This window comes from Tessaracoccus lubricantis, from assembly GCF_039544535.1.
GTDB lineage: Bacteria > Actinomycetota > Actinomycetes > Propionibacteriales > Propionibacteriaceae > Arachnia > Arachnia lubricantis.
On record NZ_BAABLV010000020.1, the window covers coordinates 55022 to 257601 of the forward strand.

Below are 202580 nucleotides of genomic sequence, written 5' to 3' on the forward strand. Positions count from 1 at the left end.
GGCCGCCGACATCGCCTTCCACGACCTGTACCTGTTCGACACGCAGCGCCCGGCCGTCATCGGCGCCGAGGAGGAGTTCTTCGCGTCGGGCCGGCTCGACAACCTGTCGTCGACGCACGCCGGCCTCACGGCGCTGGAGTCGACGAAGGTCGGCACCGACGTCGCCGTGCTGGTCGCGTTCGACCACGAGGAGGTGGGGTCAGACACCACCACGGGCGCCGGTGGGCCCATCCTGCAGGACGTGCTGGAGCGCATCGCCGCCGGATACGGGCTCGGCCTCGACGCCACCCGCGCACTGTTGGCGCGGTCCAGCTGCATCTCCGCGGACTCCGGCCACCTGGTGCACCCCAACTACGTGGGGCACCACGACCCCAAGAACCACCCGCAGCCCAACGGCGGGCCGCTGCTGAAGATCAACGCCAACCAGCGCTATGCCACCGACGCGCGGGGTGCGGCCATCTGGCTGGCCGCGTGCGAGCAGGCGGGGGTGCCCACGCAGCCGTTCGTGTCGAACAACTCGATCCCGTGCGGCTCCACGATCGGCCCCATCACGGCAACCCGGCTGGGCATCACCACCGTCGACGTCGGCATCGGGCTGCTGAGCATGCACTCGGCCCGGGAGCTGTGCGGCGTGCAGGACGCGTGGTTCCTGGCGAGGGCGTTGGAGGCGTACTACTCGTCAGCGGCCTGACGCCTCCCCGGCCGGCGGGGCTCAGGCCGACTGTTGGCTCAGCGTCAGCGGCACCGGCGCGTTGACCGTGCCGTCCATGCAGCAGCCGTCGCGCTGGGAGCGGTGGCAGTTGTTGCAGGTGGGCACCGGCAGGTAGAAGTGCGCGATGGGGCGGCCGCGGAACTCGGCCACCTCGATGTCGAGGTCGAACACCTCACGCAGCAGGCCGGGACGCACGATCTCGTTCGGAGTGCCGACGGAGTGGATGCGGCCGTGCTTCATGGCGACGATCTGGTCGGCCCAGCAGCTGGCGTAGTTGATGTCATGCACCACGATCACGACGGTCTTGCCCAGCTCGTCGGCGGCGCGGCGCAGCGTCTGCAGCATGCCGTGGGCGTGGGAGACGTCGAGGTTGTTGAGGGGCTCGTCGAGCAGCACGTACTCCGTGTCCTGCGCGAGCACCATGGCGACGAAGGCACGCTGCCGCTGGCCGCCGCTCATCTCGTCGAGGAAGCGGTCGCGCAGGTCGTCCAGGCCCATCCACCCGATGGCGCGGTCGATGGCCTCCCGGTCCTCCTTCGTGTGGCGCCCGCCGCTGTGCGGGTAGCGGCCGAAGCCCACCAGGTCGGTGACGGTGAGCCGCGACTGCACGTCGTTGTTCTGCCGCAGGATGGCCAGACGCTTCGCCAGCTCGCGGGAGTCGGCCTTGGCCACGTCGAGGTCGCCGACGGTGATCGCGCCCTCGTCGGCGCCCAGGAGGCGGGCCACCATCGACAGCAGCGTCGACTTGCCGGCGCCGTTGGCGCCCACGATCGCGGTGACGCCGCCGGTGGGCAGCGACACCGTGACGTCGTCGACGACGACGGACTTGCCGTAGCGCTTGGTGACGTCCTTGACCTCGATCATGAGCGGGCGACCTTCCTGATGACGAGCCAGATGAACGCGATGCCACCGGCGAATTCGATGATGACGGACAGCACGGTGCCCAGCCCGAACACCTGCTCGAGGATGGCCTGGCCGGCCACGATGACGCCGACGCCGAGCAGTCCTGCCATCGGCATGGTGAAGGCATGCTTGCCGGTGCCGGCAACCTGGTAGGCCACCGCCGCCACGATGAGGCCGAGGAACGTGATGGGGCCCACGAGCGCCGTCGAGACGCACACGAGCAGCGTGGCCACCAGCAGCACGGCGCGCACCGTGCGCTGGTAGGGGACCCCCAGCGAGACGGCGGCCTCGCGTCCGAGCGTGAGCACGTCGAGCGCGTTGCGCTGGCGCCACAGCCACCAGCTTGCGCCCGCGACGATGACGGCGCCGACGCCGATCAGCTCCGGGTTGACGGCGTTGAACGAGGCGAAGAGGTTGCCCTGCAGCACGAGGTAGCTGGTGGGGTCCAGCACGCGGCTGATCAGCGACGAGAACGACCGCAGGATGGAGCCCAGCACCAGGCCGGCGAGCACCACGAGGTACACGGACCGGCCCTTGCGGCCGAAGAGCAGGCCGGTGAGCATCATGGCGGAGGCCAGCATGAGCGCCACGATGATGCCGAACATGGCGTAGGGGCCGATCGTGGAGACGAAGCTGACGCCGAGCAGGAAGATGAGGGCGGTCTGGATGAAGGCGTAGAGGGCGTCGAGGCCGAGGATCGACGGCGTCAACAGCCGGTTGTTGGTGACCGTCTGGAACGCAACCGTCGCCACCCCGGTCGCCCAGCCGACGAGCACCATGGCGGCCACCTTGCGGCCGCGGAAGGGCAGGACGAAGTCGAGGCTGCCGCTGGCGTTGATGGTCATGAACGCGACGACGGCCAGCAGGCACACGCCCAGGGCCACCCAGAGCCGGGCGGCGGGGGTGAGGCTGCGTCGGGTCCGGGTGTGTTCCGGGTGGAAGGCGACGGTGGTCATCGGGCCGTCCTCAGCTTGCCGGTGAGCAGGAGCGCGAGGAACGTGGTGCCGCCCAGCGCCCCGGAGATGGTGCCCACCGGGATCTCGTAGGGGAAGTTGACGGTGCGGGCCAGCAGGTCGCAGACCAGCACGAAGCCGGCGCCGGCGAGCGCGGTCCAGGCGATGTTGCGGCGGAGGTTGTCGCCGCGCCACATCGCGATCAGGTTGGGGATGATGAGGCCGACGAAGCCGATGGAGCCCACCACCACGAGCGTCACCGCGGAGGCGACGGCCACGAGTGCGAGGCCGAGGTTGAGGGTGGCCCTGTAGGAGAGGCCGAGCGACGTCGCCTGCTCCTCGCCGAGCGAGGCGACGGTGAAGCGGTCCGCGAACACCCAGAGGATCACGCCGACGGCGGCCAGCAGCCACAGCAGCTCGTAGCGGCCGCGCAGCACGCCGGAGAAGTCGCCCTGCATCCAGATGCCGAGGCTCTGGAGGAGGTCGAAGTGGTAGGCGACGAACGTGGTGCCGGCGGAGATGACGCCGGCCAGCATGATGCCCACGAGCGGCACGGCGACGATGGGCGCGCGCGGCGGGAGGCTGCGGATGAGGCGCACGAACAGGGCCGTGCCGGCCAGGGCGGTGATGACGGCGATGACCATCTTCAGCCACAGGGGGGCGCTGGGGAAGGCCATCACCGCGATGAGGATGCCCACGCCCGCAGACTCGGAGGTGCCCACCGTCGAGGGCTCCACGAAGCGGTTGCGCACCAGCAGTTGCATCAGCAGGCCGGACAGCGCCAGGGCCGCGCCGGCCAGCAGCACGGCGACGGTGCGGGGGATGCGGGAGGCGTAGAGGTTGAGCCACTGCTGGTCGGTCATCTCGCCGGAGACGAGGTCCCAGGGGGACAGGTCTGCGACACCGACGAACAGCGAGACCGCAGCCATCGCCACCAGCGCGGCGAGCCCGCCGACCCACCCCCAGTTGAGGGGGCGGACGGCGGGCCGACGCGGGGTGCGGGTGGCTGTCAGGGTCACAGCTCGGCTGCCACCCCGTTGATCATCTCGACGGCGTTGTTGACGCCGTGGATCAGGATGTACCACCGCTGGCCGTCGAGGTAGACGACGTCGTCGTTGGCCCAGGCCGTGGTCTGGGCGATCAACTCGTTGTCGAGCACCTGCTCGGCGGCGGCGCCCTCCTGGCCGATGGCGGAGTCGCGGTCCACCACGAACATGATGTCGGGGTTCGCCTGCTGGATGGCCTCGAAGGAGATGGCGTCGCCGTGAGCCTCGGCCTCGACGTCGGAGATGGTGGGCTCGATGCCCAGGTCGTTGAACAGCGCGTTGTAGCGCGACTGCGTGCCGTGCGCCGAGACCTTGCCGCCGGAGGTCATGAGCACCATGGCGTTCTTGCCTGCGGGCACCTTGTCCTTGGCGGCCTCGATGGCGTCGGAGAGTTCCTTGAGTTCGGCGTCGGCCTTGTCCTGCGTGCCGGTGGCGGCGGCGAGGATCTCGGTGGCGTAGGCGACGCCGTCGTAGAAGCTCTTCGAGTAGTCGTAGGTGATGTCGACCGTGGGGGCGATCTTGTTCAGTTCGGGAACGTGCTTGGCGGAGCGGAAGCCGGCGACGATGAGGTCGGGCTCCAGGCCGGCGATGACCTCGAAGTTGGGCTCCTGCAGGGTGCCGATGTCGGTGGTGGAGTCAGCGCCGTAGGCCTCGACGGGGGCGGGGATGACGCCGCCCTTCGGGATGCCGATGACCGACTCGCCGACGCCGAGCGCGTCGAGGGTGTCGAGCGCGCCGAAGTCGAGGACGACGATCTTGGTGGCGGGGGCGTCGAGTTCGAGCGTGCCCTGGGTGTGTTCGACGGAGATGGCCTGGCCGGCGGCGGCGGTGCTCTCGCCAGCGGCGCCGGACTGCGGTTCGGGGGTCCCGCAGGCGGTGAGGGCGAGGGCAGCAGCGGCCGCGGTGGCGGCCAGGATGCGCAGCGTGTGCTTCATCTGGGTCTTTCGGTAGGTATCGATTGTCGCGACTTAGGCAAGCCTAACCATGAGTATTAAAGCTAAGCAAATGTGCCCAAAATGCGGGATGGGTGGGGGTTCTGCGGTTCCGGGCTCCCGCCGTCGTCGGTCCGCGCCGGGTTAGGCGCGTGTCGGGGTGCGGGGCAAAGTGAAGTTGTGCAGGGATGCTGGTGCACAACTCAACTCTGCTGGGCCGAGGCTCGGGGCCCTGGGCGGGCATAGTGAAGTTGTGCAGGGATGCTGGTGCACAACTCAACTCTGCTGGGCCGAGGCTCGGGGCCTTGGGCGGGCATAGTGAAGTTGTGCAGCGATGCTGGTGCACAACTTCACTCAGCTTGCACTCGGGAGGGGGTCCGACGGCGGGCCGGGCGGGTGCGCGCCATTCGGCCGGTCCAGCGCTGGGCGGTAAGCTCTCCCGACGTGGCACTCACCATTGGAATCGTCGGCCTCCCCAACGCCGGCAAGTCGACCCTGTTCAACGCACTGACTCGGGCGGAGGTGCTCGCGGCGAACTACCCGTTCGCGACGATCGAGCCCAACGTCGGCGTGGTCGGCGTGCCGGACCCGCGTCTCGCGGATCTCGCGAAGGTGTTCGGCTCCGAGCGGATCGTGCCCGCCGTCGTCAGCTTCGTCGACATCGCCGGCATCGTGAAGGGCGCCTCGCAGGGCGAGGGCATGGGCAACGCGTTCCTCGCCAACATCCGTGAGGCCGACGCCATCTGCCAGGTCACCCGCGTGTTCGACGACGTGGACGTCACGCATGTCGACGGCAAGGTGGACCCGGCCTCCGACATCGACACCATCACCACCGAACTGATCCTCGCAGACCTCGCCACGGTCGAGAAGGCGCTGCCGCGCGTCGAGAAGGAGGCGCGGATCAAGAAGGAGACGCAGCCGAAGCTCGAGGCGTTCAAGGCCGCCAAGGATGCGCTCGAGTCGGGCAAGGGTGTGCGCGCCGCCGGGCTCGACACCGAGGAGCTTCAGGAGCTTCACCTGCTCACGGCCAAGCCGTACCTCTACGTGTTCAACTGCGACCAGGACGAGCTGGGCGACGAGGAGCTCAAGGAGAGGATGCGGGCCCTCGTGGCGCCGTCGGAGGCGATCTTCCTCGACGCCAAGTTCGAGTCCGAACTGGTCGAGATGGAGGAGGACGAGGCCCGCGAGTTCCTCGCCGAGATGGGCGTGGAGGAGCCCGGCCTCGACGTGCTGGCCCGCGTCGGGTACGACACGCTGGGCCTGCAGAGCTACCTGACCGCCGGCCCCAAGGAGGCCCGCGGGTGGACCATCAAGAAGGGCGCCACGGCGCCCGAGGCGGCTGGAGTGATCCACACCGACTTCCAGAAGGGCTTCATCAAGGCCGAGGTGGTCAGCTTCGGCGACCTGATGGCCGCCGGCTCGATGAATGCAGCCAAGGCCGCCGGCAAGGTGCGCCTTGAGGGCAAGGACTACATCATGGCTGACGGTGACGTGGTGGAGTTCCGCTTCAACGTGTAGTCGCGTTCCGGTTCTCCTCTGGGGAGACCTCTGAGGCCCTCCAAGGCATGCCCGAGCATTGCGTACTACTTGTACAAGTCGTGCGATAGGTGCATGACTTCAGTGGCCCCCTCCCAGTTCGGTAGCCAGCGACGGCTATTCTGCCGAGATGGCTGCTTCGTTCGATCCCGTTTCCACGTCGGCGTCCGTCTCGCTGGAGGGCCGGGTCTTCGCCGGTGTCAGCAACGCGGACACCGGTCAGGTCAGTTCGGCCACGCAGTTCCGCTATCACGAGGATGGCGGTGTCGTCTGGGCAGAATACGACGGTGGGGAGATCGTGCGCGGGTATCTCGTGGGCACCCGTGACGGCGACCGGCTCTCCTTCCGGTATGTGCACCTCGCGACTGACGGTGCCACCGCGAGCGGTGTCTGCGACAGCGTGATCCAGGTGCTCTCGGATGGTCGCGTCCGTTTCAAGGAATCGTGGGCGTGGGAATCCCGACCTGAGACGGGTACGAGCGTGGTCGAAGAGATCCGCTGATCCGATCTGCCGCTGCGTACTGGGCAGAGGCCGTCTCGCAGGATCATGGCCAGAAGTTGCGACCCATGTCGTCGGGCAGGTGGAATTGGAGCTGGAATGACCCCCGGCCGAACGAGCTACGGCTCGAGCGTCGGGCGCTGCGCTGCCGGAACCCGGTCGAGTTCCGCTTCAACGTGTGATCAGCGCTCTTGATCGTTGATTCGAGCATCGCCCCTGTTGCCGCGTCAGGAGGGACCGGGCAGCGTCCCATTGGAGGGTCCTCGCATCTGGCATGGTTGCGACACGCGCCGATATCATGGTTGATATCAGAGGAGGTGGTTGCCGATGTCATCCATCATCGTTCGCGGACTCGACGACACCGTGAAGCAGCAACTCGCCGCGCAGGCGAAGGAGCACGGTCGGTCCATGGAAGCCGAGGTTCGCGACATCCTTACCAAGGCTGTACGCAGGCCGCACATAGGAATCGCCCTGCTGGCTGCCGCGCAGGATGTCGGTGGAGTCGAAGATCTGCCGGTCCCTGTACGCGATGACGTCGCGCGGGCGGTGGACTTCGAGTGATCGTTCTCGACACGAACGTGGTCTCGGAGATATTTCGACCGATGCCTGAGCCGCGCGTGGTGGACTGGCTCGAGTCCCTGGAGGGTGACGTCGCGATTACGTCCGTCACGCTCGCGGAGCTGTTGGCGGGCGTGCGACGGCTGCCAGCTGGTCGGCGCAGAGATGAGCTGACCAGGCGCATCGACGCGGCGCTCGCACCGTACCGGGGCGGCCGCGCTGTGCTGCCGTTCGATGACGTGGCGGCCGACCGCTACGCCGACGTGCTCGTGGCTCGAGGGAGTGCGGGAGCGCCGATCAGTACCGCCGACGCGCAGATCGCCGCGATCTGCCTGACGCACGGCGCAACCTGCGCTACCCGCAGTGTGAAGGACTTCCAGTACACCGGTGTAGAACTGGTGGATCCATGGAAGGTCGACGCGTGACGCATTCGATTGAGATCCTCGCCCACCAGGAACTCACTGAAGCCCTCATCGGGAGTTGTTGGGGGGACGGCTCCCCCTGCCTACGAGCGCTGGCGTGGCCTGCCGAGAGGCTTACGATCGCGAGCTGGGGCCCCGACCGCTGAGTGGTAGGAATCAAGGATGAGCCATGCACGGCGGTCCTGAGGCGCGACGCCGGCGCGGATGTGCGCCACCAGCGCAGCGGTAAGGGCGGAGTCCGCGACCGCCGCGGCGAGCCGGCCGAAGTGTCGGGTTTCGCCACGGATGCCGGCGGCGCTGAGTTGCTCGAGCGGGGCAAGTGCGAATTCTTGGGTTTCCGGGGGGCCTGGCAACCAACCCTGACCGGTCACACCTTCCGCTGGAAGACCAGGAGCGCGTCGGCCACCAGGTCATGCGGCAGCTGGTCCCACACCAGGGTCGTGACGCCGACGGCGGCAAGGTGGCGGCGCACGGCCTTGGCGCAGTCGGAGATCAGCCGCGTCGTGTGGCCCATGTGGTGGATGTCCGCCACGTTCCACACCGCGAAACCGCCGGGCCTGAGGAGACGCGCGCACTGCGCAGCCACCAGCCCCAGTTCCGCGAGGTAGCGGGCGTAGTCGCCGCCGTCCTTCTCATAGGCGGTGAGCGGGTCGGCGTCGTGGTGCGTCTCTGTCATGTAGGGCGGCGAGGTCAACACCAGGTCGACGCTGCCGGGCGGCGCGGCATCCGTCACCAGGCACAGCAGCTCACGCGCATCACCTTCGACGATGTGGGCCGTTGGCACCCGCGCCGAGATGTGGGCCACGCGTTCGGGCAGGAGTTCGACGCCCACCGCCCGTCGCCCCAGCGCCACCGCCCGCTCGATGGTGGTGCCGAAGCCTGCGAAGGGGTCCAGGACCAGCGCGTCCGGGGCCGTGCACCGTTCGATGACGTGGTCGACGGTCTGGGGCAGCATATGCACGTCCTCATCGGCCCCCGGTGGGCGGCTGGCCACGAATGCCTCGAGCGTCGCGTGCAGGGTGGGGGAGAGCGGAGAGGCGGAGGCGGCCATGTACAGGAGCGTAGCCGCGCCCCCGCCACCCGGCGGGCTCCGCCCGACCCGCCGATCCTCAGAGGCTGCCCAGATCCAGGACGTCGAAGACGCGCATCTCACCGCTGCGATCCACCGCCACCAACCGCTCCGGCCCAGCCCACGCGACGGCGGCGATCTCGGCGTCCATCTGCATGGTGCGCGCGGGCCCCACTGCCTGTTGCGGGGTGCCGGCCGTGGCATTCCACAGTGCCACCGTGCCGTCGTCGCCGCCGCTGGCCAGGTGCTCCGCCGAGCCCGGCCGCCACGCCATCGCAGTTATCCGATCATGGGCGCGCAGCGACAGTGGCATCCTCCCCTCAGGCCCCTTGCCCGAGAAGTCCCAGATGGTGATGTCGGGGGCGCCGTCAGCGGCCAGCCACCGGCCCGACTCGTCAAAGACCAACTGTGTGACCTTGTCGGGATAGCCCGACATGGTCAGCTCGCTCGCGTCCCGGGCTCGCCAGATGTGGATGGAGGCGTCCTGATTGCCGCTGCAGATCCACTGCCCGGTGGGGGAGATGGCCAGCGCCAGATGGGAACCGATGTAGGGGTAGACCTTCACCGGCCGAGACTGGTGGCGCTCGTGGGCGCTCACCTCGCCGTAGGCGGCCACCACCAGTCGGCGTCCGGCGCGCATCCAGGCGACATCGGTGACGGTGCTGGCTGCCGGTTCGGTCTCCCAGAGCAGTTCGCCATCCGCCGAGTGCACCAGCGCGCGGCGCCCGGACGCCACCGCGAACCGTTCCTCAGAAGCCCACGCGGCGCGCACCGACCAGCCACCCCCAGCCTCCAGCAGGAGGCGTTGGTCGGCGCACGACCACAGCGCGTAGCCGGCCATGCTCGTGGTGACGAGGTGCTCACCCGACGGCGACAGCGAGACGGTGAGGAGGCCGTCGCCGACGTCGATCCTGTCGGTCACAGAACCGGAAGACAGGTCGACGAACCAGGCATGCCCATCCGCGCCTCCGACGACGGCGGTGCTGCCCCTGACGCTCAGGGATACGGGCGTGTCATCGATGGTGGTGCTCCAGATTCCTGACCCCAGCGCCACTGATTGCGTCATGCGGCCACCCCTGCGGTGGTGAGGCATGCGGCGAAGCCCTGCTTCAGCTCGACGCGGTCGAGGTTGCGGCCGATGAACACCAGCCTGTTGCGGCGGGGCTCACCGGGCTGCCATCCGCGCCCCAGTTCCCTGACGAACAGCATGTGCACGCCTTGGAAGACGTACTGCTGCGCGGCGCCCTCGATGGCCAGGATGCCCTTGGAGCGGAAGATGTCGCCGCCCCTCTGCCTAAGCAGTTCACCGAGCCACGCGCTGAGCCGCTCCTGGTCCAGCTCGCCTTCCAGGTCGATGCCCACCGAGGTGACGGTGCTGTCGTGCTGGTGGTCGGTCTCGGAGAGGAACGACGGGTCGGTGTCGAGGACCCGGTCCAGGTCGAAGGCGTGGACGTCCAGCACGCGGGCGAGGTCGATCTGCGCATGGCGTGCGGGGATGATCTCGGCGGGCGTGTTGATGGCGCGGATCCGGGAGATCACATCAGCGATGGTGTCCTCGTCCACGAGGTCGATCTTGTTCAACACGATGCGGTCGGCGAACGCGATCTGCTCGACGGCCTCGTTCTCGACGCCGTCGGGCTTGACCTCGTCGAGGTGCTGGCGCACGTGGGCGGCGTCCACGAGCGTGACGATGGCGTCGAGTCGGAGCTGGCCTGCGATCTCGTCGTCCATGAAGAAGGTCTGGGCCACCGGGGCGGGGTCTGCGAGCCCGGTGGTTTCGATCAGGATGTGGTCGAACTTCTCACGCCGCCGCATGAGCGCCCCGAGGATGCGGATGAGGTCGCCGCGCACGGTGCAGCAGATGCAGCCGTTGTTCATCTCGAAGATCTCTTCCTCGGCGTTCAGCACGAGGCCGTCGTCGATGCCGATCTCCCCGAATTCGTTCTCGATCACGGCGATCCGCAGCCCGTGGTGCTCCGTCAACACGCGGTTGAGCAGGGTGGTCTTCCCTGATCCGAGGAAGCCCGTCAGCACCGTCACGGGGACCCGGTCGTCGGCCTCTGGCTCGGTGGTGGTGGTTGCTTGTGTCACGGGCGGGGTTCTCCTTCGGGCTGGTTGGCAGTGGCGAGCGCAGCGCGCCTCTGATGCGGTCGGATGCGTCCGGGCGGCATGGCTCAATCTCCCCACAAATGAGAATGATTGTCAATATGACGACCCGCGTGGCGTTCACTCGGTGATCGCGGGGTGTCCGTGCGAGACTCACGTCATGGACATCTCGGACGGGGCGCAAGCGGGCCGCTACTACCACGGCACCCGCGCCGTGCTCGCGCCCGGCGACCTGATCACGGCGGGCCGCCGTTCCAACTACCGCTCTGACGTGATCATGAACCACGTCTACTTCACGGCGCGCGTCGACGGCGGGGGCCTGGCTGCGGAGATCGCAGCGCTGCTCGGGCCCGACGACGCGGAACCGCACGTGTACCTCGTGGAGCCGACCGGGCCGTTCGAGGACGACCCCAACGTCACCGACAAGAAGTTCCCGGGCAACCCGACGTTGTCCTACCGGACGTCGGCTCCTCTACGGGTCGTCGAGGAGGTCACGGGCTGGGCCCGCCTGGAGCCAGCTGAGCTGGAACTGTGGCGCGACAGGTTGACGGCGATGCGCGAGTCGAACGCCGAGATCATCAACTGACCGCTTGGCCCATGTCATCGCCGCGTCGACACGACGCGTTCTGTCCGTCGGCCCAGTGACCGGCCCGACCGGGTAGCGTGGCAGCAGACCCAGGCCATCCGGCCACCCGATCACCCTGAGGAGCGATCATGCCCAACCCCGTCGTCAGCAAGGCCAGCACCGTATGGAACGGTGACCTGTTCACCGGCAAGGGAACCACCACCCTCGACAGTTCCGGTTCCGGATCCTTCCCCGTCGAATGGAATGCCCGTGCCGAGGGCTCTGACACCACCACGACGCCCGAGGAGTTCCTCGCCGCGGCGCACGCCACGTGCTTCTCGATGGCCTTTTCCAACGAACTGAAGAAGAACGGCACGCCCCCCACCGAGGTGCGCACCAGCGCCGACGTCACGTTCGTGGCCGGCACCGGCATCACCGGCATCCACCTCACCACCAACGTGACCGCCGAGGGCCTCGACGAGGAGACGTTCCAGCGCATCGCCAACGGTGCCAAGGAGAACTGCCCTGTCAGCCAGGCGCTCAAGGCCGTCGAGATCACCCTCGACGCCACACTCGCCTGACCCCGGCGAGCACCTAGGCCGCCGCCGGCCGGTGTTCCCACACCTCCAGGCGATCTGCGCTGAAGAAGCCGACCAGTTCGATGTCGCGCTTCGCCAGCTCGGCCCTGGACGTGTGGAGCCACCGGTCGGCGACCTCGGGCTCGATGGCCCTCTCCGCTGAGACCGCCACCACGAGGCCCGGGACGTGGAGGTGGTCGAAGATGTGAAACAGGCCGCCACGCTCGTCGGCGATCATGTACCAGTCGATGTCGTTGATCACGACCGGCTGCATGGCGCGGCCCTCCTCGTCGCAGATCAGGAGCAGGGCGGAGTTGCGCCGCCGATCGGAGTTCTTGAGGAAGAGGTCGACGACGTTGACTGCGAGGCCCGGGTCCGAGAGGGAGAGTCCGTGCCATTCCCGGGGGAGATCTTCAAAGCTCATGGGTCTATCCTCGAAGGACCGACCGTGCACTCGACGCCCCGTTCGAGGGGCTGTGGATAACTTGTGGGAGGTTCTCGGATGAGTCGCGCATGGCTGATCCTCTCCGTCGCCGCAGGCATCTACCTGGTCTGTTTCGGCGGCTTCGTCGTCATGGCGGGCCAAGCCGACGACTCCCCGGGCCTCGGCGGGCTGGGCCTCATCACCGTCGTCATCGGTGCGGTGCTGCTCGTGCGCGTACTCCGAGCCGCCCGCGTCCACCGCTAGAGCAGCATCCGGCTGCTGTGAAATGGTGTTGTAGCAGTCCCGCTGCTGCGGACCGCATGACAGGAGACGCGAGCGTCGTTGTGCAGAGCGGGGCAAGAGGCCGAGGAGGGACTCGGGGCACGCTAGCCTGAGCGGGATGGACCGCAGAGACTTGGATGACGCCGCGACCCTCATGACCCTGCTGCATCGTGGAGGCGGCGCCTCGTCGGTCCGCGCGATGCTGTCCGGGTGGGACATGCTGCAGGCGGACATTCCTTCACGGGAACAGATCGAGACGGCCGCATCCATCTTGGTCGGTTCGGGCTTTGCTGAGGTCGACGCGCCCGGGAGGATGCTCCTCACGGAGCGGGGTCGCGAGGTCCGACGCTCCGTGGCGGAAGGCGCTGGGATGCGGTCCATGCCCGGAGCAATCAGGGGAATGCTTGCGCAATGCCTGCTGAGCCGGGCGCCGCTGGCCCTGCCGCCGTCGGTCGTCGATGCGGCGCTCGAGGACTATCGTGACTCGGTCCGCCGGAGGGCCGATCGCGCACGGAACGGCAGGGCGTGGCCTCGATGGTGGCTGCCGACCTGGCAATCAAGACTCGACGGCGTCCGTCGGGCCATCGAGCAGTTGCGCGATGCCTGCGCGGTGGACGGAGATTCGCGGCGCGCGTCGACGGCGGACTGGCTTGAGGGATTGTTCGCGGACGTAGCGGGTGCCGATGCCCTGCGGAGGAGGGCCCGAGAGGCCCTGGCCCTCTACTCCGGGGGAACCGGGTCCTTCCAGGACGTCGGCTCGGCAGCCATGGCTGGTGCGGTCGACGCGCTGTACGCCTCGCTGCGCGCCGCGTCGAGGCGTCTCTGGTAGCGCCCCCTCGACAGCCGCACCCGGCGGGCTGCAGTCACCGAGCGGGTGCGGTCCACGTGCAGTGTCCGCACCTGCGACGGGTCAGCTCTGGGCGACTGCTTCGTCGGCCGAGGCGACGGTGAACCGCCGGCCCTTGTGGGCGGGGTTCTGCAGTTCGTCGACGATGGCCTCGGCGAAGTCCTGGGTCGACACGAAACCGCCCGCCGGGGTGTCGAGGGCGGTCACGTACCCGGTGCGCTTGCCGGGGGCGATCACGGGTGACGGAGCGACCAGCGTCCAGTCGATGCCGTCGGCAGCGCGGTAGAGGTCGAGCACGGTGGAGAAGGCGGTCGACTCGGGGAGGTACTCCGCGGGGAACCCGGGGGTCTCGAGCAGTCGCCCCTCGCCCACCTGCAGGGAGCCGGCGCCGCCGATGACGACCATGCGCCCAGCGGGCTTGGCCTCGATGAGCGCCTTGTGGGCCGCCACCACCGCAGCGTAGTCATCGCGTCCGGCAACGGAGATGACCGTGGCGTCGCTGTCGTTGACCACCTTGGCCACGGCCGCAGTGTCGCTGATGTCGAGGGCTTGGCTCGGCAGCTCGCCGACGCCGTTCCCGCTTCGGGTGTACGCCTGCACCTCGAGCCCACGAGAGGTGGCCTCTGCCACGATCTGCGACCCGATCATGCCTGCTGCGCCGATGACTGAGATCTTCATGCGTTCTCCTCTGATGTGTTGTCGTCCTGTTGGCTACCCCAATAGTATGTTTTGGTAACTGATTACCTCAACGTAACCGTGGGGGTCATCCGAGAGGGGAGTGGGTCATGGCTCAGAGCCAACCGTTGGCGGCGGACGTCCTCAACGTCAACTGCCTGTCGCGCACGGTGCTGCGCCACCTCACGGACCGGTGGACGCCCATGATCGTCGCGGTCCTGGCCCAGGGCGAGCGCGTGCGTTTCACGGACATCCGTGCCCGCGTCCAAGGGATCTCGCCGAAGGTGCTGACGGAGACGCTGCGCTCCATGGAGCGTGACGGGCTCCTCCGCCGGGAAGTCACGGCCAGTGTGCCGCCGCGGGTGGACTACCAGCTCACTGAAATGGGGGCCTCGACGGTGGAGCCGCTGGCGGCGCTTCGGCAGTGGGCCGAGAGGAACGTCGACGAGGTGTTGGAGCACCGGGCCCGCTACGACGAGAGTCAGGATGTGCGCGTTCCGCTGGGCTGAGCCGGGTGTGCAGCCCGTGGTTCGATGCGGCGTGGCCGGTGGTCAGGCGTGGACGCCCAGCTCATCTTCGGCCCGGGCCAGCGATTCGTACACCGCGACGAACGTCTCGCACACGTCATCCGGAATCGCGTAGTCGCCGGTGACGACGCGCAGTTCCGCGAAGAGCGGCCCGACGTCGGTGCCCGGGGCGGAGGCGGCCAACTGCTCGGTGATCTGCCGGACACGTGTCAGCTCGGGGTGGCGCTCGCCGTGCACACGTTCGATGACAGGGGCGAGTTCGACGGACCTGGCGAGGGCCTGACTGTTCATGTGGGCTGTCCTTTCGTTCGGTTGATGCCGAATGTAGGCCGGCGTGCTCCAACGGGCCTTGACCGTCGTCAAGTCGGCAACGGGAGACCCGACGGCGTCCCTGCCCGGCGGCCCCCCGTGCCGGATTCGGGAAAGTCTCACACCACCACGCGACTGCGCCGCAGAATGGCGCTCTCGGCGAATCGCCGTCGCCTATCGTGAGGAGAACCCATGAACAGGGTCACGCACTTCGAGATCCACGCCGCCGACGTCGCTCGGGCCGTCGAGTTCTACAGGGCGGCCTTCGGCTGGACCTTCCAGGACTGGAGCGAGTTCGCCGGCATGCCGTACATGGGCATCGTCACGGGTGAGGAGGGCACCCCCGGGATCAACGGCGCCGTGATGCAGCGGCAGGGTGACAACCCGGCTCCCGGCGGAGCGGTCGCGGGCGCCGTCATCACCGTTGAGGTGGAGGACTTCGATGACGTAGCGGACAGGATCGGTGTCGCCGGCGGGACCGTGGCCATGCCGAAGTACGCGCTGCCGCAGATGGCGTGGCAGGGGTACTTCATCGACACCGAGGGCAACGTCTTCGGCGTGCATCAACCGGACGAGACCGCAGGTTTGGTCGGCGACTGAGTTCTGCGTCGTTCCCTGAGCGTGGCCCGTGTGCGAGGGTGCGCTTGTCCTGAGTGTTCGCGAGGAACGAGCGAATCAATCGAAGGAAGCACCAAGCCACGACGAAGGACCCCCGCAGCCGGTCCCTGAGCGTGCCCCGTGCGAGCGTGCGCTTGTCCTGAGTGTTCGCGAGGAACGAGCGAACTGATCGAAGGGAGCCAGCCACGACGAAGGGGCCCCGCAGCCGGTCCCTGAGCGTGGCGTGTGCGAGGAACGAGCACCGAGCCACGACGAAGGGCACCCGCAGCCATCCATGACACCGTCACTAAAGACGTTGGGGATTCGATGACAAACGTCATCGATATTGACCCCATGTTCGTTTAGAATAGTGGTCATGAACGAGACAGTCGAACTGCTGCAACGCGCGATGGCCGCGTTGTGGGATTCTGCTGCCTCCATCAGCCCAGACCCGGCCCGCCGGCCCGAACGCCTTCGCCTGGTCGAACTGATCGCCGAAACCAAGGCGCAACTGGCCGGGCTGGAGCTCCACCTCCTCGAGGACGCCTGGACTTCCGGTGACCTGATGACCGTCGAAGGCGTGCGCAACTCCGTGCGCGCGAATACGGGCCAGTCGCGGGCCGCGTTCAAGCTGGCGCTCGACCTGGGCGGCCGGTTCCCGCTGATCGCCGCCGCGTTGCGCGACGGCACGGTCTCGTTGGAACAGGTCCAAGCAATCGTGCATGCGCTGCGGAAACTGCCCCCCTCCCTGTCCCGGACCGAACTCGAGAGGTGTCAGGAGTCGATCCTGCGGCACGCCCACGAACTGGGCCCCGACGAACTACGCACCCTGTCGGTCAAGTTGTACGAGATGGTCGACCCCGACGGCGCCGAAGCAGACGAAAAGACCAAACTTGAAGCCCAGGAACGTCGCGCGATGCGCAACAGGTTCCTGCGGATCACCCCCGACCACCACGGCGGGATGAAGATCACCGGACTCCTCCCGGTGGCGAGGGCGGAGTTGCTGAGGGCTCAGTTGGAGGCGGTCGAACCGCCCCTGTCGTCCTACCGTGAAGCCGACGAGTTGCCCGACAAGGAAATGCGCCGGGCCGATGCGTTCATGCTGCTCATCCAGACCGCCGCCGCCACCGGAGAACTCCCCGCGCACGGTGGGGACCGGCCCCAGGTGCACATCACCCTCGACTACCACACCCTGATCACCGGACTCGGGAAGGCCGGGATCGTCGGGGCGGAGAACCTCGACGGGCTCTCCGCCGGGGACGCGCGGCGGCTCGCCTGTGACGCCGACATCATCCCCGTCGTGCTGGGGTCCGACTCCCGCCCGCTGGATGTGGGCAGGGCCCACCGGATGTTCCCCGCCGCGATCCGTACCGCGCTGATCCTGCGTGACGGGGGCTGCGCGTTCCCCGGCTGCACCGTCACACCCCGCGCTTGCGAAGCACACCACATCGTGCCCTGGTGGGCAGGCGGCCTCACCTGCCTCGCCAACGCCGTCCTCCTGTGCCCGCACCATCATCGGCTGGTCGAGCCAGACCCGGACCAGTCACCCGAATCGCAATGGCACGTGCACCTCGACCCCGACACCGGACTGCCGTGGTTCACCCCACCCACACACATCGACCCCGGCAGAACACCCAAACTCCACCGCCGTTTCCAACTGCGCACCATCCTCTACGAACACTCGCAGGACCAGCCACCGGGCCGGGCCCTCGACGGCAGCCAGCGCCGAGTACCCCGCCGACTCAACCTCGGCCGTCGACTACCGCGCGGACTCACCGCACCCACAAAGGCACCACCACGCCCAGCCCCAGACCCCCCACCCCGACAAAGCGAATCCTCACCAGCCTGGCGGTATCAGGAATGAGCAGTGGGGGCTTTCCTTCGTGGGCGCTGGCTCCTTCGTCGCTGGCGCCCCTCAGGAACCGCGTGGGCGCTGGCTCCTTCGTCGCTGGCGCCCCTCAGGAACCGCTTCTCGTGACTTCCCGCCGCAGCGGGTCCACACTGGAGTATGGAACGGGACATCCGTCAGGTGGAGGAGCGGGTCTTCGCGCTGTTGATGGTGCGGCTCGACCTGCTGGTCCATCGGCGCGCGCCGGTCCGCAAGGTGTCAGCCGGGCCCGCGCGGCGCACCGCCAGGCTCCACTTCGCCGACGGCACCACGTTCATCGTGCGCTCTCGGCGCGCCGGGAGCAGTGCCGCCGTACTCAACGCCCTGCTCCACGGCGGTGCCGTCCTGTTGCAGTCGTGGCGCTGGCAGGACGACGGCTTGGTGCTGACGCTCGCAGTGCCGGGCAGGCGACGCATCGTTGCCCATGAGATGGTGCTGCTCGGCGCCGACCAGCCGGACTAGGAGTTCGCTGAACAATGCCATCCGGGGCGAGGACTTGCTGCGCGGGATAAGAGAGTCCCTGGATCCGTTGAGCTCCTCGGTCGCGCAGCGCGGCGGCACTCAGAACATGTTCGCAGCAGGCTCGGGCCTCCCGTCACCAGTGGTAGGGGCGCTGCCACGGCTCATATCGGTAGCGGAGGCTCTCCACGAAGTCGCTGGCCTGCGTGGTCAGGAGGTCCATCAGGTCGTCGGTCAGCTGCCTGCTCCGGATGTGGTTGCCGCACTGGTCGGCGAGCCGGCTCGCTGCGGTGTCGGGCTTGGCGTGGACGAGGCACGTCATGATGGTGAGCAGTTGGGCGTCCTCCAGGCCTTCGATGCCCGCGTACTGGGCGGGTGGGTGGACGTGGTTGATGACCGGCCGGGGCGGCGGTAGGGCAGCCAGGTGGGCCTCCCAGTCGTAGTCGGCGTCGTGCAGCAGATGCTTGCGCAGCTGCGAAAGCACGCGCTCGGCGGGCACGCCGCGCTCGTCCATGGGCAGCATCCGCTTGGCCCTGTTCAGAACGGCGCCCGGTTTGCGCCCGAGCGCCTCACAGACCTTCTCGATGCCGACGTCACGTCGGCACAGCTCGATCAGGGTGGCGTACTCGTCGTCCGTCCAGGGCTGGCCCTGGCGCTTGGGCTGTGGGGGCTCGGGGAACTCGTGGAGGAAATGCATCGTCATGGCAACGATCCTCGCCCCGCCCGAGGCCAGGCGGTCAGAGTTATCCACAGGCCAAGGGGCCGCGCGAGCGAGTCGCGCGGCCCCCGGGTTTCGTGACCGGTCAGACCAGCACGTCGGCCCGGCTGATCAGGTCGGACATCGCGCCACCGTCCGGGGCGGTCAGCTGCGAGACCCGTTCCTTGCTGACCTTCGCCACGATGATGTTGCCCAGCTCGGTGGCGACGTCGGAGTACAGCCCGCGGGCCTTCATCCGCTCGCACTGGGCGGCGTTGGCGTCGGTGGGCGAGACGTAGTGGACGGAGTCCGCCTTGAATCGCTGGATCATGTACAGGTGCACCAGCATCGACAGCCGCTTCTGGCGCAACGCGTCGTCGAAGGTGTTCTGGTCACGCACGGAGATGAACGTCCGCCCGTGGCGGTCGTTGATGGGCGCGAAGACGATGTTGGCCACCTTCTCGTCGGAATCGCGGTGCACGGCGAGCTCCAGCAGCTCCGGTGCCTCGCGGCTCGGGCGGAGGCTGGCCCGGAGTTCGGCCTCGATCCCGTTGAACTCGGCCCACTCCGCGAGCCAGCCCTCAAGGACCTTCTTCGGCAGCTCGGTCTGGACCAGGTGCTGCACCTGCGTGGAGCCCTTGCCCATGGCCTTGGTGGTGGCGGTACGGGCCGAGCAGGCGGCGAGCGCCGCGTCGAGGCGGGGGCCGCCGACGTGGGTCTGCGGCGTGCGGTACGGCGACTCCAACAGCCTGATCTTCCGCTGCACCTTCGCCAGGGCGAGCATGCCGTCGTTGAGCAGCGCGGAGGCGAACTCCTCGCCCGCGACGCCGTCGATCTGGTGGCCGCCGTAGGTGATGAAGTTGAACACGAAGCCGGCCTCGCCCAGCTTGACGGGGAACTCGCGCATCTCGTCGTCGGTCATGCCGGTGGAGTCCCAGTTGAACGACGGCGACAGGTTGTAGGCCAGCATCTTGTCCGGGAACACCTCATGCATCGCGTGCGCGAAGTGCCGGGCCTCCTCGATGTCGGCCGAGGCGGTCTCCATCCAGATCAGGTCGGCGTACGGGGCCACGCTGAGCGACTTGCGGATGGCGTACTCGATGTCGCCACGAACCTGGTAGAAGCCCTCCGGGGTGCGGGCCAGGTCGGCGTTCCAGGTGAAGTCGATGCCCAGCTCGCGCGCCCTGTCACGCACCCGCCAGAACGACGCGTCGGCCGCGAACTCGAGCCACTGCCCCTCGGTGATCGGAAGGTCCGCACCGTCGGCGGCCAGCGACCGCAGCCTCGCGGCGACCGCCTCGCCGATGGTCATCAGCCCAGCGTCGGACTCCCACAGCTCCACCATCTGGTTGACCAGGCCGTCGTAGGTCTCGTCGACGATCGGCTCGGGCGCACCAGCGAGACCTGTGGCGGCCTGGCCGGCCTTCGCGAGCAGGCCGTTGCGGTCCAACCACGCGTCGGCGGCGGCGTACTCCTCATCCGTGATCGTGTAGAGCTCGAAGCCCGACAGGACCTTGACCCCCGCCCGGTGCATGGCGCGCATCAGCGCGAGGGTGACGAGCTTGTACGAGGGGATGGACGGGTTCGTGGCGCCCAGGACGAACGGGTGGTCGCGCTCGTCGCCGTTGTTGTCGAGCAGGGTGGCCGCCTCGGCGTCGGTGCGGGCGACGATGAGGCCCGGCACGCCCATGATGTCGAGCTGGAAGCGCGCGGCGTTGAGCCGCTTGATCTGCTCGTCGACCCCGACGAGCACCTTGCCGCCCTGGTGGCCGCACTTCTTCGTGCCGGGGCGCTGGTCCTCGATGTGGTAGCCGGTCACGCCCACCTCGACGAAGCGGCGGATGAGGTTGCGGACGTGGGCGTCGCCGCCGTGGCCGGTGTCGGCGTCGGCGATGATGAACGGCCGGTAGTCGACGGGGGCGGGGGCCTCGGCGAGGGCCTCGGGCCGCATCCGCGAGCGCAGGTACTGCTGGTTGCGGTCCGCAGTGAGGAGCGCGCGGACGATGCCGGCCGCCTCGTCGGGCACCTGCGAGAGGGGGTAGCTGGCCAGATCGGCGCCCGGATCCTCCGTGACGGAGCCCTTCGCGGAGGTGGCCCAGCCGCCCAGGTAGATGCCCTCGATGCCCATCCGCTTCATGGTCACGGCCTGGCTGGGGGAGTAGGGGCCGAACGTGGTGATCGACTTGCGCTGGGCGAACAACTCCCGCAGGCGGGCGTGGAACGCCTCGGCGTTGTCGCGCGCCACCGGGTAGCCGTTCGGGATGGTGCCGCGCTGCTCCGCCACCTGCCGCGCCGAGTAGAGGCGCTTGATGCCGGTGAAGCGCTCACCGTCCATGTACTGCTGGATGTCGTCGGCGGTCTCGTCGATCGTCATGTCATGTCCTTCGTTGGTTGACGTGGGGAGGGGCTCGTCGGTGGCGGTGGGTGCGGGGAGGTCGAGGTTGCGGGTGAGGCGCGTGCCGTCCTCGGCGAACTCGGTGAGGTAGCGCTGGATCCGGGCCCGCGCCTCATCGAGGTCGTGGTTGTCCAGGTTGAGGTTGAGCAGGTCGATGTACCAGGGCGCCTTCACCGCCGACGTCACGTAGGCGGCCACGATGGCCCGCGCGATGGGCAACGTGGTCTCCTTCGACGCCTCGTGGACGTCCTTCGGGTCTGCGGCCTGCAGCTTGCGGTACTCCTCGTCGAGGAGGCGCTCGAACAGCTCGGGCGTCATGGGGTCTCCCGCCCGCACGCCGGTCTCCTCGTCGGCGACGGTGAACTCGGCGCGCTTGTGCAGCCACTCCCACAGCACCGACAACCGGATCTCGCCGGTCGCGGCATCCTCCATGAGGTAGAGCACGCCGTCGTCGCCGAAGAAGTCGGCGGGCTTGAGCGCGGCGGCCTGGAACCCTTGGCCGAACGCGTTGCCGTACTGCAGCCCCACGCTCAGCAGGTTGCGGGCGCCGCGCACCGTGCGGGGTGCTTCCTCCAGCCGCGTCAGGGCGACGGCGTCGTCGGCCGTGTAGGTCAGGGCAGGGAACTCGCGCCCCAGCTGGTTGTCCTCGCCGACCCGCTCCCACACCGGCCGCATGATGTGGACCATCTTCCAGTGGGCCACCCACTTGCCGGAGGCGCCCTCCCGCTGTTCGCGCTCGCCGCCGGCGACGGCCTTCGCCATCGCGGTGGCCACGCCCTCATCACTGCCGACGGGGATGTTGGGCTCCATCCCGCCCTGCCACAGGGCGAAGTTGCCGTTGGCGTCGGGGGTGTTGACCGCCCGGCGCACCCGGTCCTCGTAGGCCCGCATGTAGGAGTACGTCATCGTGACCGCCTCGATGTCGGGGTTGGCGAACGACGGGTCCCAGGCCATGGCGTCGGAGACGGAGTTGATGTAGTCCCAGCGGCCCGTGTTGAAGCCCACGAAGTGCAGGCCGAGCGCGGCTCGGATCTCCATGAGCTGGAAACTGGCCTCGACCTGCTCCACCAGCACGTAGGCGAGCAGCGTGCCGCGGGCGAGGCCGAGGTGGTCCTCCAGCGCGTCCAGCAGCCGGCCCCAGTGCGCGGCCTCGGCTGCCGTCTGGATCTTCGGCAGGTACAGCACGATCGAACGGCCCTGCTCGATGAGCCCGCGGTGGTTGTGCACGACGTACAGCACCAGGTCGGCGATGCTGGCGGAGAAGCCCCTGCCATCGGCATGGGCGAGGTGCCGGTCGTCGAGGTGGAGGCCGCGGCAGCGGAAGATGCGGGTGGTGAAGCCGAGCTGTTCGCGCCAGTCGGCAATGATGTCGCGCCCGAGGAAGCCGCGGGCCCAGGCGTTCATCTCGCCGGCGACCTGTTCGGCCACCGTCAGGAACTGCGGGTCGGAGGCCACCATCAGGCGCAGGTTGCGCTGCGCGTCCAGCGACATGTGCTGGGTCTGGCCGAGGGCGTCCTCGCCGTCGAACATCCAGCCGTCGGCACCCGACAGCAGCGCGTAGGCGACGTTGCGCAGCCCGGAGGCGACGCTCGCCTGCGGCTTGGTGCTGGGGCCCGTGCCCTGGATCCACTGCCGACGCAGGTCGGCCGGGATGACGGGTCCGGTGAATCGGCCGGCGCGGGCGTCCGCGACGGTGATCTGCGTCCCGTCGATCACCGCGTCCTCGGGCAGGAAATCGAGGTGCTGGTTCGCCTCCGCCCGGGTGCGGCGACGCTGGATGCGGACGTCCATCAGCTCGGCGCGGCGGACGTCGAGCCCCGCGAGCGCCTCGAGGGCGGCAACGGCCTCCGGCGTGTACACATCGGGATAGGCGGCGAGGGCCCGGGGTTCGATGCGGATGGTGGCTGGCACGGTCGACATTGACTGGTGCTCCTTCTGTGGTGGTGGTGTCAGATCCGGCAGGGTGCGGATTTGTCGATGAGGACGGTGACGCGGATCGCGTCGCTCGGCAGGCCCAGCGCACGCTCGGTGAAGTCGAAGACGTCGTTCCAGAGGCGGGCCTCCGACTGGCTCCCGAGCTGGGGCAGGTAGAAGTGCGGGCCGCGGCCCGTTCGCAAGAGGGCCACCGCGTTGTGGAAGCAGTGCAGGGCAACGTCGACGAAGCCGGCCGGGACGGGCTCGCAGTCGACCCTGATGTGGTGTTCCAGCAGGGGCAGGCAGCGGGGGCGCAGCGCGACGGTGGGGCCACCGTCGGCCCGTGTGCCCGGCGCGTGGCCCGCGATGGCGGACCTCAGCTGGAGGTGGGACTTGATGGTGTTGGTCCAGGTGGGGCTCGTGAGGTGCGCGAAGTCCGCGATCCAGACGTCGGCCGTCGGGTCCAGGGCGTCCACGCTGGAGGTCTCGTGGAGCGCACCGGTCAGGCCCACGACGCGGCGCTCGAGGCCGGGTGCGCCCGGGGTGGTGGGGTGGTCGTGGTGGACGTCGGTGGCGGTGCGGCGGCGGAAGTGCGCGTCGAGCAGGGCGAGTCGCTGCCTGCCGAACTTCCGGTGCACGGCGCGGATGAGATCCAGCGCCTCCGGAGTGAGGAGGGTCTCGTCTCCGGGGACCGGCTCCCCGACCACCGACAGGTGGTATCCCGCGGAGGGGGCCTTGGCCTGGAGACGGTTCTGGGATGGGTTCGTGAACATGTCGACAAGCATCGGCTGGCCACGATCGACCCGACAAGGGTGCCGATTTGCCAACTATCGAAAACCACATTGCTCGCTTCAGTGAAGACAGTGAAAGCCACTCCCCGCTGCTCGGCCCCTGCTAACGCTCACACCGGATGAGCAAAGGCGGTTCCGCTAGACGTGCTGATCCTCTCCAAGTGCCAACAACCGCCAAGGCGACTGCGCCGTCTCAATTTGACAACGGGTAGGGTGCGAAGCTGCTGCGCGACTCGTCGACACGCAGCGTCAACCCCACCGGAGGGGTCGCTCGCTGGATGCAGCGCGGCCGGTCGCACGTGCGGCAACCCGGCCCGATCCGCACGACGTCGGGCTCGGCGAGGTTCAGGCCGAGGCTGTAGATGAGCCGGCCGGCTTGGCGAAGTTCACAACCCAGGCCGATCACGAACGTCTTGGCGGCGTTGCCGTAGCCGCCCCTGCGGTGGGTCACGGTGCGGGCGATCCACAGGTGGCGCTCGCCGTCGGGCATCTCGGCGATCTGCACCTTGACCTGCCCAGGGGCGCTGAACGCCTCGTAGATGGTCCACAGCGGGCAGGTGCCGCCGTCGCGGGCGAAGTGGAAACCGGTCGCTGACTGGCGTTTGGACACGTTGCCCGCCCTGTCCACCCGGATGAAGATGAACGGCACGCCGCGCATGCCGGGCCGCTGCAGCGTGCTGAGGCGGTGCGCCGCGGTCTCGTAGCCGACGTCGAAATGCTCGGCCAGCTCCTCGACGTCGTAGCGCAGTTGCTCGGCACGGCGGAAGAACTCGGCGTAGGGCAGCACCAGCGCCGCCGCGAAGTAGTGGGCCAGGCCGATCCTGGCCAGCGTCCGGCTGGTCTGGTCCGGCCATTCGACGGTGGCGAGCGCCTCCTCCAGGAGGCCCTCGGCCTCGAGGTAGGCCAGCTGGGTCGCCATCCGGAACGACTGCTGCCCCGCGCGGAGGTCGGGCGCCAGCACCAGGGTGCGGTGGCGCTCGTCGTAGGCGTGCATGTCCTGGGCCAGCCCGCCCCGGTCCACCGTCACCTGGACGCCGTGCACGGACTCCAGGTGCGAGCGGAGCTTGGCCGCGAGGTCGCCGCCGGTGTGGCCGATGGCCTTCGCGAGGCGTTCCGCATGCCGGTCGAGGGCGTTGAAGTAGTTGAGGTGCTTGTCGAAGAACTCGAGCACCCTCTCGTGCGGCATCAGGGCGAGCCGCCCGCCGCCGCGTGCCACGTCGGACTCGAGCAGGGTCACGGCGTCTCGGTACCCGCGGTGCAGCCGGACGATCGCCTCGGTGACCTCGGGCATCGTGCGGGCGATGTGTTGCAGGTCGGCCAACGGGATGGGCTCGGCCTCGTCGTGCGTGGACTCGCGGAGGGCCTCCCGCAGCTGCGCCAACTGGCGCGCGGAGTCCCGCGGCGAGAAGTAGGACGGGTCGACGCCGAACAGCTCGGTCAGGCGCACGAGCACCGTGACGGTCAACGGCCGGGTGTCGTGCTCGATCTGGTTGAGGTAGCTGGGGGAGATGACCAACACGCGCGCCAGCTCCACCTGGGAGAGACCACGCTCCTCGCGCAGTCGCCTGAGGCGTGCCCCGCCGAAGACCTTGTCCATGTCGACACGCTAGTGGTCACCCGCGTCCCACGTTCGCAGAATTGGCAAGTCGTGTCCGCCCTTGGCACAAGGCTCCGGCGCCGTCGGCCGGGTGGGGCGACACGCCGGTCCGGTGGGACGCCGCGACAACCTTCACACTTGCCTCTCCGGCCGGGTAGGATGGAGCCCTGCTCGCAGTCGGTGTTGTACAGCCTTTTCGAAGGCAAAGGTCCTCCCGGACCTAGCGGTTCCCTCTGGAAGTGTGACGAGCAGACACCATGTGTGGCCGAAAACCGGTCACCCGAAAAGCCAGAAGGGCGAAAGTCATGGCAACAGGTACAGTCAAGTGGTTCAACGGCGAGAAGGGCTTCGGGTTCATCGCTCCCGATGACAACACCGAGGACGTGTTCGTGCACTTCAGCGCGATCCAGTCCAAGGGTTACCGCTCCGTCGAAGAGGGCGAGAAGGTCGAGTACGACGTGGAGCAGGGCCCCAAGGGCCTGCAGGCGTCCAACGTGACCGTCATCCGCTGACCCCCAACTCCGGAAGGCCGCCGCTCCGCACTGGAGCGGCGGCCTTCCTGCTTGTCCGCCCGCGGATGGTCCCCGTCCGGGTTTAGGGTGTGGGGAGATCAGACGCAAAGGAGCGTGCCGTGAACGAACCCCTCCTCGTCTCCGTCGACGACGGCTTGGCGCATCTCACCCTCAACCGCCCCGCGCGCCTCAACGCGTTCAACGCCGAGATGGCGTTCGCCTGGGAGCGGGCCACCGTCAACCTGACCTCCCGCAGCGATGTCGGCGCCATCCTGATCGACGGCGCCGGCCCCGGTTTCTGCGCCGGCGGCGACGTCATCGACATGGCCACGACGATGGGGTCGCCGTCGGAACTCGAGGACCTCGCGCACACCATCCACCGCGGGATACGGGCGTTGACGGAGTCGAGCGTCCCCGTGGTGGCCGCGGTGCACGGCGTGACCGCCGGCGGCGGGCTGGGCGTGCTGCTCAGCTCCGACTACGTGGTCGCGGCGTCCGGGGCACGGATCGGCAGCCGGTACGCCAACATCGGCCTCACCCCTGACCTGTCGGTCAGCGCCCAGCTGGCGCGGGCAGTCGGCACCCGACGCGCCCTGCAGTTGGTCCTGTCGGACCGGATGCTGACGGCGGAGGAGGCGCAGTGCTGGGGGCTCGTCGCGGAGGTGGTGCACGGTGAGGGCTACGCGGCACGGGCGCACGCCGTCGCCCGGAGCTGGCTCGACGGCGCCGCCGGGGCCTACGGAGAGGCCAAGCGGCTGATCCGCTCGTCGTGCTCGCGGTCCTTCGCCGACCAACTCGACGAGGAGGCCCGCACCATCGCGGCAAGCTTCGGCACCGACGAGGCGCGGGCACGGATCGCGGCGTTCCTCGAGGCGAGGTCTGACCGTGCCGCCGAGCGGCACTGAGCGTTACGCCAGCCGCTTCTTGACCTCGGCCAGGAGGTCGTCGGGCGCCAGCCACATCGACGGGTAGTTGCCGTACCAGCGCTGCACTCCCTCGCCGTCGATCAGCACGAACCCGTGGCCCGGCAGGCCGGGGTGCATGCCCTTGTCGAGCACGTCATAGGCCTTCGACACGGTTCCGTCGTCCAGGAGGAACGGGGTGGTGACCCCGAACTGGTCCAGGTCCACCTGGATCTGCTCGGCCGTGTTCATCACGATCGGCAGCACCCTGATGCCCGCCTCGGCGAAGCCGGGGTGCTTCTCGATCTCCGCCATCTGCATGGTGCACGACCCGCACCCCGCGCCCTCGTTGAAGTACAGGATGACCGGGCTGGGGCGCAGCTCGCTCAGGGTGACGGTCTCTCCGGTGGTCGTGGTGAGGGTGAAGTCCGGGGCCAACCTGTCGGTGTCGCCGGATTCCGGCATGGCGGTCCACAGGCCGTAGCCCGTCACCCCGATGATGACGACCGCGACCAGCGCGCCGACCACCCGGATCCAGACGAGCCTCGGGTCCTTGTCGAGGGGGTTGGGGGCGTGGTTGCGCCGGGTGGCGGTGGCCGTGGGCGTCATGGCAGTTCCTTCGAGGTGTGGGCGGGCTGGTCTGTGGTGTCTTCCGAGGAGCAGCAGTCGTGGGACTCCTCGACGGCCTCACCCGGCTTTCTGCGGTCGCGCAGCGTGGCGAGCACGAACACCGACACCAGCGCCAGGAGGGCGAGGCCGAGGATGGCCTCGGGGATGGGGGCGGTCACGGCGACGAGCCAGGCGAACGCCTCGCTCAGCCAGGCGCCGAACCCGACGAGCGGTGCGTCGACGCCGGTCATCTCCTCAGCACCGGCCTGGCCGATGACGAGGACGCCCATGACCACGAAGCCGACGGCGACGAGCAGGTTGACGGTGTTGGTGGCGAGCCGGAACCGGCCCAGCCTGAGCGTGACGGGCCGCGCCCTGAAGCGGCGCATGCGCTCGGGCCGCTTGTCCCACAACAGCGCCATGACGAACAGGGGGATGACCATGCCGAAGACGTACGCGGCGCCGAGCAGCAGGCCGCCGGCGGCCGACCCGGACAGCGCCGACAGCGTCATCACGCCGGCCAGAACCGGCGCGCAGCAGCTCGACGCGATGCCGGAGAAGACGCCCAGGCTGAAGAAGGTGGCCGTGTCGCCGCGCGCCGTGTCGGGGGCCTTCAGGAACGACGGCATCGACCACATCGCGCCCGACAGGGCCAGCGCGCCGAGGCCGATCATCAACAGGCCGCCGGCCCAGTAGAGCACCACGTGGTACATGGCGATGGCGCCGGCGATGATGCTGACGCCCATCGTGATCGGCACCAGCACCGCCGCCAGGCCGGCCGCGAACACGAACGTCAGGGGCAGCAGCCGCCACCGTCGGTTCTTCGCGGCGGCGGCAAGGTAGCTCGGCGCCAGGAAGACGATGCAGCACGGAGCGAACAGCGCGACGCCGCCCGCCAGGAACGCGGCGAGGATGCCGCCCGCGCCCAACAGTTCTGCTCCCATCAGCGGGCCTCCAGTTCGATGACGAGGCGCGCGAGCTTCCCGCGCGGGATCCGGCCGTCGTGGAAGCGTCGTCCTCCCACGAGCGTGAGCGGGAACATCCCTGGCCGGTGCTGCGCGATCAACGCCGCACCCCGGTCGGACTCCGCCGCGACGGTGGTGAGGCGCAGGAGGCCGGCCCTCTCCAGTTCGCCCAGCCGTTGGTGGGCGTCGTCACAGAAGTGGCAGGCAGGGGCCGTCACCAGCACGACCTCGACCGGGTCGGCATCGGCCCGCGGCGGTGCGGTCAGCGCAGTCTCGTTCACAGCTCCAGCGTCGCCGCCGCTGGTCAGGAATCGATCCACGTCGAGTCAAGGTTCGGTCAAGAACCGCCGTGGGTTGGGCCGGGGCCCGGGCCCGCCGGTCAAGAACGCGGATAATTGCCGCATGACCCAGGCCCCGCCGCAGATCCTCATCGTCGACGACGAGCGTGCGTTGGCGGGCATCGTCGCGTCCTACCTCGACCGCGCAGGGTACGCCACCGCGCTGGCCCACACCGGCCCCGACGCCCTCGACGCGGCCCGCCGCCTGGACCCGGACGTGATCATCCTGGACCTCGGGCTCCCCGGGCTCGACGGCATCGAGGTGTGCCGCGAGGTGCGCACCTTCTCCGACTGTTACGTCCTGATGCTGACGGCCCGCGCCGACGAGGTGGACAAGCTCGTCGGCCTGTCCGTGGGGGCCGACGACTACCTGACCAAGCCGTTCAGCCCCCGCGAGCTGGTGGCCAGGGTGCAGGCCGTGCTGCGGCGGCCCCGCCGCACCGCGCCACCGTCGGCAGCCGTGTCCGACGCGCGTGAGTTCGGTGCGCTCACGATCGACCAGGACGGGCGCGAGGTCAAGCTCCATGGCGAGGAGGTCACCCTGACCCGCACCGAGTTCGACATCCTCGACGCGCTCTCCGCCCGCCCACACCTGGCACTGAGCCGACGGCAGATCATCGACGAGGTGTGGGGGCCGTCGTGGGTCGGCGACGACCACGTGGTCGACGTGCACGTCGCCAACCTGCGCAAGAAGCTCGATGACCCGCCCACGGAGCCGCGTTACATCCTGACGATCCGTGGGGTGGGGTACCGGATGGGGCAGGGATGAGCGGGGTCGCCGGACGGCGCATGCGGTGGGGCACCCGCACGTTCCTGACGCTCGCGCTCGTGGTGGCTGCGGGGCTGCTGGCTGCGGCGCTGGTGGCGGGGTTCGTCGGCCCGCAACTGTTCCACGACCACCTGCTGCAGCTGGGCCACAGGGAGGGTTCGGCCGAGATGGTGCACGTCGAGCAGGCGTTCCTGGAGGCCACGTTCGGGTCGCTGGGCGTGGGGCTGCTCCTGGCGCTCGCGCTGGCCACCGCCCTGGCCTGGCAGGAGACGCGCAGGCTGCGCCGCCCACTCGACGAGCTCACGGCGGCCGCCGCCCGCCTCGAGACGGGCGACTACCAGGCCCGCGTCCCGGTCGGGGGCGCCAGCCCCGAGCTCGACGCCGTCGCCGAGGCCTTCAACGCCATGGCGGGCCGCCTCGACTCGGTCGAGGCCAGCCGACGACGCCTCCTCTCCGACGTCGCCCATGAACTGCGCACCCCGCTGTCCACCCTCACCGCCGAGGTCGAGGCGCTGATCGACGGTGTGGTGCCCTGGGACAAGGAGAGTCAGGACCTCCTGCTGCTCCAGGCCGACAGGCTCCGCCAGATCGCCGCAGACCTCGACGACGTGTCCCGCACGGAGGAGGGCCGTTTCACCCTCGACGCCCACCCGCAGCCCGTGGCCGACCTGGTGGAGGGCGCGGTCGCCTCGATGGCGCACCGGTACGCCGAGGGGGGCGTCGCGCTGACGGCCGATCCGGCCCACGGCACCGTGCTCGCGGACCCCCAGCGCGTCGGCCAGATCCTCGGGAACCTGTTGGGCAACGCCCTACGGCACACGCCCCCGGGCGGCCGGGTGCACATCTCGACGGCCGCGCACGTCGGCGGAGTGGAGATCAGCGTCTCGGACACGGGCGACGGCCTCGCGCCCGACCAGCTGACCAAGGTGTTCGACCGCTTCTACCGCGCCGACACCGCGCGCGACCGAGACGCCGGGGGCTCCGGCATCGGGCTGACGATCGCTCGCGGCCTCGCGCTGGCACACGGCGGTTCGCTGACCGCCGCCAGCGACGGGCTGGGGCACGGCGCCACGTTCACCCTGACGCTGCCCACCGCGCGGGACTGACGAACCGGCCTCGACAAGGGGCTGGCCCGCACCGTCGCCGATGGCAGACTGGCGGGCATGTGGCACGCGGCCGTCCTCAGCGAACTCGGCGGCTTCCTGCGCGCCGCACTGGCCGAGCCAGTGACCCCGCACGTCCCGGAGGAGCCGACGGTGCTGCGGCGCCGCCGGGTCGTCGCCGCCGTCACCTACCTGGCCGGCACCGCCGCGCTCGTCGCGACGCTGCGGATCGAGCCGGGCGACGACCGCTTCTACCGGGCCGCCCTGGGGTTGGCCGCCATCTGGGGCTTGGGCGCCGTGCTGTCCGGGCCGCTACGGGTGGGCTTCGCCCGCACCCGCGCCGGTGGTGTCACGACGCCCGTCGTCCAACCGCTGGCGCTCGGGGTGCTGATGGTGGCCGTCTTCCTCGGCGGCGCGGTCGCCGTCGCCCGGTTCCCGCTGCTGCGGGAGCCGGTCGATGCACTGCTCGACCACGCCCGCTTCGGGTCACTGCCCGTCGTGCTCGCCATCACGGTGCTCAACGGCGTCGTGGAGGAGCTGTACTTCCGCGGCGCACTGTTCTCCGCGCTCCCGCCGCGGTACGCCGTCGGCTGGACCACCGTCCTCTACTCCCTCACGACGATCGGCACCGGGGTGCCGCTGCTGGTCCTCGCCGCAGCGGCCCTGGGCCTCGTCACCGCGCTGTACCGCCGCGTCACCGCCGGAGTGCTGGCGCCCATCGTCACCCACATCACCTGGTCCACCGGCATGCTGCTGTTGCTGCCGGTCGTCCTCGAGGCAGCGAGGTAACCGTCATGTCCGAACCCAGCTCCCGCGGCCCCGGCCGCACCGCGCTCGTCACCGGCGCCACGGGTTACATCGGGGGCCTGCTCGCGCAGCGGCTGCTGGCCGCGGGGTGGCACGTCCGCGTCCTGACCCGGCACGGGGACGCGATCGAGCAGCAGCAGTGGGGGAGGCTGGTGGAGGTCGTCGAGGGCGACGCCGACTCCGGTGACGACCTGGCCGCCGCCCTCGCCGACGTCGAGGTGGCCTACTACCTCATCCACTCCATGGGCAAGGCCGACGACTTCTCGGAACGCGACCGTGACCTGGCCCGCGCGTTCGGGGCCGCGGCAGCGGCAGCCGGCGTCCAGCGGATCGTCTACCTCAGCGGCCTGCACCCCGACGGGGAACTCAGCCCGCACCTCGCCTCGCGCGTGGAGGTGGGCGACATCCTCATGGCCTCCGGCGTGCCGACGGCCGTGATCCAGGCCGCCGTCGTCATCGGGCTGGGCTCGGTGTCCTTCGACATGTTGCGTCACCTCGCGGAGCGGCTGCCGGTGATGGTGGCGCCCAAGTGGCTGCGCAACCGGATCCAGCCCATCGCCGTCGACGACGTGTTGCACTACCTCGTGGGCGCCGCCGAGCTGGCGCCTGAGGTCAACCGCACCTTCGACGTGGGCGGCCCCGAGGTGCTGACCTACGCCGACATGCTCCAGCGCTTCGCCGCCGTGACGGGGCTGCGACGCCGCGTGATCGTCACGGTACCCGTGCTCACCCCCGAGCTCGCCAGCCAGTGGATCGGCCTGGTCACCCCGCTCGACGCGGGGGTCGCCAAGCCGCTCATCGGCAGCCTCGTGCACGAGGTGGTCTGCCGCGAAGACGACATCCACCGCTACGTCCCCGCGCCCGACGGCGGCGCGCGGGGCTTCGACGACGCCGTGCGCGCCGCGATGGTGGGCGCGCCGCCGGACCATGCCCTGCGAAACGTCCTCCTCGGCGCCTGGGCAGTCGCGGCGTTGCTGGCGGCCGTGGCCTTGACGAGGCGGTGACACTGGGGTCGTGCGTCTCTGGTCCCTCGATCCCTCGCTCCTCGACCGGCAGGGCCTCACCGCGGCATGGCGGGAGGCGCTGCTGGCCCAGAAGGTGCTCGCCGGCGGCACGCGCGGCTACGTCCACCACCCGCAACTGGTGCGGTTCCGCGCCACGGCAGCGCCGCTGTCGTCGATGGCGGTGTTCCTCGACGGCATCGCCGACGCCGCGGCGGCCCGCGGCTACGCCTTCGACCGCAGCCGCATCCTCGACGTGCCACGCACGGCGGAGCTCATCGACGTGTCAGAGGGCCAAGTGGCCTTCGAATGGGCGCACCTGATGGCCAAGCTCGCAGTGCGCAGCCCCGAGCTGCGCGTGCGGCTCACTGGCGCGCAGCCGACGGTACATAGACTGTTCCGGGTGGTGCGTGGGGGAGTCGCAGGCTGGGAGCGGGCCGCAGGCTCGCCAACCGCACGTTGACGCCCGGCGAGGCCTGCACCATCACCTGGCCCTCCGGCTCCGGCAGCCCCACCCAGCGCAGCGGCGCGGTGAGTTCACCGTCGACGGTGGCGTGGTGCAGCGGCCACGGCTGGTGCGCCACGGGGGTCTGCCACATGATGCCCCGGCGGTGGAACGCGGTGAAGCGCCCGGTGAGCGTGTCGATGAGCCGCGTGCGCTCCCTGCCCTCCAGCGGTGCCCCCACCTCGACGGCGGCCGTGAACCAGTCGTCGGCGCGTGGGCTGAGCAGCCCCGGCGCGGCGAACCGGTAGTCGATCCGCGGCCACTCGACGCGGACCTGGGAGGCGGAGGCCGAGTACGGCAACCCGATGGTGCGCAGGGCCAGCGCGAACGAACGACGCGCCACCAGCATGCCGAGGAACCAGATGCCCTCGCGGCCGTCGGGGCCCGTCACGTAGGCGCGGACGTTGAGTTCGGCGAACGACCGCCAGCCGGGCACCACCGGCAGGCCGGGGAAGCGCACGTTGGCCATCCGGAAGGGGATGGCGCCCACCCAGGTGACGTCACCCCAGCGCTGCACGCGCAGGCTGCGGGGGAGGAGCCGCTGGACGGCGTCGGGGTCGTAGGCCCAGTGCAGGAACGTGACGTGCTGCCAGTCCTGGAGGTTGACCGCCGTCCGTACGGGGCGGTCCGGTTGCCGCCCGCTCACGGTGCCCCCTCGTCGAGGAGCCGGCGGAGCTCGACCTCCTCGTCATCGGTGAGCCCGGAGCGTCGTGGCCCGGTGCGCGTGTCCTCATGGGCCAGCGCCGCGGCGAGCGTGTCGCGCAGCGGGCGGGTGCGCAGCCCCTGCGCCCTGGCGCGTCCACTGTCGAGCGTTGCCGCGTAGCGCCATTCCGGGTCCGGCACCCAGAGCGGCAGCGAGCGTGGCCCGGCCCAGGGGCTCACCCCGGCGCGCTGCAGCGTGACGTCGTCGACGACGCGTGCGACGGCGGGGCTGCCGGTGATGTCGCGCGCCAGTTCGTAGACCTCGGCCAGCGAGGTGGTCAGGCCCGCGGCGTTGAACGTGCCGTCGACGGAGTGCCGGGCGCAGTGGAGCACCCAGTCGGCGAGGTCGCGTACGTCGAGCAGGGCCGTGGGGAACGTGGGGTCGGGCACCAGCACGTCGGGGCCGGTGGGGTGCGCGAACCGCCACGGGTAGTAGCCGGAGCGGCCCGAGTCGTCGCCCTCGCCCCCGATGAGCGCGGACCGGATGATCGTGTGGCGGGGGGAGCGGTTGCGGTAGATCTCCTCGCAGGCCACCTTCGCCGGGCCGTAGTCGGCCATGTCGCGCATCCTGTCGCCCTCCAAGGGGTCGTGGACGGGCGCCGACTCGTCCTGGTCCGGCGCGTCGTAGGAGGCGTAGACGCTGCCCGTGGACACGAAGACCCAGCGGTCGGCGTCGAGGCTGCGGGCCGCCCGGCGCGCGTGGACGGGCTCACTGGTGAGGTCCACCACCGCATCCCAGTGTTCGTCGGCGACCTTCGACAGGGCGGTGTCGTCGTCGCGGTCGGCGCGGATGAGCGTCGCCCCGGCCGGCGTGGGGCCGTTGCCCCGCGCCAGGCACGTGACGGCGTCCCCCCGGAGCAGGGCCTCGGAGGCGATGACGCGTCCGAGGAACCTGGTCCCGCCCAGGAGCAGCAGCCTCATCGAGTGGGTCGCCTCAGGACACGACGCCGAAGCCGGCCGTCCACGGCAGCTTCTCGGCCGCCGCCAGGGTGATCTGGAGGAACCCCATCGCCTCGAGTTCGCGGGCCCGCTTGAGGCTGCCGACGTCGATGGCGCGGAGGCCACCGGAGGTGACGACTTCGGCCAGCGTGGCCTTGGCGTCGGCGTCATCGCCTGCGATGAGGACGGTGGTGGTGAGCTCGCCCACCTTGCCCTGGGCCAGGGTGGCGGCGAAGGTGGTGTTGAAGGCCTTCAGGACCTTGGCGTCCGGCACCTTCGCGGCGATCTCGGCGGCCGCTGAGCTGTCGGCCGGCACGGAGAGCGAGTCGAAGGTCTCGAAGTCCACCGGGTTGGTGATGTCGACGACGATCTTGCCGGCGAAGCTCTCCCCGCGCTGGGAGAGGATCTGGCTGACCGCGGGGTAGGGGACGGCGAGGACGACGATGTCGCCGGTGGCTTCCGAGGTGTCCTCGTGCGCGATGGACTGGACGTCGTGCCCACCGCGGCCTGCGACGCTGGCGATCGCCTGGCCCATGCCGCCGGTACCGATGATGGAAATGCTGGTCATGGGTGTTCCTTCCCGAGCAGTGTGCGCTGCGGCTGCAGCGGACCATTGCCAAACTAACACCCGATCCGGCGCCCCGGAAGGGCCCAGCGGGAGGTCAGGCGAACCGGACGAAGGCCCGCACCGGCCGCTGCATGTCGCGGATCTCGGTGAGGCCCATCGACTCGTAGAAGAGGCGCTGGCCCGGCTCGTCGTCGGTGATGAGCACCTGCTGGCGCACGTCGGCGAAGGGTGCGAGGACGCGCTCGAAGAGCTGGGTGCCGATCCCGCGGCGGTGGTGGCCCGGGTCCACGAGGATGTCCTGCAGGTAGACGATGGTCAACCCGTCGCCGACGACCCGGGCGAGGCCCACGAGCTTGCCGTCCTCGCGGGCGCACACCACCCGCAACGAGCGGCTCACGGCGTCGTAGAGCCGCTCCGGATCCTCGGCGTAGGTGCTCCAGCCGACGCTGGCGTAGAGCCGCACGAGTTCCTCCCGGGTGGGGAGGTCGTGGTCTGTCAATGCGATGCCGGACATGGTCGGAAGCGTAGTCAGGTGCGGGGTCGCCCAACAGGGAAGGGCGTCGCGAATCGACACGCGGGGCCAACGTCCTACAATGCCGCGCATGAGCAACCTGGACCGCATCTGGAACCGAGCACTCGACGGAGGGGCTGACGGCGACGGCGACCTCGCGCTGGCTGCAGCGCTGGTCTTCCACGGCATGGTGATGAACGGCGGCGCACTCCACGCCGTCGAGACCATCGACCCGGAGGAACTGGCCGAGGCCAAGGACGGCTACCGCTGGCTGGGCCTCGACCAGGTGGCGGACCTCATCACCCGCATCGAGGCCGAGGCGGCCGCCTTGGCGCCGGGCGACGTGGAGGCGGTCGAGGACCTCGAGACCAGCGCCGACGACGACTACTACGCCCTCATCCCCGACGATGCTGCACTCCAGGAGGCGCTCGCGGCCCGCTACGACGAGGAGCCGGACGCCTTCGACGCCGTCTGATTTGGCAAGCGGCCAATCAAATGGTTAATCTTTCAACTAGCAAGAACTTCGAAAGGTTTTCCATGCGCATCGGATACATCGTCGGCTCCCTGTCGTCGACCTCGATCAACCGCTCGCTCGCCAAGGCCATCGGCGGCGTCGTTCCCGCAGGTGTCGAGTACGTGGAGATCAACATCTCCGACCTCCCCCTGTACAACCGCGATGCGGACGTCGACTACCCGCAGGTCGCCCGCGACTTCAAGGTCGCCGTGGCCGGGGTCGACGCCGTGATCTTCGTGACCCCCGAGTACTCGCGCACCATCCCCGCCGCGCTCAAGAACGCCCTCGAATGGGGCGGCCGCCCGTGGGGCACGTCGGTGTGGGGCGGCAAGCCCGCCGCCGTCATCGGCACCTCGCCCGGCAGCGTCGGCACCGCCATGGCGCAGCAGCACCTGCGCAACGTGCTCGCCCACCTCGACATGCAGGTGATGGGCCAGCCCGAGGCCTTCGTGCAGTACCGCGACGGCGACCTGGGCGAGGACGGCAGCCTGCAGTCCGAGAGCCTCCGCGCCATCGTCGAGGGCTTCGTCGGTTCGTTCTGCGCCTTCGCGGGCTTCCAGGAGCGCCAGGCCGCCTGAGGCTGACCGGCAACACACTGCAACACCCGGCGTGGGCACTGCTCGCGCCGGGTGTTCCGCATTCCGGGGGGCCTCGCGGCAGCGTCCCGGGTGCACGATAGGTTCTCCCTGTTGCCACCGGCTGCAACAATTGGCAACCCGGAAGGGGGCCGGGGTGTGGGGCGTAATTTTGCGTCAATCACCCCAGGCGACGAACTGGAGAATTCAATGACGACCACCGTGATGCAACGGCCCTCCGCGGCCGCGAGGCTCCGCCTCTGGGTGACCCGCGAAACCACGGGTGGGGCGCTGCTGCTCGCCGCCGCGCTGGTCGCGCTGATCTGGGCCAACACCCCATGGAGCGAGGCCTACCACGCGCTGTCCGAGTTCGAGGTCGGGCCGGAGGCGCTGCACCTCCACCTGCCGCTGGCGGCCTGGGCGTCCGACGGCCTGCTCGCCCTGTTCTTCTTCCTCGTGGGCGTCGAACTCAAGCACGACCTGGTCCTCGGGTCCCTGCGCAACCTCAAGGAGGCCGCCGTCCCGGTCTTCGCGGCCATGGGTGGCATGGCCATGCCGGCCGTCATCTACACGGTCGTCATCGCGGTGACCGGCGACTCCAGCGCCGCGCACGGCTGGGCGATCCCCACCGCCACCGACATCGCCTTCGCCCTGGCGGTGCTCGCGGTCTTCGGCCGCGGCCTGCCGCGAGCGCTGCGCATGTTCCTGATGACGCTGGCCGTCGTCGACGACCTGCTGGCGATCATCGTCATCGCCGTGTTCTACACCAGCGACCTCAACATCGTCATGCTGCTGGGCACCGTCGCCGCCGCCGTCGCGTTCTGGTTCGTGGTGCGCACCAGGCGTTGGCCGCGTTGGGTGCTGTTGCTGCTGGGCCTCGTGGCCTGGTGGTTCATGCACTCCTCCGGCGTGCATGCCACCATCGCGGGCGTCATCCTCGGCTTCTGCGTGCCCGCCCGACCCGTCCACGGGGAGGAGGAGCCGCGCACGCACCAGATCAACGACGCGTTGCAGCCGCTCTCGGCCGGCATCGTGCTGCCGGTCTTCGCCTTCTTCGCGGCCGGGGTCACGTTCATCACGGGAGAGGGCATCGGCGAGATCCTCCTGCAGCCGGTGGTGTTGGCCATCGTGCTGGGCCTGTTCGTCGGCAAGATCACCGGCGTGCTGCTGACCACCACGCTGGTCACCAAGCTCACGCCGCTGCGGCTGCCCGACGCCATCGGCCTGCGCGACCTCGTGCCGGTGGGCCTCATCTGCGGCATGGGCTTCACCGTGTCGCTCCTGATCGCCGACCTGTCGTTCGCCGACGGCGACCACACCGCCGGCGGCAAGATCGGCGTGCTGCTGGGCACCGCGATCTCCGCCATCGTCGGCGCCATCGCGTTGTCCAGGGACGCGCGGATGGCCCGCAGCGCCGACATGAACCTCGACGGCGTTCCCGACGTCCACACCGAGCCCATCACCGGGCAGGAGCGCCGCGAGTTGGCGTGGCGCACCGACGTGATCGGGTTCATGGACGGCGACGACATCCCCGACCCCGACATGGAGTACATGGCGGCGATGGACGGCGTGGACCTCGACGTCGAGACCGAGTTCGTCGACTCCATCGAGGAGGAACGCGAGGGCCGCTACGGCCCCGAGCCGGATGAGGACTGAGCCGCCGTCATCCGATCGGATGACCCCGGGTCGAGCTTCCTGACGGACGTGCCCCGGGCACGGGTGCGAGACGATGGGTGACATGGCACTCATCGACGTCACCGGCCTCACCAAGAGCTACGGCGCGCACCGCGTCCTCAAGGGCATCGACCTCCAGGTCCACGAGGGCGAGATCCTGGGCGTCCTCGGGCCCAACGGTGCGGGCAAGACCACCACGGTCGAATGCATCGGGGGCCTGCGCACGCGCGACGGCGGCACCGTCACCGTCGACGGCATGGACCCGGCCGACGAACCGCAGGGCCTGCGTGAACTGGTCGGCATGCAGCTGCAGCAGTGCCGGCTGCCCGCCAAGATCAAGGCCCGGGAGGCGCTCGAGCTCTTCGGCTCCTTCTACGGCGACCCCGTCCCTGCGGGCGAACTCCTCACCCGCTTCGGGCTGGCCGACCATGCCGAGAAGCGCTTCGAGCAGCTGTCCGGTGGCCAGCAGCAGCGGCTGTCGGTGGCGTTGGCGCTGGTGGGCCGCCCCCGCATCGCCATCCTCGACGAGCTCACCACGGGCCTCGACCCGTCGGCCCGCCGCGAGATCTGGCGCTACCTGACCGCCCTGCGCGACGCCGGCGTGACCATGGTCCTCGTGACGCACTCCATGGAGGAGGCCAGCTACCTGTGTGACCGCGTCGTGGTCATCGACGGCGGGGTCATCGTCGCCGACGCCCCTCCGGCAGTGCTCGCGGAGGGGCACCGCTCGCTCGAGGAGGCCTACCTCGAGCTCACCTGGAAGGAGCCCGTGGCATGAGCGCCACCGTCGCACTGTTCCGCAACGAGGCCCGGATGCTGGCGCGCACGCCCGGCGTCCTGGTCTGGTTCACGCTGCCGCTGCTGGCGGCAGTGGTCATCGCGGCCATCCCGGCTGCGCGCAACCCCAACCCCGGCTTCGGCGGGTTGAGCGTCAGCCAGGCGTACACGCCCACCTTGACGATGTTCGCCATCTCGATGACGGGCCTGGTGCTGCTGCCGCAGATGCTGGGTGACTACCGCGAACTGGGCTTCCTGCGCAGGCTGCGCACCACGCCGGCCTCGGCCGCGAACCTGCTCACCGCGTTCCTGGCGCTCATGGTGCTGCTGTGCGTCGGCGCGGCGCTGTTCATCGCCGTGGTCCCGCTGTTCTTCGGCGCTGGCGGCGCGGAGCGCCCGTTCAGCTACGCGGGCGCGGTGCTGGTGTCGACGGCGGCGTTCCTCGCGATGGGCACCGTGCTGTCGGCGGTCATCAGCAGCCCCAAGGCGGCCAGCGGCATCGGTACCGCGCTGGCGGCGACGCAGTGGTTCGCCTCGGGCATGTGGTTCCCGCGCGCGATGTTCCCGGAGTGGCTCACGATCGTGTCGGACCTGATGCCGGGCGGCGCGGCCACGCGCCTGATGAGCGACGCCGCCTTCGGCACGGCGCCGGGCGCGGCCGAGGGCTGGATCGCCTCGCCGGTCACCAGGGTGGCGGTGTGCGTTGCCTGGACGGTCGTCGGCGTGGCCGTGGCGATCCGGACCTTCACGTGGGAGTAGGCGAGGATGGGGGCATGCAGCAACGCGACTGGTCCACCGCAGTGGCGGCGCTCGTGCTGCTGGCCTTCTCGCTGACCGGGGCGCTGCTGCTCGTGTCGCTGGCCCCGGAGATGTACCGGCCGTGGACCGTCGTCTGGTTCGTGGGGCTCGCCGTCGTGGCGGCCGTGCTGCGGTGGTTCCTGTCGGCGGCGGGGCGCGGGTCGGTCCGCGGGCGGTTGCTCTTCTGGGCGCACACGGCGTTGGCCGCGACCCTGGTGCTGCTCAACCCGCTGTTCGGCCTCTACGGCTTCTACGGCTACGTCGACGCCTCGCGCCTGGCCCGTGGCCGGGAGTTGGCTGCGGGCGTGGCCGCGACCGCCGTCGTGTGTGCGCTGTCGCAGACGGGCGGGCCGCCGTCGGCGCTGTTCACCCCGCTGTTCATCGGGTTGTTCACCGCGGTCAACCTGGCCATCGCCGGCGCCATGGCGCGGGCGGACCGCGGACGGCAGCGGCACACCGAGGAACTCGAGCGGGCCCATGCCAGCCTGATGCGCGCCCAGGAGGACAACTCCGCGCTGCAGGCCGAGTTGGTGGCGCAGGCCAGGGACACGGGGGTCGCCGAGGAGCGCGCCCGGCTGGCGCGCGAGATCCACGACACCGTCGCGCAGGACCTCGTGGCGATCATCGCCCAGTTGGGGGCGGTGTCGAGCACCGACGACGCCGCCGAGCGTGAACGTCGACTGGAGCTGGTCCACGAGACGGCCCGCAAGGCGCTGGCCGAGGCGCGCCGCTCCGTGCGGGCGCTGTCGTCGCCGCGCCTCGACGAGGCCGACCTGGCCACCGCGCTGGGGGACCTGCTCACTGCGTGGCGCCAGCTCCATGGTGGCCAGGCGAGGCTCATCGTCGACGGCGACCCCCGCCCCAGCGGCAACGACCCCGCGCTCCTGCGCATCGCACAGGAGGCACTCTCCAACGCCCGCAAGCACGCGGCCGCCAGCACCGTGCAGATCGAGCTGGGCTACGAGGCCGACCAGGTGCGCGTCACCGTCGCCGACGACGGCGCGGGCTTCGACCCGGCCACCACCCGGCCCGGAGTGGGGCTGGCCAGCATGCGCGGCCGCGCGCAGGACGCCGACGGTGAGCTCACCGTCGACACCTCGCCGGGGCGTGGCACGATCGTGACGGCGACCCTGCCCGGGAGGTGGCGATGATCCGCATCGTGATTGCAGACGACCACCCCATCGTGCGCGACGGCCTGGTGGCCATCCTCGGGCGCGAGGACGACATCGAGGTGGTGGGCCAGGCAGCGGGCGGGCACGAGGCGGTGGCGGTGGTTGCCGGGGCCGACCCCGACGTCGTGCTCATGGACCTGCGGATGCCGGCCGGCGACGGCGTCCCGGCCATCGCGGAGTTGCGCGCCCGGTCCGCCACCCGCCCCCGCATCCTGGTGCTGACCACCTACGACACCGACCAGGACATCCGGCGCGCGCTCGAGGCCGGCGCCGACGGCTACCTGCTCAAGGACACGCCGAGGGCGGAGTTGCTGGACGCCGTGCGGCAGTTGGCCGCCGGGCGGCCGGTGCTGACGCCCAAGGTGCTCAGCGTGCTCAGCGGCCGCACCGTCGAGACGCCGCTGACCGAACGCGAGTTGGAGGTGCTGCGCGAGGTGGCGGCAGGCGGCACCAACCGCGAGGCGGCGGCCAGGCTGTTCATCAGCGAGGCGACGCTGAAGACGCACCTGTCGCGCGTGTTCGGCAAGCTGGGCGTGGGCGACCGGGCCGCGGCCGTGCGGGTCGCCTACGACCGCGGCCTGCTCTGATTGCCCACGGCGAACACCGGCGAGCGGTGCGAGCGCGGCAGGTAACCTGTTGCGCGAGTCGACTGGAAAGAGGCTGCCATGGACCCCGCCCTCATCGTCCCCGACGACCAGATCTGGGACGCGATCAAGCGCGAGTGCCGCGAAGCCGCGGACAACGAGCCGCTGCTGGCCGGTTTCCTGCACGCCACGATCCTGAGCCAGCCCGACGTCGAGGAGTCGCTCGCCTACATCCTCGCCAGCAAGCTCGACAGCCCCACGCTGCCGGCGCTGGGCCTGCGCGACATCTTCCACGACGTGCTCCACGAGCAGGAGTGCATCCAGGAGGCCATCCGCGCAGACCTCCAGGCCGTCGTCACCCGAGACCCGGCGTGCCCCGGCTACGCCAACCCGCTGCTGTACTTCAAGGGCTTCCAGTCGATCCAGGCCTACCGCGTCGCCCACTTCTACTGGACGCACGACCGCAAGCCGCTGGCGCTCTACCTCCAGAGCCGCATCTCGGAGGCCTTCGCCGTCGACATCCACCCCGGCGCGAAGATCGGCAAGGCCATCATGTTCGACCACGCCACGTCGGTGGTCATCGGCGAGACCGCCGTCGTCGAGGACGAGTTCTCGATGCTGCACGAGGTCACGCTCGGTGGTTCCGGCAAGGAGGGCGGGGACAGGCACCCGAAGATCGGCCGCGGCGTGATGATCGGCGCCGGCGCCAAGGTGCTCGGCAACATCAAGGTGGGGGAGTGCGCCAAGATCGGCGCAGGCTCGGTCGTGCTCAAGGACGTCGAGCCCCACACCACCGTCGCGGGGGTGCCCGCGAAGGTGGTCAACGTGCCGCCCGCGTCGCTGCCGGCGTTCGACATGATCCAGACCCTGGGCAATGGCAACGGCAACAGCCCGGCCTCACCGGCCTGACGCCGCAATCAGAGCGTCGAACTGCTGCGCCAGAGACACATTCGCGTTAGTTTGGGGCATGCGGATCAACGAAGTCATACACAACAAGGGAAGCTCGGTCATCACGGCGCGGTCTGACCAGGACGTCAGGCACCTCGTCGATCTGCTGGCCGACAATCGCATCGGTGCAGTGGTCATCACGGACGACGGCGACACGGTCGTCGGCATCGTGGGCGAGCGTGACATCGTGCAGGGCCTGCGGAAGTTCGGCCCTTCGCTGCTTGACCGCTCCATCGCCGACGTCATGGATGCAGACGTGCACACGTGCGGCATGGACGACGAACTGGCCGCCGTCGCCACCGACATGACGCGGTTCCGGGCCAGGCACCTCCCGGTGATCGTCGACGGCCACCTCGCGGCCATCGTGTCCATCGGCGACATCGTCAAGAGCCGGATCGACCAGCTGCAGACGGAGCAGGAGCACCTCGTGAAGTACCTGCACGGATGACCCGCGGGCCAGGTGAACCGTTGCGCCGTTCGGCGCAGGAGCTCGTGGCCGAGGCCAGCGCCGTCGCGCCGCCCGTGGCGCTCGACGACGCCGTCGGCCTGCTCGACGACGACTCGGTCCTGTTCGTCGACATCCGCGAACCCGGCGAACTGGAGAGACTCGGCACCATCCCCGGCGCCTACCGGGCGCCGCGCGGCATGCTCGAGTTCTGGGTGGACCCGTCGTCGCCCTACTACCGCAGGGCGCTCGACGACGGGCGCAGGCTGGTGCTCTACTGCGGCTCGGCCTGGCGTTCCGCGTTGGCCGCGGCGTCGCTGCACGAGATGGGCCGCACCGACGTGACACACCTCGACGGCGGGTTCAGCGCATGGGCCGAGGCTGGGCACCCCGTGACTGCGTTCGCACCGAGGTGATCGGCTCCCGGACGCGGCGTCGCGCATTCGTCCGGCGCGACCTGGGGGACCCCACCCACAGGGATGGTCCCAGGGCTAGTGTGGCGCGTATGCAGTCAATCCTGGGGGACGAAGGTCTGCCGCCCGTCATGCTCGCGGCCACCGGGGGTGGGCGCAACACGTGGTTGGTCGGCGACGAGCGCGAGGTCATCGCCGTCGACCCCGTGGCGGACCCCGACGAGGTCCTCGACGTGGTCGACGGGCGGCGCGTGGTCGCCGTGGTCTGCACCACCGACCCCCATGGCAACGCGGCGGTGGCCACCCTGGGCGAACGGACCGGGGCGCCCGTCTGGGCCACGCCCCACGTCGGGCAGGAGTTCACCGTCGGCGCCGTCACGCTGCAGGTGATGCAGCCGCCGAACGGGCACCGCGGGGTGTGGCTGTACTCGCCGACCCTGGGCTGCGTGTTCACCGGGGATGCGCCCACCGACGGCGGGCTGGGGCTGCCACCCGAGACGATCATCTACCCGGGCCACGGCGGCTGAGGCGGCCCCTCAGACCTCGATGGTCATCGCCAGGCGGTGCACCCCGCCGGCGGGGATGGTCACCGCGCCCGTGCGCACGTTGCCGAACTCGACGCAGATGAACTGCCGCCACTCGTCACCCGGCAACTGGTCGTTGCCCTCGCCCGGGTTCCACACCACGGTACGGCTGGCGCCGTGGCTGCTGAGCCGGCGGGTGCGCACGCCGTCGTTGATGAACACAGGAGGGGCGGACTCGTAGACGAGGTCGGTGCGGCCGTCGAACGTGAGCGGTTCGTCGTGGCTGCCCGGCGCCCAGCCATCGGCGGCATCCTGGAAGCCGACGCCCTCCAGCCCGGTGACGGTGACGGTCGTCGCGTCGACGCGCAGATAGGGGTGGAAGGCCTGGTCGACGACGACGCTGCTGCTGGGCGAGGTGATGGTGAGCGTGGCGGTCAGCGCGGACGCGTCCATGCAGATGTCGAGGCGGTAGCCGAGGTCGTCGGGGTACCGGTCGGCGCCGGGCAGGTGCGCGACGTCCGCCGAGCCGAGCGTCATGACCACCTTGGCGCGGTCGTCGCTCTGCTCCACCAGGTCGGTGCGCCACGGGACCCGGCTGACGAGGCCGTGCGAGTGCGGCACCACCCAGTCACCCCGGCCCGCGCCGAACCACGGCGCGCAGACGGGGATGCCGCCGTGCCACATGTCGCCCGGGGTGAGCGCTGCCTCGGCGGACACGAACAGGACGTCGTCGCCGCCACGCGGGCGCCAGGACAGCACGCACCCTCCCAGCTCGGCGACGCGCGCGGTGCCCCACGCGCCGGTCAGTTCATGGATCCTCATGCCAGCGAGCGTACTGCCCGGCCTCGTGCCGCCCCTAGGATTGACCCATGCCGACCATTCGCCCTGCCCATTCCAGAGACATCCCGGCTATCACCGACATCTACAACGAGGCAGGGGTCGGCACGACGGCGTCCTATGCGCTGGAACCGGTCACCGTGGCAGACCGCGAGGCGTGGTTCGAGCGCCTCACCGCGGCCGAATTCCCGGTGCTGGTCCTGGAGGACCCAGAGGGCCTCGTCGTCGGCTACGCGAGCTACGGCCAGTTCCGGCCCCTGGAGGGGTACCGCCACACCGTCGAGCACAGCGTCTACATCCGTTCGGGGCATCGCGCCGCCGGCGCCGGGCGCATGCTGATGACCGCGCTGATCGACTACGCGCGCGGCAGGGGAGTGCACGTCATGGTGGGCGTGGTGGACGGCTCCAACGAGGACTCGATCGCCTTCCACCGTCGGCTCGGCTTCGAGGAGGCCGGCCGCCTGCCGCAGGTGGGCCGCAAGTTCGGCCGCTGGCTCGACGTGGTGTTCCTGACGATGATCTTCGAGGGCAACGAGCCGAACTGACGCGCAGCCGCGTTCCGCGCTACTGAGGGTTGCCTGAGCCCCCGGGGGGTTTCCCACTAACATTGGCCCATGGCTTATCACGCGGACGCTCGAGACCTCACGGACAAGGAAATCCTCACCTGGGAAGGCTTCGGTGACGCCCAGCGGGAGCTGTCCGTCGCCGTCGCGGACTCCGACTTCTTCCCCGAGGTCATCATCGCAGTGGCACGGGGCGGCATGACGCTGGCCGGCGCGATGACCTACTCACTGGGCGTGAAGCTCACCGACGCGATCAACGTCGAGTTCTACACCGACGTCAACGAGACGCTGGCAGACCCCGTCCTGCTGGCCCCGATGCTCGACACCGAGTCGATCGCCGAGCGCAAGATCCTCGTCGTCGACGACGTGGCCGACTCGGGCCGCACGCTGCACCTGGTGATCAAGCTGCTGCGCGGGTTCGGCGCCGACGTGCGCTCGGCCGTGCTGTACTCGAAGCCCCGCACCATCGTCGAGCCCGACTACGTCTGGAAGGCCACCGACAAGTGGATCGTCTTCCCGTGGTCGGCCGAGCCGCCCGTCACCCAGGAGTGAGACATGGCTGAGATCCGCAAGTTCGACCCCTCCGACGGCGAGGGGCTGCAGAAGCTCGTGCGTGAGGCGCTCGGCGAGACGACGCGCCCGGTGACGCCGGGGGAGCCCAAGCCGACGGAGTCGGCGGCGGAGCCCCGGAACGCCGACGACGACGCGTCCGAGGCGTCGGCCGCCGCGCAGGTGCCCAACCACTTCCTCTTCGGGACCGGCGGTCCCGCGGGGGCCGGCGGCGGTTCCTGGTGAACCGTTGCCGCAACCTTGGGCAGTTGCCCAATGTTGCAGCCGCGTCCCGCCCGGCCCACGGGATCACGGGGCGCGCAGGATAGTCTTGTGCGCATGAGTGCCGCAGCGAAACAAAGAAGCCTGTACTGCGCCGCACACCTACGAGTTAGTTAGGAACAACCGTGACTCTTGAGTGGACCGAGAAGGACGCCCGCGCCGTGGACACCGCCCGGATCCTCGCCGTCGACGCCGTCGAGAAGGTCGGCAACGGGCATCCCGGTACGCCGGTGTCCCTGGCCCCCGTCGCCTACCTGCTGTACCAGAAGGTGATGAACAGCGACCCCACCGACGACCTGTGGCTGGGCCGTGACCGCTTCGTCCTGTCGGCGGGCCACGCCTCGCTGACCCAGTACACGCAGCTGTACCTGGCGGGCATGGACATGGAACTGGAGGACATCGCCGCGCTCCGCACCTGGGGTTCGAAGACCCCTGGCCACCCGGAATACATGCACACCAAGTTCGTGGAGTGCACCACCGGCCCGCTGGGCGCCGGCATCTCCAACGCCGTCGGCATGGCCATGGCCGCTCGCCGTGAGCGTGGCCTGTTCGACCCGGAGGCGCCCGAGGGCGAGTCGGTGTTCGACCGCACGATCTACACCATCGCCGGTGACGGCTGCCTCCAGGAAGGCGTCGCGTCGGAGGCCTCCTCGCTGGCCGCCACGCAGAACCTCGGCAACCTCGTGCTGATCTACGACGACAACCGCATCACCATCGAGGGCCAGACCGACATCGCGTTCAGCGAGGACGTCAGCGCCCGCTACGCGGCCTACGGCTGGCACGTGCAGCACGTGGACTGGACCAACGGTGGCACGGAGTACAAGGAAGACGTCCAGGCCCTCTACGACGCCATCGAGGCCGCCAAGGCCGTCACGGACAAGCCGTCGTTCATCAAGCTGACCACCGTCATCGGTTGGCCGATGCCCACCAAGCAGGGCATGGCCGCCGTCCACGGCTCGAAGATCGGTGGCGAGGAGATCAAGGCGCTCAAGGACGTGCTCGGCTTCGAGCAGGAACCCTTCGCCGTCGACGTCGATGCCGTCAAGCACGCCCGTGAGAACGCCGCCTCCCGCGGCAAGGCCGCCCGCGAGGCGTGGGACGCCAGGTTCGAGGAGTGGAAGAAGGCCAACCCGGAGCGGGTCGCCCTGTTGGAGCGTATCTCCGCCCGCAAGCTGCCCGAGAACTTCTCCCTGCCGGTCTTCGAGGAGGGCAAGAAGTCGACCCGCGCCGCGTCCGGTGAGGTGCTCGCCGCCCTGGCAGACCAGCTGCCCGAGCTGTGGGGCGGCTCCGCCGACCTCGCCGGCTCGAACAACACGACGATGAAGGGCGAGCCGTCCTTCCTGCCCGAGGCCCGCACCACCAAGGAATGGCCCGGCAACCCGTACGGCCGCACCCTGCACTTCGGCATCCGCGAGCACGCGATGGGCGGCATCGTCAACGGCATCAACCTGTCGGGCCTGACCCGCTCCTACGGCGGCACGTTCCTGGTGTTCTCCGACTACATGCGCCCCGCCGTCCGCCTGGCCGCCCTGATGAAGGTGCCCTCGGTGTTCGTGTGGACGCACGACTCCGTCGGCGTCGGCGAGGACGGCCCCACGCACCAGCCGATCGAACACCTGGCCGCGCTGCGCGCCATCCCGAACCTCGACGTCGTGCGCCCCGCAGACGCCAACGAGACCTCCGTCGCCTGGGGTGAGGTGCTGCGCCGCACGGATCGCCCGGCCGGCCTCATCCTGTCGCGTCAGGACCTGCGCACCGTCGCCCGCGGCGAGAAGTTCGCCTCGGCCGAGGGCGTCGCCAACGGCGCCTACGTGCTGAGCGAGGCCTCGGCCGAGCCGAAGCTGATCCTGATCGCCACCGGCTCCGAGGTCGCCGTCGCGCTCGACGCGCAGGACGTCCTCGAGGCCGACGGCGTGCCCACGCGCGTCGTGTCGATGCCCTGCCAGGAATGGTTCGAGGAGCAGTCCGACGAGTACAAGGAGTCGGTGCTGCCCGCGTCGGTCACCGCGCGCGTCAGCGTCGAGGCCGGCATCCAGATGGGGTGGGCGAAGTACATCGGCCCCAAGGGCGCTTCCGTCAGCATCGAGCACTACGGCGCCTCGGCGTCGGGCTCGAAGGTCTTCGAGGAGCTCGGCTTCACCGGCGAGAACGTCGCCTCCGTCGCCAAGTCCATCCTGTGACGCCCGCGCCCTGACCCCAGGGCCACTCGCGCAGACCCCGTCCACCGCGTGGGCGGGGTCTTCGCGTGCCCGGGCCGCCGTCGACGACGGTCCGCCCGGCCCGGCCTTCGGGGCCCACGTATCCTTGGGGCCATGAGCCTCAAGGACGTGCTTGGCAAGATCGTCGGCGACAAGCCGGTGGTACTCGAACTGGACCTGGCGCGGGGGGTGCTGGTCGCGAAGCCGACCAATCCGCTGCAGGCCGTCCAACTCATCAACAGCCCCACCGTCGCGGCGCTGCGCGAACACCTCACCGCGGCAGCCGACGACGAGCGCGTGCTGGGACTCATCGTGCACGCCACGCCCACCGGGCTCCAGCTCGCCCACCTCGAGGAGATCGCGGAGCTCGTCGAGCAGTTCGGCACGAAGAAGACGACCATGGCGTGGGCCGAGTCGTTCGGTGAACTCGTGCAGGGCCTGGGCGCCTACCGGCTGGCCGCCTCCGCCCAGGAGGTCTGGATCCAGCCCACCGGCATGCTGGCCATCGAGGGCGTCGAGCTGTCCATCACGCTGCTCAAGGGCCTGCTGAACAAGGTGGGCGTCGAGCCCCAGTTCGGCCAGCGGCACGAGTACAAGACCGCCGCCAACACCTACGCCTCCGACGTCGTCACCGGGCCGCACCGCGAAATGATGCAGCGCATCGGCCAGTCGGTCGTCGACGGCGTGGTCGAGGCCATCGCACGCCTCCGCAACCTCCCCGTCGACCAGGTGTGGGAGGCCGTCAACAGCTCGCCAGTCGAGCCCGAGCGGGCCCGCGAGCTGGGGCTCGTCGACCACATCGGCTACCGCGACGAGGCCTACGCCCATGCGCTCGGCGAGTGGGGCGCAGACCCGGAGAACCTGCTGTTCGCCCACCGCTACACGTCCAGGGCTGCGTTGGTGAGGAAGCTGCGCCCGAAGCAGCCCAAGGTGGCCGTCGTCAGCCTCCGCGGCGCCATCGTGACCGGTCGTGGCGTCCGCACGCCCGTCGGCGGGGAGCAGGCAGGGGCCGACGTGGTCGACGAACACCTCCGCGCCGCACTGCGCGACGACGACGTCAAGGCCGTCGTGTTCGACGTGGATTCGCCCGGCGGCTCCGCCGTCGCCTCCGACTTCATCCGTCGCTCGGTGCTGCGGCTGAGGGAGGCCGGCAAGCCCGTCGTCGCGCACATGGGTGCCGTCGCGGCCTCCGGCGGCTACTACGTGGCCATGCCGTCCGACGAGATCGTGGCGCAGGCCTCGACGCTCACCGGTTCCATCGGCGTGCTCGCCGGCAAGATGGTCACGCAGCGGCTCTACGACAAGCTGGGCCTGGTCCGCGAGACCATCCACGTGGGGTCGGCGGCCGGTGCGTTGTCCAGCGCCCACGAGTTCACCGACGAGGACTGGGAGCGCCTCGACGCCTGGCTCGACCGCATCTACCTGGACTTCACCACGTTCGCGGCGCAGGACCGGGGCATGGACTACGAGGATCTGGAGCGCATCGCCCGCGGGCGGGTCTGGACCGGCGCCGACGCGAAGGAGCGGGGCCTGGTCGACCACCTCGGCGGCCAGCGGCTCGCCGTGGAACGGGCCTGCGCGCTGGCCGGGCTGAACCCGGACACGGTGAAGCTCGGGCACGTCGGCGACTCCGGCCTCCTCGACCTCCTCAGGCCCGCCACGTCGTCGGAGACGGTGGCCGGGGGAGCGGCCGTCGCGGATGGCGAGCAGCTGCTCGCGGCGCTCGCCGCCCGCGTGGGGCTGATCAGCCGGGGCGCGCTCAGCGTGCCGTGGGGGTTGCGGATCTCCTGACGCTGTTTTGGGAGTGGTTGCCCTGCAAACGTACGATGGACCCCGCTTGTGCCGACGTGGTACGCGAGGGGTGGATGTGAGTAGAGCCAGCAAGATCGTCATCGGTTGCGTCATCGGGGTGTTGATCCTCGTGGGCGGAACCTACGTCGCTTCGTACTTCGTGGCGGGCAACCAGGTACCCGCGCAGGCAGCCGTCGACGGCGTGGCCATCGGTGGCCTGTCGCCCGACGGGGCGCGCGAGCAGCTCGAGGCGGAGTTCTCCCCGAAGCTGGCCGAGCCCCTCACCCTCAGCGCCGGCAGCGTCACCACCGACATCGTGCCGGCCGACGCCGGGTTGGGCTTCGACTACGAGGCCACCGTGGTCAACGCCGGCGGCGGCCACTCCTGGAACCCCGCAGACATCTACGAGACGCTCACCGGCGGCAGCGAGGTGGCCCTCGTGCGCACCGTCGACGAGGACGCGCTCCGCTCGGCCGTCGAGGCGAAGGCGGCCGAGTTCGCCGTCGCCGGCGTGGACGCCACCGTGAAGTTCGAGGGCGGCAAGATCGTGCGCACCCCCGCCACGGACGCCCAGGCGATGGACGTCGACGCCACCGTCGCCACCGCCAAGCAGGCGTTCGAGGAGGGCCGCGGCAACGTGGCGGTGACGCTGGCCACCACCCCGGCGGCCGTCACCGACGCCATGGTCGACGACGTCGTGAAGAACTTCGCGGAGCCGCTCATCAGCGGCCCCGTCATCCTCACGCACGAGGACGTCCAGATGGAGATCGCACCCGGTTCGCTGGCAGAGGCGGCCTCGCTGGACGTGGAGGGCGAGAAGATCGTCGGCACCCTCGACACCGCGGAGCTCTACGAGCAGACCGCCGAGGCCCGCCGCGCGCTGGAGCTCACGGAGGCCAAGGACGCAAGCTTCAAGTTCGAGGGCGGCAAGGTCGTCGTCGTGCCCGCCGTCACCGGCGTGCAGCTGACCGAGGAGGCCTTCGCTGCCGCCGTCGACAAGGCCGCCACGGCCTCCGGCGACGCCCGCACCGTCCCCGTCGAGGTCGAGACCCTCGAGCCCGAGTACACGACGGCGGAGGCCACCGCGCTGGGGCAGTTCACCGTCATCGGCGAGTTCACCACCAACTACCCCCACGCCGCCTACCGCAACAACAACCTCGGCCAGGCCGCCAAGACGGTCAACGGCACCGTCCTGATGCCCGGTGAGGTCTTCTCCCTCAACGACACCCTCGGCGAGCGCACCACCGCCAACGGGTACGTCGACGGCTACGTGATCAACAAGGGCAGGCTGGTGAAGGAGTCGGGCGGCGGTATCTCGCAGGCGGCCACCACGCTGTTCAACGCCGCCTTCTTCGCCGGCTATGAGGACGTGGAGCACAAGCCGCACTCGCTCTACTTCGACCGCTACCCGGCGGGCCGCGAGGCAACCGTGTACTACGGCTCGCTCGACATGCGCTTCAAGAACAACACGGACTACCCGGCCATCATCCAGGGCTACATCAGCCCCTCGTCGGCGTCGAAGCGTGGGTCGATCACCTTCAAGATCTGGTCCAAGCCTACGTGGGACGACGTGACGTCGACCGAGCTGAAGAAGTCGGGCTTCTACAACGGCGCGGAGCGCACCATCACGGGTGACCCCGCGTGCGAGCCGCAGGCACCGATCCAGGGCTTCACCGTCAACTGGGAACGCCTATTCCACAAGGACGGCAAGGTTGTCAAGAGGGAACCCTTCAGCTGGAAGTACAGCGCGGGCGACAAGATCACCTGCCAGCCCTGACGTGGGAGCTCCCCACAGGCCGGCGCGCTAAGCTGGGGCACGCCCGCCTGTAAGGAGAAACTGTGACGTACATCATCGGACTGCCTTGTGTCGATGTGAAGGATCGCGCCTGCGTCGAGGAGTGCCCCGTCGACTGCATCTACGAGGGCAACCGCATGCTCTACATCCACCCGGAGGAGTGCGTGGACTGCGGTGCCTGTGAGCCGGTGTGCCCCGTCGAGGCCATCTACTACGAAGACGACGTGCCGGAGGACCAGGCCGAGTTCTACGACGTCAACGTCCAGTTCTTCGACGAGATCGGCTCGCCCGGTGGCGCCGCGAAGCTGGGCACCATCGACAAGGACCACCCCGTCGTCGAAGCGCTGCCGCCGCAGGCCAACTGATGGGCCTGGCGGCCCGCCTGCCCGATTTCCCGTGGGACACGCTGGCTGACGCCAAGCGCGTCGCCAGCGCGCACCCGGGCGGGCTGGTGGACCTGTCGGTCGGCACGCCCGTGGACCCCACGCCGCAGCTGGCCGTCGACGCGATGGCCGGGGCGGGGGACGCGCACGGCTACCCGACGGTGTGGGGGACCCCGCAGACCCGTGCCGCCATCCGGGCCTACCTGGAGGGCCGCTGGGCGTCGGTCGAACTCGCCGACGAGGGCGTCATGCCCGTCGTCGGCACCAAGGAACTCGTCGCCTGGCTGCCCCTCCTGCTCGGAATCGGGCCATCGGACGCCGTCGTCTTCCCGGAATGCGCATATCCGACGTACGAAGTCGGTGCGCTGGTAGCGAACGCCGAACCACTGCCCCTCGATGACCCGGGCGCCGTTCCGGACCACGCCAGGTTGATCTGGATCAACTCACCGGCCAACCCGACGGGCCGCATCCTCCCGCTGGAGGCGCTGCGGGCGTTCGTCGCCGCCGCCCGCCGAGTGGGTGCGGTGCTGGCCAGCGACGAGTGCTACGGCGAGTTCGCCTGGGACGCCGAGGCCATCTCCGTCCTCGACCCGAGGGTCAACGACGGCGACCTCACCGGCCTGCTGGCCGTGCACTCCGTCTCGAAGCGGTCGAATGCTGCGGGCTACCGGGGCGGGTTCGTGGCGGGGGACCCCGCCGTCGTGCAGCCGCTCATCGTGGCGCGCAAGCACCTGGGCATGATGCTGCCGGCACCCATGCAGGCCGCCATGGCCGCGATGTTGGGCGACCAGGCGCACGTCGAGGAGCAGCGGGGCCGCTACCTGGGTCGCCGCGCGGTGCTCAAGCCCGCGCTGGAGGCCGCCGGTTTCCGCATCGACGACTCCGAGGGCTCGTTGTACCTGTGGGCCACGCGCGGTGAGAACTGCCGCGCCACCATCGACTGGTTGGCGGAACGCGGCATCCTCGCAGCCCCCGGCGACTTCTACGGCGCCGCCGCCGCGCAACACGTGCGGGTGGCGCTCACCGCCACCGACGAGCGCATCGCAGCGGCGGCCGAGCGGCTCACCGCCTCCCGGTGAGGCTCGAGGCGTAGCCAGCCCCCGCCCGACCCCCCGTGACGGCGGCCGGTAGGTTGGCCCCGAAAGGGGTGCGTTGACTGCGATGGGAGCCGGACGGCGGGGAATGCTGGAGCTGGTGGGCTCCATGCTGAAGGTGGGCACCATCGGCTTCGGCGGAGGCGCCGCGCTCATCCCCGTGATGGAGAAGGAACTCGTCGGGCGGGGCACGCTCGACGAGAGGACCTTCGGCACCCACACGCTCATCGCCAACATCACGCCTGGCGCGCTGCCGGTCAAGCTCGGCGCCCTCGCCGGCGCCGAGGCCGGCGGCTGGCTGGGCTCGCTGCAGTCCGCGCTCGCCGTCGCCCTGCCGGGGGCCGCAGCGACGGTGGGGTTACTGGCCGGCTTCACCGCCATCGGCGCCGGGGCCATGCGGTTCGTGGAGTTCGCCGCCGTCGGCATCGCCGCGTTCATCATCGTGCTGCTGGGCGAGTTCGTCGCCAAGGTGCTGCGCGCCGGCGGCCGCCGACTGCGTGTCTACCTCGTGGTGGTCACCGCCTCGTCCTGACCACCGGGGCCAACCAGCTGGTCGCCGCGGTGGGGGAGTTGCTCGGGCAACGGTGGCGGCCCGCGCTGCCGCAGCTCGACGCACTGCAGCTGGTCCTCGTCACGCTCGCCGTCATCGGCGTGTGGTCGCTGTGGCGCCGCAACGACCCGCCCATGCCCGCCTCGAAGCAGCCGGCGCGCCCGGCCCGCGCCGCGTGGAGTTCCGCCGCGGTCTTCACGGCGCTGGTAGCGGCCATCCTGATCGGTGCGGTGCTACTGGGCGGCGCGGAGTTCCTGGGGCTCATCGGCCTGTCCACCGTGACCTCGTTCGGCGGCGGCGAGGCCTACGTCGGCGTGGCCGACGGGTTCTTCGTGGCCAGCGGCATCGTGCCCGCCGCCGAGTTCTACGGTCAGGCCGTGCCGGTGGCCAATGCGCTGCCCGGCCCCATCCTGGTCAAGATCGCCTCGGCCGTCGGCTACTCCTACGGCCTGCAGAGCGGCGGCCCGCAGGTGGGCCTGGCCTTCGCCGTCGCCGCCTTCGTGCTGTCGGTCGCGGCGTGTTGCGCGGTCGCGATGCTGCTGATGGGCGGCTACGGCAGGATCTCCAACTCGGCGTTGGTGCGACGGCTCGGCGCCTACGTGCTGCCGGTGATCTGCGGCCTGCTGATCACCACGTGCCTGTCGATGGTGCGCGCCAACATGGACATCGCCGAGCGCGCGGAGCTGCCGGACGCCGCCGTCGGGTGGGCCACCGTGCTCGGCGCGTTCGGGCTGTGGTGGCTGCAGAGGAGGTTGCGGCTGCACGACGTGGTCGTGCTGCTGATCGCCGGCGGGGCCAGCCTCGCGGCGCTGGCCGTGGCTGCAGGTTGACAGCCTTCGAGGCGTGGGCGTAGCGTGGCGCTCGAAGTCGATGGGAGGTGCCGCACATGTTGAATACATTCCTTGTCGCGCTCCCCGGTCGGCCGCGCCTGGTTGCTGCCGCCTGACCGCCAGCCCGCGCCCCTCGACGCCCCGCGTCACCCCCTCCTCCTGACACCCTTCTGTCGCGTCGTCACGACGCCATCCAAGGACTTCTCACATGCTCTCGCCCCAACGCGGCCGCTTCGACTTCCCGCCGTCCATCCCTGCCTCCGACGCACCCGACGTGCGTTCGCCGAGCCGTTTCCTGTTCTGGCTGATCCGCTCCTACGGCTGGGTCGTGCCGGCCATGACGCTGGCCGCCTCCTCCTGGATGGTGCCCGGCGCCCTCACCCCATGGGTGCTGGGCCGCGCCATCGACGCCGGCATCATGCGCGGGGACCGCACTGCCGTCGTCGGCTGGGTGCTCCTGCTGGTGGGCGTCATCGCCTTCGGCGTCGTCGGTGGCATCCTCTTCCACACCTACGCGGTGCGGATGTGGCTGCTGGGCATCTACGGCATCCAGCGGCGCGTCTCGCGCAAGGCCGTGCGCCTCGGCCACGTGCTGAACCGGCGCGTGCCCACCGGCGAGGTGCTGAGCGTCTCGGCCTCCGACGGCGACCAGTTCGGCGCCACGGTCGACGCGTTCGGCAGCGTGATCGCAGCGTTCGTCAGCTTCCTGGTGGCCACCACCCTGATGCTCACCACCTCGGTGGAGCTGGGCCTCGTGGTGCTGATCGCCACACCGCTGCTGCTGGCCGCCTCCACGCCGGTGCTGCGGCCGCTGACGGCGGCGCAGGGCGCGGAGCGCACCGAGAACTCGTCACTGACCTCGATGGCCACCGACATCGCCACCGGGCTGCGGATCCTGCGCGGCATCGGCGGTGAGAAGACGTTCGCGGACAACTACGCGCGCCAGTCGCAGAAGGTCCGCGGGCTCGGCATCCGCCTGGGCACCTGGCAGGCCGTGGTGGAGGCCATCAGCGTGCTGCTGTCCGGCCTGCTGCTGGTGGTGCTGGTCTACCTCGGGTCGCGGCAACTGCTCGAGGGCACGCTCAGCGTGGGCCAACTGATCAGCTTCTTCGGCTACGCCGTGTTCCTGATGACGCCCATGCAGATGTTCTTCGACTTCGCCCAGAAGTGGGTCCAAGGCCTCGTCAGCGCGCAGAAGACCAGCGCGCTGCTCGGCGCGGACCTGCCCTGGCCCGACGGTGGGCGAGCGCTGGGCAGCGAGCCCGTGCTGCACGACGAGGCCTCTGGCGTCACCGTGCGGCCCGGCCGGATGCTGGGCATCGTGTCGGCGGACCCCGACGTGTCGGCGGCGCTCGCCGACCGGTTGGGCCGCTACCTGCCCGAGGCGACGGAGGATGAACCCGACGACGAGGGTCTCTCCGGCAAGGCGCTGCGCCGGGCCCGGAAGGAGCGGCTCGCCGCCCGCAGGCGTCGGGCGGAACGCGACGCCGAGGCCGCCCGGAAGCCCTGGGGCGTGACGGCCGACGGCGTCGACTACCGCGACCTCGACCCGGCAGGGCTGCGGCGCCGCGTCGTCGTCTCGCACACCGGTGCCAGCCTGTTCGCCGGCACCCTGCAGACGGCGGTGGACCCGTGGGGCACGCACTCACGGGAGGCCGCTGAGCAGGTGCTGGTGACGGCCTCGGCCGAGGACATCTTCGAGTCGCTGCCGGGTGGCTGGCAGGGCCGCATCGACGAGAAGGGCCGCGGCCTGTCGGGCGGCCAGCGCCAGCGCATCGTGCTGGCCCGGGCCCTGCTGCTCGACCCCGAGGTGCTGGTGCTCGTGGAACCCACGTCCGCCGTCGACGCGCACACCGAGGCCCGCATCGCGGAGCGGCTGGCGGCGGCACGGCGTGGCCGCACCACCGTCGTGGTGACGGCGTCGCCGCTGCTGCTGCGCTGGGCCGACGAGGTCGCCGTGCTGGTGGACGGGCGCGAGGTGGCCCGCGGCAGCCACGACCAACTACATGACAACACCCACTACCGCCGCATCATCGCGCGCGGCATGGAGGACCACGATGAGTGAACTACTGGCGGGCTCCGCCCGCACCTGGCGCACCGAGCCGCCTGAGCCCAGGCTGCCGGAGATGTTGCGCGCCCTTCGACCCGACGCGGGGCTCGCTGACGTCCGTCGCCCGGCCCAGGGGCCCAACGGCAGGCTTCGTGCGCTGTTGGCCCGGCACCACGTGCGCGGCGCCAACGCGCAGGCCATCTACCGCGACTCCCGCGCGCCCGAACACGGGTTCCCCGTGGCCTCGTCGAAGGTGGCCGTGGGGTTCCTGGGTGACCTGATGACCAACCGCCGCGCGCTGCTGCTGTGGGCCATCCTCGCCAACCTCGCGGCTGCGGGCACGGGCCTGGTGGCGCCGTTCCTGCTGGGCGACCTCATCGACCGGGTGACCGGCGGCCGGCTGGCGCTCGACGCCCTGACCTCGACGGTGCTGCTCATCGCCGGCGTCGTGGTGCTGCAGGCGCTGTTCACGTTGGCGGCACGGCGCGTCTCGGCCGTGCTGGGCTACGACCTGTTGGCCGCCGCCCGCGAGGAGGTGGTGCGCATCGTGTTGCGCCTGCCGCTGGGCCACGTCGAGTCATCCGGCTCGGGCGACCTGCTCACGCGCATCACCTCCGACGTGTCGAAGATGGGCGTGGCGGCACGCTGGGCCATCCCCACGCTGATCGTGTCGGTGGTGCTCATCGGCGCCACGCTGGTGGCGATGCTGCTGAACTCCTGGTTGCTCACCCTGCCCATGCTGTTCACCGCCGCCATCATGATCTTCGGCGGGCGCTACTACCTGTCGCGCGCGCCGGCCGGCTACATCGCGGAGTCGCGTTCGTATTCGGTGATCAACACCACCACCACCGAGACCGTCGAGGGTGCCCGCACCGTCGAGGCGCTCGGGCTGGGGGAGTTGCGCGTGGCGCAGCTCGACGAGGACACCGAGGTCTCGGGGCAGGCCGAGCGGTACACCATGACGCTGCGCAACATGCTGTTCGGCATGGTGGACGCCTCGTTCCAGCTGCCGCTGGTGGGCATCGTCCTGCTCGGTACGTGGGGCTACGGCAACGGCTGGGTCACCATCGGGCAGATCACGACGGCGGCGCTGTACGTGTCGCAGCTGTCCGGCCCGCTGGACCGCGTCATCGCGGTGCTCGACCACCTGCAGCTCGGCCTGGTCTCCACCGCGCGCCTCATCGGCGTCGCGCAGGTCGACGACGACCGCACCCCGGGCGAGGCGGTGCCCGAGGGCATCAAGCTGACCGGGTCCGAGCTGCGGTTCGGCTACCGGCCGGACGTCGACGTGCTGCATGGCGTCGACGTCGACCTGGTGCCGGGGGAACGACTCGCCGTCGTGGGACCGTCGGGTTCCGGCAAGTCGACCCTGGCCCGGCTCGTGGCCGGCATCAACCGGCCGCGGGAGGGTGAGGTCACCGTCGGTGGGGTCGACGTGATGGACCTGCCGCTGGACCGCCTCCGCACCGAGGTGGCGCTGGTGACGCAGGAGCACCACGTCTTCGTCGGGTCGGTGCGCGACAACGTGGTGCTGGCGCGCGAGACGACGGCCTCGGACGCCGAGGTGGAGGACGCGCTCCGGGCGGTGGACGCGTGGGGCTGGGTGTCGCGGCTGCCGGGAGGGATCCACGCCCAGCTGGGCCACGGGAAGACCAACCTGACGCCCGCCCAGGCGCAGCAGGTGGCGCTTGCGCGGCTCATCGTCGCGGACCCGCACACGTTGGTGCTCGACGAGGCGACGTCGCTGATCGACCCGTCGTCGGCCCGCCACCTGGAGGGCTCGATGTCGGCGCTGCTCGACGGCCGCGCGGTCATCGCGATCGCGCACCGGCTGCACACCGCCCACGACGCCGACCGCATCGCGGTGGTGGACGGCGGCCGGATCGTCGAGCTGGGTTCTCACGACGAGCTCATGGGGCTGGACGGCCAGTACGCGCACCTGTGGCGCACCTGGCGCAGCTGAGGTTGCCTGAGCCCACCGCCTGCGAGGAACGAGCAGCGCGGCGGGCGGAGGGGCTCGCGGCTCAGGAAGCGGTGATGGTCAACTCTTCGCCGGGGTTGCGCAGGGTTGACCATTGCTGCGAGTCGGACTTCCACTCGCGGTCCGCCAGCTGCACGCGCACCAGCGCGGCGTCGTAGGAGTTGGCCACCACGTGCTGGGCGGCGGCCCACGCCGTGGTCTCGTCGGCGGCCTTGATGCTCAACCCGCCGTCGGACTCCTCCACCGTGAGCTGAGGCCCGAAGGCCTGTAGCACGCGGAGGAGCCCGGCGCGGTCAGGGCTGGAATCTGGCTCGAAGCTGACGCAGCCCAACGACGCGGGGACCGATCCCCGCAACGCGCCCGCGACGGCGCGCGAGTTCTCCTCGTGCTTGCGGTACGCCTCGGGGTGGCCGCTGCGCTGCACCTTCTGGGCGATGTCGTTGACGTCCGTGGTCTCCCAGTTCGTGAACTTCACCAGCTCCTCGTAGAAGCGGGCGGAGGAGTACCACGGGTCCATGATCTGCTCCTCCGTGCCCCAGCCGTAGGAGGGTCGCTGCTGGAAGAGCCCGAGCGAATCACGGTCGCCGTAGTCGAGGTTGCGCAGGCCGGATTCCTGGTAGGCCGTGGCCAGCGCGATCACGGCGGCCTGCTCCGGCAGGCCGAGCTCGACGGAGGCCGCCACGATCACCGAGGCGTTGCGCGCCTGGGCCGGCGAGAGGGTCAGCGACCCACCGGAGGTGGCCACGTGGCACACCTCTGGCGTGATGCGCTGCTTGACGTAGCGGTAACCGAACCAGGCGCCCACCCCGAGGCCGCCGACCACGAGGACCGTGACGAGCGCCACGATCAGTGGTCTGCGCATCATCAGTCGTTCGCGTGGAGGGTCGAGTTGAGCTCGACCTTCTGGCCGCGGCGGTGGCGGGCGATGACGTTGCCGTGCACCGAGTCGCGGAGGAACAGCAGGTCGTCCTTGCCGCTCAGCTCGCGGGCCTTGACCACGCTGCCGTCGCCCAGGGTGACCTTGGTGCCGGCCGTGATGTAGAGGCCGGCCTCGACCACGCAGTCGTTGCCCAGCGAGATGCCCACACCGGAGTTGGCGCCCAGCAGGCAGCGCTCGCCGAGGCGGATGACCTCCTGGCCGCCGCCCGAGAGGGTGCCCATGATGGAGGCGCCGCCGCCCACGTCGGTGCCGTCGGCCACCACGACGCCGGCCGAGATGCGGCCCTCGACCATGGAGGTGCCCAGCGTGCCGGCGTTGAAGTTCACGAAGCCCTCGTGCATGACGGTGGTGCCCTCGGCCAGGTGCGCGCCGAGGCGGACACGGTCCGCGTCGGCGATGCGCACGCCGCTGGGGACGACGTAGTCGACCATGCGGGGGAACTTGTCGATGCCGTAGACGGTCAGCTGCTCGCCGCGGGCGCGCAGGAGGACCCGCACCCGCGAGACGTCGCCGACGCGGACCGGGCCCGTCGTCGTCCACGCGTTGTTGGGCAGGACGCCGAAGATGCCGTCGAGGTTGACCTGGTGGGGCTGGACGAGACGCGCGCTCAGGAGGTGGAGGCGCAGGTAGGCGTCCTCGACCGTCTCGGGCTTCTCGTCGAGGTTGATCCGGGTGCGGACCACCTTGGTCTCCACCTGGCGGATCTCGTCGACGTACTGGGCGTCGGCCAGCAGCGAGCTGGGCTCGTCCGTGCAGTCGGAGCCCAGCTTGGGCTCCGGGTACCAGGCGTCGAGGACGGCCCCGGTGGTGTGGACGGTGGCCAGGCCCCAGGCCCAAGCGGTGCGGGTCTCATTGGTCATGCGGGCAAGTCTATCGGCGCGGGAGCGCGCCCAACTGCACGCTCAAGCGGCCCGCGCCCTCGAGCGCGATGTCGGCCCAGTGCTGTTCCGGGAACTGGTCCCACCGGGCAAGCGGCACCGAGACCGACAGCGCGGCGACGGCGGTGCCGGCCGCGTCGCGGATGACCGACGCCGCGCAGGCCACTCCCGGGCCGGATTCCTCGCGCTCGACGGCGTAGCCACGCGCGCGCGCCTCCGCCAGTGCCTTCTTGAGCTCGCCCAGATCGGTGATCGAGTGGGCCGAGAGCGCCGGCAGCTGCCCGGTCGGGTAGAGGCGGTCGAGTTCGAGGGGATCCAGCTCCGACAGCAGCGCCTTGCCCAGCCCGGTGCAGCTGGCTGGGGCCCGCTTGCCGACGCTGGAGATCAGCGACAGCGCCTCGTTGCCCTCCACCTTCGCCAGGTAGAACACCTCGGCCCCCTCGCGCAGCGCCACGGAGCACGTGTGGCCGGTGGCCTGGCCGACGTCGCGGGCCACCTCAGTCGCGGCCGCCAGCAGGTCGAACCGCGCCGCGTAGGCGTTGCCCAGCTGCGCGGTGCGCACGCCGAGTTCGAAGTTGCCGACCTCGTCGCGGTTCAGGTAGCCCCGGTGCACCAGCGTGGTGAGCAGTTCGTGGACGGTGGTGCGGGGGAGGCCGGTGGCCTCGGTGATCTGCGCGGCGTTGAACCGCGCGCCCCTCTCGACGAACAGTTCCATGATGTCGAGCGCGCGCATCAGCGCGGGGGTCAATCGGGCCATGTCTCACCGTCTCTGGTAGCTGGAAAAGATTCTTGCACACGTCTTGACAGGACAACCCGCGTGTTCGATACTTAGAAAAGCATACGAAATCTTGAACAAGACTTCGAAATCTCGAACACGAGGACGTGTTAGGAGGAACACCGAGTGACCACGAAAGTCGCCATCATCGGTTCCGGGAACATCGGGACCGATCTGATGATGAAGATCCTGAAGCCCGAGCAGACGGTCCTGGAGATCGTCGCCATGGTCGGCATCGACCCCGAGTCCGACGGGCTGAGGCGCGCCGAACGGCTGGGCGTCAAGCCCATCTCCACCGGCGTGGACGGCCTCGTCGCCGACGAGGTGTTCGCCGACGTCGAGATCGTCTTCGACGCCACCTCTGCCAAGGCCCACCTGTACGACGAGAAGGTGCTGCGCGCCGCGAAGCCCGAGATCCGCGTCGTCGACCTCACCCCGGCCGCCATCGGCCCGTTCTGCGTGCCCGTGGCCAACCTGGAGACCATCACCACCGACATGAACGTCAACATGGTCACGTGCGGCGGCCAGGCCACCGCGCCGATCGTGCACGCCATCTCGTCGACCGGCGCCACCGTCGAGTACGCCGAGATCGTGGCGTCGATCAGTTCCAGGTCGGCCGGCCCCGGCACCCGCGCCAACATCGACGAGTTCACCGAGACCACCGCCCACGCACTGGAGAAGATCGGCGGCGCCCGCAAGGGCAAGGCCATCATCATCCTCAACCCGGCCGAACCGCCGGTGCTGATGCGCGACACCGTCTTCGTGCTGACCTCCGACGGCGACCGCGACAAGATCCGCGACGCCGTGCGCAACCGCATCGGGGAGGTGGCCGAGTACGTGCCGGGCTACCGCCTCAAGCAGGACGTGCAGTTCGAGGAGATCACCGCGGACCAGAGCGTCAACGTCCCCGGCGTGGGCCAGTTCCACGGCCTCAAGGTCTCCGTCTTCCTCGAGGTGGAGGGCGTGGGCGACTACCTGCCGGCCTACTCCGGCAACCTCGACATCATGACCGCCGCCGCGCTGCGCACCGGGCAGGAGATCGCTGCACACCTGAATCAGGCTGAGGAGGCCGTCGCATGAGCTACCCCGAGGGCAAGATCTTCATCTCCGACGTGACGCTGCGCGACGGCTCGCACGCCGTGCGGCACACCTTCACCCCCGAGCAGGTGGCCTCCGTCGCCGCCGCGCTCGACGCCGCCGGCGTCGACTCCATCGAGGTCGCGCACGGCGACGGCATGGGCGGGTCGACGGTGAACTACGGCTTCGCCACCCACACCGACCTGGAGAAGATCGAGGCGGCGGCCGCCGCCGTCAAGCGCGCCAAGATCGCCATCCTGCTGCTGCCGGGCGTGGGCGTCATCCCCAACCTGCAGGAGGCCTACGACGCCGGTGCGCGCTACGTCCGCGTCGCCACGCACTGCACTGAGGCCGACACCTCCGCGCAGCACATCGCCAAGGCACGCGAGATCGGCCTCAACACCGCCGGCTTCCTGATGATGAGCCACATGGCCGACGAGGCCAAGCTCGTGGAGCAGGCGCTGCTCATGGAGAGCTACGGCGCGCAGTGCGTCTACGTCACCGACTCCGCCGGCGCCATGGTGCCCGAACAGTACGCGGCCAGGATCAAGGCCGTGCGGGCAGCGCTGAAGCCGGAGACCGAAGTCGGCGTGCACGCCCACGAGAACCTGTCCGTGTCCGTCGCCAACTCCGTGGCCGCCGTGCAGAACGGCGCCTACCGCGTCGACGCCAGCCTCGCCGGCCTCGGTGCCGCTGCCGGCAACACGCCGCTGGAGGCCTTCGTCGCCGTCGCCGACCGCATGGGCTGGGAGACCGGCTGCGACGTCTTCAAGCTCGCCGACGCCGCCGACGACCTCGTCCGCCCGCTGATGCACCAGCCCGTCCGAGTCGACCGCGACACGCTCTCGATCGGCTATGCCGGTGTCTACGGCAGCTTCCTGCTGCACGCCCGTCGCGCCGCAGAGCGCTACGGCATCCCGACGCCGCAGATCCTCATGGAACTCGGCCGCCGCAACATGGTCGGCGGCCAGGAGGACATGATCGTCGACGTCGCCCTCGACCTCGCCAAGTCCCGCTCGGCCAGCTGAGCCCCGCCCCCCACCCCCCTGCTTCAAGGAGGAAGCACACATGACCGATCTCAAGCCGGGCACTATCGTGAGGCCCATCGACGAACACAGCCACGAATCCTTCAACGTGGAGGACATCGACAAGGGGACGCGGATCAAGGCCCTCATGGGCTCCGCCGTCGGTTCCACCGTGGAGTGGTACGACTTCTTCCTCTACGGCACCATGGCCTCGGTCGTCTTCGGCCCGCTGTTCTTCCCGTCGGACGACGCCCTCACCTCGACGCTGCTGTCGCTCGCCTCGTTCGCGCTCGCCTTCCTCGTCCGCCCCATCGGCGGCGTGCTGTTCAGCCACATCGGCGACCGCATCGGCCGCAAGAAGACGCTGGTGTTCACCCTGTCGCTGATGGGCGTCTCGACGGCGCTCATGGGCCTCCTGCCCACGCACGCCGCGATCGGCGCCTGGGCCGGCGTCCTGCTGACGCTGCTGCGCCTCATCCAAGGCCTCGCGCTCGGCGGCGAATGGGGCGGCGGCGTGCTGCTGGCCGTCGAGTACTCCCCCCGGAGGAAGCGCGGCTTCTACGGTGCCGTCCCGCAGACCGGCGCACTGCTCGGCCTGGCGCTGGGCAACCTCACGCTGTGGTTCCTCGACTGGCTGCTGCCGGAGAGCGCGTTCCTCAGCTGGGGCTGGCGCATCCCGTTCCTGCTCTCTGCGCTCCTGGTGATGTTCGGCCTGTGGATCCGCGCCAAGGTCGACGAGACCCCGGCCTTCCGCAAGATCAAGGCCGAACGCAAGGAGGTCAAGGTCCCGATCGTCGAGATCTTCAAGACCCAGTGGCCGTCGGTGCTCAAGGCCATCGGTGCCAAGTTCATCGAGACCTCGACGTTCTTCATCTTCGCCACCTACTCCGTCAGCTACGCCGTCGGCCTGGGCTACACGCGTGGCCAGGCGCTCGGTGCCGTGCTGTTCGCCGCCGTCGTGGCCGTGCCCTGCATGCTGGCGCTCGGCGCCCTGTCCGACCGGATCGGCCGCAAGCCCATGTACCTCGTCGGCACCCTGCTGGCGGTGGCCTACATCTTCCCCTACTTCTGGATGGTCAACCAGAAGTCGGTGCTGCTGCTCACCCTGGCCACCGTCGTCGGCTTCGGCGCCATCTGGTCCATCTACGGCGCACTGATGGGCACCTTCCTGGCCGAGTCGTTCACCGCTGACGTGCGGTACACCGGCATCTCGCTGGGCTACCAGGTGGGCGCCGCCATCGTCGGCGGCCCCGCGCCGCTGATCGCGACCGCGCTGGTGGGCACCACCAACAACTGGTGGCTGGTGGGCGTCTTCGTCGCCGCGTGTGCCGCCATCTCGTTCGTCGCCGTGCTCATGACGCGGGACCGGTCCGGCCAGGTCCTGGACAGCCACTGACCGCTGCCGAACCTTGCGGGGCCGCTCCTTCGGGGGCGGCCCCGTTCGCCGTCGGTACACTCCCAGCCATGTCGGTGCCCAAGATCCTGCTGTTCTACCGGTTCGTGCCCCTGGCGGACCCGGAGGCGGTGAAGCTGTGGCAGCTCGAACTGTGCACCCGCCTGGGGCTGCGCGGCCGCATCATCGTGTCGCCGCACGGCATCAACGGCACCATCGGCGGCGAGCTCGACGCCTGCAAGGCCTACCTGCGCGCCACCAAGCTGTACGCCCCGTTCCGGGCGCTCGACGAGAAGTGGTCGCCCGGCACCGCCCTCGACGACGAGGGCCGGTCGCTGGACTTCCCGCGCCTCTCGGTGAGGACGCGGCCGGAGCTGGTGGCCTTCGGCGTGCCGGAGCTCGAGGTCACCGCCGACGGCGTGGCGGGCGGCGGCACGCACCTCACCCCCGACGAGGTCGACGCGCTGGCCGCAGCGCGGCCCGACGTCGTGTTCTTCGACGGTCGCAACAAGGTCGAGGCCGCGGTGGGCCGCTTCGACGGCGCGGTCGTGCCGGACGTGGTCACCACGCACGACTTCGTCACGGAACTCGACTCCGGCAAGTACGACCACCTCAAGGCCCGCCCCGTCATCACCTACTGCACCGGCGGCGTGCGCTGCGAGATCCTGAGCGTGCTGATGAAGGAGCGCGGCTTCCAGGAGGTGTACCAGATCGACGGCGGCATCGTGCGCTACCTGGAGCGCTTCGGGTCGTCGTCGCGGTGGAGGGGCGCGCTGACGGTGTTCGACGGCCGCGAGACCGTCGCGCCGGAGGGGGCTGAGCAGATCGGCGCCTGCCATCGCTGCGGCGCGGCGACCTCGCAGCTGGTCAACTGCGCAGACCTCGCCTGCCGCGTGCGGCTGGTGACCTGCCCCGCCTGCGCGGAGCGCGCCGTCGGCTGCTTCGCCCACCCCGTCCCCTGAGCCGCGAGTCCCACGAGCGGCCTGGGGCCCTGCGCCTCACCGCTGCATCCACCACAAATCACGCCGGATCCTTCGTCAGCGCCCCGGGCGCCCGCCCCTGGAGACGCTAGTGTCGGGGCATGGTTTCAGAGCTGGCCCGGTTGCTGCAGGAGATCATGGACGTCGAGTCCGTGTCCGGGAACGAACGCGCACTGGCAGACCTCGTGGAACGCCGCATGGCCGCGTCGCCGCACCTCGAGGTCTTCCGCGACGGTGACTGCGTGGTCGCCCGCACCGCCCTCGGCCGAGCCGAACGCGTCGTCATCGCCGGTCACCTCGACACCGTGCCCGTCGCCGGCAACCTGCCCTCACGACTCGTCGAGCACTCCGACGGCGTGCGCGTCTGGGGCCGGGGTGCCTGCGACATGAAGGGCGGCGTCGCCGTCATGCTGGCGCTGGCCGGCGAGTTGAGCGCCCCGAACCGGGACGTCACGTGGATCTTCTACGACCACGAGGAGGTCGAGGCCACCCGCAACGGCCTGGGCCGACTCTCGCGCAACCGGCCGGACCTCATCGAGGCCGACTTCGCCGTCCTCATGGAGCCCACCTCCGCGCTCATCGAGGGGGGCTGCCAGGGGACCATCCGCGTCGAGTTGACGACGACGGGTTCGGCTGCGCACAGCGCCCGCGCCTGGATGGGCCACAACGCCATCCACGACCTGGCCCCGGCGCTGCAGACGCTGGCCGGGTACCGGAGCGCCGAGGTCGAGGTCGACGGGCTGGTCTACCGCGAGGGCCTCAACGCCGTCGGCGTCTCGGGCGGCATGGCCGCCAACGTCATCCCGCCGGAGGCGACCCTCACCATCAACTACCGCTTCGCCCCCGACAAGTCCGGCGACGAGGCCCTCGCGCTGCTGGGGCAGTGGTTCGCCGGCTACGACCTGAAGGTCACCGACCTCTCGCCGGCCGCGCGGCCGGGCCTCACGCTGCCGCTGGCCCGGGAGTTCGTCGAGGCCATCGGGGTGCCGGCCGGCCCGAAGTACGGCTGGACCGACGTCGCCCGGTTCAGCGCGCTCGGCGTGCCCGCCGTGAACTACGGCCCGGGGGACCCCGCCTACGCCCACCGCGACGACGAGTTCTGCCCCGTATCCGACCTGGAGAAATGCGCCGCCGGGCTCACCCGCTGGCTCACCGCGCCTGAGGAGGCCCAGTCATGACCGAACCCACGCCACAGGACCTGCAGCCCGGACGACGTCGGCGCCAGGGGCCCATCGTGCTGCGCGGGCAGGAGATGGAGCAGCCGATGGCTGACCGGGCCCTGCTCGAGAAGAAGGACCGGATGGGCTGGAACCACTGGGACCCCTGGCGCGTGCTGCGCATCCAGTCGGAGTTCGTCGACGGCTTCGACGCGCTCTACGGCCTCCCACCGGCGGTCAGCATCTTCGGCTCCGCCCGCACCAAGCCGGACAACCCGATGTACCAGAAGGGCGTCGAGCTCAGCCGACGCCTCGTGGAGAAGGGCTTCGCCATCATCACCGGCGGCGGCCCCGGCATCATGGAGGCCGGCAACAAGGGCGCGATGGAGGCCGACGGCTGCTCCGTCGGGCTCGGCATCGAACTGCCACACGAGCAGGGGCTCAACGACTACATCACGCTGGGCATCAACTTCCGCTACTTCTTCGTGCGCAAGACGATGTTCGTCAAGTACAGCCAGGGCTTCATCACGATGCCCGGCGGGTTCGGCACCCTCGACGAGTTGTTCGAGGCGCTGACGCTGATCCAGACCGGCAAGGTGACCCACTTCCCGATGGTGATGTTCGGCACCGAGTACTGGACGCCGTTGATCGAGTGGGTGCGCGGCACCGTGCTCGGCGGCGGCTACGTCTCGGAAGGCGACCTCGACCTGGTCACCGTCACCGACGACATCGACGAAGCGGTGGAGGCCATGGGCGAGCCCGGCCAGTTCGATACTGTTTAGCCCATGTGGATCGCCATCGCCGCCGTCGCCGTCGCCGTGTTGGGCGCCTCCGTGTACGCGGGGCTCGGCAAGCTGGGGGAGATGCCCCAGGAGCCCGTCAACGACAGGCCCAAGGGGCACGTCCCCGACGGCGCGCTCACCCCTGACCTCCTGGCCGAGCTGCGCATCCCGCTGGCCCTCTCCGGGTACCGCCCGTCACAGGTCGACGCGTACCTCGCCCAGGTCGTCGCGGGCGTCGCCGCGCCGGCCGCGACGCAGCGTTTCGACGTCGTCTGGCGGGGCTACGACATGCAGGTGGTCGACGATCTGATCGAGCGTCCGCTGGCCGATGATCTCGCCGATGATGAGGTGGCATTGTCAGCCCAACCGGGCGCCATTTTGTCAGATGCGGAATAATGGGCACCGACGCAGTTCGTCTACTTACAAAGAATGAGGGTTGCAGATGGCAGCGATGAAGCCCCGCACCGGCGACGGTCCGATGGAAGTCACGAAGGAGGGCCGCGGCATCGTGATGCGCGTTCCCGTTGACGGAGGTGGGCGTCTGGTCGTTGAGATGAACGCCGAGGAAGCCACCTCCCTGCTTGACGCACTCAAGGGCGTCGTCGGCTGAATCACCCCTGGACAAGAAGAAGGGCCGCCCCGCGAGGGGGCGGCCCTTTCTCGTTGGTGGAGCCTGGGGGCGAAGCGAGCAGGGTCGAAACCCCCGAGCCTCTCAGCCGGCGTGCGACTCGATCGCCTGCTGGTAGACCGCCACGGTCTCCTGCGCGATCTTCGCCCAGGAGAACTCGTCGATGCAGCGCTGGCGGCCCGCCTTGCCGTACCGCTCGGCCAGGCCCTCGTCGCGGGTCACGCGGTTGACGGACTCGGCGAAGCCGGCCTCGAAGGCCGACACGTAGGCGGGGTCGTCGGCCTGTGCCGGGTCGTACGGCACCAGCAGGCCGGTCTCGCCGTCGACGACCACCTCGGGAATGCCGCCCACCGCGCTGGCGACGACGGGTGTCTCACACGCCATCGCCTCGAGGTTGACGATGCCCAGGGGCTCGTAGATCGACGGGCAGGCGAACACCGTGGCGTTGGTCAGCACCTGGCGGACGGAGGCCCGCGGCAGCATCTCCTGCACCCAGATCACGGGGGCCGTGCGCTGTCGCTGCAGCTCGGAGAACGCGGCGTCGAACTCTGCGGCGATCTCAGGCGTGTCGGGGGCTCCGGCCAGCAGCACCACCTGCGTGTCCGGGTCGAACTGCGTGGCGGCGCGCACCAGGTGCACGAGGCCCTTCTGCCGGGTGATCCTGCCCACGAACGCCACCGACGGCCGGTCGAGGTCGATGCCCAGCTCACGCAGCACCGTCGTGTCGTGGTCGGGCCGGAACTCGTCGGTGTCGATGCCGTTCTTCACGACGTGGGTCTTCGACGGGTCCAGGTCAGGGTAGGACTCCAACACGTCGCGGCGCATCCCGGCGCTCACCGAGATCACGGCGTCCGCCGCCTCGTAGGCGGTCTTCTCGGCCCAGGACGACACGCGGTAGCCGCCGCCCAACTGCTCTGCCTTCCACGGGCGGTGCGGCTCGAGCGAGTGCGAGGTGACGACGTGGGGGATGTCGCGCAGCAGGGCGGCGAGGTGCCCGCCCATGTTGGCGTACCAGGTGTGCGAGTGGACGATGTCGACGTCACCCACCGCAGCGGCCATCGAGAGGTCCGCGCCCAGCACCCGCAACGCCGCGTTCGCGTCTGGCGGAAACGTCTCCGCATGCGCCGTGGCACCGTCGCGGGGCTCACCCATGCAATGGACTTCCACGTCGATGAGTTTGCGCAATTGGGGCACCAATTGCGCGACATGCACGCCCGCGCCGCCATAGATCGAAGGGGGATATTCCCGCGTCAACAGGGACAACTTCATCGTCATGGGCTCATCGTTGCACAACGACTCCGTCTCATAGCCCGAGACCGGAACGTGCAATTCGCGGAAACAATCGCAAGTGGGCCGCAAAGGCAATAGGTTCAGCCTTATGGTCGCACGCCCCAAAGTTCTTTCCATTGTCCTTGCTGGTGGTGAGGGGAAGCGGCTCATGCCGCTGACAGCGGATCGGGCCAAGCCCGCCGTCCCCTTCGGCGGTACCTATCGCCTCATCGACTTCGTGTTGTCGAACCTGGCCAACTCGGGCCTGCGCCAGATCGCAGTGCTGACGCAGTACAAGTCCCACTCGCTCGACCGGCACATCGCCAAGACGTGGGCGCTGTCGGCCATGCTCGGCAACTACGTGGCACCGGTGCCGGCGCAGCAGCGCCTCGGGCCGCGCTGGTACCAGGGCTCGGCCGACGCCATCTACCAGTCGCTGAACCTGATCCTCGACGCCGACGCCGACTACATCGTGGTGTTCGGCGCCGACAACATCTACCGCATGGACATCGGGCAGATGCTCGACGTGCACATCGATTCCGGCCTCGGCGCCACCGTCGCCGGCATCCGGGTGCCGCGGAAGGACGCGTCGGCGTTCGGCATCATCGACTCTGCGCCGGACCAGCGCATCAAGAGCTTCCTGGAGAAGCCGGCGGACCCGCCCGGGCTGCCGGATTCGCCGGACGAGTCGTTCGCGTCCATGGGCAACTACGTGTTCTCCAGCAAGGCGCTCGTGGAGGCGCTCAAGGCGGACGCGGAGAACCCGACGGCGCGCCACGACATGGGCGGCGACATCATCCCGTGGTTCACCGACCAGGGCCAGAGCCAGGTCTACGACTTCAAGGACAACATCGTGCCCGGCGCCACGGAGAAGGACATCAACTACTGGCGTGACGTGGGCACCATCGACGCGTTCCACGAGGCCCACATGGACCTCGTCAGCGTGGACCCCGAGTTCAACCTGTACAACGAGGACTGGCCCATCTACACGGACCAGGTGCAGGCACCGGGCGCCAAGTTCGTCATCCGTGGCCGCGCCGAGGACTCGATCGTGACCGCCGGCTGCATCATCTCCGGCGGCGAGGTGGAGCGCACGGTGCTCAGCCCCAACGTGCGTGTCGACAAGTGGGCGCAGGTGTCGGATTCGGTGCTGATGGAGAACGTGCGCATCGGCCGCGACGCGGTGGTGCGCCGCGCGATCCTCGACAAGAACGTCGTGGTGCCCGACGGCGTGCAGATCGGCGTCGACCCCGAGCACGACAAGGCCCGCGGCTTCGACGTGTCGGCGGGCGGGATCGTCACGATCGGCAAGAACGTCACCGTCCCGCGCGACTGACGCCCAACACGACGAACCGGGCCCGGCGCAATGCCGGGCCCGGTTCGTCGTGTGTAGGGGTGCGCCTCAGGCGCCGAAGCCGAGGTTGTCGAGGAGTTCGACGTAGGCCTCAGCCACGCCGTCGTCGACGGTGCCCATGGGCGCCCGGCAGGGGCCGACGTCCAGGCCGCGCAGCGCGAGCGCGGCCTTGACCATCATGCAGCCCTGCGTGGCGAAGATGCCCTGGAACGCGGGCAGCGCGTGCTGGTTGGCCGCCACCGCCTCGGCGACGCGCCCGGCGAGGTAGTGCTCGATGACCTGCCGGGCCGCGCCAGCCGTGAAATGGGTGGAGGTGCCGACGACGCCGACGCCGCCCACCGACAGCAGCGGCAACAGGTAGGCGTCGTCACCGGCGTAGTACGCCAGGTTGGTCTGGGCGAGGACGGCCGAGGTCGACACGATGTTGGCCTTGGCGTCCTTCACGGCCCGGATCCTCGGGTGCGCGTCGAGACGGATCAGCATGTGCTCGGGAATGGGGATGCCGGCGCGGTGCGGGATGTCGTAGAGCATCACCGGTAGCTCGGTGGAGTCGGCGACGGTGACGAAGTGGTCCTCCAACGCATCCGCAGGCGGGCGGGAGTAGTAGGGGGTCACGACGAGCAGGCCGTCGGCGCCGACGGCGGCCGCCTGCTGCGCGAGTTCGACGGTGTGCGCGGTGCTGAAGGTGCCCACGCCGGCCACGATGGAGGCGCGGTCGCCGACGGCGGTGATCACCGCGTCGAGCACCTGGCGCTTCTCCACGTCGGTGGTGGTGGGGGACTCCCCGGTGGTGCCGTTGATGACGAGGCCGTCGTGGCCCAGGTCGTCCACGAGATGTGCTGCCAGGCGAGCGCACTGCGCGTAATCGACCTCCCGGCCATCGGGAGTCATGGGCGTCACCATCGCGGTGAGCACCCGGCCGAACACCGGCATCATGTCGTCGTCTGGACTCATGCGCCACATCTTAGGTCAAGTCACGCCGTGCCTTAGTAGGCTGGGGGCCGTGAGCACTCCTGTCGAGAACCCCACCCCCGCAAGCTGGACCTTCGCGGAGGACTATGTGTCGCCGTCCGACGCCGTCGCCCAGGCCCGCGACGAAGCCACCGTCTCCGGCATGACGCCGGTGACCACGGGCGAGGCGGCCGCGTTGAAGGTGCTGACGAAGGCGATCGGGGCCAAGCACGTCGTCGAGATCGGCACCTTGATGGGTGCCACCGGGCTGACGTTCCTGGAGGCGATGGAGCGCGACGGCATCCTCACCTCGATCGACGTGGAGGCCGACAACCAGATCCCGGCGCGCGAGTTCTTCCAGAAGGCGGGGTTCCCGACGTCGCGGTTCCGCCTGATCGCCGGCTCGCCCATCGAGGTGATGCCGAAGCTGCGTGACGGCGCCTACGACATCGTCTACGTGGCCGGTGACAAGCTCGAGTACGTCGAGTACGTCGCCGGTGCGCTGCGCCTTCTGCGCCACGGCGGCCTGCTGATCGTGCGCGACGTGCTCTGGCACAACAAGGTGGCAGACGAGTCGGACGAGTCCGACGAGGCGATCATCATCCGCGAGGCCCTCGAGGCCGTCAACCAGTCGGAGTCCTACACCCAGGCGCTGCTGCCCGTGGGCAACGGCCTGCTGGTCGCCGTCAAGGACTGACACCGGTCACGGCGCCTCCACAGCAGCAGTGAGCCGCCGCACGCGGGGCAAGAAGGACGCGAGTGTGACCCGCAGCCCTGACATGCGACGTTGCGCAATTGCTGCTCCCCGTGGACTCTGAACTCGCGTCCTTCATGCCCCGCATACGGCTTCAACGCCTGACGGTCAGGTACTTGCAGCCGAAACCGTGCCCGCCGCTGTTGCCGGAGCGTCCGACGACGGGGTGTGTCCGGCTGCTGCTCACCGTGTCCGGGCAACAACGACCTGAGTGCGGGCCGGGTCCGCTTCACACACTTGCACACCCCCCTCGCCGGCCCCTCCTTGACCTCGGGGTGACGTCGATGGGGCGACGGGAACTTTCCGGGCCGCTCGTGCGTTGACTCATATAGAGCCCACAGCTTGTTCACAGGTTGCTCTGGCAAGGTACCCGGATATGGAGAGGCGCACTATGTTCCGAGGAGGCAAGGCGGCGAAGGCTGCTGCGCACACTTGGGTCGCGCCCACCTGGCAGGAACTGGTCCGTGACCACTCGGCACAGGTGTATCGCCTCGCCTACCGCCTCACCGGCAATCAGCACGACGCGGAAGACCTCACCCAGGACGTGTTCGTGCGCGTGTTCAAGTCGATCCACAACTTCCAGCCCGGGACTCTCGAGGGCTGGCTGCACCGCATCACGACGAACCTCTTCCTCGACCAGGCCCGCCGCAAGCAGCGCATCCGCATGGACGCGTTGTCGGTTGCCCCAGACCACGTCTGGGGCGAGAGCACGGGTCCCGAGGAGTTGCACGACGACGCCGAGCTCGACGCCGACGTCGCCGCCGCCCTCCGCTCGCTCAGCCCCGAGCAGCGGGTCGCGGTGGTCCTGTGCGACATCGAGGGGCTGAGCTACGAGGAGATCGCCAAGGTCCTCGACGTGAAGCTCGGCACGGTGCGCTCCCGGATCGCCCGCGGCCGGGCAGCACTGCGCGAGGCACTCGCGCACCGTGCGCCCACCGAGGGACGAACGCGCTACGCCGGAGTGTCCTGAATGGCGAAGGGCCCCTGCGAGAAGTTCCTCCGTGACCTGTCGGCCTACGTCGACGGGACGCTGTCGCCCAAACGATGGGAACAGGTTTCGTACCATCTCGCGGGCTGCAGCGGCTGCAACGCAGAGGTCCAGGCCATCTCCGACGTCTGCTCGAAGTTGAGCACCTGCCGCTCCTCGCAGACGCCCGAGTCGCTGGCCGCCCGGCTCGAATCCATCGCCGGCGAACACGCCGCCACCCCGCTCTACATGACCCCCGGTGAGGGCGGCCTCCCGTCGCAGCGCCGACGCAGGGTGCAGCTGGCCTGCCAGAGTGGCGTTGCCCTCATCGCAGTGATGGTCTCGGCCGTCGTCATCGCCGTCCTCGTCGCGCCCAGCCCGTTGAAGGTCGCAGACCCCGTCAAGGCCGCGCGCGAACAGTACTCCCGGTCGCTGACGGCGATCAGCGTCAACGAGGCAGTCGGCGCCATGCTGCTGGCCAACGAGCGCGGCGCCGACTTCGGTGCGTCTGAGAGCTACCTGCCGCTCACGTCCGAGACCGAATCGCTGCCCATCACCCGCGAACTCGCGGCCAACCTGCTGCGCCGGGCCGCCGACGCCGACTACAGCCTCACCGGCACGCAGCGGGTCTGGGTCAGCGACGGGGAGGGTCGCTACCGCACGGCGGACGTGCGCACCACGAAGAAGGCCGGCTACGGCGCGCACCTCGAGGTCCTCGACGTGCGGGGCAACCTGTTCGGCTCGGCGTTCCTGCCCGAGATCGGCACCCGGCCGGTGGAGGCGCCTTGGGGCTGGGAATACGTCCGCAGCGGCACGACGGAGCAGGTGGCCGGCCGCAACGCCGTCCGGATCCAGGCCAACGCCGAGGGGCTGCCCGTGGCGAAGTGGTGGGTCGACGCGGCAACCGGCGTCATGCTCTGGGCGGAGCGCTACGACGCCCTCGGCAGGGTCAACCTCGCCGTCGGGTACAAGCAGCTGAGCCTCGACGAGGCCTCGTTCACCACCGACGACGGCGTGCAGCTCATCGCGCTCCAGCCGGCGTCGCCGTCTGACGAGCAGACGTGGTGCCTGGGCCTGGCGACCTGCCCCCGTGAGGTGGGCGGCATGACGTTGGTGGCCTACTCGTCGTCGGACCAGACGGACCCGCCGTCGATGAACCTCGTCTACTCCGACGGGTACCACACCGCCGTCGTCGGCTGGACCGCCGGAGTCCTGGGCGATGACGCGCTCACGCTCACTGAGCGCTCGACCGACATGGCCGTCGACGTATGGCAGTCGGGCGATGCGGTGCTGTCAGTGGCCTGCGACTGCGCCCCCGCCGTCATGCAGGAGATCGCCGCCGCGCTTCCCGAGCGCAAGGCACACCACCAGTCGATCGGGGAAAAGATCGCCGGTGGCCTCGCTCGCCTGACCAGGGTGGGCTGATCCGGCGCCGGCCGGGTAGCCTATAGCCGTGTTTGGCATCAGTGCGACGGATCTCGTCATCATCCTCGTGCTTGCCGTCCTCATGTTCGGCCCCGAGAAGCTCCCGGAGTTCTCGCGCAAGGCGGCGCGGCTGTTCGTGTTCTTCCGCGACGTGGCGAACAACGCCAGGTCCACGCTGGCCACGGAACTGGGCCCGGAGTACGCAGACCTCGAACTGAGGGACCTGCACCCCAAGGCGTTCATCGCCAAGCAGTTGCGCGAGGAGGTCGCCCTCATCGAGGACGCCAAGCGTGAACTGCTGGAGGCGCAGCACACGCTGAAGGAGTCGGCCACCGAGGTGAAGGGCGCCACCAACCTCAACGCGTTGAAGAACGCCGCATCCGAGGATTCCGCTCTGCCCGAGCCGCCTGAAGATGCGCTGGAGCTCACGGCCGCGTCGACCTCCCCGTTCGACCCCGAAGCAACCTAGAGCGAATCGAGGTCGAGGGCCTCGTACGCGTGCCAGGCGGGCTCCTCGTAGGGATGGGCGGCCAGCATCGCTCTGACGGCGGCCCGAGCGCGGTCTCGGGTGCACACCGCCTCGATGCGCACCTCGTCGACGACCGTCAACTGGCCCTTCTCACCGATGAAGGGATCCGCGGTGTCGCCGGGCCGGAACCGGCCCTCGCCCACGGCGCTGAAGCTGCAGGCCGAGTACTCACCGATCCGCCCCGCCCCGCCGTCGGCCAGCGCGGCGCGCACGGCGTCGGCGTGGGAGAGCGGGGCGAAGCAGACGATGACGATCACGGCTACGCGTTCGTCGACAGGGGAAGTCGCTGACCGAGCAGCGTGCGCTTCTTCGAGGCGATCTTCTCCGCCAGGTCGAGCACCGCGGCTGCGGCCGGGTGGTCGGGGTGGGTCTCGACGATGGGCGTGCCGCGGTCGCCGCCGGCCAGCAGCTGCTCGTCGAACGGGATCTGAGCCAGCAGCGGGACGTCGTAGACCACGCGGTCCGTCAGCGCCTCCGCGACGACGGTGCCTCCGCCGGAGCCGAACAGCTCGACGCGGTGCGGCTCGCTGCAGTGCGGGCAGGTGGTCTCGAGCCAGCTCATGTTCTCGACGACGCCGATCACCCGCTGCTCCAGGATGTGGGCCATGGTGCCCGCACGCTCGGCGACCTCGGAGGCAGCCGACTGCGGGGTGGTCACGACGAGCACCTCGGAGGTGGGAATCTTCTGGCCGAGCGACATGGCGACGTCGCCGGTGCCGGGGGGGAGGTCCAGCAGGAGGTAGTCGAGGTCGCCCCAGTAGACGTCGGCCAGCAGCTGGGTCAGTGCACGGTCCAGGATGGGGCCGCGCCACGCGACGACCTGGTCGCGGGAGGGCTTCAGCATGCCCACCGAGATGACCTTCAGGCCACCAACGGCGGGCACCGGCATGATCATGTCGTCGACGACGGTGGGCCGGGCGTCGCCCAGGCCGAGCAGGTCGGGGATGGAGTGGCCGTAGATGTCGGCGTCGAGGATGCCGACGGAGCGGCCCTGCCGGGCCAGCGCCAGCGCGAGGTTGACGGTGACCGAGGACTTGCCGACGCCGCCCTTGCCCGAGGCCACCGCGATGACGCGGGTCAGGTTGCCGGGCTCGGCGAACTGGATCTTCCGCTCCGCGACGCCGCCGCGCAGCATGGTGCGCATCGCCTGGCGCTGCTCGTCGTTCATGACGCCCAGCTCGACGTCGACGTTGCTGACGCCCTCCACGGCGGACACGGCCTTGGTGACGCGGCCGATGATCTCGCTGCGCATGGGACAACCCGAGACTGTCAGCAGGACGCGGACGAACACGTTGCCGGAGTCGTCGGCGCGGATGTCGTCGACCATTCCCAGGTCTGTGATGGGGCGCCGGATCTCGGGGTCCTCCACGGTGTGGAGAGCGGCGCGGACGTGCGGGAGCAGCGGATGTTCGGTCACGGTGTCCTTCATCTGTGGTCTGTGTGCACCCTCCACGGTACCCCGGGCCTACCGGCAGGGGGTATCCGGTCCGCCTTTGGCGGAAGTCGCGGTCCCTGAGCGTGGCGCGTGCGAGCTTGCGCTTGTCCTGAGTGTTCGCGAGGAACGAGCGAATCAATCGAAGGAAGCACCGAGCCACGACGAAGGGCCCCCGCAGCCGGTCCCTGAGCGTGGCCCGTGCGAGGGACGAGCACGCGAGCCACGACGAAGGGCGGCAGCCGCCGACCCAGCACCGTCACCAAAGAGACCGCGACATTCGATGACAAACGTCATCGGTATTGACCCCCTGTTCGTTTAGAATAGTGGTCATGAACGAGACAGTCGAGCTGCTGCAACGCGCGATGGCCGCGTTGTGGGACACCGCTGCCTCACTCTCCCCGGACCCGTTGAAGTTCGAACAACGCCTCGCGCTGGTCGAACACCTCGACGAAACCCTGGCCCAACTCGCCGGGCTGCGGCTGCACATCCTCAACGACGCCCACCAAGCCTGCGACGGCATCACCCTGGCCGGAGTCCAGCACTCGGTACGCGCCAGTTCCGCCCAGGCCCGCGGCTCGATGAAACTGGCCCAGCACCTCACCCGCTTCCCACTGGTCGCCGCCGCCCTGCAGGACGGCACCATCTCGTTGGAGCAGGTCCAAGCAATCGTGCACGCGCTGCGGAAACTGCCCCCCTCCCTGTCCCGGACCGAACTCGAGAAGTGTCAGGAGTCGATCCTGCGGCACGCCCACGACCTGGGCCCCGACGAACTACGCACCCTGTCGGTCAAGCTGTACGAAATGGTCGACCCCGACGGCGCCGAAGAAGACGAAAAGACCAAACTTGAAGCCCAGGACCGTCGCGCGATGCGCAACAGGTTCCTGCGGATCACCCCCGACCACCACGGCGGGATGAAGATCACCGGACTCCTCCCCATCGCCAGAGCAGAACTACTCCGCGCGCAACTCGAAGCAGTGGAGCCGCCCCTGTCCTCGTACCGAGAAGCCGACGAACTGCCCGACAAGGAAATGCGCCGCGCCGACGCGTTCATGCTGCTCATCCAGACCGCCGCCGCCGGCGGGAACCTGCCCGCGCACGGTGGGGACCGGCCCCAGGTGCACATCACCCTCGACTACCACACCCTGATCACCGGACTGGGGAAGGTGGGCGTCGTCGGGGCGGAGAACCTCGACGGGCTCTCCGCCGGCGACGCCCGGCGGCTCGCGTGTGACGCCGACATCATCCCCGCCGTCCTCGGGTCCGACTCCCGCCCGTTGGACGTGGGCAGGGCCCACCGGATGTTCCCCGCCGCGATCCGTACCGCGCTGATCCTGCGGGACGGGGGCTGCGCGTTCCCCGGCTGCACCGTCACACCCCGGGCCTGCGAAGCACACCACATCGTCCCTTGGTGGGCAGGCGGCCTCACCTGCCTCGCCAACGCCGTCCTCCTCTGCCCCCACCATCACCGGCTGGTCGAACCAGACCCCGACCAGTCACCCGAATCGCAATGGCACGTCCACCTCGACCCCGACACCGGACTGCCCTGGTTCACCCCACCCACACACATCGACCCCGGCAGAACACCCAAACTCCACCGGCGTTTCCAACTCCGCGCGATCCTCCACCAACACCAGCCACCGGGCAGGAACCGGGACGGCAGCCAACGCCGAGTACCCCGCCGACACAACCTCGGCCGCCGACTACCACGCGGACTCACCGCACCCACAAAGGCACCACCACGCCCAACACCCCAACCCCCACCCCAACAAAGCGAATCCTCACCCGCCTGGCGCTACCAGGCATGAGGACGCGTGCGAAAACAGGACCTAGGTCCCTCGACCCCTGCGGCGTCTTCCTCATTGAATGGGGCCCAAACCGTTTCCAAGTGGCAAGTGGGGGGAGAGGGGCATGACCCTTCTGGTGATCGTGGCGCACCCGGATGACGAGACGTTCGGCTGCGGGTCCATCCTGATGCATGCGGCCGAGCGCACTCGGACGGTGGTGGTGTGCGCCACCCGGGGCGAAGCGGGGGAGTACGCCCCGGGCGGTGAGGTCCCGGCGCCCGGATTGGCCGGGATCAGGGAGGCGGAGCTTCGGGAGGCGGCGGCCCGGATGGGTGTCGACGCCGTCGAGGTCCTCGACTTCCTCGACTCCGGGATGGACGGAGAGCCACCCGCTGGTTCCCTGTGCGGGGCTTCGTCCGACGCGGTGATCGCTGCAGTTCGCAGCGCCGTCGAACGGCACCGGCCCACCGTCGTGGTGGCGCTGGACGCCAGCGACGGGCACCGCGACCATGCCCGCATCCGCGACGCGGTCACGCAGGTGGTGGGGGAAACAGAGGGGACCGCCCTGTACCTGCAGTGCCTGCCGCGCTCGCTCATGCACCGGTGGCTCCGCCACGCCAACCCCGAGATGGCCAGCCCGTACGCAGTGCTGCCGGACATCGGGACCCCCGACGAGGACGTCACCACCGTCCTCGACACCACCCGGTACTACGATGCGCGGCGCGCGGCGATAGCGCTGCACCGCTCGCAACACTCGCCGTTCGACGGCCTGCCCGACGACCTGGCCAGGAGGTTCCTGGCTGAGGAACACCTCCGTCGGGTCATCCCCGCACGGGAGGGTGGGGTCGGCTCCGCCATCGCCGAGCTCGACCTGATGGCGGTCAGCCCCGTGAGTTGAGGGCGTCGCCGAGGATCATCACGCAGGTGGCCACCAGCGCCGGCACCCACAGGCCGGCCAGGCTCCCCACCACGACGACGGCGGGGCCCAGGACCAGGCTCACCGTCAGCCGCTCACGGTAGCCGAGGCGCGTGCGCGAGCCCGGCGCGAGCAGGTAGCGCCACAGCGCCAGGTACCCCAGCGCGAACAGCGCGGCGACGACTGCCCCCAGCCACCAGCCGCCGGCGATGCGCCACAACGAGATGGCGCCCAACACGATCAGGGCGAGGTGGCCGACCAGCAACACCACCCCGAACCAGCGCACCTCCGTGGCCGACTCCGTCACCTCGGCGACCTCGTCGGGGTGCACGTCGGCGTTGCGTGGACCCGTCACTGCGACTCCTTCTTCTCGTCCGCGCGCTCCAGCCGCTCTGCCAGCTCACGCAGTTCACTGCGCAACTCGCCGCGGACGAAGTCCCTCGTCGCCAGTTCGCCCAGATGCATCCGGATGGCGGCGATCTCCCTGGCGAGGAAATCCATGTCGGCCCGCGACTGCTGCGCTACGCGGCGATCCTCGTCGAGGCTCAGTTTGTCGCGCAACTCCTGACGATTCTGTGCGAGCAGGATCAGTGGCGCGGAATACGACGCCTGCGTCGAGAAGAACAGGTTCAGCAGGATGAACGGGTACGGGTCCCACTTGAGCCCGAACAGCCCGATGAGGTTGATGGCCACCCAGACGATGACGAACACCGTCATGTAGACGAGGAACTTCGCCGTGCCCATGAAACGGGCGAAGCTCTCGGCGAAGACGCCGAACGTCTCGGAGTCGACGGCGACCTTGGGCAGCCAGGAGCGCCGCCCCGGCGTGGAGAGGGGATTGCGTTCAGACATCGGCGGCCTCGCTCACCTCGCTGGCGTCCACCTCGTCCATGAGGTCGCCGCGCCAGTCGTCGGGCAGCATGTGGTCGAGGACGTCGTCGACGGTGACTGCACCCACCAGGTGCCCGCCGTCGTTGACCACGGGCGCCACCACCAGGTTGTACGTGGCGAAGAAGCGGCTGACCTGGGCCAGCGGCGTGTCGGGGCGCAGCGGCTCGAGGTTGTCGTCGATGAGCGTGGTCACCATGATCGTCGGCGGCTCCCGCAGCAGGCGCTGGATGTGCACCGCGCCCACGTAGCGGCCCGACGGGGTCTCCAGCGGCGGCCGAGTGACGAACACCATCGACGCCAGCGCCGGGGTCAGCGACTCGAGGCGGGCATGGGCCAGGGCCTGGGCGACCGTGGCGTCGGTGTCGAGGATGATCGGCTCGGGCGTCATCATGCCGCCGGCGGTGAACTCCTCGTACGCCATGAGGCGGCGGACGTCGGCCTGTTCCTCCGGCTCCATGCGTTGCAGGAGGTCCTCGGCGACGTCCGCCGGGAGGTCGCGGATGAGGTCGGCGGCGTCGTCGGGGTCCATCTCGGACAGCACGTCCGCGGCGCGCTCGGTGTCGAGCTGCGAGATCAGCTCGATCTGCTCGTCTTCCGGGAGTTCCTCGATGGCCTCGGCGAGGATGTCGTCGTCCAGGGCCTCGATGACCTCGGCGCGCGACTCGGGCTCCAGGTCGTGGAGTTCCTGCGCGATGTCGGCGGCCTTCATGTCGGTGAACTCGGCGATGAGGTGGGCGGCGGTGCGGCCCGTCGACAGGATGAGGTCGGGGATCTCCTTCCAGGAGACCACCTCCGGCTTGCCGCGGCCGCCGAAACCGAACCGGCCGACGCCGGTGGAGGCCCGCAGCGCCACGGTGCCCAGTTCCCATTCGCGGTTGCGCACCTGCGTCATGGAGATGTCCTCGATGCGGGTGGGGCGGTCGCGTTGGATGTTGCGGTCCAGCAGGTCTGCCGCCACCAGCACCTCGGACTCCCGCCGCTTGAAGCGCCGGGTGTCGACCTGGCCGAGGATGGCCACCTGGTTGGGGGTGATGTCGTGCACGCGCACCATCGGCACGAAGATGCGGGCGCGGGCGAACAGCTCCGCCACGAGCCCCTTCACGCGGGGGGCGCGGCCATCGGCGCGGAGGAAACACACCACGTCCTTGACGCGACCCACCTGGTCACCGGCCGCGTCGACGATGGGCATGCCCAGCACACGCGAGATGAATACCTGCGTATCTTTGCTGACCATGGGGGTAAATGTACTGGGAACGGAGCTGATATGACCGGTAGGCAGCAGCGCGCCAGGCGCACCATCCTCGCGGTGCCCGGTTCGAGCGAGCGGTTCATCGCGAAGTCCACGGGGCTCCCGGTGGACGAGGTGTTCCTCGACCTGGAGGACGGGGTCGCCGTAGGGGCGAAGAAGGATGCCCGTGCGCTGATCGTGCAGTCGCTCCGGTCGCTGACGTGGCAGGCGCCGACGGTGGCGGTGCGCGTCAACGACTGGACCACGCCGTGGACGGTCGGCGACGTGCTGGAGGTGGTGGGCGGTGCCGGGGCAGCCGTCGACTGCGTGATCCTGCCCAAGGTCTCCACGCCGGGGCACGTCGAGGCCCTCGACCTGCTGATCACCCAGGTGGAGCGCGAACACGGGCTGGAGGTGGGCCGCATCGGCATCGAGGCCATCATCGAGGACGCCCGCGGGCTCGCCGCCGTCCAGGCGATCGCCGCCGCCAGCCCACGGCTGGAGGCGCTGACGATGGGGCCCGGCGACATGATGGCCTCGCTCGGCATGCCGGGTCTCGGCGTGGGTGCGCTGGTCGACGGCTACCCGGGCGATCCGCTCCACCACGTGTTCGCGCAGATCCTGGTCGCGGCCCGGGCCCACGGGCTGCAGGCCATCGACGGCCCGTACGTGGCCATCCACGACCTCGACGGCTTCCGCGCCGCCGCACGTCGCGTCGCGGCCCTCGGCTACGACGGGAAGTGGGTGCTGCACCCCACGCAGGTCGAGGCCGGCACGCAGGTCTTCACGCTCTCGGCCGAGGCCATCGAGCGGGCACGCGCCATGGTCGACGCGGCCGACCGGGCAGCGGAGCGCGGGGTGGGCGCGGTGATGGTGGGCGACGAGATGGTCGACGAGGCGGGGGTGAAGTTGGCGCGCACCCTGCTCGCGCGCGTCGACCGGTAGGCTGGAAGGCGTTTCAAGGAGGAGAAGATGGCCGAGCCCGCATCGCCCATGGGCAAGTTGATGAAGCTCAACTACCCCCAGCACGTCGTCGAGTACTCGACGTACGAAGAGGCCCAGTCCGCCGTCGACTACCTCGCCGACAACAAGTTCCCCGTCGAGAACATCATGATCGTCGGCACCAACCTCAAGCTGCTGGAGCGCGTCACGGGCCGCCGCACGTGGGGCGGCGTCATCGCGGCGGGTGCCGCGTCGGGCATCATGACGGGCCTGCTGGTGGGCCTCATGCTGATGTTCTTCGTGGGCGGCGGCGACGCCACCATGCTGTGGGTGGGCCTGGCGATGGGCATCCTGTTCGGCATCATCGCCCAGGGCCTCACGTACGCGATGAGCGGCGGCAGGCGCGACTTCAACTCGCAGCGGGTGACGGTGGCCGCCAGCTACGAGGTGCTCGCCGAGCACCGCGTGGCGCAGGAGGCCCGCGACCTGCTGATGCAGCGCCCCGGCGCCCGAGCGGCGATGTTCGAGTGACCGCGGAGTTCTGGGACGACCGCTACTCGCACCCCAACCACCTCTTCGGCTACCGCCCCAACGACTTCCTCAAGCAGCAGTCCTTCCTGCTGAAGCCCCACTCGCGCGTGCTGTGCCTGGGCGACGGCGAGGGCCGCAACGGCGTGTACCTCGCGGGCCTGGGCCACCGGGTGGTCAGCCTCGACTTCTCGCGGGTGGCGCTCGACAAGGCCGAGGCGTTGGCCGCCGAGAAGGGCGTCGAGCTCGAGACCTGGCACGTCGACCTGGCCGACTGGGTGGACCATCCAGACCCGGTGGAGCAGTGGGACGCAGTGGTGTCGATCTTCGTGCACCTGCCGCCTGACCTGCGCCGACGGGTGGCAGAGGTGGTGACGCGCCAGTCGGCGCCTGGCGCCAAGCTCATCCTGGAGGCCTACACGCCGGCGCAGCTGTCGCTGGGCACCGGTGGCCCGAAGGACGTGGACCTGCTGATGAAGCGTGGTGACGTGGCCGACGACTGGCAGGGCTGGCACCTCGACGTGCGCCTGCTGGAGCGCCGCATCTTCGAGGGGATGGGCCACCAGGGCCTGGGCTCGGTAGTCCAGGCGCTGGGCCTGCGCGCCGGCGGCTGAGCGGGAAGGCCGGGCAGCCTTCAAGCCCGCCGATGCCTCCGGTAGGTTAAGTCCCACCGAGTCGTGAGGAGTGCCGCATGGATCTCAACTGGACCTACTACAGCCCGAAGACGCCTGCCGAGCGCGTGTTGATCGTCGGGCCCAGCCTCGGCGGCAACGCCGCGCATCAGTGGACGAAGGTGGCCGCCGAGCTGATCGACGACGTACGCGTCGTCTTCGTCGACCTCCCGGGCGGCGGTCTGGGCGCGGTCTGGGACGACGCGGACTCGCCGTCGCTCGACACGCTGGCCGCCGGCTTCGCCCAGGTCGCCGACGAGGTGCGCGCCGACCTCGGTGAGGACGTCCCGGTCTACTTCGCGGGCCTGTCGATCTCCGGCGCGACTGCGCTGCACCTGGCGCGCGACTACGACAAGACGTTCGCCGCCGTCGCCGTGGTGGCGTCGTCGGCCAAGGTGGGGGAGCCCGAGCGGTGGCTCGAGCGCGCGGAGGCCGTCGACGAGCGCGGCACGCAGCACCTCGTGGAGGAGACCACCAAGCGCTGGTTCACGCCGAACTTCCGCGCCGAGCACCCCGCCACCGTCGACACCATCATGGAAGGCCTGGCCTCCACGGACGACCATTCCTATGCGCAGCTGTGCCGCGCGCTGGCCGAGCACGACATGCGCGAAGACCTGGGCCTCATCCGGATCCCGGTGATGATGATCGCCGGTGAGCGCGACACCTCGACGCCGCTGGCCAACGTGGAGGCGGTCGCCGAGGGCGTGCTGCGGGGCGCGCTGCACGTCGTCGACGGCGCGGCCCACCTCGTGCCCGTATCGCACCCGGTGCAGGTCGCCGGGCTGCTGCGCGGGATGGTGGACCGCCCGCTGGCCAGCCGCGTCGTGCCGGAGTCCGGCGACTGAAGCGCTAGCGCTGCAACCCCTGCATCCACTTCTCGACGGCGTCCGCCTCGCGGGGCAGTGACTCGGACAGGTTGACCGGGTCGCCGTCGGTGATGAGGATGTCGTCCTCGATCCGCACGCCGATGCCGCGGTACTCCTCGGGCACCAGCAGGTCGCCCTGCTTGAAGTAGATGCCGGGCTCGACGGTGATGATCATGCCGGCTTTCAGGGTGCCGCCGCGGTACAGCTCCGCGCGGGCGCGGGCGCAGTCGTGCACGTCGAGGCCCAAGTGGTGGCTGGTGCCGTGCACCATCCAGCGACGGTGGAAGCCGCCCTCCTCGGACAGTGACTCCTCGGCGCTCACCGGGAGGATGCCCAGTTCCTCGAAGAACCTGGCCAGCACGGTGATCGCGGCCTGGTGCACGTCGGCGAACAGGTTGCCCGCACGGCACGCCTCGATGCCGGCGGTCTGCGCCGCGAGCACGGCCTCGTAGACGCGGCGCTGCGGCTCGGTGAACGTGCCCCCCACCGGCATGGTGCGGGTCACGTCGGCGGTGTAGAGCGTGTTGACCTCGACGCCCGCGTCGAGCAGGAGCAGGTCACCGTCCCTGAGGTTGCCGTCGTTGCGGATCCAGTGCAGCGTGTTGGCGTGGTCCCCGCCGGCGGCGATGGTGTCGTAGCCGACGGCGTTGCCCAGGTGGCGGGCGTGGAGGCCGAAGATGCCCTCCACCCAGCGCTCGCCGCGGCCGTTGCGCACGGCATTGGGCAGTTCGCGGGCGACGGCCTCGAAGCCGACGCGCGTGGCGTCGATCGCGCGGCGCATCTCAGCCACCTCGAACTCGTCCTTGACGAATCGGGCCTCGGACGCGGAGCGGGCCAGGTCGGCGTCGAGGGCGGTGGCGAGGTCGCCGCGGGCCTCGTCGACCATCGCGGTGATCGCCTCGTCGGCCTCCCGGATCACGAGCGTGCGGTTGCCGGCCTCGTGGAGCACCTCCGGCAGTTCCGAGATGGCGCGGCAGGTCAGCTGCGTGGCGGAGGCCATCTCCTCCAGCGAATCACGCTTGCCCACCCAGACCTCGCCGTAGCGCGAGTCGGCGTAGAACTCGCGGTCGGTGCGCGGGGCGCGGGGCTTGAAGAACAAGGTGGCCTCGTCGTCGCGGATGACGAGCACGGCGTCGGGCTCGCGGTCCTCGCCCAGGCCCGTGTAGTACGCGAACGCCGTGTGTGGGCGGAAGCGGTAGTCGGTGTCGTTGGAGCGCACCTTCAGCGGCCCGGCCGGGATGACGAGCGTCTGGCCGGGGTACTCCGCAGCAAGTTGCTCGCGGCGCGCCGCCGCCCATTCGCTGGCGGGCAGCTGTTCCGGCATGACGTCGGAATAGGGCTCCCAATCCTGGACGATGAACTTCTTGAACGCCTCGGAATAGGGGTCCCGGCGGTTCTCGTTTGGGTCAGAGGATGCGATCATGCCCGCCAGAATACGCCGTGGCGTCCCAGCGTCCGCGCGGGGCGTCAGACCTTGCGGATGCGGATGGCCTCGATGGTGTGCTCGTGGTCCTTGACGAGGATGGCCGTTGCGCGCTCCCGCGTGGGGACGATGTTCTGGCGCAGGTTCGGGCCGTTGATCGTGTCCCAGATCTGGCTGGCGAGCTGCACCGACTCCTCGTCCGACAGGTCGGTGAACCGGCGGAAGTAGCTGCGCTGGTCCTGGAAGGCCGTGGCCCTGAGCGTCAGGAAGCGGTCGAGGAACCACTCCTTGATGTGCTCCTCGTCGGCGTCGACGTAGACGGTGAAGTCGAAGAAGTCGCTCACCGCCAGCCGGGGGTGGCCGTCGGCCTCCACGCGCGCGGGCTGCAGCACGTTGAGGCCCTCGACGATCAGGATGTCGGGGCTGTCGACGACGATGTGCTCACCCTCGACGATGTCGTAGACAAGGTGCGAGTACACCGGCGCCAGCACGCGGGGCTCGCCGGACTTGACGTCCATGACGAACTGCAGCAGCGCGCGGCGGTTGTAGGACTCGGGGAAGCCCTTGCGGTCGAGGAGCCCCCGTCGCTGCAGTTCCGCGTTGGGGTAGAGGAAGCCGTCGGTGGTGATCAGGTCCACCTTCGGGTTGCCGGGCGCCCGGCGCAGGAGTTCCTGCAGCAGGCGCGACACCGTCGATTTCCCGACGGCGACCGAACCCGCGACGCCGATCACGAACGGGGTGCGGCCCACGTCGAGGCCGAGGAAGTCGTTGGACTGCGCGTAGAGCCGTCCCGTGTTGACCATGTGGAGGTGCAGCAACTGCGTGAGCGGGCGGTAGACCTCGGCGATGTCGAGTTGGTTGGTGGGATCGCCGAGACCCCTCAACCTGGTGAGCGTCTCCTCGTCGAGTTGGATCTGGGTCGCGTTCGACTTCTCGGCCCACGCGCGGCGTTGCAGCGTGACGTACGGTTCTGGCACAGCGCTCCTCGGTTGCTGGGTGTGCAGCCAGCAAGCATACGCCGGTGCATGCGGCGCTTGGGCGAGGCCTCACGGAACGCCGGGAGGAAGCACAAAACACTCCGAAGCGCAAATGTCAAGAAGCGCGCAAACATGCTGTACGGTTTTCGACGTGTGTGGAATCGTTGGATACCTCGGAACCCGTGACGGACTCGACGTCGTACTGAGCGGCCTGCGCCGGCTCGAGTACCGCGGCTATGACTCGGCAGGCATCGCCATGCCGCACGACGGGCAGATCGCCTGGCGCAAGCGTGCGGGCAAGATCGCCAACCTGGCAGACGCCATCGAGCAGGACCCCCTGCCCCAGGGCGCCGTGGCGATCGGCCACACCCGCTGGGCCACCCATGGCGCGCCGACCGACGCGAACTCGCACCCGCACGTGGCGCAACGCGTCGCCATCGTGCACAACGGCATCATCGAGAACCACGACGCGCTGCGCGCCGAACTCAACGGCGTCGAGTTCTCCTCCGAGACCGACTCCGAGGTGGCCGCGCACCTGCTCAACAAGGAGGTCGACGGCGGCGCCAGCCTCGTCGACGCCATACGCACGGTGGCCGCCAAGCTCGAGGGCGCCTTCACGCTGGTGGCCGTCGACGCGCAGGACCCGGACCGGATCGTCGCGGCCCGCCGCAACTCGCCGCTGGTGGTCGGCAAGGGCGACGGCGAGTACTTCCTCGCCTCAGACGTCGCCGCGTTCATCGCGCACACCCGCGAAGCCGTCGAACTTGGGCAGGACCAGATCGTCGAGATCACCCCCGACGGCGTCAACGTCACCACGTTCGACGGTGGGCCGGCCGAGACGAAGGACTTCCACGTCGACTGGGACCTGGAGGCCGCGCAGAAGCAGGGCTTCGACTGGTACATGCGCAAGGAGATCTTCGAGCAGCCCACCGCAGTCGCCGACACGCTGCTGGGCCGCCTCAACGACCGCGGCGAGCTGGTGCTCGACGAACTGCGCATCAGCCCCGAGACGCTGCGGCGCATCAACAAGGTCGTGATCGTGGCCTGCGGCACCTCCTTCTACGCCGGGCTGGTGGCCAAGTACGCCATCGAGCACTGGACCCGCATCCCGTGCGAGGTGGAGCTGGCCTCCGAGTTCCGCTACCGCGACCCCATCGTCGACCCCATGACGCTGGTGGTGACCATCTCGCAGTCGGGTGAGACCGCCGACACCCTCATGGCCATCCGTCACGCGCGCGAGCAGCACGCGAAGGTGGTGGCGATCTGCAACACCAACGGCGCCACCATCCCGCGCGAATCCGACGCGGTGATCTACACCCATGCCGGGCCCGAGATCGGCGTGGCCTCCACCAAGGGCTTCACCACCCAGCTGGTGGCCTGCTACCTGCTCGGCCTGTACCTGGCGCAGGTGCGGGGCATGAAGTACGGCGACGAGATCGCCGCGCTGCTCGGCGAACTCGAGCGCATGCCCGCCGCCATCCAGGGGCTGCTGGACAACTCCCAGCCGGTGCTGGACCTGGCCGCGGAGCTGGCCGACGCCACCTCCGTGCTGTTCCTCGGCCGGCACGTGGGCTACCCCGTCGCGCTGGAGGGCGCATTGAAGCTCAAGGAACTGGCCTACATCCACGCCGAGGGCTTCGCCGCGGGCGAGCTGAAGCACGGCCCCATCGCGCTGGTCTCCGACGAGCTCCCGGTGTTCGTGATCGTGCCGCCGCGCGGCCGTGACCAGCTGCGCGACAAGGTGATCTCCAACATCGCGGAGGTCCGCGCGCGTGGTGCCCGCACCATCGTCCTGGCGGAAGCGGGCGACGAGGAGGCGCGCGCCGTCGCATCCAACTTCATCGAGCTGCCGAAGGTCTCCACCCTGCTGCAGCCGCTGCTGGCCGTCGTGCCGCTGCAGCTGTTCGCCTGCGAGCTGGCCACCGTGAAGGGCCATGACGTCGACCAGCCGCGCAACCTCGCGAAGTCGGTGACCGTCGAGTAACGCCGTCGAGCCTTGTCGAAACCGCCAGGGGTGCCCGGTAGGGTTTCTCCATGATCGTGGGCATCGGCACGGACCTGGTGGTCATCGAGCGTTTCAAGCGGATGCTCGACGAACGCCCCAAGCTCGGCGAGCGGCTCCTCACCGACGGTGAGCGCAGGCTCTCCGTCGAGTCCCAGGCGGCGCGGTTCGCCGCGAAGGAGGCGTTGGCCAAGGCGCTCGGGTCGCCCGGTGGGATGCGCTGGCTCGACTGTGAGGTGGTCCGCTCCGACGACGGCATGCCATCGTTCGTGACCAGCGGCTCGGTGGCCGCGCGCATCGAGGCCCTCGGCATCACCCGCATCCACCTGTCGATCAGCCACGACGGCGGGTACGCCACCACGATGGTGGTGTGTGAGGCATGAGGCAGGTCATCACTGCGCAGCAGATGCGCGACGCCGAGCAGCGGGTCTTCGACGCCGAACCCGACGTCGACCTCATGGGCCGCGCCGCGCGCGCCGTGGCGAAGATCGCGGAGGGGGTCGCGCCCAGCGGCCCGGTGCTGGTGGCCGTGGGCCCCGGCAACAACGGGGGAGACGGGCTGTTCGCCGCCGCGCACCTCGCCGACCACCGCCCCGTCACCGTGTGGCTGGCCATGGGCAAGGGCCACGAGGCAGGGTTGGCGGCCGCGCGCGCCGCCGGCTGCCACGTCGTCGACGCCGTGGCCGCGGCCGCCGCCCTCGGGGACGCTGCGCTGGTGATCGACGCCGTGACCGGGCTGGGCTCCCGGCCGGAGCTGCCGACCACGACGGCGACGTTCGCCGAGGCCTGCGAGGCCTCCGCGGTGCCCGTGCTGTCGGTCGACCTGCCCAGTGGCCTCGACGCCGACTCCGGCCAGGTCCACGACAGCTTCCGCGCGCAGCACACCGTCACGTTCGCCGCGCTCAAGGCGTGCCACGTGCAGGAACCCGCGGCGTCGCGCTGCGGTCAGGTGCACGTCGTCGACATCGGGGTGCCGGTCCCGCAGGACGAGGGGCAGGCGGTCCGGCAGGCGGACGAGGCCGACGTGGCGCGCTGGTGGCCGCGGCCTGACGCCACCTCCGACAAGTACTCCCGGGGCGTCGTGATGCTCGACACCGGGTCGGAGCACTACCAGGGCGCGGCGCTGCTGACCGTCGCAGGCGCGCTCAATGCCGGCGCCGGCATGGTGCGCTACACCGGCCGCGTGCACTCGGGGCTGGTGCTCTCGAGGTTCCCGAGCGTGGTGGTAGGCGAGGGCCGTGCCCAGGCCATGGTGCTGGGGTCCGGCTGGGGCGACACCGACGGCGCCGAGGGCCGCGTCGCCAACGCCCGCCTACACGGCCTGCCCGCCGTCGTGGACGCGAACGCGCTGTACGCCTTGCCGCAGGGTCGGCTGGACGGCTGGTTGCTGACGCCGCACGCTGGCGAGCTGTCGCGGATGCTGGGTTGCTCGCGGTCCCACGTGCAGACGGAGCCGGTCAGTTGCGCGCGCGAGGTGGCGCGGACGACGGGGGCCGCGGTGCTGTTGAAGGGTGCCACCCAGTACGTGGCCGAACCGTCGGGGCGGGTGACCATCGCCGTGCCCGGGCCGAACTGGACGGCGCAGGCCGGGTCGGGCGACGTGCTCGCCGGCATCTGCGGCACGCTCCTCGCGGCAGGGCTGCCGGCGTGGCGGGCCGGCGTCGTGGGCGCGAGCATCCAGGCGATGACTGCCGCTCGCAACCCCGGCCCGTATCCGCCGGACGCCCTCGCCGCGCGGCTGCCGGAGGTCATCGGCTCGCTCCTCGCCTGAGCCCGGGCCGAGGAGGGAGTGGTCAGGCGAGGAGCGTCTCGCCGATCCAGCCGCCCTCCCGGAACCCCGGCGGGATCACGAACACCGCCGAGCCGATCGCAGTGGTCCACTCGTTGAGCGCATCACCCTGGTCCAGCATCCGCTGCACGGGGATGAACTGGTCCGCGATGGAGGCCTGGAACGCGCAGAAGATCAGCCCGGAGGTCTCCACCGCCTTGCCGCCCACCCAGTCGTCGTGGGTGTAGTTGAGCCCGCGGCGCAGCATCCGGCGGCCGTTGTTCTGCGACGGATGGCTGCGCCGCGAGTGCGCGTCGAGCGCGATGACCGGCACGCCGTCCCTGGTCGCGGCGAGGTCGACGTCGTCGTGCTCCTCACCGCCGGTGAGGGGGACCCCGGTGTCGAGGCGACGACCGACCGCGGCCTCCTGACGGTCGCGCACCGCCTCGTCCCAGCCGGTGAGGTCCATCTCGATGCGGCGCACCACCAACTGCGTGCCGCCAGCCAGCCAGTCGTCGGAGGAGACGACGGCGGCCGCGAGGTCCTCACCCGTCGGGTTCGCGGAGCCGTCGACCTGCCCGAAGAGGTTACGGCCGGTGACCGGCGCGCCGGCCGCATCCACCGGGCGCCAGGAGCCTCGCTGCGTCCAGCGCCGCGTGGCGAACGGGGCGGCGTCGGTCACGAAGCGGCGCACGGCGTGCGCGACGCTGGTGGCGTCGTCGGCCGAGACCCAGACGAGCAGGTCGCCGCCCGTCCAGCGTTGGTCCAGCCGGTCGTGCTGCATGGGCGGGATCTCCTGGAAGCCTGCGGGGCGGCGGGCCCCGAGGCCGTCGAGGTCGAAGACGCGGGGGCCGAGCCCGACCAGGGCGGTGAGCGAGACCCCCGGTTGCGCCATGTCGGGCGCGAAGTCTCCGGCGGCGGGGCGGCCCTCGGTGAGCGCCACCACGTCGCCGGTCCAGGCGCGCAGCAGCCGACCGAGCGCGGCCTTGTCGGTCTGTGGGAGCAGGTCGAAGGCCACCAGTTCGCCCACCTGGGTCTTCGGCGTGAAGATGCCTGCCTGGTGGGTTCCGTAGGGGGAGTGGGTCTGCCCGATGACCCCTCCGTCGACACGGGCGTCGGTGGGCGATGCGGTGGCCCGCCCGGCGACCACTCCGGCGGCGCCAGCGATGCCGGCGGCACCGGCATAGCCGAACACGCCTCGACGGCTGACCTGGGACATGCGGCTCAGTGTACGTGTGGCGCGGCGGGCTCCGCGTTGGGATGGGGCTCGGACGGGTGGGCAGATACCCGCTGGGGTATCGATTCGGGTAGCCTCGCAGCCATGCAGTTGCGTACTTTCGCCCTGGCCGCCTCCGCCGTCCTCCTCGCCGGTTGTTCCGCCGCCGCCGACGCCGCCCCCGGCGTCCTCGCCGCAGATCCCTGGGCCCGCACCACCGATGGTGCCGAGCGCCCCGACATGACGGCCGTCTTCGTGAACCTCACCAACCCCACCGACGAGGACCGCATCCTGGTCGAGGCCGACTGCGGTGACGTCGCCGAGGTGACGGAACTCCACGTCATGGAGGAACACGACGGGAAGATGGTGATGGTCGAGGCCGAGGACGGCATCACGGTGCCCGCCGGCAAGCACTGGCACCTCGCGCCCGGCGGCCCGCACATCATGCTCATGGGCCTCACCCGCGAACTCCCGGCGGGCTCGGAGGAGCTCACCTGCACGCTCACGTTCGACGATGGCCAGGCCATCGAGATCGTGGCGCCGATCAAGCAGTTCACGGAGGAACAGGACACCTACCACGAGCACCTCGAGGACGGCACCGAGGTCACCCCGGGCGGTTGAGCGCTGACAAGGGTTTCACCCACCGTTTACCCGGGGTTCTCTTGACACCGGGGTTTGGTTCACCGTCGTGAGTATTCTGGTGCTGTGAGAGTCGCGATCGTCGCAGAATCTTTTCTCCCGAACATCAACGGGGTCACCAACTCCGTCCTTCGGGTGTTGGAGCATCTGAAGGCGAACGGGCATGACGCGATGGTCATCGCACCGGCCGACGGCGGCAGGACGCCCAAGGACTACCTCGGCTTCCCCGTCGTGCAGGTCAACTCGATCGGGCTGCCCGGCTACGACGTCGTGCGCGTGGTGACCACCACCAGCTTCAACATCGAGCGCATCCTCACGAACTTCCGCCCCGACGTGGTCCATCTCGCCGCACCGTTCATCGTCGGCTACAAGGCCGCCTCGGTCGCGGCGAAGCTGGGCATCCCCATGGTGGGCATCTACCAGACGGAGATCCCGACGTACGCGGCGCGCTACGGCGTCCCGTCGCTCGAGCCGGTGTTCTGGCACCACCTGCGCCAGGTGCACTCGCTCGCGTCGCTCAACTTCGCACCCTCCACCTTCGCCCGTGACCAGCTGGTCGAGCAGGGCATCCCGCGCGTGGGCGTGTGGGGCCGCGGCGTCGATTCCGTGCGCTTCGACCCGGCCAAGCGCAGCGCCGAGTTCCGCGCCCGGTACGCGCCCAACGGCGAGCGGCTGATCGGCTTCATGGGTCGCCTCGCCTCCGAGAAGCGCGTGGAGGACCTTGCGGCCGTGGCCGCGCTGCCCGGCACGCGCATCGTGATCATCGGCGACGGCCCGCTGCGGGCACAGCTCGAGGCAACGCTGCCCAACGCGGTGTTCACCGGCCAGCTCACCGGCGAGGACCTGCCCACCGCGCTGGCCAGCCTCGACCTGTTCGTGCACACCGGTGACCTCGAGACCTTCTGCCAGGCCATCCAGGAGGCGAAGGCCTCCGGCCTGCCGATCGTCGCGCCGCACCGTGGCGGCCCCATCGACCTCGTGGACCAGTCCCGCACCGGCTGGCTGTACCGCCCGGGTGACCTCGCCGCGATGCGCGGCCACGTGGCAGACCTCATCGGCGACGACGCCAAGCGCCAGGCCTTCGGTGCCGCGGCCCGCGAATCGGTGCTCGGTCGCACCTGGAGCACGGTGTGCGCCGAGCTGGTGGGCCACTACAACAAGGCCATCCGGATGTCGGTGCGCGGCGGTCACCTCGTCGCCTGAACGGGGCACTGACCGGCGAAATGGTGTCGACGGCGCACTTGGTGTAAGCTCGACAGGCCCGATACGGCGCCCTTAGCGCCACGCTGGCGCCCAAGCGCCAGATTTTCCGATGAGCGGGCAGTCCAGTCTCAGGTGGACCCAATCCCTGAGCGCATTTACCCCTCGAAGGGCACAACACCATGTCTTCACCGAAGCGCAAGGCTCGGTGGTCCGCTGAAAAGCGCTCCGCCAAGGGCCTCAACCCCCAGCGTCGCGGCGGCCGTCCGGAACGCCGCGACGACTCCGCACCGCTGAACCGCAAGCAGCGTCGGGCGATGCAGTTCGCCGACCGCAATGACAACCAGGCGCCCCGCGAGGAGCGCCGCGACGACGAGCGCCGCGACGACCGCCGCTCGAACGGCTGGGGCGAGCGCCCCCGCCGCGACGACCGGTTCTCCCGTGACGAGCGCCGGCCGCGTTTCGAGCGCGACGATCGCCGTCGTGACGACCGCTCTGATCGTGACGACCGTCGGCCGCGTTTCGACCGTGACGATCGCCGTCGTGATGATCGCTTCGACCGCGACGACCGTCGCCCGCGTTTCGACCGCGACGACCGCCGTCGTGACGACCGCTTCGCCCGCGACGACCGTCGCCCGCGTTTCGACCGTGACGACCGCCGTCGTGACGACCGCTCGGACCGCGACGACCGCCGCCCGCGCTTCGAGCGCGACGGCCGCCGCAGCGACTCCTACGGCGAGCGCCCGCACCGCAAGCCCTTCGAGCAGCGCCACTCCTACGAGCCGCGCGGCCATGAGGACCGCCGCCGCCCGTTCGAACGTGACCGCGACCGCCGCGAGCAGGACTTCGAGGTGGAAGCCGACCAGATGAGCTGGGAGGCCACCACGACGGAGGGTGTGCAGGGCGAGATCACGTCCGGCTTCCTCGAGCTCGGGGTCGACGAGCAGCTCGTCCGGGTGCTCGCCGCGCAGGGCATCACCGAGCCGTTCCCCATCCAGCAGGCGACCATCCGCGACGCCATCGCCGGGCGCGACGTGCTCGGTCGCGGCCGCACCGGCTCGGGCAAGACGCTCGCGTTCGGGCTGCCGATGCTCACCCGCCTCGCCGCCGGTTCCCCGGTCGGCGCGCCGCGGGCGGTCATCCTGACCCCCACCCGTGAGCTGGCGCTGCAGATCGCCGACAACCTGTCGCCGCTGGCGGCCACCGTCGGCATCGACCTGACGCTCATCGCCGGTGGCATGAGCTACGGCCCGCAGCTGAAGGCCTTCGCCCGCGGCGTGGACGTCGTCGTGGCCACCCCCGGCCGCCTCATCGACCTGATCGAACAGGGCGCGGCAGACCTCAGCCAGGTCGAGATCACCGTCCTCGACGAGGCGGACCACATGGCCGACATGGGCTTCCTCACCGAGGTGCGCACCATCCTCGACGCCACCCCTGAGGGCGGGCAGCGGCTGCTGTTCTCCGCCACGCTGGACGACGCCGTCGGTTCGCTGGTGCGCAAGTACCTCTCGGAGCCCGTCACCCACGAGGTCGACTCGGGGAAGGCGTCGGTGACCACCATGGTGCACCGCCCCATGCTGGTGAAGCCGCACCACAAGAACCAGGTCACGGCGGAGATCGCCAACCGCGACGGCCGCACCGTGCTGTTCGCCCGCACGCAGATGGGCACCGACCGCATCGCCGGCCAGCTCCGTGAGGCCGGCGTCATGGCTGGTGCGCTGCACGGCGGCCTGACGCAGGGCGCGCGCGCCCGCATCCTCGCGGCCTTCCGCGAGGGCACCGTGCCCGTGCTGGTCGCCACCGACGTCGCGGCCCGCGGCATCCACGTCGACGACGTGTCGCTCGTGCTGCAGGTCGACCCGCCGCGCGACTCCAAGGACTACCTCCACCGCGCAGGCCGCACGGCGCGCGCCGGGAGCGAGGGCGTCGTCGCGACCATCGTGCTGCCGCACCAGCGCAAGATGGCCAAGCGCCTGCTCGGCCAGGCCGGCGTGCACGCCGAGGGCCTCGACGTGGAGCCGGGCTCGCCCGAACTGCGCGAGGCCACCGGCGCCCGCCCGGTCAGCGGCACCCCGATCGAGGAGGCCGACTACCTGGCCCTCATCGCGCCGAAGCAGCAGCAGCGCCGCCGTCCTGACGGCCCGCGCGGCGGCCGTGGCGGATACCGCGGCGGAGGCCGTGGACGCAAGCGTTGGTGATTGTCAGGGATTAGTATTTTCCCGCTATGACATCTGACCTCGAACTGCGGGTGGCCGAACCGGCCGACGCCGCCGAACTGCTGCACGTGATCCGGGCGGCTTTCTCGGCGCGTCGCCCGGTGGACCCGCCCGCGGACGCCCTCACCGACACCGTGGCCGACATCGAGCACGCGCTCACCACCGGCTCCGGCGTCGTGGGGGAGGCCCACGGCCACATCGTGGCAGGGCTCCTCATCGAGCTCGACGGCGACGTCGCCACCCTCCGGCGCGTCTCGGTGCTGCCCGAGTACGCGGGCAGGGGCATGGCCAGGATGATCGTGCAGAGCGCGCTGACCCTCGCCGTCGACCTGGGCGCCCGACGTGTGGAGATCCTGGCGCGGGTGGAGTTCCCGGAGATCGTGCAGTGGTGGAGGGACCACGGCTTCGAGGTCCTGGGCGACGTCCCGCACGGCCACACCATGGGCCGCGACCTGCCCGTCATCATCGAGGTCCCCACGGCCGACGCCATGCGTGAGCTCGGCGTCAGGCTCGCCGCGCTGCTGCGCAAGGGCGACGTGATCGTCGCCACGGGCGACCTCGGCGCCGGCAAGACCACGCTGACGCAGGGCATCGGCGAGGGCCTCGGCGTCATCGGGCCGATCATCTCGCCCACGTTCGTCATCTCGCGCGTCCATCCGCACCCCTCCGACGGCCCGGCCCTGGTGCACGTGGACGCCTACCGCCTCGGCGGCGCCGCAGAGCTCGCCGACATCGACCTAGACGCGTCGCTGTCCGAGGCCGTCACGATCGTCGAATGGGGTTCCGGCCTGGCCGAGTGGTTGGCCGAGTCCCGCCTCGAGATCGACATCGTGCGCGGCATCGACACCGAGGAGCGCACCGTCTATCTCGCCGGCACCGGCCCCCGCTGGGCCGGCGCCCTGGAGCCGTTGAGGGAGCACGCATGACCTGGACCGTGGGAATCGACACCAGCCACGTGGTGGCGGTCGGCATCGCGCGCGACGGTGAACCCGTCGCCCGCGTGATCGTCGACGACACCCGCGCCCACGCCGAGGCGCTCATGCCGTCGGTGCTCGAGGCCTGTGCGCAGGCCGGCATCGCGCTGACCGACGTCGACGAGTTCGCCGTCGGCATGGGGCCGGGGCCGTTCACGGGCCTGCGCGTCGGCATCGCGACCGCGTGGACGCTGGCGCTGGCTGGCCACAAGCCGGTGCACGGGGTGTGCTCGCTCGACGTCGTCGCGCTCCAACGCGTCCTGGCCGTCCCCGCGGCAGGGGGTGACGCGTCGAAGGGCACGCCCGCGTTCGTCGTCGCGGCCGACGCGCGGCGCAAGGAGCTGTACTGGGCCACCTACGACGCCGAGGGCAACCGCCTGGGGGAGCCGCAGGTCAGCGCCCCCACCGAACTGCCGGACCTGCCCGTCGCCGGGGCGGTCCCGGCCGAGTACCACGAGTTCCTCCACATCCAGGGGCCCGATGCGCTGGACCCCGCCGTCCTCGCCGCCCGCTGGGCCTCGCTCGCGCCCGCCGGGGACGAGCCGTACTACCTACGCGCTGCGGACGCGACCGTGCCGGGCAAGCCCAAGTCGGCGCTGCCGCGCCTGCGAGCGCGCCGATGAACGTCGACATCGCCACGCTCGACGACCTGCCCGCCATCCTCGCCCTCGAGGCGAACTTCGAGCGGCGCGTCTGGTCGGAGCAGTCCTGGCACGACGAACTGGTCGGCTCGGGCCGCTTGGTCCTGATCGCCCGCCAGAGCGAGGGGCAGGTCGTGGGCGTCGCCTGCTTCCAGCACGTCGACGAGGTCGTCGACCTGCACCGCATCGTCGTCGCGCCCGAGGAACGACGGCTGGGCTTCGCCCGCGTCATGCTCGTCGCCGGGCTGCAGTGGGCCATCGAGCAGGGCGCCAGCCGTGTGCTGCTCGAGGTCGACAACACCAATGTCCCCGCCATCGCGTTGTACCGTGGCTACGGGTTCCGCCAGGTGGCGACCCGCCGCGACTACTACGCCCCGGGCAGGGACGCGCTCATCCTGGAGCGGCCACTCGAAGGCGTCGACGTCGATTCCGTCGGCATGTGGGACATGGAGGCACTCGATGACTGAACCGCTGGTACTGGGCCTCGAATCGTCGTGCGACGAGACGGGCGTCGGCATCGTCCGCGGCCACACGCTGCTCGCCAATGAGGTCGCCAGTTCGGTGGACCTCCACGTCCGCTTCGGCGGCGTCGTGCCTGAGGTCGCCAGCCGGGCCCACCTCTCCGCGCTGATCCCCACCATCGAGCGGGCCGCCGAGAAGGCCGAGATCGACCTGGCCGACGTCGACGCCATCGCCGTCACGGCCGGCCCCGGCCTGATGGGCGCGCTGGTGGTCGGGCTGGCATCGGCGAAGGCGCTGGCCGCCTACCTCGGCAAACCGCTCTACGGCGTCAACCACCTCGTGGGCCACGTCGCCGTCGACCTCCTCGACCACGGCGCGCTGCCCATGCCGTCGATCGCCCTGCTGGTCTCCGGCGGCCACACGTCCCTGCTGCACGTCGAGGACATCGCCACGAAGATCACCGAGATCGGTGCCACCATCGACGACGCGGCCGGCGAGGCCTACGACAAGGTGGCGCGCATCCTGGGCCTGTCCTATCCGGGCGGGCCGGTGATCGACAAGCTCGCGCAGGAGGGCGACCCCAACGCCATCCGCTTCCCGCGCGGCCTGACCGCGCGCCACGACCTGGAGAAGCACCGCTACGACTTCTCGTTCTCCGGCCTCAAGACCGCCGTCGCCCGCTGGGTGGAGCAGCGGCGCCTCGACGGCGGGCACATCCCCGTCGCAGACGTCGCGGCGTCGTTCCAGGAGTCCGTGTGCGACGTGCTGACCGCCAAGACGGCGGCTGCCGCGCAGGAGTACGGCGTCGGCACCATCCTGCTGGGCGGGGGTGTGGCCGCCAACTCCCGGCTGCGCACGCTGCTCGAGGAGCGCGCCAACGCCGTCGGCATCGAGTTGCGCCGGCCCCGGCCCGGGCTGTGCACCGACAACGGCGCCATGATCGCCGCGGTGGCCAGTGAGGTCATCCGGGCGGGCATCGAACCCTCGGGATTGGACATTTCGGCGCACTCCGGCCTGCCGGTCAGCAGGATCGCGGTCTGATAAGGCCGAATTTCTTCTCGTTCAAAGATTGCGGGACAAGGCAAGACACCAAATGGACACAAACTGGTAACGATCTGGTGTCAAAGATCGTGCGTTTCTTCCGTCACGCACTTAATTGTCGATAAGGTCACCAGCACTAAGTTGGGTCCTCTGCGTGGGGCCCACGAGTGTCGTCCTACGACAAGGAGAATCAATGAAGTTCAGGCGAACCACCGCCTCGCTGGCAGTCATGCTCAGCGGCGCGCTGCTGCTCAGCGCTTGCACCAGCCCCGACGAGACGGACACCCCGCCGGCCGGCGAGACCACCGCCGCGACGGGTTCTGAAAGCCCCACGGACACCGCCAGCGCGGAGCCCTCCGAGTCCGCTTCGGGCTCCGGCTCCGAGAACCCGGCAGCCTGCCTCCAGGACGTCGGCATCACCGCGACCCAGGACGGCGAAGTCCGCTACACCGCGGGCCCCGGCGACTGGAGCGGCTACAACTCGATCACGTTCAAGACCTACTCGACGTACAACTCGGCCGTGGCCGCGCACATGTTCTCGAGCTTCGTCTACTTCGGCACCGATGGCACCATCTGTGACAACAAGGACTTCGGTTCCTACGAGGTGCTCTCCGAGGATCCGCTCGAGGTCCAGTACACGATCAACGACGACGCGACCTGGTCCGACGGCACCCCCGTCACCATCAACGACTACCTGATGGACTGGGCGGCCCAGAACCCCGAGTTCCTCGTCCCCGGCTACGCCAGCGGTGAGAACCCCGAGGCTCCGGTCGTGTTCGAGCACGTCTCGAGCTCCTTCGCCCAGTACGTGCCCGAGGGCCCGCAGGGTGAGGTCGGCTCGAAGACCTTCACGGTCAAGTACAGCAGCCCGTACCCGGACTACAAGCTCGTCGTCGGCTCGGCACTGCCGGCCCACGTCATCGCCAAGCACGCCGGCGTGACCCCCGAGGAACTGGCCCAGGCCGTCCTCGACCGTGACGCCGAGACCATCAAGAAGGCTGCCGAGTTCTGGAACACCGGCTGGGCCTACAACCCGGGCGAACTGCCGGCCGACCTGTCGGACGTCCCCTCGTCCGGCCCCTACAAGCTGAAGGAAGGCGGCTGGACCGCCGGTCAGTCGCTGACCCTCGAGGCCAACGAGGACTACTTCGGTACCCCGCCCGCCACGAGGAACCTGATCTTCCGCTTCATCGACGACGCACAGCAGGTGCAGTCGCTGCAGAACGGTGACGTCCAGGTCATCCAGCCGCAGGGCACCGTCGACCTCGTCGGCCAGCTCGACGCCATCGGCGACGCGGTGAAGGTCGACACCTTCTCCTCGCTGACCTGGGAGCACCTCGACTTCAACTTCCGTGACTCCAGCGCCTTCGCTGACGCCAACGGTGGCCTCGAGCTGCGCCAGGCCTTCGCCTACTGCGTGCCGCGCCAGCAGATCGTCGACCAGCTGATCAAGCCGATCAGCCCCGACACCGTGGTCATGAACGCCCGCGAGGTCTTCCCGTTCCAGGACGACTACCAGGAAGTCGTTGACGCCTCCTACGGTGGCGAGTACGACGCCGTCGACATCGAGAAGTCCAAGGAGCTCGTCGCAGCTTCCGGCGTCTCGACCCCGATCGACATCCGCATCGGCTACCGCGCGGGCAACCAGCGCCGCACCGACACCGTCGCCGCGATCAAGGCCTCGTGTGACCAGGCCGGCTTCAACGTCATCGACACCAACGCCGCCGACTTCTTCGACGTGGCGCTGCCCAACGGTGACTACGAGGTTGCCCTGTTCGCGTGGGCCGGCTCCGGCCAGATCGCCTCGGGCCAGAACATCTACGCCACCGGCAAGGGCCAGAACTACGGCGAGTACAGCAACGCCGACGTCGACGCGGCCTGGGAGGAGCTCGCCTCCACCCTCGACCGTGAGACGCAGGTCGAGGCCACGAAGAAGATCGAGAAGGGCCTGTGGGACACGCTGTACGGCATCCCGCTGTACGCCCACCCCGGCATCGCGGCCTACGATTCGACGCTGCAGAACGTTCGCGCCACCGCGACGCAGGACCAGATCTCCTGGAACGCGCCGCAGTGGCTGAACAGCTGACCTCCTGAGGTCAGTGCCTAGCCGCTGAACACGTGAGGGGGCAGGTGACTTCCCGGAGTCACCTGCCCCCTTCCGTTGCCAAATGACGCGTGTGGCGTAGACTCAGCGCGCCAGAGTTTGGACATGCGCGAGTTCAACTCCGAAAAACCTGTAAGGAACGCATACCTGTGATCAGATACATCGCCAAGCGCTTGGGGATCTCAATCCTCGTTCTGCTGCTCGGCTCGCTGTTGTTGTTCGTGCTCACGATCAACTCGGGCGACCCACTGTCAGACCTCCGAGAATCCAATGCACCGAACCGTGACAACCTGATCGCACAACGCATCAACTACATGGGGCTCAACAAGCCGTGGTACGAGCGCTACTGGGACTGGCTCACAGGTGCCTCCAAGTGCCTCATCGGACAGTGTGAACTTGGCCTCGACCGCAAAGGGCAATCCGTCAACGCCATGGTCGTGACGGCGGCAGGCTCGACGCTGCGCCTGGTCGTCCTCGCCACGCTGCTGGCGATCATCATCGGCGTGACGCTCGGCATCGTCACCGCCATCCGCCAGTACTCCGGCTTCGACTACGCCGTGACGTTCATGGCCTTCGTCTTCTTCTCGCTGCCCGTGTTCTGGTTCGCCGTGCTGCTGAAGCACTACGCCGCCATCGAGTTCAACAACTGGATCAAGGAGGCGCAATTCAGTCCATGGACCATGGTGATCGTCGCTGCGGTCGCCGCCTTCATCCTGATGGCGGCCATCGGTGGTGAATGGAAGCGCCGGCTCATCAACTTCGCCGTCGCCTTCGTCGTGTTCGGCGGTGCGCTGTTCTACTTCGACGCCGTGACCTGGTTCCGCCGCCCGTCGATCGGCCTGCCGATCTTCGCCGTCGTCGCGCTCGCGCTCGCCGCACTGATCATCGGCATGACGGCCGGCTTCGGCAACAAGCACGTCCGCAACGCCGTGGGCACCACCGCAGTCATCGGGATCGTCGGCTACGGGTTGATGCGTGGCACGCTCATGACGAACCCGTCCTGGGTCCTCCTGGCCATCTGCCTCCTGGTCGGCATCGCCATCGCGCTGGTGAGCGGCTGGGTCTTCGGCGGATTCTCCCGCAAGCAGGCCATGACCTCCTCGTTCCTCTGGGCAGTGCTCGCCTCGCTGCTCGCCATGGGCGACCTGCTGCTCAGCAACTGGTCCAAGTACCTCAAGGACCAGCCGCGCCCCATCCCGACGATCGGCTCACAGACCCCGAACTACGACTCGACGTTCTGGAACCACGCCATCGACAACCTCACGCACCTGGCACTGCCCACCGTCGTGCTGACGCTCGTGTCGATCGCCGCATACACGCGCTACACCCGCGCGTCGATGCTCGACGTGCTGAACCAGGACTACATCCGTACCGCCCGCTCGAAGGGCATCTCCGAGCGCAAGGTGATCACCAAGCACGCGTTCCGCAACTCGCTCATCCCGCTGGCCACGATCGTCGCCTTCGACTTCGCCGGCCTCATCGGCGGCGCCGTCATCACCGAGACGGTGTTCGGCTGGCAGGGCATGGGGCAACTCTTCAACGTCGGCCTCAACGAAGTGGACCCGGCGCCGGTCATGGCCTTCTTCCTCGTCACCGGCACCGCTGCCGTGTTGATGAACATGTTGGCCGACATCGCCTACGCCTTCCTCGACCCGCGGATCGCGCGCTAAGGAGATTGCAGAAATGACCCAGGATCCGAACCGCACCCCGCTGCAGATCGAGGGCGACGCCTTCTCCATCGAGGACGACGTCGAGACCACCAACACCCGGTCGTACTCGCAGGGCCAGCTGGTCCGCCGGCGCTTCTTCCGACACAAGGGCGCCATGATCGCCCTGACCGTCCTCATCCTCGTCGTCCTGCTGGCCTACACCTCGATCGGTGTGGGGCCGCTGCCCGGCTGGTGGGACAAGGACTTCATGACCCCGTACCCGCCGGTCAACGGCGGCCAGCCGACGCTCCAGCTGTGGCCCTTCCAGATCGGTGAGCACCCGTTCGGGCAGGACACCATCGGCAAGGACTACTTCGCGCTGGTGATGCAGGGCGCGCAGCAGTCGCTGTTCATCGCCTTCATGGTGGGCCTGCTGGCCACGTTCATCGGCACCGCCGTCGGTGCCGTCGCCGGCTACTACCGCGGCATCGCCGAGACGCTGCTGATGCGCATGACCGACCTGTTCATCATCATCCCGACGCTGGTGCTGGCCGCCGTGCTGGGCCGCATGGCAGGCGCCAGCATCTTCCTGCTCGCGCTCGTCCTCGGCCTGGTGTCGTGGACCGGCCTGGCCCGCCTGGTGCGCGGCGAGGTGCTGTCGCTGCGCGAGCGTGAGTTCGTGGCCGCCGCCCGCGCCGTCGGCACCCCTGCGCCGCGCATCGTCGTGCGCCACATCCTCCCCAACGCGCTGGGCACCATCGTCGTCAACGCGACGCTGCTCATCTCGTCGGCCATCCTGCTCGAGACCGCCCTGTCGTTCCTCGGCTTCGGCGTCAAGGCCCCGAACACGTCGCTCGGCCTGCTGGTCAGCGAGTTCCAGAACGCGCTGACCACCCGCCCGTGGCTGTTCTGGTGGCCGGGCATCTTCATCCTCACGATCGCGCTGTGCGTCAACTTCATCGGTGACGGTCTCCGCGACGCCTTCGATCCCCGCCAGCAGATGGACTGATTCATGACGACGACTGACAACCAGTACTCCGGCCAGCGGTTCCACGGCGAGAACCCCGTCCTCAAGTTCGACGACCTCGACGTGCGGTTCCGCACCGAGTTCGGCACCGTCCACGCCGTCAAGGGCCTCACGCTGTCCGTCGAGCCCGGCGAGGTCATGGCGCTCGTGGGCGAATCGGGCTCCGGCAAGTCCGTGTCCGCGACGACGGCGCTCGGCCTGCTGCCGAAGACCGCCCGCATCCAGGGCGAGACCCGCGTGGCGGACCGGCCCATCAACAACCTCAGCGCCCGAGACCTGCGCAAGGTCCGCGGCAAGAGCGTGGCGATGGTCTTCCAGGAGCCCATGACGGCGCTGAACCCCGTCATCAAGATCGGTGACCAGCTCATCGAGTCGATGGAGGTCCACGGCGTCGCCTACGGGCGCCAGGCGTGGAACCGCGCCATCGAACTGCTCAAGGCCGTGGGCATCCCCGGCGCCGAGCGCCGCGTCAACCAGTTCCCGCACGAGCTGTCCGGCGGCATGCGCCAGCGCGTCGTCATCGCCATGGCGCTGGCCTGCGACCCCGAGGTGATCATCGCCGACGAGCCCACCACCGCCCTCGACGTGACCGTGCAGGCCGAGATCCTCGACCTGCTGCGCTCGCTGAAGGACAAGCTGAACACCGGCATCCTGCTCATCACGCACAACATGGGCGTGGTGGCGGACATGGCCGACAACGTCGCGGTGATGTTCAAGGGCAACATCGTGGAGCGCGGCCCGGTCGAGCAGGTGCTGCTCCACCCGCAGCACCCGTACACCAAGAAGCTGCTCGCCGCCGTCCCGCACCTGGGCGACGGCCCCGGGCAGTTCGGCGAGGCCCCCAACCCCGTGGCCGAGACGGCCGAGGCGGCGCTCGAGGTGAGCAACCTCGTCGTCGAGTACCACCGCACCGGCAAGAAGCCGTTCCGCGCCGTCGACGACGTGTCGTTCGACGTGCGCCGTGGCGAGATCGTCGGCCTCGTGGGCGAGTCCGGCTCCGGCAAGTCGACGATCGGCCGGGCGCTGCTCGGCCTCATCCCGTCGCACTCGGGCCAGGTCAAGGTGCTGGGCGAGGACCTGCTGTCGATGAAGGGCAGCGAGATGCGCCAGCTGCGCAAGCGGATCGGCGTGATCTTCCAGGACCCGGCCGCGTCGCTGAACCCGCGGTTCCCCGTCGGTGGCGTCATCTCCGAGCCGCTCGAGGTGCACAAGGTGGGGGACCGGAAGTCGCGCGAGGCCCGCGTGCACGAACTGCTCGAGGCAGTCCAACTGCCGCGCTCCGCCTTCAACCGCTACCCGCATGAGCTCTCCGGTGGCCAGCGCCAGCGCGTGTCGATCGCGCGGGCCTTGGCGTTGAACCCGGATCTCCTGATCGCCGACGAGCCCACCTCGGCGCTCGACGTGTCGGTGCAGGCGTCGGTGCTGGCGATGTTCACCACGCTGCAGAAGGAGTTCGGCTTCGCGTGCCTGTTCATCTCGCACGACCTGGCCGTCATCGACTCCCTGGCGCACCGCGTCGTCGTGATGCAGTACGGCAAGATCGTCGAGGCCGGCACCCGTGAGCAGGTGTTGCTGAACCCGCAGCAGGAATACACCAAGCGCCTGCTGGCCGCGGCCCCGGTGCCGGACCCGATCGAGCAGCGGGAGCGGCGGGCCGCCAGGCACGCCCTGCTGAAGGAGCTGGGCGACGAGATCGTGGAACTCGACACCCGAGAGCTCGACTTCGAGAAGTGAGCCCGCAGCGTGTCCTGGGCGGGTCGTTCGCGGCTGGTCGAAGGACGCTGGGCGTATCCCACCGAGTGGCCATGCCCAGGGTGTCACGACATGACCAGCACTGAGCGCCTGGCCGCGCTGGACGCGGCGATGCACGAAGCCGATCCCTCGTCGCTGAAGGCGGGGGAGCGGCTTCGTGCCCGTTTCGCCCCCGACGACGTGGCGTGGGCCCTGACCCAGGCCGGCCTGCGCCGCAAGGGCGGGGCCAAGTTCGAACGCGCCGGGGAGATGCTGTTCACCCCGGCCGGGCTGGAGCAGGCCTCGCGCGAGCCGGTGGCCCGTTGGCGGGCGGAACGGTTCGTGGCGGCGGGCGTGACCGAGGTGTGGGACCTCGGCTGCGGCATCGGGGCAGACGCCATGGCGTTCGCTGCAGCCGGGCTGCGCGTCGTCGGGGTGGAGCTCGACGCGGAGACTGCTGCAGTCGCGCAGCACAACCTGAACCTGGTGGGCGGCGGTGAGGTCATCGTCGGTGCGGCCGAGGACGTGGAGGTCCCGCGCGGCGCCGCGGTGTTCCTCGACCCGGCCCGCCGCACCGCGCGTGGCCGCACGTGGAACGTGGCCGACTTCACGCCGTCGTGGGACTTCGTGCTGGGCCACCTGGCGTCGGAGCGGTTCGTGGGCGTCAAGCTGGGCCCGGGCGTGCCGAAGGAGTTGATCCCGGGCGGGGTGCAGTCGTGCTTCGTGAGCCATCGTGGCGACGTGGTGGAGGCGTCGCTGTGGAACCGGCTGCCGGCGGGGCCGCGCGCCGTCGTGCTGGATGGGACCGGGCAACTCGAACTCACCGCCGAGGGGCGCAGGCAGCTCGAGGCGCGACCCGTGGGCAGCTACGTGCTCGAGCCCGACGGCGCGGTCATCCGCGCCGGGCTGATCGACGCCGTCGAACCGGGCCGCGACCTGTGGCTGCTTGATCCCCACGTCGCCTACCTGTCCTGCGACGAGCCGGTGAAGTCGCCGTACGTCACCTGCTTCGAGGTGCTGGAGGTCCTGGACCACGACGTCAAGCGGCTGCGGTCCTGGGTGCGGGAGCACGCCGTCGGCACGTTGGAGATCAAGAAGCGCGGCATCGAGGTGGACCCGGCAGCGCTGCGCAGGCAGCTCAAGCCCAAGGGTCCCGGCGCGGCCACGCTCATCCTGGCGCGCACGGTGGAGGGCACTCGGGCGCTGGTGTGTAGGAGAATCTGACCATGGCCTTCTCCCCGGAGCTGACGACGCTCGGCTACCTCACGACGCCGGACCGCAGCCGGGTGCTGCTGTGCCACCGGGTGGCGCGATCGCACGACGAGCAGCTGGGCAAGTACAACGGCCTGGGCGGCAAGGTGGAGCGGGGCGAGGACGTCGCCGAGGCGATGCGCCGCGAACTGCGCGAGGAGGCCAACGTCGAGGTCACCGAGATGGAGCTGCGCGGCACCGTGGCTTGGCCCGGTTTCAACGGGCGCGACGTGTTCGGCTTCGTGTTCCTCGTCACCGGCTTCACGGGTACCATCCCGGACAGCAACGCAGAAGGCACGCTGGCCTGGCACGACGTGGCCACCATGATGGAGCTGCCGATGTGGGACGGCGACAGGCACTTCCTGCCCCTGGTCTTCGACGGTGGCCCGCAGTTCCACGGCGTGATCCCCTACGACGGTGGCCACAGCGTCGGATGGCAGGTGTCGCGCGACGCTGGTTGAGCCGCGACCTCTGGGGACACGCTGGTTGAGCCGCGAGCTCTGCGAGCGTGTCGAAAACCCCTAGGCTGGCCCGCATGAGCAAGGTCGGAGACGTCGAGGTCAGCGACGAACAGGTCCGTGAAGCCAACCGGGCCAACTGGGACGAGCGGGCGCCGCTGCACGCCGCTTCCGCGTCGTACGACCTGGCGCAGTACGCGGCTGATTCCTCGAAGTTGTCGTCGGTCGTGACCGACGACAGGGAACCGCTGGCGCGAGCGCTCGGCCGCGACCCGGAGTCCAGGCTCCCGCTCGAGGGGCTCGACCTGCTGCACCTCCAGTGCCACATCGGCACCGACACGCTCTCGCTGGCGCGGCTCGGCGCCCGCGTCACCGGAGCCGACTTCTCCACGGCCAGCCTGGCCGCCGCCCGACGCCTGTTCGATTCCGCAGGGGCCGAGGGCACCTTCATCGAGACCGACGTGCAGCACGCCGGGGACAACGTGCCGGGCCGCTTCGACGTCGTCTACACCTCGATCGGCACCGTCACCTGGTTCCGCGACCTCGACGCCTGGGCCCGCAGCATCGCAACGTTGCTGCGCCCGGGCGGCACCTTCTACATCCGCGACGGCCACCCCGCCATGTTCGCCCTGGACGATGAGCGCACCGACGGCGAACTGGTCGTGCGCTATCGGGCGCTGGCCGACGGCACCTCCGAGGCGTGGGACGACGAGGACACCTACGCCAGCGACGACAAGCTCACCAACGTGCGCACCTACGACTGGCCGCACCCCATCTCGGAGATCATCACTGCGCTGATCGGCGCGGGCCTGACGATCACGGGCATGGCGGAGGGGATCCACCTCCCGTGGGAGGCGCTGCCGCAGATGGTGCTGCGCAGCGACGGCGGCGCGTACGAGCTTCCCGAGCACCAGCGGCTGCTGGTGCCGTTGACCTACACCATCACTGCCCAGCGGTAGCGGCCCGTCGGCCCTGCAGCACGGACGCCAGGAACACCACCAGGAGCCCGGCCACCGGCACGATCAGCAGGCCCATGCGCAGCGAGACGTTGTCGGCGACGGCACCGACGATGGGCGGTGAGACCAGGAACCCCACGCGCAGCAGCCACGACACGATGGTCAGGCCGGTGCCGGCGCGGAGCCCCGGCAGATTGTCGGCGGCGTGCATCGCGGCAGGCACGAACGTGGCGCACCCGAAGCCGGCCGCGGCGAAGCCGAGCACGGTGCCCGGCACGCTGGGCCACGCCAACGCCAACCCCATGCCGACGGCGATGAGCAGGCCGCCGAAGCGGGCGACGCCGCGCTCGCCCCAGCGGTCGACCATCCGGTCGCCCAGGATGCGGCCCACGAATTGGGCGCCCACCAGCGACACGAAACCGAACGCCGCGAGCGCGCCCGGGGTGCCCAGCGTCTGGAGGTAGAGGGTGGCCCAGGAACTGCCCAGGTCCTCCACCACGCTGCCCGCGATGCAGATCAGTGACAGGGCGGCCAGCACCGCGATGGTGCGCGGGCTGACGCCGCGTCGGACCTTGTCGGCGACTTCGGCGGGGTCGGCGACCGCCCGCTCGTCGCCGTCGTGGCCGGGCAGGGCGTTGCGCTGCGCGAGGACGGCGACGACGGTGAAGATGACTGCCGAGATCGGCAGGTGCACGGCGAGCGGGAGCCGCAGCGCGATGGCACCGGCGGCCATGAGGCCGCCGGCCACGGCGCCCATGGACCAGAAGGCGTGGAACGAGTTGATGATGGACTGCCCGTAGCGGCGTTGCACCCGCAGGCCGTGGGCGTTCTGGGCGACGTCGATGATGGCGTCCGCGGCCCCGACGGCGAACAGGGCACCCGCGAACAGCGCCAACGACGGCGCCACGCCGGCCGCGACCACCAGCAGGCTGGCCAGCATGGTGCCGCAGGTCGCGACCCGGGCGGAAGTGAACCGTCGGATGAACCAGGCCGCGGCCAGCCCGGCGACGATCGCGCCCACCGGCATGGCCGCCACCGCGAACCCGTAGACGGTGTTGCCCAGGCCCAGCGCGTCCTTGATCTCGGGGTAGCGGGGCATGAGGTTGGCCACGATCGCGCCGTTGGTGAAGAACATGGCGTTGACGGCGGCGCGTGCGGCCTTCACGTCAGGCGGGATGCGGGATGTCATGCGTACGATCGTACGCATGATGGTCTAGGCTGGCAAAATGACTGGGAAGAGCAACTGGCAACGCATGGTCGATGGGGAGTTGTACATCGCCGAGGACCCGCACATGGCGCAGCGCAGTCGTCGCGCCGTGGAACTGGCTGACGCCTATCACCGCGCCTTCGTCGCGGGCGAGTCTGGCGCCCGTGGGATCCTCGCCGACCTGGTGGGGACGCTGGGTGACGATGCGTTCGTCCGCCCGCCCCTCAGCGTGGATTACGGCGAGTTCCTGCACATCGGTGCGCGCACCTTCATCAACTGCAATCTGACGGCGCTGGACGTCGCCGTGATCAGGATCGGTGCGGACTGCCAGATCGGGCCGAACGTGCAGTTGCTCACGCCGTGGCACCCCATCGAGCCCGGCCCGCGCCGCGACAAGTGGGAGTCCGGCTCGCCCATCACGTTGGAGGACAACGTGTGGCTCGGGGGTGGTGTCATCGTCCTGCCCGGCGTGACGATCGGGGAGAACTCCATCGTGGGCGCGGGGTCCGTGGTGACGAAGGACGTGCCCCCTGGGATCGTCGTTGCGGGAAATCCCGCCAGGGTCATCAGGGAGTTGTGACGTGGCGCGGCGTCACGACCCCGAGCGTCGCGATCGGATCATCGACGCGTGTCTCGACGTGATCGCGGAACACGGAGTGGCCGGCGCCTCGCACCGGAGGGTGGCGGCGGCCGCCGACGTGCCCCTGGGGTCGATGACCTATCACTTCGAAGGCATCGACGAGTTGCTGTACCTGGCATTCGAGCGGTTTTCGATCCAGGAGGCCGCCCACTTCGAGCGACGCATGCACGCGGCCACGACCTTCGAGGAGGCGATTGAGGCGATGCTCCGCATCACCACGGAGGATGTCTTCGACAGCCAGCGCGACCTCATCCTCACGCACGAGTTGTATGCCCTGGCCGCACGTCGACCCGAGTTCCGGGAACTGTGCCACCGGTGGATGGGACGCAGTCGCGCGGCGCTCGAACGGCAGTTCGACGCCCGCACAGCACGCATCCTCGATGCCCTCAATGAGGGCCTGACCACACAGCGTGCCCTCGATACCCAGCCTTGGGGCACCGCCGTGGTGGTCGATGCCATCCAGCGGGTCACGCGTTCGCGGCAACCTCCGTCCCCGCGCCCCGACGACGGGTCACCGTCTCCGGCGCAGTCGCGGTGAGGCGGTGGTCGGAGCCGTAGATGGTATAGCCACCGTCGGCCAGCATCCCGAGATCCTGTGTCCCGGCCTGGCCCTCGGAGGTGAGGTAGTCGCCGAGGAACAGCGAGTTGCAGATCTCGAGGCTGAGCGGCTGCAGGGAGCGCAGGTGCTGCTCGCGCCCTGCCGAGACGCGCACGTCGGCGGCTCCGTGCACGAAGCGGATCATCGCGAGGATGCGCAGGCACGTGTGGGGCGTGAGCTCGTGGTGGCCCTCGAGGGGCGTGCCGTCGAAGGGCATGAGGAAGTTGACGGGCACGGAGTCGGCGCCGATCTCCTTGAGTTGCAACGCCACCTCCACCAGTTGCTCGTCGGTCTCGCCCATGCCGGCGATGAGGCCGGAGCACGCCGAGAGCCCGTGCTCGCGGGCGTGCTGGACGGTGTCGCGGCGGTCGTCGTAGTCGTGGGTGGTGCAGATGTTGTCGTAGTGGGACTCTGCGGTGTTGAGGTTGTGGTTGTAGGCGTCAGTCCCGACGGCGGCCAACTTCTCGGCCTGTCCGTCCTTGAGGATGCCCAGGCAGGCGCACACCTCGACGGCGGGGTTCTCGTCCTTGAGGTCCTCGACGATCCTGGAGACACGCTCGACGTCACGGTTCGACGGGCCCCGCCCGGAGGCCACGAGGCACACGCGCCCGGCGCCGGCGCGGATCCCCGCCCTGGCGGCGGCGAGGGCGTCCTCGTGCGTGAGCCAGGTGTAGCGGAGGATGTCGGCTTCCGAGCCGAGTCGCTGTGAGCAGTAGAAGCAGTCCTCGGGGCACTTGCCCGACTTCAGGTTGACGAGGTAGTTCACCTTGGTGGCCACGCCGTGGAAGTGTCGGCGCACGCGCCCGGCTGCTGCCACGAGCTCGTAGGTGCGCTCGTCCGGCAGTTGCAGGACGGCCAGGGCTTCGTCGGGGGAGATGCCGCCGTCGGCGATGGCCTTCTCCGCCAGGGTGTACAGGTCCACGGGTGCTCCTTCGCGTTTGAACAGTGTTCAATCGCAGCTTAACAGTGTTCAAATCCGGCTCGCTGGGGCGGTGCCGTGAGTGATGGGATGGGGTCACGGCACATTCGCCCTCCGTTTGGTTGCTCACGGCGCCCACCGCAACCCACCCGACCCGTGCTGGCACTCGGCTTGATTGAGTGCTAAACCCGCGATAGTTTGGGCACTGGCACTCGACACCCTCGGGTGCCAACTGCCTAGGCGGCACCGCGACGACGCCCGGGTCCAACAGAAGAAGACATCTCAGCCGGCCCCCGGCCGGAGAACACAAAGGAAGGTGTTTGGCGTGGCAACCACGATCAAGCCTCTCGAGGACCGCATCCTGATCCAGCCCCTCGAGGCCACCCAGCAGACCCAGTCGGGCCTCTTCATCCCCGACACCGCCAAGGAGAAGCCGCAGGAGGGCAAGGTCATCGCCACCGGCCCCGGCCGCATCGACGACAAGGGCAACCGCATCCCGCTCGACGTCGCTGAGGGCGACGTTGTCATCTTCTCGAAGTACGGCGGCACCGAGGTGAAGTACGACGGCAACGAGTACCTGCTGCTCAACGCCCGCGACATCCTCGCCGTCGTCTCCAAGTAACGAACGGGGGCAAGCCCCCGTTGACCCCCGAGAAGATTAACGAACGGGGGCAGCCCCCGTTGACCCCCGAGAAGATTTAGGAAACCCATGGCAAAGATTCTTGCTTTCGACGAGGAAGCCCGCCGCGCGCTCGAGCGTGGCGTCGACGTCCTCGCCAACACCGTCAAGGTGACGCTCGGCCCCAAGGGCCGCTACGTCGTCCTCGACCAGAAGTGGGGCGCCCCGACCATCACCAACGACGGCGTGACCGTCGCCAAGGAGGTCGAACTCGACGATCCCTACGAGGACCTCGGCGCCCAGCTGGCCAAGGAAGTCGCCACCAAGACCAACGACGTCGCCGGTGACGGCACCACCACCGCAACCGTGCTCGCCCAGGCCATGGTCCACGCCGGCCTGCGCGCCGTCGCCGCCGGGATCAACCCGGTCGGGCTCAAGCGCGGCATGGACAAGGCCGTCGAGGCCGTCGTCGAGCGCCTGCGTGAGAACGCCCGCGTGGTCGACACCACCGCCGAGATGGCGTCGGTGGCCACCATCTCCTCCCGCGACGAGCAGATCGGCGACCTGATCGCCGAGGCGTTCGACAAGGTCGGCAAGGACGGTGTCATCACCGTCGACGAGTCGCAGACCTTCGGCACCGAACTCGAGTTCACCGAGGGCATGCAGTTCGACAAGGGCTACCTGTCGCCGTACTTCGTCACCGACACCGACCGCATGGAGGCCGTGCTCGAGGACCCGTACATCCTCATCCACAGCGGCAAGATCTCGTCGATGAACGAGCTGCTCCCGCTGCTGGAGAAGGTCATCGCGGCCAAGGGCACGCTGTTCATCGTGGCCGAGGACGTCGACGGCGAAGCCCTCTCGACGCTCGTGGTCAACAAGATCCGCGGCACCTTCACCTCCGTCGCCGTCAAGGCCCCCGCCTTCGGCGACCGCCGCAAGGCCATGCTCGAGGACATCGCGATCCTCACCGGCGGCCAGGTCGTCGCCCCCGAGGTCGGCCTGAAGCTCGACCAGGTGGGCCTCGAGGTCCTCGGCCGCGCCCGCCGCGTCGTCGTCACCAAGGACGCCACCACCATCGTCGACGGCGCTGGTGACTCGTCCGAGGTCGACGGCCGCGTCGCGCAGCTGCGCGCCGAGATCGAGCGCACCGACTCCGACTGGGACCGCGAGAAGCTCCAGGAGCGCGTCGCGAAGCTCGCCGGTGGTGTGTGCGTGATCCAGGTCGGCGCCGCCACCGAGGTGGAGCTGAAGGAGAAGAAGCACCGCATCGAGGACGCCGTCTCGGCCACCCGTGCGGCCATCGAGGAGGGCATCGTCGCCGGTGGCGGCTCCGCCCTCATCCACGCCGGCTCCGTGCTGGCCGATGGCCTGGGCCTCGAAGGCGACGAGCGCGCCGGTGTCGACGTCGTGGCCAAGTCCCTCGTCGAGCCGCTGCGCTGGATCGCCGAGAACGGTGGCGAGTCTGGCTACGTCATCACCACCAAGGTCGCCGAGATGGAGGTCGGCCATGGCTACAACGCCAAGGTCGGCGAATACCAGGACCTCGTCGCCAACGGCGTGATCGACCCGGTCAAGGTGACGCGTTCCGCGCTCGCCAACGCCGCGTCCATCGCCTCGCTGCTGCTCACCACCGAGACCCTCGTGGTGGACAAGCGCGAAGACGCCGACGACTGATCCCAGATCAGCCTGCAGGCCCCGTCCGGTTCTTCCGGGCGGGGCCTTCCTCATGGCCGGGTGTCGAGCTGGTCAGCCGCCGGCGCCGGCGATAACCTGGTCCCGACTTGGGAGGGGACGGAAAAAGTGGGCAAGCGGATCACGGTGGTGGGTGCGGTCTCCGTGCGGGACGGACGCATCCTGGCGGCGCGACGCAGCGAGGCGATGTCGCTGCCGGGGCTCTGGGAGTTCCCCGGCGGGAAGATCGAACCCGGCGAGACGCCGCAGGAGACGCTGCGCCGCGAGATCGACGAGGAGCTCGGCTGCACCGTCGAGGTGGGCGACTTCCTCACCCGCACCGAACACCAGTACTCCTTCGGGCTGGTGGACCTGAGCACGTACTGGTGCCGCATCGTCGACGGTGAACCCGAGCCCACCGAGCACGCCGAGGTGCGCTGGGTGGATGCGGACGAACTGGCCGGGTTGGAGTGGGCCCCCGCTGACGTGCCGGCCGTCGAGATGATCGTCGAGGCCCGTAGCCGATGGAGCTAGCCGCGGCCTACGGCCGCGACCTCACGTTCGGGTTCGTCGACCACACCCACCCCTCGCCGCGCCTGCACCACCCCCGGCTGATCGTCAACGACGGCCGTGACACCATGCTGCGGACGATCCGCCACGAGCTGCGGCGCGCCGACAGCTTCGTGTTCTCCGTCGCGTTCGTCACGTCGGGCGCCATCGCCGCGCTGAAGCAGGCGCTGCTCGACTTCCCCGGCCGCGGCACCATCATCACGTCCACCTACCTCGGCTTCAACTCGCCCGCGGCGTTCGAGGAGCTGCTGAACCTGCGCGACATCGAGGTGCTCCTCCTCGACGGCACCTCCGAGGGCTTCCACGCCAAGGGCTACGTCTTCCGGCAGCAGCACAGCTCGACGGCGATCGTCGGCAGCTCGAACCTCACCGAGTCGGCGTTGCTGCGCAACCATGAGTGGAACCTGCGGTTCTCCGCGATGGCCGACGGCGACATCGTGCACCAGCTCGAGGCGGCGGTGGAACGCCAGCGCGCCCGCGCCGTGCCCCTCACCCGCGCCTGGGTCGACGCCTACCGCCGCACGTGGCGGCCACCGTCGGCCCCGGCCACGCCGCACCCCATCGTGGAGGGGTGGCCCGCCGTCGAGGTGGTGGCCAACTCGATGCAGGTGGAGGCCCTGGCGGAGATCGACCTGGTGCGCTCCCGCGGCGAGCGTCGCGCCCTCGTCGTGTCGGCCACCGGCACCGGCAAGACCATCCTCGCGGCCCTCGACGTGCGCACCGCCCAACCCGAACGGATGCTGTTCGTGGTGCACCGCGAACAGATCCTCGACAAGGCCATCGCCGAGTTCAGGCGCGTGCTCGGCGCCCCCGCAGGCGACTTCGGCAAGCTCGCCGGCGGGCGCCACGAGATCGACCGCCGCTACGTGTTCGCCACCGTCCAGTCGCTGACCACGAACCTGGCCCGCATCGCGCCCGACGCCTTCGACTACGTCCTCATCGACGAGGTGCACCGCGCAGGCGCCGACGGCTACCGCCGCGTCCTCGACCACCTCGCGCCCCGCTTCCTCCTGGGCATCACCGCCACCCCGGAGCGCACCGACGGCTTCAACATCTTCGAGCTGTTCGACTACAACGTGGCCTACGAGATCCGGCTGCAGAAGGCCCTCGAGGCCGACATGCTGGCCCCCTTCCACTACTACGGCGTCACCGACTACGTCACCGGCGACGGTGAGGTCATCGACGACATGACCAGCCTCTCGCGCCTCGTGTCCACCGAGCGCGTCGACCACGTCCTCGCCGCCGTGGAGCGCTACGGCCAGGCAGGGGTGCCGGTGCGCGGGCTGGTCTTCTGCTCGCGCAACGAGGAGGCCGCCCAGCTGGCGCAGATCCTCAACCAACGCACGTTGCGCGGCCGGCCCCTGCGCACCGTGGCGCTGTCGGGCAAGGACCCGGTACCGGTGCGCGAGGAGGCCGTGGCGCGGCTGGAGCGTGGCGAACTCGACTACCTCCTCACCGTCGACATCTTCAACGAGGGCATCGACATCCCGGCCATCAACCAGGTGGTGATGCTGCGCCAGACGCAGTCGGCGATCGTGTTCACGCAGCAGTTGGGCCGCGGGCTGCGGAAGGCGGCGGGCAAGGACTACCTCGTCGTCATCGACTTCATCGGCAACTACGCCAACAACTACCTGGTGCCCGTCGCGTTGTTCGGCGACACCAGCCTGTCCAAGGATTCGGTCCGCCAGAACCTCATCGAGGCGGAGGAGGCCGGCTCCATCGCCGGGCTGTCGAGCGTGAACTTCGACGCCGTCGCACGCGACCAGGTGTTCAGGGCCATCGACCGGGTGAGGCTCGACTCCATGGTGGCGCTCAAGGCCGCCTACACCGAGATGCGCAACCGGGTCGGGGCAGAGCCGAGGCTGCTCGACTTCGCCCGCTTCGACACCGCGGACCCCGTCGTGCTGGCAACCAGGGAGAGCAACTATTGGCAGCTGCTCGCCAAGTTCGCGAAGCTCGCGCCCCCCACGCCGCGTCAGGGCAGGCTGCTCAACCTGCTCAGCCTCGAACTGCTCAACGGCAAGCGCCCCCACGAACTCCTGCTGCTCCAGGCACTCCTCGAACGGGGGAAGCTCACCCCAGACGACATCGTCAGCCTGCTGCACGCACACCACTGCACCACGGCAGCCGACGTCGTGCGCAGCGCCGTCAGCCTGCTCACGCTCGACTTCTTCCCTGCCAAGACCAGGCCCGGCTACCTGCCCCTCGCGGTGGAGGCCGACGGCGTGCTGACGCTCGGCGCGGAGCTCGCCGCCGAATGGGACCACCCCACCTTCCGCGCGCACGCCACGGACGTGATCGACACCGGCCTGTTCCTGGCCCGGCACCGGCACGGCTGGGCACAGGAGCTGCGCCCGGGCAGGCGCTACTCGCGCAAGGACGCCTGTCGGCTGCTGGGCTTCCGCGGCGACGAGACGTCCACGCTCTACGGGTACAAGGTCGACGACTTCTCGGGCACCTGCCCCATCTTCGTGACCTACCACAAGGCCGACGACGTGGAGTCCTCCGTGGCGTACGGTGACGAGTTCGTCGACGAGTCCACGATGCGCTGGTTCACTCGCAGCAGGCGCACCCTGCGCAGCAACGAGGTGCGGCGCATCGTCGAGCACGACGTCGAGCCGCACCTGTTCGTGAAGCGTGACGACGCCGAGGGCTCCGACTACCTCTACCTGGGCACCGTCACTGCGCACAACGCTCACGAGGAGACCATGCCCACCGGCGACAGGCTCCCCGTCGTGACGATGGACCTGCGCCTCGACCAGCCCGTCGAACGGGGCCTCTACGACTACCTCACCGCGGCACCCATTCCCGCGCCCGAGCGCCTGGACGACAGGGGCGGGCGCAGCGTCGTGCTCGATACCTCGTCAACCGCTCATCCCGAGACCGCGCAAACGGGCAAGGTAGTGCCATAATCGAGCGATGACCACGACGGGGGACGAGAATCTCGGGCTGACGCAGCGCTCGCTGGCGGAGCGCGCCCGCGACGTGATCCGTGAACGCATCACCACCGGCACCTACCAGCCCGGCTACCGGATCAAGGAGCGCGAGCTCTCCGAGGAGCTGGGCATCTCACGCATCCCGGTGCGCGAGGCCCTGGCGGGGTTGAAGACCGAGGGCTTCATCACGCTGCAGCCACGGCGCGGCGCCGTGGTGACCGAGTTGGTCCCCGAGGACCTGCGCGAGATCTTCGAACTGCGCGAGGCGCTCGAGGTGCAGGAGGTCGAGCTCGCGCTCAGGCACGGCAGCCCCGAGGAGCGCGCGAAGCTGCTGCGCGTCGTCGAGAAGGAGCAGTCGGCGCTGAAGTCCGGCAACGGAGACCTCGTGCGCCGCTACAACGCGGAGTTCCACGAGGTGCTGATCCAGATGACGCACAACTCGCTGCTGGCCACCCTGTTGGAGCCCCTGCGCAACCGCCTCAACTGGCTGTTCAAGCAGAACGACGACCCCAGCATCATCTGCGGGGAACACAGCGAGATCGCCCAGGCCATCGCGTCCGGGGACGCCGAAGGAGCCCGTGCGCTGGCCGAGGCACATGTGGCAACATCGCGCCGGCTCGCGCACAGGCTCCTGTTCAACGACGGCGGCGAGGCGTAGCCCCCGCCGACGGCCGGGTCAGCCCCGCAGCACCGTGCCGGCGTTGCCCTCGAGGGCGTCACCGATCTTGTCGAGTGCGGTGATGATGCCCATGGGGCCACCGTCCTCGACGAAGCGACGGATGGCGGCCACCTTCGGACCCATCGAGCCCGCGCCGAACTGGCCGTCGGCCTCGTGCCTGCGGATCTCGTCGAGGCCCACCTCGCCCAGGGGGGCGGCGTCGTCCTTGCCCCAGTTGATCCAGGCGTTGTCGACGTTGGTGGCCAGCACGAGGGCGTCGGCGCCCAGCTGGCGGGCCAGCAGCACGCTGGCGAGGTCCTTGTCGATCACGGCTTCGGCGCCGTGCAGCACGCCCTCGGCGTCGCGGGTGACGGGGATGCCGCCACCGCCGCCGGCCACCACCAGCAGGCCGGCCTTCAGCAGCGCGTCGATGGCCGGTGCGTCGAGGATCTCCCGGGGCTCGGGGCTGGGCACGACGCGGCGGAAGCGGCCGGGCTCGATCTCGCGGAGCACCTGACCGAAGTGGGAGAGTCGCTCGGCGGTGGCTTCGTCGACGTAGCGGCCGATGGGCTTGGTGGGGTTGTCGAACGCGGGGTCGTCGGCCTCGACGAGTGCCCGGGTGACGACGACGGCGGGCCTCATGTCGACCCGACGGCGCGCCAGTGCGCGGTCGAGCGCGTTGAGCAGGATGAACCCGATCGAGCCCTGCGTGTTCGCCACGCACCAGTCCAGCGGGACGGGCGTGAGCACATAGGCCGCCAGGTCGTTCTTGGCCAGGATGTTGCCCACCTGCGGGCCGTTTCCGTGGGAGATCAGCACCTGGTGGCCGTCGTTGGCCAGAGCTGCGATCTGTTCAGCGGCCGCCTCGACGGCCGCGATCTGGTGATCGGCCCGGACTGATTCTCCCGGGCCGGTCATTGCGTTGCCCCCCAGGGCTACCAAAATCCTCATGCATCTGGTATACCATATGCCAGAGGGTTTGAGTAGGGGCGAAGCAGCCCAGGAAGCAAGGCAGAACATGACCCAGACGCAATGGCCGGAACTCGTGGCCACAGCGACCGCGGACGAGGTCCGCGAGCACCTTGCGGCGGGTGCTGACCCCAGCGCCGTCGCCACCACCGAGCAGCAGCGGTCCTCCGCCGTCCTCATCGCCGCCCGCGCAGGCAATCACGCCGCGCTCGACGTGCTGATCGAGGCCGGCGCCGACATCGACGCGCAGAACCGCATCTCGCTCAACCCGTTCCTCTGGGCCTGCATCAGCAACGACCTCGCCGTCGCGCGCCGCATGGTCGAGGCCGGCACCGACCTCGAGCTCGTCACCCGCTTCGGGGGAGTGGGCATCCACCCGTCGGCCGAGAAGGGCCACGTGGAGCTGACCCGCTACCTCGCGGAGGAGACCGACGTCAACGTCAACCACACCAACATCTGTGGGTGGACCCCGCTGCTCGAGGCCATCATCCTCCGCGACGGCGGCCCGGAGCAGCAGGAGATCGTACGCATCCTCCTCGCCGCCGGGGCCGACCCGAAGATGGTGGACCAGTGGGGCGTGACCCCGCTCCAGCACGCGGAGAAGATGGGCTTCACCGAGATCGCCGACCTCCTCAAGGCTGCGGGGGCGTGACGTGACCAGGATGCGGGCGCTGGTGGCCGACCGGGAGTTCATCTCCTGGACGGTCACCCGCCCGCATCCCCGCGTGCACTCGGTGTTCGCGCGCACCATCAACATGGTCGACGACTCGGGGCTCTGGACGCTCGCTGCGTCGACCGTCCCGGTCGGCCCCCGCACCGCGGTCCTCGACATGAGGGCCGCAGCAGAGCTGCGGCTCGCGGTCGGCGACCCCGTCGACCTCAGCTCGGTGGACCTGGACGGCGCCACCACCTGGAACCCCTCGCACTGGCCCCTGGGCATCACCCGCGGCGCGCTCGACGTGGTGCGCGGCCACCTGCCGGTGGCGGGGCCGACGGACCCGTTCGAGCTCGCCGTCGAGGGCCGCATCGCCACGCACCGCGTGCGGCTGCAGAACGCGATGCGCCGCGCCGACTTCGTCACCGCCAAGATCGTCGCCGGCGGACTCATCGGGCTGGGCCCGGGGCTGACCCCCGCAGGCGACGACCTCCTGGCCGGCTTCATCATCGGGTGCCACGCCGTCGGACGGCACGCCGCCCTGGCCTGGCTGCGCTCGGCGGTGGCCGAGCACGCCGCCGCCACCAACCAGATCAGCCTCACGATGCTGCGCGCGGCCCTCGACGGCCGCGCCACCAGCGTCCTCCACCACCTCGTCGACGCACTGGGCGTCGGCGAGCCCCGCCGCATCGTCGCGGCCACTGACCAATGCCTCGCGGTCGGGCACACCTCAGGACTGCACATCGTGGGCGGACTCGTCGCCGCCCTTGAACTCACCGAGAGAGGAATCTGATGACGACAACGACGCTCATCAAGAAGAACACCTACATCGACTCCGTCTCCCTGATGTCGGTGTCGACGAAGGCCAACGCGCTGCCGGGCGTGCAGCAGGCCTTCACCGCCATGGGCACCCCCATGAACAAGGAGGTGCTGGAGGGCCTGGGCCTGCTCACCGAGGACATCGAGGCCGCCACCCCCGGAGACCTGATGCTGATCGCCATCACCGACGACGGCGTCGACACCGACGAGGTCATGGGCCAGATCCAGGAACTCCTGGTCCGCAAGCCCCGCGGCGACGAGGACGAGGAGATCACCTACCGCACCATCAAGGGTGCCGCCGGCGCACGCAAGGACGCCAACCTCGCCGTCATCTCGGTCAACGGTGCCTTCGCCGCGAACCAGGCCCACGCCGCCCTCGACGCGGGCCTCAGCGTGATGATGTTCTCCGACAACGTCACCATCGAGGACGAGCTCGCACTCAAGCGCAAGGCGCACGACAAGGGCCTGCTGATGATGGGCCCCGACTGTGGCACCGCCATCCTCGGGGGAGTCGGGCTCTGCTTCGCCAACGAGGTGCGCCGCGGCCGCATCGGCATCGTCGGGGCCTCCGGCACCGGCAGCCAGGAGATGAGCGTGCGCATCCACGCCTTCGGCGGCGGCATCAGCCACCTCATCGGCACTGGCGGCCGTGACCTCTCCGAGGCCATCGGCGGCATCATGATGCTCGACGGCATCGCGGCGCTCGACGCCGACCCGGGCACCGACGTCCTCGTCGTCGTGTCCAAGCCCCCGGCGCGCTCCGTCGCCAGCAAGGTGATCGACGCGCTGGCCGCCTCCGCGAAGCCCGCCGTCGTCTGCTTCCTCGGCGCCCCGCAGGACCTGCTCGACGAGGCGGAGGGCAAGGGCGTCAAGGCGTTCAACCGCACCAAGCCCGCCGCGATCACCGCGCTCGAGGCCAGCGGCGTCGACACCAGCACCATGAACCTGCACCCGCTCAACTGGCCCCTCATCGAGGAGGTCCGGGGCAAGCTCAACGACGAGCAGCGCTACATCCGCGGCATCTTCGCCGGCGGCACCCTGTGCGACGAGGCCATGTTCCTCGCCATGGAGGACTTCACGGACGTCTACTCCAACCTCCGCAGCGGCGAGTTCCACCTCGAGGCGGGCGAGAAGTCGAAGGCCCACACGTTCCTCGACTTCGGCTCCGACGAGTTCACCAACGGCAAGCCGCACCCGATGATCGACCCCTCCAACCGCATCGGGCGGTTCCTCGAGGAGGCCGCAGACCCGACCACCGGCGTGATCGTGCTCGACTTCGTGCTCGGCTACGGCGCGAACCCCGACCCGGTGGGAGTGATGCTCCCGGCGATCAAGCAGGCCAAGGAGCAGGCCGCCGCCGAGGGCCGCCACCTGGAGGTGCTCGCCTTCGTGCTGGGCACCGAGAGCGACCCCCAGGACTTCGACTCGCAGGTCAACCAGCTCACCGACGCGGGCGTCACGTGGGCATCCTCCTCCACCAACACCGGGCTGCTGGCCCGCGAATTCGTCAAGAAGGGCAACAACTGATGAGCATCACGGACCTCCTCACCAACCCCCTGTCGGCCGTCAACGTCGGCGCCGAGATGTTCGCCGACGACATGGCCGCCCAGGGCGCACGCGTCACCCACCTCGACTGGGCGCCGCCCGGCGGCGGCCAGCCCGACGTCATCGCCGCGCTGACCAAGCTGGCCGACCCGGCCAACGCCGAGCGCATCGAGGCGGCCAACGCCATCGCGCTGGAGCGCATCATCACCTCGCAGCCCATGCTGGTGGGCTTCGGCCAGGCGATCGACGTGGTGCCCGGCATGACGAAGAAGACCATCCTGCACGCCGGCCCGCCCATCGCGTTCGAGCGCATGGCCGGCGCCATGAAGGGTGCAGTCACCGGCGCCCTCGTGTTCGAGGGCCTGGCCAAGGACCTCGACGAGGCCTACGAGCTGGCCGCCTCCGGCGAGATCGACTTCAGCCCCTGCCATGAGCACAACGCGGTGGGTTCGATGGCGGGCGTCACCTCGGCGTCGATGTTCATGCACGTGGTCGAGAACCGGCCCTACGGCAACTACGCCTACACCAACCTGTCCGAGCAGCTGGCCAAGATCCTGCGGATGGGTGCCAACGACCAGAGCGTCATCGACCGCCTCAACTGGATGCGTGACGTGTTCGGCCCCATCCTGCGCGACGCCATGGTCTCGGCCAAGGAGATCGACCTGCGCATGATGCTGGCCCAGGCCATCCACATGGGCGACGAGGCGCACAACCGCAACAACGCCGGCACCGCGCTGCTCATCCAGGCCCTCACGCCGCACATCCTCGAGTCGGACTTCTCGACCAAGGACAAGCAGGACGTGTTCAACTTCGTGCTCAGCTCCGACTACTTCTCGGGCCCCACCTGGATGGCCACCTCCAAGGCCGCCATGGACGCGGCGCACGACATCCCCGACTCCACCGTCGTGACCACGATGTGCCGCAACGGCGTCGAGTTCGGCATCCGCGTGTCCGGCATCGGCGGCAACACCTGGTTCACCGGCCCCGCCCAGCGCGTCGTCGGCCCGCTGTTCGCCGGCTACAAGGTGGAGGACTCGGGCCTCGACATCGGCGACTCCGCCATCACCGAGACCTACGGCATCGGCGGCTTCGCCATGGCCGCGGCCCCCGCCATCGTGCCGCTGGTCGGCGGCACCGTCTCCGAGGCCATCGGCTACTCGAAGACCATGATGGACATCACCACCGGCACCAACCCGAACATCACCATCCCGCTGCTGGACTTCCGGGGCATCGCCAGCGCCATCGACGTGCGCAAGGTCGAGGACACCGGCATCCTCCCGGTGATCAACACCGCGATCGCCCACAAGGACGCGGGCATCGGCATGATCGGCGCCGGCATCACGCACCCGCCGCTCGAGGCGTTCCACAAGGCCACCCTCGCGCTGGCCGAGAAGTTTTGAAACAAGAAGAACCGGGTGGGCAAGGAAGCCACCCACTTGAACCCTTGAAAGGGGAAACCACATGTCAACGCTCAATGTTGACGCTGCAGACGTAGTCGACATCTCGGACGAGCAGTTCGCCGAATACGCCTCTCGCGGCTACTCCGAGGAGGTGCTCCCGGTACGGCGCAAGGACCGTACCTGGGGCGTCCGCAACTTCGCCACCGTGTGGATGGGGCCCATCCACAACATCCTCAGCTACTTCACCGTCGTCGGCTTCTTCGCCTTCGGCCTGTCCGCCTGGCAGGTCATCGGCGCCATCATGACTGCCGCGGTCATCGTGTCGATCGGCTACGTGCTCAACGGCCACGCGGCCGCCAAGTACGGCGTGCCGTTCGCCATGCTCATCCGTGACACGTTCGGCGTCAAGGGCGCCGTGTTCCCGGCCCTGCTGCGTGGCCTCATCGCAGGCTTCGTGTTCTTCGGCCTGACGACGGTGTCGTCGGCACAGGCCATGGACATCGTCTTCGAACGGCTCTTCCCGGGCTTCCTGAACATCGGCGGTGGCGCGGACTTCCTCGGCCTGCCGATCCCCACCCTGATCAGCTACGTCGTCATGTGGGTCATCACCGTGGTGCTCTACCTCGCCGGGCAGAAGTTCATCGGCAAGTTCTCCGACTGGGCCTCGCCCGCCGTCTGGGTGCTCATGGTCATCGGCGTGGTCCTCGCGGTGGTCAACGCCGGCGGCGTGGGCAACGTGCTGGCCCTCGACCCGATCAGCGAGCCCGTCACCGTCGTCGGTTTCGTCACCTGCGTGTCGATGCTGGTGTCGAACTGGGCCGGCCCGATCGTCAACATCGCCGACATCTCGCGCACCGCCGAGAACCAGCGCGCCCCGCGCCTGGGCTTCCCGATCGGCATGATCGTGTCCTACATCCTGTTTGCGATCGTGACCGTGGCCTTCATGGCCAGCCTCCACGCGGTCAGCGGCGGCGAGATCGACGTCAACAAGCCGACGGTCTTCGTCGACGCCATCAACTCGATCGGCAACCCGTTCGTCGTGATCCTGCTCATCCTGGCCATGAACGTCGGCGCCACTGCCTTCGTCGTGTTCGGCAACATGCTGCCGTCCGGCCTCCAGATGACCGCACAGCTGCCCAAGTGGTTCAACGTCAAGACCGGTGGCCTGCTGGCCGCCGTCGTCGGCACGCTGATCCTGCCCTGGCAGTTCGTCGAGAACACCACGATGCTGTTCCTCTTCTACAGCTTCATCGGCTCGATGTTCGGCCCCATCGCCGGCATCATGCTCGCCAGCTACTACCTGGAGCGCAGGAAGGTCCTCAACCTGGACCACATCTACACCGCGCCCGGCTCCGACGGCGCCTATCCCGGCGGCGTCAACTGGCGCGCCATCGGCGTGCTGGTGGTCAGCTTCATCGTCACGATGTCGGGCAAGCTCTTCACGGGCGTGGCCGTGCTGGCCACCATCAACAACTGGGCCTTCTTCAGCGGCCTCATCATCGGGTTCGTCGGCTACCTGCTCGTGCGTCCCCGCACCTCGACCACCAACTGACAAGTCCACAGACAAAGGAGTTCAACAATGGACGAATACTTCAAGCTCGCCGTCGACGCCACCATGGAAGGCATGCGCGAGGGCACCGGTGGCCCGTTCGGCGCCACCCTGGTGCGTGACGGCGAGATCCTCGCCGCCGTCGGCAACACCGTGCTCAAGGAGGTGGACCCCTCCGGACACGCCGAGCTGGTCGCCGTCCGGGAGGCGTGCGGCAAGCTCAACACGCTCGACCTGAGCGGCTCCATCATGTACGCCACGTGTGAGCCCTGCCCCATGTGTGTCGCCGTGATGATGTGGGCGGGCGTCGAGAAGTGCTACTACGCCTCGACGCGCACCGACGCCGCCGAGGCGGGTTTCTCCGACCAGCACCTCCGCGACTTCCTCGACGGCACCGACAAGAGCCTGTTCGACCTCGAGCACCTCGAGGACGGCCGCGAGGACTGCGCCGAGATCTGGACCGAGTTCGCTCGGTTGAAGGCCGAGCGGGCCTGATCCCCGCCCGCTCGCGATGACCCCGCCAGGTTCCCCTGCCTGGCGGGGTCATTTGTTTCACGGTGCTATCGACGGCCTGTGGACAATCTGTCGGCAGGCCACGATAGATTCCCTGCCATGCCAGCCCCCACCACGCGCCAGGAGTTCGCCGAGACGCTTCGTGTGGCGCGCCTCCACGCTGGAATGTCGTTACGCGTGCTCGCCAAGCGGGTGCACCTGTCGTCGTCCACCCTGCAGGGCTGGTTCGAGGGCAAGCACCTGCCCACGCTGGCGCTGCAGGACAACTTCCTCGCGCTGGCGCGGGCCCTGGACCTCACCGCCGAGGTGCCCGAGGAGGAGTGGCTGCAGGTGCTGGCGCGCCTCCGCACGCAGGGCCAGGTCGGCGCCAACCCCTACGTCGGCATGCGCGCGTACTCCGCAGAGGATTCGGAGCGCTACTTCGGGCGCCAGGTGCTGCTCGACGAGCTGGTCGCCGCCGTCGAGAACGTCCAGACCGCGCCCGGTGCGCGCCTGGTGGCCGTGGTGGGGGTCTCCGGCTCCGGCAAGTCGTCGCTGCTCCAGGCGGGCCTCATCGGCACCGAGTGCCACGGCGGCCGCCTGAGCCGCTTCACGTGCGTGGCGCTGCCCCCAGAGGAACTCGCCGCATGGCGGCCGCCGGCACAGGGCGATGTGCTGATCGTGGCAGACCACATGGAGTCGCTGCGCAGCATGACGCCCGAGGCGGCACAGGACGCCGTCGACGCGTTGACCTCGCTGCCGTCCAACGTCACGTGCGTGTTCGGCCTGACGGCCGACGCGTTCGGCGTGCTCTCCTCCGACAACAGGCTGCGCCGGGCGCTGACCGCGCCCGTCCTGGTGGGGGCGCTGATGCGCGACGAGTTCGAGGACATCATCCGGCAACCCGCCATCGCGAGCGGCCGCCCCGTCGACGACGCGCTCGTGACGCTCATCCTGAGCAGCCTCTGGCGCTACGGCGAGCCGCCCGCCTCGGTGCTGCCCATGCTCTCGAACTCGCTGCGCCAGGCGTGGGCTCAGGCCACTGGCCCCACCGTCACGGTGGATGACTACCTCGCCACCGGCGGCATCTGGGGCGGCCTCGAGCGGCTGGCGGAGGGCATCCACGAGGCGGCCACGCCCCAGGAACAGCTCGGCATCCGCAAGCTCCTCCTCGACCTCGTGCAGGTCAGCTCCGACGGCATCGAGCGCCGCTCGGTGGACGCCACCCACCTGCCCGAGGACGTCGTGGGGCCGGCGGAGGCCTACCTCAACGCGCGGCTGCTCACGCTGGACGGCACCATGCTCAGCATCGGCCACTCGGCGCTCCTGGGGCGGTGGAAGCGGCTCGGCACCTGGGTGGACGAGGAGCGCGAGCACCTGCTGTTCCGCCGACGGATCGCCAAGGCGGCCGAGGTCTGGGAGGAATCCAACAGGGATCCGCAGGCCCTCATCCCCGTCGAGGCACTGGTCTTCGACCAGTTCACCCGCACCACCGACATCGCACTGACGCCGCTGGAGACGGACTTCTTCGACGCCAGCCTCGCCAAGGCGGAGGAGGAGAAGAGGGCCCATCGTCGGCAGATCGGCCAGCTGCAGCGCCGCAACGCGGTCATGACGGTCCTGGCCCTCCTCGCCGCTGCAGCGCTGCTGCTCACGTTCCTGCAGATGCGCCGCGCAGACTCCTTCGCGATGGCCGCGGAGATCGCCAAGGCGGAGGCGCAGTCGCGGCAGCTGGCGCTGGTCGCGGAGGAACTGCACCCGACGGACCGCAACCTCGCGGCCCAGTTCAGCCTGGCGGCACTGCGCACCGCCCGCACCGCGGAGGCCGAGGCCGCTGTCCTCAAGGCCGGCGGCCTGGGGGCGCCGTGGCGGGTGATGGGCCCCCGGGGGACGGTCCGGATCGCCGCCTCGCCCGACGGCGCGCTGGTGGCGCGTGCCAACGGCGCCGGAGTCGTCGACGGGTGGCGCGACGGAGACTTCAGCGCGCCGGCATTCTCGTTCGAGGCGTCCAGCGGGCAGCTGTTCGGCATCGCCCACGGGCGGCGCGACGGCCGCGAGCTGCTGGCGGTCAGCGGTCAGGGCACCGCCAGCGTCTGGGACGTGACCGGCCAGCCGGAACTGCTGGTCGAACGGGCCGGGGCCGAGGAGGCCGCGTACGGCGCCGCCTTCGGCGACCATCACGCGTACCTGGGGTTCGGCGACGGCACCATCGCCCAGGTGGACCTGGCCACCATGGCCGAGGTGGCGCGGTGGGACACCGGCGAGGACCGGCCCGTCGAGGGGCTGGCCGCGCAGCCCGGCGGCGGCCTCGTCGTCGCAGGGGGCGACGACATCCAGCTGTGGGATGAGAGCGGCGCCGTGCTCCCCGCCACGGAGGCGATGCGCCGCGTCACCCGGTTGCAGTTCTCGCCTGACGGCTCCAGCCTGGCGGCGGCGGGCTCGGACGGGCAGGCCACGATCTTCGACGTCTCGGGCCAGACCCTGACGGCCGGTCCTCAGCTGCAGTTCGGTGCGGTCTACATCCACTCCTTGGCCTACGACGGGCACCGTGTCATCCTCGGCACCTGGGACGGCAGGGCCGGGGCGTTCGCGGCCGACGGCACGCCCCTGGGAGAGGTGGCCGAGCCCGCCTCGGTGACCGGCCTGGCTTGGGCGGACGGGCGGGTCGTGACGGGCACGCTCGACGGCACCATGCGTGTGTGGCCGCAGCGTTTCTCAGGGGAACTGGTCGAGGGCAGCGCCACGCCCCTGCCCAGCGCGTTGACCGGGCAGCACTTCGTCAAGTACTTCGAGGACCACGCGAGGGCCTACCACTTCGACGGTTCCGAGGGGCACAGGCTGCAGTTTTCCGAGGACGCCGGCACCGGCTACGGCCCCGTGCTCTCCTCCGGTCACGTGCTGTCGCTGCCCACGGCCTCCGGGCGGCTGGCCAGCTGGGACACCAACGTCCACACGGCTCAGCCGCCGGTGTGGTCCCAGGTCGGCACGGAGATCGCCTACGAGTTGTTCCAGGGCCCGGACGGGTTGGCCCTCTACGCCGAGACCAGCCAGGACTGGGCGCGGGTGATCCGCCGCGAGGGGCTCCAATGGCACCCGGTCGGTGACATCCAGACCTGGTCCACGCTCGCGGCCGGGTGGCATCCCACGAAACCGCTCCTGGCGGCCATGAGCACCGCCTCCACGGAACTGGTGATCCACGACGTCTCCGGAGGGCAGCCGAAGGCCGTGGGCCAGGTGGGCGTCCCAGCGGAGGGGGCCTCGATCGCGCTCACGTGGACGTCGGACGGGGAGGGCATCATCGTCGGAACCGACGCGGGGCTCGTCTACCGCGTGGACGTCTCGGACCCGGCCGCCCCCGTCGTGGACCCCGACGTGATGGAGCTGAGCGCCGGCGTGGCGTCGCTGTCGCTGTCCCCGGGTGGCGGGCTCGTGGCCGCCGGGCTCATCGACGGCCGCATCTACCTGCTCGAGACCAGTGAGGAGGGCGGTTTCCGCACGGACCTCGTGCTCCGGCCGGGCCGTGGCGCGGTGGCCGACATCCACCTCGACCAGGAGAGGGTGGTCTTCGCCACCGACACCCAGGGTGCCTACGTGTGGCCGCTGGACGTGGACGACGTCGCCGTCCAGCTGTGCGACGCGGTGGGGGAGCGGTTGACCGCGCGCGAGTGGGACCGCATGGTGCCGGGGGTCGACCAGCTGGAACCATGCGGATGAGGGCTTCACCCGTGGCTGAACAGCGGTCCGCCGGAGCCTCGCTGGTTAGCTCAGCCACAGCCCGCGGCGTAGACTGAGGCCTCGACTGCCGCGACAGGAAGGGTGCCCACGTGTCCGAGGAACTGACTGGATCGGGGGTGCCCGCGCCGTTCGCGGTGCTGGGCCTCACGTATGACGATGTGCTGCTGCAGCCCAACCAATCAGACATCATCCCGTCCCAGGTGGACACCGGAACCCAGCTCACCCGCCGCATCCGGCTCAACGTCCCGCTCGCGTCCGCGGCCATGGACACCGTCACCGAGTCGCGCATGGCCATCGCCATGGCCCGCGAGGGCGGCATCGGCATCCTGCACCGCAACCTCAGCATCGAGGACCAGGCACACATGGTGGACCAGGTGAAGCGGTCGGAGGCCGGCATGGTCTCGGAGCCCATCACCGTCAACCCCGACGCCACGCTCGGCGAGGTCGAGGAGCTCTGCGCCCAGTACCGCATCTCGGGTGCCCCGGTGGTCGACGCCGAGGGCGCGCTGGTGGGCATCATCACCAACCGTGACATGCGCTTCGAGGACGACGCCTCTCGCAAGGTCGGCGAGGTCATGACCCGGATGCCGCTGGTCACCGCCTCCGTGGGCGTGTCGAACGAGGAGGCCATCGCTCTGATGGCCAAGCACAAGATCGAGAAGCTGCCGATCGTCGACGACTCCGGCAAGCTCAAGGGCCTCATCACGCTCAAGGACTTCGTGAAGGCCGACAAGTACCCCAACGCCGCCAAGGACGAGGCGGGCCGCCTGCGCGTCGGCGCCGCCGTCGGCTTCTTCGGCGACTCCTGGGCGCGCGCGATGGCGCTGGTCTCCGCCGGCGTCGACACCATCGTCGTCGACACGGCGCACGGCCACAGCCGCGGCGTCGTGGACATGATCAAGCGCCTCAAGGCCGAGCCGTCGGCCGCCCACGTCGACATCATCGGCGGCAACGTGGCCACGTACGCCGGCGCCAAGGCGCTCGTCGAGGCCGGTGCCGACGCCGTCAAGGTGGGGGTGGGCCCCGGTTCCATCTGTACCACCCGCGTGGTCGCCGGCGTCGGCGTGCCGCAGGTCACCGCCATCTACGACGCGGCCCGCGCGGCCAAGCCCGCCGGTGTCCCGGTGATCGGCGACGGTGGCCTCCAGTACTCGGGCGACATCGCCAAGGCGATCGTCGCGGGCGCGTCCACCGTCATGCTGGGTTCCCTGCTGGCCGGCTGCGCCGAGAGCCCCGGAGAGCTGGTGTTCATCAACGGCAAGCAGTACAAGAGCTACCGCGGCATGGGCTCCCTGGGTGCCATGGCCGCGCGCGGCCGCAAGGCGTCGTACTCGAAGGATCGCTACTTCCAGGGCGACGTGACCGCCGACGACAAGCTCATCCCCGAGGGCATCGAGGGCCAGGTGGCCTACCGCGGGCCCCTCGCCGCCGTCGCCTACCAGCTGGTGGGCGGCCTGCGGCAGTCCATGTTCTACTCCGGCGCCGGGACCATCCCCGAACTGCAGGATCGCGGCCGTTTCGTGCGGATCACGGCCGCAGGGTTGCGCGAATCGCACCCCCACGACATCCAGATGACCGCCGAAGCGCCGAACTACTCGTCGCGCTAGGAAGAGAACAGGTATAAACAACTCCATGTACGAGCTCGAGCGTTCCAAGCGCGCCTCCCGCGCCTACAGCTTCGACGACGTGGCCATCGCGCCCACGCGTCGCACCCGCAGCGACGAGGAGGTGGACCTCAGCTGGAAGATCGACGCCGTCAGTTTCGACGTGCCGATCGTGGCCGCGCCCATGGACTCGGTCATGTCGCCGGCCGCGGCCATCCGCATGGGCGAGCTCGGTGGCCTCGGCGTGCTCAACCTCGAAGGGCTCTGGACCCGCTACGAGGACCCGCAGAAGCAGTACGAACTGATCACGCAGCAGTCTGACCAGGTGACCGCCACCAAGCGGCTGCAGGAGATCTACGCCGAGCCCGTGAAGGCGGAGCTGATCCGCGACCGCCTGGCCCAGATCCGTGACGCCGGCGTGCCGGTGGCCGGGTCGCTGTCGCCTGCTCGGACGCAGGAGTTCGCGCCGATCATCGAGAAGGCCGGCATGGACTTCTTCGTGATCCGCGGCACCACGGTGTCGGCCGAGCACGTCGGCGGTGAGGACACCCTGAACCTCAAGGAGTTCATCTACCGCTTCGACACCCCTGTGCTCGTGGGCGGCGTGGCCACGTACCGGGCGGCGCTCCACCTGATGCGCTCCGGCGCGGCAGGCGTGCTCGTCGGCTTCGGTGGCGGTGCTACGCACACCACGGCGTCGGTCCTGGGCATCCAGGTTCCGATGGCCTCCGCGGTGATGGACGTGGCGGAGGCCCGCCGCGACTACCTGGAGGAGTCCGGCGGCCGCTACGTGCACATCATCGCCGACGGCGCCGTCGGGCGTTCCGGCGACATCGCCAAGGCCATCGCGTGCGGTGCCGATGCCGTCATGGTGGGTTCCCCGCTGGCCCGCGCCACCGAGGCCCCCGGTCGCGGTTGGCACTGGGGTTCCGAGGCGTGGCACGCCTCGCTGCCCCGCGGCGAGCGCTCGTTCTTCGAGCAGGTGGGCACCCTCGAAGAGGTCGTGCTCGGCCCGTCGCGTGTGCCGGACGGCACGATGAACCTTGCCGGCGGGCTCCGCAAGGCCATGGCGCTGACGGGTTACACCGACCTGAAGTCGTTCCAGCGCATCGACCTCATCCTGCTCTGACGAATGGGGATCCCGATGGACGAAGCCGTCGCCGAGCTGAAGCGGATGCGCAGCAGCATCGACAACATGGACTCCGCCCTCATCCACCTGCTGGCTGAGCGATTCAAGATCACCCAGCGGGTCGGGGAGCTCAAGGCCCGAGCCGGCCTGCCGCCGGCAGATCCCAACCGGGAGGCCGAGCAGATCGCGCGGCTGCGGGCGCTGGCCGAGAGTGCCGAACTCGACCCGGAACTGGCCGAGAAGTTCCTCACGTTCATCGTGCGCGAGGTGGTCCGGCACCACGAGCGGATCGCGGCCGAACAGACGGACTGACCGTTCCCTGAGCCGGGCGCCTGCGAGGTACGAGCAGCGGCCCGGTCGAAGGGCCCCAAGAGTTCCCTGAGCCGGCCCCCTGCGGGGTACGAGCAGCGGCCCGGTCGAAGGGCGCCCAGGCCGCCTGAGTCAGTCGTCGGCGTTGATCATGAACTCCGCCGCGCGCACCAGGTACTCCCGCAGCACCTCGTCGTCCTCGGGCGGCAGGCCCAGCGTGTCGCAGGCGTTCATCATGTGGTGCACCCACCGATCACGCTGCAGCGGCGTGACGCGGAACTCGAAGTGCCGCATGCGCAGCCTCGGGTGGCCGCGCTGTTCCTGGTAGGTCTTGGGGCCACCCCAGTACTGCTCGAGGAACATGCGCAGCCGGTCCTCGGCCGGCCCCAGGTCTTCCTCGGGGTACAGCTCGCGCAGGGGCGGGTCGTCGGCGACTCCCTTGTAGAACTCGTGCACCAGCCGATGGAAGGTGTCGGCGCCGCCCACGCGGTCGTAGAAGCTCTTGTCGGTCACGCAGCCCATTGTGGCAGGCTCCGCGCGGACCCCCTTTACAGAAACCTGAACGAGGTGTCAGGATTGCGCGCAGGCACACCCCAACGACGAGGAGTCCCGCGATGAACCACTTCGCCCCGCACCGCATCCAGACCGGTCGGCTGACCCAGAACGTGTGGACCGCCGGTCCCGACGGCGGCACGCCGCTGCTCCTGGTGCACGGCAACCTGAGCAGTGGAGGATTCTGGAGGTACGTCGTCGAGCACCTCGACGACGACGTGCGGGTCGTCGCGCCGGACCTGCGCGGCTTCGGCGACACGGACGCCGTGCCCATCGACGCCACGCGCGGGCTGGGCGACATGGTCGACGACGTGCACGAGCTCCTCGAGCACATGGGCCTGGCGGGGCAGCGGCGGGTCAACGCCGTCGGGTGGTCCATGGGGGGCGGCGTGCTGCAGCAGCTGATGCTGGAGCACCCGGATGACCTGTCGTCGGTCACGCTGATCGCGCCGCTGTCGCCGTACGGCTACGGCGGCACCAAGGGCCTAGATGGCGTACCAGCCACCGCCGACCATGCGGCATGCGGGGCGGGCGGGGCCAACCCGGCCTTCGTCGCGCGTCTCGCGGCCAACGACACGTCCGAGGGTGATCCGCAGACCAGCCCCCGCGTCATCATGCGCACCTACTTCGGCGGCGGCGCCAACCACGCCAACCTCGACGAGGACTTCCTCACCGAGGAACTGGTCAAGATCCGCACCGGCGACGACTTCTACCCGGGCAACTCCGTCCCGTCCGACAACTGGCCGGGCACGGCGACGGGGGACCGGGGCATCCTGAACACCATGAGCCCGAAGTACTACGACGCCTCCGGCATCGTGGACCTCGAGCGCAAGCCCCCCGTCGTGTGGATCCACGGCTCGGAGGACAAGGTGGTGGCCGACGGCTCGCTGTTCGACCTTGCCACGCTGGGCCAGTTGGGCGCCATCCCCGGCTGGCCGGGCGAGGACGTGCTGCCGCCGCAGCCGATGGTCGAGCAGATGCGCAGCGTCCTGGGGCGCTACCGCGCCAACGGCGGCGACGTCACCGAGGTCTTCCTCCGCGGGGAGGACCACGGCATCCCGCTGGCCGTGCCCGCCCGAGTCGCCGAGGAGGTCTCGCGCGTCCTGGTGCGGTGAGGTGGCCGTGAGTAAACCACCGCAACGTTGATACAAGCGTACAAGTAGTTATACGCTTGTATCGTGACGGACGACAGGACGACAAGCGCGAAGCTGCGCGACGCATGCATCCAGCTCGTCGCGGAGGCCGGGACGAAGGCCGCCACCGCCCGCGCCGTCGCAGAGCTCGCGGGAGTCTCGCTGGGGCTCATCCGGCACCACTTCGGGTCGATGGGTGAGCTGCTGCACGCCTGCGACCAGCACGTCGCAGGCCTGGTGCGCACCAAGAAGGAGGACGCCATCGCGCAGGGCGCCGGCTTCGACGCGCTCGCGTCGCTGCGCGCCAGCGGCTCCGAGCACGTCATGGGCTACCTCGCCACGCGCCTGGGCGACGACGCGGAGGGCATCAACGACCTCGTCGACGCCATGATCGACGACGCCGAGGGCTACCTCGCCGCCGGCGTGGCGGCCGGCCTCATCGCCCCCACCGACGACGAACGCGGCCGCGCGGTGGCCCTCACCATGTTCGGGCTGGGCACGCTCACCCTCCACAAGCACCTCGAGCGCCACCTCGACGTCGACTTGCGGGCCGCCGACCCGGCAACGCAACCAGGCTTCGCGCGCTACCTGCGCGTCCACATGGAGGTCTTCGGCGGCCTCCTGCAACCCGCGGTCCGCGAACAGTACCTCGCGGCCATCGCCCAACTGTCCGAGGAGGACGCATGATCCCCATCCAGACGAGCAGGCTCACGAAGCACTACGGGTCCTTCCCGGCGCTGGTGGACCTCGACCTCGAGGTCCAGCCGGGCGAGGTCTTCGGCTTCCTCGGCCCCAACGGTGCGGGCAAGTCGACGACGATCCGCCTGCTGATGGGCGAACTCAATCCGACGGCGGGCTCGGCCACCGTGCTCGGCGCCGCCCCGCGCGGCGTGGCGCACCGCAGCCGGCTGGGGTACCTCCCCGCGGACCTGGCGCTGTGGCCGGCGATGACCGGCCGCGACACCCTCAAGTTCTTCGCGAACCTGCGCGGCGGCGTGGACTGGACCTACGTCGACGCGCTGGCGCAGCGACTCGACGCGACGCTCGACAAGCGCGTGGGTGAGCTGTCCAGCGGCAACCGTCAGAAGGTGGGGCTCATCGCCACCTTCATGCACAAGCCGGACCTGCTGATCCTGGACGAACCCAACGCCGGCCTCGACCCGCTCGTCCAGCACGAGTTCTGGGCCATGATGCGCGAGGTCGCCGACGACGGCCGCACGGTCTTCCTGTCGTCGCACACCTTGTCGGAGGTCGAGCGGGTGGCAGACCGCGTGGGCATCATCCGCAAGGGCCACCTCATCACCGTCGAGCAGGTCTCCGCGTTGCGCCGGAAGAAGATGCGGCGCGTGGAACTCGACGTCGACGGGCGGCTGGAGCCGTCGTCGCTCAACGGCTTGGCGGGGGTGCGGGACCTCGAGATCCTGCCGGACAGGGTGACGCTCGACTTCGACGGCGACATGGCCGAACTCCTCTCCGCGGTCACCTCAGCCGTGACCCTCCGCGACCTGCACACCCAGGAAGCCGACCTCGAGGACATCTTCCTCACCTACTACCAGGATCAGGCATGAGCGCCACCATCCTCCTCCGCGGGCTCCGAGACGGGTGGCGGGGGCTCACCATAGCGACCGTGACCGTGGCGGCCATGCTGGTGCTCGGGCTCATCGTCTACCAGGACATCGACCTGAGCATCTACGAATCGCTCCCCGAAGCGGTGCGCAGCGTGATGGGCATCCCCGCCGACGCCGACGCCACGGTGCTGGCCTACAACGAGATGCTGGCGGCCATCGGGGCGATGGCCCTGGTGGGGGTTGCGGTTGCGATCGGCGCGCACGCCATCGCGGGCGAGGAGGGGAACCGCACCCTGCACCTGACCCTGGGCGCACCGGTGTCGCGGCTGGGCTTCGCGCTGAGCAGGGCCGTGGCCATGGTGGCGCTGATCGTGCTGGCGTCCCTGGTGCTCTGGGGGGCGGCGGAGGCGGCGCCCCTGGTGCTGGGCATCGACACTGGCCAGGCGCACGTGGGCGCACTGATGGCCCACCTCGGCGCCAACGCGCTGTTCCATGCATCGCTGGCGTTCGCCGTCGGAGCTGTCACGGGGCGCAAGGGCCTGGCCGCTGCCATCGGCGCTGCCGTGATGGTACTCGGCTGGCTGGGCTCGGGCCTGTTGCCGATGTGGCGCGAAGGCTCAGCCGACTGGGTGCCCTGGACGTGGTTCAACGGCACGAAGCCGCTGGTCAACGGCATCGACGGCGGGCACCTCGCCCTGCTGCTCGGCGGTGCGGTGGTGCTCATCGCGGCAGGTGTGGCGGTCTTCACGCGGCGCGAACTGCGGCTGCACCAGGGCGCCGGCGCGCTGATGGACAGGATTCGCAGCCGGCCGGGAGCCGGACGGCTGCTGGCTGCCACCGGCCGTGGCACCACGCTCTTCGGGCTGCGCTTCGCGGCCCAGCGCACGCTGCTCATGCTCGTGACCGCCGTGATGACGCTGCTGATGGGCCTGCTCATGGGGCCGCTGTACGCGTCGATGAAGGAGGATCTGGACCAGTTCACCGCGAGCTTCCCCCAGTCGATGGTGGCCATGTTCGGCGGCGGCGACTTGAGCGTGGCCGCCGGCTTCCTGCACCTCGAGACCATGGGCATGATGGCGCCCATCGCCGTCATCCTCGTGGCCACCGCCGCCGCCGCAGCGGGCATCGCCGGTGAGGAGCAGGCAGGGCGACTGACGGCGCTCCTCACGCACCCCGTGTCGCGGGCCCGGGTCTACTGGACGACGGCGGGCGTCGCCGGCGCCTACGTCGCGGTGGTCAGCATCGGGCTCTTCCTCGGCCTGTGGGGAGGCGTCGAGCTGGCGAACCTGGAGGTGGGGGTGGCTGAGATCGCCGCCGCCTGCTTCCTGCTCGCCTGCTTGGGATGGTGCTTCGGGGCACTGGCTCTGCTGCTGTCCGCGGCGGTGGGACGGCCGTCGGGTGCCGTGTGGGGCACCGTGGGCGTGGCGATCGTGACCTACTTCGGCTACACGCTGCTGCTTGCGGCCGGGCGGGAGGAACTGGGCTGGTGGTCTCCGTTCCGGGCCTACCTGTACGGGCCGCCGCTCGAGGTGGGCGTAGCTTGGTGGCAGCCGGTGTGGCTGCTGGTCGCAGCCGCGGCGTTCGCCTTGATGGGCGGGCCGATCTTCGCGCGCCGCGACCTTCGCTGACGGGGCGCTTCGGGGCCTCACTATCGTGGGCGCCATGGAGTTGCGGGAGATCGGGCTGGACCTGCCGCTCGACAGCGTCGGCAACAACGTGCTCGTCGAGACGGAGGCGGGCCGCACGGTCCTGCGCCGCAACCGCAGGGGCAACAGCCACAAGCTCACCGCGCACCTTCCCGACGGCCGCCAGGTCAAGCTCGACGGCGTGCCGGGCCAGCGCACGGTGCGGCAGGCGGTCGCAGCCATGTCGTCGGCGCGGCCGCTGAGGGCCTTCCAACTCCCCGCCGGGAAGGTGGAGGCGAGGCTGCACCCGGTCAGGACCGTGCTGGCCTTCCTCCCGTGGGCCATCGGCATCGTCGCGGCGGGCGTGGGGGCCCACGGGCGACTGGCTCGGCATCTGGCGCTACGCCGTCCTGGCGCTCGGCATCACGATCCTGATCATCGCGCAGGACGCCGCCAAGAAGTCGCAGGGCGGCTCGCCGTCGACGCATCCGCGACGGCGTCGGAGCGGACCACGGCCCTGGAACGTGCGGTGGCCATCCTCGACGACCTGGCCCTCTACTACCTGCCCACCGGGGCGCAGGCCCGCCGGGCGATGCTGGGCGGGGCACCCCCGCAGCTGCCCGGGCGGAGGTCCTGATGTACTCCACGTGGCAGCCGGTACCGCTCGGCGAGAAGTGGGGTGAGGTCGCGCCCGGCTCGGTGCTGCTCTACACCGACGAGGCCGCCGTCGTGGTGGACGCGCGCCGCAGCTCGGGGAAGCTCAAGCTGCGCATCCAGCGGCCCGACGGCGAACGCTTCGAGCGCGAGGTCAAGGGTGGCCAGACCCTCCGGTCGCAGGGGAAGGCGTTGCTGGAGAGCGACGACGTGCGCGCGATGATGCTGCCCGCGGTCATCTGGCACGAGGACAAGCTCTTCTCCCCGCGCAACATGGTGGCATTGTTGGCCAGCGCCGTCGTGACGACGCTGTTGGTGGTGCTGTTGGGCATGGGCGCCGGCGTGGGTTCCTTCCTGTACCTGGTCTTCATGGCGTCCGGGGCCACGGCCATGGGCGTGCGCAGGTTGTGGAAGGGCGGCCGGGTCTCGTTCCTCGCGCCCGACCGGCTGGGCCTGACGATGGGCACCATCCACGCCTACGCCCTGACCCGGGAGCAGGGCAGGTTGTGGGTGCCGCCGTCGCCCGGCGCCGACAGGCGGGGCCTGGCGCGGCAGCGCGTGGCGGCCATCCGCGAGGCCTGCCTGCAGCTGCGCGAGGACATCGTCTACCGGATCGAGTCACCGGCGCTGTTCGACCCGAAGGTGCCCGCCACCGCCGAGTTCGAGGCGTCCCTGGTGGCGTTCGACGACGCCGACGACCTCACCCCGACCGACGCGCTCGACGCCCTCGCGGCGGAAGCGGAGGTCACGTTCAACGTGGCGCAGGCCAACGCGGAGCGCTTGGGGCTGGAGCACTTCCCCGAGGAGGCCCGGGCCGATGCCCGGCGCGCGGGGAAGGCGGCGCGGCTGGCGGCCGGCGCTGCCACGGAGGGTGAGCGTCAGGCGTCGCTGGGCCAGGTCCGGCGCATCCTGGACTCGCTGGCGCTGTACTACCTGCCCACCATCGACGAGAAGCTGGCGATCGAGCGCTGAGGTTCGAGGGTCAGGCCCGCAGCAGCTGCAGCACCGCGGCCACCCGGCGGTGCACGCTCTGGTCCTCGCTCAGTCCCAGCTTGGCGAACAGCCGCTGCGAGTGCTTCTCCACGGCGCCCTCGGTGACGAACAGGCGCTGCGCGATCACTGCGTTCGTGTGACCCTCGGCCATCAGTTCCAGCACCTCGCGCTCGCGGGGTGTCAGGGCGGACAGGGCGTCGGCGGCCCGCCGTCGGCCCAGTACCTGCGCGACGACCTCCGGGTCCAGCACCACCCCACCGTCGGCGACGCGGCGGACGGCGTCCAGGAACGAGTCGAGGTCGCCCACCCTGTCCTTCAGGAGATAGCCGATCGCGCCGTCGCCGGCGGAGAGCAGTTCGTCGGCGTAGGTGGCCACCACGTACTGGCTGAGCAGCAGGATCGGGGCGGTGGGCCGCTGCGCGCGCAGCCGGACCGCCGCCCGCAGGCCCTCGTCGGTGTGGGAGGGCGGCATCCGGATGTCGGCGATGGTCAGGTCGGGGGAGTGGCGCAGCGCCGCCTCGACCATGGCGTCGCCGTCTCCCACGGCCTCCAGGACGACGTGACCGTCCTCCTCCAGGAGGAGCCGGAGCCCCTCGCGGAGGAGGACGGAGTCGTCGGCGATGACTATGCGCAAGGCAGCCACGCCTCCACGACGGTGGGGCCGCCCATCGGTGAGGTGACGGTGAGTTCGCCGTCGACGCCGCGGAGCCGCTCCGCGAGGCCGCTCAGGCCGTGTCCCTTGGCCAGCGCCGCGCCGCCCATGCCATCGTCGGTCACGGTGACGACGACGGCGTCGGCCACCCGCTGCACCGACACCGTGGCGTGCGTGGCGAGGGAGTGCTTGTTGACGTTGGTGAGTGCCTCGGCCACCACGAAGTAGGCGGTGCGGGCGATGTGCTCGGGGAGGTTCCCGGCCGCGCCGTCGACCGTCGTCAGCACCTCCGAGCGGGCGGCGAGTTCCTCCAGCGCGGCGTTGAGGCCGCGGTCGACCAGCACCGGCGGGGCGATCCCGCGCGACAGGTTGCGCAGCTCTGCGAGCGTCTCCGCGGTCTGGGTGCGGGCCTCCGACAGCAGGGCGCGTGCCCGTTCCGGGTCGGTGGTGGAGGCGCGTTCCGCGCGGGCCAGGTCCATCTGGAGGCGGATGAGGCGCTGCTGGGGGCCGTCGTGGATGTCGCGCTCCAGCCGGCTCAGCGAGCTCGACTCGGCGCGGACGGCCGCGGAGCGGGAGTCACGGAGGTCGTCGATCCGGGCCTCGTAGCCGCCGCGCATCGACAGCAGGGCGTGGCTGATGGTCGACTGCAGCGTGGCCAGGCCGCGCACGACGAAGGGCAGGGTGGCCAGGCACACGATGGCCACCGCGTATTCGATGACGTTGGAGATCAGGCGCCCTTGAGCGCCCACCAGGCCGCCGATGTTGGGGCCGATGTCCGGGATCCACGTGACCAGGAGCATGTTGACCAGCCACCCGAACGGGACCCAGAGCGCCGCCGCCCACCAGGTCACCGTCAGGCTGAACGTGAGCGTGGACACCACGAAGTGCAACACGCTCCACAGCAGGTCGAGCCAACGCTGCGGATCCCGCAGGATGGCGAACATCGCCCGGAGGGGCGACGAACCCGCCGGGGCCCGGAGATAGGCCGGGGTGGGGAAGGGGCGCCCGGTGGCGCGTGACGCGAGCGCCCGCTCGACGGCGGCGAACCCGCTCGCGGACACCAGCCCGAACGCGAGGATGGGCAGGCCCACCCAGATGATGATGGTGGACACGCCGAGGCTGAACAACGTCACGCCGGCGACGAACGCGGCGACCGCCAGCGGGAAGCCACCGAGCAGGTAGGCGCTCTCGCGGACCAGCCGGCGGAGCGAGCGCATCAGGGGGGACAGGGTCACGGGAGGAACTTCCATCGAGGTTGAACTCATCATGTCCCAACTCTCGCGAAAACACCCGGATGGCCACCATCCGGTGAGCCGGTCGATGCGTTGTCGGGCTAGCCCGACAAGAAAGCCGCTGGCCGCTCCCTGACCGCACTGTGCGTGCGGCGGGCTCGGCCAGCGGCGATCAGTCAACCGATGTTCGGTCAGTTGTCGATGAGGCCCTCGAAGAGCACAGTGGAGAGGTAGCGCTCGCCGAAGTCCGGCAGCACGACGACGATGGTCTTGCCGGCGTTCTCGGGGCGGGCTGCCACCTCAGCGGCGGCCGAGAGGGCGGCGCCGGAGCTGATGCCCACGAGCAGGCCCTCTTCGGTGGCGGCGCGGCGGGCGAACTCGACGGCCTGGTTGATGTTGCGGGGGAGCACCTCGTCGATGACGTCACGGTCGAGGATCTCGGGCACGAAGTTGGCGCCGAGGCCCTGGATCTTGTGCGGGCCGGGCTGGCCGCCGCTCAGGATGGGCGACTCCTGCGGCTCGACGGCCACGATCTTGATCTCGGGCTTGCGCTCCTTGAGCACCTGGCCCACGCCGGAGACGGTGCCGCCGGTGCCGACGCCGGCCACCACGATGTCGACCTGACCGTCGGTGTCGGCCCAGATCTCCTCAGCGGTGGTCTCGCGGTGGATCTTGACGTTGGCTTGGTTGGCGAACTGGCGGGCGAGGATGCCGCCGCGCTCAGCCGCGACCTCTTCGGCCTTCTCGACGGCGCCGCGCATGCCGGCGGGGCCCGGGGTCAGCACGAGCTCGGCGCCGTAGGCGCGCAGCAGTGCGCGGCGCTCCAGCGACATGGTCTCGGGCATGGTCAGGACGACCTTGTAGCCACGGGCGGCGCCGACCATGGCAAGGGCGATGCCGGTGTTGCCGGAGGTGCCTTCGACGATGGTGCCGCCGGGCTGCAGTTCGCCGGAGGCCTCAGCGGCGTCGATGATGGCCACGCCGATGCGGTCCTTGACGGAGTTGGCGGGGTTGTAGAACTCCAGCTTGGCGGCGACGGTGGCGTTGTCGCCGGCGACCCGGTTCAGCTTCACGAGAGGGGTGCGACCGACGAGGGCCGTCACGTCAGAGAAAATGCTCATGCCACCGCCAACCGGGCCCATTCGGCGAATATTCCCCTTCCGGGGAAATTTCTGTGACCGATGCGCGAACGACGGCTCCCCCATTTAGGGCCGAGCCACCCCCCGACATTAGACTCTGCCGCATGATTGCCCACGAGAAGGTGCTGGTCGTCGACTTCGGCGCCCAGTACGCCCAGCTCATCGCGCGCCGCGTGCGCGAGGCCAACGTATATTCGGAGATCGTCAGCCACCGGCTGAGCGTCGAGGAGATGCTGGCCCAGAAGCCCGCCGCGATCATCCTCTCCGGCGGGCCGTCCTCCGTCTACGCCGACGATGCACCTTCCGTCGACCCGGCCATCTTCGACGCAGGCGTCCCTGTGCTCGGCATCTGCTACGGCTTCCAGGCGATGGCGCAGGCGCTCGGTGGCACGGTCGCCAAGACCGGCCAGCGCGAGTACGGGCGCACGTCCCTGTCGATCGCCGAGGGCGGCTGCCTGCTGGGCTCGATGCCCAACACCCTCAATGTGTGGATGTCGCACGGCGACTCCGTCAGCAAGGCCCCCAAGGGCTTCAAGGTGCTGGCCCGCACCGCCGGCGCACCCGTCGCCGCGTTCGAGGACAGGGAGCGTGGCCTCGCCGGCGTGCAGTGGCACCCCGAGGTGAACCACACGCAGTGGGGCCAGCAGGTCATCGAGCACTTCCTGTTCAACATCGCCAAGCTCACGCCGGACTGGACGCCCGAGAACATGGTCACCGAGTCCATCAACGCGATCCGCACCCAAGTGGGCGACAAGCACGTGTTGTGCGCGTTGTCCGGCGGCGTGGACTCCGCCGTCGCGGCTGCCCTGGTGCAGCAGGCCATCGGCTCTCAGCTCACCTGCGTGTTCGTCGACCACGGCCTCCTGCGCGAGGGCGAGGTGGAGCAGGTCCGCAACGACTTCGTCGCCGCCACCGGGGTCGACCTGGTCTTCGCCGACGAGCGTGAGCGCTTCCTCACCGCGCTGGCTGGCGTCAGCGACCCCGAGGAGAAGCGCAAGATCATCGGCCGCGAGTTCATCCGCACCTTCGAGGAGAAGGCCCGCGAGATCGCAGGGGAGCGTGGCATCGACTTCCTCGTGCAGGGCACGCTGTACCCCGACGTCGTCGAGTCCGGCGGCGGCGAGGGCACGGCCAACATCAAGAGCCACCACAACGTCGGCGGCCTGCCAGATGACCTGCAGTTCACGCTGATCGAGCCGCTGCGCCAGATGTTCAAGGACGAGGTGCGCGCCGTCGGTGAGCAGCTCGGCCTGCCCGAGGCCATGGTGTGGCGCCACCCGTTCCCCGGCCCCGGCCTGGGCATCCGCATCGTCGGCGAGATCACCGAGGACCGCCTGGCCATCCTGCGCCAGGCTGACGCGATCGCGCGTGAGGAGCTGGCCAACGCCAAGCTGGAGCGCGACATCTGGCAGTTCCCCGTGGTGCTGCTGGCAGACGTGCGTTCCGTGGGCGTACAGGGCGACGGCCGTACCTACGGCCACCCCATCGTGCTGCGCCCCGTCGTCTCCGACGACGCGATGACGGCAGACTGGGCCCGCCTGCCCTACGAGCTGCTGGAGAAGATCTCCAGCCGCATCACCAACGAATGCCCCGAGGTCAACCGCGTGGCGCTCGACATCACGAGCAAGCCGCCGGGCACCATCGAGTGGGAGTGACGCGGGTTCCCTGAGCCAGCCGCCTGCGGCTGGCCGAAAGGGCGCCCAACCGCCGGCACCCCACCCATCCGGCAAAGCCGAAACCCCCAAGCCCCGACGAGGGCTTGGGGGTTTCGCGTTTCCGGCCGGCGTCAGCCAGCTGTCAGATGTCGTAGTTCGGGCCCTTGGGGCCCTGGTTCTTCCGGTCGTCGTACCAGATGCGGGCCTTGTCGAAGCCGTCCTCGGCGATGCTGCCGCCCTCTTCGCGCGGGATCACGGCCCACAGGATGAGGTACACGAGCAGGCCGCTGCCGGCGAAGATCGAGATCAGGATGAAGGCGATGCGCACGAGGGTGACGTCGACGTTGATGGCCCGGGCGATGCCTGCGGCGACGCCACCGATCATGCCGTTGCGGGAGCGGGTGAGTTTCATGGGAGTTCCTTCCGGTTGTGGTTGCGGCCACGCGAAGCGAGGAGTCCGATCGTGCCGGCGGCGGCCAGGGTCACGGCAAGAATCGGTTGGATCAGGGGCGAGGAGATGTTCTCGGCCAGGAGGAGCACCACGGCGAAGCCGACGGCGGCGAGCCCGATCGTCAGGGCTGCGATGTCGAAGCTGGGGCGGGTCATGATGCCTCCTGGATGACGACGTCGGAGAGTTTGGCCGACACCTCGATGTTCAGGTTCGGCGTGGTGTTGCCGTCCGTCGCGGTGGTGTCGGGGCCCATGCGGATGTCGGAGAGCCAGCCGGTGGTGGTCATCGACTTCGTCGGGCCGGGGAGGATGAGCTTCACGTCCGAGGCGATCACCTCGACGTGGAGCGTCTTGGCGCCCGCCAGCTCGAGGTCGGTCAGGTTGACCGTCCCGTCCGTGCCGACGATGCGCACCACGTGGGTGTCCTCGGTGAACTCGGGGAAGGCCGCGGTCTGCGTGGCCAGCCACCCCGTCGCCACGACGGAGGCTGCGAGTGCTGCCAGCACCAGCCGGGGGATCCGACGGTGGCGCAAGGCAAGCGCCAGGACCACCGTGGCCAGGCCGCCGACGGCGGTGGTCGCCGTGAGGGTCACCACCATGTCGAGGCCCAGCAGGCCGGCGGAGACGAACGAGGTGGCCATCATCGCGGCGAGGATGCCGAGGCCGGCCCACCAGTTGGGCTTGGGCTGCGGCGTGGCCGGCCGCGGTGGCGTCGGGGGCTCGTCCTCCGAGTACAGGTCGACGGTGGGCAGGTGCGGCACTGGGACGGCCGCGCGGCGGGTGCCCACCGCGTCGCCGATGTGGCGGCGCCACGTCTCGACCAGCGTGTGGTCGTCCACCGGTGACATGGTGGACGGCGCGGCGGCGGGGGAGAACGGCGAGGGGTAGTGGACCTGCGTCGGGGCGGCGGCGCGGCGCGCTCGTCGGCGCACCAGGGCCAGGGCGATCAGCACCAGCACACCTGCGCCCCAGGGGAGGGGGAGGGCCGCGTCGAGCGTGGCCACGAGGATGATGGTGGAGATCACCACGGCCAGCTTCTGCATCAGCGGCGACCAGTCGCGGAAGCCGGGGAGGACCTGGTCGATCGGGCGGGTGCCCTGCGGGCCGCGGGTCAGGATGGTGCCCCAGCCGTACAGCGCCAGGCCGAGGCCGGCGCAGAAGGCGAGGACGATGAACACGACGCGCACGATCACCACGTCGACGCCGAGGCGTTCGGCGATGGCGCGGCTCAGGCCGGTGGAGACGCCGGAGGCTTCGCGGCGCTGCAGCGCACGCAGGCTCGGGTCGAACCAGCCGAGGTCGAGTTCTGTGGTCATGTACCCAGTCTGCTCGATCAGCCGTCCGCGGGGCATCGGGTGACCCCCTGAAGGACCCCGGAAAAGGGCTTCCGGCGCTGGCCTGAGGGGGAGCTCCATGACAATCTGGGGTCATGACACAGCTCCCGGTGGTGCCCAGCGCGCCCACGCGCGCCCCCCTGCAGCGCCGCATGGAGTCCGGTGTGATCGCAGGCGTGGCCTCCGGTCTGGCGACGCATCTGGGGCTCAACGTGCGGATGGTGCGCGCTGCGTTCGTCATCGCCTCCCTGGCCTCCGGCCTGGGGCTGCTCGCCTACGGCGCGATGTGGGTGCTGCTGCCCAGTGGCCGCCTCGAGGAGGCCGCCGGCCTCCAGGCAGCCAGCCGTCGTGGCATGCGGCCAGCCCTGCTGCCCGAGGCGCGCCCCGACAACGGGGTGCTCGTCGCGGGCGGGTTCGTGGTCGTCGGGCTGTTGTGGTTGTTCGTGTCGGGTGGCGTGGTGCCCACCACGCTGTTCTGGCCGATGGTGATCGGCGGCGTGGGCATCATCGTGATCTGGCTCCAGGTCGACGAGCGCGTGGTCGCGCCCAAGCGCACCGACCAGCCGCTGTGGACGCGGATCACGCGCGGCGGCGGCACGATGAGCATCGTGCGGCTCGTGGGCGGGCTGGTGCTCGTGGGCGCGGGCATCTCGTGGACGCTGGCGACGCAGATTGGCCTGGCGCAGCTGCCGGGCGTGCTCGGTGCCTCCGCGCTGCTGCTGGCGGGCCTGTTCATCGTCGCCGCGCCGTGGTTGTACCAGCACCGCAACCGGGTGCGCCTGGCGGACGCCGAGCGGCACCGGGCCGAGGCCCGCGCGGACATGGCCGCGCACCTGCACGATTCGGTCCTCCAGACCCTTGCCCTCATCCAGCGACAGGCCGACGACTCGGCCACCGTCGCCCAGCTGGCCCGCCGGCAGGAACGGGAGCTGCGCACCTGGCTCTACGGTGAGACCACGAGGGCGGCCTCGCTGCGTTCCGCGCTGCAGGAGATGGCCACGGACGTCGAGGGCCGGTTCCCCGTGGACGTGGAGCTGGTCTGCGTGGGAGACGCCACCGTCGACGACAAGGTGCAGGCGCTCATCCTCGCAACGGGGGAGGCCGTGACGAACGCGGCCAAGCACTCCGGCGCCGCGCGCATCGACGTGTACGCCGAGGTGGAGGACGGTCACATCGAGGTGTTCATTCGGGATCGTGGCAAGGGCTTCGATCCGCAGCAATTGCCCGACGGGCGCATGGGCGTGAGAGAATCGATCCGGGCTCGCATGGAACGTTACGGGGGGAACGCGACGATCCGCTCGGAGCCCGGCGACGGTACCGAAGTGAAACTGGAGATGAGCGGATGAGCGAGGATCAGGCACTGGATGTGACGGATCTGCGGGTTGTCATCGTCGATGACCACGCGATGTTCCGGGCGGGGGTCAATCACGAGATCGGCCAGCACGTGAAGATCGTGGGTGAGGGCGAGGACGTCGAGACTGCGGTGAAGGCCATCCTGGAGACTGAACCCGACGTCGTGCTCCTCGACGTGCACCTCCCCGGAGGCGGTGGCGCCGAGGTGATCAAGCAGGTGCTGCCCACCAAGCCCGACGTGAAGTTCCTGGCGCTGTCGGTCTCCGACGCGGCCCAGGACGTGATCGGCGTGATCCGGGCGGGGGCTCGGGGCTACGTGACGAAGTCGATCAGCTCGCAGGAACTCATCGAGGGCATGGCGCGGGTCGCCGCTGGCGATGCGGTGTTCTCGCCGCGCCTCGCCGGTTTCGTGCTGGACGCGTTCAGCGGCGCCATCGACATCGCCCAGGTGGACGAGGAGCTCGACAAGCTCAGCGCCCGCGAACGCGAGGTGATGAAGCTGATCGCCCGCGGCTACTCCTACAAGGAGGTTGCGAAGGAGCTGTTCATCTCGATCAAGACCGTGGAGACCCATGTGTCGTCGGTGCTGCGGAAGCTGCAGCTGTCGAACCGACACCAGCTCACGAAGTGGGCCACCGACCGCCACCTCGTCTGACGTTCCCTGAGCCTGTCGCCTGCTCGGTCCCTGAGCCAGGCGCCCCGCGCCTGGTCGAAGGGCCGGTGGGTGGAACGGAATGCGAGGGTCAGGTGATCTTCGCCAGCACCCTGCTGCGTGTGCCCGTGTACAGCAGTTCGTAGTCGCCCAGGCGCACGCTGTCGCCGTCGTTCAGCTTGGCCTTGATCGGTTTCTCACCTGGGAGTGCCGCCTTCACTAGGACCTGCTCCGCCTTGCCGGAGATGCCCGACACCGTCCCACTTGGGCCTCCTGTGCCGGGCGGCGGTGCGAGGGGCACTGAGCGGCCTGTCAGCAGCAGCTCCTGCACCAGTTGGCCGTCACGCAGGATGGTCAACGAACCCTCCAGCCGGGTCCGGCTGCGGAAGAGCAGGAAGGCGAGCGCCAGCACCGCGACGGCTGCCAGCACCAGCCAGGGGAGCAGGCCGAATCCTCGGGGTTCGGGGTCCTCGACCGCCGTGTCCTCGACCGGCTGGGGTGACGGGGATGGCTGGCTTTCGACGGACGGCGTTGGCGACGGGGCAGGCTCTGCGGCCAGTGTCAGAGGGGCGGACTCGAGCTTGAGCTCCACCGGCGTCCGGAGGTCGATTGTCAGGACATCTGCCCAAGCCGTGCCGATGGTGGCGGCCAGCCGGAGCTCGGAACCGGCGCCGCTCCAGTCGCCGACGGTCAGGGTGACGGGGAGATCGATTGTTTCACCGGGGGCCAAAACGACTTCGGGCGGTAAACCCTCGGCGACTACGGGCGCCGTCCCAGCGCGCTCGATGGTCAGGTTCGTGAGGTGGGTCGGCAGCTTGGCGTAGGCGGAGGTCAACCTCAGGGTGGCCTCGTGGGTGCCCGGCCCCAGGGGCTCAGCAGCGTCGAATTGGGCTGACAAGGAGCCGGCGGCGAGGTCTGCGTCGACCTGTTGCTTTGCCTGGAAGGCGAGCAGCTCGGTGCGCAGGTCGCTCAGCACCTCGGCGAACTGCCCGACCGGAATCTCCTGGGTTTGCGGGAACACGCCGGTCATGAGGGCTGCGTCCGTCTCGGTGTTGAGTTCGAGCGCGTAGGTGGCCAGTTCGGCGGTGTCCAACGCGGCCGCGCGTTGCTTGAGGTCCGCCCAGCCGGCCGACGTGGGCTCAGCGAACGGGGAGTCGGGCTTTGCGTCCAGGTCGCCGTCGGTAACCAGCACCAAGGCGCCGACGGCGTGCGCATCTGGCCGTTCGAGTTGTGTCAGCCCGAGTTCCAGTCCGGCGCCGATGTCTGTTTGGTCCCCCGACGGCTCCGCCGGCAGGGTGTCCAGAATCGCCTGTGGATCTGCACCCCTGTCACCCTGGTACGCGACCCGCGCACCATCGTCGAATGTGATCAGTGCAACATGGTCAGTTGGCTGCAGTTCCTCCAGCGTGGACTCCAAGGCGGTCACCACTGTCGTGTAACGATTTTCCGCCTTCATCGACAATGACGTGTCGACGACGATCACATAATCGGACTCCTGCGGCGCGATCTGCAGCGCCGCGAGGACCTCGTCCATCGTGGCAGGTGGAGGCGCCGCTGCCGCCCCATCCACCGTACGGCATCATGGTCGCCGCCATCGCCGCCGTCATCATCATCATCGTCTTCGCTTTGGGCGACCAGATCAACACCATGTTTGAGGGCGTGTCGACGGCCATCGAGAACGGCGGCGAGGCGCCGGCTCAGTAGGTCCAAGCGAGATGGGTCGGGGCGGGGACGCCCCGACCCCTTGCCATCCGATTCAAGCGTGCGGGAGGGGGAGCATGAGGCACGCGCATGACGATCGTGGCGCGGCGGCCGTTGAGTTCGCCATCGTCTCCATGCTGCTGGTCACCCTGCTGCTCGGCATCATGGAGTTCGGATATGCCTTCTTCGTTCAGGGCAACATTGCCGGTGCGGCTCGCGAGTCCGCCCGGGTCTACGCCATCGGCCGCGACTCAGCAAAAGCGAAGCAGGCGGCGGTGGACGCTGGCGCTCCCATCGGGATCACCGAGGCGATGGTAGGTATTCCGAGCGGTTCGTGCCCCGCAACGCCGCCCAGCGGCAGCATTCCTGCCGTCACCGTCACCATCACCTACCCGTACAAGGGTATTACTGGCTTCTTTTTCGATTCGCTTTCACTTGAAGGTCGGGGGACGATGCGATGCAACGGTTGAATGTGAAGGATGAGCACGGCGCCACAGCTGTCGTCGTGGGACTCATGCTGGTAGTCCTCCTGGGATTCGGCTCGCTCGCAGTCGATGCCGGTGCGCTCTGGTGGGACAAGAAGCAACTGCAAAATGGCGCTGACGCGGCCGCGTTGGCAATCGCCCAAGCCTGCGTGCGCGACGCCGCGAGCGCCGAATGCACGGTGGGGGAAAATGCGACTGCGGCAGAATTTGCCCAGCTGAACAAGGACTCGGAGACCCGGGGTTCAGTCACGTCGTTGTCAACCTCGGCCGCCGACCGACACGTCACTGTGCGCACCGCCGCGACCCGCGAACCCATCTTGGCTTTCGTGACCGGGACAGAGGTGACGGCAGAGGCGACTGCAACCTGGAGCGGCGCTCCATCGCAGATGAGCACGATCCCGTTTGCGGTGAGTTACTGCCAGTTCAAGTGGCAGAACGGTGGAACCAGCGGGATGCCCGTTCCTGGGACACCCGTGGCGATCTACGCCAAGAGCAAGAAGAACGATTTCCCTGACTACTCCGGTGGGGAACTGCCCTGCGCTGACAATCCTGCCCACAATGAGTCTGGTGGTGGCTTCGGCTTCTTGGTCACGAAAACCGGCTGCGAAACAGAGTTCACCAACAACGAATGGGTGAGCAGCAGCCCCGGCAACACCTTTGATAGCAAGTGCAGCAGGGAGCAGATCCTGCAGCACTTCGGGGCAGTTGAAGGAACGATCGTCAAGATCCCCATGTTCGACAATGTGCGGTTTCCCAGTGGCGCCAACGCGGATTACCAGATCAGCGGTTTTGCGGCCATCCGGGTGTCGGGATATTGCTTCCACACGGTCGGGCTGCAACTCAATGTGAACAAGTGCACTGGTGACACCCAACGCATCGTGGGCACCTTCGTCGGATTCGGAACGCTCGACGACTATGCCAAGAGCGACGGAACGGCTACCGACTACGGGGTCACCAGCGTCAAGTTGACGCTCAACTGAGACAGGAACCATGAATAGTCGAGCCCTTTTCGGTGCCCTTGCCGCTCTCTTGGCGCTGATGGGAGGCGCGCTGCTTTTCGTCTACGTCAGTGGCGCTGACCAGCGTGCATTGGCGTCTTTGGACCCGACACCAGTGCTGGTGGTGACGCAGGAGATTCCGGCGGGAATGGGCGCTGCAGAGGTCGCCAACTTCGTCGAGGTCCGCAGCCTTCCCATTCATGCAGTGGTCCCAGGGGCGCTGAAGAGCGTTGACGAGTTGCCAACCGATCAAGTCGCGGTGACGTCGTTGAAGGTGGGTGAACAGGTGCTCGTGGAGCGGTTCGTGAGTCCTGACGACAATGAGGTTGCCGCTGCAGTTCCCGTTCCCGAGGGGCTTCAATTGATGTCGATCCTACTCCCTCCGGAACGCGTGGTAGGAGCTCAGATCATCGCTGGTGACAAGGTCGGCATCTACGTCACCATGACCGCAGAGGTCGGCGCGACCGAGGGGACGACTGCAACGCCTGACCCGGCAGCTGAGGGGGAGCCGGAGCAGACGCAGACCGATTTGCTTTCTGCGGACGTGCTCGTGGCACGGATCCAAGGCACCGTGGCGCCCCCGGCTGGCGACGGTACTGCCGAAGAGGGGCAACTGCCGGGCTCCGAACTGATGGTCACAGTGGCCGTGGACTCCCAACTTGCCGCCAAGATCATCTACAGCAAGGAGAATGGCTCACTCTGGCTTTCCAGGCAGACACCCACCACCGACATGAGTGGCGTAGAGCCTGTCACCTCGGGAACGGTCTTCAAGTGATCCAGCTACTGCTCAGTACCGCGGATGACACTCTGGAACGGCGCGTCCACCTCGCCATCGGCGATGGCTTCACGCGTGTGCCACCGCCTCATGTGGAATCTGGGCAAGATCCGGCCACGGCCCTCTTCGGACGCGCCCACATCCCAGACGTGTTGATCCTGGATGCCAGTGGGCTTGAGGATGTCGTCCTTCGAGTGGCCGAGGATCTCGCCCCACTCGCTGACGTGCTGCTGGTGCATCGCGAGCCCGCGCATATCGCCATGGCCGCGGTGCGTGCGGGGGTCCGCGACATCATCTCTGCTGACGCCGAGCCCCAAGAACTGAGGGCTGCTCTGGACCGAGCCGCCGACCGGGTGTTTGCGGCGCGGGCAGGGGCCGGACTCGTGCCGCCTCCGGCCCCGCACGAGCCCGCCGCGGTGGGCAGAGTGGTGACCGTGACCTCGCCCAAGGGTGGGGTGGGCAAGACCACGATTGCCACCAATGTGGCCGTGGGCCTGGCGCAACGCTTCCCGCAGCGGGTGGTTCTCATCGATGCCGACGTCCACTTCGGGGACGTCGCCAGCGCGCTCAATCTCGAAGCAAAGCATTCGCTCCCTGACATCGCGCGCGGGCCGGCGGCACGGGACAGCATTGCTGTGAAGAGCTACTTCACCCAGCACGTCTCCGGCCTGTTCGTGGTGCCTGGGTCTGATTCACCGGCAGATGCGGATGCGGTCACCCCGGACGATCTGGCGCAACTCATCGCAATGCTCCGTGAGCAGTTCGCCTTCGTCATCGTGGACACTGCACCGGGCCTCACCGAGCACACACTGGCCAGTTTGGACAACACTGACCACCTCGTCCTCGTCACGAGCCTCGACGTCCCCGGTGTGCGCGGGCTCAGGAAGGAGATTGACCCGCTCGACAACCTCAGCATGGTGGTGGGCCGGCGCACGATCGTCGTGAACTTCAACGAGCGCTCACGGGGCATGACAGTCGCCGACGTGGAGGCCACGATCAGGGCCGGAGTCGACTTCGTCTTGCCTCAGTCCAATGCGGTTCCCCTGTCAACCAATCAGGGCATTCCTCTCCTCCAGGGGGCCCGCAGGGATCCAGTCAGCCGGGAACTGCGCGTACTGGTGGACGCTGTGGCTCCGTCCGCCTCCGAGCCCGTCACTGGCCGGCTCAGCAGGAGGAAGCGATGAGCCTCTGGAAGCGGCTGGAAGAGGCGCAATCCGAAGCCGGCACGTCCGCCGTCGTCCCGTCTTGGCCGGCGCCGGACCCGCAGCAGCAGAGTCCCTGGGGGCGACCAGCGGCACCGCCGCAACCCGCGCGATCCGCAGAGTCACCGGCTGTCGAGCCGCCCAGTGCACCGACCGATGTGCAGCCACAGGCCATGCGAGCCACGGCCAGGCTGGCGGAACGGGCCCCGTCGAGCGCCAGTGTCCCTCCGGCGCGTAGCGACGCGCTCAGCTCACTGAAATCGTCCGCTGTGGACACTCTTTTCACACGGTTGGGATCCAGATTCAACGATCCCAACCTCGAGGAGGCGACGCTCCGGCGCATGGTCGTCGACGAACTCAACGCGGTTGTCGACGGCGCGAACGTTCCGCTGACCACTGCGGAGCGTCAGCGTTTCATGAAAGAAGTGGAGGCAGACGTCCTGGGGCTCGGTCCCTTGGAGCCGCTGTTGGCCGACTCCACCATCACCGAGGTCATGGTCAACGGGCCGGACTCGGTCTACGTGGAGCGCAAGGGCAAGCTCACGAAAACCGAGGTCTTCTTCGACGGCGAACCCCATTTGCGCCGGATCATCGAGCGGATCGTCACCCGGGTGGGGAGGCGCATCGACGAGTCATCGCCGCTTGTTGACGCCCGCCTCGAAGACGGCTCGCGAGTCAACGCCATCATCCCTCCGCTGGCGGTGAGCGGTTCCACCCTCACGATCCGAAAGTTCTCGCGGGATGCGCTATCGGTCGCCGATCTGGAGCGCTTCGGGACGATGACGCCCGAAATGGCGGAGTTGCTGCGAGCCTGTGTGGAGGCGCGCCTCAACATCTTGGTCTCCGGCGGTACGGGCACAGGCAAGACCACCCTGCTGAACGTGTTGAGTTCCTTCATCCCTTCGCAGGAGCGGATCATCTCGATCGAGGATTCCGTCGAATTGCAGTTGCAGCAGGACCACGTGATCCAGCTGGAGTCACGGCCGCCCAATATCGAGGGTAGAGGCGAGATCACCATCCGAGATCTGGTTCGCAACTCGCTGCGCATGCGCCCCGACCGCATCGTCGTGGGTGAGGTGCGTGGCGCGGAGGCGCTCGACATGTTGCAGGCGATGAACACGGGCCACGATGGGTCTCTGTCCACGGTGCACTCGAACTCCCCTCGTGACTGCCTCGCCAGACTCGAAACCCTCGTGATGATGTCCGGCTTCGACCTGCCGCTGCGCGCCATCCGCGAACAGGTCGCCTCGGCGGTCAACCTGATCGTGCAGCTCAGTCGGCTGCGCGACGGTACGCGCCGCATCACAGCCGTGACCGAGGTGAGCGGAATGGAGGGCCAGATCATCACGCTCCAGGACGTCTTCCTCTTCGACTACTCGGCGGGCGTCGACCAGAACGGCCGGTTCCGTGGCCGAACCATGCCTACCGGTGTGCGGCCACAGTTCAGCGACAAGTTCGCCGACATGGGTATCAAGCTGTCGTCGGCAGCGTTTGGCGGGGGCGGGGTTGAATGGGGCATGGGGAAGTTCCGATGAACCCCTACGTGCTCGTTTTCGTGGGCGGCGGATTCCTCACGGTCGCTGTCGTCACGTTCCTTGTGCTGTACTTCACGGCCGACCGCGTGGTGCCCATGTCTCGTCGGCGCCCAGCAGATGCCGTGCAGAGCGGGCTGATGCCGAACGCCGCCAAAGCAGCGTCGACGGCGGCAGGTTACGCGCTCGGGGGACGCGCCGGTGCCTTGGGCGAAGCCCTTCTCAGGGCCGGGATTCGCACCCGGCCACAGGATTTCCTCGTGCTGGTGGTCTCTGGGATGGTGGTGGGTTTCGCCGCTGGCCTCATCCTGAGCGGCCCGCTCCTCGCGGTGCTTGCCCTTCTGTTGGTCCCACTTGCAGCGATCCTCGTGGTTCGTCAGAAGGCGGCGAGGAGACGCCGTCAGTTCAGCCTCCAACTGGAGGAGACCCTATCCACCCTGTCGGGAAGCCTGCGCGCAGGCTTCAGCCTTCCGCAGGCCTGTGCAACGGTGGCCGCGGAACTGGACGAACCCACCTCCTCCGAGTTCACCCGGGTGATCAATGAGTCGCGGCTGGGCAGGCCCTTCGTCGAGGCGATGGCCGAGGTTGCACAGAGAACCCAGGACGAGGACTTCGAGTGGGTGGTGCAGGCGATCGCGATCAATCGAGAGGTGGGCGGCAACCTTGCTGACGTTCTCGCCGGAGTGGGCGCCACCATTCGAGAACGGGTTCAATTGAAACGGCAGGTAGAGGCGCTGGCCGCTGAGGGCAAGCTCTCAGGCCTCATCCTGAGCCTTCTACCCATCGCTGTCTTCTTCCTCCTCTGGATCGGTAATCCCGAGTACATCGCCCGATTCGGTGAGTCGATCCTCGGGATCGGAGCCCTGGTCCTGGGAGCGATCCTGCTCATGGTGGGCATCTTCTGGTTGAGTCGACTCGTCAAGATCAAGTTCTAGGAGGCGAGATGCCGTCTGCTGTTTACATCGGCCTCGCCTTGGTGGTCGGTGGTCTCGCGTATCTGTTGAACCTCATGCTCGTGGGCGAGGGACGCGTGCGCCGCACCGTGGTGCACAACTTGCAGCGCGGACTCGCCGATGCCCCGAGCGCGGGCGGTCGAGTTCAGGCAGGGGCGTCCTTTGGGCGGAATCTCCTCGGCAAACGTGCCACGGGTGTCCTCGATCGGTTGCTCATGCAGGCTGGCAGGCCGCAGTCCTGGCCGCTGGACCGAGTGATCGGCGTCAAGATGACCAGCACCGGCGCCGCGATTTCCCTCGCGTTCTTCCTGATCAGGAAGAACCCTAGCCCTGCATCGATCGGGATCGGCTTGGCGTTCATCGTGTTCGTATTCTTCCTGCCTGAACTGCTGCTGTGGAACACGGGAATAAAGCGGCGAGAGACCGTGGCTCTGGAGCTACCGGATGTTCTCGACCAGATGAGCATCGCGGTTGAAGCGGGACTCGGCTTCGATGCGGCCCTTTCGCGCGTTGCCCGTGGGGGCAAGGGAGTATTGGCGCCAGAACTCATCCGCACCCTGCAGGACATCCAGTTGGGACAACAGCGACGTGCGGCATATCAAGGGCTGGCGCAACGGCTGGCGGTCCCCGAGCTGCGGAGGTTCATTCGGTCAGTAATTCAGGCCGACGAGCACGGCATTGCATTGTCGGAGGTGCTTCACACCCAGGCCAAAGAACAGCGGGTTGCGCGGCGTCAGCGAGCCGAGCACAAGGCCATGGAGATCCCGGTGAAGGTCGTCTTTCCCCTCATTCTGTTCCTGATGCCTGCCCTGATGATCGTGATCATGACCCCCGCTGCCATCAGCATCATCGAGGCCTTCTCCGGATGACGTGGCTCTGGACGGCGCTGGTCGCAGCCGCTGGGGCCGGGCTGGCGTCGAGGTTCCTACCCCGAGTGGCGCTGGAGCCGACCACGAGGCTCTGGTGGTCCATGCCCCTCGCTGCGGTTCTCGGCGCAGGAGTAGGGCCCGTGGCCACGAGTCCTATCGTCGCGGCCGCCCTCACGGCGGTGGCGGGCCTGGCGACGGTGTTGGCGGTCGTCGATCTCGCGGAACACAGGCTGCCCGACATCCTCATCATCACGGGGCTCATCGTCTGGGTGGCTGGTCTCCTCATCGAGACCGTCGCGACGGGGGAGTGGGCGCGGTTCGGCGGGGTCATGCTGGCCGGTGCGGTGCTGTTCGTCGGGTTCTTCATCGCGGCGCTGCTGGCCCGCGGGATGCTCGGCTTCGGTGACGTGAAGCTCTCGGCACTGCTCGGGATGGTGCTCGGCTGGTACGGCTGGCTGGCCGTCGGTAGGGGGCTCCTGTTCGGTGTGGTACTGCACGGACTGGCGGCGGTAGTGGTGCTGATCATCACCCGCGACAAGCGGGCCGACGTTCCGATGGGGCCGGCGCTGATCGCGGGCGCCGCGGCGGCCATCGCGATCAGCGCCTGACCCTCACCAGAAGATCGCGATGACTGCGTTGAGCAGCGTCAGCCCGAAGATGCCCCAGAACGGCCCCGACGCCACCGTCTCCTTCTTCCGGTTCATCAGCACCAGGACGAAGATCACGATCAGGACGAGCAGCTTCACGCCGATCTTGATGTTGTTGACGTGACCGTCGCCCATCTCGAGCGACCCCACCAGGAGCAGCCCGGAGACGAGCATGGTCAGGGCACCGTGCCACATGGCCGGATTGACGATTCGGTTGGGCCCCTTCAATTGCACAAAGGCGCCCCCGAAGAGGGCAGCGAAGCCGATCATGTGGAAGAGAAAGAAGATTCCATGCAAGATTTCCATGACTCCAGACCCTACCCTTAAGGGCGAAACCGGAGCGATTTTCACGCTCACGAGGGGAGTTTCAGGGTTGCACACCATTTACAGTGACCCACCCTGCTCAATGCTTGAAGCATGTTGTGGACAATCATCGTCTGGATTATCGTCGGCCTCCTCGGAGGCGCAATTGCCAAGGCCATCATGCCTGGGCGTCAGGGTGGCGGCTGGCTCGCCACCATGATTCTCGGCATCATCGGCTCGTTCGTTGGTGGTCTCATCGGTTCGCTCATCTTCGATGGTGAGCTCAACCTCTCGGGCCCCGACTTCTCGATCGGCGGAGTCATCACCTCCATCATCGGTGCCCTCATCGTTCTCGCCATCTACGGCTGGGCTCAGCGCCGCCGCGCCTGATCCAGCAACAGCCACCAAGTAAGGGGGCGGCCCGGCAGCAGCCGGGTCGCCCCCTTCGTCGTGCTCAGAAGAAGGGGCGCCAGGGCGACAGGAACAACTCGGTCACCTTGGCAACCCAGGAGCGGTGCGCCCAGCGCTGCTCGTTCAGCTCGATGGTGTTGGACTGGTCCGTGCGGAACACGTCCTCCATGTGCTTGGCCACATGCTCGTCGGTCACCTCGAGGTTCACCTCGTAGTTGCCCCACAGGCTCAGGCGGTCCAGGTTGGCCGTGCCGATCGTCGACCACACCCCGTCCATCGTCGCCGTCTTCGCGTGCACCATGGCCCCTTGGTAGAGGTACAGCTTCACGCCGGAGCGCAACAGCGTCGTGTAATAGCCACGCGAGAGCCAGTCGGCCACCACGTGGTTGGAGCGGGCCGGCACGATGATGCGCACGTCCACGCCGCGGTGCACGGCGTCGCGCAATGCCCCAACCAGATCGTCGTCGGGAATCAGGTACGCATGCGTGAGCCAGATGTGCGACGTGGCCCGGTCGATGGCCTCCAGGTACATGTTGCGGATGGGATAGACCTGAATGCGCGGAGTGTTGCGGTGCACCCGGATGGTGGGCAGCCAGTCGCGCTCCGGGTTGTCCTCGATGCGGTCGTGGTGTTTGCCCGCGTGCATGTTCCAGAAATCGATGAACGCGTTGTCCAGCTCCGCGACGCTCGGGCCGACGACGCGGGCGTGCGTGTCACGCCAGCCCGTGGCGTACAACGAGCCGATGTTGTAGCCGCCGATGAAGCCCACCTTGCCGTCGACGCTCAGCAACTTGCGGTGGTCGCGACCCCAGTGCCGCGGCGACCACGGAATGGGGAAAGCCGGGTGCGGCATGGTGATGATGTTCTTCGGGATGGACTTGAAGAACGCCCGCGGCACCACCATGTTGGCGAACTCGTCCCACACGGCGTAGACCGTCACGCCACGGTCTGCGGCGCGGCCCAGTGCGTCGCGGAAGCGGCGGCCGGTGGCGTCGCCCTTCCAGATGTAGGTCTCGAAGTAGATGTGGCTCTCCGCCGCGTCGATGGCCTCGATCATCGCGTCGAACAGGTACTCGCCGTAGGTGTAGACGGTGATCTCGTCTTCCTCGACGGGCAGCGGCTCCGGGCGCGTCACCGGGAACTTGCGCAACTTGCGCTTCTTCTTCCGGAACGACTCCACCAGCGTCAACGCGATCATCGCGAGGATCTGGGCGACCAGCACCGTCGCAGTGAGGCGGTTGAAGACCCGTCGTCCACGAGCCCAGGCGTTCTTCATGGGGCCAGAGTACAGACGGCGGCGTCAGCGCGAGCAGGTAGGCTTGGCAGCCGACATGAGTGACTCCCTCTTCCCAGATCTGTTCGCTGTCTTCCAGCCCGACGAACCGGCCCCGCCGCGCGCGGAGGCCTTGGTGACCCCACGTCAGGCCAAGGCGAAGAAGATCACGGAGGAGGAACTGCTCGAGGGCCTCAACGCGCCGCAGCGGCAGGCAGTGGTGCACGCCGGCGGCCCCGTCCTCGTGGTGGCCGGCGCGGGCTCGGGCAAGACCCGGGTGCTGACCCGGCGCATCGCCCACCTGGTCAGCCAGCGCGACGTGCACCCCGGCTCCATCCTGGCCATCACCTTCACCAACAAGGCCGCCTCCGAGATGCGCCAGCGCGTCATCGAGCTGGTGGGCAACCGCGCCAAGCTCATGTGGGTCTCCACCTTCCACTCGGCATGCGTGCGCATCCTGCGCGCCGACATCGACAGGTTCGGCCTGGCCAAGTCCTTCTCCATCTACGACGACGCCGACGCCAAGCGCCTGATGTCACTGGTGGTGCGCGACATGGAGCTCGACCCCAAGCGCTACCCGGTGCGCGCCGTGATGAACGCCGTCAGCAACTACAAGAACGAACTCGTCGACCACGAGCGCGCCGTCTCGGAGGCCGAGAACCCGCGCCAGGAGACGATGGCCCGCGCCTACGCCGACTACCAGGGCCGCCTCGTCGCAGCGAACGCCCTGGACTTCGACGACCTCATCATGACCACCGTCCACCTCCTGCAGGCGTTCCCCGACATCCGGGAGAAGTATCGGCGGCGGTTCCGGCACGTGCTGGTCGACGAGTACCAGGACACCAACCACGCCCAGTACGCGCTCATCCGCGAGCTGTGTGCCGGCGACGTCACCGGCGTCGTCGAAGGATCCCCCATGGTGGAGCCGGCTGAGCTGATGGTGGTGGGCGACTCCGACCAGTCGATCTACGCCTTCCGCGGCGCCACCATCCGCAACATCCTCGACTTCGAGTCAGACTTCCCGGGCGCCAGCACCATCGTGCTCGACCAGAACTACCGATCCACCCAGAACGTGCTCACCGCCGCCAACGCGGTCATCTCGCGCAACCAGGGCCGTCGCGAGAAGCACCTGTGGTCAGACCTCGGTGAGGGCGACCTCATCGTCGGCTGGGTCGCCGACACCGAACACGACGAGGCACAGTTCGTCGCCGACGAGATCGACAGGCTCTCGGACAAGGGCGAGAGCCAGTACGGCGACACCGCAGTGTTCTACCGCACCAACGCGCAGTCGCGAGCCTTCGAGGAAGTGTTCATCCGCGTCGGCATGCCGTACAAGGTCGTCGGCGGCGTGCGGTTCTACGAGCGCCGCGAGATCCGCGACGCGATCGCCTACCTGCGGGCCATCGTCAACCCCGCAGACGACGTGTCGGTGCGGCGCATCCTGAACGTGCCCAAGCGCGGCATCGGGGACCGTGCCGAGGCGGCCATCTCGACGCTGGCCACAGCTGAGCGGATCAGCTTCTTCGACGCGCTCCAGCGGGCCGACGAAGCCCCGGGCCTCGCCAGCCGCTCGGTGAAGCTCATCCAGGGCTTCGTCGACGTGATGAACATCCACCGCGCCATGGTGGCCGCAGGCAAGCCGGCCGACGAGGTGCTCACCTCCATCCTCAAGGAGTCGCAGTACCTGCCGGAGCTGCAGGCCTCGACGGACCCGCAGGACGAGACCCGCATCGAGAACCTGGTGGAGCTCGTGTCGGTGGCCGCGGAGTTCGTGGCTGCCGCCAACACCGTCGACCTCGACGACGAGGACGCCACCGAATCCGGCCTGGCCGCAGGCATGCCCGAACCCGACGACTCGCTCGCCGCCTTCCTGGAACGCATCGCGCTGGTCGCGGATTCCGACCAGGTGCCAGACCACGAGGAGGGCAAGGGCGTCGTCACGCTCATGACCCTGCACACCGCCAAGGGGCTCGAGTTCGACACCGTCTTCCTCACCGGCATGGAGGAGGGCATGTTCCCCCACATGCGGGCACTGACCGATCCCGACGAACTCGAAGAGGAACGACGACTCGCCTACGTGGGCATCACCCGTGCGCGCAAGCGTCTCTACGTGAGCCGATCGGCCGTGCGGGTGACGTTCGGCCAACCTGCATACAACCCGGCCTCCCGGTTCCTCGAGGAGATGCCGGCCCACGTGCTGGACTGGCGGCGCACCGCTGCCGCCACGACGCAGTGGGCGAGCAACGCCGCCACGCGCAACAGGCAGACCTCGGCCTCGATCCAGAGCTTCGGCTCCGGCAACGGCCCGATCAAGACGGTGCCCAGCGTCGCCGTCGGCGACAGGGTGCTGCACGCCACGTTCGGCATGGGCACCGTGACGGCCGTGCAAGGTGTTGGCGACAACGTTCGGGCGGAGGTCGACTTCGGGTCGGCGGGCATGAAGCGCCTCAGCGTCAAGCACGCACCCATGGAGAAGCTGTAGGTCCGACGGCGCGACGCGTTGATCGAGATCGCGAGGGGGCTTGGGGCCCTTCGACCGGGCGCTGGGCGCCCGGCTCAGGGAACGGGCTTGGGCCCTTCGACTCGCGGGCCCTTCGACCGGGCGCTGGGCGCCCGGCTCAGGGAACGGTCAGGCGTTGACGCCGAGCGAGCGCAGGAACACCATCGGGTTGGAGGCGCTGTACACGTCACCGGGAGTGGTGCCCGGCTTGTAGTACTCGAAGTGCAGGTGTGAGCCGAACGAGCGGCCGGTGTTGCCGACGTAGCCGATGAGCTGGCCGGGCTTGACCGTCTGGCCCGTGCGGACCACCTTGCGGCTCATGTGGGCGTAGAGGGTGGCGCCACCGTTGTTGTGCTGGATCACCACGTTGGTGCCCGCCCAGCCGCCGGCGGTGGGGCTGAGCACGACGCCGGAGGCGGCCGCGTAGATGGGGGTGCCGGTGGGGGCGGGGAAGTCCTGGCCGGTGTGGTAGCGCGACCAGGTGCCGCGCTTGCCGAAGCCCGCACCCACGCGGTAGTTCGACTTGACCGGCATCGAGCCGCCCTTGTTGGTCAGGTTGGCGATGTCCTCGGCGCTCATCGAGTCGACGTCACCGACGTCGACACCGCGGGCCTTGGCGTCACGGGCGGCGGCGCGGGCCTTCTCGAGGAGCTTGGCGGCCTCGTCGGCCTCCTCCTTGAGCTTCTCGGCCTGCGCGGCGACCAGCGCCATGTCTGCGTCCATCAGCTTGTCGCGCTCCGCCATCGACTGGTCGGCCTGGGCCTGGACGGCGGATTCGTTGGCGGCGCCCAGCTGCTGCTGGCGTTCCTGCGCGGCCTTGTCGGCGACGACGTCGCTCAGCCCGCTGCGGACGGCGTTGCGGCTGACGTCGTCGCTGCGGTCCTCGAAGCTCTCGGCCGCAGCCGACATGGCCGCGGCGGGGATGGCGGCGGAGGCGTCGATGGTGTCTGTGACGTCGTTGCCGCGGGCGGTGAACGCGAAGGCGAAGAGGGCGGAGGCCCCGACGGTGCCGGCCACGCCCATGGCGATCATCCGGCGGGAGAAACCGAGCGCGCGGGAGGCGCGGCGTGCGGGGGAGGTGGTGGGGGTGACGACCTCTACTTCGAGGATCTCGTCGTGTGCAGGGTCAGCGGCGCGACGGGCGTTGCGCGAAGGGGTGTCGTTCACCTGGCTCCTGACCTTGAGACTGCTTTCCCTGTGGTGTCCGACTGGAACCTTAACAGTTCTCAGGAACCTCTCAAAATCAAATTCGCAATATGATCTCGGGTTCTTTTTCCGCCTGCAACTTCGTGCAACCGGGGTGGTGCCGTTCGCCCTCGGCGATCAGTGGAAGGCCTACCGTGTAGCCCCTTGTCCCGATACGCTGACGAAGGCTTGACCATCCCAATCGAACAGGAATCACCGTGGATCTCCTCGAATACCAAGCGCGCGAGCTCTTTGAGCGTTTCGACGTACCGGTCCTCCCCGGGCGCACCGCCACCACACCTGAGGAAGCGCGCGATGCCTACAGATCGCTCGACTCCGGCACCGTCGTGGTCAAGGCGCAGGTGCGCACCGGCGGCCGCGGCAAGGCGGGTGGCGTGAAGCTCGCCCACAGCGAGCAGGAGGCCGTGGACACCGCCGCCCAGATCCTCGACCTCGAGATCAAGGACCACCCCGTCAACATCGTGATGCTCAGCCCGGGCGCCGACATCGCAGAGGAGTACTACTTCTCGATCCTCCTCGATCGCGCCTCCCGCGGCTACCTCGCCATGTGCAGCGTCGAGGGCGGCGTCGACATCGAGACACTCGCCGAGGAGCGTCCCGAGGCGCTCGCCAAGGTCGAGCTGCACCCCGTCGACGGCATCACCGCCGAGGTCGCGCAGCGCATCGTCACGGAGGCCGGCTTCCCCGAGGACGTCCACGCCTCCGTCGGCGAGGTCCTGCAGAAGCTGTGGACCGTGTTCAAGGAGTCCGACGCCACGCTGGTGGAGGTCAACCCGCTGGTCAAGACCGGCGACGGGACCATCCTCGCGCTCGACGGCAAGGTCACCCTCGACGCCAACGCCGACTTCCGCCACGAGGAGTGGCAGCAGTACCACGAGACGACGGCAGACGTGGACCTGGAGCGCCAGGCCCGCGAGCTCGACCTGAACTACGTCAAGCTCGACGGCTCGGTCGGCGTGATCGGCAACGGCGCCGGCCTCGTGATGAGCACCCTCGACGTGGTGGCCGCTGCCGGCGCCGAGCTGCCGGGCTCCCCGAAGCCGGCCAACTTCCTCGACATCGGTGGTGGCGCATCGGCCCAGGTGATGGCCAACGGCCTGCGCATCATCATGAGCGACCCGCAGGTCAAGTCGGTCTTCGTCAACGTCTTCGGCGGCATCACCGCCTGCAACGACGTGGCCAACGGCATCGTGCACGCCCTGGAGATGCTCGGCGACGAGGCGCGCCTGCCCATCATCGTGCGGCTCGACGGCAACTCCGTCGACGTCGGCAAGGCCATCCTCGAGGAGGCCAACCATCCCCTCATCACCGTCAAGAACACGATGGACGAGGCGGCCCGCACCGCGGCCAAGCTCGCCTCGGAAGGAAACTGACCCATGGCGATCTACATCAACGCATCATCGCGCGTCCTCGTGCAGGGCATGACCGGCCGCGAGGGCCGCAAGCACACCCAGCGCATGGTCATGTCGGGCACCCGCGTGGTGGGCGGCGTCACGCCCGGCAAGGGCGGCGACTCCGTCACGTTCGAGGAGGACCCGGTACCGGTGTTCGGCTCGATGGCCGAGGGCGTGGCCGCCACCCAGGCCGACGTCTCCGTCGTCTTCGTGCCGCCGAAGTACGCCAAGGCCGCCGTGATGGAGGCCGTCGAGGCCCGGATCGGCCTGTGCGTGGTGATCACCGAGGGCATCCCGGTGCGCGACACCGTCGAGTTCCAGGCCGCAGCCGCCGAGGCCGGCACCCGCATCATCGGCCCGAACTGCCCGGGGCTCATCTCGCCCGGCAAGTCCAACGTCGGCATCATCCCGGCGCACATCTCCGGCCCGGGCCGCATCGGCCTGGTGTCGAAGTCCGGCACGCTGACCTACCAGATGATGTACGAGCTGCGCGACCACGGGTTCTCCACGGCCGTCGGCATCGGCGGCGACCCCGTCGTCGGCCTCAAGCACATCGACGTGCTGCAGGCCTTCGAGGAAGACCCGGACACCGACGTGATCGTGATGATCGGCGAGATCGGCGGCGACGCCGAGGAGCGGGCGGCCGACTACATCAAGGCCAACATCACCAAGCCGGTGGTGGGCTACGTCGCCGGGTTCACCGCGCCGCCCGGGCGCACCATGGGCCACGCCGGAGCGATCATCACCGGCTCCAGCGGCACCGCGCGCGCCAAGAAGGAGGCCCTCGAGGCCGCGGGCGTGCAGGTGGGGGAGACCCCGTCGCAGACGGCCCAGCTGGCGCGCGACGCCATCGCCGCGCTCCGCGCCCGGAACCTCTGACCCGACGTCAGCCGAGCTGGCTGGCCCGGACCGACACCCGGGCCGCCAGTTCGGTGAGCTGCTCCTGGGAGAACTGCACCTCGGGCGTGGCGGAGATGATGGTGTAGGCCACCTTGTTGGTGGCCACCGACACGATGAGCTGGTAGGTGACCTTCTCAGTGTCCGAGATGGCCTGCGTGGCGGTGAACACCAGCGACGACAGCGCGTTGCCGTCCGCGTCCTTCGCGGGCACCGCCGTGTGCTCCTGGACCTGCGCGGTCAGCACCCGCTGGCCGCAGGTGCGCAGGTTGGTGCCCAGCTTTGTGACGAACACCGCCGCCTCCTCCGTCGAGGGGAAGGTGAACAGCAACTCGTCGATGCCGAAACGCTCAGGGATGGCCGGGTCCCGGGTCAGCGCGTAGGCCGTGCGCTGCCGCTCGGTGGGGCCGGCCTCGGTGGCCAGCTCGAAGTTCTCGCAGCCCATGCTGGTGCCGTCGACGGGGTGTGGGCCGGTCATGGTCCACCGCCCGGCGCCCGGGTGGATGCGGGGAAGGTCGAGGGGCACCAGCCAGCCCTGCGGGTTCGACGCCGGCACCGTCGTGGCACCGGCGGTCACGTCTGCCGGCGCTGGCGCGTCCTGGGCCTCCGCGAGGGCTGCCTGCGAACGCTCGAGCGACTCCGCCGCGGCGCCCTCGTCGACGGGCTGCGCGTCCCGGGCGATGTCGGCCATCTGGACGGCCGCGCCGTCGCGCGTCACCAGCACGGTGTGGAACTTCGAGACGGTCTCCTCCTGGACGATCGTCACCTGGAAGGACTCCTCGGCCAGCCCGCTGACGGTGGTGGCGCGCACCAGGCGGGCCGGCACCTCGGAGCAGGTACTCAGCGCGGCGACGCGCTCTGCCATCACCGACTGCGCGGCCTCCGCGTTGGCGTACACGTCGATGCGGTGGAGCGCGGCGAGCTTGTCGGCACCGGTGGTGCCCAGGGTGCGCTGGAACGAATGCGTGGGGTTCACCGTCGACTGGGCGGTGCTCAGGCAGATCGCCCGCATCGTGTGGTCCGCCTGGGCCTCGGTGGTGGAGATCACCGACCACTCGGAGGCGGGCGCGATGGGGGCAAGATCGTCCGCCGTGACGAGGTCGGCGACTTCGGCGGGCTGGGCGGACGCCGACGGGCTGCCGGGGCTGGCCGATTCGGAACCGGTGGGGCCGCTGGTGGGTTCGGCCTGCAGGCCGCGCACCACGAAGAAGGCGATGAGCCCCACCACGAGCGCGCCCACCACGCCGCCGATGGCCCAGGTGGCCAGCGTCGACCTGTGCGCGGTCACCCACGACGACGACCCGCCCGGGGCGGCCGGCTCGGCCTCGACGGGGGTGTCGCTGGACATCGCGGATCGACGGGGGGCCGGCCCCGGCTCGTCGGCGTACTCCCCGGCGGAACGCGGGAAGACGGGCGCAGGGATCATCGGCTCGGGCTCTGGTGCGGGCGGGACGAAGCCCACGCCACCGCCGGGCCCCACGCCGCTGCCGGGCCGCGCGAACGGGTTGTCGGGCTGCGCCCTGGCCGGCTCCACGGGGTCGTCGCCGAGCCCCGCGATCGCCGTCGGTCGTTCCGCGGCGGCCGCGCCGCGTCGGGGGCGGGAAGCGGCATCGGCTGCGGTATCGTCCGGAACCAGGGGCTCCTGGAGTTCCGCCTCGGGCTGCCAGGCCCGGCGAGGGCGCGAGTGCTCGTCAGACACAGGGGCTCACCTCCTCCAGAGCGCTGGTTGGCCGAGTTACGTTGGGCCAGACTACCGGGGTGGCGAAAAGCTGCGCGACAACCTCAAGGGAAGGGTGATGGTGGAAGGGTTCCAACACCGCACTGTGGCAGTCGACGTCGACCAAGCGCCGGCTCCCCAACCGCGGCAGTGGCCGTGGCCCTGGTACCTGCCGGCAGTGCTCGGACCCCTCGCGGTGCTGCTGGGCGGGTGGCTCCTGCTCTCCGGCCTGGGCGCCGTCGCCTGGCTCACCTCACCCGACGCCGAACTCACCCCCGCGCTGCGCATCGCGGCCGAGGTGCTGGTGCTCGCGCACGGCGCCCCCGTCGAGATCGCCGGGCAGGCGGTGTCGATCGCGCCGCTGGGCCTGACGCTGTTGCTGCTGTTCCTGGCGCTGCCGCTGGCCTCGCACGCCGCCCGACAGGCCGCCGCCCACGGCGCGCAGGCCGACGACACAGGTGAGCTCTGGGTCGACGGCGAACGGCTCGTCGCGAAGGTCGCCGGCACGTTCACCCTCACCTATGCTGCCGCCGTCGTCATCCTCGCCGCTGCCCTGGGCGCCGGGTCGTGGCGCGCGGTCGTCGGCGGGCTGGTGGTCGGCGGGGTGGCCGGTTTCTGGGGCGCCGCCCGCGGCATCGGCTACGCACCGAGGGAGACCTGGCCCGCGTGGCTGCGATCGGTGCCCAAGGCGATGGGCGCGGCGACGCTGACCGTCCTGGCCGGGGGCGCCGTCGTCTCGGCGCTGGCCGTCGTCGACGGCTGGGACCGCGTGACCGGCATCGCCGATGCCCTCGACGGGGGCACCAGCGGGCTCATCCTGCTCATCGTGCTGCACCTCCTCTACCTGCCCAACGTGGTGCTGGCCGGCGCCTCGTGGCTGCTGGGCGCCGGGCTCACGCTGGGCGACGGCTCGGTGGTCACGATGACCATCACCGACGTCGGCCTGCTGCCGGCCATACCCGTCTTCGGTGCCGTACCGCCCAGCGGCACCGCACCGTCGTCGTACCTGTGGTGGCTGGCAGTGGGTGTCCTCGCCGGCGCGGCGGCCGCGCTGGTGGTCGGCTTCGCCCGCCCGCGCGCCCGGTTCGACGAGACGGCGCTGGTGGGGGGCCTGTCCGGAGTCGCCGCCGGGGTGCTGATCGCCACCTTCTGCAGCATGGCGGCCGGGGCGCTGGGGGATGACCGGCTCAGCCACATCGGTGCCCGGATGCCCGAGCTGCTGGTCTTCGCGCCCACCATCCTGGGGATCTCCGGCGTCGCCGCGGGGCTGGCGCTGGGGTTGCTGCGCCGCCGCGGCCGCGCAGAAATGGTGGACCAGGACACCGTCGACGCGACACCCGGCGAGCCCACGGCGTAGGGTATGCGGGTGACCACCCGCGTTGTCGTCCTGCTCTCCGGCTCCGGCACCCTCTGCCAGGCCCTGCTCGATGCCATCGCCGCAGGCGAGCTCGACGCCGAGGTGGTCGCCGTCGTCTCGGACCAGTCCTCCGCGTACGGCCTCGAGCGGGCGCGGGCTGCGGGCGTCCCCGCCATCGCACACCCGCTGGCCAAGGGCGGTGACCGCGAGGCCTGGGACGCCCAGCTGCGCGACATCGTCGCAGGCTACGAGCCAGACCTGGTCGCCTCGGCGGGCTTCATGAAGCTGCTGGGCCCCGCGTTCCTCGAACGCTTCGGCGGCCGCACCATCAACACCCACCCCGCGCTGCTGCCCAGCTTCCCCGGCATGCACGGCCCGCGCGACGCGCTGGCGGCCGGCGTCAAGGTGGCCGGGGCCACGGTGTTCCTCGTCGACGCAGGGGTCGACACCGGTAAGATCCTGCTGCAGGGGGCCGTTGACGTGTCGGACGACGACGACGTCGAATCCCTGCACGAACGCATCAAGGTGGTCGAACGCCGCCTCCTGATCCGAGCCGTTTCCGAGTGGAAGAAGGAACACCCGTGACCGAGCTGATCCCGCTGCGCCGAGCCCTCGTGTCCGTCTACGACAAGTCAGGGCTGGTCGAACTCGGCCGCGACCTTGCCGCAGCGGGCATCGAGATCGTCTCCACCGGCTCCACGGCAGCCAAGCTGGCGGCCGCAGGGATCGAGGTGACCGGCGTCGAGGAGGTGACGGGCTTCCCCGAGTGCCTCGACGGGCGCGTCAAGACGCTCCACCCGCACGTGCATGCCGGCATCCTGGCGGACCGGCGCCTGTCCACGCACCGCGAACAGCTCGACGACCTGGGCATCGCCCCCTTCGACCTGGTCATCACCAACCTCTACCCGTTCGCCGCCACCGTAGCCTCCGGCGCCTCGCAGGACGAGTGCATCGAGCAGATCGACATCGGCGGCCCCACGATGGTGCGCGCCGCCGCGAAGAACCACGCGTCGGTGGCCGTGCTGACGTCGGCTGAGCAGTACCCGCTGCTGCGCGCCGCGCTGGCCGCCGGTGGCTTCACGCTCGAACAGCGCAAGGAACTGGCAGCCGCGGCGTTCGTGCACACCGCCACCTACGACGTCGCAGTCGCCTCCTGGATGTGCGCCGAGGTCGTCGAGCGCCACGACGACGGGTTCCCCACCTGGTACGGCGCGGCCTGGCACAAGGTGGCAGACCTGCGCTACGGCGAGAACTCGCACCAGAAGGCCGCCGTCTACCGCAACAGCAACGGCACCGCGGGCCTGGCAGACGCGACGCAGCTCCACGGCAAGGAGATGAGCTACAACAACTACGTCGACGCCGACGCCGCCCGCCGCGCGGCCTACGACTTCGAGGAGCCCGCCGTCGCCATCATCAAGCACGCCAACCCGTGCGGGATCGCCACCGGCGCCGACATCGCCGACGCGCACCGCAAGGCACACGCCTGTGACCCGGTCTCCGCGTTCGGCGGCGTGATCGCCGCCAACCGCCTGGTCTCCGTCGACATGGCGCGCCAGGTGGCCGACATCTTCACGGAGGTCATCGTCGCGCCCGGGTACGAGGAGGGCGCCATCGAGGTGCTGCAGGGCAAGAAGAACCTGCGCATCCTGATTGCCGAGGGAGCCACCAACGACGGCCTCGCGATCCGCGAGATCGACGGCGGGCTGCTCGTGCAGCAGGCGGACGCCATCGACGCCGACGGTGACGACCCCGCCAACTGGACGCTCGCCGCGGGCGAGGCCGCGGACGACGCGACGCTGGCGGACCTGGCCTTCGCATGGCGGGCCGTGCGCGCGGTGAAGTCCAACGCGATCCTGCTCGCCCAGGACGGCGCCTCCGTCGGCGTCGGCATGGGGCAGGTCAACCGGGTCGACTCCTGCCACCTGGCGGTCGACCGCGCAGGGGACCGCGCCAAGGGCTCCGTCGCCGCCTCCGACGCGTTCTTCCCGTTCGCCGACGGCCCGCAGGTGCTGCTCGACGCCGGGGTGCGCGCCATCGTCCAGCCGGGCGGCTCGGTGCGCGACCAGGAAGTCATCGACGCGGTGACCGCCGCCGGCATCACGATGTACTTCACCGGCACCCGCCACTTCTTCCACTGACGGAGGTTCACCCATGACCGCAGTCACGCTCGACGGCAAGGCCACGGCCGCCGCGATCAAGGCCGAACTGACCGTCCGGGTCGCCGCGCTCCGCGAGCACGGCGTGGTGCCCGGGCTGGCCACGGTGCTGGTGGGCTCAGACCCGGCCAGCCAGAACTACGTGCGGATGAAGCACCGCGACTGCGACGAGGTGGGCATCGCCTCCATCCGCGTCGAACTGCCCGAGGACGCCACCGCCGAGCAGCTGCGCGACGCCATCGAGGGCCTCAACCAGGACCCGGCCTGCACCGGCTACATCGTGCAGCTGCCCATCCCGAAGCACCTCGACGAGAACTGGGCGCTGTCGCTGATCGACCCCGACAAGGACGCCGACGGCCTGCACCCCATCAACCTCGGCCGCCTCGTGCTGAACGAGCCCGCGACGCTGCCCTGCACGCCGCGCGGCATCGTCGAGCTGCTGCGCCGCCATGGCGTGGAACTCAACGGCGCCGAGGTGTGCGTCGTGGGCCGCGGCATCACCGTCGGCCGGCCGCTGGGCCTCATCCTGACCCGCCGCAGCGAGAACTCGACGGTGACGCTGTGCCACACCGGCACCCGTGACCTGGCGGACCACACGCGGCGCGCCGACGTCGTGGTCGCCGCAGCGGGTGTGCCCGGGATGATCACCGCCGACATGATCCGTGAGGGCGCGGCCCTCGTCGACGTCGGCGTCAGCAGGGTCGACGGCAAGACCGTCGGCGACCTCGCGCCCGACGTCTGGGACAAGGCCGGCTTCGTCACCCCCAACCCGGGTGGAGTCGGCCCCATGACCCGCGCCATGCTGCTCAGCAACGTCGTCGACCGCGCGGAGCAACTCCATGGTCTTCGGCGGTAGGCTCCAGGGCCGCCTCAAGCGGCGGGGCCGTGACAAGCCCGCTGACTCCTATCCCGACAGCCCGTTGGCGTTGGCGCTGACCGTGGCGGTACTGGGCGTGGGCGTCGTGTTCGCGACGCTCGGGCGCTGGCGGATGGCTTCCCTCATCATCGGGGCCGCGCTGCTGCTGGGCGCCGGGCTGCGCCTGGTCCTGCCGCGGACGGCGGCCGGGTTGCTGGTGGTGCGCAGGCGCTGGATCGACGTGAGCGTGCTGGCCGTGCTCGGCGCCGCCGTCGTGGTGCTGGCGTTCGTCGTGCCGCCGTCGGCCCCCTAGGACCTCGGGTTCGCGCCCCACAGCTGGCCGGGGGCGCCGGGCAGCTGCGTCCAGCCCCCGCCGCCGCTGAGGATGCGGTGCACCTCTGGGCGCTGGTGGTGGACGAGGTCGGCGAGTTCGCCGTGCAGCCTGATCCACGACTCGGGCGGTTCGCCGCCGCGCTGCGCCCTGTCGAGCCGGCCCCGGATGAGGGCGAGCTCGGTGACGTTCTGGATGAAGTCGCGCAGCAGGCCCTTCTCGCTGCCGGCCGCCGCCACCATGCGACGGCGGGCGGTGAGATCATGCAGCCAGCCGGCCTCCAGCGGGGTGATCCAGCCGAAGTGGACCAGCGCGGGGAGCTGCTGCAGCAGCGTGGCGCGCTCCTGGCGGCGGGCGACCACCCCGACGATGACCAGGCCTGTGAACACGAGCAGCTCGATGCCGGCGGCGATCAGGTAGCCGCCGTCGCCGAGCAGTTCCATGGACGAGTTGTGCAGGAAGTGCAGGCCGACCGCCAGACACCACGCCAGGAAGGGCCACCCCAGGCGGAGGGGGCCGCGCGCATTGAGGCCGGCCCAGATGCCGATGGACACGATGATCGTCAGCATGGGGTGCAGGTAGGCCACCAGCACGAGTCGGATCATGATGATCTGCGTGGAGTCCACCATGGTCTCCGGCATGAGGGCGTAGCTGATGTGTTCGATCCAGGCGAAGCCGAGCCCCACCATGGCGCCATAGACGATGGCGTCGGTGAGGCTGTTGAACTCGGCGCGCCCCCGTCGCGTGCTCAGCAGCACGATGACGAGGAACAGGCCCTTGGTGGACTCCTCGATGAGCGGCGCCGAGTAGATCGCCGCAACCGACTCCGACTGCAGCGACAGGCCCACCACCGAGTTGACGATCCCGCTGATCAGCGCGGAGACACCCGCGCCCCAGACGAAGGCCCCGATGATGAACAGGGGCGGCTCCGGCTCCCACTTGTCGAGCCACCGCACGAACGCCACCCCCAGGGCGAGCACGACGGTGAACGTGACCACCGCGACGAGCGACTGGGTGACCGGCCGGTCGAGGAACACGAGCAGGCCGAGCAGCGTCCCGACGCCGCCCACGACGAGGAACACCAGCGGGAGGACGACTGCCTGCTGCTTGTGCCGTCTGGCTACGCGGTACATGCTCATGCCCCCACCGTATTGCCTGCCGCGGTCTTTGGCACGGGTGGGTCCTCCGGGCCCCGACGGCGGGCTGGGCCTTGCCGATGTCGCCGTCCCGCCGTCGGCTGGTGTTGGCGTTGCTGCCCGGGCGCTTGGGGCGGCTCGGCGTCGCTTGGGGGTGGTTGGGCATTGTTGAGTTGTGCAGGGATGCTGGTGCACAACTTCACTTTGCCTGGACGGGGGGCTCGGGTAGCCGACGGCGGGCTCGGGCGGGCCGACAGCGGCTTGGGCATTGTTGAGTTGTGCAGCGATGCTGGTGCACAACTTCACTCTGCTTGGGGCTGGCGTTGACGGTGGCTTGGGCATTGTTGAGTTGTGCAGCGATGCTGGTGCACAACTTCACTTTGCTTGGACGGGGGCTCGGGCGGGCCGACGGCGGGGCGACGGCGGGCGCAGGTGGGCCGACGGCGGCTTGGGCATTGTTGAGTTGTGCAGGGATGCTGGTGCACAACTTCAGTCTGCTTGGGGCTGGCGGCGTCGGTGGCTTGGGCATTGTTGAGTTGTGCAGGGATGCTGGTGCACAACTTCACTCCGCTTCGGAAGGGCCTACGGCAGCCGCATGGGGCATCCGGCCCTGACTGTCGCCGGATGCGTCTCCCAATTCGTCGCCGTCAGGCCGCCGGGCAGTTGCGACAGGGCGTGACGGAGCCCGTCCAGCCACGGGAGACGAGCAGCCGCCCGACGGCGAGCGCCACCTCGCATGGGCGGTTGACGATGTCGTCCCAACCGATCCGCAGCGTGAGGTAGCCCTTCATCGCGTTCCTGTTGTCGCGGTCGAAGTCCCGGAAGATGCCATCTCCCGTGTGGCCCAGCCTGCCGTCGAGTTCAACGACGACGTGGAACTCGACGTAGCCGACATCGCTGTAACGACTGGGCTGCAGGCTGACCTGGCGCACGCCGTCGGGTAACCCGTGCCGCCTCTCCACATCACGGAAGTATCGGCGCTCAAGGGCGCTGTGGACGCCACCTGCCACGTCCCCGAGGGCTTCCACCATCAGGGCTCGGTGCCTGAGGTTGGGGTTTGCCACGGCGGCCTGTAGAAGTCGCTGGGGTGTGGTGCGCCGTGAGGTGACCGCCCGGGCGAGTCGGCTGAACAATTCGTCGGGATCAGCGTCTGCGCAGATTCCGAGCGCGGTCTGCTCGATGAGCGCGACGGGCGGCTCGCCGCGGGCATCGAACTTGGGCGTCCGGTGGAACCGCCAGCAGCCCCGGTCGATTCGCTGATGTGGAGTGAGCACGTCGATGACCGAGGGCGCGGAGCAGAGGTCGAGCTTGTGCCCGGCGGCTTCGAAGCCCAGCGCGGCGTCGGGCCCGCCCAGCAGCACCCCACCCCAGGCGAGTCCCTCCCACGGGGTCTCGTTGGACAGGGAATAGAGCCCGCGGGCGAGAGACCACCAGATGTGGTCGTCGAGGAATCGTTGGGTGACGGCGCGGGTGATCCCGGCATCGGCTGCTTGCTTCGTCGTGAAGACCCCGCCCTGCGACCGGGCGGTCGTGACGAGCTCTTTCGGCATGGGGAACTTCGAGTACATGCCTCCACTTATGGTCAACGCGGACGCCGATTTCCCACGTCGGTGCGCATCTGTGGACAAACTGCCGACGTTGGGCGGGAGGTCCGCGCGGCCGTTGCTCGCCTGACCATCGGGTGGGGCGGCGGGTGTCGTCGCTTGGCGCACCACCCTCGGGCCCGAGGCGCTGGGCTCTGGGGCCCCGCAGTTGCCCTGCCGGGCGTGGTGCCCCGGGGGTGGCCGTCAGTGAACGGTGGGGCGCTCAGCAGAGTGAAGTTGTGCAGGGATGCTGGTGCACAACTTCACTCTGCTTGGGGCTCGCGGCAACCGCGGCTTGGGCATTGTTGAGTTGTGCAGGGATGCTGGTGCACAACTTCACTTTGCCTGGACGGGGCTGGGGCGGGGCGACGGCGGGCGCAGGTGGGCCGACGGGTGCTTGGGCATTGTTGAGTTGTGCAGCGATGCTGGTGCACAACTTCACTTTGCCTGGACGGGGCTGGGACGGGGCGACGGCGGGCGCAGGGGGGCCGACGGGTGCTTGGGCATTGTTGAGTTGTGCAGCGATGCAGGTGCACAACTTCACTCTGCTTGGGGCGGGCGGCGACGGCGGCTTGGGCATTGTTGAGTTGTGCAGGGATGCTGGTGCACAACTTCACTTTGCCTGGACAGCGCCTGGACGGGGGCTGGGGTGGGCCGACGACGGGCTCGCGCGGACCGACGGCGGGCTCAGGTGGGCCGACGGCGGGCCCAGCCGGAGCCGACGGCGGGCCCAGCCGCACTCGACGCCGCCGCGTTGTGGCGACCCGCGCGAACACCCTTGCGCCGGTAGTTACGATGTACGCGTGCAAGAGACCATGACCTCGTCGTCGGAGATCCTCGACCCCGCAAACCCCGGGTCGGACCCGCGGCCGGTGCCCCCGCGGCGCCAGCGTTACATCCTCTTCGGCGAGATGCTGGCCTTCGCCATCGTCAGCCTCATCGCGTCCTGGGTGCTCAGCTACGACGCCATCGTGCTGGCCGCCAACCCCGACGCCATCCTGGCCTGTTCCATCAACGAGGTCTTCGACTGCGCGAAGGTGGGCGCCACCTGGCAGGCCAACGTGTTCGGGTTCCCCAACGCGTTCCTCGGCATGATCGCCGAGCCGGTCGTCATGACGATCGCCGTCGCGTCGCTGTCCGGCGTCCGGTTCCCGCGCTGGTTCATGTTCACGGCCAACGTGGTCTACTTCCTCGGCGTCATCTTCGCCTACTGGCTGCTGTTCCAGTCGACCTTCGAGATCGGCGCGCTGTGCCCCTGGTGCCTCACGGTCACCATCGCCACCACCTTCGTGTTCTGGTCGATGACGGCGTGGAACATCCAGGAACGCAACCACTACTTCTCCGAGAAGACCGCAGAGAAGTTGGAACGCTTCCAGCGCGGCGGCTGGCTCACGATCACGTTCATGGCCTGGATCGCCATCATCGTGGCCATCGAGCTGGTCAAGTTCGTCCCCGCGTTCATCTGACCGACGCCCGTGTGATCCGCCCTCTCGCGGAACGGTAGAGTCTCTCCCGTAGGACCTACCCGTTCCAAGAGAGGAATGCGAAGTGAGCACTGCAGCTCCCGTCAAGATCGCCGTCACCGGCGCCGCTGGTCAGATTTGTTACAGCCTCCTGTTCCGCATCGCGAGTGGCTCGCTGCTGGGGGACACCCCCATCGAGCTGCGTCTGCTCGAGATCACGCCGGCGCTGAAGGCGCTCGAGGGCGTCGTGATGGAGCTGGACGACTGCGCGTTCGGCAACCTCGTCAACATCGAGATCGGCGACGACCCGAAGAAGGTGTTCGACGGCGTGAACCTGGCCATGCTCGTCGGCGCGATGCCGCGCAAGGCCGGCATGGAGCGCGGCGACCTGCTGTCGGCCAACGGCGCCATCTTCACCGCGCAGGGCAAGGCGCTCAACGAGGTCGCCGCTGACGACGTCAAGGTCCTCATCACCGGCAACCCCGCCAACACCAATGCGCTGATCGCCTCGAAGAACGCCCCCGACATCCCCGCGGAGCGCTTCAACGCCCTCACCCGCCTCGACCACAACCGTGCCCTCTCGCAGTTGGCCGCCAAGCTGGGCGTGCCCGTCACCGAGATCACCAACATGACCATCTGGGGCAACCACTCCGCCACCCAGTACCCCGACCTGTTCAACGCCAAGGTGGGTGGCAAGAACGCCGCCGAGCTGGTCGACGACCAGGAATGGCTCGAGAACACCTTCATCCCCACGGTCGCCAAGCGCGGCGCCGCCATCATCGAGGCCCGCGGCCTGTCGTCGGCCGCCTCCGCGGCCAACGCCACCGTCGAGCACATGCGCGACTGGGTGCTGGGCACCCCCGAGGGTGACTGGGTGTCGATGTCGGTGCCGTCCGACGGCTCCTACGGCGTGCCGGAGGGCCTCATCTCGTCGTTCCCGTGCATCGTCAAGGACGGCAAGTACGAGATCGTCCAGGGCCTGGAGATCAACGAGTTCTCGCGCGCCAAGATCGACGCCTCCGTCGCCGAGTTGGCCGACGAGCGCGACGCCGTCCTGGCGCTCGGCCTCATCTGATCCCACACACGCAGGAACCGGCCCGCCCCGAATGAGGGGCGGGCCGGTTCGTGTGCCGGGGCTCAGTGGTCGATGGCCGCCGCTGCGCCCGCGCCGGTCATGGAGCGGACCTCCATCTCCGCGCCCTGGTCGGCGAACTGGTCACCGTCAGGCTTGACCACGGAGCCGAGCCAGCCGAGGAAGAAGCCCACCGGGACGGAGAAGATCGCCGGCGAATCCCACGGGAACCACGAGAAGTCGACGTCCGGGAACATCGAACCCGGGCTGCCGGACACCGCGGGCGAGAACGCGATGAGCACGATGGCCGTGATCAGGCCGCCGGTGATCGACCACACAGCGCCCGCCGTCGAGAACTTCTTCCAGTACAGCGAGTACAGGATCGACGGCAGGTTGGCCGAGGCCGCGATCGCGAACGCCAGCGACACCAGGAAGGCGACGTTCTGCTCCTTGGCGAGGATGCCGCCCAGGATGGCCACCACGCCGATCAGCACCGACGTCCACCTGGCCACCTGCACCTCCTTGGCGGGGTCCGCCTTGCCGTCCTTCAGCACGTTGTTGTAGATGTCGTGCGCGAACGACGCGGAGGCCGTGATCGCCAGGCCGGCCACAACGGCCAGGATCGTCGCGAACGCCACGCCCGCGATGACCGCCATCAGGACGGCGCCACCCAGGTGGTAGGCCAGCGCCGGTGCCGCAGCGTTGGCGCCGCCGGGCATGCCGCGGATCGCCTCCGGGCCGACGAGCCATGCGGCGCCGTAGCCCAGCACCATCGTGAACAGGTAGAAGGCGCCGATCAGGCCGATGGCCCAGGTCACCGAGCGGCGGGCCTCCTTGGCGGTGGGCACCGTGTAGAAGCGCATCAGCACGTGGGGGAGGCCGGAGGCGCCCAGCACCAGCGCGATGCCCATCGAGATGAGGCCCACCGGGTCGGTGTAGCGCTCCATCGGGGCGAGCAGGTCGAACGTGGGCAGCTCCGGGTTCGCGGCTGCGTCGGCGGCGGTCTTGTCGATGGCCTCGCCGATCAGCGCCGACATGTTGAAGCCCTTGAACGCCAGCACCCACACCGTCATGACCAGCGCGCCCGCGATCAGCAGGACGGCCTTGATCATCTGCACCCACGTCGTGCCCTTCATGCCGCCGATCAGCACGTAGCCGACCATCAGCGCGCCCACGATGCCGATGACGAGGTTCTGGCCCCACCCCGAGCTGATGCCCAGCAGCAGCGACACGAGCGCGCCCGCGCCGGCCATCTGCGCCAGGAGGTAGAAGAAGGAGATCACCAACGTCGACGTGGCCGCGGCCGTGCGGACCGGCTTCTGCCGCATGCGGAAGCTCAGCACGTCAGCCATCGTGTACTTGCCCGTGTTGCGCAGCGGCTCGGCCACCAGCAGCAGCGCCACCAGCCAGGCCACGAGGAAGCCGACGGAGTACAGCAGGCCGTCGTAGCCGTACAGCGCCACTGCACCGACGATGCCGAGGAAGGATGCCGCGGAGAGGTAGTCGCCGGCGATCGCGAAGCCGTTCTGGCGCCCGTCGAACTGGGCGCCGCCGGTGTAGAAGTCGCCTGCGCGCTTCTTGCCGCCCTGGCTGACGCGGATCACCACGAACATGGTGATGACGACGAACCCGGCGAAGATGCCGATGTTGATCAGGGGGTTGCCCAGCAACTGCGTCTCGAGCGTGGTCATCGTGCGTTGCCCTCCAGTTCGGCCCGCAGGCCCTCAGCGACCGGGTCGACCTTCTTGTTCATGTGGCGGATGTAGAGCCAGGTGATCAGGAACGTGCTGATGAACTGCCCGATCCCGAACAGGAAGCCGACGGACACGTTGCCGAACACCGGCGTCATCATCAGGTCCTTGGCGAAGATGGAGCCGAACACGTAGGCCAGGTACCAGACGAGGAACACCAGCGTCATGGGGAAGGCGAACGTTCGGAAAACCTTCTTCAGATGCGCGAAGTTCTCGGATTGCTGGACCCGGTGGAACTCCTCTGGGGGAATGGTGCCCTTGTGGGGCGATTGGACGTCACTCATGACGGATCTCCTCAGGGGGATGTCGCGCTTCGTTGCGCGCCTGCATGCTAGCAATCGTGCAGATTGTTTGCGCGTTTCTGTGATTTATCCCATTTTGTCCACGTGTCGGACTTCCGGACCCCTGCGGGATGCACCGCGGCGGGCGCACCGCGGCATACCGCTAGGCTGTTCGCCATGCACCAGCTCGTCGTCACCCTCGACTGCCCTGATCGTCCCGGCATCGTCCACGCGATCACCGGAGGCATCGTCCGGGCAGGTGGCAACATCACCGAACTCCAGCAGTTCTCGTCGCCCGACACCGGCCGCTTCTTCACCCGCATCCAGGTGGAGGGGTCGCAGCCCGAGGAGCTGCGCGGCAGCATCCAGGACGCCACCGAGGGCTTCGAGGCCAAGCTGACCGTCGACGACGCCACGCGCCCGGTCCGCACGCTGCTGCTCGCCTCGAAGGCGGGGCACGCGCTCAACGACCTGCTGTTCCGCTGGAAGGGCGGCGACCTGCCCATCGACGTCGTCGGGATCATGGCCAACCACGCCGTGCTGGCCCCCATGGCGGCGTTCTACGACGTGCCGTTCAAGCACCGCTTCGTGACTGCCGAGACCAAGCCCGACTTCGAGGCCGAGGTCCGCAAGGTCGTCGAGGAGCAGGACGTCGAACTCGTCGTGCTGGCGCGCTACATGCAGATCCTCAGCCCCGAGCTGTGCGAGTTCCTCGCCGGCCGCGCCATCAACATCCACCACTCGTTCCTGCCCGGCTTCAAGGGCGCCAACCCGTACCGTCAGGCGCACACCCGTGGCGTGAAGCTGATCGGCGCCACGGCGCACTTCGTCACGGGGGACCTCGACGAGGGGCCCATCATCGAGCAGAACGTCGTGCGGGTCGACCACACCATGGACGTGGCCAAGCTGGTGCGCAAGGGGCAGGCGCAGGAGTCGCAGACCCTCGCCGAGGCCGTGCGCCTCTTCGCCGAGCACCGCGTGCTGGCCGACGGCGACCGCACCGTCATCTTCCGCTGAGGGCGTCCCCGTGTTAGGCGACATCGCCCTCATCGGCCTGTTCATCCTCGTCGGCGGCGTCTTCGCGGCCGCCGAGATGGCGCTGGTGACGCTGCGGGAATCGCAGATCCGCCACCTGTCCGTGAAGGGAAAGCGGGGCCGCGCCGTCGCGCGGCTCACCAGCAACCCCAACCTGTTCCTGTCGGCCGTGCAGATCGGCGTCACGATCTCGGGGATGCTCTCGGCGGCCTTCGGCGGCGCCACGATCGGTGCCCGCCTGGTGCCCGTCCTGGTCGGCTGGGGAGTGCCCCCGAACGTCGCCGCGCCGCTGTCGCTGGTGGTCACGACGGTGGTCATCGCCTACTTCTCCATCGTCGTCGGAGAGCTCACCGCCAAGCGCCTGGCGATGCAGCGCTCCGAAACCTTCTCCCTCGCGCTCGCGCCGCTGGTGTCGGGGATCGCGACGATCACCCGCCCGGTGATCTGGCTGCTCGACATCAGCACCAACTTCCTGGTGCGGGTGCTCGGCGGAGACCCCAACCTCTCCAAGGACGCGGTCACCGACGAGGAACTCAGGGCCATGGTGATCAGCTCCTCGAGCCTCGGCGTCGAGGAGCGCGGCATCGTCGACGAACTCTTCGACGCCGGCGAACTCAGCCTGCGTGAGGTCATGGTGCCGCGCACCGAGGTCGACTTCCTGCCCGCCGACATGCCGATCTCGCTGGCCTACCGCGAGGTCCGCGGCGCACCGCATTCGCGCTACCCGGTCACCGACGGCTCGTCGGACCGCATCGTCGGCTTCATCCACGTGCGCGACCTGATGGACGTCGAGGGCGCCGCCCGCGCCGGCAACGTGCGCACGCTGGCGCGCGAGGTGCTGTTCCTGCCGGAGACCGTCAAGATCCTCACCGCCATGACCGCCATGCGCAGCCGCGGCGCCCACCTCGCCGTCGTGCGCGACGAGTACGGCGGCACCGCCGGCATCGTCACGCTGGAGGACCTGTTCGAGGAGCTCATCGGCGACATCACCGACGAGTACGACGTCGCCACCGGCAACGGGGCGCGTGAGGTCAACGACGTCGACGGGCTCACCACCATCGAGGAGTTCGCCGAACTCACCGGCCACGTCATCCCCGAGGGCCCCTATGACACGGTGGCCGGCTACTACATGTCGGTGGTCGGGAAGGTGCCGGTGCTCGGTGGCCTCATCACCGTGCGCCTCGACCCCGTCGCGGACGCGCACGGCGCCCGGCCCGCGTGGTACACGCTCGAGGTGCGCGAGCTCGACGGCCGACGCGCCGCCTGGTTCACGCTGCGCCGCGAGGCCGCCGCCACCGCGGAGCCGGAGGGGGACGCGGATGCCTGACGACGGCATGCGGCTGCTGACCAGCCCGCGCGTCGAGCCGCTGCTGCGCGCCGCCGTCGAACACCAGGGTGGCAGCCTGCTGAGCTGGTCGCTCGACCACGTGGACGCCGCGCCCGAGCATTCGACGACCGCCACCTACCTGGCGAGGATCCGCTGGCCGCACGGTGAGCGCACCGAACTGCTGGGAGTCAGCGCCCGCACCGGCGAACTGTCCGCATCCGACGCCCGCGCGGAGATCTTCGACGACGGCAACCGCCGCGTCGCCGTGTGGCTCTACCCGAACGACCCCGACCTCGTGGGCCTGCCGACGGCGGCTTTCCCCGAGCGGATGGCCGACGCCCTCAACTCCGGGGGAGTGCTGGCCCGCCCGGTGACCGGCGCCCAGCTGTCGCTGTCCATGATCGGCTACCGCCCGCGTCGACGGGCGGTGGTGAAGGTGGTCGTCAACGACCCGTCGGAGGTGTTCTACGTCAAGGTGCTGCGCGAGCGCCTGTTCGCCGACGTGCTCGGCAAGCACACCATGCTGCGCGACGCCGGCATCCCCGCGCCCGAGGTGGCGCTGGCCACGCCGGAACACCTCCTGGTGACGCGGGAACTTCCCGGCATGTCGCTGGCCCGTGCGCTGTTCGAGCCCGGGGACCCCTGCACCGCGGAGGACCTCATCGGCATCCTCGACGCCATGCCCCCGGCCGTCGCGCAGCTCGAGCGTCGCGCGCCCTGGGCCGACGCCGTCGGCCACTACTCGCGCATGGTGTCGGCCACGCTGCCCGACGCGGCCGACGAGTTGGCCTGGATGGCGGACGAGATCAGCACCCGGCTGGCAAGGTACCCGCAGGGCGACGAGCCCACCCACGGCGACTTCCACGAGGGCCAGTTGCGCGTCACCGGGGGACGGATCGTCGGCATCCTCGACGTCGACACCATCGGCCCCGGCCGCCGCGCCGACGACCTGGCCTGCCTGATCGGGCACCTGTCGACGATCCAGCGGATGAACGCCGAGCAGGAGGCCAAGGTGCGTGACCTGTTGGCCCGCTGGGTGCCGGTGTTCGACCGGCGGGTCGACCCCGTCGAGCTGCGGCTGCGCGCCGCAGCGGTGATCATCTCGCTGGCCACCGGCCCGTACCGCAGCCAGGAGGTCGACTGGCGGCAGCAGACCCTGCAGATGATCCGCTCCGCCGGAGCGCTGGTGCGACAGGTCGTCTGAGCAGGACCCTCCAGGGGGCCCGACAGACGAATTTGTTGCGTATCTATAACGATCAACGCGCCGCCAAATCCCGCCACGACAGGCGCGGTATTGTCTAGCAAGCCCTGAGAAACGTATGGACCCAAGGAGGATCTTCGTGACGAAGTCCCTGTTCAGCATCGTCTCGGTTGCCGCGGCCAGCGCCCTCGCGCTCGCCGGCTGTGCCGAGCCGCCCGCCACCACCACCCCCGGCGGGGAGACCACCGCCGCGGTGGAGACCACCACGGAGGAGAGCCCGACCGCTGGTGAGACCAGCCCCGCCGCCTCGGAATCCACCGACACCGCCGCCGCTGACTTCAGCGCCTGCATGGTCTCCGACGCCGGTGGCTTCGAAGACAAGTCCTTCAACGAGACGGCGCACAACGGCATGATGCGCGCCAAGGAAGAACTCGGCATCACCACCAACCAGATCGAGTCCAACGCGGAGTCCGAGTACGCCGGCAACGTGCAGGCCATGATCGACGCCAACTGTGACATCGTGATCACGGTCGGCTTCGCCCTGGCCAACGCCACCGAGGCCGCCGCCAAGCAGAACCCCGAGACCAAGTTCGCGATCGTCGACTACGGCTCCTTCGAGGGCGTCGACAACGCCAAGGGCCTGCTGTTCAACGCTGCGCAGCCCGCCTTCATGGCCGGCTACCTGGCCGCCGGCATGAGCCAGACCGGCACCGTCGGCACCTTCGGCGGCGCCAACTACCCGACCGTGTCGATCTTCATGGACGGCTTCCACGAGGGCGTCAACCACTACAACCAGGAAAAGGGCGCAGACGTCAAGGTCATCGGTTGGGACGAGGCCAAGCAGGACGGCCAGTTCATCGGCGGCAACAACCCGTTCGGTGACATCCCCGGCGGCAAGAACACCGCCAACACGCTGATCGCCCAGGGCGCGGACATCCTGCTCCCCGTCGCCGGCCCCGCCGGCATCGGTGCCCTCCAGGCCGCCCAGGAATCCGGCGGCAAGGTCAACGCCATCTGGGTTGACTCCGACGGCTTCGAGTCGGCCCCCGAGTACGGCCCGGTCATCATGACCTCCGTCGAGAAGGGCATGGACGTCGCGGTGTTCGAGGCCATCAAGTCGGCCCTCGACGGCACCTTCACCTCCGAGCCGTACGTCGGCACCCTGGAGAACGGTGGCGTGCTGCTGTCCGAGTACCACGACTTCGACTCCAAGATCCCCGAGGAGCTGAAGGCCGAGGTCGAGCAGGTCAAGGAAGGCATCATCAGCGGCGAGATCGAGATCACCTCGCCCAGCCAGCCCTGAGCTCGGCTGAGATGACGCAGGGGGAGGGGCGCAACGGCGCGTCCCTCCCCCTTTCTTTCGCTACGCTACCAACCACGCCACACAGGCGAGGGAGGAACTCCGACGTGACAGTCACCACCGCGAAGGCACCGACGCTGACGCTGGACAGCATCACCAAACGATTCGGATCGTTGACGGCCAACGACGCCATCACCGTCGACATCACACCCGGGCGCATCCACTGCCTGCTCGGGGAGAACGGCGCGGGCAAGTCGACGCTGATGAACATCCTGTTCGGCCTCCTGGAGCCCGACGAGGGTGAGATCCGACTGGGCGATGAGGTCCTCAACCTCACCAATCCGAAGCAGGCCATGGCCCGTGGCATCGGCATGGTGCACCAGCACTTCATGCTCATCCCCGTGTTCACCGTCGCCGAGAACATGGTGCTCGGCCGCGAACCCGGCTCCGCCGGCCTGCTCGACATCAACTCGGCGCGCAAGACCGTGCGCGAGCTCAGCGCCCGCTACAAGCTCGACGTCGACCCCGACGCGCTCGTCGAGGACCTCCCCGTCGGCATCCAGCAGCGGGTGGAGATCCTCAAGGCGCTGGCCGGCGGCGCGCGCTACCTCATCTTCGACGAGCCGACGGCGGTGCTCACCCCGCAGGAGATCGACGAGCTGATGCTCGTGATGAAGGCCCTGCGCGACGAGGGCCGGGCCATCGTGTTCATCACCCACAAGCTGCGCGAGGTGCGCCAGGTCGCCGATGACATCACCGTCATCCGCCGCGGCAAGGTCGTCGGCCAGGCGGAGCCGAACGCCTCCGAGGCAGAACTGGCCTCGATGATGGTGGGCCGCTCCGTGTCGCTGAAGGTCGAGAAGAGGCCTGCCGAACCCGGTGGGCCGCGCCTCGTCGTCCAGGACCTCACGGTGGCCGCCCCGTCGGGCCAGGTCGCCGTCGACCACCTCAGCCTCGAGGTCCGCGGCGGCGAGATCGTCTGCATCGCGGGCGTCCAGGGCAACGGCCAGACCGAGTTCGCCGAGGCGCTGCTGGGCACCATGACCCCGTTGAGCGGGCACGTGACGCTCGACGGTGTCGACATCACGCGCGCCAAGCCCGCCAAGACCATCAAGGCCGGCCTCGGCTACGTGCCGGAGGACCGGCACCGCGACGGGTTCGTCGGCGAGTTCTCGATCGCCGAGAACCTCGTGCTCAACAACCTCGACGAGTTCTCCCGCGGCGGCTCGCTGCAGCTGAAGAAGATCGCCGACAACGCCGTCGCCCGCATCGAGGAGTTCGACATCCGCTCCGGCTCGCACACGCAGCCCGTGCGGTCGCTGTCCGGCGGCAACCAGCAGAAGGTGGTACTCGCGCGGGAACTGTCGCGGCCGCTGTCGCTGCTGCTGGCCAGCCAGCCCACCCGCGGCGTCGACGTCGGCGCCATCGAGTTCCTGCACACCCGCATCGTCGAGGAGCGGGACCGTGGCACCGCCGTGCTGATCGTGTCGACGGAACTGGAGGAGGTCGAGTCGCTCGCGGACCGGATCGCGGTGATGTACCGCGGCCAGATCGTCGGCATCGTGCCGCCCGACACCCCGCGTGACGTGCTCGGCCTCATGATGGCCGGCATCAGCCACGAAGACGCCCTCGCCACCACCAAGGAGTCGGTCAATGAGTGAGACAGCGGCGAAGGTGAAGGCACCCCGCCCCTCGTGGGTCACCTCCACCATCATCACGGTGGCCGCCCTGATCCTGGCGTTCATCGTCGGCTCCATCGTCATGGTGGTGTCGGACGCCGAGGTCGCCGCCACGTGGGGCTACTTCTTCTCGCGGCCCAGCGACGCGCTGATCGCGTCGTGGGACAAGATCGCCGCCACGTACTACGCCATGTGGGTCGGCTCCATGGGCTCGTGGGTGGCCATCACGAACACGACGGCGGAGGCGGCTCCGCTGATCTGCGCCGGCCTGGGCGTCGCCGTCGCCTTCCGCGCCGGGCTGTTCAACATCGGCGCCCAGGGCCAGGCGATGATGGGTGCGCTCACCGCCGCCTACATCGGCTTCACCATCAAGGGCCTGCCCATCTTCATCCACCTGCCGCTGGCGTTGACCGTCGGCATCGTGGCCGGCGCCATCTGGGGCGGCATCGTCGGCGTGCTGAAGGCCAAGACCGGCGCGCACGAGGTCATCGTGACCATCATGATGAACTACATCGCCGGCTCGTTCCTGGCGTTCCTCATGCTGCAGCCCGCCTTCCAGGCGCCCGGCCGGGCAGACCCCATCTCGCCGGTCCTCGAATGGACCGCGACGATGCCGCGCCTCGCCGGCACCCGCCTGCACCTGGGATTCTTCCTGGCGGTCGCGGCCGCCATCCTCTGCTGGTGGCTGCTGGAGCGCACCAAGTTCGGCATCCACCTCAAGGCAGTGGGCCTCAACCCCTACGCCGCAGCCACCTCCGGCGCCAGCGTCTCCAGGGTCACGATCCTGACGATGGCGCTCGCCGGCGGCCTCGCGGGCCTGGCCGGCGTGCAGGCCGTGACCGCGCCGGAGCTGTTGACCGGCACGCCCACGCAGATGACGGGCACCATCATCGGCACGCTCGGCTTCGACGCCATCACCGTGGCGCTGCTGGGCCGCTCGCGGCCGCTGGGCACGGTGCTCGCGGGCCTGCTGTTCGGCGCGCTCAAGGCGTCCCGCCGCACCATGGTCACCATGGCCAACACGCCCGACAAGCTGACAGACCTCATCCAGGCGCTCGTCGTGCTCTTCGTGGCCGCTCCCGCGTTCGTCGCGTGGCTGCTGCCGTTCCTGAAGGAGCGCAAGGTCAAGCGCCGCAACGTCCCCGTCGCGAAGGTGGCAGAAGCATGAGCACCCGGACCCTGCCCATCCCCGACGGCGACCTCCGCTTGGTCAAGAAGGTCGAGTCGCCCGAGGCGAAGGCCTCCCGCCTCTCGACCGGCACCCTCATCACGGTGCTCGGCGTGGCGCTGCTCATCATGGCGTTCACCGTCGACAAGTCGGGCCTCATCGCGCTGTCCGACGCGTTCGCCGAGGTGAAGCTGCCCACGCTGGAGCTCCCCGGCACCGCGACGGTGTTGATCGCCGCCATCCTCGTGCTCGGGGCGGGCGTCGGCTACCTCAGCGGCAAGCTCAACGGCCGCCTCCGCACGGTGGCGGCGGTCGTCGCCGGCCTGGGCATCGTCGTCGGGTTCCTGGTGTGGGCCGCGGCCAGCTCGCCGCTGCCGTTCACGCTGACCAGCCAGCTCAACCTGACGCTGGAGTACTCCACGCCGCTGTTCTTCGGCGTGCTCGGCGGCGTGCTGGCGGAGCGGGCCGGCGTGGTCAACATCGCCATCGAGGGCATGTTCCTGACGGCCGCGTTCGCGGCGTCGCTGACCTACAGCATGACGCAGTCGTTCGTGGCGGCCCTGTTCGCAGCGGCACTCGCCGGGCTCATGATGGCCGGGGTGCTGGCGCTGTTCACCCTGCGCTACCTCGTGGACCACGTGATCATCGGCGTCGTCATCAACGTGCTCGCCACCGGCCTGACCGGCTTCATCTTCCAGCAGTTGGTGTCCAAGGACACGGGCACCTACAGCAACGTGCGGCCCATGCTGCCCATCGAGATCCCGGTGCTCGGCGACATCCCGTTCATCGGCCCCATCCTGTTCACGCAGCGGCCGCTGACCTACATCGCGTTCCTCGCGGTGCCGCTGGTGTGGTTCCTGCTGTTCCGCACCAAGTGGGGGCTGCGGGTGCGTTCCGTCGGTGAACACCCGCACGCCGCGGACACCGTCGGCATCAACGTGATCTGGACCAAGGCCAGCGCCGTGCTGCTCGGTGGCGTGTTCGCCGGCATCGGTGGCGCGTACTTCACGATCGGCTCCGTGGGCGCGTTCCAGGACAACAATCCGACGGCGGGCAACGGCTTCATCGCGCTCGCTGCGGTGATCATGGGCCGCTGGCACCCGGTGCTCGGCGCGTTCGTGGCGCTGTTCTTCGGCTTCGCCCGGGCGCTGGCGCAGAACACCAAGCTGATGCAGCTGCCCATCCCCAGCGACTTCATCGAGATGCTGCCGTACCTGGCCACGATCATCGCGGTCGCCGGCCTCGTCGGGCGGGTGCGCGCACCCGCCGCCGACGGCGCGCACTTCGTCAAGAGCCACTGATGGCCGACGTCGACTGGGAGGCGCTGCGCGCCACCGCTGCCACCGTGATGGCGCGCGCCTACGCCCCGTACTCGAGGTTCCGGGTGGGGGCGGCGGCGCTCGTCGACGACGGGCGCGTGGTCAGCGGCTGCAACGTGGAGAACGCGGCGTACGGCGTGGTGTTGTGCGCCGAGTGCGGGCTGATCTCAGACCTCGTGGCGGGCGGCGGTGGGCGCCTGGTGGCGTTCACCTGCGTCGGCGGTGAGGCAGAGCCCGAGGTGATCACGCCGTGCGGGCGTTGCCGTCAGCTGCTGTTCGAACACGGCGGCCCCGAGCTCGTCATGGAGACGCCGGCCGGCATCGTGACGCTGGCGGACATGCTGCCGCAGGCCTTCGGCCCCGACAACTTGGCGTGACGCTGGGCCTACTGGTAGGAGACCAGGTGGGGGAGCGGGGTGACCTGCGCCACGGTCTGCGCGGGCGTGAGCATGGGCAGGTCCTCGTCCTCGAAGTTCTTCCAGCCGAGGAAGACGTTTTGCGGTAGGTCCTTCAGCAGCGCCTGCCACGTGGCCTGCTTCGCGGGCTGCCCGCCCTGGCCGTCGGCGTGGATCACGTACTGGATCTCCGGCCGGGAGGTGTCGAGCTGGTCGCGCCCGACGATCATGCGGGGCTGGAACTGGTGCAGCACCAACGCCTTGGTGGGCAGGTCGTTGGCCTTGACGAGGTCTGCCAGCCAGGTGCCGACGGCGTTGACCTCGGCGATGTCGACCTGCCCGATCTGGCGCAGGTGCACCTGGTTGGGCTTCAGCCGCCACTCGGGGTCCAGCGCGAGCCCCACCCATGGCCGCTTGAGGAGTGCTTCGTACTCCTTCGCCTGCGTGAGGAAGTCCAGACGCCCGGGCTGGAGGTCGATGACGACGTAGATGTCGTTGGCCTCGGCCGCCTCGATCCACGGCATGATCGTCTCGATGGGCGTGCGGTTGGAGTACGACCCGTCCGCCGTGCGTCCGGCCGACGCGACGGTGGCGATGATCTCGAACGCCCCGATGACCTTCTCGTCGGGCAGCAGCTCCTGGTACTGGGCGACGAGCGCGTGGACCCGCGCCACGGCCTGGGCGGGTGCCTGCTCCCCGAGCATGCCGAGGACGGGGGCGGTGGGGTGGCCGTAGAGGGCGACCATGCGCCGGCCCGGGAACGGGACCGTGCCGCCGCCCGGGAGCTGCGCGATCCGAGGGCTCGGCGACGGACTCGACGGGCTGGGCGACGGCGACACGGCGGCCGGCGAGGGCGACGGCGAGGGTGCCGCGCTGCTCGGGGCCGCCGTCGTGGAGGCTGCTGCGGAGCCTGAGGGCGTGGGAGTCGGCCCGGCCCCGGTGCAGCCGGTGGCAAGGGCGAACCCGCCTGCCGTGGTGCCGGCGATGAGCGCGCGTCTGGTGAGCGGAGCCATTGAAACAGCTTGCCACGGATCGGGACCACGGCTGCTGCGGAGTCCGACGGCGGCCGGTACCCTGAGGGCCATGCTCACCCTCGACGACCTGCGCGCACTGCCCAAGGTGGCCCTCCACGATCACCTCGACGGGGGGCTGAGGCCGCAGACGGTCATCGATCACTGCGCCGCCAACGGGCACACGCTGCCCACCACGGATCCGGACGCGCTGCGGCGCTGGTTCTTCGACGCGGCGGACTCCGGCTCGCTGGTGCGCTACCTGGAGACCTTCGCCCACACCGTCGCCGCGATGCAGACCGCGGAGCAGCTGGAGCGGGTGGCGCACGAGTTCGTCGTGGACCAGGCCGAGGACGGCGTCGTGTACGCCGAGGCGCGCTGGGCTCCGGCGCAGCACCTCGCGATGGGCCTCACGCTCGACCGCGCGGTGGAGGCCGTGCGTGACGGGCTGGCGTCCGGCATGCGCGCGGCCGCGGAGGCCGGCCACACGATCGTGGCGCAGCAGATCGTCACGTCGCTGCGGCAGGACGACCCCACCGTCGAGATCGCCCAGTTGGCCATCGACCACCGCGACGACTCCGTGTGTGGCTTCGACATCGCAGGCGCCGAGGACGGCTTCCCGCCGTCGCGGTTCGAGGACGCGTTCCGGCTGCTCAAGCACGACAACATGTTCTTCACCATCCACGCCGGCGAGGCGTTCGGCCCGCCCTCCATCTGGGAAGCCGTGCAGCTGTGCGGCGCCAACCGGCTCGGGCACGGCGTGCGCATCGTCGAGGACCTCGGCATCGACGGCGACCCCGTCGAGTTCGGCCGGCTCGCCGCCTACGTGCGCGATGCGCGCATCCCGCTGGAGGTGGCGCCGTCGTCGAACCTCCAGACGGGCATCGCCGCCGAGATGAAGGACCACCCGATCGACCTGTTGCTGCGGCTGGGGTTCAACGTGACCGTCAACTGCGACAACCGGCTGATGAGCGACACCACCATGTCGCGGGAGTACCTCAAGCTTGTCGAGGCATTCGGCTGGGGGATCGACGACGTGCGCGCCACCACGGTGGGCGCCATGCGTGCCGCGTTCCTGCCGCACGACCAGCGCGAGGCCATCATCGCCGACATCGTCGAACCGGCCTACGCCGCGGCCCGCAGCGCCTGATTCCACCGAAGGATGGATGCCTGCGGGAGGCCCGCCGTCGGCCCAATGGCGACGATGGAAGCATGCTGAATCGACTCTTCCTCTCCGCCGGAACCTGGACCGCACTCGGCCTCGCGTCGGGCCTCTACTGGCGCGAAATGACCAAGATCAACGAATTCACCGGCGACACCATGCTCTCCGGCGCGCACACGCACGCCCTGGCGCTGGGCACCCTGGTCTTCCTGGCCGTCCTGGCGCTGGCCAAGGTGTTCCCCATCGCGGAGAAGTCCGCCAAGTTGTTCACCATCCTCTACAACACCGGCCTCGCGTTCACGTTCGGGTCGATGGTGGTCAAGGGCACGCTCCAGGTGCTGGAGCTCGACATCGCCACCTCCGCCATGTGGCCCGGCTTCGCCGGCCTCGGCCACATGCTGCTGACGGGCACCTGGGTGTACTTCTTCCTGATCCTCCGCAAGGCCCTGAAGGTCGACGCCGCGCAGGCGCGCGATGCGGCTACCGTGGGTGCGTGACGACCCCTGCTCGACGACACCGGACCGGCGTGCTCAGCGCGCCGGTCTGGTCTGCTTCCTGGTGGTTGCGGTTCGGCCAGGCGGTGATGTTCGTCGGCCTGCTCATCATCGCGAGCGTGCTGCCCGACGGGGCCGCACATGGGGTGCTGACCTGGCCACTGTCCGTCGTCACGTTGCTGGTGTTCCTCATCGGGCTGCAGCTGGTGGACCGGATGGGTCAGGTGGCCCGCACCGTCTGGGTGGGTGCGCTGTTCGTGCTGTCGACGGTGCTGATGTGGCTGTCGCCGACCTACCTGTGGATCGCGTTCCCGCTGTGGCTGCTCGGCGCGGCGGTGTTGCCGCTGCTGACGGCGCTGCTGATGACTGCCGTCACCCTCGCCGTCATCGTGACGGCCCTCACCATGGCCGGCAGTGAGGTCGTCGGCTCGCTGATGGGCCCGCTCGTCGGTGCCGCCATTGCGGTTGGCCTGTCGCGCGGCGTGCTGAAGTTCGAACACGAGGCCTCAGAGCACCGTCGGCTCCTCGACGAGGTACTGAGGGCCCACGACGAGACCGCCCGCCTGCAGCGGGAGGCCGGCCAACTGGCGGAACGCACCCGCCTCGCCCACGACATCCACGACACCCTCGCGCAGGGCTTCTCGTCCATCGTGCTCCTCGCGCGCGCCGCCGGCCGGAAGGCGGGCGACGGGCAGGCCCGTGAACTGATCGCGCAGATCGAGGCGACGGCGGCCGCCAACCTCGCGGAATCGCGCCGCGTGGTCTACGCGCTGGCGCCCGAGGACGCCGGTGCGGGCGGGCTCGCGGCCCCGCTGCGGCGCCTCACCGGCGAGGTGGCCGACGCCATCGGGGCGAAGTGGCAGGTCACCGTCGACCCGGAACTGCCGCGGCTGGCCACGGCCACGGAAGTCGCCCTGCTGCGCGCCGCGCAGAACGCGCTGGCCAACGTGCGCCAACACTCGAACGCCACGCGCATCGCGGTGGAACTGGCCAGGGCCGGTGACCACGTGCACCTCGACGTCGTCGACGACGGCGTGGGCTTCGACCCGGCTGATCCGGCGGAGGCGACCCTCACGGGCGGCTACGGGTTGCGGGCGCTGCGGGAACGCATCGGCGAGTTGGGCGGCGTCATCAGCGTGGAATCAGAGCCGGGCGGCGGCACCGCCGTGACGGCGCGGTTGCCGCTGGTGCTGGCAACGGAGGTGGGCCCATGATCACGGTCCTGCTGGTGGACGACCACCCCGTCGTTCGGTCCGGAGTGGCGGCGCTGCTCACGCAGGAGCCCGGCATCGAGGTGGTGGGCGCCGCCGCCAACGGCGAGGAGGCGCTGCGCCTCGTCGGCGAGCTCGCGCCCGACGTGGTGCTGTGCGACCTCAGGCTGGGGGAGGGGCTCGACGGCGTCGGGATCACCGAGGCCGTCCGGCGCCTGCCCGACCCGCCGTCGGTACTCATCCTCACCACCTACGACAACGACTCCGACATCGCCCGCGCCGTGCTTGCCGGTGCGGCTGGCTACCTGCTCAAGGACGCGCAGCCCGAGGACATCGTGCGGGGCATCGAGGACGCCGCCGCCGGCAAGCTGGTGCTCTCCAGCGACCTGGAGAGCCGCGTGGTGGAGCGCATGTCGCAGGGCGTGCCCACGCTCAGTGCGCGGGAACTGGACGTGCTGCGGCTGGTGGCCGAGGGGTGCACCAACCGCGAGATCGCCAAGCAGTTGTTCATCTCCGAGGGCACCGTCAAGACGCACCTGGTGCACGCGTTCGCCAAGCTCGGCGCCGACTCGCGCACCGCCGCCGTCGCCGCCGCGCGACGCCACGGCCTCCTCGACTGAACTCAGCCGGGATTTATCGCTACGGGAAAAGAGTGAGTGATGTGGATAATCCACATCACCCCCCGTCCCAGGTAGCGAAAGTCCAGCGATGCGGGGTACCCCGCCGTCCCGCGTACGCCATCAGCAGACGCGTCTACCAGCGAAAGGGCAGTGAGCCCGCTCCCGGCGGGCGCTAGTGTCGGGACATGACTGAGCCCAACGCACCTGAAGCCCCCGTCGGCGACGCCAAGGACTGGACCTGGGTCACGCGGCGGCAGTGCCCGGAGTGCGGTTTCGATCCCGCGACGGTGTCGACGGCGGACCTCCCGGAGCTCATCCTCGGCGCCGCCCAGCGCTTCGAGGTCGCCGTCGAGCGGAAGGGCGCGGAGGAGCGGCCGTGGCCGCAGACGTGGTCGCCCATCGAGTACGGCCAGCACGTGGCCGACGTGATGTCGGTGATGACGCAGCGGCTGGGCCTCATCCTCGACAGCGAGGGCGCGGGCGCCGAGTTCGACGACTGGGACCAGGACGCCGCCGCCGTCGAGAAGGAGTACTGGAAGGCCAACGGTCATGCGACGGCGGTGCTCATCCGCGAGCGCGCCGAGGCCGCCGCCAAGGCCTGGGCCGAGCCGCAGGGCGACCAGTGGGGTTGGGCGGGGCTGCGCAGCAACGGGTCGCAGTTCACGGCGGAGTCGCTGGGGCTGTACTTCGCCCACGACCTGGTCCACCACCTGCACGACGTCGCCGGCTGACGGGCGTATTACAGTCTGCCGCCGCGTAATAGCCCGGCGGCTCAGGGCGCCAGGTAAGCCTTCAGGTGCTGGCCGGTCAGCGTGCCCGACTCGATCAGGCCCTCGGGCGTGCCCTCGAACACCACGTGCCCACCGTCGTGGCCGGCGCCGGGGCCGATGTCGATGATCCAGTCGGCGTGCGACATCACCGCCAGTGAGTGCTCGATGACGATGACCGAGTTGCCGTGGTCCACCAGGCCGTGAAGCATCTCGAGCATGGCCTCGATGTCGGCCAGGTGCAGGCCGGTGGTGGGCTCGTCGAGCACGTAGACGCCGGCGCCCTCGGCCATCCGGATGGCGAGCTTGATGCGCTGCCGTTCGCCGCCCGACAGCGTCGACAGCGGCTGGCCGAGCCTCAGGTAGCCCAGGCCCACGGCCATGAGGCGGTCGAGGATCTTCTTGGGGTTGCCGGTGGTGAACACCTCCGCCGCCTTGGCGATGGGCAGGGCCAGCACCTCGGCGATGTTGAGCCCGTGCAGCGTGTACTGCAGGACCTCCTCGGTGAACCGTCGGCCCTCGCACACCTCGCAGGTGTTGGCCACGCCGGCCATCATGCCGAGGTCGGTGTAGACGATGCCCAGGCCCTTGCAGTTCTCGCAGGCGCCGGCGGAGTTCGCCGAGAACAGGGCGGGCTTGACGTTGTTGGCCTTGGCGAACGCGCTGCGGATCGGGTCGAGCAGGCCGGTGTAGGTGGCCGGGTTGGAGCGGATGGAGCCGCGGATGGCGCTCTGGTCGACGACGCGGACCTCCCCGGCGGCGTGCATGGCGCCCGAGGCGATCGAGCCGTGGATCAGCGACGACTTGCCCGAGCCCGCCACGCCCGTGACCACCGTCAACACGCCCAGCGGCACGTCGACGTCCACGTCCTGCAGGTTGTGCGTGGTGGCGCCGCGGATCTCCAGGCGGCCCTTCGGCGCGCGGCGGTGCGTGCGGAGCGTGGGCTTGTGGTCCATCAGCCGTCCGGTCAGCGAACCCGATGCCCTGAGGCCGTCGAGGTCGCCGACGTAGACGATCTCGCCGCCGTCGGAACCCGCGCCCGGGCCGATGTCGACGATGTGGTCGGCCCGCTCGATCACCTGGGGCTTGTGCTCGACGACCAGCACGGTGTTGCCCTTGTCGCGCAGCGACTGCAGCAGGTCGATCATGCGCCCGATGTCGTGCGGGTGGAGCCCGACGGTGGGCTCGTCGAAGACGTAGGTCACGTCCGTGAGCGCCGAGCCGAGGTGGCCCACCATCTTCACGCGCTGCGCCTCGCCACCTGAGAGCGTGCCGGATTCGCGGTCCAGCGAGAGGTAGCCCAGGCCCACCTCGACCAGCGAGCCCAGTTGCGCGGCGAGTGCCTTCAACACGGGCAGCGCCTTGGCCGAGGTGTCGCGCTCGGCCAGGGCCAGGACCCATTCGCGCAGATCCGAGACCTGCCAGGACAGCGCCGCGGGCAGCGTGACGCCGTCGACCTCCGCGGAGCGTGACGCCTCGTTGAGCCGGGTGCCGCCGCACTCGCCGCAGGGCACGAACGTGCCGATGCGCTCGGCGAAGTCGCGGATGTGCTTCTGGCCGGCTTCCTTCTCGGGGTTGAGGAACTGGCGCTTCACCCGCACCACCAGGCCCTCGTGGGTGGTGTTCATGCCGAGGAACTTCACGCGCGTGCCGGGGTCGTACATCAGGCGCTCGAGTTCCGTGGGGGAGTAGTCCTTGACGGGCTTGTCGGGGTCGAGTTCCGGGTCCTCGCCGTACATCTTCCACTGCCAGGTGCCCACGCCGTAGCCCGGCACGGTGATGGCGCCGTCGTTGAGGGAGAGGCTGACGTCGACCAGCAGCGACTCGTCCACCGACGACACCTTCCCGTTGCCCTCGCACGCGGGGCACATGCCCTGCGGCGTGTTGAACGAGAAGAAGAAGCTGGGGCCCACCTCCGGCGTGCCCAGGCGCGACCAGACCAGCCGCATGAGTGCGTTGACGTCGGTGGCGGTGCCCACCGTGCTGCGGCTGTTGGCGCCCATGCGTTCCTGGTCCACGACGATGGCCGCGGACAGGTTCTCCAGGCGGTCGACGTCGGGCCTGGCCGGCGTCGCCATGAAGCCCTGGACGAAGGTGGGGTAGGTCTCGTTGATCAGGCGCTGGGACTCTGCGGCGATGGTGCCGAACACCAGCGACGACTTGCCCGAGCCCGACACGCCCGTGAAGACCGTCAGTTGCCGCTTGGGGACGTCGACGGAGACGTCCTTGAGGTTGTTGACGCGCGCGCCGCGGACCTTGATCTGATCATGCTCTGCCACCGGGCAAGTATGCCCCGCCGTCGGGGCCGCGGCCAGCGTTCGGGCTTGGGCTGTCGTCGGGGCTGGCGGCGCGTTCCGTGAGCGACTGGATGGGGTCACGGGGCTCCAAGCGCGCATTCCTCGGCGTGTCGCGCCACGACCCCATCCAATTGCTCACGGTGGGAGCCCGGGGCAGGGAGCGGGGCGTAAAGTACGGTGTCAAGATGATCATCGAGGTTCCTGTCGACGCCCCGCGCATCTCGTTGCGGCACCTCGACGAGGAGGGGAGAGCCTCGGACCTCGTCGGGCACCTCGTCGCGGCCGACGACGATCGCCTCGTCATCCTCCCCGAGGACAAGCCCGCCGTGTGGCTGCAACGCTCGATGGTGCGCAACATCCGCCGCGTGCCCGAGCGCACCGTGCTGCCGGCCTCGCCGCCCGACGCCCTGCAGCGCATCCTCGACCGCACGTGGCCCGGCGTCCGGCGCGCCCGGCTGGGTGGCTGGGTGCTGCGTGACGGCCATGGCCGCACCAGCCGCGCCAATTCGGCGCTCGTCAGCGGTGACGCGGGCCTGCCGTTCCCCGAGGCGCTCAAGTTGGCCGACGAATGGCGCGGCCAACCCACGATCCTGCAGGTGGTGATGGGTGACCGCTGCATCGACCAGGCACGTGCCCAGGGGTACGAGCTGCGCGGCCCCACCGTCGTGATGGTGGCCCGTGCCGACGACCTGCCGTACGACCACGTCGAGGTCAAGGTGTCGCCGGAACCCGACGAGGGGTGGTTGTCGATCTGGCGCGGCGGCCGCGCCGACGCGGGGCTGGTGGCGGAGATGACCAGTGCGCCGGCGAGCTACGCGCAGATCCCGGGCATCGCCGTCGGGCGCGTGGCGCTCTGGGGTTCGTGGGCGGTCATCTCCTCCGTCGAGGTGGTGCCGGCGCTGCGCGGCGCGGGGTGGGGCCGGGCGATGACGAGGGCGCTGGTCGACTCCGTGGAATGCCGCTTCGTCGCGTTGCAGGTGGGGGAGGAGAACGCCGTCGCCCGCTCACTCTACGCGAAGGAGGGCTTCGTGGAGCACCACACCTACGCGTACCTGTTCCCGCCCACGGTTGCTTGAGCCGCCCGAGGCCCCAGCCCCAGCTCCGGAGGTAGTCTGGCCGGCGTGATTGTTGCCGCCGCTGATGGTTCCTCCCTCTCCAACCCCGGCCCGGCGGGCTGGGCCTGGTACATCAGCGACGACGCCTGGGCCTCGGGAGGCTGGCCGCACGGCACCAACAACATGGGCGAGCTCATGGCGGTGCTGGACCTGCTGCAGTCGACGGCGCACGTCGACGAGCCCCTGCGCATCCTGTGCGACTCGCAGTACGTCATCAACTCGCTCACCAAGTGGCTACCCGGGTGGAAGCGCCGCGGATGGAAGAAGGGCGACGGCAAGCCGGTGCTCAACGTCGAGCTCATGAAGGAGCTCGACATCGCCATGCAAGGCCGCGCCCTGCAGTTCGAGTGGGTCAAGGGGCACGCCGGGCACGCCATGAACGAGGCCGCGGACGAACGCGCCCGGGCGGCTGCGTTCGCGTTCCAGCAGGGCGTGCCGTTCGACCCGGGCCCGGGTTTCCCGGCCGCGGCCCCCAGGGCGCGGGGGCAGGAGTTCGCCATCGGGGCCACCGACCCCGAGCCCGACCTGTTCTCGTTCGAGCCTGCGGGCGTCCAGACACGCGACGACGACGCGGCGCCGTCCGGCTCAACCAGCGTGCCCGGCACGGCGACACCGCGGGTCAAGGCCAAGCTGGTCCACCTCACCCGAGAACTGCTGGACGACGAGCTGCGCGGCGACGCCCGGGCCCTCGGCGCCCTGCTCCACCCCGACTTCGTGGCGCATGCCATGGACGGGCAGATCATCGACAGGGCCCACGGAGCGTGGCAGCCCACCTCCGCGCGGTTCGAGGTGCTCGGCATCGACACCTACGCAGACGGCGTCGCCGGGGTGCGCTGGCGGCAGGGCGACGACCTCAGCCGACTGCGCTTCTCCCTCTGGCAGCACACACCCGACGGCGGCTGGCGCCTGCGTTTCGCGCAGGTCACCGCACCGGGGGCGTGACTCGGACCATCCGGGCACGGGCCGATCGTAGGATCAGCGCATGAATGCAGATGAGCCGGTGGCCGCCCCCGAGACGGTACAGCGCAGCCGAAGGGTGATGTTCGCCGTGGGCTGCCTGGCCGCCCTCACCGTGACCGTGATCTTCCTCACGCTGGGCGACGGCGTGGGAGCCTCACCCGCCTTCGGCCTGCGGGGCGTTCTGGTCGAGGTGGGGCACACCGCCGCCTGGGCCCTCCTTGCGGTGGCCTTCGGGCTGGCCGCCGTCAGGGGCCGGTGGAGCAAGGTCTCCAACGGACTCGCGCTGGCCGCCCTGGGCCTGTACGTGGCGTTTCTCGCCGCAGTGTTCCTGGGCTGAGCGCGGACGAAACTCCCTCGCTGGGGGTACCCAGCGTGGAGCCACTCAGGGAGGTGCCCACGAGGGAGTTCTCCGGATCAGAGCAGGCCGTTGTCGGTGAGCCAATCGGAGGCGATGGTCTCCGAGCCGAGCTGCTCTCCCACGCTGCGGGCGTTGAGCTCCCGCAGCGCCTCCGGCGTGAGCTTCGCGTTGACCGCGTCGATGGCCGCGGCTGCGGCGTCGTCGACCTTGTCGGAGACGACCGGCACCACCTGCTGCGGCAGGATGAGGCCCTCCGGGTCCTCCAGCACGACGAGGCCCTCCGTGGCGATGACCGGATCCGCCGTGTAGATGTCAGCCACCTGCACGGTGCCGTCCGTCAGCGCGCGGACGGTCAACGGCCCACCGGAATCCTCGACCGGGAGCAGCTCGATGGTGACGCCGTAGACCTCCTTCGCCCCCTCCGGGCCGTACGGCCGAGTGGCGAACTCCGAGTTGGCGGCGATCTTCAGTGGCTCCGCCACGTCGGCCAGGTCCGCGATGGAGGTCAGCGAGTTGGCCTCGGCGAACTCCGCGGTCACCGTGTAGGAGTCCTGATCCGTCGCCTCCGCGGGTGTCAGCACCCGCAGGCCCTCGGGCAGGGCCTCGGCGAGGGCGGCGTTGACCTCATCCGCCGTGCGTGCCGTCGTCCCACCGTCGAGGTACTGCAGCAGGTTGCCGGTGTACTCGGGGAACACGTCGATCTCGCCGGCCTCCAGCTCCGGGAGGTACGCCTCGCGCTGGCCGATCTGGTACTGCCTGTCCACGGTGTAGCCCTCGGCCTCCAACACCTGGGCGTACAACTCGGCGATGATCTCGTTGGAGTAGTACTGCTGCGAGCCCACCACCACCGTGCCGCCCGCCGCCGCCGAACCCTCGGTGGTGGTGGCGGGCGCGAGCGGATCCCCGCCGCCACAACCGGCCAACGCGACGGCGGCAGCGGCCGCCACGAACGTGAGGCGTGCGTGCTTCATGGGAGTTCCTTCCGTCAGCGGGCCCGCAGGCCCAGGGGTGTGGCCCGGCGTTGCAGCCAGGCGAACAACAGGTCGACCATAAGGGCCAGCAGGATCACGGCCAGCGCTGCTGCGAGCATCTGCGGGTAGTCCTGCGTCCGCAGCCCCAGGAACAGTTGGCGGCCCAGGCCGCCGGCGCCTACATAGGCGGCCAGCGTGGCGGTGGCGATGACCTGCAGCATCGCGGAGCGGATGCCGCCGGTCAACAGGGGCAGCCCCAGCGGCACCTCCACCCGCCACAGCACCTGCGCCGGGCTGAGCCCGGTGGCGCGCGCGGCGTCGAGCGTGGCGGGGCTGATGGCCTGGATGCCGGCGTAGGCGCCGGCCAGGATCGACGGCACCGACAACACCACGAAGGCCACCATGGGCCCGATGAGCCCCACCCCGAACGCCAACCCTGCCAGCGTCAGCACACCCAGCGTCGGCAGCGCCCGAGCGGCGCCGGTGGTCGCGACGGTGAACCCACGCAGGCGGCCGGTGTGGCCGACGAACCAGCCCAACGGGACGGCGATCACGCATGCGATGGCGACGGCGGCCACGGAGTACCCGAGGTGCTCGAGCGCGCGGTGCACGATGCCGCCCGCACCCAGCAGGTGGGCGGGATCGGCGAGCCACGCGAGTGCGTCGAGGAAGTGGTTCATGCGTGCCGCCACGGCATGAGGAGGCGGCCGAGCAGCACCCAGGCACCGTCGAGGACCAGCGCCAACGCCACCGTCATCACCAGCCCGGTGAGGATCTCGGCGGTGATGCCACGCTGGAAACCGTCGGTGAACAGCAGCCCGAGGCTGGGCACGCCCAACACGGCACCCACCGTCACGAGCGCCACGGTGCTGACCGACATCACGCGCAGCCCCGCCAGCAGCGTGGGGCCGGCCAGCGGCAGGTCGACGACCACGAATCGCGCGGCGGGCCGGTAGCCCAGCGCGTCCGCCGCGTCTGTGTGGGTGCGGGCAACGGCGCGCAGGGCGTCTGCGACGGCCGGCACCATGAGCGCCAGGCCGTACAGCGTGAGCGCGACGATGACGTTGAGGCTGCTGCGCACGCCGGTGCCGATCAGCGCGGGCAGCACCACGAACAGCGGCAGCGACGGGATGGCGTACATCAGGGCGGCGCCGCTCACGATGGGGGTGCGCAGCAGGCGGTGTCGCGCGGCGAGGCCACCGAGGGGCAGCGCCAGCAGGAAGCTCGCCGCGATGGCGGGCAGCGCGAGCGCCAGGTGCGCCAGCGTGCGCGCCCAGACCAACTCGAGGTTGTTGCCCAGCCAGGTCATGGGCCCTCCGCGAGCCGCCCGGCGGCCCGCCCCCGTTCGTCGACCACGATGCGGCCCTGCGTGTTGTCGCGTACGTGCAGCGTGCGGGTGCCGCGGTGCAGCCCGAGGAAGCCGGCCACGAAATCGTTGGCGGGCGCGGCCAGGATCTCGGGGCCCGTGCCGCGCTGCGCGACCTGTGCCCCCTCCTCCAGGATGATGATCTGGTCACCCAGCAGCAGCGCCTCGTCCATGTCGTGCGTGACGAACACGATGGTCTTGCCCAACTCGTCCTGCAGCCGGACGAGTTCGGCCTGGAGGTCTGCGCGCACGATGGGGTCCACCGCCGCGAACGGCTCGTCCATGAGCAGGATGTTCGGGTCGGCAGCCAGTGCCCTCGCGACGCCGACGCGTTGCTGCTGCCCGCCCGACAGTTGCGCCGGGTAGCGCTTGGCGAGCGTGGGAGCGAGGCCCACCAGTTCCATCAGGTCCGCGGCGCGACGGTGGGCGTCGGCGCGCGAGGTGCCCAGCAGCCGCGGCACGGTGGCGATGTTGTCCAGCACGCTGCGGTGCGGCATGAGGCCGCCGCTCTGCATCACGTAGCCGATGCGGCGGCGCAACGCCACGGGGTCCGTGCCGGCGATGTCCTCACCGTCGATCAGGACGCGTCCGCCGGTGGGCTCCACCATGCGGTTGACCATCCGCAGCAGCGTGGTCTTCCCGGAGCCCGACGAGCCCACCAGGACGGTGGTGGTGTGCGCTGGGATGCGGGCGCTGAAGTCCGCGACGGCGACGGTGGAGTCGCCGTAGTGCTTCGAGACGTGCTCGAACTCGATCACGTGGCACCGGCCATGGGTTCGATACTAGCCAGCGCTCGAGCGGCCTCGCCCTGCATTCCGGATCACACGCCGTCGACGTAGTACCACCGGCCGTCGACGAGGGTGAAGCGGCTGCGCTCCCGCAGCACGCCGTCGCCCTCCGGAGTGGACCAGGCAGCAGCGAACTGCACCACACCGGTGGTGTCCCAGGCCTGGCCCGCCTCGGTGCCTTCGATGGTGAGCCCCGTCCATCGGGTGGTGGCGTCGAGGTCGAGCGACGGCGGCCGCGTCGTCGGGTGCCACGTCTCGAGCAGGTAGTCGCCAAGGCCCAGGGCGAAGGCCGAGTACCGCGACCGCATGAGCGCCACGGCGGTCGGGGCCGGCCGGCCACCGTGAAACCGTCCGCAGCAGCGCTCGTAGGGTTTCCCGGTGTCGCACGGGCACGGCAGCGGTGAGGTCATGGCGCCCACCCTACGGCTTGGCCGCCGGGCCCGGCGCGGGGGAACTGGTCGGGCGATGTGAGGTCAGCCGCGGAAGGTGGGCAGGCCGTGCGCCCGGAACTGCCCCATGACGCGCTCCACCAGGTCCTTCGACGGCGGTTCGGTGTCGCCGAGTTCGTACGGGATGCCGAGCGAGGCCCACTTGTCGCGGCCCATCTGGTGGAACGGCAGGACCTCGACACGTTCGACGGCAGGGCCCAGCGTCGCGACGTGCGCGGCGACGGCCTCCACGTTGGCCACGTCGTCGGTCAGGCCCGGCACCAGCACGAAACGGATCCACATGGTGTTGCCACGCTCGGCGAGGCGCCGTGAGAAGTCCAGCGTCGGCTGCAGTTCGCGCCCGGTGGTGCGGGTGTAGGTCTCCGGGTCGCCCGACTTGATGTCGAGCAGCACCAGGTCGACGTCGTCGAGCAGCTCGTCGGAGGCGTTGCGGCCGAGGAAGCCCGAGGTGTCGAGCGCGGTGTGGACGCCCATCTCCTTCGCGGCGCGCAGCAACCGGCCGGCGAAGGCCGGCTGGAACAGCGGCTCGCCGCCCGACAGGGTGAGGCCGCCGCCCGTGGCGCGGAACACGCCGCGGTAGCGGCGCACCTTGGCCACGAGGTCGTCGACGAGGACGGGCTCGCCCTTGTTGGTGAAGTACGTGTCCGGGTTGTGGCAGTAGAGGCAGCGCAGCGGGCAGCCGGCCAGGAAGACCGTCAGCCGCGTGCCGGGCCCGTCGACCGCCGTCACGAGTTCCCAGGAATGCACCGAGCCGAGCTCACCGCCGCGGACCGCGGCGATGTGCTCGGAGTGCGTCATCTCCCCGGCCGACGCGATGCCGGCGGTGCCGGCGGTCGCGCGCAGCCGCGGCACGTCGGCGAGGGGGAGTCGGGTTGAGGTTTCAGTCATGCTGCGGGGGCCCTTCGTCGTGGCTGGCTCCTTCGTCGCCTCGCCACGCTCAGCCTTGATCCACCGGTTCTGGTGGGTGGGGTGGATGGACGTGTTGTGGGTGTCTGGCTGGG

Annotated in this window: 203 protein-coding genes and 1 pseudogene (1 of these 204 cut by a window edge); 141 read left to right on the forward strand and 63 right to left on the reverse strand. The window is 69.5% G+C overall.

All coding sequences use genetic code 11. From position 1 onward, the window contains the following. Positions 1-691, forward strand: the 3' portion of a protein-coding gene (locus tag ABEA30_RS06430; protein ID WP_345580706.1) for a M18 family aminopeptidase. 578 nt of this gene lie to the left of the window's left edge; 691 of the gene's 1269 nt are visible here — the last part of the coding sequence; its start codon lies beyond the left edge, outside the window; the stop codon is at positions 689-691. A 21-nt stretch (positions 692-712) separates the two neighbouring features. On the opposite strand, the gene ABEA30_RS06435 is transcribed toward ABEA30_RS06430, so the two are convergent. Genes ABEA30_RS06435 through ABEA30_RS06450 form a run of 4 tightly spaced genes read right to left on the reverse strand, consistent with a single transcriptional unit; the run spans position 713 to position 4549 of the window. Continuing rightward, positions 713-1576 carry an iron ABC transporter ATP-binding protein gene (locus ABEA30_RS06435; protein WP_345580711.1) on the reverse strand — a complete coding sequence of 288 codons (864 nt, stop codon included), beginning with the start codon at positions 1574-1576 and terminating at the stop codon, positions 713-715. Then, on the reverse strand, positions 1573-2571 hold the full coding sequence (locus tag ABEA30_RS06440; RefSeq protein WP_345580714.1) for an iron chelate uptake ABC transporter family permease subunit: 999 nt from the start codon (positions 2569-2571) through the stop codon (positions 1573-1575). Before ABEA30_RS06440 ends, ABEA30_RS06435 begins: the two co-directional genes overlap by 4 nt. Continuing rightward, a complete protein-coding gene (locus tag ABEA30_RS06445) occupies positions 2568-3587 on the reverse strand; it encodes an ABC transporter permease (RefSeq protein WP_345580717.1) in 1020 nt (339 codons plus the stop codon). Before ABEA30_RS06445 ends, ABEA30_RS06440 begins: the two co-directional genes overlap by 4 nt. Beyond that, positions 3584-4549, reverse strand: a complete 966-nt coding sequence (locus ABEA30_RS06450) for a siderophore ABC transporter substrate-binding protein (RefSeq protein WP_345580720.1) — start codon at positions 4547-4549, stop codon at positions 3584-3586. Before ABEA30_RS06450 ends, ABEA30_RS06445 begins: the two co-directional genes overlap by 4 nt. A gap of 441 nt (positions 4550-4990) precedes the next feature. On the opposite strand from ABEA30_RS06450, the gene ychF reads away from it, so the two are divergent. The 4 genes from ychF (at position 4991) to ABEA30_RS06470 (ending at position 7564) form a co-directional block, all read left to right on the forward strand. Next, complete coding sequence (ychF, locus tag ABEA30_RS06455) at positions 4991-6064, forward strand: redox-regulated ATPase YchF (protein WP_345580723.1); 1074 nt, start codon at positions 4991-4993, stop codon at positions 6062-6064. A gap of 148 nt (positions 6065-6212) precedes the next feature. Next, complete coding sequence (locus ABEA30_RS06460; protein WP_345580726.1) at positions 6213-6584, forward strand: hypothetical protein; 372 nt, start codon at positions 6213-6215, stop codon at positions 6582-6584. A 324-nt stretch (positions 6585-6908) separates the two neighbouring features. Further along, positions 6909-7142, forward strand: coding sequence for a FitA-like ribbon-helix-helix domain-containing protein (locus ABEA30_RS06465; RefSeq protein ID WP_345580728.1), 234 nt, complete (start codon positions 6909-6911; stop codon positions 7140-7142). After that, a complete protein-coding gene (locus tag ABEA30_RS06470; protein WP_345580730.1) occupies positions 7139-7564 on the forward strand; it encodes a type II toxin-antitoxin system VapC family toxin in 426 nt (141 codons plus the stop codon). Before ABEA30_RS06465 ends, ABEA30_RS06470 begins: the two co-directional genes overlap by 4 nt. Before the next feature lie 364 nt (positions 7565-7928). Here the strand turns inward: ABEA30_RS06470 and ABEA30_RS06475 are convergent, their stop codons facing one another. The 3 genes from ABEA30_RS06475 to ABEA30_RS06485 are packed head-to-tail and all read right to left on the reverse strand — an operon-like array spanning position 7929 to position 10721. After that, on the reverse strand, positions 7929-8612 hold the full coding sequence (locus tag ABEA30_RS06475; protein WP_345580733.1) for a DNA methyltransferase: 684 nt from the start codon (positions 8610-8612) through the stop codon (positions 7929-7931). Positions 8613-8670: 58 nt separating this feature from the next. Next, positions 8671-9696, reverse strand: a complete 1026-nt coding sequence (locus ABEA30_RS06480; protein ID WP_345580736.1) for a WD40 repeat domain-containing protein — start codon at positions 9694-9696, stop codon at positions 8671-8673. Continuing rightward, entirely contained in the window at positions 9693-10721 is a 1029-nt protein-coding gene (locus ABEA30_RS06485; RefSeq protein WP_345580739.1) for a CobW family GTP-binding protein, read from the reverse strand. The genes ABEA30_RS06480 and ABEA30_RS06485 overlap by 4 nt, the downstream gene beginning before the upstream one ends. Before the next feature lie 175 nt (positions 10722-10896). On the opposite strand from ABEA30_RS06485, the gene arr reads away from it, so the two are divergent. Then, complete coding sequence (gene arr / locus ABEA30_RS06490) at positions 10897-11322, forward strand: NAD(+)--rifampin ADP-ribosyltransferase (protein WP_345580742.1); 426 nt, start codon at positions 10897-10899, stop codon at positions 11320-11322. 128 nt (positions 11323-11450) lie between these two features. Then, positions 11451-11882: an OsmC family peroxiredoxin gene (locus ABEA30_RS06495; protein WP_345580745.1), complete on the forward strand. Its 432-nt coding sequence runs from the start codon at positions 11451-11453 to the stop codon at positions 11880-11882. Positions 11883-11895: 13 nt separating this feature from the next. Here ABEA30_RS06495 and ABEA30_RS06500 read toward each other — a convergent pair whose 3' ends face one another. Next, a complete protein-coding gene (locus tag ABEA30_RS06500; protein ID WP_345580748.1) occupies positions 11896-12303 on the reverse strand; it encodes a hypothetical protein in 408 nt (135 codons plus the stop codon). Between the two features lie 78 nt (positions 12304-12381). On the opposite strand from ABEA30_RS06500, the gene ABEA30_RS06505 reads away from it, so the two are divergent. Then, positions 12382-12567 (forward strand): hypothetical protein, encoded by a 186-nt coding sequence (locus tag ABEA30_RS06505; RefSeq protein ID WP_345580751.1) that lies wholly within the window; start codon positions 12382-12384, stop codon positions 12565-12567. 136 nt (positions 12568-12703) lie between these two features. After that, positions 12704-13414 carry a hypothetical protein gene (locus ABEA30_RS06510; protein WP_345580754.1) on the forward strand — a complete coding sequence of 237 codons (711 nt, stop codon included), beginning with the start codon at positions 12704-12706 and terminating at the stop codon, positions 13412-13414. A gap of 81 nt (positions 13415-13495) precedes the next feature. Here ABEA30_RS06510 and ABEA30_RS06515 read toward each other — a convergent pair whose 3' ends face one another. Further along, positions 13496-14110, reverse strand: coding sequence for an NAD(P)-dependent oxidoreductase (locus ABEA30_RS06515; protein WP_345580757.1), 615 nt, complete (start codon positions 14108-14110; stop codon positions 13496-13498). A 107-nt stretch (positions 14111-14217) separates the two neighbouring features. Between ABEA30_RS06515 and ABEA30_RS06520 the strand changes: the two genes are divergently transcribed. Further along, positions 14218-14616 (forward strand): winged helix-turn-helix transcriptional regulator, encoded by a 399-nt coding sequence (locus tag ABEA30_RS06520; protein WP_345580760.1) that lies wholly within the window; start codon positions 14218-14220, stop codon positions 14614-14616. A gap of 42 nt (positions 14617-14658) precedes the next feature. On the opposite strand, the gene ABEA30_RS06525 is transcribed toward ABEA30_RS06520, so the two are convergent. Continuing rightward, entirely contained in the window at positions 14659-14925 is a 267-nt protein-coding gene (locus ABEA30_RS06525; protein WP_345580763.1) for a hypothetical protein, read from the reverse strand. A gap of 210 nt (positions 14926-15135) precedes the next feature. On the opposite strand from ABEA30_RS06525, the gene ABEA30_RS06530 reads away from it, so the two are divergent. From ABEA30_RS06530 to ABEA30_RS06540, 3 genes are all read left to right on the forward strand, one after another. Further along, positions 15136-15543 (forward strand): VOC family protein, encoded by a 408-nt coding sequence (locus ABEA30_RS06530; protein ID WP_345580766.1) that lies wholly within the window; start codon positions 15136-15138, stop codon positions 15541-15543. Between the two features lie 373 nt (positions 15544-15916). Continuing rightward, the gene (locus ABEA30_RS06535; RefSeq protein WP_345580769.1) at positions 15917-17404 is read left to right on the forward strand and encodes an HNH endonuclease signature motif containing protein; all 1488 of its coding nucleotides are present in this window, start codon (positions 15917-15919) and stop codon (positions 17402-17404) included. Positions 17405-17548: 144 nt separating this feature from the next. After that, positions 17549-17890, forward strand: coding sequence for a hypothetical protein (locus ABEA30_RS06540; RefSeq protein ID WP_345580772.1), 342 nt, complete (start codon positions 17549-17551; stop codon positions 17888-17890). A gap of 133 nt (positions 17891-18023) precedes the next feature. Here ABEA30_RS06540 and ABEA30_RS06545 read toward each other — a convergent pair whose 3' ends face one another. The 4 genes from ABEA30_RS06545 to ABEA30_RS06560 form a co-directional block, all read right to left on the reverse strand. Continuing rightward, the gene (locus ABEA30_RS06545) at positions 18024-18590 is read right to left on the reverse strand and encodes a hypothetical protein (protein ID WP_345580775.1); all 567 of its coding nucleotides are present in this window, start codon (positions 18588-18590) and stop codon (positions 18024-18026) included. A 100-nt stretch (positions 18591-18690) separates the two neighbouring features. Continuing rightward, positions 18691-22899: an isocitrate lyase/phosphoenolpyruvate mutase family protein gene (locus ABEA30_RS06550; RefSeq protein WP_345580778.1), complete on the reverse strand. Its 4209-nt coding sequence runs from the start codon at positions 22897-22899 to the stop codon at positions 18691-18693. Positions 22900-22928: 29 nt separating this feature from the next. After that, positions 22929-23666 (reverse strand): hypothetical protein, encoded by a 738-nt coding sequence (locus tag ABEA30_RS06555; protein ID WP_345580781.1) that lies wholly within the window; start codon positions 23664-23666, stop codon positions 22929-22931. Positions 23667-23877: 211 nt separating this feature from the next. Continuing rightward, a complete protein-coding gene (locus tag ABEA30_RS06560) occupies positions 23878-25281 on the reverse strand; it encodes a short-chain fatty acyl-CoA regulator family protein (protein ID WP_345580784.1) in 1404 nt (467 codons plus the stop codon). 305 nt (positions 25282-25586) lie between these two features. Between ABEA30_RS06560 and ABEA30_RS06565 the strand changes: the two genes are divergently transcribed. Then, the gene (locus tag ABEA30_RS06565; RefSeq protein ID WP_345580786.1) at positions 25587-25793 is read left to right on the forward strand and encodes a cold-shock protein; all 207 of its coding nucleotides are present in this window, start codon (positions 25587-25589) and stop codon (positions 25791-25793) included. A 119-nt stretch (positions 25794-25912) separates the two neighbouring features. Continuing rightward, positions 25913-26698 carry an enoyl-CoA hydratase/isomerase family protein gene (locus ABEA30_RS06570; RefSeq protein ID WP_345580789.1) on the forward strand — a complete coding sequence of 262 codons (786 nt, stop codon included), beginning with the start codon at positions 25913-25915 and terminating at the stop codon, positions 26696-26698. Positions 26699-26701: 3 nt separating this feature from the next. Here the strand turns inward: ABEA30_RS06570 and ABEA30_RS06575 are convergent, their stop codons facing one another. From ABEA30_RS06575 to ABEA30_RS06585, 3 genes are read right to left on the reverse strand one after another with little or no spacing between them, the layout of a single operon-like run. Continuing rightward, positions 26702-27304, reverse strand: a complete 603-nt coding sequence (locus tag ABEA30_RS06575; RefSeq protein ID WP_345580792.1) for a peroxiredoxin family protein — start codon at positions 27302-27304, stop codon at positions 26702-26704. Next, positions 27301-28248, reverse strand: coding sequence for a cytochrome c biogenesis CcdA family protein (locus ABEA30_RS06580; RefSeq protein ID WP_345580795.1), 948 nt, complete (start codon positions 28246-28248; stop codon positions 27301-27303). Before ABEA30_RS06580 ends, ABEA30_RS06575 begins: the two co-directional genes overlap by 4 nt. Then, positions 28248-28550: a glutaredoxin gene (locus ABEA30_RS06585; RefSeq protein WP_345580798.1), complete on the reverse strand. Its 303-nt coding sequence runs from the start codon at positions 28548-28550 to the stop codon at positions 28248-28250. Before ABEA30_RS06585 ends, ABEA30_RS06580 begins: the two co-directional genes overlap by 1 nt. Before the next feature lie 121 nt (positions 28551-28671). Between ABEA30_RS06585 and ABEA30_RS06590 the strand changes: the two genes are divergently transcribed. From ABEA30_RS06590 to ABEA30_RS06610, 5 genes are read left to right on the forward strand one after another with little or no spacing between them, the layout of a single operon-like run. Beyond that, positions 28672-29376, forward strand: a complete 705-nt coding sequence (locus ABEA30_RS06590; RefSeq protein ID WP_345580801.1) for a response regulator transcription factor — start codon at positions 28672-28674, stop codon at positions 29374-29376. Then, positions 29373-30482, forward strand: a complete 1110-nt coding sequence (locus ABEA30_RS06595; protein WP_345580804.1) for a HAMP domain-containing sensor histidine kinase — start codon at positions 29373-29375, stop codon at positions 30480-30482. Before ABEA30_RS06590 ends, ABEA30_RS06595 begins: the two co-directional genes overlap by 4 nt. 57 nt (positions 30483-30539) lie before the next feature. Beyond that, on the forward strand, positions 30540-31268 hold the full coding sequence (locus ABEA30_RS06600; protein WP_345580807.1) for a CPBP family intramembrane glutamic endopeptidase: 729 nt from the start codon (positions 30540-30542) through the stop codon (positions 31266-31268). A gap of 5 nt (positions 31269-31273) precedes the next feature. Then, a complete protein-coding gene (locus tag ABEA30_RS06605; RefSeq protein ID WP_345580810.1) occupies positions 31274-32290 on the forward strand; it encodes an NmrA family NAD(P)-binding protein in 1017 nt (338 codons plus the stop codon). A gap of 10 nt (positions 32291-32300) precedes the next feature. Further along, positions 32301-32750 carry a pyrimidine dimer DNA glycosylase/endonuclease V gene (locus ABEA30_RS06610; protein WP_345580812.1) on the forward strand — a complete coding sequence of 150 codons (450 nt, stop codon included), beginning with the start codon at positions 32301-32303 and terminating at the stop codon, positions 32748-32750. On the opposite strand, the gene ABEA30_RS06615 is transcribed toward ABEA30_RS06610, so the two are convergent. The 4 genes from ABEA30_RS06615 to ABEA30_RS06630 form a co-directional block, all read right to left on the reverse strand. Then, entirely contained in the window at positions 32653-33438 is a 786-nt protein-coding gene (locus tag ABEA30_RS06615) for a YqjF family protein (protein WP_345580815.1), read from the reverse strand. The genes ABEA30_RS06610 and ABEA30_RS06615 overlap by 98 nt on opposite strands. Beyond that, entirely contained in the window at positions 33435-34415 is a 981-nt protein-coding gene (locus tag ABEA30_RS06620) for an NAD-dependent epimerase/dehydratase family protein (RefSeq protein WP_345580818.1), read from the reverse strand. Before ABEA30_RS06620 ends, ABEA30_RS06615 begins: the two co-directional genes overlap by 4 nt. Before the next feature lie 13 nt (positions 34416-34428). Next, a complete protein-coding gene (locus tag ABEA30_RS06625; protein WP_345580821.1) occupies positions 34429-35001 on the reverse strand; it encodes an NADPH-dependent F420 reductase in 573 nt (190 codons plus the stop codon). Between the two features lie 94 nt (positions 35002-35095). Further along, on the reverse strand, positions 35096-35515 hold the full coding sequence (locus ABEA30_RS06630) for a GNAT family N-acetyltransferase (RefSeq protein ID WP_345580824.1): 420 nt from the start codon (positions 35513-35515) through the stop codon (positions 35096-35098). Positions 35516-35603: 88 nt separating this feature from the next. Here ABEA30_RS06630 and ABEA30_RS06635 point away from each other — a divergent pair, with 88 nt between their 5' ends. The 11 genes from ABEA30_RS06635 to ABEA30_RS06685 all read left to right on the forward strand — a co-directional run bounded on the left by ABEA30_RS06635 (position 35604) and on the right by ABEA30_RS06685 (position 43939). After that, complete coding sequence (locus tag ABEA30_RS06635) at positions 35604-35987, forward strand: DMP19 family protein (RefSeq protein ID WP_345580827.1); 384 nt, start codon at positions 35604-35606, stop codon at positions 35985-35987. 62 nt (positions 35988-36049) lie between these two features. Further along, the gene (locus tag ABEA30_RS06640; protein ID WP_345580830.1) at positions 36050-36604 is read left to right on the forward strand and encodes an NADPH-dependent FMN reductase; all 555 of its coding nucleotides are present in this window, start codon (positions 36050-36052) and stop codon (positions 36602-36604) included. A gap of 207 nt (positions 36605-36811) precedes the next feature. Beyond that, positions 36812-38257: a Na+/H+ antiporter NhaA gene (gene nhaA / locus ABEA30_RS06645; protein WP_345580833.1), complete on the forward strand. Its 1446-nt coding sequence runs from the start codon at positions 36812-36814 to the stop codon at positions 38255-38257. A gap of 82 nt (positions 38258-38339) precedes the next feature. Further along, complete coding sequence (locus tag ABEA30_RS06650) at positions 38340-39053, forward strand: ABC transporter ATP-binding protein (RefSeq protein ID WP_345580836.1); 714 nt, start codon at positions 38340-38342, stop codon at positions 39051-39053. Next, positions 39050-39811 carry an ABC transporter permease gene (locus ABEA30_RS06655; protein WP_345580839.1) on the forward strand — a complete coding sequence of 254 codons (762 nt, stop codon included), beginning with the start codon at positions 39050-39052 and terminating at the stop codon, positions 39809-39811. Before ABEA30_RS06650 ends, ABEA30_RS06655 begins: the two co-directional genes overlap by 4 nt. Before the next feature lie 14 nt (positions 39812-39825). Beyond that, positions 39826-41001, forward strand: coding sequence for a sensor histidine kinase (locus ABEA30_RS06660; RefSeq protein ID WP_345580842.1), 1176 nt, complete (start codon positions 39826-39828; stop codon positions 40999-41001). After that, on the forward strand, positions 40998-41609 hold the full coding sequence (locus tag ABEA30_RS06665; protein ID WP_345580845.1) for a response regulator transcription factor: 612 nt from the start codon (positions 40998-41000) through the stop codon (positions 41607-41609). Before ABEA30_RS06660 ends, ABEA30_RS06665 begins: the two co-directional genes overlap by 4 nt. Positions 41610-41687: 78 nt before the next feature. Then, positions 41688-42515, forward strand: a complete 828-nt coding sequence (cysE, locus tag ABEA30_RS06670) for a serine O-acetyltransferase (RefSeq protein WP_345580848.1) — start codon at positions 41688-41690, stop codon at positions 42513-42515. Between the two features lie 58 nt (positions 42516-42573). Then, positions 42574-43002, forward strand: coding sequence for a CBS domain-containing protein (locus ABEA30_RS06675; RefSeq protein ID WP_345580851.1), 429 nt, complete (start codon positions 42574-42576; stop codon positions 43000-43002). Then, the gene (locus tag ABEA30_RS06680; protein ID WP_345580854.1) at positions 42999-43415 is read left to right on the forward strand and encodes a rhodanese-like domain-containing protein; all 417 of its coding nucleotides are present in this window, start codon (positions 42999-43001) and stop codon (positions 43413-43415) included. Before ABEA30_RS06675 ends, ABEA30_RS06680 begins: the two co-directional genes overlap by 4 nt. An 89-nt stretch (positions 43416-43504) precedes the next feature. Continuing rightward, positions 43505-43939: an MBL fold metallo-hydrolase gene (locus tag ABEA30_RS06685; protein ID WP_345580857.1), complete on the forward strand. Its 435-nt coding sequence runs from the start codon at positions 43505-43507 to the stop codon at positions 43937-43939. 9 nt (positions 43940-43948) lie between these two features. Here ABEA30_RS06685 and ABEA30_RS06690 read toward each other — a convergent pair whose 3' ends face one another. Further along, positions 43949-44758 carry an aldose epimerase family protein gene (locus ABEA30_RS06690; protein WP_345580860.1) on the reverse strand — a complete coding sequence of 270 codons (810 nt, stop codon included), beginning with the start codon at positions 44756-44758 and terminating at the stop codon, positions 43949-43951. A gap of 47 nt (positions 44759-44805) precedes the next feature. Between ABEA30_RS06690 and ABEA30_RS06695 the strand changes: the two genes are divergently transcribed. From ABEA30_RS06695 to ABEA30_RS06750, 12 genes are all read left to right on the forward strand, one after another. Further along, positions 44806-45318 carry a GNAT family N-acetyltransferase gene (locus tag ABEA30_RS06695; RefSeq protein ID WP_345580863.1) on the forward strand — a complete coding sequence of 171 codons (513 nt, stop codon included), beginning with the start codon at positions 44806-44808 and terminating at the stop codon, positions 45316-45318. Between the two features lie 69 nt (positions 45319-45387). Then, a complete protein-coding gene (locus ABEA30_RS06700; RefSeq protein ID WP_345580866.1) occupies positions 45388-45888 on the forward strand; it encodes a phosphoribosyltransferase in 501 nt (166 codons plus the stop codon). Between the two features lie 3 nt (positions 45889-45891). Beyond that, on the forward strand, positions 45892-46131 hold the full coding sequence (locus ABEA30_RS06705) for a hypothetical protein (protein WP_345580869.1): 240 nt from the start codon (positions 45892-45894) through the stop codon (positions 46129-46131). Between the two features lie 161 nt (positions 46132-46292). Continuing rightward, the gene (gene tkt, locus ABEA30_RS06710; protein WP_345580872.1) at positions 46293-48347 is read left to right on the forward strand and encodes a transketolase; all 2055 of its coding nucleotides are present in this window, start codon (positions 46293-46295) and stop codon (positions 48345-48347) included. A 132-nt stretch (positions 48348-48479) separates the two neighbouring features. Further along, positions 48480-50156, forward strand: coding sequence for a signal peptide peptidase SppA (gene sppA, locus ABEA30_RS06715; protein ID WP_345580875.1), 1677 nt, complete (start codon positions 48480-48482; stop codon positions 50154-50156). Between the two features lie 76 nt (positions 50157-50232). Next, positions 50233-51933 carry a VanW family protein gene (locus tag ABEA30_RS06720; protein ID WP_345580878.1) on the forward strand — a complete coding sequence of 567 codons (1701 nt, stop codon included), beginning with the start codon at positions 50233-50235 and terminating at the stop codon, positions 51931-51933. 62 nt (positions 51934-51995) lie between these two features. Next, complete coding sequence (fdxA, locus tag ABEA30_RS06725) at positions 51996-52316, forward strand: ferredoxin (protein ID WP_345580881.1); 321 nt, start codon at positions 51996-51998, stop codon at positions 52314-52316. Next, complete coding sequence (gene dapC, locus ABEA30_RS06730; protein ID WP_345580884.1) at positions 52316-53413, forward strand: succinyldiaminopimelate transaminase; 1098 nt, start codon at positions 52316-52318, stop codon at positions 53411-53413. The genes fdxA and dapC overlap by 1 nt, the downstream gene beginning before the upstream one ends. Before the next feature lie 103 nt (positions 53414-53516). Further along, entirely contained in the window at positions 53517-53960 is a 444-nt protein-coding gene (locus tag ABEA30_RS06735; RefSeq protein WP_345580887.1) for a chromate transporter, read from the forward strand. Positions 53961-53989: 29 nt separating this feature from the next. Continuing rightward, complete coding sequence (locus ABEA30_RS06740) at positions 53990-54808, forward strand: chromate transporter (protein ID WP_345580890.1); 819 nt, start codon at positions 53990-53992, stop codon at positions 54806-54808. A 208-nt stretch (positions 54809-55016) separates the two neighbouring features. Beyond that, complete coding sequence (locus tag ABEA30_RS06745) at positions 55017-56873, forward strand: ABC transporter ATP-binding protein (protein ID WP_345580893.1); 1857 nt, start codon at positions 55017-55019, stop codon at positions 56871-56873. Then, positions 56866-58821 (forward strand): ABC transporter ATP-binding protein, encoded by a 1956-nt coding sequence (locus ABEA30_RS06750; RefSeq protein ID WP_345580896.1) that lies wholly within the window; start codon positions 56866-56868, stop codon positions 58819-58821. Before ABEA30_RS06745 ends, ABEA30_RS06750 begins: the two co-directional genes overlap by 8 nt. 61 nt (positions 58822-58882) lie before the next feature. On the opposite strand, the gene ABEA30_RS06755 is transcribed toward ABEA30_RS06750, so the two are convergent. From ABEA30_RS06755 to ABEA30_RS06765, 3 genes are read right to left on the reverse strand one after another with little or no spacing between them, the layout of a single operon-like run. Continuing rightward, positions 58883-59701, reverse strand: coding sequence for a hypothetical protein (locus ABEA30_RS06755; protein ID WP_345580899.1), 819 nt, complete (start codon positions 59699-59701; stop codon positions 58883-58885). Positions 59702-59703: 2 nt separating this feature from the next. Further along, positions 59704-60639 carry a 2,3,4,5-tetrahydropyridine-2,6-dicarboxylate N-succinyltransferase gene (gene dapD, locus ABEA30_RS06760; RefSeq protein ID WP_345580902.1) on the reverse strand — a complete coding sequence of 312 codons (936 nt, stop codon included), beginning with the start codon at positions 60637-60639 and terminating at the stop codon, positions 59704-59706. Between the two features lie 10 nt (positions 60640-60649). Further along, on the reverse strand, positions 60650-61414 hold the full coding sequence (locus ABEA30_RS06765) for an IclR family transcriptional regulator (RefSeq protein ID WP_345580905.1): 765 nt from the start codon (positions 61412-61414) through the stop codon (positions 60650-60652). A 144-nt stretch (positions 61415-61558) separates the two neighbouring features. Between ABEA30_RS06765 and ABEA30_RS06770 the strand changes: the two genes are divergently transcribed. The 8 genes from ABEA30_RS06770 to ABEA30_RS06805 all read left to right on the forward strand — a co-directional run bounded on the left by ABEA30_RS06770 (position 61559) and on the right by ABEA30_RS06805 (position 68456). After that, on the forward strand, positions 61559-62512 hold the full coding sequence (locus ABEA30_RS06770; RefSeq protein WP_345580908.1) for an acetaldehyde dehydrogenase (acetylating): 954 nt from the start codon (positions 61559-61561) through the stop codon (positions 62510-62512). Next, positions 62509-63537 (forward strand): 4-hydroxy-2-oxovalerate aldolase, encoded by a 1029-nt coding sequence (gene dmpG, locus ABEA30_RS06775; protein WP_345580911.1) that lies wholly within the window; start codon positions 62509-62511, stop codon positions 63535-63537. Before ABEA30_RS06770 ends, dmpG begins: the two co-directional genes overlap by 4 nt. 40 nt (positions 63538-63577) lie before the next feature. After that, positions 63578-64930 (forward strand): MFS transporter, encoded by a 1353-nt coding sequence (locus ABEA30_RS06780; RefSeq protein ID WP_345580914.1) that lies wholly within the window; start codon positions 63578-63580, stop codon positions 64928-64930. 68 nt (positions 64931-64998) lie between these two features. Further along, positions 64999-65889 (forward strand): oxygen-dependent tRNA uridine(34) hydroxylase TrhO, encoded by an 891-nt coding sequence (gene trhO, locus ABEA30_RS06785; protein ID WP_345580917.1) that lies wholly within the window; start codon positions 64999-65001, stop codon positions 65887-65889. A gap of 119 nt (positions 65890-66008) precedes the next feature. Further along, a complete protein-coding gene (dapE, locus tag ABEA30_RS06790; RefSeq protein WP_345580920.1) occupies positions 66009-67085 on the forward strand; it encodes a succinyl-diaminopimelate desuccinylase in 1077 nt (358 codons plus the stop codon). Continuing rightward, the gene (locus ABEA30_RS06795; RefSeq protein WP_345580923.1) at positions 67082-67846 is read left to right on the forward strand and encodes an LOG family protein; all 765 of its coding nucleotides are present in this window, start codon (positions 67082-67084) and stop codon (positions 67844-67846) included. The genes dapE and ABEA30_RS06795 overlap by 4 nt, the downstream gene beginning before the upstream one ends. Positions 67847-67849: 3 nt before the next feature. Next, positions 67850-68242: a hypothetical protein gene (locus ABEA30_RS06800; RefSeq protein ID WP_345580926.1), complete on the forward strand. Its 393-nt coding sequence runs from the start codon at positions 67850-67852 to the stop codon at positions 68240-68242. Positions 68243-68288: 46 nt separating this feature from the next. Next, complete coding sequence (locus ABEA30_RS06805) at positions 68289-68456, forward strand: DUF3117 domain-containing protein (protein ID WP_345580929.1); 168 nt, start codon at positions 68289-68291, stop codon at positions 68454-68456. A gap of 102 nt (positions 68457-68558) precedes the next feature. Here the strand turns inward: ABEA30_RS06805 and glgA are convergent, their stop codons facing one another. Then, on the reverse strand, positions 68559-69743 hold the full coding sequence (glgA, locus tag ABEA30_RS06810; protein WP_345581299.1) for a glycogen synthase: 1185 nt from the start codon (positions 69741-69743) through the stop codon (positions 68559-68561). A 109-nt stretch (positions 69744-69852) separates the two neighbouring features. Between glgA and glgC the strand changes: the two genes are divergently transcribed. After that, positions 69853-71079, forward strand: coding sequence for a glucose-1-phosphate adenylyltransferase (gene glgC, locus ABEA30_RS06815; protein ID WP_345580932.1), 1227 nt, complete (start codon positions 69853-69855; stop codon positions 71077-71079). A gap of 66 nt (positions 71080-71145) precedes the next feature. Here the strand turns inward: glgC and dapA are convergent, their stop codons facing one another. After that, entirely contained in the window at positions 71146-72051 is a 906-nt protein-coding gene (dapA, locus tag ABEA30_RS06820) for a 4-hydroxy-tetrahydrodipicolinate synthase (protein ID WP_345580935.1), read from the reverse strand. A 49-nt stretch (positions 72052-72100) separates the two neighbouring features. On the opposite strand from dapA, the gene ABEA30_RS06825 reads away from it, so the two are divergent. The 4 genes from ABEA30_RS06825 (at position 72101) to ABEA30_RS06840 (ending at position 75663) form a co-directional block, all read left to right on the forward strand. After that, complete coding sequence (locus ABEA30_RS06825) at positions 72101-72745, forward strand: O-methyltransferase (protein ID WP_345580938.1); 645 nt, start codon at positions 72101-72103, stop codon at positions 72743-72745. A gap of 433 nt (positions 72746-73178) precedes the next feature. Further along, the gene (gene sigE / locus ABEA30_RS06830) at positions 73179-73772 is read left to right on the forward strand and encodes an RNA polymerase sigma factor SigE (RefSeq protein WP_425584617.1); all 594 of its coding nucleotides are present in this window, start codon (positions 73179-73181) and stop codon (positions 73770-73772) included. Then, positions 73773-75194, forward strand: a complete 1422-nt coding sequence (locus ABEA30_RS06835; protein ID WP_345580941.1) for a zf-HC2 domain-containing protein — start codon at positions 73773-73775, stop codon at positions 75192-75194. A 28-nt stretch (positions 75195-75222) separates the two neighbouring features. Beyond that, positions 75223-75663 carry a sec-independent translocase gene (locus ABEA30_RS06840; protein ID WP_345580944.1) on the forward strand — a complete coding sequence of 147 codons (441 nt, stop codon included), beginning with the start codon at positions 75223-75225 and terminating at the stop codon, positions 75661-75663. On the opposite strand, the gene ABEA30_RS06845 is transcribed toward ABEA30_RS06840, so the two are convergent. Further along, complete coding sequence (locus tag ABEA30_RS06845; RefSeq protein WP_345580947.1) at positions 75660-75980, reverse strand: YqfO family protein; 321 nt, start codon at positions 75978-75980, stop codon at positions 75660-75662. The genes ABEA30_RS06840 and ABEA30_RS06845 overlap by 4 nt on opposite strands. Positions 75981-75982: 2 nt before the next feature. Further along, complete coding sequence (locus ABEA30_RS06850; RefSeq protein WP_345580950.1) at positions 75983-77152, reverse strand: Mrp/NBP35 family ATP-binding protein; 1170 nt, start codon at positions 77150-77152, stop codon at positions 75983-75985. Positions 77153-77487: 335 nt separating this feature from the next. On the opposite strand from ABEA30_RS06850, the gene ABEA30_RS06855 reads away from it, so the two are divergent. Further along, positions 77488-78963 (forward strand): HNH endonuclease signature motif containing protein, encoded by a 1476-nt coding sequence (locus tag ABEA30_RS06855; RefSeq protein WP_345580953.1) that lies wholly within the window; start codon positions 77488-77490, stop codon positions 78961-78963. A gap of 103 nt (positions 78964-79066) precedes the next feature. Continuing rightward, positions 79067-79840, forward strand: coding sequence for a PIG-L deacetylase family protein (locus ABEA30_RS06860; protein WP_345580956.1), 774 nt, complete (start codon positions 79067-79069; stop codon positions 79838-79840). On the opposite strand, the gene ABEA30_RS06865 is transcribed toward ABEA30_RS06860, so the two are convergent. From ABEA30_RS06865 to ABEA30_RS06875, 3 genes are read right to left on the reverse strand one after another with little or no spacing between them, the layout of a single operon-like run. Then, positions 79824-80213: a DUF4381 domain-containing protein gene (locus tag ABEA30_RS06865; protein ID WP_345580959.1), complete on the reverse strand. Its 390-nt coding sequence runs from the start codon at positions 80211-80213 to the stop codon at positions 79824-79826. The genes ABEA30_RS06860 and ABEA30_RS06865 overlap by 17 nt on opposite strands. After that, positions 80210-80710 (reverse strand): DUF1003 domain-containing protein, encoded by a 501-nt coding sequence (locus tag ABEA30_RS06870; protein WP_345580962.1) that lies wholly within the window; start codon positions 80708-80710, stop codon positions 80210-80212. The genes ABEA30_RS06865 and ABEA30_RS06870 overlap by 4 nt, the downstream gene beginning before the upstream one ends. After that, positions 80703-81983, reverse strand: a complete 1281-nt coding sequence (locus ABEA30_RS06875; RefSeq protein ID WP_345580965.1) for a magnesium transporter MgtE N-terminal domain-containing protein — start codon at positions 81981-81983, stop codon at positions 80703-80705. The genes ABEA30_RS06870 and ABEA30_RS06875 overlap by 8 nt, the downstream gene beginning before the upstream one ends. A gap of 30 nt (positions 81984-82013) precedes the next feature. Here ABEA30_RS06875 and ABEA30_RS06880 point away from each other — a divergent pair, with 30 nt between their 5' ends. The 4 genes from ABEA30_RS06880 (at position 82014) to ABEA30_RS06895 (ending at position 84963) form a co-directional block, all read left to right on the forward strand. Beyond that, positions 82014-82922, forward strand: coding sequence for an HpcH/HpaI aldolase/citrate lyase family protein (locus ABEA30_RS06880; protein ID WP_345580968.1), 909 nt, complete (start codon positions 82014-82016; stop codon positions 82920-82922). A gap of 27 nt (positions 82923-82949) precedes the next feature. Next, positions 82950-83450: a general stress protein gene (locus tag ABEA30_RS06885; protein WP_345580971.1), complete on the forward strand. Its 501-nt coding sequence runs from the start codon at positions 82950-82952 to the stop codon at positions 83448-83450. Further along, positions 83447-84061 carry an SAM-dependent methyltransferase gene (locus ABEA30_RS06890; RefSeq protein WP_345580974.1) on the forward strand — a complete coding sequence of 205 codons (615 nt, stop codon included), beginning with the start codon at positions 83447-83449 and terminating at the stop codon, positions 84059-84061. Before ABEA30_RS06885 ends, ABEA30_RS06890 begins: the two co-directional genes overlap by 4 nt. Before the next feature lie 77 nt (positions 84062-84138). Further along, entirely contained in the window at positions 84139-84963 is an 825-nt protein-coding gene (locus tag ABEA30_RS06895) for an alpha/beta fold hydrolase (protein WP_345580977.1), read from the forward strand. Positions 84964-84967: 4 nt separating this feature from the next. On the opposite strand, the gene ABEA30_RS06900 is transcribed toward ABEA30_RS06895, so the two are convergent. Then, positions 84968-86407: an aminopeptidase P family protein gene (locus ABEA30_RS06900; protein WP_345580980.1), complete on the reverse strand. Its 1440-nt coding sequence runs from the start codon at positions 86405-86407 to the stop codon at positions 84968-84970. 44 nt (positions 86408-86451) lie between these two features. After that, positions 86452-87411, reverse strand: coding sequence for a type I pantothenate kinase (gene coaA / locus ABEA30_RS06905; protein WP_345581305.1), 960 nt, complete (start codon positions 87409-87411; stop codon positions 86452-86454). Between the two features lie 124 nt (positions 87412-87535). Here coaA and glmS point away from each other — a divergent pair, with 124 nt between their 5' ends. From glmS to ABEA30_RS06920, 3 genes are read left to right on the forward strand one after another with little or no spacing between them, the layout of a single operon-like run. After that, entirely contained in the window at positions 87536-89368 is a 1833-nt protein-coding gene (gene glmS, locus ABEA30_RS06910; protein ID WP_345580983.1) for a glutamine--fructose-6-phosphate transaminase (isomerizing), read from the forward strand. 50 nt (positions 89369-89418) lie between these two features. Beyond that, positions 89419-89769, forward strand: coding sequence for a holo-ACP synthase (locus ABEA30_RS06915; protein ID WP_345580986.1), 351 nt, complete (start codon positions 89419-89421; stop codon positions 89767-89769). Then, positions 89766-91157 (forward strand): NAD(P)H-hydrate epimerase, encoded by a 1392-nt coding sequence (locus ABEA30_RS06920; protein ID WP_345580989.1) that lies wholly within the window; start codon positions 89766-89768, stop codon positions 91155-91157. Before ABEA30_RS06915 ends, ABEA30_RS06920 begins: the two co-directional genes overlap by 4 nt. Before the next feature lie 22 nt (positions 91158-91179). Here ABEA30_RS06920 and ABEA30_RS06925 read toward each other — a convergent pair whose 3' ends face one another. After that, positions 91180-92373: a Dyp-type peroxidase gene (locus ABEA30_RS06925; protein ID WP_345580992.1), complete on the reverse strand. Its 1194-nt coding sequence runs from the start codon at positions 92371-92373 to the stop codon at positions 91180-91182. A 102-nt stretch (positions 92374-92475) separates the two neighbouring features. On the opposite strand from ABEA30_RS06925, the gene ABEA30_RS06930 reads away from it, so the two are divergent. Beyond that, the gene (locus ABEA30_RS06930; protein ID WP_345580995.1) at positions 92476-92991 is read left to right on the forward strand and encodes a copper chaperone PCu(A)C; all 516 of its coding nucleotides are present in this window, start codon (positions 92476-92478) and stop codon (positions 92989-92991) included. An 84-nt stretch (positions 92992-93075) separates the two neighbouring features. Further along, complete coding sequence (locus ABEA30_RS06935; RefSeq protein WP_345580998.1) at positions 93076-94212, forward strand: glycosyltransferase family 4 protein; 1137 nt, start codon at positions 93076-93078, stop codon at positions 94210-94212. Between the two features lie 185 nt (positions 94213-94397). On the opposite strand, the gene ABEA30_RS06940 is transcribed toward ABEA30_RS06935, so the two are convergent. Further along, positions 94398-95003, reverse strand: a complete 606-nt coding sequence (locus ABEA30_RS06940) for a hypothetical protein (RefSeq protein WP_345581001.1) — start codon at positions 95001-95003, stop codon at positions 94398-94400. 72 nt (positions 95004-95075) lie between these two features. On the opposite strand from ABEA30_RS06940, the pseudogene ABEA30_RS06945 reads away from it, so the two are divergent. The 12 genes and pseudogenes from ABEA30_RS06945 to ABEA30_RS07000 form a co-directional block, all read left to right on the forward strand. Continuing rightward, positions 95076-96392: pseudogene (locus ABEA30_RS06945) on the forward strand (DEAD/DEAH box helicase); the annotation flags it as partial. Between the two features lie 41 nt (positions 96393-96433). Beyond that, positions 96434-97351 carry a tRNA (adenosine(37)-N6)-threonylcarbamoyltransferase complex ATPase subunit type 1 TsaE gene (gene tsaE / locus ABEA30_RS06950; protein WP_345581004.1) on the forward strand — a complete coding sequence of 306 codons (918 nt, stop codon included), beginning with the start codon at positions 96434-96436 and terminating at the stop codon, positions 97349-97351. Continuing rightward, positions 97348-98022: a tRNA (adenosine(37)-N6)-threonylcarbamoyltransferase complex dimerization subunit type 1 TsaB gene (tsaB, locus tag ABEA30_RS06955; RefSeq protein WP_345581007.1), complete on the forward strand. Its 675-nt coding sequence runs from the start codon at positions 97348-97350 to the stop codon at positions 98020-98022. Before tsaE ends, tsaB begins: the two co-directional genes overlap by 4 nt. Beyond that, a complete protein-coding gene (locus ABEA30_RS06960) occupies positions 98019-98507 on the forward strand; it encodes a GNAT family N-acetyltransferase (protein ID WP_345581009.1) in 489 nt (162 codons plus the stop codon). Before tsaB ends, ABEA30_RS06960 begins: the two co-directional genes overlap by 4 nt. Continuing rightward, on the forward strand, positions 98500-99543 hold the full coding sequence (gene tsaD, locus ABEA30_RS06965; protein WP_345581012.1) for a tRNA (adenosine(37)-N6)-threonylcarbamoyltransferase complex transferase subunit TsaD: 1044 nt from the start codon (positions 98500-98502) through the stop codon (positions 99541-99543). Before ABEA30_RS06960 ends, tsaD begins: the two co-directional genes overlap by 8 nt. Positions 99544-99736: 193 nt before the next feature. Continuing rightward, the gene (locus tag ABEA30_RS06970) at positions 99737-101629 is read left to right on the forward strand and encodes an ABC transporter family substrate-binding protein (protein ID WP_345581015.1); all 1893 of its coding nucleotides are present in this window, start codon (positions 99737-99739) and stop codon (positions 101627-101629) included. 167 nt (positions 101630-101796) lie between these two features. Next, a complete protein-coding gene (locus ABEA30_RS06975; protein ID WP_345581018.1) occupies positions 101797-103317 on the forward strand; it encodes an ABC transporter permease in 1521 nt (506 codons plus the stop codon). A gap of 13 nt (positions 103318-103330) precedes the next feature. Further along, positions 103331-104305 carry an ABC transporter permease gene (locus tag ABEA30_RS06980; RefSeq protein ID WP_345581021.1) on the forward strand — a complete coding sequence of 325 codons (975 nt, stop codon included), beginning with the start codon at positions 103331-103333 and terminating at the stop codon, positions 104303-104305. Between the two features lie 3 nt (positions 104306-104308). Next, positions 104309-106057, forward strand: a complete 1749-nt coding sequence (locus ABEA30_RS06985) for an ABC transporter ATP-binding protein (RefSeq protein ID WP_345581024.1) — start codon at positions 104309-104311, stop codon at positions 106055-106057. Positions 106058-106147: 90 nt separating this feature from the next. Beyond that, positions 106148-107278 (forward strand): class I SAM-dependent methyltransferase, encoded by a 1131-nt coding sequence (locus ABEA30_RS06990; RefSeq protein ID WP_345581027.1) that lies wholly within the window; start codon positions 106148-106150, stop codon positions 107276-107278. Positions 107279-107280: 2 nt separating this feature from the next. Next, entirely contained in the window at positions 107281-107766 is a 486-nt protein-coding gene (locus ABEA30_RS06995) for an NUDIX hydrolase (RefSeq protein WP_345581030.1), read from the forward strand. 74 nt (positions 107767-107840) lie between these two features. Beyond that, positions 107841-108722: a class I SAM-dependent methyltransferase gene (locus tag ABEA30_RS07000; RefSeq protein ID WP_345581033.1), complete on the forward strand. Its 882-nt coding sequence runs from the start codon at positions 107841-107843 to the stop codon at positions 108720-108722. Here the strand turns inward: ABEA30_RS07000 and ABEA30_RS07005 are convergent. Then, positions 108706-109908, reverse strand: a complete 1203-nt coding sequence (locus ABEA30_RS07005) for an MFS transporter (protein WP_345581036.1) — start codon at positions 109906-109908, stop codon at positions 108706-108708. The two genes, ABEA30_RS07000 and ABEA30_RS07005, sit on opposite strands and share 17 nt — an antisense overlap. 37 nt (positions 109909-109945) lie before the next feature. Between ABEA30_RS07005 and ABEA30_RS07010 the strand changes: the two genes are divergently transcribed. Together ABEA30_RS07010 and ABEA30_RS07015 are read left to right on the forward strand one after the other, a co-directional pair. Beyond that, a complete protein-coding gene (locus tag ABEA30_RS07010) occupies positions 109946-110506 on the forward strand; it encodes a sugar O-acetyltransferase (RefSeq protein ID WP_345581039.1) in 561 nt (186 codons plus the stop codon). Between the two features lies 1 nt (position 110507). After that, complete coding sequence (locus tag ABEA30_RS07015) at positions 110508-111104, forward strand: TetR/AcrR family transcriptional regulator (protein ID WP_345581042.1); 597 nt, start codon at positions 110508-110510, stop codon at positions 111102-111104. Here ABEA30_RS07015 and bioB read toward each other — a convergent pair. Beyond that, complete coding sequence (gene bioB, locus ABEA30_RS07020) at positions 111034-112086, reverse strand: biotin synthase BioB (protein ID WP_345581045.1); 1053 nt, start codon at positions 112084-112086, stop codon at positions 111034-111036. The two genes, ABEA30_RS07015 and bioB, sit on opposite strands and share 71 nt — an antisense overlap. 322 nt (positions 112087-112408) lie before the next feature. Here bioB and groES point away from each other — a divergent pair, with 322 nt between their 5' ends. From groES to ABEA30_RS07045, 5 genes are all read left to right on the forward strand, one after another. Next, entirely contained in the window at positions 112409-112705 is a 297-nt protein-coding gene (groES, locus tag ABEA30_RS07025) for a co-chaperone GroES (RefSeq protein WP_076059623.1), read from the forward strand. Positions 112706-112792: 87 nt separating this feature from the next. Further along, the gene (gene groL / locus ABEA30_RS07030; protein ID WP_345581055.1) at positions 112793-114379 is read left to right on the forward strand and encodes a chaperonin GroEL; all 1587 of its coding nucleotides are present in this window, start codon (positions 112793-112795) and stop codon (positions 114377-114379) included. A gap of 126 nt (positions 114380-114505) precedes the next feature. Beyond that, positions 114506-114910, forward strand: a complete 405-nt coding sequence (locus ABEA30_RS07035) for a (deoxy)nucleoside triphosphate pyrophosphohydrolase (RefSeq protein WP_345581058.1) — start codon at positions 114506-114508, stop codon at positions 114908-114910. Next, the gene (locus ABEA30_RS07040; protein WP_345581061.1) at positions 114901-117858 is read left to right on the forward strand and encodes a DEAD/DEAH box helicase; all 2958 of its coding nucleotides are present in this window, start codon (positions 114901-114903) and stop codon (positions 117856-117858) included. The genes ABEA30_RS07035 and ABEA30_RS07040 overlap by 10 nt, the downstream gene beginning before the upstream one ends. A 7-nt stretch (positions 117859-117865) precedes the next feature. Continuing rightward, the gene (locus ABEA30_RS07045; protein WP_345581064.1) at positions 117866-118540 is read left to right on the forward strand and encodes a GntR family transcriptional regulator; all 675 of its coding nucleotides are present in this window, start codon (positions 117866-117868) and stop codon (positions 118538-118540) included. A gap of 18 nt (positions 118541-118558) precedes the next feature. Here ABEA30_RS07045 and ABEA30_RS07050 read toward each other — a convergent pair whose 3' ends face one another. Then, positions 118559-119491, reverse strand: coding sequence for a carbamate kinase (locus ABEA30_RS07050; RefSeq protein ID WP_345581067.1), 933 nt, complete (start codon positions 119489-119491; stop codon positions 118559-118561). A gap of 67 nt (positions 119492-119558) precedes the next feature. Here ABEA30_RS07050 and ABEA30_RS07055 point away from each other — a divergent pair, with 67 nt between their 5' ends. The 10 genes from ABEA30_RS07055 to ABEA30_RS07100 all read left to right on the forward strand — a co-directional run bounded on the left by ABEA30_RS07055 (position 119559) and on the right by ABEA30_RS07100 (position 132749). Next, the gene (locus ABEA30_RS07055) at positions 119559-120161 is read left to right on the forward strand and encodes an ankyrin repeat domain-containing protein (RefSeq protein ID WP_345581070.1); all 603 of its coding nucleotides are present in this window, start codon (positions 119559-119561) and stop codon (positions 120159-120161) included. Between the two features lie 10 nt (positions 120162-120171). Beyond that, positions 120172-120957: an oxamate carbamoyltransferase subunit AllH family protein gene (locus ABEA30_RS07060; RefSeq protein ID WP_345581308.1), complete on the forward strand. Its 786-nt coding sequence runs from the start codon at positions 120172-120174 to the stop codon at positions 120955-120957. After that, the gene (gene fdrA, locus ABEA30_RS07065; protein WP_345581073.1) at positions 120957-122510 is read left to right on the forward strand and encodes an acyl-CoA synthetase FdrA; all 1554 of its coding nucleotides are present in this window, start codon (positions 120957-120959) and stop codon (positions 122508-122510) included. Before ABEA30_RS07060 ends, fdrA begins: the two co-directional genes overlap by 1 nt. Further along, positions 122510-123928, forward strand: coding sequence for a YlbE family protein (locus ABEA30_RS07070; RefSeq protein WP_345581076.1), 1419 nt, complete (start codon positions 122510-122512; stop codon positions 123926-123928). The genes fdrA and ABEA30_RS07070 overlap by 1 nt, the downstream gene beginning before the upstream one ends. A 61-nt stretch (positions 123929-123989) precedes the next feature. Beyond that, the gene (locus ABEA30_RS07075; protein ID WP_345581079.1) at positions 123990-125480 is read left to right on the forward strand and encodes a cytosine permease; all 1491 of its coding nucleotides are present in this window, start codon (positions 123990-123992) and stop codon (positions 125478-125480) included. 27 nt (positions 125481-125507) lie between these two features. Further along, positions 125508-125972 carry a nucleoside deaminase gene (locus ABEA30_RS07080; protein ID WP_345581082.1) on the forward strand — a complete coding sequence of 155 codons (465 nt, stop codon included), beginning with the start codon at positions 125508-125510 and terminating at the stop codon, positions 125970-125972. Positions 125973-126089: 117 nt separating this feature from the next. Further along, entirely contained in the window at positions 126090-129683 is a 3594-nt protein-coding gene (locus ABEA30_RS07085) for an nSTAND1 domain-containing NTPase (RefSeq protein ID WP_345581085.1), read from the forward strand. A gap of 122 nt (positions 129684-129805) precedes the next feature. Further along, entirely contained in the window at positions 129806-131311 is a 1506-nt protein-coding gene (gene guaB, locus ABEA30_RS07090) for an IMP dehydrogenase (RefSeq protein ID WP_345581311.1), read from the forward strand. Positions 131312-131336: 25 nt separating this feature from the next. Then, positions 131337-132437 carry a GuaB3 family IMP dehydrogenase-related protein gene (locus ABEA30_RS07095; protein ID WP_345581088.1) on the forward strand — a complete coding sequence of 367 codons (1101 nt, stop codon included), beginning with the start codon at positions 131337-131339 and terminating at the stop codon, positions 132435-132437. 15 nt (positions 132438-132452) lie between these two features. Next, on the forward strand, positions 132453-132749 hold the full coding sequence (locus ABEA30_RS07100) for a chorismate mutase (RefSeq protein ID WP_345581091.1): 297 nt from the start codon (positions 132453-132455) through the stop codon (positions 132747-132749). A gap of 129 nt (positions 132750-132878) precedes the next feature. On the opposite strand, the gene ABEA30_RS07105 is transcribed toward ABEA30_RS07100, so the two are convergent. Then, positions 132879-133268 carry a globin gene (locus tag ABEA30_RS07105; RefSeq protein ID WP_386085279.1) on the reverse strand — a complete coding sequence of 130 codons (390 nt, stop codon included), beginning with the start codon at positions 133266-133268 and terminating at the stop codon, positions 132879-132881. 92 nt (positions 133269-133360) lie between these two features. Between ABEA30_RS07105 and ABEA30_RS07110 the strand changes: the two genes are divergently transcribed. From ABEA30_RS07110 to ABEA30_RS07135, 6 genes are all read left to right on the forward strand, one after another. Then, positions 133361-134413, forward strand: a complete 1053-nt coding sequence (locus ABEA30_RS07110) for an alpha/beta hydrolase (protein ID WP_345581097.1) — start codon at positions 133361-133363, stop codon at positions 134411-134413. Positions 134414-134476: 63 nt separating this feature from the next. After that, complete coding sequence (locus ABEA30_RS07115; protein WP_345581099.1) at positions 134477-135118, forward strand: TetR family transcriptional regulator; 642 nt, start codon at positions 134477-134479, stop codon at positions 135116-135118. Next, on the forward strand, positions 135115-135999 hold the full coding sequence (locus tag ABEA30_RS07120) for an ABC transporter ATP-binding protein (RefSeq protein WP_345581102.1): 885 nt from the start codon (positions 135115-135117) through the stop codon (positions 135997-135999). Before ABEA30_RS07115 ends, ABEA30_RS07120 begins: the two co-directional genes overlap by 4 nt. Then, positions 135996-137627: an ABC transporter permease subunit gene (locus ABEA30_RS07125; RefSeq protein WP_345581104.1), complete on the forward strand. Its 1632-nt coding sequence runs from the start codon at positions 135996-135998 to the stop codon at positions 137625-137627. Before ABEA30_RS07120 ends, ABEA30_RS07125 begins: the two co-directional genes overlap by 4 nt. Before the next feature lie 34 nt (positions 137628-137661). Next, positions 137662-138261, forward strand: coding sequence for a hypothetical protein (locus ABEA30_RS07130; RefSeq protein ID WP_345581107.1), 600 nt, complete (start codon positions 137662-137664; stop codon positions 138259-138261). Then, the gene (locus tag ABEA30_RS07135; RefSeq protein ID WP_345581109.1) at positions 138261-139250 is read left to right on the forward strand and encodes a hypothetical protein; all 990 of its coding nucleotides are present in this window, start codon (positions 138261-138263) and stop codon (positions 139248-139250) included. The genes ABEA30_RS07130 and ABEA30_RS07135 overlap by 1 nt, the downstream gene beginning before the upstream one ends. Before the next feature lie 10 nt (positions 139251-139260). Here ABEA30_RS07135 and ABEA30_RS07140 read toward each other — a convergent pair whose 3' ends face one another. The 3 genes from ABEA30_RS07140 to cysK all read right to left on the reverse strand — a co-directional run bounded on the left by ABEA30_RS07140 (position 139261) and on the right by cysK (position 142276). Beyond that, positions 139261-139905: a response regulator transcription factor gene (locus ABEA30_RS07140; protein WP_345581112.1), complete on the reverse strand. Its 645-nt coding sequence runs from the start codon at positions 139903-139905 to the stop codon at positions 139261-139263. After that, positions 139896-141158, reverse strand: a complete 1263-nt coding sequence (locus ABEA30_RS07145; protein WP_345581115.1) for a sensor histidine kinase — start codon at positions 141156-141158, stop codon at positions 139896-139898. Before ABEA30_RS07145 ends, ABEA30_RS07140 begins: the two co-directional genes overlap by 10 nt. A 188-nt stretch (positions 141159-141346) precedes the next feature. After that, positions 141347-142276 (reverse strand): cysteine synthase A, encoded by a 930-nt coding sequence (cysK, locus tag ABEA30_RS07150; RefSeq protein ID WP_345581118.1) that lies wholly within the window; start codon positions 142274-142276, stop codon positions 141347-141349. 122 nt (positions 142277-142398) lie between these two features. Here cysK and guaA point away from each other — a divergent pair, with 122 nt between their 5' ends. Next, positions 142399-143949, forward strand: a complete 1551-nt coding sequence (gene guaA, locus ABEA30_RS07155; RefSeq protein ID WP_345581121.1) for a glutamine-hydrolyzing GMP synthase — start codon at positions 142399-142401, stop codon at positions 143947-143949. 142 nt (positions 143950-144091) lie between these two features. On the opposite strand, the gene ABEA30_RS07160 is transcribed toward guaA, so the two are convergent. From ABEA30_RS07160 to ABEA30_RS07170, 3 genes are read right to left on the reverse strand one after another with little or no spacing between them, the layout of a single operon-like run. Continuing rightward, positions 144092-144361 (reverse strand): PspC domain-containing protein, encoded by a 270-nt coding sequence (locus ABEA30_RS07160; protein ID WP_345581124.1) that lies wholly within the window; start codon positions 144359-144361, stop codon positions 144092-144094. After that, a complete protein-coding gene (locus ABEA30_RS07165) occupies positions 144358-144555 on the reverse strand; it encodes a hypothetical protein (RefSeq protein ID WP_345581127.1) in 198 nt (65 codons plus the stop codon). The genes ABEA30_RS07160 and ABEA30_RS07165 overlap by 4 nt, the downstream gene beginning before the upstream one ends. Beyond that, positions 144552-145715 (reverse strand): PspC domain-containing protein, encoded by a 1164-nt coding sequence (locus ABEA30_RS07170; RefSeq protein WP_345581130.1) that lies wholly within the window; start codon positions 145713-145715, stop codon positions 144552-144554. Before ABEA30_RS07170 ends, ABEA30_RS07165 begins: the two co-directional genes overlap by 4 nt. Positions 145716-145828: 113 nt before the next feature. Between ABEA30_RS07170 and ABEA30_RS07175 the strand changes: the two genes are divergently transcribed. Then, positions 145829-147079 (forward strand): ATP-binding protein, encoded by a 1251-nt coding sequence (locus ABEA30_RS07175; RefSeq protein ID WP_345581133.1) that lies wholly within the window; start codon positions 145829-145831, stop codon positions 147077-147079. Then, the gene (locus ABEA30_RS07180; protein ID WP_345581136.1) at positions 147076-147741 is read left to right on the forward strand and encodes a response regulator transcription factor; all 666 of its coding nucleotides are present in this window, start codon (positions 147076-147078) and stop codon (positions 147739-147741) included. The genes ABEA30_RS07175 and ABEA30_RS07180 overlap by 4 nt, the downstream gene beginning before the upstream one ends. Before the next feature lie 88 nt (positions 147742-147829). On the opposite strand, the gene ABEA30_RS07185 is transcribed toward ABEA30_RS07180, so the two are convergent. Next, positions 147830-149221: a vWA domain-containing protein gene (locus tag ABEA30_RS07185; protein ID WP_345581139.1), complete on the reverse strand. Its 1392-nt coding sequence runs from the start codon at positions 149219-149221 to the stop codon at positions 147830-147832. 98 nt (positions 149222-149319) lie between these two features. On the opposite strand from ABEA30_RS07185, the gene ABEA30_RS07190 reads away from it, so the two are divergent. The 9 genes from ABEA30_RS07190 (at position 149320) to ABEA30_RS07230 (ending at position 156861) form a co-directional block, all read left to right on the forward strand. Further along, positions 149320-149442 (forward strand): hypothetical protein, encoded by a 123-nt coding sequence (locus ABEA30_RS07190; protein ID WP_345581142.1) that lies wholly within the window; start codon positions 149320-149322, stop codon positions 149440-149442. Between the two features lie 74 nt (positions 149443-149516). Next, positions 149517-149909, forward strand: coding sequence for a TadE/TadG family type IV pilus assembly protein (locus ABEA30_RS07195; protein WP_345581144.1), 393 nt, complete (start codon positions 149517-149519; stop codon positions 149907-149909). Next, the gene (locus ABEA30_RS07200) at positions 149897-150904 is read left to right on the forward strand and encodes a pilus assembly protein TadG-related protein (protein ID WP_345581147.1); all 1008 of its coding nucleotides are present in this window, start codon (positions 149897-149899) and stop codon (positions 150902-150904) included. Before ABEA30_RS07195 ends, ABEA30_RS07200 begins: the two co-directional genes overlap by 13 nt. Before the next feature lie 10 nt (positions 150905-150914). Continuing rightward, on the forward strand, positions 150915-151697 hold the full coding sequence (gene cpaB, locus ABEA30_RS07205; protein WP_345581150.1) for a Flp pilus assembly protein CpaB: 783 nt from the start codon (positions 150915-150917) through the stop codon (positions 151695-151697). Continuing rightward, positions 151694-152881 carry an AAA family ATPase gene (locus tag ABEA30_RS07210; protein ID WP_345581153.1) on the forward strand — a complete coding sequence of 396 codons (1188 nt, stop codon included), beginning with the start codon at positions 151694-151696 and terminating at the stop codon, positions 152879-152881. The genes cpaB and ABEA30_RS07210 overlap by 4 nt, the downstream gene beginning before the upstream one ends. 359 nt (positions 152882-153240) lie before the next feature. Further along, positions 153241-154434: a CpaF family protein gene (locus ABEA30_RS07215; RefSeq protein ID WP_345581156.1), complete on the forward strand. Its 1194-nt coding sequence runs from the start codon at positions 153241-153243 to the stop codon at positions 154432-154434. Then, complete coding sequence (locus ABEA30_RS07220; RefSeq protein WP_345581159.1) at positions 154431-155366, forward strand: type II secretion system F family protein; 936 nt, start codon at positions 154431-154433, stop codon at positions 155364-155366. Before ABEA30_RS07215 ends, ABEA30_RS07220 begins: the two co-directional genes overlap by 4 nt. Positions 155367-155374: 8 nt before the next feature. Then, on the forward strand, positions 155375-156253 hold the full coding sequence (locus ABEA30_RS07225) for a type II secretion system F family protein (RefSeq protein ID WP_345581162.1): 879 nt from the start codon (positions 155375-155377) through the stop codon (positions 156251-156253). Between the two features lie 140 nt (positions 156254-156393). Further along, positions 156394-156861: a prepilin peptidase gene (locus ABEA30_RS07230; protein WP_345581165.1), complete on the forward strand. Its 468-nt coding sequence runs from the start codon at positions 156394-156396 to the stop codon at positions 156859-156861. Between the two features lie 3 nt (positions 156862-156864). Here ABEA30_RS07230 and ABEA30_RS07235 read toward each other — a convergent pair whose 3' ends face one another. Continuing rightward, positions 156865-157206 carry a hypothetical protein gene (locus tag ABEA30_RS07235; RefSeq protein ID WP_345581168.1) on the reverse strand — a complete coding sequence of 114 codons (342 nt, stop codon included), beginning with the start codon at positions 157204-157206 and terminating at the stop codon, positions 156865-156867. A gap of 111 nt (positions 157207-157317) precedes the next feature. Between ABEA30_RS07235 and ABEA30_RS07240 the strand changes: the two genes are divergently transcribed. Then, entirely contained in the window at positions 157318-157593 is a 276-nt protein-coding gene (locus ABEA30_RS07240) for a GlsB/YeaQ/YmgE family stress response membrane protein (protein WP_345581171.1), read from the forward strand. Between the two features lie 64 nt (positions 157594-157657). On the opposite strand, the gene ABEA30_RS07245 is transcribed toward ABEA30_RS07240, so the two are convergent. After that, a complete protein-coding gene (locus tag ABEA30_RS07245; RefSeq protein WP_345581174.1) occupies positions 157658-158890 on the reverse strand; it encodes a phospholipase D-like domain-containing protein in 1233 nt (410 codons plus the stop codon). Positions 158891-158945: 55 nt separating this feature from the next. Between ABEA30_RS07245 and pcrA the strand changes: the two genes are divergently transcribed. Next, on the forward strand, positions 158946-161369 hold the full coding sequence (pcrA, locus tag ABEA30_RS07250) for a DNA helicase PcrA (protein WP_345581177.1): 2424 nt from the start codon (positions 158946-158948) through the stop codon (positions 161367-161369). Positions 161370-161516: 147 nt separating this feature from the next. Here the strand turns inward: pcrA and ABEA30_RS07255 are convergent, their stop codons facing one another. Continuing rightward, positions 161517-162554 carry a M23 family metallopeptidase gene (locus ABEA30_RS07255; protein ID WP_345581180.1) on the reverse strand — a complete coding sequence of 346 codons (1038 nt, stop codon included), beginning with the start codon at positions 162552-162554 and terminating at the stop codon, positions 161517-161519. 236 nt (positions 162555-162790) lie between these two features. Between ABEA30_RS07255 and sucC the strand changes: the two genes are divergently transcribed. Both sucC and sucD read left to right on the forward strand, forming a co-directional pair. Beyond that, positions 162791-163966, forward strand: a complete 1176-nt coding sequence (gene sucC, locus ABEA30_RS07260) for an ADP-forming succinate--CoA ligase subunit beta (protein WP_345581183.1) — start codon at positions 162791-162793, stop codon at positions 163964-163966. 3 nt (positions 163967-163969) lie between these two features. After that, entirely contained in the window at positions 163970-164866 is an 897-nt protein-coding gene (sucD, locus tag ABEA30_RS07265; protein ID WP_345581186.1) for a succinate--CoA ligase subunit alpha, read from the forward strand. 7 nt (positions 164867-164873) lie between these two features. On the opposite strand, the gene ABEA30_RS07270 is transcribed toward sucD, so the two are convergent. After that, complete coding sequence (locus ABEA30_RS07270; protein WP_345581189.1) at positions 164874-166583, reverse strand: hypothetical protein; 1710 nt, start codon at positions 166581-166583, stop codon at positions 164874-164876. 196 nt (positions 166584-166779) lie between these two features. Between ABEA30_RS07270 and ABEA30_RS07275 the strand changes: the two genes are divergently transcribed. The 5 genes from ABEA30_RS07275 to ABEA30_RS07295 are packed head-to-tail and all read left to right on the forward strand — an operon-like array spanning position 166780 to position 171283. After that, positions 166780-167958, forward strand: a complete 1179-nt coding sequence (locus ABEA30_RS07275) for a cell division protein PerM (RefSeq protein ID WP_345581192.1) — start codon at positions 166780-166782, stop codon at positions 167956-167958. A gap of 9 nt (positions 167959-167967) precedes the next feature. Continuing rightward, positions 167968-168543: a phosphoribosylglycinamide formyltransferase gene (gene purN / locus ABEA30_RS07280; protein ID WP_345581195.1), complete on the forward strand. Its 576-nt coding sequence runs from the start codon at positions 167968-167970 to the stop codon at positions 168541-168543. After that, the gene (purH, locus tag ABEA30_RS07285) at positions 168540-170096 is read left to right on the forward strand and encodes a bifunctional phosphoribosylaminoimidazolecarboxamide formyltransferase/IMP cyclohydrolase (RefSeq protein ID WP_345581198.1); all 1557 of its coding nucleotides are present in this window, start codon (positions 168540-168542) and stop codon (positions 170094-170096) included. The genes purN and purH overlap by 4 nt, the downstream gene beginning before the upstream one ends. Positions 170097-170109: 13 nt before the next feature. Next, entirely contained in the window at positions 170110-170970 is an 861-nt protein-coding gene (locus tag ABEA30_RS07290; protein ID WP_345581201.1) for a bifunctional methylenetetrahydrofolate dehydrogenase/methenyltetrahydrofolate cyclohydrolase, read from the forward strand. Beyond that, a complete protein-coding gene (locus ABEA30_RS07295) occupies positions 170954-171283 on the forward strand; it encodes a DUF3017 domain-containing protein (protein ID WP_345581204.1) in 330 nt (109 codons plus the stop codon). The genes ABEA30_RS07290 and ABEA30_RS07295 overlap by 17 nt, the downstream gene beginning before the upstream one ends. Here the strand turns inward: ABEA30_RS07295 and ABEA30_RS07300 are convergent. Continuing rightward, positions 171280-172440 carry a PrsW family intramembrane metalloprotease gene (locus ABEA30_RS07300; protein WP_345581207.1) on the reverse strand — a complete coding sequence of 387 codons (1161 nt, stop codon included), beginning with the start codon at positions 172438-172440 and terminating at the stop codon, positions 171280-171282. The two genes, ABEA30_RS07295 and ABEA30_RS07300, sit on opposite strands and share 4 nt — an antisense overlap. A 644-nt stretch (positions 172441-173084) precedes the next feature. Next, positions 173085-174005: a type IV toxin-antitoxin system AbiEi family antitoxin domain-containing protein gene (locus ABEA30_RS07305; RefSeq protein ID WP_345581210.1), complete on the reverse strand. Its 921-nt coding sequence runs from the start codon at positions 174003-174005 to the stop codon at positions 173085-173087. Positions 174006-174823: 818 nt separating this feature from the next. Between ABEA30_RS07305 and ABEA30_RS07310 the strand changes: the two genes are divergently transcribed. Both ABEA30_RS07310 and ABEA30_RS07315 read left to right on the forward strand, forming a co-directional pair. Continuing rightward, entirely contained in the window at positions 174824-175486 is a 663-nt protein-coding gene (locus tag ABEA30_RS07310; protein WP_345581213.1) for a vitamin K epoxide reductase family protein, read from the forward strand. Positions 175487-175568: 82 nt separating this feature from the next. Further along, positions 175569-176558, forward strand: a complete 990-nt coding sequence (locus ABEA30_RS07315) for a malate dehydrogenase (protein WP_345581216.1) — start codon at positions 175569-175571, stop codon at positions 176556-176558. 62 nt (positions 176559-176620) lie between these two features. Here the strand turns inward: ABEA30_RS07315 and ABEA30_RS07320 are convergent, their stop codons facing one another. After that, positions 176621-178246 carry a solute symporter family protein gene (locus ABEA30_RS07320; RefSeq protein WP_345581219.1) on the reverse strand — a complete coding sequence of 542 codons (1626 nt, stop codon included), beginning with the start codon at positions 178244-178246 and terminating at the stop codon, positions 176621-176623. Then, positions 178243-178590, reverse strand: coding sequence for a DUF485 domain-containing protein (locus ABEA30_RS07325; RefSeq protein WP_345581222.1), 348 nt, complete (start codon positions 178588-178590; stop codon positions 178243-178245). Before ABEA30_RS07325 ends, ABEA30_RS07320 begins: the two co-directional genes overlap by 4 nt. A gap of 165 nt (positions 178591-178755) precedes the next feature. Between ABEA30_RS07325 and ABEA30_RS07330 the strand changes: the two genes are divergently transcribed. The 8 genes from ABEA30_RS07330 to ABEA30_RS07365 all read left to right on the forward strand — a co-directional run bounded on the left by ABEA30_RS07330 (position 178756) and on the right by ABEA30_RS07365 (position 187993). Further along, positions 178756-179604, forward strand: coding sequence for a formyltetrahydrofolate deformylase (locus ABEA30_RS07330; RefSeq protein WP_345581314.1), 849 nt, complete (start codon positions 178756-178758; stop codon positions 179602-179604). A 10-nt stretch (positions 179605-179614) separates the two neighbouring features. Further along, positions 179615-180949 carry a hemolysin family protein gene (locus ABEA30_RS07335; protein WP_345581225.1) on the forward strand — a complete coding sequence of 445 codons (1335 nt, stop codon included), beginning with the start codon at positions 179615-179617 and terminating at the stop codon, positions 180947-180949. Further along, positions 180942-182153 carry a phosphotransferase gene (locus ABEA30_RS07340; RefSeq protein ID WP_345581228.1) on the forward strand — a complete coding sequence of 404 codons (1212 nt, stop codon included), beginning with the start codon at positions 180942-180944 and terminating at the stop codon, positions 182151-182153. Before ABEA30_RS07335 ends, ABEA30_RS07340 begins: the two co-directional genes overlap by 8 nt. Positions 182154-182289: 136 nt before the next feature. Next, positions 182290-183453, forward strand: coding sequence for a BMP family lipoprotein (locus ABEA30_RS07345; protein ID WP_345581231.1), 1164 nt, complete (start codon positions 182290-182292; stop codon positions 183451-183453). A 104-nt stretch (positions 183454-183557) separates the two neighbouring features. Beyond that, the gene (locus ABEA30_RS07350; protein ID WP_345581234.1) at positions 183558-185111 is read left to right on the forward strand and encodes an ABC transporter ATP-binding protein; all 1554 of its coding nucleotides are present in this window, start codon (positions 183558-183560) and stop codon (positions 185109-185111) included. Further along, positions 185104-186297, forward strand: coding sequence for an ABC transporter permease (locus ABEA30_RS07355; RefSeq protein ID WP_345581237.1), 1194 nt, complete (start codon positions 185104-185106; stop codon positions 186295-186297). The genes ABEA30_RS07350 and ABEA30_RS07355 overlap by 8 nt, the downstream gene beginning before the upstream one ends. After that, positions 186294-187598 (forward strand): ABC transporter permease, encoded by a 1305-nt coding sequence (locus ABEA30_RS07360; protein ID WP_345581240.1) that lies wholly within the window; start codon positions 186294-186296, stop codon positions 187596-187598. The genes ABEA30_RS07355 and ABEA30_RS07360 overlap by 4 nt, the downstream gene beginning before the upstream one ends. Then, positions 187598-187993 (forward strand): cytidine deaminase, encoded by a 396-nt coding sequence (locus ABEA30_RS07365; protein WP_345581243.1) that lies wholly within the window; start codon positions 187598-187600, stop codon positions 187991-187993. Before ABEA30_RS07360 ends, ABEA30_RS07365 begins: the two co-directional genes overlap by 1 nt. Positions 187994-188001: 8 nt before the next feature. Here ABEA30_RS07365 and ABEA30_RS07370 read toward each other — a convergent pair whose 3' ends face one another. After that, on the reverse strand, positions 188002-189024 hold the full coding sequence (locus ABEA30_RS07370) for a hypothetical protein (protein ID WP_345581246.1): 1023 nt from the start codon (positions 189022-189024) through the stop codon (positions 188002-188004). A 70-nt stretch (positions 189025-189094) separates the two neighbouring features. On the opposite strand from ABEA30_RS07370, the gene ABEA30_RS07375 reads away from it, so the two are divergent. The 5 genes from ABEA30_RS07375 (at position 189095) to ABEA30_RS07395 (ending at position 193239) form a co-directional block, all read left to right on the forward strand. Next, the gene (locus ABEA30_RS07375) at positions 189095-190171 is read left to right on the forward strand and encodes an adenosine deaminase (RefSeq protein ID WP_345581249.1); all 1077 of its coding nucleotides are present in this window, start codon (positions 189095-189097) and stop codon (positions 190169-190171) included. 62 nt (positions 190172-190233) lie between these two features. Continuing rightward, positions 190234-190680 (forward strand): DUF2871 domain-containing protein, encoded by a 447-nt coding sequence (locus ABEA30_RS07380; RefSeq protein ID WP_345581252.1) that lies wholly within the window; start codon positions 190234-190236, stop codon positions 190678-190680. Further along, positions 190677-191891, forward strand: coding sequence for a sensor histidine kinase (locus ABEA30_RS07385; protein ID WP_345581255.1), 1215 nt, complete (start codon positions 190677-190679; stop codon positions 191889-191891). Before ABEA30_RS07380 ends, ABEA30_RS07385 begins: the two co-directional genes overlap by 4 nt. Beyond that, positions 191888-192508: a response regulator transcription factor gene (locus tag ABEA30_RS07390; RefSeq protein WP_345581258.1), complete on the forward strand. Its 621-nt coding sequence runs from the start codon at positions 191888-191890 to the stop codon at positions 192506-192508. The genes ABEA30_RS07385 and ABEA30_RS07390 overlap by 4 nt, the downstream gene beginning before the upstream one ends. 185 nt (positions 192509-192693) lie before the next feature. Next, on the forward strand, positions 192694-193239 hold the full coding sequence (locus ABEA30_RS07395) for a DinB family protein (RefSeq protein ID WP_345581261.1): 546 nt from the start codon (positions 192694-192696) through the stop codon (positions 193237-193239). Between the two features lie 41 nt (positions 193240-193280). Here ABEA30_RS07395 and ABEA30_RS07400 read toward each other — a convergent pair whose 3' ends face one another. Beyond that, positions 193281-195671 carry an ATP-binding cassette domain-containing protein gene (locus ABEA30_RS07400; RefSeq protein ID WP_386086332.1) on the reverse strand — a complete coding sequence of 797 codons (2391 nt, stop codon included), beginning with the start codon at positions 195669-195671 and terminating at the stop codon, positions 193281-193283. On the opposite strand from ABEA30_RS07400, the gene ABEA30_RS07405 reads away from it, so the two are divergent. Genes ABEA30_RS07405 through ABEA30_RS07415 form a run of 3 tightly spaced genes read left to right on the forward strand, consistent with a single transcriptional unit; the run spans position 195632 to position 197984 of the window. Then, complete coding sequence (locus tag ABEA30_RS07405; protein WP_345581267.1) at positions 195632-196648, forward strand: GNAT family N-acetyltransferase; 1017 nt, start codon at positions 195632-195634, stop codon at positions 196646-196648. The two genes, ABEA30_RS07400 and ABEA30_RS07405, sit on opposite strands and share 40 nt — an antisense overlap. Positions 196649-196693: 45 nt before the next feature. Next, positions 196694-197629, forward strand: a complete 936-nt coding sequence (locus tag ABEA30_RS07410) for a ribonuclease HI family protein (protein WP_345581270.1) — start codon at positions 196694-196696, stop codon at positions 197627-197629. 40 nt (positions 197630-197669) lie between these two features. Beyond that, positions 197670-197984, forward strand: coding sequence for a hypothetical protein (locus ABEA30_RS07415; RefSeq protein ID WP_345581273.1), 315 nt, complete (start codon positions 197670-197672; stop codon positions 197982-197984). Positions 197985-198061: 77 nt separating this feature from the next. Here the strand turns inward: ABEA30_RS07415 and ABEA30_RS07420 are convergent, their stop codons facing one another. The 6 genes from ABEA30_RS07420 to pflA all read right to left on the reverse strand — a co-directional run. Continuing rightward, positions 198062-198976, reverse strand: coding sequence for an ABC transporter substrate-binding protein (locus tag ABEA30_RS07420; RefSeq protein WP_345581276.1), 915 nt, complete (start codon positions 198974-198976; stop codon positions 198062-198064). A gap of 14 nt (positions 198977-198990) precedes the next feature. Then, entirely contained in the window at positions 198991-199656 is a 666-nt protein-coding gene (locus ABEA30_RS07425; RefSeq protein ID WP_345581279.1) for an ABC transporter permease, read from the reverse strand. After that, a complete protein-coding gene (locus ABEA30_RS07430) occupies positions 199653-200285 on the reverse strand; it encodes an ABC transporter permease (protein WP_345581282.1) in 633 nt (210 codons plus the stop codon). The genes ABEA30_RS07425 and ABEA30_RS07430 overlap by 4 nt, the downstream gene beginning before the upstream one ends. Continuing rightward, positions 200282-201100: an ABC transporter ATP-binding protein gene (locus ABEA30_RS07435; RefSeq protein WP_345581285.1), complete on the reverse strand. Its 819-nt coding sequence runs from the start codon at positions 201098-201100 to the stop codon at positions 200282-200284. Before ABEA30_RS07435 ends, ABEA30_RS07430 begins: the two co-directional genes overlap by 4 nt. A 62-nt stretch (positions 201101-201162) precedes the next feature. Further along, positions 201163-201540, reverse strand: coding sequence for a YchJ family protein (locus ABEA30_RS07440; RefSeq protein ID WP_345581288.1), 378 nt, complete (start codon positions 201538-201540; stop codon positions 201163-201165). Positions 201541-201603: 63 nt separating this feature from the next. Beyond that, positions 201604-202580 (reverse strand): pyruvate formate-lyase-activating protein (pflA, locus tag ABEA30_RS07445; protein ID WP_345581291.1); only part of this gene is annotated, 977 nt, incomplete at its 5' end.

Bases quoted from the DNA above. Each gene is read 5' to 3' on its own strand.
- ABEA30_RS06875 (WP_345580965.1), bottom strand. From the start codon at position 81,983: ATGGTCAGCAAAGATACGCAGGTATTCATCTCGCGTGTGCTGGGCATG.
- sigE (WP_425584617.1), top strand. From the start codon at position 73,179: ATGGAGAGGCGCACTATGTTCCGAGGAGGCAAGGCGGCGAAGGCTGCT.
- ABEA30_RS07175 (WP_345581133.1), top strand. From the start codon at position 145,829: ATGACACAGCTCCCGGTGGTGCCCAGCGCGCCCACGCGCGCCCCCCTG.
- ABEA30_RS06580 (WP_345580795.1), bottom strand. From the start codon at position 28,248: ATGGGAGCAGAACTGTTGGGCGCGGGCGGCATCCTCGCCGCGTTCCTG.
- ABEA30_RS07195 (WP_345581144.1), top strand. From the start codon at position 149,517: ATGAGGCACGCGCATGACGATCGTGGCGCGGCGGCCGTTGAGTTCGCC.
- ABEA30_RS06850 (WP_345580950.1), bottom strand. From the start codon at position 77,152: ATGAAGGACACCGTGACCGAACATCCGCTGCTCCCGCACGTCCGCGCC.
- ABEA30_RS07080 (WP_345581082.1), top strand. From the start codon at position 125,508: ATGGACGAATACTTCAAGCTCGCCGTCGACGCCACCATGGAAGGCATG.
- ABEA30_RS06680 (WP_345580854.1), top strand. From the start codon at position 42,999: ATGACCCGCGGGCCAGGTGAACCGTTGCGCCGTTCGGCGCAGGAGCTC.
- ABEA30_RS06515 (WP_345580757.1), bottom strand. From the start codon at position 14,110: ATGAAGATCTCAGTCATCGGCGCAGCAGGCATGATCGGGTCGCAGATC.
- ABEA30_RS06440 (WP_345580714.1), bottom strand. From the start codon at position 2,571: ATGACCACCGTCGCCTTCCACCCGGAACACACCCGGACCCGACGCAGC.
- ABEA30_RS07100 (WP_345581091.1), top strand. From the start codon at position 132,453: ATGGACGAAGCCGTCGCCGAGCTGAAGCGGATGCGCAGCAGCATCGAC.
- ABEA30_RS06915 (WP_345580986.1), top strand. From the start codon at position 89,419: ATGATCGTGGGCATCGGCACGGACCTGGTGGTCATCGAGCGTTTCAAG.
- ABEA30_RS06640 (WP_345580830.1), top strand. From the start codon at position 36,050: ATGCGCATCGGATACATCGTCGGCTCCCTGTCGTCGACCTCGATCAAC.
- ABEA30_RS06980 (WP_345581021.1), top strand. From the start codon at position 103,331: ATGACCCAGGATCCGAACCGCACCCCGCTGCAGATCGAGGGCGACGCC.
- ABEA30_RS07240 (WP_345581171.1), top strand. From the start codon at position 157,318: ATGTTGTGGACAATCATCGTCTGGATTATCGTCGGCCTCCTCGGAGGC.
- ABEA30_RS06540 (WP_345580772.1), top strand. From the start codon at position 17,549: ATGGAACGGGACATCCGTCAGGTGGAGGAGCGGGTCTTCGCGCTGTTG.
- ABEA30_RS07440 (WP_345581288.1), bottom strand. From the start codon at position 201,540: ATGACCTCACCGCTGCCGTGCCCGTGCGACACCGGGAAACCCTACGAG.
- ABEA30_RS07130 (WP_345581107.1), top strand. From the start codon at position 137,662: ATGGAGTTGCGGGAGATCGGGCTGGACCTGCCGCTCGACAGCGTCGGC.
- ABEA30_RS07190 (WP_345581142.1), top strand. From the start codon at position 149,320: ATGGTCGCCGCCATCGCCGCCGTCATCATCATCATCGTCTTCGCTTTG.
- ABEA30_RS06870 (WP_345580962.1), bottom strand. From the start codon at position 80,710: ATGTCTGAACGCAATCCCCTCTCCACGCCGGGGCGGCGCTCCTGGCTG.
- ABEA30_RS07380 (WP_345581252.1), top strand. From the start codon at position 190,234: ATGCTGAATCGACTCTTCCTCTCCGCCGGAACCTGGACCGCACTCGGC.
- dmpG (WP_345580911.1), top strand. From the start codon at position 62,509: ATGAGCTACCCCGAGGGCAAGATCTTCATCTCCGACGTGACGCTGCGC.
- ABEA30_RS06575 (WP_345580792.1), bottom strand. From the start codon at position 27,304: ATGACGCCCACGGCCACCGCCACCCGGCGCAACCACGCCCCCAACCCC.
- ABEA30_RS06550 (WP_345580778.1), bottom strand. From the start codon at position 22,899: ATGTCGACCGTGCCAGCCACCATCCGCATCGAACCCCGGGCCCTCGCC.
- sppA (WP_345580875.1), top strand. From the start codon at position 48,480: ATGAGCCTCAAGGACGTGCTTGGCAAGATCGTCGGCGACAAGCCGGTG.
- ABEA30_RS06510 (WP_345580754.1), top strand. From the start codon at position 12,704: ATGGACCGCAGAGACTTGGATGACGCCGCGACCCTCATGACCCTGCTG.
- ABEA30_RS06755 (WP_345580899.1), bottom strand. From the start codon at position 59,701: ATGCGCAGACCACTGATCGTGGCGCTCGTCACGGTCCTCGTGGTCGGC.
- ABEA30_RS07045 (WP_345581064.1), top strand. From the start codon at position 117,866: ATGACCACGACGGGGGACGAGAATCTCGGGCTGACGCAGCGCTCGCTG.
- ABEA30_RS06780 (WP_345580914.1), top strand. From the start codon at position 63,578: ATGACCGATCTCAAGCCGGGCACTATCGTGAGGCCCATCGACGAACAC.
- ABEA30_RS06450 (WP_345580720.1), bottom strand. From the start codon at position 4,549: ATGAAGCACACGCTGCGCATCCTGGCCGCCACCGCGGCCGCTGCTGCC.
- ABEA30_RS06940 (WP_345581001.1), bottom strand. From the start codon at position 95,003: ATGGCCGCGCGGCTCGTAGGAGTGGCGCTGCTCGAAGGGCTTGCGGTG.
- ABEA30_RS06795 (WP_345580923.1), top strand. From the start codon at position 67,082: ATGACCGAACCCACGCCACAGGACCTGCAGCCCGGACGACGTCGGCGC.
- ABEA30_RS06530 (WP_345580766.1), top strand. From the start codon at position 15,136: ATGAACAGGGTCACGCACTTCGAGATCCACGCCGCCGACGTCGCTCGG.
- ABEA30_RS06970 (WP_345581015.1), top strand. From the start codon at position 99,737: ATGAAGTTCAGGCGAACCACCGCCTCGCTGGCAGTCATGCTCAGCGGC.
- ABEA30_RS06545 (WP_345580775.1), bottom strand. From the start codon at position 18,590: ATGACGATGCATTTCCTCCACGAGTTCCCCGAGCCCCCACAGCCCAAG.
- ABEA30_RS06460 (WP_345580726.1), top strand. From the start codon at position 6,213: ATGGCTGCTTCGTTCGATCCCGTTTCCACGTCGGCGTCCGTCTCGCTG.
- ABEA30_RS07355 (WP_345581237.1), top strand. From the start codon at position 185,104: ATGAGTGAGACAGCGGCGAAGGTGAAGGCACCCCGCCCCTCGTGGGTC.
- ABEA30_RS07180 (WP_345581136.1), top strand. From the start codon at position 147,076: ATGAGCGAGGATCAGGCACTGGATGTGACGGATCTGCGGGTTGTCATC.
- ABEA30_RS06920 (WP_345580989.1), top strand. From the start codon at position 89,766: ATGAGGCAGGTCATCACTGCGCAGCAGATGCGCGACGCCGAGCAGCGG.
- ABEA30_RS06480 (WP_345580736.1), bottom strand. From the start codon at position 9,696: ATGACGCAATCAGTGGCGCTGGGGTCAGGAATCTGGAGCACCACCATC.
- ABEA30_RS07395 (WP_345581261.1), top strand. From the start codon at position 192,694: ATGACTGAGCCCAACGCACCTGAAGCCCCCGTCGGCGACGCCAAGGAC.
- cysE (WP_345580848.1), top strand. From the start codon at position 41,688: ATGGACCCCGCCCTCATCGTCCCCGACGACCAGATCTGGGACGCGATC.
- ABEA30_RS06895 (WP_345580977.1), top strand. From the start codon at position 84,139: ATGGATCTCAACTGGACCTACTACAGCCCGAAGACGCCTGCCGAGCGC.
- ABEA30_RS06885 (WP_345580971.1), top strand. From the start codon at position 82,950: ATGGCCGAGCCCGCATCGCCCATGGGCAAGTTGATGAAGCTCAACTAC.
- ABEA30_RS07420 (WP_345581276.1), bottom strand. From the start codon at position 198,976: ATGAAGCACGCACGCCTCACGTTCGTGGCGGCCGCTGCCGCCGTCGCG.
- nhaA (WP_345580833.1), top strand. From the start codon at position 36,812: ATGACGACCACCGTGATGCAACGGCCCTCCGCGGCCGCGAGGCTCCGC.
- ABEA30_RS07220 (WP_345581159.1), top strand. From the start codon at position 154,431: ATGAACCCCTACGTGCTCGTTTTCGTGGGCGGCGGATTCCTCACGGTC.
- ABEA30_RS07245 (WP_345581174.1), bottom strand. From the start codon at position 158,890: ATGAAGAACGCCTGGGCTCGTGGACGACGGGTCTTCAACCGCCTCACT.
- ABEA30_RS07370 (WP_345581246.1), bottom strand. From the start codon at position 189,024: ATGGCTCCGCTCACCAGACGCGCGCTCATCGCCGGCACCACGGCAGGC.
- ABEA30_RS07085 (WP_345581085.1), top strand. From the start codon at position 126,090: ATGCCAGCCCCCACCACGCGCCAGGAGTTCGCCGAGACGCTTCGTGTG.
- ABEA30_RS07430 (WP_345581282.1), bottom strand. From the start codon at position 200,285: ATGACCTGGCTGGGCAACAACCTCGAGTTGGTCTGGGCGCGCACGCTG.
- ABEA30_RS06835 (WP_345580941.1), top strand. From the start codon at position 73,773: ATGGCGAAGGGCCCCTGCGAGAAGTTCCTCCGTGACCTGTCGGCCTAC.
- ABEA30_RS06745 (WP_345580893.1), top strand. From the start codon at position 55,017: ATGCTCTCGCCCCAACGCGGCCGCTTCGACTTCCCGCCGTCCATCCCT.
- ABEA30_RS06660 (WP_345580842.1), top strand. From the start codon at position 39,826: ATGCAGCAACGCGACTGGTCCACCGCAGTGGCGGCGCTCGTGCTGCTG.
- ABEA30_RS06900 (WP_345580980.1), bottom strand. From the start codon at position 86,407: ATGATCGCATCCTCTGACCCAAACGAGAACCGCCGGGACCCCTATTCC.
- ABEA30_RS07215 (WP_345581156.1), top strand. From the start codon at position 153,241: ATGGTCGTCGACGAACTCAACGCGGTTGTCGACGGCGCGAACGTTCCG.
- glgC (WP_345580932.1), top strand. From the start codon at position 69,853: ATGGTCGCACGCCCCAAAGTTCTTTCCATTGTCCTTGCTGGTGGTGAG.
- ABEA30_RS06700 (WP_345580866.1), top strand. From the start codon at position 45,388: ATGGCTTATCACGCGGACGCTCGAGACCTCACGGACAAGGAAATCCTC.
- ABEA30_RS07400 (WP_386086332.1), bottom strand. From the start codon at position 195,671: ATGCGCGCTTGGAGCCCCGTGACCCCATCCAGTCGCTCACGGAACGCG.
- trhO (WP_345580917.1), top strand. From the start codon at position 64,999: ATGTCGGTGCCCAAGATCCTGCTGTTCTACCGGTTCGTGCCCCTGGCG.
- tsaE (WP_345581004.1), top strand. From the start codon at position 96,434: ATGACATCTGACCTCGAACTGCGGGTGGCCGAACCGGCCGACGCCGCC.
- ABEA30_RS07050 (WP_345581067.1), bottom strand. From the start codon at position 119,491: ATGAGGATTTTGGTAGCCCTGGGGGGCAACGCAATGACCGGCCCGGGA.
- ABEA30_RS06675 (WP_345580851.1), top strand. From the start codon at position 42,574: ATGCGGATCAACGAAGTCATACACAACAAGGGAAGCTCGGTCATCACG.
- ABEA30_RS06930 (WP_345580995.1), top strand. From the start codon at position 92,476: ATGCAGTTGCGTACTTTCGCCCTGGCCGCCTCCGCCGTCCTCCTCGCC.
- ABEA30_RS06630 (WP_345580824.1), bottom strand. From the start codon at position 35,515: ATGTCCGGCATCGCATTGACAGACCACGACCTCCCCACCCGGGAGGAA.
- ABEA30_RS06620 (WP_345580818.1), bottom strand. From the start codon at position 34,415: ATGAGGCTGCTGCTCCTGGGCGGGACCAGGTTCCTCGGACGCGTCATC.
- ABEA30_RS07425 (WP_345581279.1), bottom strand. From the start codon at position 199,656: ATGAACCACTTCCTCGACGCACTCGCGTGGCTCGCCGATCCCGCCCAC.
- ABEA30_RS07305 (WP_345581210.1), bottom strand. From the start codon at position 174,005: ATGTACTCGAAGTTCCCCATGCCGAAAGAGCTCGTCACGACCGCCCGG.
- ABEA30_RS06565 (WP_345580786.1), top strand. From the start codon at position 25,587: ATGGCAACAGGTACAGTCAAGTGGTTCAACGGCGAGAAGGGCTTCGGG.
- ABEA30_RS07070 (WP_345581076.1), top strand. From the start codon at position 122,510: ATGAGCATCACGGACCTCCTCACCAACCCCCTGTCGGCCGTCAACGTC.
- ABEA30_RS06880 (WP_345580968.1), top strand. From the start codon at position 82,014: ATGACCGGTAGGCAGCAGCGCGCCAGGCGCACCATCCTCGCGGTGCCC.
- guaA (WP_345581121.1), top strand. From the start codon at position 142,399: ATGATTGCCCACGAGAAGGTGCTGGTCGTCGACTTCGGCGCCCAGTAC.
- ABEA30_RS07010 (WP_345581039.1), top strand. From the start codon at position 109,946: ATGACTGGGAAGAGCAACTGGCAACGCATGGTCGATGGGGAGTTGTAC.
- ABEA30_RS06765 (WP_345580905.1), bottom strand. From the start codon at position 61,414: ATGGCCCGATTGACCCCCGCGCTGATGCGCGCGCTCGACATCATGGAA.
- ABEA30_RS06605 (WP_345580810.1), top strand. From the start codon at position 31,274: ATGTCCGAACCCAGCTCCCGCGGCCCCGGCCGCACCGCGCTCGTCACC.
- ABEA30_RS07075 (WP_345581079.1), top strand. From the start codon at position 123,990: ATGTCAACGCTCAATGTTGACGCTGCAGACGTAGTCGACATCTCGGAC.
- ABEA30_RS06625 (WP_345580821.1), bottom strand. From the start codon at position 35,001: ATGACCAGCATTTCCATCATCGGTACCGGCGGCATGGGCCAGGCGATC.
- ABEA30_RS06465 (WP_345580728.1), top strand. From the start codon at position 6,909: ATGTCATCCATCATCGTTCGCGGACTCGACGACACCGTGAAGCAGCAA.
- ABEA30_RS06600 (WP_345580807.1), top strand. From the start codon at position 30,540: ATGTGGCACGCGGCCGTCCTCAGCGAACTCGGCGGCTTCCTGCGCGCC.
- ABEA30_RS07290 (WP_345581201.1), top strand. From the start codon at position 170,110: ATGACCGCAGTCACGCTCGACGGCAAGGCCACGGCCGCCGCGATCAAG.
- ABEA30_RS07235 (WP_345581168.1), bottom strand. From the start codon at position 157,206: ATGGAAATCTTGCATGGAATCTTCTTTCTCTTCCACATGATCGGCTTC.
- ABEA30_RS07225 (WP_345581162.1), top strand. From the start codon at position 155,375: ATGCCGTCTGCTGTTTACATCGGCCTCGCCTTGGTGGTCGGTGGTCTC.
- ABEA30_RS06960 (WP_345581009.1), top strand. From the start codon at position 98,019: ATGAACGTCGACATCGCCACGCTCGACGACCTGCCCGCCATCCTCGCC.
- ABEA30_RS06505 (WP_345580751.1), top strand. From the start codon at position 12,382: ATGAGTCGCGCATGGCTGATCCTCTCCGTCGCCGCAGGCATCTACCTG.
- ABEA30_RS06925 (WP_345580992.1), bottom strand. From the start codon at position 92,373: ATGTCCCAGGTCAGCCGTCGAGGCGTGTTCGGCTATGCCGGTGCCGCC.
- ABEA30_RS06990 (WP_345581027.1), top strand. From the start codon at position 106,148: ATGACCAGCACTGAGCGCCTGGCCGCGCTGGACGCGGCGATGCACGAA.
- ABEA30_RS06520 (WP_345580760.1), top strand. From the start codon at position 14,218: ATGGCTCAGAGCCAACCGTTGGCGGCGGACGTCCTCAACGTCAACTGC.
- ABEA30_RS07170 (WP_345581130.1), bottom strand. From the start codon at position 145,715: ATGACCACAGAACTCGACCTCGGCTGGTTCGACCCGAGCCTGCGTGCG.
- dapC (WP_345580884.1), top strand. From the start codon at position 52,316: ATGGGCCTGGCGGCCCGCCTGCCCGATTTCCCGTGGGACACGCTGGCT.
- sucD (WP_345581186.1), top strand. From the start codon at position 163,970: ATGGCGATCTACATCAACGCATCATCGCGCGTCCTCGTGCAGGGCATG.
- ABEA30_RS06750 (WP_345580896.1), top strand. From the start codon at position 56,866: ATGAGTGAACTACTGGCGGGCTCCGCCCGCACCTGGCGCACCGAGCCG.
- ABEA30_RS07105 (WP_386085279.1), bottom strand. From the start codon at position 133,268: ATGGGCTGCGTGACCGACAAGAGCTTCTACGACCGCGTGGGCGGCGCC.
- ABEA30_RS07125 (WP_345581104.1), top strand. From the start codon at position 135,996: ATGAGCGCCACCATCCTCCTCCGCGGGCTCCGAGACGGGTGGCGGGGG.
- ABEA30_RS07110 (WP_345581097.1), top strand. From the start codon at position 133,361: ATGAACCACTTCGCCCCGCACCGCATCCAGACCGGTCGGCTGACCCAG.
- ABEA30_RS07390 (WP_345581258.1), top strand. From the start codon at position 191,888: ATGATCACGGTCCTGCTGGTGGACGACCACCCCGTCGTTCGGTCCGGA.
- ABEA30_RS07060 (WP_345581308.1), top strand. From the start codon at position 120,172: ATGCGGGCGCTGGTGGCCGACCGGGAGTTCATCTCCTGGACGGTCACC.
- ABEA30_RS06590 (WP_345580801.1), top strand. From the start codon at position 28,672: ATGACCCAGGCCCCGCCGCAGATCCTCATCGTCGACGACGAGCGTGCG.
- ABEA30_RS07135 (WP_345581109.1), top strand. From the start codon at position 138,261: ATGTACTCCACGTGGCAGCCGGTACCGCTCGGCGAGAAGTGGGGTGAG.
- ABEA30_RS06555 (WP_345580781.1), bottom strand. From the start codon at position 23,666: ATGTTCACGAACCCATCCCAGAACCGTCTCCAGGCCAAGGCCCCCTCC.
- ABEA30_RS07160 (WP_345581124.1), bottom strand. From the start codon at position 144,361: ATGAAACTCACCCGCTCCCGCAACGGCATGATCGGTGGCGTCGCCGCA.
- ABEA30_RS06535 (WP_345580769.1), top strand. From the start codon at position 15,917: ATGAACGAGACAGTCGAACTGCTGCAACGCGCGATGGCCGCGTTGTGG.
- ABEA30_RS06560 (WP_345580784.1), bottom strand. From the start codon at position 25,281: ATGGACAAGGTCTTCGGCGGGGCACGCCTCAGGCGACTGCGCGAGGAG.
- ABEA30_RS06705 (WP_345580869.1), top strand. From the start codon at position 45,892: ATGGCTGAGATCCGCAAGTTCGACCCCTCCGACGGCGAGGGGCTGCAG.
- ABEA30_RS06650 (WP_345580836.1), top strand. From the start codon at position 38,340: ATGGCACTCATCGACGTCACCGGCCTCACCAAGAGCTACGGCGCGCAC.
- dapD (WP_345580902.1), bottom strand. From the start codon at position 60,639: ATGACCAATGAGACCCGCACCGCTTGGGCCTGGGGCCTGGCCACCGTC.
- ABEA30_RS06855 (WP_345580953.1), top strand. From the start codon at position 77,488: ATGAACGAGACAGTCGAGCTGCTGCAACGCGCGATGGCCGCGTTGTGG.
- pcrA (WP_345581177.1), top strand. From the start codon at position 158,946: ATGAGTGACTCCCTCTTCCCAGATCTGTTCGCTGTCTTCCAGCCCGAC.
- ABEA30_RS06685 (WP_345580857.1), top strand. From the start codon at position 43,505: ATGCAGTCAATCCTGGGGGACGAAGGTCTGCCGCCCGTCATGCTCGCG.
- ABEA30_RS07040 (WP_345581061.1), top strand. From the start codon at position 114,901: ATGGAGCTAGCCGCGGCCTACGGCCGCGACCTCACGTTCGGGTTCGTC.
- ABEA30_RS07095 (WP_345581088.1), top strand. From the start codon at position 131,337: ATGTACGAGCTCGAGCGTTCCAAGCGCGCCTCCCGCGCCTACAGCTTC.
- ABEA30_RS07360 (WP_345581240.1), top strand. From the start codon at position 186,294: ATGAGCACCCGGACCCTGCCCATCCCCGACGGCGACCTCCGCTTGGTC.
- ABEA30_RS07325 (WP_345581222.1), bottom strand. From the start codon at position 178,590: ATGAGTGACGTCCAATCGCCCCACAAGGGCACCATTCCCCCAGAGGAG.
- dapA (WP_345580935.1), bottom strand. From the start codon at position 72,051: ATGAGTCCAGACGACGACATGATGCCGGTGTTCGGCCGGGTGCTCACC.
- ABEA30_RS06985 (WP_345581024.1), top strand. From the start codon at position 104,309: ATGACGACGACTGACAACCAGTACTCCGGCCAGCGGTTCCACGGCGAG.
- ABEA30_RS06695 (WP_345580863.1), top strand. From the start codon at position 44,806: ATGCCGACCATTCGCCCTGCCCATTCCAGAGACATCCCGGCTATCACC.
- cysK (WP_345581118.1), bottom strand. From the start codon at position 142,276: ATGAGCATTTTCTCTGACGTGACGGCCCTCGTCGGTCGCACCCCTCTC.
- glgA (WP_345581299.1), bottom strand. From the start codon at position 69,743: ATGAAGTTGTCCCTGTTGACGCGGGAATATCCCCCTTCGATCTATGGC.
- ABEA30_RS06595 (WP_345580804.1), top strand. From the start codon at position 29,373: ATGAGCGGGGTCGCCGGACGGCGCATGCGGTGGGGCACCCGCACGTTC.
- ABEA30_RS07295 (WP_345581204.1), top strand. From the start codon at position 170,954: ATGGTCTTCGGCGGTAGGCTCCAGGGCCGCCTCAAGCGGCGGGGCCGT.
- dapE (WP_345580920.1), top strand. From the start codon at position 66,009: ATGGTTTCAGAGCTGGCCCGGTTGCTGCAGGAGATCATGGACGTCGAG.
- ABEA30_RS07165 (WP_345581127.1), bottom strand. From the start codon at position 144,555: ATGACCCGCCCCAGCTTCGACATCGCAGCCCTGACGATCGGGCTCGCC.
- ABEA30_RS07340 (WP_345581228.1), top strand. From the start codon at position 180,942: ATGCCTGACGACGGCATGCGGCTGCTGACCAGCCCGCGCGTCGAGCCG.
- ABEA30_RS07365 (WP_345581243.1), top strand. From the start codon at position 187,598: ATGGCCGACGTCGACTGGGAGGCGCTGCGCGCCACCGCTGCCACCGTG.
- ABEA30_RS06735 (WP_345580887.1), top strand. From the start codon at position 53,517: ATGCTGGAGCTGGTGGGCTCCATGCTGAAGGTGGGCACCATCGGCTTC.
- ABEA30_RS06475 (WP_345580733.1), bottom strand. From the start codon at position 8,612: ATGGCCGCCTCCGCCTCTCCGCTCTCCCCCACCCTGCACGCGACGCTC.
- ABEA30_RS07055 (WP_345581070.1), top strand. From the start codon at position 119,559: ATGACCCAGACGCAATGGCCGGAACTCGTGGCCACAGCGACCGCGGAC.
- ABEA30_RS06995 (WP_345581030.1), top strand. From the start codon at position 107,281: ATGGCCTTCTCCCCGGAGCTGACGACGCTCGGCTACCTCACGACGCCG.
- ABEA30_RS07320 (WP_345581219.1), bottom strand. From the start codon at position 178,246: ATGACCACGCTCGAGACGCAGTTGCTGGGCAACCCCCTGATCAACATC.
- ABEA30_RS06690 (WP_345580860.1), bottom strand. From the start codon at position 44,758: ATGAGGATCCATGAACTGACCGGCGCGTGGGGCACCGCGCGCGTCGCC.
- ABEA30_RS06635 (WP_345580827.1), top strand. From the start codon at position 35,604: ATGAGCAACCTGGACCGCATCTGGAACCGAGCACTCGACGGAGGGGCT.
- fdrA (WP_345581073.1), top strand. From the start codon at position 120,957: ATGACGACAACGACGCTCATCAAGAAGAACACCTACATCGACTCCGTC.
- ABEA30_RS06860 (WP_345580956.1), top strand. From the start codon at position 79,067: ATGACCCTTCTGGTGATCGTGGCGCACCCGGATGACGAGACGTTCGGC.
- arr (WP_345580742.1), top strand. From the start codon at position 10,897: ATGGACATCTCGGACGGGGCGCAAGCGGGCCGCTACTACCACGGCACC.
- ABEA30_RS07005 (WP_345581036.1), bottom strand. From the start codon at position 109,908: ATGACATCCCGCATCCCGCCTGACGTGAAGGCCGCACGCGCCGCCGTC.
- ABEA30_RS07375 (WP_345581249.1), top strand. From the start codon at position 189,095: ATGCTCACCCTCGACGACCTGCGCGCACTGCCCAAGGTGGCCCTCCAC.
- ABEA30_RS06805 (WP_345580929.1), top strand. From the start codon at position 68,289: ATGGCAGCGATGAAGCCCCGCACCGGCGACGGTCCGATGGAAGTCACG.
- ABEA30_RS07200 (WP_345581147.1), top strand. From the start codon at position 149,897: ATGCAACGGTTGAATGTGAAGGATGAGCACGGCGCCACAGCTGTCGTC.
- ABEA30_RS06525 (WP_345580763.1), bottom strand. From the start codon at position 14,925: ATGAACAGTCAGGCCCTCGCCAGGTCCGTCGAACTCGCCCCTGTCATC.
- ABEA30_RS06800 (WP_345580926.1), top strand. From the start codon at position 67,850: ATGTGGATCGCCATCGCCGCCGTCGCCGTCGCCGTGTTGGGCGCCTCC.
- ABEA30_RS06435 (WP_345580711.1), bottom strand. From the start codon at position 1,576: ATGATCGAGGTCAAGGACGTCACCAAGCGCTACGGCAAGTCCGTCGTC.
- ABEA30_RS06655 (WP_345580839.1), top strand. From the start codon at position 39,050: ATGAGCGCCACCGTCGCACTGTTCCGCAACGAGGCCCGGATGCTGGCG.
- tsaD (WP_345581012.1), top strand. From the start codon at position 98,500: ATGACTGAACCGCTGGTACTGGGCCTCGAATCGTCGTGCGACGAGACG.
- cpaB (WP_345581150.1), top strand. From the start codon at position 150,915: ATGAATAGTCGAGCCCTTTTCGGTGCCCTTGCCGCTCTCTTGGCGCTG.
- ABEA30_RS06665 (WP_345580845.1), top strand. From the start codon at position 40,998: ATGATCCGCATCGTGATTGCAGACGACCACCCCATCGTGCGCGACGGC.
- tsaB (WP_345581007.1), top strand. From the start codon at position 97,348: ATGACCTGGACCGTGGGAATCGACACCAGCCACGTGGTGGCGGTCGGC.
- ABEA30_RS06500 (WP_345580748.1), bottom strand. From the start codon at position 12,303: ATGAGCTTTGAAGATCTCCCCCGGGAATGGCACGGACTCTCCCTCTCG.
- ABEA30_RS07000 (WP_345581033.1), top strand. From the start codon at position 107,841: ATGAGCAAGGTCGGAGACGTCGAGGTCAGCGACGAACAGGTCCGTGAA.
- ABEA30_RS07415 (WP_345581273.1), top strand. From the start codon at position 197,670: ATGAATGCAGATGAGCCGGTGGCCGCCCCCGAGACGGTACAGCGCAGC.
- ABEA30_RS07300 (WP_345581207.1), bottom strand. From the start codon at position 172,440: ATGAGCATGTACCGCGTAGCCAGACGGCACAAGCAGCAGGCAGTCGTC.
- groL (WP_345581055.1), top strand. From the start codon at position 112,793: ATGGCAAAGATTCTTGCTTTCGACGAGGAAGCCCGCCGCGCGCTCGAG.
- ABEA30_RS06495 (WP_345580745.1), top strand. From the start codon at position 11,451: ATGCCCAACCCCGTCGTCAGCAAGGCCAGCACCGTATGGAACGGTGAC.
- ABEA30_RS07120 (WP_345581102.1), top strand. From the start codon at position 135,115: ATGATCCCCATCCAGACGAGCAGGCTCACGAAGCACTACGGGTCCTTC.